Source organism: Chitinophaga polysaccharea (genome assembly GCF_902150045.1).
Classification (GTDB): domain Bacteria; phylum Bacteroidota; class Bacteroidia; order Chitinophagales; family Chitinophagaceae; genus Chitinophaga; species Chitinophaga polysaccharea_A.
Genome location: NZ_CABFVU010000003.1, coordinates 57,672 through 288,357, shown reverse-complemented (window position 1 = coordinate 288,357; position 230,686 = coordinate 57,672). Strand labels below are relative to the sequence as shown.

At 46.9% G+C, this 230,686-nt stretch carries 173 protein-coding genes, 2 tRNA genes and 1 pseudogene (2 of these 176 only partly in view); 78 read left to right on the top strand and 98 right to left on the bottom strand.

Annotation, left to right across the window (positions count from 1 at the left end):
- The 4 genes from FN124_RS21515 to FN124_RS21500 all read left to right on the top strand — a co-directional run.
- Positions 1–1,588, top strand: the 3' portion of a protein-coding gene (locus tag FN124_RS21515) for an ABC transporter permease (protein ID WP_142687471.1). 788 nt of this gene lie to the left of the window's left edge; only the last 1,588 of its 2,376 coding nucleotides appear in the window; its start codon lies off the left edge, out of view; it ends in the stop codon at positions 1,586–1,588.
- Positions 1,589–1,690: 102 nt separating this feature from the next.
- Entirely contained in the window at positions 1,691–2,248 is a 558-nt protein-coding gene (locus FN124_RS21510) for a TetR/AcrR family transcriptional regulator (protein ID WP_142686847.1), read from the top strand.
- 6 nt (positions 2,249–2,254) lie between these two features.
- Positions 2,255–3,496 carry a beta-ketoacyl-ACP synthase II gene (gene fabF, locus FN124_RS21505; protein ID WP_142686846.1) on the top strand — a complete coding sequence of 414 codons (1,242 nt, stop codon included), beginning with the start codon at positions 2,255–2,257 and terminating at the stop codon, positions 3,494–3,496.
- A 138-nt stretch (positions 3,497–3,634) separates the two neighbouring features.
- Complete coding sequence (locus FN124_RS21500) at positions 3,635–4,858, top strand: alpha/beta hydrolase-fold protein (protein WP_185937311.1); 1,224 nt, start codon at positions 3,635–3,637, stop codon at positions 4,856–4,858.
- Between the two features lie 170 nt (positions 4,859–5,028).
- Here the strand turns inward: FN124_RS21500 and FN124_RS21495 are convergent, their stop codons facing one another.
- Complete coding sequence (locus tag FN124_RS21495; RefSeq protein WP_142686844.1) at positions 5,029–6,369, bottom strand: DUF3472 domain-containing protein; 1,341 nt, start codon at positions 6,367–6,369, stop codon at positions 5,029–5,031.
- A gap of 247 nt (positions 6,370–6,616) precedes the next feature.
- Between FN124_RS21495 and FN124_RS21490 the strand changes: the two genes are divergently transcribed.
- A complete protein-coding gene (locus FN124_RS21490; RefSeq protein ID WP_142686843.1) occupies positions 6,617–7,594 on the top strand; it encodes a DUF6268 family outer membrane beta-barrel protein in 978 nt (325 codons plus the stop codon).
- Between the two features lie 56 nt (positions 7,595–7,650).
- Here FN124_RS21490 and FN124_RS21485 read toward each other — a convergent pair whose 3' ends face one another.
- Positions 7,651–10,917 (bottom strand): S41 family peptidase, encoded by a 3,267-nt coding sequence (locus tag FN124_RS21485; protein ID WP_221887857.1) that lies wholly within the window; start codon positions 10,915–10,917, stop codon positions 7,651–7,653.
- A gap of 301 nt (positions 10,918–11,218) precedes the next feature.
- On the opposite strand from FN124_RS21485, the gene FN124_RS31670 reads away from it, so the two are divergent.
- Positions 11,219–11,680 (top strand): cold-shock protein, encoded by a 462-nt coding sequence (locus FN124_RS31670; RefSeq protein WP_142686842.1) that lies wholly within the window; start codon positions 11,219–11,221, stop codon positions 11,678–11,680.
- Between the two features lie 108 nt (positions 11,681–11,788).
- Positions 11,789–12,886, top strand: coding sequence for a metallophosphoesterase (locus FN124_RS21475; protein ID WP_260607554.1), 1,098 nt, complete (start codon positions 11,789–11,791; stop codon positions 12,884–12,886).
- Here the strand turns inward: FN124_RS21475 and FN124_RS21470 are convergent.
- A complete protein-coding gene (locus FN124_RS21470) occupies positions 12,874–13,899 on the bottom strand; it encodes a sterol desaturase family protein (RefSeq protein ID WP_142686841.1) in 1,026 nt (341 codons plus the stop codon). The genes FN124_RS21475 and FN124_RS21470 overlap by 13 nt on opposite strands.
- A gap of 181 nt (positions 13,900–14,080) precedes the next feature.
- Here FN124_RS21470 and FN124_RS21465 point away from each other — a divergent pair, with 181 nt between their 5' ends.
- Positions 14,081–14,773: a molybdopterin-dependent oxidoreductase gene (locus FN124_RS21465; RefSeq protein WP_142686840.1), complete on the top strand. Its 693-nt coding sequence runs from the start codon at positions 14,081–14,083 to the stop codon at positions 14,771–14,773.
- On the opposite strand, the gene FN124_RS21460 is transcribed toward FN124_RS21465, so the two are convergent.
- The 5 genes from FN124_RS21460 to FN124_RS30955 all read right to left on the bottom strand — a co-directional run bounded on the left by FN124_RS21460 (position 14,770) and on the right by FN124_RS30955 (position 24,554).
- Positions 14,770–16,032, bottom strand: coding sequence for an alpha/beta fold hydrolase (locus FN124_RS21460; RefSeq protein ID WP_142686839.1), 1,263 nt, complete (start codon positions 16,030–16,032; stop codon positions 14,770–14,772). The two genes, FN124_RS21465 and FN124_RS21460, sit on opposite strands and share 4 nt — an antisense overlap.
- A complete protein-coding gene (locus FN124_RS21455) occupies positions 16,029–16,928 on the bottom strand; it encodes an SdpI family protein (protein WP_142686838.1) in 900 nt (299 codons plus the stop codon). The genes FN124_RS21460 and FN124_RS21455 overlap by 4 nt, the downstream gene beginning before the upstream one ends.
- The gene (locus tag FN124_RS21450) at positions 16,915–17,217 is read right to left on the bottom strand and encodes an autorepressor SdpR family transcription factor (protein WP_142686837.1); all 303 of its coding nucleotides are present in this window, start codon (positions 17,215–17,217) and stop codon (positions 16,915–16,917) included. The genes FN124_RS21455 and FN124_RS21450 overlap by 14 nt, the downstream gene beginning before the upstream one ends.
- Before the next feature lie 307 nt (positions 17,218–17,524).
- The gene (locus FN124_RS21445; protein WP_185937309.1) at positions 17,525–22,015 is read right to left on the bottom strand and encodes a TonB-dependent receptor plug domain-containing protein; all 4,491 of its coding nucleotides are present in this window, start codon (positions 22,013–22,015) and stop codon (positions 17,525–17,527) included.
- Between the two features lie 4 nt (positions 22,016–22,019).
- Complete coding sequence (locus FN124_RS30955) at positions 22,020–24,554, bottom strand: SusC/RagA family TonB-linked outer membrane protein (RefSeq protein WP_185937308.1); 2,535 nt, start codon at positions 24,552–24,554, stop codon at positions 22,020–22,022.
- A 371-nt stretch (positions 24,555–24,925) separates the two neighbouring features.
- Here FN124_RS30955 and FN124_RS21440 point away from each other — a divergent pair, with 371 nt between their 5' ends.
- The gene (locus FN124_RS21440) at positions 24,926–25,414 is read left to right on the top strand and encodes a BON domain-containing protein (RefSeq protein ID WP_142686835.1); all 489 of its coding nucleotides are present in this window, start codon (positions 24,926–24,928) and stop codon (positions 25,412–25,414) included.
- A gap of 24 nt (positions 25,415–25,438) precedes the next feature.
- Entirely contained in the window at positions 25,439–25,864 is a 426-nt protein-coding gene (locus FN124_RS21435) for an SH3 domain-containing protein (RefSeq protein ID WP_142686834.1), read from the top strand.
- A gap of 110 nt (positions 25,865–25,974) precedes the next feature.
- Here FN124_RS21435 and FN124_RS21430 read toward each other — a convergent pair whose 3' ends face one another.
- Positions 25,975–27,909, bottom strand: a complete 1,935-nt coding sequence (locus tag FN124_RS21430; RefSeq protein WP_142686833.1) for an alpha-L-arabinofuranosidase family protein — start codon at positions 27,907–27,909, stop codon at positions 25,975–25,977.
- A 382-nt stretch (positions 27,910–28,291) separates the two neighbouring features.
- On the opposite strand from FN124_RS21430, the gene FN124_RS21425 reads away from it, so the two are divergent.
- The 5 genes from FN124_RS21425 to FN124_RS21405 all read left to right on the top strand — a co-directional run bounded on the left by FN124_RS21425 (position 28,292) and on the right by FN124_RS21405 (position 31,521).
- Positions 28,292–28,636 carry a YciI family protein gene (locus FN124_RS21425; RefSeq protein ID WP_142686832.1) on the top strand — a complete coding sequence of 115 codons (345 nt, stop codon included), beginning with the start codon at positions 28,292–28,294 and terminating at the stop codon, positions 28,634–28,636.
- Positions 28,636–29,874: an RNA polymerase sigma factor gene (locus FN124_RS21420; protein ID WP_142686831.1), complete on the top strand. Its 1,239-nt coding sequence runs from the start codon at positions 28,636–28,638 to the stop codon at positions 29,872–29,874. Before FN124_RS21425 ends, FN124_RS21420 begins: the two co-directional genes overlap by 1 nt.
- 137 nt (positions 29,875–30,011) lie before the next feature.
- A complete protein-coding gene (locus FN124_RS21415; protein WP_185937307.1) occupies positions 30,012–30,737 on the top strand; it encodes an AraC family transcriptional regulator in 726 nt (241 codons plus the stop codon).
- A gap of 67 nt (positions 30,738–30,804) precedes the next feature.
- Positions 30,805–31,212 (top strand): DinB family protein, encoded by a 408-nt coding sequence (locus FN124_RS21410; protein WP_142686829.1) that lies wholly within the window; start codon positions 30,805–30,807, stop codon positions 31,210–31,212.
- A gap of 18 nt (positions 31,213–31,230) precedes the next feature.
- A complete protein-coding gene (locus tag FN124_RS21405) occupies positions 31,231–31,521 on the top strand; it encodes a DUF1330 domain-containing protein (protein ID WP_142686828.1) in 291 nt (96 codons plus the stop codon).
- 117 nt (positions 31,522–31,638) lie between these two features.
- Here FN124_RS21405 and FN124_RS21400 read toward each other — a convergent pair whose 3' ends face one another.
- Positions 31,639–32,535 carry a DMT family transporter gene (locus tag FN124_RS21400; RefSeq protein ID WP_142686827.1) on the bottom strand — a complete coding sequence of 299 codons (897 nt, stop codon included), beginning with the start codon at positions 32,533–32,535 and terminating at the stop codon, positions 31,639–31,641.
- Between the two features lie 90 nt (positions 32,536–32,625).
- Between FN124_RS21400 and FN124_RS21395 the strand changes: the two genes are divergently transcribed.
- The 3 genes from FN124_RS21395 (at position 32,626) to FN124_RS21385 (ending at position 38,192) form a co-directional block, all read left to right on the top strand.
- A complete protein-coding gene (locus FN124_RS21395; protein WP_142686826.1) occupies positions 32,626–34,041 on the top strand; it encodes an aminotransferase-like domain-containing protein in 1,416 nt (471 codons plus the stop codon).
- A 418-nt stretch (positions 34,042–34,459) separates the two neighbouring features.
- Positions 34,460–36,805, top strand: a complete 2,346-nt coding sequence (locus tag FN124_RS21390; protein WP_142686825.1) for a PDZ domain-containing protein — start codon at positions 34,460–34,462, stop codon at positions 36,803–36,805.
- Positions 36,806–36,980: 175 nt separating this feature from the next.
- A complete protein-coding gene (locus FN124_RS21385; protein WP_142686824.1) occupies positions 36,981–38,192 on the top strand; it encodes a S41 family peptidase in 1,212 nt (403 codons plus the stop codon).
- Positions 38,193–38,312: 120 nt separating this feature from the next.
- On the opposite strand, the gene FN124_RS21380 is transcribed toward FN124_RS21385, so the two are convergent.
- A complete protein-coding gene (locus tag FN124_RS21380; protein ID WP_142686823.1) occupies positions 38,313–39,839 on the bottom strand; it encodes a family 43 glycosylhydrolase in 1,527 nt (508 codons plus the stop codon).
- A 149-nt stretch (positions 39,840–39,988) separates the two neighbouring features.
- A complete protein-coding gene (locus FN124_RS21375; protein ID WP_142686822.1) occupies positions 39,989–41,164 on the bottom strand; it encodes an amidohydrolase family protein in 1,176 nt (391 codons plus the stop codon).
- Positions 41,165–41,341: 177 nt separating this feature from the next.
- Here FN124_RS21375 and FN124_RS31215 point away from each other — a divergent pair, with 177 nt between their 5' ends.
- The 7 genes from FN124_RS31215 to FN124_RS21345 all read left to right on the top strand — a co-directional run bounded on the left by FN124_RS31215 (position 41,342) and on the right by FN124_RS21345 (position 46,209).
- Positions 41,342–41,596 carry a hypothetical protein gene (locus FN124_RS31215; protein ID WP_221887856.1) on the top strand — a complete coding sequence of 85 codons (255 nt, stop codon included), beginning with the start codon at positions 41,342–41,344 and terminating at the stop codon, positions 41,594–41,596.
- Positions 41,597–41,652: 56 nt separating this feature from the next.
- Positions 41,653–42,042, top strand: coding sequence for an amidohydrolase family protein (locus FN124_RS31210; RefSeq protein ID WP_221887855.1), 390 nt, complete (start codon positions 41,653–41,655; stop codon positions 42,040–42,042).
- A gap of 221 nt (positions 42,043–42,263) precedes the next feature.
- Positions 42,264–43,121, top strand: coding sequence for an AraC family transcriptional regulator (locus FN124_RS21365; RefSeq protein WP_142686821.1), 858 nt, complete (start codon positions 42,264–42,266; stop codon positions 43,119–43,121).
- Positions 43,122–43,397: 276 nt separating this feature from the next.
- Positions 43,398–43,742, top strand: coding sequence for a hypothetical protein (locus FN124_RS21360; protein ID WP_142686820.1), 345 nt, complete (start codon positions 43,398–43,400; stop codon positions 43,740–43,742).
- Between the two features lie 34 nt (positions 43,743–43,776).
- On the top strand, positions 43,777–44,436 hold the full coding sequence (locus FN124_RS31830) for a potassium channel family protein (protein WP_142686819.1): 660 nt from the start codon (positions 43,777–43,779) through the stop codon (positions 44,434–44,436).
- Between the two features lie 6 nt (positions 44,437–44,442).
- Positions 44,443–45,459, top strand: a complete 1,017-nt coding sequence (locus FN124_RS21350) for a bestrophin family protein (protein ID WP_142686818.1) — start codon at positions 44,443–44,445, stop codon at positions 45,457–45,459.
- A gap of 12 nt (positions 45,460–45,471) precedes the next feature.
- Positions 45,472–46,209 carry an LCIB family protein gene (locus tag FN124_RS21345; RefSeq protein ID WP_142686817.1) on the top strand — a complete coding sequence of 246 codons (738 nt, stop codon included), beginning with the start codon at positions 45,472–45,474 and terminating at the stop codon, positions 46,207–46,209.
- Positions 46,210–46,291: 82 nt separating this feature from the next.
- Here the strand turns inward: FN124_RS21345 and FN124_RS21340 are convergent, their stop codons facing one another.
- Entirely contained in the window at positions 46,292–47,488 is a 1,197-nt protein-coding gene (locus tag FN124_RS21340; protein ID WP_142684445.1) for an IS256 family transposase, read from the bottom strand.
- 1,251 nt (positions 47,489–48,739) lie between these two features.
- Here FN124_RS21340 and FN124_RS30950 point away from each other — a divergent pair.
- The 9 genes from FN124_RS30950 (at position 48,740) to FN124_RS21300 (ending at position 60,777) form a co-directional block, all read left to right on the top strand.
- On the top strand, positions 48,740–48,877 hold the full coding sequence (locus FN124_RS30950; protein ID WP_185937306.1) for a hypothetical protein: 138 nt from the start codon (positions 48,740–48,742) through the stop codon (positions 48,875–48,877).
- Between the two features lie 10 nt (positions 48,878–48,887).
- Positions 48,888–49,478, top strand: a complete 591-nt coding sequence (locus FN124_RS21335) for a beta-barrel domain-containing protein (protein WP_142686816.1) — start codon at positions 48,888–48,890, stop codon at positions 49,476–49,478.
- 516 nt (positions 49,479–49,994) lie between these two features.
- Positions 49,995–50,576, top strand: coding sequence for an RNA polymerase sigma factor (locus FN124_RS21330; protein ID WP_185937305.1), 582 nt, complete (start codon positions 49,995–49,997; stop codon positions 50,574–50,576).
- A gap of 204 nt (positions 50,577–50,780) precedes the next feature.
- Positions 50,781–51,950, top strand: a complete 1,170-nt coding sequence (locus tag FN124_RS21325; protein ID WP_142686814.1) for a FecR family protein — start codon at positions 50,781–50,783, stop codon at positions 51,948–51,950.
- Positions 51,951–52,186: 236 nt separating this feature from the next.
- Positions 52,187–55,651: a SusC/RagA family TonB-linked outer membrane protein gene (locus FN124_RS21320; RefSeq protein ID WP_142686813.1), complete on the top strand. Its 3,465-nt coding sequence runs from the start codon at positions 52,187–52,189 to the stop codon at positions 55,649–55,651.
- Positions 55,652–55,672: 21 nt separating this feature from the next.
- On the top strand, positions 55,673–57,130 hold the full coding sequence (locus tag FN124_RS21315; protein WP_142686812.1) for a RagB/SusD family nutrient uptake outer membrane protein: 1,458 nt from the start codon (positions 55,673–55,675) through the stop codon (positions 57,128–57,130).
- A gap of 29 nt (positions 57,131–57,159) precedes the next feature.
- Positions 57,160–57,924 carry a DUF4843 domain-containing protein gene (locus FN124_RS21310; protein WP_142686811.1) on the top strand — a complete coding sequence of 255 codons (765 nt, stop codon included), beginning with the start codon at positions 57,160–57,162 and terminating at the stop codon, positions 57,922–57,924.
- Between the two features lie 31 nt (positions 57,925–57,955).
- The gene (locus tag FN124_RS21305; RefSeq protein WP_185937304.1) at positions 57,956–59,482 is read left to right on the top strand and encodes a PKD-like family lipoprotein; all 1,527 of its coding nucleotides are present in this window, start codon (positions 57,956–57,958) and stop codon (positions 59,480–59,482) included.
- 44 nt (positions 59,483–59,526) lie between these two features.
- On the top strand, positions 59,527–60,777 hold the full coding sequence (locus tag FN124_RS21300; protein ID WP_142686809.1) for a thioredoxin family protein: 1,251 nt from the start codon (positions 59,527–59,529) through the stop codon (positions 60,775–60,777).
- Positions 60,778–60,977: 200 nt separating this feature from the next.
- On the opposite strand, the gene FN124_RS21295 is transcribed toward FN124_RS21300, so the two are convergent.
- Both FN124_RS21295 and FN124_RS21290 read right to left on the bottom strand, forming a co-directional pair.
- On the bottom strand, positions 60,978–63,161 hold the full coding sequence (locus FN124_RS21295) for a peptidase domain-containing ABC transporter (protein ID WP_142686808.1): 2,184 nt from the start codon (positions 63,159–63,161) through the stop codon (positions 60,978–60,980).
- A gap of 17 nt (positions 63,162–63,178) precedes the next feature.
- Positions 63,179–64,357 carry an HlyD family secretion protein gene (locus FN124_RS21290; RefSeq protein ID WP_142686807.1) on the bottom strand — a complete coding sequence of 393 codons (1,179 nt, stop codon included), beginning with the start codon at positions 64,355–64,357 and terminating at the stop codon, positions 63,179–63,181.
- Between the two features lie 321 nt (positions 64,358–64,678).
- Between FN124_RS21290 and FN124_RS21285 the strand changes: the two genes are divergently transcribed.
- Complete coding sequence (locus FN124_RS21285; protein ID WP_142686806.1) at positions 64,679–64,927, top strand: hypothetical protein; 249 nt, start codon at positions 64,679–64,681, stop codon at positions 64,925–64,927.
- Between the two features lie 230 nt (positions 64,928–65,157).
- On the top strand, positions 65,158–65,397 hold the full coding sequence (locus tag FN124_RS31200) for a hypothetical protein (RefSeq protein ID WP_221887853.1): 240 nt from the start codon (positions 65,158–65,160) through the stop codon (positions 65,395–65,397).
- Between the two features lie 198 nt (positions 65,398–65,595).
- Here FN124_RS31200 and FN124_RS21275 read toward each other — a convergent pair whose 3' ends face one another.
- On the bottom strand, positions 65,596–66,744 hold the full coding sequence (locus FN124_RS21275) for a glycoside hydrolase family 18 protein (protein ID WP_185937303.1): 1,149 nt from the start codon (positions 66,742–66,744) through the stop codon (positions 65,596–65,598).
- A gap of 446 nt (positions 66,745–67,190) precedes the next feature.
- Here FN124_RS21275 and FN124_RS21270 point away from each other — a divergent pair, with 446 nt between their 5' ends.
- On the top strand, positions 67,191–68,729 hold the full coding sequence (locus FN124_RS21270; protein WP_185937302.1) for an FG-GAP-like repeat-containing protein: 1,539 nt from the start codon (positions 67,191–67,193) through the stop codon (positions 68,727–68,729).
- 44 nt (positions 68,730–68,773) lie between these two features.
- Positions 68,774–71,299: a phosphocholine-specific phospholipase C gene (locus FN124_RS21265; protein WP_142686803.1), complete on the top strand. Its 2,526-nt coding sequence runs from the start codon at positions 68,774–68,776 to the stop codon at positions 71,297–71,299.
- A 68-nt stretch (positions 71,300–71,367) separates the two neighbouring features.
- Here FN124_RS21265 and FN124_RS21260 read toward each other — a convergent pair whose 3' ends face one another.
- The 4 genes from FN124_RS21260 to FN124_RS21245 form a co-directional block, all read right to left on the bottom strand.
- Positions 71,368–75,606, bottom strand: a complete 4,239-nt coding sequence (locus FN124_RS21260) for a type I polyketide synthase (RefSeq protein WP_142686802.1) — start codon at positions 75,604–75,606, stop codon at positions 71,368–71,370.
- 1,069 nt (positions 75,607–76,675) lie between these two features.
- Positions 76,676–77,089 (bottom strand): GlcG/HbpS family heme-binding protein, encoded by a 414-nt coding sequence (locus FN124_RS21255; RefSeq protein WP_142686801.1) that lies wholly within the window; start codon positions 77,087–77,089, stop codon positions 76,676–76,678.
- A 25-nt stretch (positions 77,090–77,114) separates the two neighbouring features.
- Entirely contained in the window at positions 77,115–77,909 is a 795-nt protein-coding gene (locus tag FN124_RS21250) for an SDR family oxidoreductase (RefSeq protein WP_142686800.1), read from the bottom strand.
- Between the two features lie 408 nt (positions 77,910–78,317).
- A tRNA-Leu gene (locus FN124_RS21245) sits at positions 78,318–78,401 on the bottom strand.
- A 159-nt stretch (positions 78,402–78,560) separates the two neighbouring features.
- On the opposite strand from FN124_RS21245, the gene FN124_RS21240 reads away from it, so the two are divergent.
- From FN124_RS21240 to FN124_RS21230, 4 genes are all read left to right on the top strand, one after another.
- Positions 78,561–79,838 carry a hemolysin family protein gene (locus FN124_RS21240; RefSeq protein WP_142686799.1) on the top strand — a complete coding sequence of 426 codons (1,278 nt, stop codon included), beginning with the start codon at positions 78,561–78,563 and terminating at the stop codon, positions 79,836–79,838.
- A gap of 61 nt (positions 79,839–79,899) precedes the next feature.
- On the top strand, positions 79,900–80,085 hold the full coding sequence (locus tag FN124_RS21235) for a hypothetical protein (RefSeq protein WP_142686798.1): 186 nt from the start codon (positions 79,900–79,902) through the stop codon (positions 80,083–80,085).
- Complete coding sequence (locus tag FN124_RS31510) at positions 80,082–80,354, top strand: sulfatase-like hydrolase/transferase (RefSeq protein ID WP_260607553.1); 273 nt, start codon at positions 80,082–80,084, stop codon at positions 80,352–80,354. Before FN124_RS21235 ends, FN124_RS31510 begins: the two co-directional genes overlap by 4 nt.
- Complete coding sequence (locus tag FN124_RS21230) at positions 80,270–80,725, top strand: sulfatase/phosphatase domain-containing protein (RefSeq protein ID WP_312847239.1); 456 nt, start codon at positions 80,270–80,272, stop codon at positions 80,723–80,725. Before FN124_RS31510 ends, FN124_RS21230 begins: the two co-directional genes overlap by 85 nt.
- Before the next feature lie 56 nt (positions 80,726–80,781).
- Here the strand turns inward: FN124_RS21230 and FN124_RS21225 are convergent, their stop codons facing one another.
- The 6 genes from FN124_RS21225 to FN124_RS21200 all read right to left on the bottom strand — a co-directional run bounded on the left by FN124_RS21225 (position 80,782) and on the right by FN124_RS21200 (position 88,235).
- A complete protein-coding gene (locus FN124_RS21225; RefSeq protein ID WP_142686797.1) occupies positions 80,782–83,136 on the bottom strand; it encodes an ABC transporter permease in 2,355 nt (784 codons plus the stop codon).
- A gap of 183 nt (positions 83,137–83,319) precedes the next feature.
- Entirely contained in the window at positions 83,320–83,955 is a 636-nt protein-coding gene (locus FN124_RS21220; protein WP_142686796.1) for a response regulator transcription factor, read from the bottom strand.
- A gap of 9 nt (positions 83,956–83,964) precedes the next feature.
- Positions 83,965–84,744 (bottom strand): sensor histidine kinase, encoded by a 780-nt coding sequence (locus FN124_RS21215; RefSeq protein WP_142686795.1) that lies wholly within the window; start codon positions 84,742–84,744, stop codon positions 83,965–83,967.
- Positions 84,714–85,352, bottom strand: coding sequence for a hypothetical protein (locus FN124_RS21210; protein ID WP_142686794.1), 639 nt, complete (start codon positions 85,350–85,352; stop codon positions 84,714–84,716). Before FN124_RS21210 ends, FN124_RS21215 begins: the two co-directional genes overlap by 31 nt.
- Positions 85,353–85,380: 28 nt before the next feature.
- Positions 85,381–85,929, bottom strand: coding sequence for a hypothetical protein (locus FN124_RS21205; RefSeq protein WP_142686793.1), 549 nt, complete (start codon positions 85,927–85,929; stop codon positions 85,381–85,383).
- Between the two features lie 104 nt (positions 85,930–86,033).
- Positions 86,034–88,235, bottom strand: coding sequence for a B12-binding domain-containing radical SAM protein (locus tag FN124_RS21200; RefSeq protein WP_142686792.1), 2,202 nt, complete (start codon positions 88,233–88,235; stop codon positions 86,034–86,036).
- A gap of 252 nt (positions 88,236–88,487) precedes the next feature.
- On the opposite strand from FN124_RS21200, the gene FN124_RS21195 reads away from it, so the two are divergent.
- From FN124_RS21195 to FN124_RS21175, 5 genes are all read left to right on the top strand, one after another.
- Positions 88,488–89,747 (top strand): peroxiredoxin family protein, encoded by a 1,260-nt coding sequence (locus FN124_RS21195; protein ID WP_142686791.1) that lies wholly within the window; start codon positions 88,488–88,490, stop codon positions 89,745–89,747.
- Positions 89,748–89,827: 80 nt separating this feature from the next.
- Positions 89,828–90,472, top strand: coding sequence for a YceI family protein (locus tag FN124_RS21190; RefSeq protein WP_142686790.1), 645 nt, complete (start codon positions 89,828–89,830; stop codon positions 90,470–90,472).
- A gap of 194 nt (positions 90,473–90,666) precedes the next feature.
- Positions 90,667–91,620 (top strand): cytochrome-c peroxidase, encoded by a 954-nt coding sequence (locus tag FN124_RS21185; protein WP_260607552.1) that lies wholly within the window; start codon positions 90,667–90,669, stop codon positions 91,618–91,620.
- A 21-nt stretch (positions 91,621–91,641) separates the two neighbouring features.
- Positions 91,642–94,197: a TonB-dependent receptor plug domain-containing protein gene (locus FN124_RS21180; RefSeq protein WP_260607551.1), complete on the top strand. Its 2,556-nt coding sequence runs from the start codon at positions 91,642–91,644 to the stop codon at positions 94,195–94,197.
- Positions 94,198–94,215: 18 nt separating this feature from the next.
- Positions 94,216–95,010, top strand: coding sequence for a DUF4397 domain-containing protein (locus FN124_RS21175; RefSeq protein WP_142686788.1), 795 nt, complete (start codon positions 94,216–94,218; stop codon positions 95,008–95,010).
- Positions 95,011–95,170: 160 nt separating this feature from the next.
- Here the strand turns inward: FN124_RS21175 and FN124_RS21170 are convergent, their stop codons facing one another.
- Together FN124_RS21170 and FN124_RS21165 are read right to left on the bottom strand one after the other, a co-directional pair.
- Entirely contained in the window at positions 95,171–97,072 is a 1,902-nt protein-coding gene (locus FN124_RS21170; protein ID WP_142686787.1) for a TonB-dependent receptor plug domain-containing protein, read from the bottom strand.
- Positions 97,073–97,127: 55 nt separating this feature from the next.
- A complete protein-coding gene (locus FN124_RS21165; protein WP_142686786.1) occupies positions 97,128–97,580 on the bottom strand; it encodes a GNAT family N-acetyltransferase in 453 nt (150 codons plus the stop codon).
- Positions 97,581–97,686: 106 nt separating this feature from the next.
- Between FN124_RS21165 and FN124_RS21160 the strand changes: the two genes are divergently transcribed.
- Positions 97,687–97,824, top strand: a complete 138-nt coding sequence (locus FN124_RS21160; protein ID WP_142686785.1) for an alanyl-tRNA synthetase — start codon at positions 97,687–97,689, stop codon at positions 97,822–97,824.
- Here the strand turns inward: FN124_RS21160 and FN124_RS21155 are convergent.
- The 5 genes from FN124_RS21155 to FN124_RS21135 all read right to left on the bottom strand — a co-directional run bounded on the left by FN124_RS21155 (position 97,821) and on the right by FN124_RS21135 (position 101,906).
- Positions 97,821–98,603, bottom strand: a complete 783-nt coding sequence (locus FN124_RS21155; protein ID WP_142686784.1) for a PhzF family protein — start codon at positions 98,601–98,603, stop codon at positions 97,821–97,823. The genes FN124_RS21160 and FN124_RS21155 overlap by 4 nt on opposite strands.
- Before the next feature lie 142 nt (positions 98,604–98,745).
- Complete coding sequence (locus FN124_RS21150; RefSeq protein ID WP_142686783.1) at positions 98,746–98,964, bottom strand: CDGSH iron-sulfur domain-containing protein; 219 nt, start codon at positions 98,962–98,964, stop codon at positions 98,746–98,748.
- 62 nt (positions 98,965–99,026) lie between these two features.
- Positions 99,027–99,407, bottom strand: a complete 381-nt coding sequence (locus FN124_RS21145) for a VOC family protein (RefSeq protein WP_142686782.1) — start codon at positions 99,405–99,407, stop codon at positions 99,027–99,029.
- 153 nt (positions 99,408–99,560) lie between these two features.
- On the bottom strand, positions 99,561–100,895 hold the full coding sequence (locus tag FN124_RS21140) for an MBL fold metallo-hydrolase (protein ID WP_142686781.1): 1,335 nt from the start codon (positions 100,893–100,895) through the stop codon (positions 99,561–99,563).
- 141 nt (positions 100,896–101,036) lie between these two features.
- Positions 101,037–101,906: a DUF3108 domain-containing protein gene (locus tag FN124_RS21135; RefSeq protein WP_142686780.1), complete on the bottom strand. Its 870-nt coding sequence runs from the start codon at positions 101,904–101,906 to the stop codon at positions 101,037–101,039.
- A 156-nt stretch (positions 101,907–102,062) separates the two neighbouring features.
- Here FN124_RS21135 and FN124_RS21130 point away from each other — a divergent pair, with 156 nt between their 5' ends.
- Both FN124_RS21130 and FN124_RS21125 read left to right on the top strand, forming a co-directional pair.
- Positions 102,063–103,079 (top strand): sensor histidine kinase, encoded by a 1,017-nt coding sequence (locus FN124_RS21130; protein ID WP_142686779.1) that lies wholly within the window; start codon positions 102,063–102,065, stop codon positions 103,077–103,079.
- Positions 103,076–103,786, top strand: coding sequence for a LytR/AlgR family response regulator transcription factor (locus FN124_RS21125; RefSeq protein ID WP_142686778.1), 711 nt, complete (start codon positions 103,076–103,078; stop codon positions 103,784–103,786). Before FN124_RS21130 ends, FN124_RS21125 begins: the two co-directional genes overlap by 4 nt.
- Positions 103,787–103,792: 6 nt before the next feature.
- Here the strand turns inward: FN124_RS21125 and FN124_RS21120 are convergent, their stop codons facing one another.
- Both FN124_RS21120 and FN124_RS21115 read right to left on the bottom strand, forming a co-directional pair.
- On the bottom strand, positions 103,793–105,751 hold the full coding sequence (locus tag FN124_RS21120) for a M1 family aminopeptidase (RefSeq protein WP_142686777.1): 1,959 nt from the start codon (positions 105,749–105,751) through the stop codon (positions 103,793–103,795).
- Positions 105,752–105,811: 60 nt separating this feature from the next.
- Positions 105,812–106,609 (bottom strand): helix-turn-helix transcriptional regulator, encoded by a 798-nt coding sequence (locus FN124_RS21115; protein ID WP_142686776.1) that lies wholly within the window; start codon positions 106,607–106,609, stop codon positions 105,812–105,814.
- Between the two features lie 118 nt (positions 106,610–106,727).
- On the opposite strand from FN124_RS21115, the gene FN124_RS21110 reads away from it, so the two are divergent.
- Positions 106,728–107,294 carry an SRPBCC family protein gene (locus FN124_RS21110; protein ID WP_142686775.1) on the top strand — a complete coding sequence of 189 codons (567 nt, stop codon included), beginning with the start codon at positions 106,728–106,730 and terminating at the stop codon, positions 107,292–107,294.
- A 26-nt stretch (positions 107,295–107,320) separates the two neighbouring features.
- Here FN124_RS21110 and FN124_RS21105 read toward each other — a convergent pair whose 3' ends face one another.
- Entirely contained in the window at positions 107,321–107,812 is a 492-nt protein-coding gene (locus tag FN124_RS21105; RefSeq protein ID WP_142686774.1) for a YdeI/OmpD-associated family protein, read from the bottom strand.
- Positions 107,813–107,924: 112 nt separating this feature from the next.
- On the opposite strand from FN124_RS21105, the gene FN124_RS21100 reads away from it, so the two are divergent.
- The 9 genes from FN124_RS21100 (at position 107,925) to FN124_RS21060 (ending at position 119,667) form a co-directional block, all read left to right on the top strand.
- A complete protein-coding gene (locus tag FN124_RS21100) occupies positions 107,925–109,130 on the top strand; it encodes an acyltransferase family protein (RefSeq protein WP_142686773.1) in 1,206 nt (401 codons plus the stop codon).
- Between the two features lie 13 nt (positions 109,131–109,143).
- Complete coding sequence (locus FN124_RS21095; protein WP_142686772.1) at positions 109,144–110,166, top strand: sensor histidine kinase; 1,023 nt, start codon at positions 109,144–109,146, stop codon at positions 110,164–110,166.
- Between the two features lie 2 nt (positions 110,167–110,168).
- Positions 110,169–110,885 carry a LytR/AlgR family response regulator transcription factor gene (locus FN124_RS21090; RefSeq protein WP_142686771.1) on the top strand — a complete coding sequence of 239 codons (717 nt, stop codon included), beginning with the start codon at positions 110,169–110,171 and terminating at the stop codon, positions 110,883–110,885.
- Between the two features lie 40 nt (positions 110,886–110,925).
- On the top strand, positions 110,926–111,879 hold the full coding sequence (locus tag FN124_RS21085; RefSeq protein WP_142686770.1) for a D-2-hydroxyacid dehydrogenase family protein: 954 nt from the start codon (positions 110,926–110,928) through the stop codon (positions 111,877–111,879).
- Between the two features lie 139 nt (positions 111,880–112,018).
- Entirely contained in the window at positions 112,019–112,513 is a 495-nt protein-coding gene (locus tag FN124_RS21080) for an RNA polymerase sigma-70 factor (protein WP_185937301.1), read from the top strand.
- Positions 112,514–112,592: 79 nt separating this feature from the next.
- On the top strand, positions 112,593–113,657 hold the full coding sequence (locus FN124_RS21075) for a FecR family protein (RefSeq protein WP_142686768.1): 1,065 nt from the start codon (positions 112,593–112,595) through the stop codon (positions 113,655–113,657).
- A 193-nt stretch (positions 113,658–113,850) separates the two neighbouring features.
- Positions 113,851–117,105, top strand: coding sequence for a SusC/RagA family TonB-linked outer membrane protein (locus tag FN124_RS21070; RefSeq protein ID WP_185937300.1), 3,255 nt, complete (start codon positions 113,851–113,853; stop codon positions 117,103–117,105).
- Between the two features lie 24 nt (positions 117,106–117,129).
- Entirely contained in the window at positions 117,130–118,683 is a 1,554-nt protein-coding gene (locus tag FN124_RS21065) for a RagB/SusD family nutrient uptake outer membrane protein (RefSeq protein ID WP_142686766.1), read from the top strand.
- 738 nt (positions 118,684–119,421) lie between these two features.
- Positions 119,422–119,667, top strand: coding sequence for a helix-turn-helix domain-containing protein (locus tag FN124_RS21060; RefSeq protein ID WP_142687467.1), 246 nt, complete (start codon positions 119,422–119,424; stop codon positions 119,665–119,667).
- Positions 119,668–119,726: 59 nt separating this feature from the next.
- On the opposite strand, the gene FN124_RS21055 is transcribed toward FN124_RS21060, so the two are convergent.
- From FN124_RS21055 to FN124_RS21040, 4 genes are all read right to left on the bottom strand, one after another.
- Positions 119,727–120,296: a hypothetical protein gene (locus FN124_RS21055; protein ID WP_142686765.1), complete on the bottom strand. Its 570-nt coding sequence runs from the start codon at positions 120,294–120,296 to the stop codon at positions 119,727–119,729.
- Between the two features lie 111 nt (positions 120,297–120,407).
- Positions 120,408–121,331, bottom strand: coding sequence for an RHS repeat-associated core domain-containing protein (locus tag FN124_RS30945; protein WP_260607550.1), 924 nt, complete (start codon positions 121,329–121,331; stop codon positions 120,408–120,410).
- A gap of 772 nt (positions 121,332–122,103) precedes the next feature.
- Positions 122,104–122,961 carry a tyrosine-type recombinase/integrase gene (locus FN124_RS21045; protein ID WP_142686764.1) on the bottom strand — a complete coding sequence of 286 codons (858 nt, stop codon included), beginning with the start codon at positions 122,959–122,961 and terminating at the stop codon, positions 122,104–122,106.
- Positions 122,958–123,752, bottom strand: coding sequence for a tyrosine-type recombinase/integrase (locus tag FN124_RS21040; protein ID WP_221887852.1), 795 nt, complete (start codon positions 123,750–123,752; stop codon positions 122,958–122,960). Before FN124_RS21040 ends, FN124_RS21045 begins: the two co-directional genes overlap by 4 nt.
- A 248-nt stretch (positions 123,753–124,000) precedes the next feature.
- Between FN124_RS21040 and FN124_RS21035 the strand changes: the two genes are divergently transcribed.
- Positions 124,001–124,351, top strand: coding sequence for a helix-turn-helix domain-containing protein (locus tag FN124_RS21035; RefSeq protein WP_142686762.1), 351 nt, complete (start codon positions 124,001–124,003; stop codon positions 124,349–124,351).
- Positions 124,352–124,398: 47 nt separating this feature from the next.
- Here FN124_RS21035 and FN124_RS21030 read toward each other — a convergent pair whose 3' ends face one another.
- From FN124_RS21030 to FN124_RS20995, 8 genes and pseudogenes are all read right to left on the bottom strand, one after another.
- The gene (locus FN124_RS21030; RefSeq protein WP_142686761.1) at positions 124,399–124,788 is read right to left on the bottom strand and encodes a hypothetical protein; all 390 of its coding nucleotides are present in this window, start codon (positions 124,786–124,788) and stop codon (positions 124,399–124,401) included.
- Between the two features lie 5 nt (positions 124,789–124,793).
- Positions 124,794–125,759, bottom strand: a pseudogene (locus FN124_RS31195) (hypothetical protein); the annotation flags it as partial.
- Positions 125,760–125,925: 166 nt separating this feature from the next.
- A complete protein-coding gene (locus FN124_RS21020) occupies positions 125,926–126,393 on the bottom strand; it encodes a hypothetical protein (RefSeq protein ID WP_142686760.1) in 468 nt (155 codons plus the stop codon).
- Between the two features lie 3 nt (positions 126,394–126,396).
- Complete coding sequence (locus FN124_RS21015; protein WP_142686759.1) at positions 126,397–127,350, bottom strand: RHS repeat-associated core domain-containing protein; 954 nt, start codon at positions 127,348–127,350, stop codon at positions 126,397–126,399.
- Between the two features lie 819 nt (positions 127,351–128,169).
- Complete coding sequence (locus tag FN124_RS21010) at positions 128,170–129,027, bottom strand: tyrosine-type recombinase/integrase (RefSeq protein ID WP_142686758.1); 858 nt, start codon at positions 129,025–129,027, stop codon at positions 128,170–128,172.
- Positions 129,024–129,923 (bottom strand): tyrosine-type recombinase/integrase, encoded by a 900-nt coding sequence (locus FN124_RS21005; RefSeq protein WP_142686757.1) that lies wholly within the window; start codon positions 129,921–129,923, stop codon positions 129,024–129,026. Before FN124_RS21005 ends, FN124_RS21010 begins: the two co-directional genes overlap by 4 nt.
- Before the next feature lie 140 nt (positions 129,924–130,063).
- On the bottom strand, positions 130,064–132,745 hold the full coding sequence (locus FN124_RS21000; protein ID WP_142686756.1) for a CHC2 zinc finger domain-containing protein: 2,682 nt from the start codon (positions 132,743–132,745) through the stop codon (positions 130,064–130,066).
- Positions 132,726–132,941 (bottom strand): SymE family type I addiction module toxin, encoded by a 216-nt coding sequence (locus FN124_RS20995; protein WP_142686755.1) that lies wholly within the window; start codon positions 132,939–132,941, stop codon positions 132,726–132,728. The genes FN124_RS21000 and FN124_RS20995 overlap by 20 nt, the downstream gene beginning before the upstream one ends.
- 143 nt (positions 132,942–133,084) lie before the next feature.
- Here FN124_RS20995 and FN124_RS20990 point away from each other — a divergent pair, with 143 nt between their 5' ends.
- A complete protein-coding gene (locus FN124_RS20990) occupies positions 133,085–133,423 on the top strand; it encodes a helix-turn-helix domain-containing protein (RefSeq protein ID WP_142686754.1) in 339 nt (112 codons plus the stop codon).
- Between the two features lie 77 nt (positions 133,424–133,500).
- On the opposite strand, the gene FN124_RS20985 is transcribed toward FN124_RS20990, so the two are convergent.
- The 3 genes from FN124_RS20985 to FN124_RS20975 form a co-directional block, all read right to left on the bottom strand.
- Positions 133,501–133,764 (bottom strand): hypothetical protein, encoded by a 264-nt coding sequence (locus tag FN124_RS20985; protein WP_142686753.1) that lies wholly within the window; start codon positions 133,762–133,764, stop codon positions 133,501–133,503.
- 22 nt (positions 133,765–133,786) lie between these two features.
- Entirely contained in the window at positions 133,787–138,127 is a 4,341-nt protein-coding gene (locus FN124_RS20980; RefSeq protein WP_142686752.1) for a DUF6443 domain-containing protein, read from the bottom strand.
- A 145-nt stretch (positions 138,128–138,272) separates the two neighbouring features.
- Positions 138,273–141,893, bottom strand: coding sequence for an RHS repeat domain-containing protein (locus tag FN124_RS20975; RefSeq protein WP_142686751.1), 3,621 nt, complete (start codon positions 141,891–141,893; stop codon positions 138,273–138,275).
- A gap of 392 nt (positions 141,894–142,285) precedes the next feature.
- Between FN124_RS20975 and FN124_RS20970 the strand changes: the two genes are divergently transcribed.
- Together FN124_RS20970 and msrA are read left to right on the top strand one after the other, a co-directional pair.
- Positions 142,286–143,455: an acyltransferase family protein gene (locus FN124_RS20970; protein WP_142686750.1), complete on the top strand. Its 1,170-nt coding sequence runs from the start codon at positions 142,286–142,288 to the stop codon at positions 143,453–143,455.
- A 34-nt stretch (positions 143,456–143,489) separates the two neighbouring features.
- Complete coding sequence (msrA, locus tag FN124_RS20965; RefSeq protein ID WP_142686749.1) at positions 143,490–143,981, top strand: peptide-methionine (S)-S-oxide reductase MsrA; 492 nt, start codon at positions 143,490–143,492, stop codon at positions 143,979–143,981.
- Between the two features lie 63 nt (positions 143,982–144,044).
- Here msrA and FN124_RS20960 read toward each other — a convergent pair whose 3' ends face one another.
- Positions 144,045–146,429 carry an ABC transporter permease gene (locus tag FN124_RS20960; protein ID WP_142686748.1) on the bottom strand — a complete coding sequence of 795 codons (2,385 nt, stop codon included), beginning with the start codon at positions 146,427–146,429 and terminating at the stop codon, positions 144,045–144,047.
- A 297-nt stretch (positions 146,430–146,726) separates the two neighbouring features.
- Between FN124_RS20960 and FN124_RS20955 the strand changes: the two genes are divergently transcribed.
- The 4 genes from FN124_RS20955 to FN124_RS20940 all read left to right on the top strand — a co-directional run bounded on the left by FN124_RS20955 (position 146,727) and on the right by FN124_RS20940 (position 149,159).
- Positions 146,727–147,053 (top strand): hypothetical protein, encoded by a 327-nt coding sequence (locus FN124_RS20955; RefSeq protein WP_142686747.1) that lies wholly within the window; start codon positions 146,727–146,729, stop codon positions 147,051–147,053.
- Between the two features lie 21 nt (positions 147,054–147,074).
- Positions 147,075–148,079 (top strand): SDR family oxidoreductase, encoded by a 1,005-nt coding sequence (locus tag FN124_RS20950; RefSeq protein ID WP_142686746.1) that lies wholly within the window; start codon positions 147,075–147,077, stop codon positions 148,077–148,079.
- 160 nt (positions 148,080–148,239) lie between these two features.
- The gene (locus tag FN124_RS20945) at positions 148,240–148,692 is read left to right on the top strand and encodes an Hsp20/alpha crystallin family protein (protein WP_142686745.1); all 453 of its coding nucleotides are present in this window, start codon (positions 148,240–148,242) and stop codon (positions 148,690–148,692) included.
- A gap of 191 nt (positions 148,693–148,883) precedes the next feature.
- Positions 148,884–149,159 carry a hypothetical protein gene (locus FN124_RS20940; RefSeq protein ID WP_142686744.1) on the top strand — a complete coding sequence of 92 codons (276 nt, stop codon included), beginning with the start codon at positions 148,884–148,886 and terminating at the stop codon, positions 149,157–149,159.
- 53 nt (positions 149,160–149,212) lie between these two features.
- Here the strand turns inward: FN124_RS20940 and FN124_RS20935 are convergent, their stop codons facing one another.
- A complete protein-coding gene (locus tag FN124_RS20935) occupies positions 149,213–149,956 on the bottom strand; it encodes a hypothetical protein (protein WP_142686743.1) in 744 nt (247 codons plus the stop codon).
- Between the two features lie 361 nt (positions 149,957–150,317).
- On the opposite strand from FN124_RS20935, the gene FN124_RS20930 reads away from it, so the two are divergent.
- Positions 150,318–151,238: a ClpXP adapter SpxH family protein gene (locus FN124_RS20930; protein ID WP_142686742.1), complete on the top strand. Its 921-nt coding sequence runs from the start codon at positions 150,318–150,320 to the stop codon at positions 151,236–151,238.
- A gap of 70 nt (positions 151,239–151,308) precedes the next feature.
- Here the strand turns inward: FN124_RS20930 and FN124_RS20925 are convergent, their stop codons facing one another.
- From FN124_RS20925 to FN124_RS20910, 4 genes are all read right to left on the bottom strand, one after another.
- Complete coding sequence (locus FN124_RS20925) at positions 151,309–152,085, bottom strand: hypothetical protein (protein ID WP_142686741.1); 777 nt, start codon at positions 152,083–152,085, stop codon at positions 151,309–151,311.
- Between the two features lie 13 nt (positions 152,086–152,098).
- Entirely contained in the window at positions 152,099–155,335 is a 3,237-nt protein-coding gene (locus FN124_RS20920) for a TonB-dependent receptor (RefSeq protein WP_142686740.1), read from the bottom strand.
- Between the two features lie 88 nt (positions 155,336–155,423).
- On the bottom strand, positions 155,424–156,395 hold the full coding sequence (locus tag FN124_RS20915) for a FecR family protein (RefSeq protein WP_142686739.1): 972 nt from the start codon (positions 156,393–156,395) through the stop codon (positions 155,424–155,426).
- A gap of 58 nt (positions 156,396–156,453) precedes the next feature.
- The gene (locus tag FN124_RS20910) at positions 156,454–157,047 is read right to left on the bottom strand and encodes an RNA polymerase sigma-70 factor (protein WP_142686738.1); all 594 of its coding nucleotides are present in this window, start codon (positions 157,045–157,047) and stop codon (positions 156,454–156,456) included.
- Positions 157,048–157,192: 145 nt separating this feature from the next.
- Here FN124_RS20910 and FN124_RS31505 point away from each other — a divergent pair, with 145 nt between their 5' ends.
- A complete protein-coding gene (locus FN124_RS31505; RefSeq protein WP_260607549.1) occupies positions 157,193–157,321 on the top strand; it encodes a hypothetical protein in 129 nt (42 codons plus the stop codon).
- Positions 157,322–157,345: 24 nt separating this feature from the next.
- Here FN124_RS31505 and FN124_RS20905 read toward each other — a convergent pair whose 3' ends face one another.
- From FN124_RS20905 to FN124_RS20845, 13 genes are all read right to left on the bottom strand, one after another.
- Complete coding sequence (locus tag FN124_RS20905) at positions 157,346–158,035, bottom strand: DUF1826 domain-containing protein (RefSeq protein ID WP_142686737.1); 690 nt, start codon at positions 158,033–158,035, stop codon at positions 157,346–157,348.
- Between the two features lie 1,334 nt (positions 158,036–159,369).
- Positions 159,370–159,609 (bottom strand): hypothetical protein, encoded by a 240-nt coding sequence (locus tag FN124_RS20900; protein ID WP_142686736.1) that lies wholly within the window; start codon positions 159,607–159,609, stop codon positions 159,370–159,372.
- A 1,526-nt stretch (positions 159,610–161,135) separates the two neighbouring features.
- Positions 161,136–161,219, bottom strand: a tRNA-Leu gene (locus FN124_RS20895).
- 73 nt (positions 161,220–161,292) lie between these two features.
- Positions 161,293–161,697: a carbohydrate-binding protein gene (locus FN124_RS20890; protein WP_142686735.1), complete on the bottom strand. Its 405-nt coding sequence runs from the start codon at positions 161,695–161,697 to the stop codon at positions 161,293–161,295.
- A 207-nt stretch (positions 161,698–161,904) separates the two neighbouring features.
- On the bottom strand, positions 161,905–162,969 hold the full coding sequence (locus tag FN124_RS20885; protein ID WP_185937298.1) for a glycoside hydrolase family 76 protein: 1,065 nt from the start codon (positions 162,967–162,969) through the stop codon (positions 161,905–161,907).
- A gap of 14 nt (positions 162,970–162,983) precedes the next feature.
- Positions 162,984–164,129: a glycoside hydrolase family 76 protein gene (locus FN124_RS20880; protein ID WP_142686733.1), complete on the bottom strand. Its 1,146-nt coding sequence runs from the start codon at positions 164,127–164,129 to the stop codon at positions 162,984–162,986.
- Between the two features lie 8 nt (positions 164,130–164,137).
- A complete protein-coding gene (locus FN124_RS20875) occupies positions 164,138–165,262 on the bottom strand; it encodes a SusE domain-containing protein (RefSeq protein WP_142686732.1) in 1,125 nt (374 codons plus the stop codon).
- A gap of 28 nt (positions 165,263–165,290) precedes the next feature.
- Positions 165,291–166,898, bottom strand: coding sequence for a RagB/SusD family nutrient uptake outer membrane protein (locus FN124_RS20870; RefSeq protein ID WP_142686731.1), 1,608 nt, complete (start codon positions 166,896–166,898; stop codon positions 165,291–165,293).
- Between the two features lie 19 nt (positions 166,899–166,917).
- The gene (locus tag FN124_RS20865) at positions 166,918–170,424 is read right to left on the bottom strand and encodes a TonB-dependent receptor (protein ID WP_142686730.1); all 3,507 of its coding nucleotides are present in this window, start codon (positions 170,422–170,424) and stop codon (positions 166,918–166,920) included.
- Positions 170,425–170,476: 52 nt separating this feature from the next.
- Positions 170,477–171,490 (bottom strand): FecR family protein, encoded by a 1,014-nt coding sequence (locus FN124_RS20860; RefSeq protein WP_142686729.1) that lies wholly within the window; start codon positions 171,488–171,490, stop codon positions 170,477–170,479.
- A gap of 284 nt (positions 171,491–171,774) precedes the next feature.
- Positions 171,775–172,389, bottom strand: a complete 615-nt coding sequence (locus FN124_RS20855) for an RNA polymerase sigma-70 factor (protein ID WP_142686728.1) — start codon at positions 172,387–172,389, stop codon at positions 171,775–171,777.
- Positions 172,390–172,564: 175 nt separating this feature from the next.
- On the bottom strand, positions 172,565–173,329 hold the full coding sequence (locus tag FN124_RS20850; RefSeq protein WP_185937297.1) for a LuxR C-terminal-related transcriptional regulator: 765 nt from the start codon (positions 173,327–173,329) through the stop codon (positions 172,565–172,567).
- A gap of 77 nt (positions 173,330–173,406) precedes the next feature.
- Positions 173,407–173,709, bottom strand: coding sequence for a hypothetical protein (locus FN124_RS20845; protein WP_142686726.1), 303 nt, complete (start codon positions 173,707–173,709; stop codon positions 173,407–173,409).
- Positions 173,710–173,802: 93 nt separating this feature from the next.
- Between FN124_RS20845 and FN124_RS20840 the strand changes: the two genes are divergently transcribed.
- Positions 173,803–174,948, top strand: a complete 1,146-nt coding sequence (locus FN124_RS20840) for a TlpA disulfide reductase family protein (RefSeq protein WP_142686725.1) — start codon at positions 173,803–173,805, stop codon at positions 174,946–174,948.
- Between the two features lie 59 nt (positions 174,949–175,007).
- A complete protein-coding gene (locus tag FN124_RS20835) occupies positions 175,008–175,754 on the top strand; it encodes an XRE family transcriptional regulator (RefSeq protein ID WP_142686724.1) in 747 nt (248 codons plus the stop codon).
- A gap of 34 nt (positions 175,755–175,788) precedes the next feature.
- On the opposite strand, the gene FN124_RS20830 is transcribed toward FN124_RS20835, so the two are convergent.
- From FN124_RS20830 to FN124_RS20820, 3 genes are read right to left on the bottom strand one after another with little or no spacing between them, the layout of a single operon-like run.
- Positions 175,789–176,952 carry a sialidase family protein gene (locus tag FN124_RS20830; protein WP_142686723.1) on the bottom strand — a complete coding sequence of 388 codons (1,164 nt, stop codon included), beginning with the start codon at positions 176,950–176,952 and terminating at the stop codon, positions 175,789–175,791.
- Positions 176,953–176,957: 5 nt separating this feature from the next.
- Positions 176,958–177,974: an AGE family epimerase/isomerase gene (locus tag FN124_RS20825; RefSeq protein ID WP_260607548.1), complete on the bottom strand. Its 1,017-nt coding sequence runs from the start codon at positions 177,972–177,974 to the stop codon at positions 176,958–176,960.
- A 54-nt stretch (positions 177,975–178,028) separates the two neighbouring features.
- Positions 178,029–178,310, bottom strand: a complete 282-nt coding sequence (locus tag FN124_RS20820; RefSeq protein WP_142686722.1) for a hypothetical protein — start codon at positions 178,308–178,310, stop codon at positions 178,029–178,031.
- A 458-nt stretch (positions 178,311–178,768) separates the two neighbouring features.
- On the opposite strand from FN124_RS20820, the gene FN124_RS20815 reads away from it, so the two are divergent.
- The 4 genes from FN124_RS20815 to FN124_RS20800 are packed head-to-tail and all read left to right on the top strand — an operon-like array spanning position 178,769 to position 185,213.
- Complete coding sequence (locus tag FN124_RS20815; RefSeq protein WP_142686721.1) at positions 178,769–182,029, top strand: SusC/RagA family TonB-linked outer membrane protein; 3,261 nt, start codon at positions 178,769–178,771, stop codon at positions 182,027–182,029.
- Positions 182,030–182,046: 17 nt separating this feature from the next.
- The gene (locus tag FN124_RS20810) at positions 182,047–183,507 is read left to right on the top strand and encodes a RagB/SusD family nutrient uptake outer membrane protein (RefSeq protein WP_142686720.1); all 1,461 of its coding nucleotides are present in this window, start codon (positions 182,047–182,049) and stop codon (positions 183,505–183,507) included.
- 18 nt (positions 183,508–183,525) lie between these two features.
- Positions 183,526–184,215, top strand: a complete 690-nt coding sequence (locus FN124_RS20805; RefSeq protein ID WP_142686719.1) for a hypothetical protein — start codon at positions 183,526–183,528, stop codon at positions 184,213–184,215.
- A 23-nt stretch (positions 184,216–184,238) separates the two neighbouring features.
- Positions 184,239–185,213, top strand: coding sequence for a DUF5007 domain-containing protein (locus FN124_RS20800; protein ID WP_142686718.1), 975 nt, complete (start codon positions 184,239–184,241; stop codon positions 185,211–185,213).
- Positions 185,214–185,263: 50 nt separating this feature from the next.
- Here FN124_RS20800 and FN124_RS20795 read toward each other — a convergent pair whose 3' ends face one another.
- The 20 genes from FN124_RS20795 to FN124_RS20705 form a co-directional block, all read right to left on the bottom strand.
- Positions 185,264–185,761 (bottom strand): 2'-5' RNA ligase family protein, encoded by a 498-nt coding sequence (locus FN124_RS20795; RefSeq protein ID WP_142686717.1) that lies wholly within the window; start codon positions 185,759–185,761, stop codon positions 185,264–185,266.
- 106 nt (positions 185,762–185,867) lie between these two features.
- Positions 185,868–188,297, bottom strand: coding sequence for a TonB-dependent receptor (locus FN124_RS20790; RefSeq protein ID WP_142686716.1), 2,430 nt, complete (start codon positions 188,295–188,297; stop codon positions 185,868–185,870).
- Positions 188,298–188,543: 246 nt separating this feature from the next.
- Positions 188,544–189,914, bottom strand: a complete 1,371-nt coding sequence (locus tag FN124_RS20785) for an AMP-binding protein (protein WP_142686715.1) — start codon at positions 189,912–189,914, stop codon at positions 188,544–188,546.
- 22 nt (positions 189,915–189,936) lie between these two features.
- Entirely contained in the window at positions 189,937–190,179 is a 243-nt protein-coding gene (locus tag FN124_RS20780) for an acyl carrier protein (protein ID WP_142686714.1), read from the bottom strand.
- 34 nt (positions 190,180–190,213) lie between these two features.
- Positions 190,214–191,620, bottom strand: coding sequence for an MATE family efflux transporter (locus FN124_RS20775; protein WP_142686713.1), 1,407 nt, complete (start codon positions 191,618–191,620; stop codon positions 190,214–190,216).
- A 29-nt stretch (positions 191,621–191,649) separates the two neighbouring features.
- On the bottom strand, positions 191,650–193,470 hold the full coding sequence (locus FN124_RS20770) for an IucA/IucC family protein (RefSeq protein ID WP_142686712.1): 1,821 nt from the start codon (positions 193,468–193,470) through the stop codon (positions 191,650–191,652).
- 31 nt (positions 193,471–193,501) lie between these two features.
- Positions 193,502–194,836 (bottom strand): lysine N(6)-hydroxylase/L-ornithine N(5)-oxygenase family protein, encoded by a 1,335-nt coding sequence (locus FN124_RS20765; protein WP_142686711.1) that lies wholly within the window; start codon positions 194,834–194,836, stop codon positions 193,502–193,504.
- A gap of 1 nt (position 194,837) precedes the next feature.
- A complete protein-coding gene (locus tag FN124_RS20760) occupies positions 194,838–197,294 on the bottom strand; it encodes a GNAT family N-acetyltransferase (RefSeq protein WP_142686710.1) in 2,457 nt (818 codons plus the stop codon).
- Positions 197,272–198,786 carry a pyridoxal phosphate-dependent decarboxylase family protein gene (locus FN124_RS20755; RefSeq protein ID WP_142686709.1) on the bottom strand — a complete coding sequence of 505 codons (1,515 nt, stop codon included), beginning with the start codon at positions 198,784–198,786 and terminating at the stop codon, positions 197,272–197,274. Before FN124_RS20755 ends, FN124_RS20760 begins: the two co-directional genes overlap by 23 nt.
- Positions 198,787–198,821: 35 nt before the next feature.
- Positions 198,822–199,457: a nitroreductase family protein gene (locus tag FN124_RS20750; RefSeq protein ID WP_142686708.1), complete on the bottom strand. Its 636-nt coding sequence runs from the start codon at positions 199,455–199,457 to the stop codon at positions 198,822–198,824.
- 14 nt (positions 199,458–199,471) lie between these two features.
- Positions 199,472–200,614 (bottom strand): Fe(II)-2OG oxygenase family protein, encoded by a 1,143-nt coding sequence (locus tag FN124_RS20745; RefSeq protein ID WP_142686707.1) that lies wholly within the window; start codon positions 200,612–200,614, stop codon positions 199,472–199,474.
- Positions 200,615–201,103: 489 nt separating this feature from the next.
- Positions 201,104–203,359, bottom strand: coding sequence for a GH92 family glycosyl hydrolase (locus tag FN124_RS20740; protein WP_260607546.1), 2,256 nt, complete (start codon positions 203,357–203,359; stop codon positions 201,104–201,106).
- A gap of 117 nt (positions 203,360–203,476) precedes the next feature.
- Positions 203,477–205,006 (bottom strand): RagB/SusD family nutrient uptake outer membrane protein, encoded by a 1,530-nt coding sequence (locus FN124_RS20735; protein ID WP_142686706.1) that lies wholly within the window; start codon positions 205,004–205,006, stop codon positions 203,477–203,479.
- Positions 205,007–205,046: 40 nt separating this feature from the next.
- Positions 205,047–208,037 (bottom strand): SusC/RagA family TonB-linked outer membrane protein, encoded by a 2,991-nt coding sequence (locus FN124_RS20730; RefSeq protein ID WP_185937296.1) that lies wholly within the window; start codon positions 208,035–208,037, stop codon positions 205,047–205,049.
- 135 nt (positions 208,038–208,172) lie between these two features.
- Positions 208,173–210,041 carry a carbamoyltransferase family protein gene (locus FN124_RS20725; protein ID WP_142686704.1) on the bottom strand — a complete coding sequence of 623 codons (1,869 nt, stop codon included), beginning with the start codon at positions 210,039–210,041 and terminating at the stop codon, positions 208,173–208,175.
- A gap of 3 nt (positions 210,042–210,044) precedes the next feature.
- Positions 210,045–210,194: a DUF5989 family protein gene (locus FN124_RS30940; protein ID WP_185937295.1), complete on the bottom strand. Its 150-nt coding sequence runs from the start codon at positions 210,192–210,194 to the stop codon at positions 210,045–210,047.
- 21 nt (positions 210,195–210,215) lie between these two features.
- Complete coding sequence (locus FN124_RS20720) at positions 210,216–210,605, bottom strand: SxtJ family membrane protein (protein WP_142686703.1); 390 nt, start codon at positions 210,603–210,605, stop codon at positions 210,216–210,218.
- A gap of 2 nt (positions 210,606–210,607) precedes the next feature.
- Positions 210,608–212,662 carry an SGNH/GDSL hydrolase family protein gene (locus tag FN124_RS20715; protein ID WP_142686702.1) on the bottom strand — a complete coding sequence of 685 codons (2,055 nt, stop codon included), beginning with the start codon at positions 212,660–212,662 and terminating at the stop codon, positions 210,608–210,610.
- A gap of 500 nt (positions 212,663–213,162) precedes the next feature.
- Complete coding sequence (locus FN124_RS20710; protein ID WP_142686701.1) at positions 213,163–215,736, bottom strand: galactose oxidase; 2,574 nt, start codon at positions 215,734–215,736, stop codon at positions 213,163–213,165.
- Positions 215,737–215,901: 165 nt separating this feature from the next.
- Entirely contained in the window at positions 215,902–216,189 is a 288-nt protein-coding gene (locus tag FN124_RS20705) for a hypothetical protein (protein ID WP_142686700.1), read from the bottom strand.
- Between the two features lie 221 nt (positions 216,190–216,410).
- On the opposite strand from FN124_RS20705, the gene FN124_RS20700 reads away from it, so the two are divergent.
- Both FN124_RS20700 and FN124_RS20695 read left to right on the top strand, forming a co-directional pair.
- Positions 216,411–219,095, top strand: coding sequence for a PQQ-dependent sugar dehydrogenase (locus FN124_RS20700; RefSeq protein ID WP_142686699.1), 2,685 nt, complete (start codon positions 216,411–216,413; stop codon positions 219,093–219,095).
- 203 nt (positions 219,096–219,298) lie between these two features.
- Positions 219,299–220,324 carry an efflux RND transporter permease subunit gene (locus tag FN124_RS20695; protein ID WP_142686698.1) on the top strand — a complete coding sequence of 342 codons (1,026 nt, stop codon included), beginning with the start codon at positions 219,299–219,301 and terminating at the stop codon, positions 220,322–220,324.
- A gap of 8 nt (positions 220,325–220,332) precedes the next feature.
- Here FN124_RS20695 and FN124_RS20690 read toward each other — a convergent pair whose 3' ends face one another.
- The 5 genes from FN124_RS20690 to FN124_RS20670 form a co-directional block, all read right to left on the bottom strand.
- Positions 220,333–223,914, bottom strand: a complete 3,582-nt coding sequence (locus tag FN124_RS20690) for a glycoside hydrolase family 2 protein (RefSeq protein ID WP_142686697.1) — start codon at positions 223,912–223,914, stop codon at positions 220,333–220,335.
- A 109-nt stretch (positions 223,915–224,023) separates the two neighbouring features.
- On the bottom strand, positions 224,024–225,133 hold the full coding sequence (locus tag FN124_RS20685) for a glycoside hydrolase family 99-like domain-containing protein (protein WP_142686696.1): 1,110 nt from the start codon (positions 225,131–225,133) through the stop codon (positions 224,024–224,026).
- A gap of 12 nt (positions 225,134–225,145) precedes the next feature.
- Positions 225,146–226,927 carry a SusD/RagB family nutrient-binding outer membrane lipoprotein gene (locus tag FN124_RS20680; protein ID WP_185937294.1) on the bottom strand — a complete coding sequence of 594 codons (1,782 nt, stop codon included), beginning with the start codon at positions 226,925–226,927 and terminating at the stop codon, positions 225,146–225,148.
- Between the two features lie 9 nt (positions 226,928–226,936).
- Entirely contained in the window at positions 226,937–230,182 is a 3,246-nt protein-coding gene (locus tag FN124_RS20675; RefSeq protein WP_142686694.1) for a SusC/RagA family TonB-linked outer membrane protein, read from the bottom strand.
- A gap of 260 nt (positions 230,183–230,442) precedes the next feature.
- Positions 230,443–230,686, bottom strand: partial view of a hypothetical protein gene (locus FN124_RS20670; RefSeq protein ID WP_142686693.1) — the 3' end only. It continues 2,288 nt past the right edge of the window; 244 of the gene's 2,532 nt are visible here — the last part of the coding sequence; its start codon lies beyond the right edge, outside the window — the gene reads right to left on this strand; its stop codon occupies positions 230,443–230,445.

Here is a 230,686-nt window from a genome sequence, read left to right as displayed (position 1 = left end):
TGGCCAGTTCAGCAATGGTAAACAAAGCGGAGGCCGTATAGAGTATGTCCGTTTATTTTCACTCATTGCCTGGATCATTTTATTTATTGCCTGTATCAATTTCATGAACCTGGCTACCGCCCGCAGCGAAAAACGTGCGAAGGAAGTGGGCGTCCGCAAAGTAATGGGAGCAGGAAAGAATAAACTGATCACCCAGTTTATCTGTGAAGCATTGTTTATGTCGGCGCTGGCAGCAGTACTGGCGGTATTAATTTTACTCGTTGTGTTACCCGGATTCAACATATTGGTTGATAAGCATCTCAGCATAGCATTGGATAAACCGATGCATCTCCTGTGGCTGCTGGGTATTACAGTGGTATGTGGCGTACTGGCTGGCAGTTATCCTTCGCTGTACCTGTCATCCTTCAACCCGGTGTTTGTGCTGAAGGGCATTAAATCAAAAACAGGCAGTGCTGTCTTTATCCGTAAAGGCCTGGTGATTGTGCAGTTCAATGTGTCTATTATCCTTATCATTTGTACCGCAGTTATTTACCAGCAGATCCAGCATGTGAAGAAGCGTAACCTTGGCCTCAACAAAGACAACCTTATTTCCATAGATGCGCAGGGTACTATAAAGCAGAATTTTGCAGCCGTTAAAACAGCTTTACTGGCAACCGGCGTAGTGGAAAATGTTGCATTGGCAGATCATGTTCCTCTATATGGTGGTAATAATACAGAAGATATAGGCTGGGAAGGAAAACCGGCTACCGGTAGTATCCTTATTTCCCAGCGGCTGGTAAGCCCCGAGTTCATTCAAACCGCCGGTATGAAGATAGTGGCTGGCAGCGATTTTAAGCCTGTGGCTGCGGCAAATGGTATGGATGTATTGATCACTGAATCGCTGGAGCAACTGATGGGCAAAGGCAGCGCTGTTGGTAAAACCATTACTACGCCCTACACCACAGATTCCATTATTCATTCCCGTGTTGCCGGGGTGGTAAAAAATTATGTATATGGCAATATGTACGGCAGCCCTGATCCTGTAGTATTTTACTGTTTGCCCGAAGAAACGAACCTGATGTACATACGCATGAATGCCGGTGCAGATAAAGAAACAGCGCTTCATAAAATCGGCGCGGTTATGCAACAAATGAACCCTGCATATCCTTTTACTTACCGGTTTATAGACGACCAGTTTAACGCCATGTTCACAAATGAAACGCTCATGCAGCAGCTATCGCGGTTATTTGCCACACTGGCCATAGTGATCAGCTGCCTGGGATTATTCGGTCTGGCTGCTTACACTGCCGAAAGAAGAACCAAAGAAATAGGGATCCGCAAAGTACTTGGCGCCAGCGTATCCGGTATTACCCGGCTGCTTTCCGCCGACTTCCTCAAACTGGTGGGTATTGCAGCCCTGATAGCATTCCCCGTGGCCTGGTATACCATGGATCAATGGTTACAGAAATTTCCCTACCGGGTATCTATCCATTACTGGGTATTCCTGCTGGCGGGTTTAGCCGCCATGCTGATAGCACTGCTCACTATCAGCTTCCAGAGCATAAAAGCGGCATTGATGAATCCTGTTAACAGTTTAAAAGCAGAATAATCTGCCGATGGGACGGTTATAACCTGATAGGTTATACGTAATAAACCCGTAATTTGTTTACTTACTACTAAGTAAGTATATTTGTGCCGCAAACGGCAGATCATGTCTGAAACAAAAGATAAAATAGTGGCGCTGGCCGACCGCCTGGTGAGGACTAAAGGATTCAATGCCTTTAGTTATAAGGACATTTCAGCACCGCTGGAAATAAAAAATGCAGCCATACATTATCATTTCCCGGCAAAAGCCGACCTCGGCGTGGAGGTAGTGGACCAGGAGATGGCAAAATTTCATACACAAACCAGCAGGTGGAAAAACCTGCCGGAAAATGAACAGCTGGAAAAGCTCACGGAAGTATTCCGTCGTCACAGCAAAGAAGGCAATATCTGTTTAATGGGATCTCTTGCGCCGGACTTTGAAACGCTGGAACCGGCCATGCAGGCCAAAGTACAGGAAATGGCCGGAAGCATTGTGAACTGGCTTACCCAATGCCTGGAACAGGGCAGGAAAAAGAAACTTATTCATTTTAAAGGCACCGCCCATGCGCGGGCGCTGATCATTATATCCAATTTGCAGGCTTCCCTTCTTTTATCGAGGGTGATGGGGCCATCTGCTTTCCGCCTTATTGCGGAACAGCTGATGGACGACCTGCGTCATAAATAACCAGCTATGAAAAGAGTTGTTATAACAGGAATGGGTACGGTATCTCCCATTGGTAATAATGTTACCGATTTCTGGAACGGTCTTGTTAATGGTAAAAGCGGGGCTGCTACCATTAGTCACTTTGATGCCAGCCGGTTCCGCACACAGTTTGCACATGAACTGAAAGGCTTTGACCCCTCCACTTCACTGGATAAGGGAGAACTCCGTAAAACAGACCCGTTTACCCAATATGCACTGGTAGCGGCCGACCAGGCGGTAAAGGATTCCGGGCTCGACTTCAGCAAAATGGATCCTTTCGATACTGGCGTGATCTGGGGCTCCGGCCAGGGTGGCATGCAGACGTTTGAAGAACAGGTGACCGAATATGTTTCCGGTGATTTTAATCCCCGTTTCAGCCCTTATTTTGTACCCAAGCTGATCACCAATATGGCATCGGGTATGATCTCCATCAAGTATGGCCTGATGGGCATTAACTATACCACCGTATCAGCCTGCGCTACCTCCAATACTGCCATCATGGATGCCTTAACGTATATCCGTTTGGGTAAGGCCAAAGTAGTGGTGACCGGCGGCTCTGAAGCGCCTGTAACCCCAGCTTCCGTAGGTGGTTTCTGTGCCATGAAAGCCATGTCGGTACGTAATGACGACCCTACTGCTGCATCCCGTCCTTTTGATGTGCACCGCGATGGTTTTGTGATGGGAGAAGGCGCCGGCGCACTGATCCTGGAAGAGTATGAGCATGCCAAAGCCAGGGGCGCATATATTTATGCAGAAGTAGCCGGTGCTGCTATGACCGCCGATGCGTATCATATGACTGCTACCCATCCGGAAGGATTGGGCGCCCTACGGGCGATGCAGCTGGCACTTGAAGACGCGGGCCTGAACAAGGAAGCAGTAGATTACCTGAATGCACATGCTACCTCCACTCCCGTAGGCGACCTGAGTGAAATAGCCGCCATCGGCAAACTGTTTGGCGCCACGCCATCACACCTGCATATCAGTGCCACCAAATCCATGACAGGCCACCTGCTTGGCGCTGCGGGAGCCATAGAAGCCATTGCCAGTGTGATGAGCATACAAAAAGGCATCATCCCTCCGACTATCAATACACAGGAGCTGGATCCCGCCATCCCCGGTACCTTACAGATCGTACTGGGCACCGCCCTGGAAAAAACGGTGAACGTAGCCATGAGCAACACCTTCGGTTTCGGCGGACATAACGGGATAGTGGTGTTCAAAAAAGCGTAGTTTGCAGCGGAATTTGTCTTGTTCCAGGACAAATTCCGTCCCGCAAATCCTCCTTTCTGCCACATGATCTGCCCCCTGGTCACAACTGACGGAACAGACATGGGGAAAACACTATCTTACCGGAAATTATTACCCGGTATGAAAAAACTATTCGCATCATGCCTCCTGTTATGCTCGTATACTGGTTTGATGGCCCAGATGCAGCCAAGCCTGGTTCCCTTCGGGCAAACCGACAGTATATATTCTGATATATTGAAGGAAAACAGGCCACTGTGGGTGTATACACCGCCTGCAGATACCAGTTACTTTACAAAACCTGCCTACCCGGTGGTATACCTGTTGGATGGAGATTTTCATTTCGCGTCGCTGCAATCCATGATCCTGCAGTTAAGCACTGTCAACGGTAATACAGCATTGCCGCGAATGATCATAGTAGGTATTCCCAACACCAGAGGTAACCGCACACGCGACCTTACCCCTACACGCGATTCCCTGTATCCTGGTTCAGGAGGCGGCGAAGCCTTCACCGGTTTTCTTGGCAAAGAGCTTATTCCCTACATCGATAAAAAATACGCCACCGCTCCCTATCGTGTTCTGATAGGGCATTCCCTGGGCGGACTGATGGTGGTAAATACCCTGCTGCATCATCCCGGACTGTTCAATGGCTACATTGCTATTGATCCAAGCTTCTCGTGGAATAATAAACAGATGTTGTCCCAGGCCGGTACACAGTTACAGTCGTCTTTTAAAAACAAAAGTCTCTATCTCGCGGTGGCGCATACCATGAAGCCGGGACTCGATACCATACAATTGCGGAAAGACAACTCACAGGGATCTGTACACACCAGCGCTATTCTTACTTTTACCGACCTGCTGAGAAAATTTACCGGTAACCGGCTAAGATGGAGTTATAAATATTATGAAGATGATGACCATAATTCCATACCATTTGCAGGAGAATATGATGGCCTGAGATTTCTTTTCCCGCATCACCGTTTTCCTACCTACCTGTATACAGATAATACCTGCCCGGCAGATTCCCTGGAAGCGCTTATTACCACACACTTTAAAACCCTGTCTGAAGAGATGGGCTACCAGGTACGCCCCTACGAAGCTACACTGAATGAATTCGGGTATTATAATCTTCAACAGAAAAATTATGCCAAGGCCGAAATGTTCTTCCGGCTGAACATCCGCTACTTCCCCGAAAGCTTCAATACTTATGATAGTATGGGTGATTATTACCTGGAAAGGAAGGATACTGCCCAGGCTAATATCTTCTGGAAAAAAGCACTGGCCACCCGGTTCTCCAAAGAAATAAAAGAGAAGATAGACAAGGTAAACAACAAGGTGTCACATTGAGCGCGTATTTTGTCTTGGAACACTGATTACGCTGATTATGATGATTTCGCTGATACTTTTTTAATTTTTTATAATGAGCAGTAACCAGCTATTATCTAAATTTTTAAAAAACATCAGCGAAATCATCATAATCAGCGTAATCAGTGTTCCAAGACAAAAATACGCGGCTTTTAAGGCAGCGTATTGAAGTTGATCACCGGCGCAATACCTGATGGGGTGCGGGTGAGCGGCGTATTGATCTTTACAAAGTTGGAAAAGAAGCCGCAATTACGCAGGTAAAACTTAGTGGATTCCACACCGCCGGCAAAGTCCATACGCGATTGCGATGCGGCAGTAGCATCGCCGTTAAATTGTGCATTAGTAAGTTCATGCCAGGTCCCATTGGTATCTCTTGCCCACTGATTGCCATACTGCACTTTTCTCCCGATATAGCCAGTTTCTGGAAAGAAATTTTCCAGAAACGAATATAAACCGGTTAACCACGTATAGGTTTTCGGGCGGCGGAAGCTGGCTATCAGTTGCCAGGAACCGGTTTCAGGAGCATAGAACCAGGACGTGAATTCCGTTTTGTTATCGGCTACCGGCACTGCATGAGTTAAAAAGCGGTACGTAGTGCCCGCCTGCCAGTTGAATGGGAGATAGCTTTGTCCACCGGCCCCCTCGTTGCCAAAAGTACCTATTTGTACGCCAGGGCCTTTGCGCAGCAGCTCAATCTTCAATGAATCCGGGATACTATTGGGATCATCTGTAACGGCAGGACTCCAGACAGAAAATAACACCCTTCTTTCAGTGGCGCTGTTTACCTGTATACCACAATACCCCTGGCTGAAGCCATTAGTCATAAAGTAAGATCCTATAGGGTCCTGGCCGGTGGGCACTGTTACCTCGTTATAAAACCATTCTACGATTTTGCCCGCTGGCGGCGTATATCCCAGGTTCACAGAGGGTCCTCTCCTGCCGAAGTATACATCCGTTTGAATGTAATTGAGCCGGCCGCCGGTAGCAGCGCCGCTGATGTACAGATCCGACAGTTCTGCATAATAGCTGTCCGTTTTGGATACCCCCTGGAAGTCTACTTTCACATAGCCGGTATCCGTTAGGTTGAAATCTCCCACATCAATGGTGTGGTAGCTGCTGCCGGAAGCTGTAATGGTTTTCGACTGACCTGCTACAGTGATCTTAAGCTGGCTGCTGCCGGCCGGCACCTTTCCTCTTAATGCCAGGTGCAGTGTGCCTGTAGCGCTGGTACGGAAGTAAGCACTGAAAACGGAGCTGCTGCTGCTCCAATAGGCAAGACCACTGTCCAGCACTAATTCCCCAGCGCCGGCGCTGCATTGTGTAAGCCAGGCATTACTTCCCAGCGCTACGGCAATATCCGTAATGCCGGAAGTTGTAGTGGTAGTGGGTAACAAGCCGTCTTCCGGGGTTAGGTCAGAAAGGGAATAATTCCTGGAACAGGACGACAGGATAAGGCATCCGAATGCGAATGCAAGCGATAATTTTGTTTTCATTGCAGTTTATGGTTGGTTGGTTTAAAAAGAAAAATAGGTTCCCTAGTTTCTCATAAGCTTTTCTACGTGGTAATGCCGGAATTTAACTAACCTGCAGGTTATATAGCAATTGTCCCTGCCGATATGACATTACAATGACACCTGTATTTTAGAGAACAGGCTGATTGTCTTATTTATCTCCTTAAAAAATAATACTACACGAATAGGGGTAAGTAGCAGACATGGTGTCTTCCTTCTAAAGATTTTTATGAGCCTGCAATATCAACACCGGCAACCCATGCAACTAAAAAAAAGATACACCTGTTTGTTAATTACCTTTTTCGCACTTACACCATTGCAAGAGCTGTGGGCCCAGCTGGGCGCCACATCCCTCGATGGCCCCGGCATAGGGATCAGCGTGGATTACTTGCCAGCCTCCCGTTATATCCGGCCGGAAGACAGCGTAAAAACCAGGTCCACCACCTCTCAGCAACGTTATAACTTTGGCGCTGTATTCTCGCTGGGCAGTCATGTAGATACTGCTACCGGTAAGGTCCGCAACTGGACGCTGGCGGCTTCCGGCAGCTATACCAAAATGCAGCACAAAGATTATGATAACCGGATCTTCCCCGAAGAATTACTGGATGCACAACTGGCGCTGCAACATTTCCGCAGCATCGGTAACCGTTGGGGTATGGTGAGTGTATTATCTGCCGGGCTTTTCACCGATATGGAAAAGATCAATAACAAAGATATTTTCATCAACGGAGGCGTATTGTTTGTAAAGCAGCATAACCCGCGGTTTTCTTACGGTATCGGTGCTATGTTCACCAATACCTTTGGCACGCCTATGTTATTGCCCGCGATCCTTTTAAAATGGCAAACCGAAAGTAAGTTCAGGATAGATGTAAACTTCCCTGAAAAGATAAGCGTATCTCACCGCATGAATAAACAAACCGACCTGGCGTTGGCATTCCGTATGCGCGGTTCCTCTTATGATGTGGAAAATGCGCCGGACAAAAAGCGGCTGATGGGTTACTCAGAACTAAGCGTGGGATTGGAAAATACCTGGCATCTGAGCAGGCATATTGATTTTGTGGCATCAGGTGGCAGTATCCTTTATAGCGGTACTACTTTCCGGGAAAAGAGTTTGTCGGAAATGTTTTCCGACAAGCCTATGCATAGGTTTGCTACCAATTACTTTTTCAGCGGGGGGCTGCGGTGGAACTTCCTGCCGCGTAAATAGCAGCCATATTTTAAAAAGAACCGGTCACTGTTGCTTAACAGTGACCGGTAAAAATATTATCTCACTTCATATGGAGGCTGTGCAGGCGCCTTATAAGGCTTTGTTTGCAACAGGTTCTTTACTTCGGTAATGGCACGCTCCAGCTGCGGATCGACGCCTTTGGCCATATCGCCGAGATTTTCATCTACTGCAATATCGGGATCAACACCATGCCCTTCGCGGAACCAGGTGCCATCGCCATTGAACATACGGAACGATGGCACGGTGATCACACCGCCATCAATCAGTGCGGGAGTATTGCTAATGCCAATGAGGCCGCCCCAGGTACGGGTGCCAATGATAGGGCCCAGTCCGGCTTTGCGGAAATAATCCGGAAATGCATCGCCGCCGGAACCACTCCACCCGTTAATGAGCATTACCTTCGGGCCAAAATTGGCATAGGAAGGCCATTGAGTGGGCGTACCGTTACGGGTGGCCCAATAAGCCAGCGGCTTGCGGTTCAGCATTTCAATAAAGCGATCAGGGATCTGGCCGCCATTATTGAAGCGCTCATCAATAACAAGAGCGGCTTTGTCCCACTGCCCGTTGAACTGGCGGATCAGTTCATCCTGCCCATCGATACCCGTACTTGGCACAAAGATGTACCCCACCTGGTTATTGGTGGCATCAGCCACACGCTTGCGGTTACTCTCTATCCAGGCCAGGTGGCGCAGGCGGTATTCGCTGCCGATAGTTTTCACGATGGCGGTTTTAGCCCCTTCCATAGAAGGACGGCTGTTCCAGGTAAGCTCTACTACTTTCCCGGCGAGCGACTGGAAAACGCCATAGGGTTCCTCCGCGGTGGTAAGCGGCTGGCCGTTTACCGCCAGGATATAATCACCTTCATGGATGTTTACACCCGGCTCGTCCAGTGGGTTGCGGGCTTCCGCATTCCAGGGCGCGCCGCGGATAATGCGTTTGATCTTATAGTACCTGCCATCTGCCTGCCAGTCGACCCCGAGGTAGCCAACATTTTCATGCTTTCCATCTTCCACATCACCGCCAAAGTTATAGGTATGTGAGGCATTCATTTCGCCCAGCAGCTCATTGATCACAAAGCTCACTTCTTCACGGGTGCGGGCGCCTTCCAGGAGATGCAGGTATTTGTCTTTTACATTATTCCAGTTGATGCCGTGCATATGCGGATCGTAGAAGAAATCGCGTTCCATGCGCCAGGTGTCCATAAACAGCTGTTTCCATTCTTCTGCAGGGTTCACGGTCATTTCCATTTCCTCTACACGCATGGCGGTGTCAATTTTCTGGTTCTCGGCTACATCAATGATGCCGTAAGGGCCGTTGTTCACCAGGATCTTATTGCCATCCGCAGAAAGCTCGTACTGCCCTGGTTCCTTGATAATGGTTTTTACCTGCTGGGTAGCAATATCATAATACTGCAGGGTGGCTTCCCCGTTGCTTTCCTCATCAGCCGGCGGTGTGCTGCTTACAAACAGGATCTTACCTTTCGCTGCGCCAAGGCGGGAATAATTGCCGCCTGGCACCGGGAGCAATACCATCCTGGCTTCCATGTTGTCGAGGTCTATGCTGGTAGCCGTTTCTTTTGTCTCTTCCGCAGGTTTTTCTTTCTTAGCTTTTCCTTTTGTGGCGGCGGGTTTCTCAGGCTCTTTTTTGTCTTCCTTTACATTCACGGCATCATTGCGTGTAGCCAGCAGGGAAGGTGTTTCCTTTTGCAGGCCTATCACTCCTATCACCGTGCTGTTGGCGTAAATAAATGTATTGTCGATGCTGCTGTATGTAGGTTTGAACGATTGGTTGGTTAGTACATACAGGTACTTGCCGGCTTCATCAAATACCGGGCGGCTCACGTCATAGAAGCCGCTGGTAACCTGGTGGCGCTGGTTGTTTTTGGTGTCGAAAAGAAATACGGCTTCGTGGCCGTTTTCCATATCACGGCTATAAGTAAGCCACCGGCTATCGGGTGTCCAGCTGAAGCGGAAGCCCTCCAGTACATCCGGCGAGTAATGCAGGGCTTTGTCTACTGCAGTGGTTTTGCCGGAGGCGATATCCAGCACCCATATTTTCAGCTCCTGGTCGATGAAGGCTATTTGCCTGTTATTGGGCGACCAGTACGGGCGATAGCGGAATCCCGGGCCGTAGTGAGTGATCTGTTTCGCCTGGTCCTCTTTACCGGCGGTAGCCAGCCATAGCTCATATTCACCTGACTTATCGCTCCACCAGGCAATGCTTTTACCATCCGGCGACCAAACAGGATAGCGCTCCGCTATGCCGCTGGTGCGGGTAAGATCTTTAACATAGCCCTTTACAGCGGGCACGGAGAATACATCGCCACGGGCGCTGATGAGCGCGCGCTGGCCATCAGGGCTTACGGCGGTGGATTGTATATATTTCATGGTGCGCTGGGTGCGTGGTTTGAGCGCAGCCAGGTCAGTAGTGATATTGATCTTCACTTCAGCGGATTGCTGCGTGCTCAGCGACATTACGAACAATTTGCCATTGGCTTCATATACAATATCGTCCGGCCCCATGGAAGGAAAGTGAACGTCATAATCTTTGTAGCTGGTGATCTGCTCGTATGCTTTGGTATTCACATCATAGCGCCAGAGGTTCATCCTCTTTTCAGCGCCGCGGTCGGACAGGAAGTAAATAAAATTGTTGTACCACATTGGGAATTCATCGCCTGCTTCGCTTTTTGCAGAGATATTTTCCGACAGTTGTTTCGTAAAATCAAACACATGGATCTCTGCTTTCATACCGCCACGGTATCTTTTCCAGTTACGGAAACTTTGTGAGCGGGTAACCAGGGCCATTTTGGAAGCGTCGGGCGACCATGACCCGAATTCAGCATAGGCCAGCGGCAGTTTAGTGGCGGCGCCTCCATTTTCAGGAATAGTATAAAACTGGTTGAAGCGTTCTTTGGTGCTTTCTCTCCCCGAGGCAAAAAGTACCTGTTTACCATCAGGCGTCCAGTCCACCACACGGTCTGTGCCACCATATTCAGTAAGCCGCAAAGGTACCCCTCCGGCTACCGGCAATACATACACGTCCGTATTGCCGTCGTAATTGGCGCTGAAAGCCAGCTTGCTTCCATCCGGCGAAAATTTGGGGAAGGTTTCCACTCCCGGAGGGGAAACCAGTTTAATGGCTGTACCACCGGTTTTTGGAACAATCCAGATATCATTGGCATAGGAAAATGCAATCTGCGACCGGGATACGTCGGGATAGCGGAACAGGCCGGCATCTACCTGTGCCATAGCCTGTTTTCCTGCCATCGCAGCAAGAAAAAACAGGGCGGTTTTCTTCATCATAAGCGTTTTGAATTTTTTGATCATCCCGCACCGGGGCGGTTTATTTTTTGTTGTGGATTTAAAAAGTACTTGCTAATCTATGGAAATCCCACGATTTCATAATTACCTCTGATCACAAAAGATTTCACGGTCATCCACACACGTATTCCCTTAATTTCCTGGTGTGCATAAAAATGTAGAATAGCCGCTATGGGGAGTCCTGGGTGAAAATGCCCGTGCATAAAGGCTGTGCTGCTTTATATTCCCGGCCTTTTACGCAAAAAAAGCCGATCTTTGTATAGTATCAAATTAATACATGCATATGGCTAGATCCCAGGAAACAGTTGGTAAAAAAGAAAAAGAAAAGAAAAAAGCAAAACAACGGCAGGATAAGCAGGAAAGAAAGGAAGAACGAAAGAGAGAGAGTGCTAAAGGAAAGAGCCTGGAAGATATGATGGCTTATATCGATGAGAATGGTAATATCTCTTCCACTCCCCCCGACCCAAGCAGGAAAAAAGAGATCAATGTGGAAGACATTCAGCTGGGCCCAGGCAGGCAACTGCCCGAAGAGCCGGCAGACCCCATCCGTAAAGGCGTGGTGAAGTTCTTCAACGAATCCAAAGGCTACGGTTTCATTATCGATCAGCAAACACAGGACAGTGTATTCGTACATATTAACCAGCTGACTGAGCCGATCAAGGAAAAAGATAAAGTAACTTTTGAAGTAGAGAGAGGACAGAAAGGTCCAAGTGCGGTTAATGTAAAGAAAGAAGTAAAAAGCTAAACTGTAACTGGTCTGGCTTTATTGAAATAAAAAAATCTGAGCGGTTACCGGTAATCGCTCATTTTTGTGCGTGGTAGGTACTGAGCCACCTCCCTAAAAAAATACAGCGTGCCACATCCACTGAAAAGACTCTTCCAACGCCCTATCATCTGGCTTTCCAACAGGTTTTCTTCACAGCCGGACAAATTACAGGTATTCGCTTCCCTATCGCAGCTCCAGGAGGAGATCCTTAAAGGCAACCGGCAAAAGGGACTGATAGTGCCCTTCGACTACGAGCATAGCCGCTTTATTATTTTCTCAGACCAGCATAAAGGCGGTAAAGATGGCGCCGACGATTTCATGGCTGCGGAAGATAACTACGTAGCGGCACTCCGTTATTACTACGATAAAGGCTATACGTTTATTAACCTGGGCGATTGCGAAGAATTGTGGGAATGCCCGCCAGCTACCGTGATCCGCGAATACCGCAACACCCTGCTGGAAGAAGCCCGCTTCCTGCAGCAGCAACGCTACTTCCGCGTGTTCGGCAACCACGACCTTGAATGGCATTACGTAGTGCCACGGCAACAATTCCTGAAAGATATCTTCGGGAAAAAACTGAAAGTATATGAAGGCCTGATCCTTCAAACCCGTTACCAGGACCAGGATTACCGCATTTACCTTACCCATGGCCATCAGGGCGACCAGCGCAGCGATGGCAACGCTTTCAGCAAATGGTTTGTAGCAGCCATATGGACACCCCTGCAGCGCTTCTTTGATATCCGCATGGATACGCTCTCAGACTCTTTCGACCTGGCCGACCGTCACAATATCATGATGTATGAATGGAGCATCCAGTATAAAAAAACATTCCTGGTATCAGGACATACCCATAAACCTGTGTTTGCCTCACTGGATCATATTGATAAGCTCACGAAGCAACTGGATAAAGCCCGCGCCCGGGAAGATGCTGAGCAGGTAAGCATCTTACAAAAAGCATTGGCAGCGCGACAGGCAGAATATGCAGGTAAACAACTGGTGAAAACAATGGCACATCCCTCCTATTTCAACACCGGCTGCTGCTGCTTCAGCGATGGTGACATTACCGGGCTGGAAATTGCCGACGGCGCTATACGGCTGGTTAAATGGAAGAAAGATGCACAGGGGAATTCCCGCGTGGTGCTTGAAGAAGCCCCCCTGTACTATTTATTTGATCAGATGACCTGATCGGCTACCGGCTGCCGCAGGGGCGTATGCTGCGCCTGCTCCAGGAAAGCCTGCTTTACCACTTTCGCCGTTTTGTGATCGCCGGTATGGCTCCATCCCGGCGGCATTACAATGTATAACAACTTATTTTTTAAACCCGGCGCTTTCCGCACATCTTTCCACAAACCATATAGTTCACCAAAATAAACATCCAGGAAATTGTTGGGGTTCATTTCCCGGGATATGCCATACTCGATCTGCATATCATGCTTTTCAGGCTGGAAGGTGCCAAACACTTTATCCCAGATATTAAGCAGGTTGCAGAAATTAGTATCCATATACAAAGGATTTTTTGCATGATGCACCCGGTGATGAGATGGCGTAAGAATGATCCTGTTCAGGAAGCCAAGACGCCCGTCTTTAATAAGGTTCTCTCCCACATGGATAAAAGCTCCCCAGGTACCGTCGATGAACATAATAATGAAAAGCAGCGGAGGATTCACTCCCATCAGGATACAGATGCTGGTACGGATCACATCTGCATACGGCGCTTCCAGGAAAAAATGCGCATAAGTTACCGAAAGGTTCATGGTTTGCGGCGCATGATGGGTAGAATGCAGGCACCAGAACAAACGTACTTTATGCCCGTAATAATGGTAAATAAAGTGAGAGAATTCCCAGATCACATACCCGTAAATGAACCAGTACCATTTAAGCGAGGTTTGGAACAACGCATACTTTTCCAGTAACCCGATACAGAAGGCCACCATAGCAATAGAGATAAACCGGGAAATAAACCGGTTGGCCACAAAGATCAGGAAGGGCATTTTATAGTCTTCGATCTTAAACCTTTTGTAAAAAATGGCCCGCCCTATTTCCAGCAACAGGAGAAATGGTATCAGTGGCGAGATTGCGGAGAAGATCCCGTTCAGGGTAAGCAGTACTTTATAATTCCCCGTTTTGCATATTTCTATGAGTTGTGTGATTCCCAGGAATCCTATGATTTCCCTGAATATTGTTTCAATAACTCCCATAACGCGCTTTTATTTAGATCACTTTGTAGGTACAAAATACAACTTTGTATGAACAAAGTATATAAAATACCCTGCTTTTTTTTCCGGATACAGGAGAGGCTGGTACCTGGCATACCACCGGGAGTACCACCTGACAGGCATAAATCCGTACATTTATGGCCGGAAGACCCAAAACTATTTTATGGAAGAGGCTGATAAATTACAACGGATTGTTGAAGCAAGGATGAAGCTCAAATCGCGCTTTGAGGAGAAAATGCGGCTAACCCCATCGGTGGCCGACAATAAACCGCAGGGAAGCGGCAACCCCAACCGGCATGGCATGCCGGTATTGCCAATAGGGCAAACCATCACCCATAAGTGGCCGGTACTGGACCTGGGGATACAGCCTGAAATTGAAAAGGATGAATGGCAACTGATCCTGGATGGCGCCGTGGAGCACCCGGTAACCCTCAGCTGGGCCGATTTTCTTGCATTGCCGCAAACAGCAGACACCTCCGATTTTCATTGCGTAACCACCTGGTCCAGGCTCAATATGAACTGGATAGGCGTACGGTTACTGGACCTGGCAGCATTAGTACAGCCGAAAGACACGGCCACGCATATACTCTGTTATGGTTACGACGATTATACCACCAACGTGGCGCTGGAAGAAGCGCTGAAACCCGATGTACTTTTGGTACATACATATGAGGGCGCGCCTTTGCCAAAAGAACATGGCGGCCCCGTAAGGATGATCACGCCTGAGCTATACGCCTGGAAAGGCGCGAAATGGATACACCGTATAGAATTCCTCACGGCCAACCGGCTGGGCTTCTGGGAAGAAAGAGGCTATTCCAACACCGCCTATCCCTGGAGGAACGACCGGTACAGCTAATTGTTTATAAACTTCACCAGCGACGGCACCAGTTTGCCCGCCAGCGGCAACGGCGCCGTTTCCTCCTTTGCAGCCGGTGCAGATGCTTTCAGCGTATGCGTCATACCGGTAATCATCAGCAGTTGAGAGCCTGGCTTGCAGTTATGCAGTATATCCGCCTGCACCGGTGGCACCTGTGTGTCGCTGGTACCGCCTATAACCAGGAACGGCATCTTTACTGCAGGAAGCAATGCACATGGATCATAATGGAAAGTGCTTTTCCAGAACGCATACAGCGAAGGATTAAAAATAGTGCTGAGCGCCGCCGGCACCTGCTGCGGGTCCCTTCCCTGCCGCAATTCATTTAAGGTAACTGTTACCGCATCATACAGCGAATCAGCCAGCATAGGTTTTAACTGCGCCAGCAACACTTTATCCATACATTCGCCCGGGCCTGATAAAGAAACCAGGCTATTGAAACTCCTGCGGCCCGCCGCCATCAGGCCTATTAAAGCGCCTTCGCTATGGCCAACTACCGTTACACTTTTAAACCGGGCTGTGTTTCTCTGCAAATGATCAATCCAGGCAACAGCATCATCGGTATAGTCATCCAGCGAAGTGGCGCTGCTGCTTTTTTTGAAACCGTTGCTCTGCCCGATGCCGCGCTTATCGTAACGCAGGGAAGCAATGCCGTTATCGGCCAGTGCAGCCGCCAGCTGCTGGTAAGAGCTCCCGTTGGGCGCAGGTAATAAGGGGTTATTACCGTTATGATCTGTAGGCCCTGAGCCGGCAATGATCAACACTACGGGCCATGGCTGCCTGGCTGCCGGTTTTGCCAGCACGCCATACAGGATCCCCCCATCCGTGGTAACCACGGTGTCCCTTTCCTCGAAAGGCAATAATGCTGTAGCTTTGGGCTTGTTTCCCGCAATAAAAAACCCGGCAATACGGTGGTTGTTGTCGAATACCACCCTAAACGTAATAATGGCTTTGGCAAACCTGTTATCTGCCAGTATTATATCGTATGCTCCTTCCTTTAATGCTTTTGTGGAGATGACGGCTTCCCATTTTCCATAAGATTGTTCGAGCTGTTGCCAGATGCCTTTCATCATTTCCGGGCTTACTTTTTCTTTCATACCGGCATCCATATTTTCCCTGGCGCCTTCCCAGTTTTCTTTACCCAGCTGCTCAAAAAGATGCGTAGCCACCTGGTCGTTTTGCTGCGCAGCAGCGGAGAAAAACAGGATACACAGGAATGATAAGAGGTAATACTTTTTCATAGATCCTGAGTTTGCTGAATTATTTTTCTGTAGATGTAATAGGAATAACCACACGTAACAAGCGAAGATACAAGGATCACAAACAGCATCAGGTAATGCAGCTGTTGCCCGCTTACAAGCCAGGAAAGCATGAAGCCCAAAGTACCCGCAATAAACAGTACCACGCCTCCCACGCGATGGGTTTTACGCCATACGGTTTCGTTCTTCAACGTCCACGGCGTGCGGATGCCAAAGAAATAATTGGGCCGCACATTGTACATCAGGTTCCCGCAAACGGCCAGGAAAACAAACACCAGCTGTGGCATAAGCCTGGCCATGTTAAACCCTTCCCCGGCAAGCATGGAGCAAACAGGCCCGGCAGAAAGCACCAGGTGTGTGCCCGCCCAGATGATCACATACGGTTTGCGGGATAAAGGCTTCTCCTCACTGTTCCTGTACAGCGAAGCAAACAGGCGGTACAGGAATACGTTTAATAACACCAGCGCCACGATCCCTGAAATATATCCCCATAATACCCCTTTGCCGGCCGGTATTTTCCCTGATGCTACCAGCATCTCATATACCGGGATACCGCTCAGGAATACTACGATCACCACTTTGAAGCCATATAGGAAAGGGGCGATCTGCACCATGTCTTTTCTGCTCTTTTCATTCAGCAATGAAGACATTAACGGGATACTCATACACAGGTAAGTGACCACGCTGCCTGCAAAAAGCACCGATAGCAGTCCCAGTGGCGGCATATAACTGTCTGCCACCCATTTACCTTCTTTACTGATGCTGTAGTGGGAAGGTATTGTTTCAGGAAGATCGGCACGGAGCAGGGCATAAACCAGGAAAGGCATTGCCATGGCCAATATCAGCAAGATTTCCTTTAACCATTTATTTTCCTTCATAACGGGCAGTTTTGGGCTTCATTACCGGTAATGCCTCCGCCGTGAACTGCAGCATCCATTTCAGCAGTTCATCCATTACCGTAGTGTTGAGGGAATAAAATACGAACTGTCCCTTTTTTATGCTGGTAAGCAGTTCCGCCTGTTTAAGCAGGTCCAGGTGATGCGATATAGTAGGCTTGGAGAAATTAAAATGCTCCGCTATCTGACCGGCCGTCAGATCCTCTTTTTTTAGTAACTCCAGGATATCCCGGCGGGTTTTATCATTGAGCGCCTTAAATACGTTGTTCATAAAGAATATATTTAGACAACTATCTAAATACTAAAGTAGCCAAACCGGATGGAATGGGCAAAATAAAAATGTTACTTGAAAAGAAATAGTTGCAGATCGCCTTTGCGGATTTTGTCTGACTCAGGATTATGATGATTAGGCTGATTATCCTGATTTTAAAATGATAAATTCAGGTTTTGATTTAAAGAATATGGCAAGATATAAGCGAAAGCATCTGCTAATTTCTCCCCAAATCTTTTTAAATCCCCAATAGTCAAATCAGCGGAATCATCATAATCATCATAATCCTGAGTCAGACAAAATCCGCTCAAGGCGCAATTTCAATAGCGGTTCCCTCCTGCCAGTGCTTATGTTCGGGAGTGTAATAGAGATAACAGTTACTCGCTTTTCCCTTGTATTTACCAGGCACATCTGCTTTCAGATCGAGCCTGACGGATTTGGTTTCGCCCGCGGCGAATCCCATCCAGTAGAGCACCAGGTAATTATCGAAGATCTCGTAATAGGCCACTTCTTTCTTCTCTGCCAGCTCCTTCAGTTGCCAGGGCTGCAGCGAGAGACCGGCAGGAATGCCGATTTTTGCAATGGCCATGGGCTGCAACGTGGATTTAATATTCTTTACCTCTATATTCATCCGCACAGTTTCACCGGCTTTGGTGCGCTTGTCGCTTAAAGCGGTATGCAGCCGCAACTCTGCTGCAGCGCTGCCTGGTGGCTGCATAGTGAAATAAGACAGCTCCATGTTGTATGGCAAACCTGGCTGATGGCCGCTATATTCCACGGCAAAAGTATTGACGCCGGTTTTCACTGCATGACTGAATGCCTGCCCTACTTCAAGCGGCTCGTTATTGAGATGGAAGCTGATAACGCCGTTGCTTTCCGCACGCCCTTTTAATTTCACGCATTCCACAATCGCATTAAGCGCCAGCACCGTGGCCTGCGTAGATCCGTAACCGTAGTATACCTTTTCAGACAGTATTTTAGAGATGGCAATGGCAATAGCAGCCATGTCCGGGTGCTGCTCACGGGCAAGCGCCATGGCATATAACGACAACGCCTCTACGCGGAGCGAAGCATCCCTGGAATTAACAACAGATGTGGCAGCCGCCAGGTTCTCCTTCCTGTAATTCTCCTTCAGCGCAGCCATCAGGCGGCGATAGTTGCTGGTATCTTTCATATTGCTCGCTGCCAGCGCCATCAGTCCCAGCTGGTAACCATCGTTGGAGGCCAGCGCTTTCTGCACCCCGGCGTTATACTCCCGCTGTATTTCACCGCCCACGCCAGCCTGTGTAAGCGCATATACAATATACAGGTTGGCAATATTGCCGGGCACCGACCTGAACCTATCATAACCACCAGCCGATAACTTAAAGCCGCCTTCGCCATCGCGGCGACCAAGCAGGAACGACTTTGTACGGGCAAGCATGCTTTTATCCACGTCAATGAATGCCTGCATATCTGTAAATTCCAGTAAGCCATAGGCCGTAAGCGCTTCATGCGGCGGCGTATGCCCAAACCATTCGAACCCACCCATGGCCGTTTCAAAGCCAATTAGCTTCTTGTAACCCGCTTCAATATATTCCAGCGCTTTGGCTTCTACTTCACGGTTCGATTTCCCGGACTCTTTCAGGTATTTCAGGATGAAGATATTTGGATAAGTGCTGGAGGAGGTTTGCTCAAAACAGCCATAAGGCTCTCTCAGCATGGACTCAATACCATCCAGCAGCTGCCCTTCCAGTGAGGTGAACACCTGCAGCCTGGTTTGTATACTGCCTTTTACCGGTTCGCTGATTTGGAAGGAATGCTGCGCAGATGTTTCACCTGAAAAAGTATGTATAACAGGAAAACCCCGCTGCGCCGCCGCTATGGGAAGCGACAGGGTTTCCGTTACGCCTTTTCCATGCACGGTAAACTTCACTGTGCCAGAGGTAGGCGCAACCGCTTCCAGGGGAATAAGCACCTGCCTGGAGCCGTTGGGCCCCAGCGTCACCTTGTTCTCAAACCTGCCGGCCGACATATTAACGGGAACGGCTATACTAATATCCAGTTGTATAGCAGAGGCGCTATTATTCTTAAGTACCAGGGGCACCATCGCCTGGTCGCCAATAGTAAGATAAGGCGGTATTTTGGCGTCTATCTGCAACATATTGCGGGCCGACCAGGTAGCTTCCGCCCTGCCTGGCTTGCCATTCCAGGCAATACCCTCAGCAATTGCCCTGAAAGTGGTAGCGGCATCAGAGTTGTAAAATTCCACCGTAGCCATGCCTTCCTTATCTGTTTGCACTACAGAGTTCCAGTAAATGGTTTCACGGAAATCAGTTCGTTCATCCGTATCCGTAGTTGCGTAATGCGGCGCATAAAAACGCCTTGCCACGGAGAAGCTGGTCTGACTGGGCGGCACTGCCGCGGTAGCATAATAGCTTCGTTTGCCGAGATTGAAACGGATCCTGTCGGGAAGCTTGTTTTTGGTATGGATAACAATCACGCCGTTAGCGCCCCTGGTACCATAAATGGCAGTGGCAGCCATATCCTTAATCACCTCAATGGAGGCAATATCATTTGGGCTCAGCTGCATATCCAGCCCTTCCATCACTACACCATCTACCACAAACAAAGGTTGGTTATTACCCGTAAGCGAAGCATTTCCCCTGATCCGTATATCTTCCGCGCCGCCGGGATTCCACGGGGGCAGTACCACCAACCCTGCTACCCTGCCCTTCAGTACCTCCTCATTGTTGCCTGCAATATCCTCACCCTGGTATATTTTCACTGCCCCGGTCACAGATCTTTTCTTTTCCACACCATAACCCACCACTATCACTTCTTCCAGGGCCTTTGCATCTTCGATCTTCACCATATTCATTACAGCATCAGCATCTTCTTTTTGCTCAGGCACTACCGGTAACGGCTGTACGGCGGGTCGCAGTACAACACCTTTCTCCAGCAACTTGCGCGCCCTGATCTCATTAAGCTCCACTCCATGTTGTTCTATCCGTATGGTTACCAGCTCACGTTTTTTTACAGGCCTTGCAATAAGGCAATACCTGCCGAGTGGATCCAGGTTGGTAAAAAAGAAGGCGCCATCATCATCTGTATTCATTTGTATAGCCTTCCCGTTATCACCGGTATTGATGAGGAAAACAGTAGCCTGCACAGGTTCCTTTTTTGCGTTCAGCACAGTGCCGCTCAGCACCTGGCCTTCATCAGGAATATACTTCAGCAATTCACCGTTCCTTGCCTGCGGGATGTAATCAAAATAACGGTAGCCATGGGTAAGCATCACCAGGTCAAGTGCAGGACCCGCCTTAGGCTCATCTTCCCGGAAATAAAACAACGGCTCTTCTATCTTCCCATGCAATTCGCTGCTCATCAGCAACCACGATAAAATATGATCCTGCTTGTCATCGGCATAGGTCCAAAGCTTGTCGTCCATTACTGCAACGGATAAATTGGATGGTAACGGCGTTCCCTTATCATCCATCGTTTTAATGGTCATTTTCACTTTCTCCCTGGGCAGGTATTCTTTTTTATCGGTAGTAACGCTCACCTGCATTACCTTATTCCTGTTCAAGAATACCAGCCGCTCTGCAACAGGGGTTTTGTTGCGCAACAACAAGGTAAACCGCGCAATACCGGCTGGAAAAAGAGACTCATCTATGTCAACAGTCTGCGTGCCTTTCTTCAGCTGCAATACTTTTGTGTAATAGGTCACTACTTTTGTCCGCCCTGTCAGCGTTACCAGCTGATCAGTCATAGCAGATAGTTCCAACTGAAGCTTTTCATCTTTCTTTATAAAATTCATCACCACGCCTTCGCTCCTGCAGGCAGGAAAATCGTATACCTGTGAAATATGCAGCGGTGAAATTATTCTTACCGTATACTTTTCACCAGGCAGCGGTGTAAAGGAGAATTTTCCCATACCGGCATAGTAACTTTCAAAGGTGCTCACCTGCCGCCCTGCATGATCGAGCACAACTCCTTTTATATCGGCTGGTTTGCCATGCTCATTCACGGCCCTGAAAGCAATATTACTGGAAAGCCCCGCCACCATTGCACCTCCTTCGGGCAACAGCTGCAGATCTATTTTATTAAGTACAATAGGAATGCTGCGTGAAATGGATTCTTTATAGGCATCATAGTCGATGGTTACATTCAGTAACCCGTCGGTGGTGCTAAGATCCGCCGGCAGCCTGAATTGCAGCAATACCTTACCATTGCCGCCGGTTACGGCTTTACCTGTTTGTATAACGGCGCCGCCTATACTCACTTTATAATTCACGGCATGCCCTGCTATGGGCTGATCGGATAAGTTCCTGATCGTATAATCGGCTGTCACTTCATCGCCGGGGCCATAGCCTTTTTTGGGGAAATCCAGTTTCATCAGTACACGGGGCGGGATTACCTGTTGCACGGTAACTTCCTTTGTGTAAAAGGTACTGTCGTTTTCGTTGCGCATCCAGGAGGTATAAGCTTTGAGCCTGTAAATACCACCGGGAACGGAAGGCTCAAAATAAAAAGAGCCTTCAGCATAACCATCTGTGATCTTATAACTGAGCTTTTTAAATACTTTCCCCGAAGGGTCCAGTATGTCTACAAACGCTACCTTGCTCAGGGAAGAAGGCTGCTGATCTTTCGCATTTACCAGGTATAGTTTAAAGAACATTTCCTCACCCGGCTGAAAAAAAACATGACTGGTATGAATATAGATCTTCTCTTTAAACGAGGTATAGTCGTATGTTTGGGCCTGCGCAGCCAGTATGGTGAACAGGTATATGCAAAGGAAGCTGATAATTTTTTTCATGATCTCAGAATTGAATGGATGCGTTAAAACCATAAGTTTTGACAGCAGGAAGATTGAAGAAATCCAATCCTGTGCTATTGGCCTGGTCAAATAATAACTGATCGGGGTCCGTTCCCTTATAGGGCGACCATAACAGGATATTATTGACATATGCGCTCAGGGTAAGCTTCTGAACAATACGCCGGAACAACCAATGGTAGCTGAGCTTCACGGTATTCAGGCGGAGCCGGTCGGCCCGTTCTATATAGTCTTCTGCCACACCGCTGACCCCGTACCTGACCCAACGGTTTTTGCTGATATCTTTTTCAGGGTTATAAAAATCCACCGGGATATTATTTGGCCGGCCATCTGTTTGCACGCCTTGAAAAACATAACCTGTAATGTTCCTACCGTTGGCCGACTGCTGTGATCTGCCATAGTAGTCCAATGCTGCCTGTGTGCCATTCCACCGGTCGCCGCCGTGTTTCCATTCCAGGTCGGCCTGCAGAGAGAAACGTTTCCATTGCATGCTATTATGCAGCTTCATCACAAAATCAGGAATGGGATTCCCGATAATGGCAGGATCCTTTGCCACCAATGGAAACCCATCAGGCCCAATCACCTGGTTGCCTGCTGCGTCGCGTTGCCAGGCGCTACCCACTATTACTCCCAGTGGCTGCCCTTCTATCAACGCTGTGTGCACGTCACTGAAGCCGGCTATGGGCGTATGATTGTAGGGATTGTTCACGCTGGTTACTTTATTCCGGTATGCAAAAAAGGAAAGGGCATGGGAAGTGGCTACTGTCTTCTTCCTTAAATTATCTTCGAAGAATTTCAGTTCCAGGTCAATTCCTTCGTTATAGTGACTGGCCATGTTCCTTAATACCAGTTGTCCTTCCGCTTCCACGGGGAACAGGTCCTGTTTGGTATTCCTCCTGAAAACCGAGGCAGTGAAGCTTAACAGGGAATTCCTGTAAAGCTGCAGGCTACTTGTCCATTCTTCCTGCAACACCGGCAGCAGGTGATCATACCCCGCTACTTCCTGTACCTGTATGTAACTCCCTGCATCCCGAACGGAGAAACGCAGCAGGTTCACGTAGGAAAGCGGCCTGTTGATGAGAAGCTCAGTGGCATTACGCGAATAAGCTGACCTGGCACGTATGCTCCAGGAACCGTTGGGCAGCTTATAATCCACCGCCAGGCTGATATCCGGCAGCAGGTAATAACTTTTACCGGCCGTATTGGAAACATAGATCTTATTACCCAGGCCCAGGTTGATCTCCGGCCAGTTCCAATGCCTGTAGGAGCTGAGCGACTGAAGATTAAGCTCCTGCGTGGTGCGCTGATACCGGTAGCTTTCATCATATACCGGTTGGTAACGGATATCTGAGCGGGTATCAGTTAGCTCATAGTTCGCGGTGGCCCGGGTTCGCACATCAGGCAGGTAATAGTCAAAATCCCTGGTGGCTTCTCCGTTCAATTGATATAGCCTGTCATCTTTTTCTCTTTGCAGTGGCAGCCCCTCAGGGAAGGCCGCAGTGCCGGGCTTAATATCTTCATTGCTGTTCTCTGATTTACGGCTGTATGACTGGAGTATCTTATATTTCATCTTCCTCCAGGCATTCCGTTCCAGTTGCAGGCTGCCCTGGTGGGCATAGGTGCGGTAATAGTGCCCGTTGTTGCGGAGGAGGAAGTTGGGGTTATCGGCGGCTTGCGCATAACTTCTTTGCCCGTTGTTCAGCGTGTAGCCCTGGCCGTTATCAAAGCTCGCGGGGGTAAGTAACGATTGCTGGTATACCCTGTTCAGGAAGCCAGCCCTGTTGGTGTTGGAAAACTGATCTTCCTGGTAATTGTATTTACCACTGATATGCAGCCATTTAATCCGGGTACCGGCGGTTGCCTCCAGGCTTTTGGTGTTATTGCTGTTATAACGGATAATATTTTTCTCCGTTGCATGCCCCAGCCGGATACCAAACTCGTGGAGCGGCACATCATTTACCAGTAAGGTTGTTTTCAGATTAAAGCCCTGGGAGAACATTGCGCCTGTTCTGAAGATGCTGTTCGTATAGCCGGCAGGGTGATGCCCGTTGCCCGTACCGGATGGTACCAGTTTACCGTTTACATCGTACGGATAGGCTTGCCCGTTATACTCCAGCTGGCTCATTAAGGGGCCGTAGCTGAACATTTCATTGGTTTCGGAGCCCTGCCAGGCCAGCGCTCCCCGTATGGATCGGCCCTGTGCATAGGCTGTTTGCAGGGCGGGCAGGCGGTTCACCGTTTTAAAAGCAATACCGGTGGTATATTCGCCGGCAAGCAGCAGTTTCTTTGGATAGGCGGCACGCATCACCAGCTCATTGTTTTTCACACTTATCTTGCGCAACGGGGTATTCAACGGGTATAGCCGCTTCACGGTAAGCTCCTGGCACCGCTTTTCAGGAAGGGAAGCATTTGCTGTGGTATCCCCGTGGATAAGGCGGCTGTATTCCGGTGATAACACAGGGTTTACCTGCTGTGCAAAAATCAGGGATGGGAACAGTAACAGAAGGAGTAAATATTTCAAGGCATACATTTTTACATTTATCAATATAAGGTCTATTCTTAAAGTAAAAGCAGGGCTGCTAGCCGGTCAGTAACTTTTCCATAACGATACATTTATACTCCTATCTAATTAATTATCATCCTTTTAAAATCTATCCCTGTATAAAAAGGATGCTTTCACCCGCATGATGCGGGCGGAAGAATAATTCCATAAGCATCGAAAAAAAATTTTCCCTGCTCCTTTAAATTGAAAAAGCGGATAGCCTATCCCGTTAAAAAGAACATACCTGTCGTTTATTAAAAAATAAACAACTCTTCCAGTCTTATTGCCACATGGAAAAAGATACTTAACTTAAGAACCTATTTTTTCATCATTAAAACCTCAGTATGATTATGAAACTTAAACACCTGACCACAGTGATCCTCTCCGTGGGACTATTGTTCATGATTTCCTGCAAATCGAAACCTAAAGATGCAGACATACAGGCTGCCGTTACTACTGCCCTGCAGTCCTCTCCCGGCGTAACTGCAGATGTTAAGGATGGCGTAGTTACCCTGTCCGGATCTGTTGCCAGCCAGTCCGATAAAGATGCCGCAGAAGCTGCTGTAAAGTTGAACCAGGGTGTTAAGAGTGTTGTTAACAATGTTACGGTAACCCCTCCTCCGCCTCCACCGGCTGCACCGGAAGTTACTGCCGATGATTCCCTGAAAACAGCGGTAGCCGGTATCGTAAAAGATTTCCCTGGCATCCAGGCGGATGTTAAAGACGGAGTGATCACTATTACCGGCGAGCAGAAAGCAGACCGCTGGAAAAAGCTGAAAATGGCGCTGGATGCCCTGAAGCCTAAAAAAGTGGATGCTTCAGGTTTAAAAGTAAAATAATCTTTCTCTTTAAATACAATAATCATGGCAGCATTACAGGATAAATACAAAGAGTTGATTGATGCAGCACAGGCTGCAGGTACCAGCAACCTGAAAGTCAGCGAACTGGATGGCGTATTGCATATAGAAGGCGAGGCACCTACCGGCGCTGTGAAAGACCAGCTGTGGAACATCTATGGAAAGATCGATCCCAACTTCCTGACCGGCGATGTGGTAATGAATATTAATGTAGCAACTGCTGTTGCAGGCGCTAAACTGAAAGTGATCACAGAATCATCTAACCTGAATATCCGCAAAGGCCCCGGCACCGACCAGCCTATTGTTGGTAAGGCAGCGCACAATGAAATTGTTTCGCTGATCAGTAAACAAAGCGACCAGTGGTGGCTGATCCGCACAGATAACGGCGAGGAAGGCTATGCCTATGCGCAGTATCTGCAACCCGTGGAATAACGCTATGAATATAAAAAGAAGAAGCGTCCTGCATGAATGCGGGACGCTTCTTCTTTTATAACCCTGGTATTTCTTTACATACCCGGCAAAAATTTACCATACCAGACAACTTACTTCTTCCCCGGTATCCTGATAAGCACTATAGAGCGGGGAGCTACGTCGTAATTTATCACTTTGCCAGCTTCCATCTGGCTGTCTGCAGTAACAACTGCCGGTGCATCTTTGTCCGTGGTATTTTCCGTGAATACGGTAACTGCTGCATTTGCACGCGGCGCTGCCAGGCTGCCAACACTGGCTTTGGCCTTCACTTTACTTTCACCGGCATTCACCAGTTTGATAATGATGTCGCCGGTTTTACTGTCTTTCACACAAGACGCACCTGTATTAACGTCATTATCCAGCAACACGATGCCTTCATAATAACGGTCGCCTGCATTGTTTGAAAACAAATGCTGTATGTAATAGTTAGGCGTGCGGGTGATGGTGGTACCTGTAAAGTAGATCAGGTTAGGATTCCATGAAGTATGCCCTGTACGAGCCAGCAGCGGGGCGTACGACGATAACCGCACCACATCGCCGTTACGTTCCAGCCCTGTCATATACACCGCTTCCACCAGCGCATTGAACCAGGTGTTGCCGCGGGACGCATATTCGCCCAGGTATACTTTTGATTTACTGCGGTTGTAAGAATCGTAGCGTCGCTTATGTTCCAGGAACCATTCAGGCTTTTCGTAGTAATGTTCATCCACTATCTGCAATGCGTTTTCGTTGGCGAACTTCCAGCCGGCTTCAAAATCTTCTCCTGCAGGGGCCGGGCCTACTGTCCCAATAAGCGTGATTTCCGGGTGCTTTTGCTTCACTGCCGTTTCAATCAGCTTAAAACGTTCCCTGAAAACGGGGGTTTGTTTGTCTTCATTGCCAATGGCCAGGTATTCCAGGTGGAAAGGCTCCGGATGACCTGCAGCGGCACGTTTGGCGCCCCAGGTAGAAGTGGCCGGTCCGTTGGCATATTCAATAAGATCCAGTATTTCGTTGATATAGTCCTGCATCTCCTCCATCGGTAATCCTTTCTGACCGGTGCCGCCTATGCGCCAGGTGCCGCCTGAGTTCTGGCAGCTTACCGCTGCAGGTACTACAGGTAAGGGTTTTGCACCTATGTCTTCACAAAACTGGAAGTATTCAAAATAACCGAGCCCCATCGACTGGTGATAGTTCCATATATTCCGCTGTTCCTTCCTTTCCTCTATGGGGCCAATGGTGTTTTTCCAGCGATACATATTTTCGAGACCATCGCCATGTACCAGGCAGCCGCCGGGGAAGCGCATGAAGCGGGGTTTCAGATCTGCAATGGTTTGTCCCAGATCGGCTCTCAGCCCGTTGGCATGGCCATGAAATGTTTTAACCGGGAATAAAGATACCATGTCGATGCCCAGCCTGCCCCGGGCTTTGGCGGTGATCACCAGTACCGCGCTGTCGTCTGTAGCGCTTGCAGTAATAACACCGCCGCCTTTCTTCCACTCCTTAGCATCCGCTGCGAGGTTTACCTCACCGTATACTTCGCCTTTGCGGCTGCGCAGCTGTACGGATAAGGGAATAGGCGTTGCAGACAATAACCGGGTGAATACAGAAAAGTTATACTGCTCCCCTTTTTTGATTGGGATGCCATCAAAGCCATTGTTCTGCAGACCTATGCCTTCCTGTCCCGGCTCCTCAATGGTAAGCAGGGCGTAGTGCGGGTTATTGGAATGAATAGGCGATTGACTTTCCACGCTGATGGCGCCATAGCCAAATCCCTTAGTCACGTATTCCCATGCAGTGAAAGGATTCCATCCATACCTGTCGGCCGGCGTATACTCAAACGAGCGATTCTGGATTAATTCTGCGTACAGGCCGCCGTCTGCCGCATAACTGATATCTTCAAAAAAAATTCCAAACAGGTCGGGGGAAATCGGTTTCCCTCCCTGCTTTGTTTGTGCAAAAACCTGTTGTGTGCCCAGGCTGGCAACAAGGAATAAATAAACCAGTTTCTTTGAAAGCGTTTTCATAACGTGTATTAAGTTTAAAAAATGCCTGCCCTGGCGGGGTTAGCTACTCCCGGGGCATCTTCCGGCAGGAAAAATAATAAAAACTATTTTATTAATCGTCAATTTGACAATTATTTTTTATAATTCCGGAAGATGCCTGCGTTTTGTTATATGGGGGAATAGTTTTTGGGGGATGAAGAACAATTTTTCCGGGAGATATAGCCTGATACCTGTATCTGTTGTATCAATAGTGCATCACAAAAGACGCCTATGGTCCCGGGCCGGACAGGTATGATATAGAATCATCGGTATAAAGTATTTTTACCTGTAAGAAAATTAAAGTTATTTGTCCCCGTTATGAATAGCCGGTCGTTATAATAACGAAACTATAAAATTATAAGTTATGAGAGAGTTCATGTTAATTTTCAGGAACAGTACCAATTCGCACGATAATCCATCTCCTGAACAATTGCAGGAAAGGATGAACTGGCTGGCTGGTATTGCCGCGCAGAACAAACTGGCAGATAAAGGAAACCGGTTATCGGCCAGTCTTGCTAAAACAGTGAAGCCCAACAACGTAGTAACAGACGGGCCTTATACGGAAATCAAAGAATTTATCAGCGGCTATATGATCGTTAAAGCCGACAGTATTGAAGAAGCCATTGAATTTGCCCAGGCTAACCCGGTGCTCAAAGCCGGCGGTAATGTAGAAGTAAGGGCTATACTAAAACCCGAAGAAAAAAGCTGATGACCGGTACACCTCCATACCAGGAGCTTTTGCCTCACTTGTTCAGGTTGGAGTATTCCAAAATGACGGCTGTACTATGCCGTCATTTTGGCTTGAAGCATATTGAAACAGCAGAAGACATTGTCAGTGAAACCTTCCTGAAAGCCACGGAGGTATGGGGTGCGCGGGGCATTCCCGAAAATCCCACTGCATGGCTGTATACCGTTGCAAAAAATAAAACAAAGGATTATCTCAAACATGTTTCCATCTATGAAACACAGGTAAAACAAGCGCTCAGCGATGGCGAAACCCGGCGGGAGCCCGACTTTGATTTCACGCCTCAAACCATCGCCGACAGCCAGCTGGCCATGATCTTTGCCGTGTGCAATCCTGCCAACGCCGCAGAATCGCAGATCTGCCTGGCGCTGCAGATCCTTTGCGGGTTCAGCGTGGAGGAAATCGCAGATGCCTTTCTCTCCAAAAATGAAACTATTAAAAAGAGATTGCTCAGGGCCAGGGCCAACCTGCGCGCCGATAATTTCCAGGTGGAACAACTACAGGAAGCTGCCATCAAAGAGCGGCTCGACACTGTGCTGAGAACCCTGTACCTTCTTTTTAATGAAGGATACTTTTCCAAATCAGGCAATCACCTGATCAGGAAGGAACTGTGCTCGGAAGCCATCCGGCTTACGTTGGTGCTTACCGAAAACCCGCTCACCAACACCACGGAGGCCAATGCCCTGCTGGCACTGATGTGCTTTCAAAGCTCCAGGCTGGACGCAAGGGCCAACAACCAAGGAGAAACTATTCTTTACGAACAGCAGGATAAAAACCTGTGGAGTAAAGAGCTGATCCAACAGGGTAACTATTACCTCGTAAATGCCTGTACGGGAAATGAAGCATCCAAGTATCACCTGGAAGCCGGTATCGCCTACTGGCATACTACTCCAGATGCCGGCAATAAATGGAATCATATCCTGCAATTGTATAACCAGCTGATATTAATTGAATACTCCCCCATGACTGCATTGAACCGCACCTTTGCATTTGCCAGAGTATATGGCCATGCAGCCGGCATAAAAGAAGCGGAGAAACTGGGACTGCACCACAACAGTCATTACCACTCCCTGCTGGGTTACCTGTATGCATCCACTGATGCAGAAAAAGCAGCGGCGCATTACCGCGAAGCCATCCATCTCACCAAATCAGCAGCAGAAAAGAAAACACTGATGCGGGAAATAGAACGGCTGGGCCGCTGATTTATTTTTTATACCTTTATATCATGCAGGCAGATATACAAACGCTTTATCAATCTCCCATTTGCACGGTACATAATTTTTTGTGCCGGTGCCAGGAGTGCACAGTGTCTGACAAAGAATACCAGGAAACATTTTCTATGGCCTACATCCGCAAAGGCAACTTCCGTTTCAGGGTTTTCCGGGAGGAACTGGATGCTTACAGCGGCCTGTTCCTGCTCTGCAAACCCGGTTATGAGCACCGGGTGGCGCATGTGCACAATATACCGGATCAGTGTACCATCTTTTCTTTCCCGGCAGAAAGCGCGGACCGTTTAATGGAGCATACAGCTTCTTTTTCCTGGTTCTTTAACAACGCCGATATTCAATCCATCCTGGTAAAGGCAACTCCTGAAATGGAATTCCTGCATCAGCATATTTTCAGCCTGCTGCGAAAAACGCATTACCCGCGTTTATGGGCGGAACAACTGATGAACGATCTTTTCATGATGGTGTTATCTGCCGGTGATCCCCTTCATCCCCTGCCTCCTTTGAATGATAAACAGAAAAGGAATTACCTGCCGGCGATAGAGCAGGTGAAAATATTTATCAATGAAAATTATGCAGACAATGTCACCCTTCCGCAACTTGCTGCACTGGGCAATATGAGCCCCTTTCATTTCAACCGTCTTTTTAAACAGATCACTGCCGCCACGCCTTACAACTACCTCTTACAGGTAAGGCTTAAACAGGCCACCCTGCAGCTTCGCAATACCAGCCTGCCGGTAACGGACATTGCCTTTTCCACCGGGTTTAACAGTCTTGAGCACTTCTCCGCTGCCTATAAAAAACAGTTCGGGAAATCCCCTTCCTCTATGCGTTCTTAAAAAGAGCAATTTTCCTTAAACACCTGGCAAATCCACCGGTTAATTTTGCGGTAACAAATTTCAGATTATGAAAACGCAGTTATTAACTACCCTCGAAAATGCAAGGAATTATACGCTGGCCGTAGCTGAATCCATGCCCGAAAAAAACTACGATTTTAAGCCGGTACCTGCCGTATGGACCTTTGCCGGGCTGTTGCACCATATAGGCTACGGCATAGGATGGTGGGAGGAAAATTACATCAGGCAACAATCATCCGATTGGAACCCTCCCACTGCCACCACCGGCAAAGCGGCTACCATTGCGTATCTGGACGGAGCATTTGCAGCATTGAAAAAAAACATGGAAAGCCTTCCTCTTTCAGAACAGGCAATCGCTGGGTTTTATGCCACCATTGACCATGTTACGCATCACCGCGGGCAAGCCACCATTTACCTTCGCATGAAAGACATCGTACCACCTGAATATATTTACTGATCTTCTTAATAAATTTATATGCCGGTATATTATATCAACAGTTACGATATTGTTAACGAAGAAGAATATGCAAAGTACGGTCCTCCTGTTTTACGGTTACTGCATAAATATAGCGCGGAAGTACTGGCTTCCGACCTCCGGGCTAAAGCTATAGAAGGAACTGCCAGACGGATGAATGCTGTTATTAAATTTCCTTCAGAAGCTGCAGCGCTGCAATGCTATAATGACCCCGAATACCAGCCGCTGAAGGAGCTCAGATGGCGCTGTACGGATAATTGCAACATGATACTGGTGCATGCGCTGGAATAAGCTTATTGCTAAATTACCAACCGGCCAATAAGCTGTAAAACCAATCAGCCGGTTTTGCAGCTTATTGCCGTTTTTCGCCGGCCCGGTGGGGCATAGTGCATGCAAGTATCTGCGACACTACCGCTGTTTTGCAAACCGCCTCGATCCCGCCACGCAGAGAATTACCCCAACGGTGATCCCTAACATATCAATGCTTACCTGCTCATGCAATAAACCGGCAGCAAGGGCCAATCCAAAAAATGGCTGCAGCAGCTGCAATTGCCCCACGGCCGCAATACCTCCCTGCGCAAGTCCGCGGTACCAGAACACAAAGCCAATCAGCATACTGAACAGAGACACATAACCCAGTCCTACCCAGGCCGGCAGGCTTATTCCCCTTATCGACGACGGGAACAACACAAATACCAGCGGCGCCATTACAGGCAACGAAAGCACCAGCGCCCAGGAGATCACCTGCCATCCACCCAGGTCCTTTGAAAGCTTTGCCCCTTCCGCATATCCAAGCCCGCACAGGATAATAGCCAGCAGCATTAGTATGTCGCCCGCCGGTGAGGCCGACAGTCCCTGGAACACGGCAAAACCTATCACCAGGAAACTTCCCATCAGCGAAAAAAACCAGAACGCCGCCCGCGGGCGCTCTCCTCCCCGTATTACGCCGAATATAGCCGTAGTAAGCGGTAACATGCCTACAAACACTATTAAATGCGCCGATGTTACATACTGCAGCGCCAGGGCGGTTAACAAAGGAAAACCCACCACCACCCCTATGGCTACAATAGCCAATGGAAGCAGCTGTTTTCTTACCGGCAACTTTTCTTTATAAACAAGTAACAGGGCAAGACCAAGCAAGCCCGCAATGGAGGCCCGGGCCACCGTTAAAAACACCGGGTCGAAATCGAGTACCGCTACTCTTGTCGCCGGCAGGGAACCACTGAAAATCAATACGCCGATAAACCCGTTTATCCAGCCGCCTGTTGTGTTTGATGCGGTAGTGTTAATACTTGCCTCTGTCATAATATCTGAATTGCCACAAAATTAGAAACAGGTATCCAATAAACACAGTCCCAGTTTTGTTTATTTTGATGGACACAGTTATATTTGAAAATGGCTAAAGACTTTCTATACACTACTATTACCAACGGCATTGCCCGGCAGATCAGGAACGGCGTTCTGAAAGCGGGCGACCGCCTGCCTTCCGTAAGAATGTTATGCCTGCAACATAACATTGGCATGAACACCGCCAAAAGAGTTTTCATGGAACTGGAAGCCCTGTCGCTCATCAGCTCAAAACCGCAATCCGGCTATTTTGTAAATCTGCAGCCCCAGTTGAGGCTCCCGCTCACCGCGGTAAGCAAGCCATCTGCAACAGGCAGGAACAAGGAACCGGATGAGCTGATCAGGAAAGTATATGCCGGCCTGGGAAAAGACGACCTCACTCCTTTTGCCATTGGCTCGCCTTCCGGGAAATTGCTTCCCCTGGCAAAACTAAACAGGGAAATAGCCCTGGCCACCCGTACGCTTAAAGCCGGCGGCATTGGCTACGAGCCATTACAGGGCAATGTTACGCTGCGAAGGATGATTGCCGCCCGCTCACTTGCCTGGGGCGGCAACCTGGATGAAAACGACCTGCTCACAACAGCAGGCGGAATGAATGCACTGTCTTTTTGCATGATGGCTTTATCAAAACCAGGCGATACTATCGCTATGGAAAGCCCCTGTTATCCCGGCAGCCTGCAACTGGCCCTGAGCCTGGGTCTGAAAGTGCTTGAACTGCCCACGCATCCAACCAAAGGCATTGAAATAGATGCGCTGAAAAAAGCCATTCCAAAAATTCAGCTCTGCCTCCTTGCTCCAAACTTCAATACGCCCCTGGGAAGCCACATGCCCGACGAAAATAAGGAAGCAGTGGTAAAACTATTAGCCAGGCATCATATCCCTCTTATTGAGGATGATATTTACGGCGATCTCCATTTTGATGCACAACGCCCGAAATGCTGTAAAACATTCGATAAAAAAGGTATGGTGCTGTGGTGCAGCTCTGCCTCAAAAACGCTTGCACCGGGATACCGGGTTGGCTGGCTGGCGCCGGGAAGATACAAGGAACAGATCCTGAAACTGAAACTGGTACATGCACTATCATGTACAGCCATAACACAGGAAGCTGTAGCCGGTTTTCTGAAAAGCGGCAGGTATGAAAATCATCTTCGCCAACTCCGGAAAACCCTCCAGGATAACTACCAGCATTATATACGCACCATTGCAGAACATTTCCCCGCCGGTACAAAAACAAGCCGGCCGCAGGGCGGACTGTCGCTATGGGTAGAGCTTAATAAAAACACCAGCACTACAAAGCTCTTCGAAAAAGCCATCAAACAAAAAATAAGTATTGCGCCCGGAAGAATGTTTACATTACAGGATCAGTTCGAAAATTGTATGAGGCTTTCTCTTGGCCTTCCCTGGACCGATAACCTGGAAAGGCAACTGCAGCTGCTGGGCAAACTGGCAGCCACCATGCGATAATTGCTGAGCGATCCTACACCGGGCATCTGCAAAAAAACTCATGGAAAACCTTTAGAAATAAAACAGCGTAGCGCTTATAAAAAAAGCCATTGGTATAGGATTAATTAAGGCAGATAAGGATAAATAATAACCCCGAAGGGTATACGAACTCCTGAACGTATCCCATACGCTTTATAGCAGGGAGTCTTATATCCGGTATAATTTTCATTTTTATCAATATTTTTTTATCCGCTTCATTCTTTTCCCGCAATGAATACCTACCTTCTACCTGGATTTAGGGAATTGAAAGATAGTAAACAACCAAAATTTCACGTATAATTATCAGCGGTATGTATCGGGCTGGTCAATCGCTGAATGACGGTGAACTGGTAGAACAATGACGCTGCACTATTGGAAGCCAGCCTGGAAATAGTATATTATGAAGCAACTCCTTCTCATTTGTTGTGCCTTACTGATGATACAACAGGCAAATGCGCAAACCCTTTATCATATTTCCCCTTTGGGAAATGATACCCATGCAGGCAATGAATCCCGGCCGATGAAAACCTTGTCTGTTGCGGTTTCCCGGGCAGCAAAACAAAAAGGGCAGTCAGTGGTGATCCTGCTTCACGGAGGCACTTACTATCTCGGAAAGGAAATTACGCTGAATGCTGAAAACATGGCCTGCAAAAGCCTGCAGATAAGTGCATTTAACGGGGAGAAAGTTTTCATCAGTGCTGGGCAGCCGCTTTCGCTTAAATGGAAACCCTATAAGAATGGCATCTTTTCAGCCACTGTGCCTGCCGGTATTTCTTTTGAAAGATTGTATGTAAACGGGCAGCTGCAGGTGCTGGCCCGTTATCCCAATTATGATCTGTCTGCCAAAGTGTTTCATGGCACCGCTGCCGATGCGGTAGAGCGTGCCGCCAAATGGGAGCACCCGGAAAATGGATATGTGCATGCCATTCATGCATCCGACTGGGGCGGCTTTCATTACCGCATCACCGGCATGAAAGATGGGCAGCCCCTACTCGAAGGCGGGTGGCAGAACAACCGGCCCAATAAAATGCATGCAACGCTCAGGTTCGTGGAAAACAACCTGCAGGAGCTGGATACCATCGGCGAATGGTACCTCGACAGCAAAGCCCGGTTGTTGTACTATTATCCCCCCGCTGGCCTGTCGCCCGCAGATGCCCGGATAGAAGTATCACGCCTGAAGAACAGCATAATACTAAAAGGCACTCCTACTCAGCCTGTACGTAACATTAGCTTAAAAGGGCTGCGGTTTGTGCATAATGAGCGCTCCTTTATGGATACAAAGGAACAGCTGCTGCGCAGCGACTGGACCATTTACCGGGGCGGGGCCGTGTTGTTTGATGGTACCGAAAACTGCAGCATCAGCAATTGTGAGTTTGCCGGTCTTGGAGGCAATGCCATAATGCTCAGTAACTATAACTATCATGATACGATCAGAGAGTGCTACATCCATGATATTGGCGCCAGCGCTGTTTGTTTTATTGGCGACCTGAAAGCGGTACGCTCTCCCAATTTCCGCTACGAAGAGTTCACGCCGTATGATCAGCTGGATAAAACACCCGGTCCCCGCAGCAATAACTACCCACAGGAGTGCGTGGTCACCAATAGTCTTATTCATCACGTAGGCGAAATTGAAAAGCAGGCAACTGGTGTAGAGATTACCGTTTCTTCGGGCATTACCGTGAGTCATAACAGCATTTTCCACACGCCCCGGGCCGGCCTCAATATCGGCGATGGCTGCTTTGGCGGCCACGTACTGGAATACAACGATGTGTTTAATACCGTGTTGGAAACAGGGGATCATGGCGCCTTTAATTCGTGGGGGCGCGACCGTTACTGGGCGCCCGACAGGGGATATATGGACAGTATTACTGCTGCACACCCTGAACTGGTGAAGCTGGATGCCATCCGGCCGGTGATCATCCGCAACAACCGCTTCCGCTGCGATCATGGATGGGATATAGACCTGGATGACGGCTCTTCCAATTACAGGATCTATAACAATGTTTGCCTCAATGGCGGTTTGAAGCTCCGGGAAGGCTTTAACCGCGTGGTGAAAAATAATATTATGATCAACAACTCTTTTCATCCGCACGTATGGTTTGCCAACAGCCAGGATGTGTTTGAAAATAATATAGTGATGCGCAAATACTTCCCCATACAGGTGAAAGACTGGGGCCAGCAGGTAAATAATAACCTGTTCCCAGATGAAGCGGCGCTGGAGCTGGCCCGCAGCAACGGAACAGATGCGCATAGCATTGCAGGCGACCCACAGTTCCTGCACCCGGAGAAGGGCGATTATACTGTATCTCCCAACTCTCCCGCACTTAACATCGGCTTTAAAAATTTTGCCATGGATAGTTTTGGCGTACAGGAGCCCGGTTTAAAAGCACTGGCCCTGCAACCGGTGATCCCTGCACTGGTGATGGATAAATCACAACAAACACTAAAGCCGGCAGGACTGCCTTTCCTGGGAGGCATGGTAAAGCCGGTAGAAAGCATGGAAGAACGTTCCGCCTACGGCCTGCAGGATGAATCCGGCGCCATAGTAGTATCCGTTCAGGAGAACGGTTTACTGGCCGCTTCCGGGATCCGGCCCAAAGACGTTATCTGCACGGCTAACGGCATAAAAGTAACTTCCGCTAAACATCTGCTGGAAATTCTGGAAGCAGCAAAAGGCAAAGAGAAAATCCCGGTGGAGATCATGCGGAACCAACAAAAGCAGGTGCTGCAGGTAAGGGTAAAATAACAAAGTACTATCACCGGCTGAAAAGAAGCAGGATAGCGCCTGCCGGCGTTATCCTGCCCTTCCCCTCAAATAATCAAGCAGATTTCCGGCCAGGCAACTTATATCCTTTGTACGTATATTGGAAGCAGTTAGAACATTGCCCTCCTTCGGGGGCTTTTAAGTAAACCGTACCAACATGAAAAGATATTCCTCTCTCCTGTTCCTCCTGGCAATTTTAATTTCCAACCATTGCTTCTCTCAACATCTTTCCGGGAAAGCGCTGCTGGATGATTTAATGTACTATAGAGATACACTGCCCGTAAAACATAAGAATCTTTTCAATAAAATAAGCAAAGCTGATTTTGAAAATAAAGTGGCGCTTGTAGCTTCCAAAATCGATAGCCTGAATGAAGAAACCTTTATGGTAGAGCTTTTCAGGTTAAATGTCTCTATCGGTGATGAGCATACCAGGATCGAACCTGTATTCAGGCTGGTTTTACCAATAAAATTTGAGCGGTTTGAAGATGGTATTTTTGTTACCGGCATTGATCCCGGCAGCTCAACAGCGCTTCTTTCACAACTCATTGCCATTAACGGGCATCCTATAGATGAAATTAACCGGAAATTTAAAGAAGTGATTAAATCTGATAACAGGTCTTACTTTGATATTTACCAGCAACAGTTCCTCAACAACCCATCTTTTCTTAAGGGACTGGGTATCCTTGAAACTGATAAATATGCGGTATTCACGCTTCAGGATCCCCTGCATAAAACATACCAGCTAACGCTTAATGCAATAAACAAGGATAGCCTGAAACTGACCACTGCAAGCCAGTACAACAACATACTTCCCTACAGGCACAATGATAAAGATTATTGGTATACATATGACGAAGCAAGAAAAATAATTTACTTCAACTTTGTTCACTGCGCGGAGGATGAAAATAATCCATTCCCGCAGTTTAACACGGAGCTGTTTTCAACAATAGAAAAACTGCATCCCAATAAAATCATCCTTGATCTCCGGTTTAACAGTGGGGGCAATTCGGGCGTGCTGTCGCCATTTATCGATAGCATCAAACACAGCTATCTGAATAAGAAAGGCCATTTTTATGTACTGATAGGAAAACAAACTTTTTCCTCCGCTTTAATGAATGCCGTTGAATTTAAAAGACATACCAATGCCATCCTGGTAGGCCAGATGACCAGCGGTAATATCAATCATTATGGAGAAGTGCGGGGCTTCCGGCTTCCCAACACCAAAATCGTAATTGGTTATTCTACCATGTACTGGGAAAACTGGAAAGGTAAAAAAGGAGCATTAATGCCCGATAAGGAAATAACGTATAGCGCTGCCAGTTTTGTTAATTATAAAGATGAAGCCCTGGAATATATTTACCAGCGATAGAATTTATTCTGCTGATCAACTATTACGGATGCGCGCTGTGACATTACCTGTTACCACAGGCGGCACCTGCACCAATGTTGGGTTACAGCCCGCCGGCGCCGGCGGGCTGTAACCCAACACTCAATTATCCAATACAAACGTCCCCGCTTCCGCCAATCCGGGCTGCGGCTGGCTATCCAGCCCCGACTTTGGTACCAGCTTAAAATACCTGAATTGCTTCCTTGCAGGAAGGGTGAAGTACTGCTTATTGGGATAGAGATTAAGCAGCACAGTGGTTCCAAGATCTTCCCAGTTGAGATTATCATTACCGGCAAGGACCTGCAACTCTTTTATTTTCCGGTCGCCGTCTTTCTGGATGAATACAAAACCATCTACACAAAGCGTATCTCCCATGTCAACCGCAATCCAGTGATCGGGGTAGTTGGTGGCAGGAGCGGAATAGCGCGCTATCCAGGGCGTGGCCGGGTCGTCGTCTATAAGCCGTATCGCTAACCGGCTGTTGTTAAGCTCTTCTGAACTGAACCCGGCAATTGACCAGTTCTCTTTTTTATACATCTTCCTGACAGGCTCGCCGGAGGGCTTGGGCACAGGAGATCCGATTTTAACCGGCATGCCGAAATCAGGCGCACCGCTTGCATTCCAGGTGAACTTCTGTATGCGTGCATTCCTGCCTCCTCCGCCGGCAGCGCTGCGGGCATGATAGATGAGCCAGTCTTCCGTACCATCGGGCGATTTGAAGAAGCCATTATGCCCCGGGCCAAAGGCCCCGCTATCTGCGCTCATCGAAAAAACAGGATTGGGTGTTTTCACCCAGTCGGCAGGATTCAGGGGATCACCGTTAGCATTAAGACTCAATAATCCCAGGCAATAGGTGTCCACCCAATAGCCGCTGCCGGAGTATACTACGAGCAGTTGCCCGTTAGGGTTAATGATCGCCTGGGGGCCTTCGTTAATGGCGTTTCCGTTCATCTCCCAGGAATAGGTAGGACTGGAAATTGCCACTTTCGGACCGCTGATCGTCCAGGGATTGCTCATTGGAGCAATGTAGATACGCTGCGGTGCGGCGCCTGCATTACCGCCGGACCACAACATGTACATCTGCCCGTTATATTTGAAAACGGTACCGTCTATGGCCCATTGATCCGTGGAATCAGCCACTTTGCCTTTTAATACCCATGTGCCCTGTGTGGGGTCCGTGGAGCTGTTCTCCACCACATACATACGGTGATTGGCATTAGTACCGTTATCGGCTGCAAAGTAGATGTACCATTTATTGTCGATTTCATGCAGCTCCGGCGCCCAGAGATTCTTTGAATATGGCATTCCCTGCGGAGGGATCCATGCATCATGCGAGGTTGCCAATGCGAGTTCGGTCATGGCTTTTGTTTTATAAAGCACCAGTTTACTTCCCTGTGTATACGTGAAGTAATATTCTCCGTTCTTTTGGGCCACCCAGGGATCAGCGCCACGTGGTATCAGCGGATTCGTGAAGGTGTTTTCAACGGTAAAGTCTGCTTCATTCACCCCGTTAATTAAATTGGCTGTACCGCCATCAATAGCGGCCAGTTTATCAGGGCTTATTTTTTTACAGGCAAAACAAAGGGCAAAACATACCCAGGCAAACAAATAGACAGGATTTTCTCTCATGGATTAAGCGGATTAACTGTTAACGTGGGAAAAGGGTTGTATCATTCCTAATATAGTAAATTATTATCAGAGCGCATAGGCATCTCCCAAAAAAAGAAATGCGGGAAAATAATTTCCCGCATTTTGTTCACAGTTTTAAAATAGGATACTTAATACACGATTTGTCCTTTGTTTATCAGGGATCTTACCGGCGATATTCTTGCCACTGCTTCTGCAGAGCAGCTGGCATCTATCAATACCAGGTTTGCTGCATCGCCGGCCCTGGGCCATTGCTGCACTCCCTTATCATCAAGCGGGAGTATATTTCCCGTGGCCAGCTTCAGGCTTCTCGACAGCAGGAACTCCGTAGAATAACCGTATAACTGGGCCATTGTATGGGCTTTTTCCAATACGCTTCCGGATCCAAATGTGCTCCAGTGATCAATGATACTGTCGTTGCCGGTCATCACATTTACATTATACTTATAAAGCACAGGTATAGGCATAATCAGTCCTCCGAAAGGAATGGTGGAAACAATACCTATACCTGCTGCCGCCAGTTGCTCTGCCACCTGCTCCTGCTTCACTTTATCGATCCTGCCCAGCACAAAACAGTGGCTTAAAAATGTTTTGTGTTGAAGGGCAGGATTCTCGTTTACCTTTTTAATCAGGTATTCTACTGTTTTCAGCCCTGATTCTCCTGATTCATGCAGGTGGATATCAATTCCCTTTTTATTGTCCAGCGCCAGTTGTACCGTGAAATCTATTGTTTTCTCAATAGCTCCATCAATGGTATACGGGTCCAGTCCGCCAATAAAATCAATGTCCATTTTTGCCGCCTCCTTTAACCAGGGAACTGAATCAGTATAGAATACGCCATGCTGTGGAAATACCACCAGTTCCGCACCAAAGGAATCCTTTTTATTTTCCAGCGCAATCATGCCCTTAACGCCCCCCTGCCCTCTCCTGGTTGCCTGCCATGGGCCGCCATAGAAAGTTTTATCAAGATGGATATGCATGTCCCTGAAGGCAGGAAGCATCAGCCAGCCTTTTGCATCAATAGCATTGGCGGACTCCGGTTTATTGGCGGAAATACTTTTTATTTTTCCGTCTTTGATCTCTATGCAGAACAATTCTGTTTTTGTGTGTACTACCTCCCCTTCCTCGTAAACAAATCCCGTTTCAAGCCGCACATTCTTTAACAGGTAGCTTTTTCCGCTGCTGCCTGCTGCAGTACCGGCAAACGTCCCTGCAGGGCCCAGCAGGCCGGGTGCAAAGGCCATTCCTGTAAATCCCAATCCGGACATTTTTATAAATTCTTTACGGGATATTTCCGTTTTCTTCATCGTCCCTATCTTTTTTACAAAAATAATCTTCCTGGCAACCTGATCTGTGAAAGATTCATGATATACCTTGAAAGATTTATCAATAATCTGCCGGGAATTATAAATCTTTCAAGTATCCGTATAGATAACACAAAGTTCCGGAGATATTTACCCCTTACTTTGCTGTAAATGAAACCAATGGATAAAACAGCAAACACCAGCTGCTACACATTTAAAAATGTGTTGCCGGAAACGGGTTTTGAGTACGATGGCGAAGAAGTAGTGAAAACGAATACCGCGCTTTTCTGTGTTGAAACAGAAGACGGTAAAATTAAGGCTGTCACCCCTAACGATGCAGGCCGGGATGCCATTGATGCAAAAGGCTGGCTGATGCTCCCTGTCTTCAAGGATATGCATGCCCATTTGGACAAGATGCTCTATGGCCTTCCATAGCAGGCCGTTTCGGCAAAAGGAAAACTGTAAAGGACCAGATTGCCTATGAGCAGAAGATGATTCCTGAATGGCTGAAAACCTCCGTGGAACGGGCCGGCAAATTGATTGAGTTCCTGCAGCCGAACGGTACCCACTATATCCGCTCCCATTTCAATATCGATCCCACCTCCGGCTTTGATTTCATTAAAGCACCTGGAAACCGCGCTGAAAAACAAAAGAAGTCAGCCGGCGCTGAGTTGGTAGCCTTTCCACAGCATGGTGTAGAAGTGCTGGTGGGCAACGATAATATCCAGGATCACTGGAGCACTTTTGGCCCTGGCCATATGCTCAGGAAAGTAAAACTCATTGCAGGCCTGTATGGCTATAATTCAGAATGGGCACTTTCAAGAACACTGGGCTTTGCTACCAGGTATATACTTCCCCTGGATGATAAAGGAAAACAATAATGGCCTAAAGCTGGCGATGATGCAAACCTTGTATTCCTGGAGGCATCCTGCTCCGCCGAAGCAGTAGCAAGGGTTTCACCGGTTAAGTCGCTGGTGCATAAAGGGAATATTGTATTCTGTTATTAGAATGGATTGCCTCTGCGTCTTTCAGAGGCAGTCCATTTTTATTGTCATAAATTTCCATATTTTAGAAGTTAAGCTCCCTACTTAACTTTGCTGATATGAAGACTAATGACAACGCAGGCCATGTTCCTGTATTAGGCATCCATGAATTCAGGAAAGGCCAGCTGGCCGGCAAGGAAGAATTCCTCTTCAATGAACTGCATGGCGAACGGCATATCGATAAGCCGCATAAGCACGATTTTTATATCATCAACCTGTTTGAATCGGCAAAAGGGGTTCATAATATCGACTTCCACGACTATCCTATAGGGAATAAACAAATTCATGTACTGTTCCCCGGCCAGGTGCACACCTGGAGCATCAAACCCGGTACAACAGGTTACCAGCTGATGATACAGCAGCAATTTTTTGAGCGCTTCGCATCCTTTTTCCGTTTCTCGTTCTCGAATTATATGAATCACCCGGTGATCCCACTGACCAATGATAATTTCAAATTGCTGAAGTATGAATTTGACGCCATCAGGGATGAGCTCAATTCACCCAACTCAGTACAGGAGATCATCAGTGCCAGGGCAGCGGTTATTGCTGCAATTGTGAGCAAAGAAGCAGAGCGTATTTTTACAGACCTGAAAGTATTCCAGTCTAACCCCAGGCTTGCAAAATTCAATATGCTGATTGATAAATTTTACAAGGACGAAAAACTGGTTGGCTTCTATGCTTCGAAGCTGCACATCTCGGCAAACTATCTGAATATTCTTTGTAAAAACCATCTTCATGTATCGGCTACCAGGCTGATACAGCAACGCGTGCTGCTGGAAGCAAAGCGGCTGCTTCAGTCAACGGATCTTTCCATAAAAGAAATTGCATTTGAGCTTGGCTTTGTGGATCATGCATATTTTTCGAATTTCTTTAAAGCACAGGCTGGTGTTACGCCAACGCAATTCAGGGAGAAGTAATGCCTACCTCAGGATTTAGTATAACATTGGCATGGATTACCATTGCAACCATTCTTCTGCAGCTGCCCCTGCCCCCCTGGGATATCAGAAGCGAAATATAGTATATTGCCATCTTTGCTCAGTAACTCACGCTTTTATCATGTTCATCCCCATCAGGTATTGCACGTACTGACATAATCCCGAGGCGCAAACCAACAAGAAGCCTTATCAGACGCTTCTGGGCTATCAGGAAGGGAGCATCTCAGAATGTTTGTAATTTTAATTAAATTGCAAAGTATGAAAGTTCATCTGATGATCATCGCTATGCTTATTTTGCTTCTCTTTTGGGGAAAAGGACAGCATAATTATAACCCAACAAACGATGGCAATAAATTGCTAAATTATTTCGGACATCAACAGGCGTTACTGAAAAAGAATGATAGTTGTCCGGAATGCTCACATATTGAAACGAAGGTAGGAGCACGGTTCCCGGCAGTATCATCAGCGTCCAGAGATGTTTTTGAATTTGAAGATGGAGGATTATTCGACAAGGGCGATAGTTTGAATCAGTTCCGTATCGCGGCACCATTGTATCTGAATTCAGCTTCAGGGGTAGCCCCTGTACCCGCAGAAGAGAAGTAACCTATTTTTAAAGACCATACCATCTAAATCCCAAATGATCATTCAAAAGTTACACGAAAGGAAATATGAGATCCTTCTATTGGCCCTGATGCAGCATTTATTTGTCGGAATATTTCTTACAGATATGGATTTCTACACCCATGTCATATGGCCCGCTAATATGTTGATCTTAGGATTGGGATCCGTTTTTTTGTTTGCGGGAAAGCATAGCTGGAGACACTGGCTGAGAAATCTGCACTTCATTGTCATTTTGCTGTTACCCATTGGAATTCCGTTTTTTAAGAACCTTTCATGGTATTTTACATTGTTGAATATCAACTATGTAGTATTCTTTTGCTTTCTTTTCATAGAAGTACTCCGATTTCTGATAAAACCAGGATATATCAATACAGATATTATTTCCGCATCCATATGTGGATATATGTTACTCATAGAAATTTCAGTTTTTTTACTACAGTATTTCCAGTACCGTGATCCTGCATCTTTCAAAGGCGTTGATATAACATCTCCGGCTCTGACATTTATAGATCTGGTCTACTTTTGTTCTATTACTTTTACAAGTATTGGTTTTGGAGATATTACTCCCAATACCCATGTTACAAAACTGATAACTGCTTTTGTTGGAATTGCCGGCCAATTTTATACCGTTGTATTGGTCGGAATCCTGATCAGCAAATTCTCATCGAAAAATTAGTTATTTATGAATATAGGCTCACATTACAGACTTTATCATTTCATTCCGTGGACCAGGAAGAAAATTTATAAAATGCTTATTTTAAGCAGTGTTCCAACAATACTTTTTTATTTTCTAGGCTGGAAATGGTTGGCTATTCCCTGGGTTCCTGTGGCATTGCTAGGGACGGCCGCAGCATTCATTTCAGGGTTTAAAAATACGCAGACCTATAACCGGAGCTGGGAGGCCCGGCAGATCTATGGAGCGATCATCAATAACAGTCGTAGTTTTGGCATTTTCGTAAAAGATTTCATAAGAATGAATGATAAGGTACAGGAATCTGCTTTGCATCAGCAGATCATTTACCGTCATTTTGCATGGCTTACCGCATTAAGGTTTCAACTTAGGGAAACAAAAAACTGGGAGCATGTAAAAACTAAAAGTTATAATAAGGAGTATCTGCAATACTATAAAGTCCCTGAATGGGAAGACAAAATTGAGGATAAACTCCAGCCATTTTTAAGCGATAATGAGCTGCAGTATGTGCTTTCCACCAGGAATAGAGCAACACAGATTATTGCTTTACAGTCTGCCCAGTTGAGAAAATTAAATGAAGAAGGTAAAATTTCAGATTATAATTATACTGCGCTTGAGAATCAGTTCAAAGAGTTTTATGATCAGCAGGGAAAATGTGAAAGGATCAAAAACTTTCCATATCCAAGACAGTTTTCGAGCATTAATCTCTATTTCACGAATGCCTTGTGCTTTTTGCTTCCTTTGGGATTTTTAGGCGAATTTTCTAAGATGATCGATAAGTTTGGAGACAATATAGTCTGGCTTACCATTCCGTTTAGTGTGCTTTTAGGCTGGGTGTTTCTGGTTTTGGAACAAATCGGTGAAAGTACGGAAAATCCATTTGAAGGCAACGCCAATGATATTCCTATCACCCAGATCAGCAGGAATATAGAGATTGATCTGCGTGAAATGCTGGGCGAGAAAGAACTTCCACCTGCCATACAACCTGTTAATAATATTGTCATGTAAAAAAATAAAATTATGAGTATAGCATCTGTAAGAAAATGGTATCCGAAGGCATTAAGCTCTGTCGATACGGTCAATCGGTTGTTGGACACAATTGAAAAACATTTGAAATTAAAACCTAACCAGCTAATGCATGCAGACAGTATGTGTTGCGATGATGTTAATGCCATACAGTATCCGCCGAGAGCCTATGAGATGCTTGGCCCGTTTCATTTGGGAGGACTTAACGGTTTCCCCTTTGCCGGACTTACGGGAATGGGCGCTTTTGCCCATCATGTTCCGGAAGATGGAGCTGTAGTAGTATTTTATGCTCCACATATTGGGATTACTAAAGCAGGGCAAATAGGAGAGATAAGCAGGATAGGGCAAAGTAGTAATTCAGCATGTTGTGGCGCTGCTAAAGGAGCACTTGGAAAACTGGTGGCAGGGCAGATCATCGAAGGGAATGTCACGTCACTGGATTTCCAGATGAATACAATCGAACAAATTTTCCTCCACAGCAAAGAAAGAATACTGAATGCGGAGAATCAGATTTTCGAAGCAACTGAGGTCATGTATGAAGCTATAGATGAACGTATCGAAGTACTGGTAAAAGAAACCAGCTATCCTTGTAAATATGTTATCCTTGTAGGCGGTATTTTTATTAATGGAGATAAAGATATGGGATCATTCTGCCAGTATAAAAAATTTGAATACATCGACCTCGACACCAAAGAACGGAAAAACCTGATGGATGAGTATTATGATAATTGATCCTATAATAAAGCTTTCCGGTTTTTTAGAGGGACTATTTCAATAAGTGTGTAAACTTAAAAATCGGGGATCAAATTAATAATTAGATTCTCACTCTTTTATCAAAAATAGTTAAAAACTGATTTAGGACCATGCCCCAGTTTCTAATGGGCATGGTCCATTTTTTTGATACTTCCCGTAAAGCCAGGTATACTGATTTAAGGACAGCTTCATCAGTAGGGAAGGATAGTTTGTTTTTGGTATATTTTCTAATTTTACCGTTCAGATTTTCGATGAGATTGGTCGTGTAGATGATCTGTCTGATCTCCATGGGAAAGTCAAAAAAGACAGTCAGGTCTTCCCAGTTTTCGCGCCAGCTTTTGATGGCGTATGCATACTTTGTACTCCATTTAACATCCAGGGCGTCAAGAGCAGCCATGGCAGCCTGTCTGGTTGGTGCAGCATAAACATCCTTCATATCGGTGGTAAACTCCTTTTTATCTTTCCAGACTACATAGCGGCAGCTGTTACGTATCTGGTGTACGACACAAACCTGAGTTGCAGACTGAGGGAACACCGATTTGATAGTCTGAGTGAAGCCATTAAGATTATCCGTGGCTGTAATTAGAATATCTTCCAGGCCACGGGCCTTCAGATCTGTAAGTACAGTCATCCAATAGGCAGCTGATTCATTCTTACCCAGCCACATTCCCAGGACTTCTTTGAGGCCATCCCGCTTTAGGCCGACAGCGATATAGACGGTTTTATTCACCACTTTGCTGTTCTCCCGTACCTTGAACACAATGCCATCCATCCAGACTATGAGATAAACCGGTTCTAATGGCCGGTTTTGCCAGGCGACAATATCTTCTGTCACCCGGCTGGTGATGCGGCTGATCGTGGCCGTGGAAACGTCAAATTTATATACTTCTCTTATTTGCTCTTCGATGTCGGACACACTCATTCCCTTGGCATAAAAGGACACAATTACCTCTTCCAGGCCCTGAGCCATCCCTTCGCGTTTAGGGATGATCATAGGATTAAAGCTAGCATCACGATCTCTGGGAACTTTTATCTCAGATTCACCATAGCTGGTCTTAATCTTCTTCTTACCATAGCCATTACGGCTATTGGCACTATCATTATGTTCATGCTTGTCATAGCCCAAATGGCTATCTAGCTCTCCCTCCAACATCTTTTCAATACCCCGCTTCTGAATCTGGGCAAGAAAATCGTTTAGCTGATCTGCTGTTTTAAACTGCTTCAGAAAGTCGTCTGATAAAAAATCTTCTGTCTTCATAAAACTGTATATGCTTTAAAATTAAAAAATCAGAGCTAAACCCCGATTTTTAATATTTACACAGTTTATGAGATAGTGTCTTTTTAGAACCCGGGCAAATCTTACCTGCGGCAGGTAAGATTTGCCCGGATAATTGGAAAGGATGCCTTTCTGCCAGTCAGGTGGAGATGGTTTACCTCTCCCGGTATGTAAAACTCACAATTTTACCAAACCCCTCTAAAGACTGTTTTAATTCCAGCGGCTTATTAACATCCGGCACTTTGTAAATATTGAACTTCCCTGTAACCAATGACTCCATCCAATTTCAACAGGGTTTATGGACATATCGATGTTTTATTATGGAGATTCACTTTCGTTCAGCTCCCTGCGTCTCACCTGACAGAATTTACTCTGCCTTTTCTTTGTCGCTCAGCACAGTATTCTTTCGAGTAACTGCATCACAAAGTGGTTTGAAGGATTTGTCTGTCATTCCATTCGATGGGCCGCCCATCATCGTACTAACAGCATGCACTTAACCTATAAGTGCTTCAAGGCACACTCATTGTTGTCCGGTATAAGCTTAATCTTCCGCCGCAACAAACTCTGAAAAAATCTACTACCTGCCTCCTGATCCGCAAATGTAAAGTCACCGGAACGTTAACCTTTAACTCTAAACTTATATTATGTTCAAATTTGTTAATCAACGGAAACCATTCATAAGGAAAAATTTATGGTTGTAGGTGTGGTAACCCAAACTTGTAAACTATTGGGGGCTTCGCCCCCTTTTATACCTCATTGATTTATTTTACCCGGACAATACTGAATAATAATAGAAAAGCAGTCACCCTTTTTGGAAACTGAACTGTTGTAACAAACAACCCGGGCGTTTCACGATTTAGCAATTTTTACACTACATCGTGAAACGCCCAGGTCCGCTATTTTATTTAATGACTCAGAAGATGAGAAGACGATTGCCATTACAAGAATAGAATAAAGTTTTGCTGGTAAGTGTTTCCTGTATCGCCAGGCGAATAAACTTTAATGCTTCAAAGTGTGGATGACATATGTACGTAATTGTATAAAGCTTTTGGATAGCTTCCATGGCGTAGCGTTAAATTAATATTAATTGTCTGCGTGCTGAATTTGTTTAATTACAATTCATATATACTTGCATCTTAACCCAAAGTACTGTCGGCACTATATTAGCCCATATGTCCGTTTTGTGAAGTATCTGTTCTCTTTGTACTATTATCAAACCTCATATTCAACTGTATGCGAACAAAAGAAAAAATTCCCTTTACTAGGCTTTCCAGCAATTTCGAAATTGTTAAAGCAGAAGACCTGTTTTCTTTAAAAGGCGGTGGCGAATCTTCTTTCCGCTCAGTCTATATCCAGGCAGCTGAACAATGAGGTGATTTCAATGAGAAAGGAAGTGCTTGGAACCGCCTCAAAAATACAGGAACTGGACCTGCAGCACCGTGATAATGAGCAGCAGCTCATCATTAAGATACAGGGAATGTATAATACGCTTAAAAGCAGCATTGCCCTTTGGGAGGAAAAGTATCTTTTCATGGCTCCTATCGCAGGGAAGGTAGAGTTCCAGCAATTCTGGACAGATAACCAGTTTGTTCAATCCGGCGAGCCCGTGTTTTCCATCATCCCGGAAGAACAGGTGATTGTAGGTCAGATGTACCTGCCAACAAATGGTGCCGGCAGAGTACATACCGGTCAGGAAGTGATCATCAAACTGGACGATTATCCCTACATGGAATATGGTACCATTACAGGTACCGTGAGAAATGTATCGCTTGCCACGCACACCTTAAGAACGGAAACCGGCAGCAAGGAAAATTACCTGGTGAATGTTACGCTTCCCCGGAAACTGAAAACCAATTATGGCACTGACCTGGATTTCCGGTTTGAGCTTAAAGGCACCGCCGATATTATTACAAACGACCGGAGATTATTGGAGCGTTTGTTTGATAATTTACGGTCTGTGACGAGGAAGTGATGGTATATCTTCAAAATAAATAAGCAGTACCCGCCCGGGCATGGGTGCTGCCTTGTTTAAATCCTAGCGCCTACAACCGTTTCTGTGTATACAATATCTTCACCATATACACTGGTGAACTTTTCAAATAGGCAGGGGGGATCGGTTAGAGATCTTTCAACTCCGGGCACTCTACTATGTCTCCGATGCGGAAAGCTGTTGAACAGTAGCCCCTCTCCCGGTTGCCCTGGTAAAAAATATGCCTACTCCTACTATCATTGCCATTCGTCTTGCGGTTTCCGGGTGAGCGCAGTCGATGCCAATGATAAGTTTAAAAGAGAGCCGGCCAAATGGACACCCAAATAAGATATGGCCGAGGGATTAAAAGCGAGAAATATCTGCTGGTGAGGTGGGCTCCCATAATCCTATAATGTACCCTGCCATACTACGTTCAAATAGTATTTATTTTCTTCTTTCCTGAAAAAATATTATTTTCGTTTGCCCAATCATGTGTACCTAATACTTAACCTCTGCTTATTGGCCCATCATCATTCATATACTGAGAAGGAACTTTTTAATCTTATTGCAACCGGAGATGAAGCGGCATTCCGGCAATTATATGCGACCCTGAAACCAGTGTTATTTGGCTATATATTTAAATTAACGAAATCGCAGGAAGCCGTCCGCGAAATTGTCCAGGAGTCGATGTTCCGGCTGTGGATAAGTCGCAGCAAACTACCGGAAATAGAACATCCCCGCGCCTGGTTGCTGAAGCTCGTATCCAACGAATGCCTGCGTTACTTTAGGAAGAACGGGCTGGAAAAACGCCTGATAGGCGCGTTGCAGCAACAGTATACCGACGACTCTACCGATGATACTGAAATGGAGCTTTCTTACCGTGAAACCCGCAGGCTTATTGAATCGGCGGTAGCTGCTCTGAGCCCCAGGCAAAGAGAAATCTTCCGGCTGAGCCGGAATAATGGGCTGAGAATCCCTGAAATAGCCACCCAGTTAGGCCTTTCAGAAAACTATGTAAAAAAAACCCTGATATTGGCCCTTCATACCATTCGGCGCCGGTTGACGAAAGCCGGTAAATATCTGCCCATGTTCCTGATATAGTTATTTTTTTAGTCAATTTTATTTAATGCTGACCCCGGGCCTCCCTCACAGGAAAGGTATACGGAATTATACCGGCACAATGGCTTTAAAGCCCGCTCCTGCTACTGATTGGATGAATTATTATTTTTTTTTAGCGATGGGTACCTAAATGTGCTTTCAGGGTTCATTATATGTGGGAATGCATTCACCATATAAAAGTCTGTCATGCAGGAACAACGGATCATATACTTACTGGAACAGCTCAGATTGGATACAGCTACTTCGTCTGAGCTGGAAGAATTATCATCGTTCATTCGCGAGGCAGGGGAAGATGGCACCTTTCATGATGCGCTGGCGAGCCTGATGGAGCGTTACCCTGCCAATGGAGAGGAGTTGGCTGCTATTGATCCACGGCATGAATTGGCAGACAAGGTGCTTGCTATATCCCGGGACCTCCCCATGGAAAGTGTCCGGTCGACTGCCTCCCGGGGGAGTTATTCCTGGGCCCGGTATGCGGCGGCGATTATCGTTATTGTCAGCACCGGGATTTATTTCTGGCGGAACCATGAAAACACCAAAGTGAAAACAATTGTAGCCTCCAGTCAGGGAAATATTACTCCCGGCAGAACGGGCGCCATTCTTACCTTATCTAACGGTACTGCCCTGCTGCTGGACACTATTCAAAATGGTACCCTGGCCTTGCAGGGAGGCGCTACGGCCAGGGTGATCAATGGCGGATTGGTATATGAAGCAAATAGCGGGGAAGTAAGCTACAACACGATATCCACCCCGAAGGGGCGCCAGTACCATGTTACACTGCCGGATGGAACGGAAGTCTGGCTCAATGCTGCCAGCTCTATCCGCTATCCTACAATGTTCTCTAACCAAGAACGAAGCGTTACCCTCGCCGGGGAAGCTTATTTCGAAGTAAAAAAGGCGACGGCGTCATTCAGGGTGAATATAAACAACAATGTAGCGGTAGAGGTATTGGGTACCAGCTTTAATATCAATAGCTACAGCAATGAAGGCCCCCTGAAGGCAACATTGTTGGAAGGTGCGGTACGGGTGGTAAAGGACAACGAAAGAGTGATACTTCATCCCGGGGAGCAGGCAGAAGTGGACCAGGGCATCCGGGTTAAAAAAGATATAGATGTTAACCATGTAATAGCGTGGAAAAACGGCATTTTTTATTTCGATGGGGTTAAACTGGAAGAAGCGATGCGGCAGCTGGAGCGCTGGTATGAAATTGAAGTGGTATATGAAAAAGGTCTACCCGATATCACTTTCAGTGGGAAGCTAACCAGGGATGTTCCATTAAACGATCTGCTGGCGGGGCTGGAAAAACTGGGCGTCCACTTCAGGTTAGAAGGACATCGGCTCATTATACAGCCCTGATGTACCCCGTTCTGTTAGAATATTTATAACTGTTGGGGAAAGAATGCAATGAGCACCGGATACCAGCAAACTAATAAATAAATATATCAATCATATGAGAGTCAGTAACATTTAAAACCAGTCATTAAAACCAACCAACCATAAACCAATCCCGGGGAATAACATCCCATCCGGCTATCATTGAGCAAAAATGGATAGCCGCCAGCATTTTTTTGACAACCAAATTTTCGAAAATTATGGAAAAGAAAGCTTGTGGCAATTTGCCTGCCCAAGGCCTGTTTGTACTCATTCCGCCTGTCATGTGCACCCAAAAGTGGAAAATTTATTTATTGATCATTATTGCCTTTACCGTTTCTACCCCATCAATGGCGCAAACCGTGACCCTGCCGGACAAAACAATGCCCCTGGAAGCCGTACTGTCCCTTATAGAAAAACAGACCGGCTATGCCTTTCTTTATAAGAAGCATTTCCTGGCCGATGCCAAACCGGTAGTAGTACGTGCGGCCAATATGCCATTGCTGCAGTTGCTGGATGCAGTATTTAAGGACCAGCCGCTGGAATATACCATCAAAGGAAAAACTATTTTCCTTTCCGGGAAACAGGCCAGCCACAGCTCAGGTAATGCGGATCAATCACGAGCGGTACCCGGCGCGTACCCGCTCAAAGTATTGGTCATCGATTCTGCCGGGAAGCCACTGGCAGGTGCCTCGGTGAGTATCAAAAAAAACAGGATATCAAAAATTACCAACAGCGATGGAACTGTCATCATTAACGCTGCAGAAGGCGATATAATTGAGGTGACTTATATTGGCTTCCAGCCACAAACATCACAGGTAGGACGCACAAGCCATGTGGTCATCTGCTTAAAACCATCGGAAAAGAAACTGGAAGAAGTTATAGTGAATGCAGGGATCCTGACACGGAAAAAAGAAAGCTTCACCGGCGCGGTGGCTACATTCACCGGAAAAGAACTTAAACAGATCGGGAATGGGAATGTGCTCGAGAGTTTAAAAACACTGGATCCCTCTTTCATTATTTTACCGAATAATAATTTTGGTTCCAATCCCAACCGGTTGCCGGATATCCAGTTGAGGGGTACCACTTCTGTTTCAGCTACTACTTCCAACGCTATTAAAAACCAGTTCAGCACAGATCCCAATCAACCCTTATTTATATTAAACGGTATGGAAAGCAGTTTACAGCAAATTGTAAACCTCGACATTAACCGGATCGCATCTATCACTATCCTGAAAGATGCTGCCTCTACTGCCTTGTACGGATCAAAGGCTGCCAATGGCGTAGTGGTAGTAGAAACCAAACGCCCGCAACCTGGCAATTTACAGGTCAATTACACTACCGATTTCAGGGCAGAAATGCCTGCGCTGGACGGGTATAACATCATGAACGCGGCAGAATTGCTGGAGTTTCAAAAGCTGTCTGGTTACTATAACCCGGCCGAACGGCAAGAATCCCAACTCATCCTCGACACTTTATACAACAACCGTTTAAAAGCAGTACTGGGAGGTAAGAACTCTTACTGGCTGAATGTTCCCTTACGCAACGCGTTTACCACAGGGCATGTGCTGGGTATAAATGGTGGGAGCAATGAGTTCCAGTATGACGTTACCCTCAGCTACAGAAGTACGCCGGGTGTGATGAAAGGATCCGGCAAAAACACCTGGGGGGGATCTGTTGATTTAACTTACCGGACGAAGAAGCTGAACTTTACTAACCGTACGTACATTGAAGGCAGCAAAGCATCGGAGTCGCCCTATGGCAGCTTTACAGACTATGTAGATATAGCCCCTTACTACCGGAAATTCGATGACAAAGGGCAGCTGTTTACCGGCAAATACCTGGAATCGTTTACCGCAGGTGATGATCCCCAATTCCTGATCCAATACCAAACACCCAACCCAATTTACAACGCATCATTAAACCCGGAAAATGCAAACTCTTATTTCAACGTCCTGGATAATTTGTCCTTAATATGGACCATCAGCCCCGACTGGCGGTTTACATCCGGGATCCAGCTGAATAAAAGCGTTGACGGTACTACTGTTTTCGTGCCATCTGCCAACACCGCCTTCGATGGCGTTGATATCAATGAAAAAGGCACTTACAATTACTTGCAACAGAGCTCCTGGGGATACAACGGCAATGCCATGATCACTTACCAGAAAGTGTTCAATAGAAAACATAGTCTCACCGGTAACGTGCGGGCAGCATTAACCGAAAGCAATAGCACGACTATCGGCCTGCAGGCCGTGGGCTTTCCGGATGGCGTAGCCCCCAACCCTGCCTTTGCCTATGGCTATGCCATGAACAGCAAGCCTAGCTATTCAGAGGTAAAATCACGCCAGGTGAGCTCGCTGGCAAGCGTGAACTATGTTTTTGCCAACAAGTACTATGTAGATGCTACTTACACGATAGATGGCACCACCGTTTTTGGTTCTGCGGAAAAATATACATCTTTCTGGGGCGCCGGTCTTGGTTGGACGGTCAGCAGGGAAAATTTTCTTAAAGATGCTGACTGGCTCACATTATTGCGGTTAAGAGGTAACATAGGTACTAATAGTAATCAGCAGCTGGGTTCGTTTGTTTCCTCTTCGGTATATGGTTATAGCAATACATCTACCAGTTTCGGTACAGGGCTGTTCCTGAATCAACTTGGTACACCCAACCTCGCCTGGCAAAAAACCCAACAAATCAGTGCCGGCATAGACCTGATTACCTGGAACAGCCGCTTTATCACCACCGTGAATGCCTACCAGAAACTTACCAATCCTTTAATTGTTCCCGCTTCCGCCGCGGCCTCCATCGGGGTTCCCAATTATGCGCTTAATGCAGGAAAGCTTACGGTGAAAGGGCTGGAGCTAATACTTAAATACTCTCCCATCCTCCAACCGGATAAAGGCATTCAATGGACTCTGGGCGTGACCGGCAGCATCACCAAGAGCCGGTATTCGCACTTCGCATCGATGATGGCGAAGGAAAATGAGTTAGCCAGAAATAAATTCAATGATGAAAAGGCACTCAAGGATATTCCCAATTACCTGAAACGATACATGGATGGATACAGTCCAGATGATATATGGGCCGTACGTTCATTAGGAATTGATCCTGCCTCCGGGAATGAGATCCTGTTAAAAAAAGACGGCACACACACCTTTTACTATAATTCAGACGATGAAGTAGCAGTAGGTTCTGCCATTCCCAAAGTACAGGGTGTGATCAGCTCTACGCTGAACATCAAAGGATTTTCCATGGGAATATTTCTGCGCTATAGCATAGGCCAATCGAACTTTAACAGGGCAATATTCAACAAAGTAGAAAACATCGGCTTTGCGCAATTGATCTATAACCAGGACAAAAGAGCCTTGTACGACCGGTGGCGGCAACCGGGCGATATTGCGTTTTTTAAAAATATCAACCTCTCCGATCCCAACGTTACCAGCACCTACACCCCTCCCTCCTCACGGTTTATACAAACAGAAAATTTTCTATCAGGAGAATCAATTTCTGCAGGGTACGAATTTTCAGCTGCCCAACACCCATGGATCAGTAAGATAAGGGCAAAAACACTACGCATCAATGGTTATATGAATGATATTTTCAGGATATCCAACGTGACGCGCGAAAGAGGAACGGATTACCCTTTTGCAAAAAGTTTCTCATTTAGTATGAGCTTGTTCTTCTAACACCTACAAACACCTGACAAAATGAATAAGATTATCAAAGGGCTGCTGGCAATCGTAAGTATAAGCCTGTTGGCCTGCAACAAATACCTGGATGTACAACCCAATGACAGGCTGATAGATATCCAGGTATTTACTTCAAAATCGTCTATTGAAAAAGCGTTAAATGGTATTTACATCAACCTGGTATCAGATAATTTATATGGAGGATGTTTAACAGTTAGCACCGTAGATGTGCTTGCGCAGTACTATAACACGCCCGAAATGAACAGGTTTGCGTCGTCCGGCAGTTATCAATTTCTGGACGGATCGTTTTTACAGTCGGATATATCCGCTATCTGGGGCAACGCCTATACCAACATCCTTAATATCAATGAATTTATAAAAGGTACAGGGGGAGCCACAGAAAATATCATCAGCCCGGACGAAAAAGCATTGTTGCTGGGTGAAGCATATGGCCTGCGAGCATTTGTATTGTTTGATATGCTTCGGCTGTTTGGCCCTGTATATGCCGTCGACTCTTCTTCGGAAACGGCGCCTTATCCAACTCAGCCCGCTACCAGGCTTAGCCCGCTGATACCCGCCAGACAATTCATGGACAGCCTGGTCAACGACCTTGGCATGGCGGTATCACTATTGGCAAAAGATCCCATTATACAATACGGCATTCAACCTTTCGATAATACAGATGTTTCCGGTAACTTTTTCAGGGCAAGAAACAGGCGGATGAACTATTATGCTGTTAAAAGCCTGCTGGCCAGGGTATATCTGTACCGGGGCGACAAAGCGAACGCGTTAAAAAATGCATTGGATGTAATAACCATTAGCGGCAGCATCTTTCCATGGACGCCTGAAAGTGATTCCCGCCCCGGCATCAAAGATCCCAACCGGATATTTTCTTCAGAAATTATCTTTGGCCCGGAAAATACCCGGCGGGATGTGATGTACCAGAAATATTTTGCTGCATCTAATTTACAGACTTTCGCCACTGTGGCCCAAGCTACTTTATTGGCCCCGTTGTCTGCCAACCTGGCCGCTATTTTTGAAAACCAGGATAATGACTACCGTTTAAGAAGCTCCTGGACCATTGACCAGAAAGCAAACTACAATTTTAAAACCTTTATAAAGTTTGCCCCTGTCACCACCACCAATCCCTCCTCTTCCAGTAAAACCATTCAACCCCTCATCCGGCTGTCTGAGTTGTACTATATCGCGGCCGAATGTTCCGGCGACAGATCATACCTGAATACCGTGAGAGCAAACCGCGGCCTGATTATTCCTATCGATGCCGGCGCCAATATTTCAGATGAGATCACCAAGGAGTACAGGAAGGAATTCTTTGGAGAAGGACAACTGTTCTTTTATTATAAGCGGAAGAATTTTGCCACTATTCTTAGTGGTTCGTCCGACAGTAGTTCCATCACTATGGATAAAGGTAAATATGTACTGCCACTTCCGCTTAGTGAAACACAATACCGATAAAACTTACTTTATTTTCAAAAGATACTGATATGAAACAATTATTGCTCCTTGCGTTACCTGTGCTCCTATTCATGTCATGCAAAAAGACATCCTTCATCGTATACAATACCAAAGCAGATATCTACTTTGACAATCATATGATACGGAACTTCGATTTCATATATTATAGCACGAAGGGTTATTCATTTGGCAACAAGCCGGATGTGACGGAAGACTCCATCCCCCTGACCGTTAAAATAACCGGGGGTATTGCATCGACAGACAGGCCTTTCGTACTGGCTGTGAACCAGGACTCCTCAGGTGCAGTAGCAGGAAGGGATTATACATTACCCGACAATAGCAAATTGATTATTCCCCGCGACAGTATCACAGCAACCTTTTATGTAAAAGTACATAGGTCGGCCGCGCTACTTGACAAACCTGCTACCCTTGTTTTAAAGTTGATGCCTAATACCTTCTTTGACACATTGATAACAGAACAAAAGGAGTCTATTTACAACAACATCATATTAAATGCTGTTTCCTTCAAAATCACTATCGATGATATCATCCCGAAACCAGGCTATTGGAAAAATTATATCAATTTCCTGGGAGCTTATTCACAGCAGAAATACCTGATCCTGTTAAAAGTGAATGGGCTATCATTAACAGACGATATCGGGAAGCTCAGCAAAACGTACTTTAAAGAGATCGCCACAAAAATGCAACAGTACTTACATCAGCAGGCTGCTGCCGGCAATATTATCCGGGAAAAGGATGGCAGCCTAATGGTCATGGGGCCCGATGTACGATAAATCATTCTGTCAAATTCAAATATAGATGCTCATGAAACATCACGAATATAAGCTGATCTCCTGTATTTTCATCCTGTATATCATGCTTGCTTCCTGCCTCAAGGATAAAGGCAACTACACTTACCACGCTGTTAACGACCCTGTAGTGGTGAAAGGCGTAGATACCCTGTATGTGGTAGACGTTATTAAACAATCTTTTCGCATTGCACCTGTTATCACTACCCCCGATGGCAAGCCTATCGACACTTCCCAATATACCTATAGCTGGCAGCTAAACCAGGGAATAGGCATCGCCTCTGATTATCCAAGCCTGGTGCCCTTGTCCACGAGCCCCACGCTTGATATTCCCAAAGACAGCATGGTCCGCACCATTACCAATGCGGAGATGCGTCACAAACTGTTTGGAGCGTACACTGCCTTCTTTCGGGTAACCGATAAGGCAACAGGCCTGTTTAAGGATACCTACTTTAAAATAGTTTTGGGCAGCACCAGTGCCAAAGGCTGGCTGTTATTATGTGATCCTGAAAATGGGAATACTCGCCTGGGCATGATCTCCTCTATGTACACCGACAGTCTTGTTCCGGATATACTGGCCAGTGTTGGTTCCACCTTCCCCATCACCGGTCAGCCCAGGTTTATTACCGTTGATTTTCAAACCCGTTTCAAACCTAGCTCCGGCCGCTGTCCGTTCATTGGCACCTCTCAACACTTTGCCGTCCTGGGATCGGATACCCTCGAATATAAAAATCCCAGGTATAACCTGGCGAACTATATTACGGGGTTACCAACCCCTCCTGATTTTTCCTCAGCTACATTCGCCTCCGATGGATACCATCACTACCTGCAAAATAACGGCACCCTTTATTATATCGACGAATATGATAACTTGCCTTTCCAGGCCTGTAATTACCTGAACGATGTTCCATTCAGGGCATCAAAGTTTGTTGCACCGTATACCGTTGAACCGTATTTCAGAGGCGCCATTGTATTTAATGAAGATACCAGGACCTTCCTGCGCACCCCTCTGCAAGCCTATTGCCTGGAACTGCCCCAGGGCACTTTATTTAATTTCTCTACGAAACAGCAGCTGCGTTACATGCAATATGTGAACACATTTAATGGAGGAGAAGTATTTGCGATCCTGGATAGTACGTCAAAAATTAACCTGGCCAGGTTTTCTGAAGATGGTACCCAAAGCTATTATAGGGAGATAACAGCGCCGGACATCCACGACGCCAGGTTATTTGCCGTCGATAATACTTTCGGATTTATTTTCTACTGTGCCGGAGGAAAGCTATACGAGTACAACATGAGCAGCAGGCAGGCACAGTTGATCCATGACTATGGAAATAATAAGATCACAGTACTTAAAATTTTCAACGATAACCTGGATATCTTCAACAATCTCTTTAGCAATATAGTAGTATGTACCTACAATGAAGCGGATAAAAAGTCCGGCACACTGGATCTCTACACCACGCCAAAAGTAGATGGCATGGTGAGCCTGGTAAAATCCATTCCGAACACCGGGAAGATTGTGGATGTAGCCTATAAGTAATACTGGTAAATCTATTCAATAACACGTTAAATAAACTTAATGACATGAGCTATCGTAAAAGAATAAAAGCAACCCTGGCGCTACTGTTCTCCTGTTTCCTGATGACCAATGCAACGGCGGAAGGTATTCATTTCGACAATAAATTGTCGTGGAAGGCCCTCAAAGAAAAAGCCCGGAAAGAGCATAAGTACATCCTGATGGACTGCCAAACCACCTGGTGTGGCTGGTGCAGGAAAATGGAAAAAGATGTATTTGAAAATGAGCAGGCAGGAGAATTCTTCAATGCTAATTTTATCCCGGTAAGCGTACAATTTGATCAGGACCCGGATAAAGACAACGACTATGTAAAAAGCTGGTATAACGATGCGAAACAAATTCAGAAAGAATATCCTCTCGGCGGCTACCCTACCTGCCTGATATTTGCCCCTGATGGCCAGCTGGTACATCGCATAGAAGGTTACCTGCCGGTAAAAGAATTTATTGCTGCAGGACGCAGTGCCCTGACACCGGATGGGCAGTACTATACCCTGCTCAAAAAGTATGAAGCCGGCGAACAATCACCTGCATTCCTGATGAAATTTATCAGGATAGCTCAACAGGCAGGATTTACCAAGGAAGCGGCCAAAGCATTTAACCAGTATTATCCCAATATAAAAGACCCGTATACAAAAGACAACTTAACACTGATCGCCGAAAACATCTCCAATACCCAGGATAAGGGCTTCGGGTTGTTTTTAAACAATACTGCCCGGGTAGATGAAATACTGGGACCAGGTGTTGCTGCCAGGAAACTTGGCGAAGCCATTCTCGGTGAAACGATGTCATTCTTATCCCAAAATAAGTCTATAGATCTCGACTCACTGGAAGCTATTTATCGTAGTAAATATCCCAACGTACATGTAGAGGAACCTTATGCTGAACTGAAACTTCAGGCAGCGGCTCAACAGAAAGAGAAGTTCTTCAGGGTAGCACAAAACTACTGGGACAAGCATACAGCCTCTATCGATCCGAGCCAGATAAGCTGGATCGCCTGGAATATTTCCAGTATGTACGGTGACAGTACCACGCTCCGTACATCGCTCGGCTGGTGCAAAGCCATCATGGATACGGCAAAAGTTCCTGATCCGGGCATCATCAGCGCTTATTCAGCCCTGTTGTATAAGCTGGGGGAAAAACAAGCTGCTATTACCTGGATGGAGAAGGCGGCAGATTCTGTTCCACGTGAGAATAGGAAACAATTCGAATCAATTATTGCCCAAATGAAAAAAGATGAGAACATCTGGCAATCCCATTAATTAATGAATACTGTTAGTCTTTTTCTCCGTTGGATTTTAAATTGGCAGTATAATTAAGTTGGTGGTGAGAAAATGGAATTGACAAAAAATAAAATAGGTTGTAAGTTGGTAACTTACAACCTATTTAGTGCCCGGAACCGGAATCTCAGCTAGAGGCTTTCCGGCAAACTATCCTAACCTGCAACAGGTCAGACGTTCCCCTACCCCATCATCCCCTGGTGATGGCTCCATAGCTTCGCATACACCCTATCCTTCTCCATCAACTGAAAATGCGTCCCTTCTTCTGCCAACAATCCATTTTCCAATACAATGATCTTATCTGCATTCACCACGGTGCTTAGCCGGTGTGCAATCACAATCACTGTCTTGCCGGCATCGCGCAGCTGCTGCATTACCTCCTGTACCATATGATCAGATATAGGATCCAGCGATGATGTGGCCTCATCCATGATCAGTACCTGCGGATCGCGGTAAAGCGCCCGGGCAATGGCCAGCCGCTGTCGCTGACCTCCGGAAAGATTAGCGCCGTGCTCCCCCAGCAACGTATTGAAACCATCTGGCAGCTGTTCAATGAAGCTGGTAATACCCAGCCACCTGGCTACTTCGAGCACACGCTGCATGTCCGGCTCAAATTCACCGACTGCAATATTGGAGGCCACGCTTCCGTGAAAAAGGTCGATGTGTTGCGGTACTACGCCTACCCAACGCCGCAGGCTTTCAGGATGTATGTACCGGATATCCGTTTGCCCGATAGCGATATTCCCTTCCTTCACCGGATAGATGTGCTGCAACAGCGCCATCAGCGTAGATTTACCGGAACCGCTCTGTCCTACAATGGCAGTGATGCATCCTCTCGGGATATGCATACTAAACTGCCGGAACACTTCTTTCCGGGTACCATAGCTGAATGTAACATTGTTGAAAATAATATCTCCGCTATGCTGCGGGGACAGGTCTATTTTATTGGTGGTATCTTCCTGTTGCAGGTCCATGATTTCAAAAAGGCGGTCGGCCGCAATAAGAGCATCCTGCACGCTTCTGTTGGCGCCAATTAAACTGGCAGCAGGCCCTGTAAAGTAGTTGATTAACGCATAGAACGACAATAACGACCCCGCGCTCAGCTGCTGGTCCAGCACATAGCCGGAGCCCGTCCACAGGATGATGATCACAAAAAAATTAGTGATAATACCCGCAAAGCTGCCGATATACAGGTTAGCCATCGACGAATGAAAGGTGGTTTGCAACACCCGTATAAAACGGTTCTCCGTTTTCATATTGGCGTATTCTTCCAATGCAAAACGCTTGATCGTAGCCACGCTGTTCAGCGACTCCACCAGCTGGCTGCCCAGTTCCGCGTTTTCCTCCATCAGCCGGCGCTGGTACTTCTTGTTAATCCTGTTGCTCACCGCATAAATAATGAGAAACAGCGGAATGATGAGCAGCATGATCAGCGACAGCTTCCAGTTGTAACTGAACATCAACCCAAGGGCAAATACCACAATGAAGCTGTTCACCACCAACGATATGGATACATCGTTAATAAAAGCGCGGATCTTGATGGCATCGTTGATGCGCGAAGTGATTTCCCCTACCCGCATCGTATCGAAAAACTGCTGAGGCAACAGCAGCAGGTGTTTATAATAGCCGAGTATCAACCGGGCATCCAGCTGCTGGCCGGTTTTGAAGATGAAAATACTTTTCAGGTTGCCGATGAACAATTGCAGTACGAGGATAATCAGCATAGCTACGCTGAGCATGTTCAGCAAATTCCTGTTCCCGTCTACCAACACATTATCTACAATTTTTTGTACATAGATAGATGTAGACAGTCCGAGTACCGTATAAATCATCGCTCCAAAAACAGCCTGTATCACTACCGCACGGTGCGGGCGCATCAGGTACCAGAAACGCTGCAGGTGCGATACTTTCCTGTTGCCTGGCTGAAACTCATCTCCGGGGAGCAGCAGCACCAGCACGTTGGTCCACATCGCTTTAAATGCCTCGTGGGTAAGCCTGTGATACTGGCCATCGATCGGGTCCATCACTACTACCTGTTTAGCCGTCACCTGGCAGATGACTACAAAATGCTGCAGCATCCCATTCACTACCACATGGGCTATGGCAGGCTTGGGAACACTCTCCAGCGCTTCAAACGGGCCTTTCACCCCTTTAGCCTGGAACCCGAGTTGCTGGGCGGCGGTGATTATCCCCATTACATTTGTCCCTTTCTTATCGGTGCCGGCATACTGCCGGATCAGCGCCAGTGGAATCCGCAGTTTATGCCAGGCCGCTACGGAAGCCAGGCAGGCAGCACCACAGTCGGTAATGTCGTGTTGTTTGATCTTCGCCCCGCGTTTGAGCCGGGCAGATTGATGGCTATTCATATATCCGTGGTAAAAGATCAGTGTTTGATTGCATTTACGCCTGCAGTAGCAAGGCGCTCCCGGTTGTTGGGATTGATCCAGTCGTCCGTTTTGTCGTACAGTAGCTGGTACAGGCTGCGCTTCGTGAGGATGAACCTGGCCTGTAAGGTCATTCCCTTTCGTAAGGATGCGCTCACTCCACTGGCAGTGCGCAGCGTGGTACCGGCAAACTGGCATCGTACCTTGAATACAGGTTGATTATCGATGAGTACAAAGTCGTTATCGACAGACAGTATTTCACCTTTTACCATTCCCCATTCGTTATAATTGAAGGCATCCACCTGGAACCTGGCCGGCATTCCTTTTTTAAGGTAACCAATATCCCGGGGGGAAACATAACATTCGGCGATCATATTTGAGTTAGGGGAAATAACGCCAAGCAGATCTCCGGTTTGCACGTAGCCTCCGGCATACTTCCCGGTAAATTGCTGCAGGGTGCCGCTCACGGGCGCTTTAATAAGGTTCCACTCTTTTTCTTTGGTGAGCTGCCGGTTATCGGCGCGCAGGCGGTTGTCTTCCAGCCGCATTTGGTTCAGGTCAGTAGCCCAGGTACTACGCTGTTGTTGTATGGCAGATGTATAAGCTGCTTTGCTTTTTTCGTATTCATATTTCCGGTCGAGGTATTCTTTTCTGGCGATTACCTTGTCTTTGAAAAGCTTATCATACATCTCCAGGTCGAGCTTAAGCTTTTCCATGGTGGCCGCCTGTTCCTGCAGGGAGGCCACGAACCGGGCATATTGCTGCCGGTATAGTGAAGATTGCAGCCTGCTGCCGCCGGCGACCAGCGTTTGAAGATCCTTTATCTGGATTTCCCGCTGGGTTAATTCGAAATTATTCTGCGTCAGTTTGGCGTTGCTGATATCTTCCTGCAACCGCAGGAGCACCTGCCCCTTTTGTACGCTGGCGCCGTCACTCACCAGTATCTCTTCTATGGTACCGGCCACCATACATCGCAACTCTGTTTTTTCAGTAACCGGGCGCACAATTCCACTGGCGGCAACAGCAATATCTACTTTGATGAATGGCAAAGCGGCCATTATGCACAGAACAGCTAACAATACGGTGATGTAAATAACCTGGGTATGAACGCGCACCCTGGGCAGCCAGGTAAATATGGAACGCTGCATGATAGCGGCCGGAAAAAGAACAGGCTTCATAAACGGGATTAGATGGTCTTTTCCAATATAGCCAATTAGCGTTCAGGAGTAGCTGGTTGATAAAAAATGTATAAAATGAACCAGGATTATCAAAATGAACAAAATGAACAGTTAATTCAGGTGTGGTTTGCCCCGGGAAGAGTTAAATTAGTAATCGTAATGATGTTGAGCGTACTATAAATTTTCACACTACCCGCTCTGATAGCAGGACAAGCAGCTACCAGAACGGATCAGATAACGGTTAGCTGTTTGCATAATTAAACGTGCACGTTTTAATACTCAAACACCATAATCACTTTTTTTCAACTAAACCACATTTTAATGAAATCATTACCATCTTATCAATTCCTTGAGCTTTCCCAGGATGAACTTATTAATGTTAACGGAGGAGGTGTTATAGCCGATACGCTGTCAGTTGGCATAGAATACGTAACAAAAATGGTATCCGCCATCACAAATAATGATCCAGCAGAAGCTGCGGAAGCAACAGCGTGGGCAGCTAAGGCTTTCGCTGACGTCCTCGATTATCCTCCAGGCGAGCTCCTGCCCGCGATCATATGTGGGAAATAATGTAGTTACAATGTGTTGTGTTATTAAAAGGAAATAAAAAATATATTGGCTTTTTAATAACACAACACGTTATATTAGAATCAAATTTCATAGCCGTTCCTAAAGCGCCGGCATAACCATATACCCTTCCAACTCACTCCCCGCATTCTTCCCCGAAAAAGTTTTCCCGGATACGGCTCCCGCTCCGCCACACAAATACGATCTTCAACCTGACGGCCATATGCCTCCGCATGGCTTTTTCCGACGATAAGAATCCATCGTCGCGGAAACATATCCCTTTGGGCAAATACATCTTTTGGCGCAAACTAAACCCGCCAGCCGTATTTCCCAATATTCCTTCTATATCAGGCGAAATCAATCCTAAACTGCTGAACTATTTTAACCAGCAATCGATAGGTAATTTTGGTATTATTGTCTCCGACTTTGCCAATGCCGATCTGGCCCAAAGCATTTTCAAGACCAATTTTTAATCGCATAGCGGTGTTGATTTTACTATCGACAAAAGATATTGCTAATCCGCCAATTCACTTCTCAACAAATCGTTTGAGCAGCAAGAAAAACTAATCCCCCTGCTGCTCAAACTAACTGGAAGATAACAACAATAGATGATATTCATTTCCTATTTCGGATGCATCGTATCTTTCCATTCCAATTGCGGGCCGTTCCCTCTATTGAACTACCTGCAGCCTGCGTGTATAAAAAACATCTGATACCGCCTGATATTTGGAACTATCACCTACCTTGACGTCGTAATACATCATAAACTTCAAATTATTATTCTTTACGTATTTGGCGGTAGTAACAGCACTCGTTGTTGAGTTAATATTAAAATCAATGCCCAGGCCCAGTTGATATTTTTGCATTTTAAACGTGTTTAAATAATTTGGTAGTCTATAACTGAGTGGTGAGCCGTAAGACATTTCCCACCCATAGGTCAGTAGGTCTGCTAACCTCACGTCATTTCCGTCAATATTAACGGGCGCAGAAAAGTCACCATAATCTGCGTACAAGGCTTTCGCCATAATCAATTTTTTGCCTGGGTGCCTACTGTCTTCCTGTTCCCAAATTTTCTTCAATTCATAGAGCACCCTGCTGATCGAACCGATATACGGTCCATTGTGGTAGGCTGCATATTCCTCATCTATATCAATACCATCCCAACCATATTTATTAATAGCGTCGTTAATCTGTAATGCAAAGTTTTTCGCCTGCTCTTGCGTGTTGAAACTTTCCCATCCTGCATCTTCATGGTCCGGCATTATATCCATCAATACCATCCTTCCGGATTTCTTAAGTGCCAATATATCCGATTTCAGTTCCTCATTCATGCTAAGCGAATAGCGTCCCGGATCATTATTTCTCTGCATTGGATCATCGATCTGTTTTCCGTCAGATGTATATAAGTCTGCCCTGTTTATGGACGCCGCCGAGGGTGAAAATGCTTGAGAAGCTGCCCACTCTTTATATGCCAGCACATAATCTCCTGCACCAGGATTGGTCTCTCCTCTGAGCTTAGGGGACTTTGCAGGTAATATTTTTGCCGATTCGAAGACAATGGCAATATCAAAAAAACGCTCCGGGACATAGCGTTTTGACTCTTCTGCTGACAACTCGAACCGAAACTTATCAATATCTGTAATGCGCGCCGTGTTCACTTTCACATAACCAACATGTTGGTACGTGCTATCTTTCACCTTTAGCGTCGCCTTGATTTCGTTTTCTACTTTCAGGTCGTTTTCAGTTTTGCAAGCCTGCATCAAAGTTGAGCCAAATGCAAGTATGAATAAGGGTAAGCCGATTTTTGGAATGTAGTTCATAAATGATAGGTTTATTAAATTAATCAGGTGCTCCATCAATGGAATTACTTATAAATAACGTGTATACCATTACTTATTGACCTTGATGATGGAACTAGTTTTATGAACCGGCCGGATAAAGAAAACTATTTAACAGTTAAAAATAGCGCAATTAATATGTGTTCAAGCGGGAGGTTTAATTTATTAAACAAGTTTAATGACTGTCTTGATGGCGCTGCCAAGCCAACAAGCCACTAAACGTAGTAACACTTCTAAACATAATTAAAAGGCTTGGCAAGTTGATGCATACAAACCTTTTTCAGCGCCGGGGCTAATATTAAATTAATGTAAACTCCTTCTTCTCCCAGGGTATAACATTACGGCACATGTATCTCGTGTGTGCTGAGATCCATTATGAATTGGAAACAGTGAAATATACTTTAACGCAGACTTATAAAAGCCCACCAATGAAACGCCATACCCGTTTAAATCAGAAATTCATGAATATAAATTTACGTCTCTTACGAAGTCATGTGCTCACAGGTATATGTATTGCTTTTCTGCTAAACATACCGCACATATTACAGGGTCAATCAAATCAATTTTCTTTTGATGCTACTACTTACAGATGGCCCAATAGCTCGCCGGGAAAACTTGTTTCATCAGATCTGGACAATGATACAAAAGATGAAATAATTGTTTCCAGCCCTAAGCAAAAGAAGATTTACGTCTGGGAGGGAATTCCGGCAAACGAAGGACAATCCTGGACAATGAAAGACAGTATATCGCTGGATGGAAGGGTACTTTCTTTTTGTATTGGTGACATGGACGGCGATTCAAAGGAAGATATTATCACCTTATCAAATAAAAAGGGTTACAATAGTATTATTGGAATTTTTCTGAACAGGTCAACACCAGGGTCAATAAAATTCGAAAAAAAATATAGTATAGAAACGAACGGATCTGCCTATTATATTGCAGCAGCAGACCTCGACGGCGACAAGAAAACAGATCTTATTGTAGCTGATTTTGAAAAGAAATCTTTAACATTTTTAGGCAACTCCACCGATAAGGGTATGGTGAACTTTTCAAGATCAAGCCGTGATTTAGGGATACGCCCTAATTACTTTGTTGTAAAAGATATAAATGGTGATAAAAGACCGGACTTGATTATTTCCGATTATGACAAAAACACCTTGTTTGTTCTGCAGAATTCTACTTCATTGCCGGGGCAGATATCCTTTACACAAGTTGATAAATTAAATACGGGAAGCGGACCTGTAGATTGTCTGGTGGAAGACCTGGATGGCGACAAGATGCCGGATATCGCCGTCGCAAATTTATTTGACAATTCGTTGTCAATTTACATGAATACATCCTCTCCCAACAGTCAGGCTCACTTTGCAGAGGCTAAAGTGGAGATATCAGTTAAAAGCCCCAGCTCATTGGCGGCAGGGGATCTTGATAACGACGGCATGCCGGAGATAGCCGTAAGCAGTGAGAAGGATAATAATACCGTTATTCTGAAAAACTATTCTTCCCTACATAATATATCATTTGAAAAGATCAGGGAAATACCTGTTGGCAGTGCTCCACAACATGTTTACATGAAGGAGATGGGTAAAACCAAACAGTTGAATTTAGTGGTATCCAATTCTTATAGTGACAACTTTCTTGTTTTAAAAAATCTTCATCCGAAGGAAAGCCTGTCGCCAGTTGATACCATTTCAATATCAAAACAGGATGGGAGCAAAACCGAAAAGATATCTCTATACCCTAATCCGGCGAAGTCGGTAATACATATTTCTTTTAGTTCTCCTGTAAAAAGATCCGGGGATATACTGGTGAGCATTATCAATGCGCTTGGACAGGAGATGATACGTGAACGTCATAGTGTAAGTAATCTTATAACAATGGACATCAGTAAACTCACGACAGGTTTTTACTGGGTCCATTTAAGCTCGTCCGGATATCACATTAAAACCATAGGGCTGGCTGTAGAATAATTGTCAGGTTTAAAATTGAATGTTAATAGTAAAAAGTTCACTAAATGGAATCCAGACGCGATTTTATTAAAAAATTAACGGCTTTATCCGGAGGCCTGGCCCTGGGTAGCCTCCCCGGCGCTGTTCAAAAAGCATTTGCCATCAATCCCGATCCTGGCACCACCTTTATGGATGCGGAGCATATCGTTTTTCTAATGCAGGAAAACCGGTCATTTGATCATTTACTGGGTACGCTTCAGGGGGTGAGAGGATTCAATGATCCCCGCTTCCTGTGGCAGGAAAATGGCAACCCCATCTGGTTGCAAAGTAATAAGATGGGAGAAACATATGCACCGGCAAGATGCGATATCAAAAACACAAATGTTACCTGGGCCGGAGGATGTCCGCATGAAGCAGCGAATCAGGTAGGAGCAAGAAATTTAGGGTATATGGATAAGTGGATAGACGAGAAAACGCCGAAAACGATGCAGTATTTCACCCGTGAAGATCATCCGTTTTATCATGCACTGGCTGATGCCTTTACGGTATGCGATCATTATTTCTGTTCCTCACTGACAGGTACATCCCCTAACAGATCGATGTTTTGGACGGGCAAGCTGTCAGGTAAGAATGATATGTTTCCGGATACAAAGAATCATATGGATAATGCTTCATTCTTAATACCCGGAACCTGCGATTGGCAAACATTCCCGGAAGTATTGCAGGATAATGGGATATCATGGAAAATCTACCAGAACCAAACCTTTATAAATTATCTTCGGACAGATGACATCAAAAAAATACTTCCTGTTGTTTTGGAGCGGTTTAAATCGGGAGATTTATCAGAACCTGTACAACCGGACCCATTAAATCTGATTCTTGGGCCCTTTAAGCAGATGGGTAATATTTTCGGGAAAGTTTATACCGAAACAGAGGACCTTAAGGTAAAGTGGTTATCAAATTTCACTGACAATGTATTGGAATCGTTTAAACAATACTATCCTTGTTTGAATGAAGAAAACAGAGCAGCTTGGGAAACTATAGCAACCATGTGGGAGGATTTGCCCCAGTACAACAAGGACATTCATAACAGGGCATTTACCACAAATATTAATGATCCATTATATAATTCCCTTAAGGAAATTACGCTGAATGATGGAACAACCATGTCAGTTCCTGCCGGTGATATTCTTCATCAATTCAGACAGGATGTTAGTAAAGGAGAATTGCCAACGGTATCCTGGTTAGCGGCGCCTGAGTTTTTTTCGGATCACCCGGTTTCCCCTCAATATGGTCCCTGGTACGTTTCCGAAGTTTTAGATATACTAACCTCAAACCCCGAGGTTTGGAAAAAGACCATATTTATAATAAACTTCGATGAGAATGATGGCTTCTTTGATCACATGCCTCCTCCTGTAGCTCCCACTGAGGGAGCAGGGCGCTGTTCATCCGGAATAGATATTAGTGAAGAGTTTGCAGAGGAATATAACAGTCCGATCGGCCTCGGGTACCGGGTACCTATGTTGGTAGTGTCGCCATGGAGCCGTGGCGGTTGGGTGAACTCACAGGTACTTGATCATACTTCCACTTTAATGTTCCTGGAAAAATTCCTAAATACAAAAGCCGGCAATAGTAATATCAAATGTAACAATATCAGTCAATTCAGGCGAACTGTTTGCGGAGATATTACGTCTGTCTTCAGGCCGTACAACGGCGAAAAGATAACACTTCCCCCACCAGTTGACAGCCTAAGCTTTTTCACACAAATAAAGAGCGCAAAGCACAACGCGGATCCGTCCACTAATTTGCTGAGTTCTGATCAAATTGCAGCGATCAGGAACGATATCCGGAATAGTAAATTATTGCCCAAACAGGAACAGGGAATACGGCCAGGCAATGGGTTATTATATCAATTATTCTCTGAAGCGAAGGTAGATAAAAACGCTAATGGCGTTGTTGTAAGTTTTGAAGCGGGGAATGAAATATATGGCCATACCTGCTGGGGTGCTGCATTCAGCCTTTATTGGGGCCGTAACGAGCTTGAGATCTTTAAGAACGGCTGGGGGAGCACTACCGGCTTAACAAGACCTAGATCCTATGTAGTGAAAGCCGGGGATACGCTCACAGAAACTCTCCCTTTAATGCTTTTTAAGGATAACGTATACCGCATCGTTGTATACGGCCCCAATGGTTTTTCGAGAGAATTCGGCGGAGATAATAATGATCCGGACATTGCTATTTCCTGTTTATACGAATACGCTTTACAGGACGCCCGGACTTTAACCGGTAACGTTGAAATACGCGTTGATATTAACGATAACACATCCGGCACTGTTATTATTACAGATAATGCTTATGGGCAACCCGACATCGTCATGCCGCTTCCGGCCAACGGCAATACGGGCATGAAGTCTATCACAACGGCCGTCAGGCTCGATAAATCTCTAAGTTGGTACGATTTCACCGTCAGGGTTTCAGGCCATGAAAAATACTACAGGCGCTATACCGGCCATGTAGAGACAGGCTTGCCCGGATATACAGACCCATACATGGGCTTTTGGGATGGATCAACAAAACCGCCTTTAACGTGAGGACGTGGCCTTATCAGGCCACATCCTTACGTTATTGATGCCGATGATCTCCCGTTTTACTTATAATATTAATGGGCTTCATGTGTAGATAGCATCTTTCTCCAGGTAAGATGAAAAACCAATTCTCCATCCTTCGATGGAATAGGCGGTGTGGATAGAATCAATTGATCATTCTTCAATCTGCCATATCTTACCTGTTTACTACCTATCCAATTAGGCAAAAGACTGCCTTCTACAACATGCACTAATTCACCGGGACTGTTTTCATAATATTTCCCGTAATAAGCTACATAATCGCTTAGAGCAGCCCGGGCATCTTCAGGACTTCCATCATTGAGAGAGACGGAACTGAAGGGTAACCGCTCCATTTTTGTCAACTGCGCATTCATATTGCCGTTCTTGTCATACATCAGTATACCGGTGACATTTTCCCCCAAATAATGAATGGGCTGGCCTTTGTCATTGAAATATACCCATGAGATCAGTTTCCACGTGCCAATGATCTTATCTCCAATTGGGGTTCCCGTCTCTTCCCGGAGTAATGCAGCTAAAAAATGCAGGTCCTCCCTGATATACTGATGTCCACCCGGCCTTGAAATGACTTCCATTGATACAGATGTTTCGCTATGCCAATCATCAATACACTTCCCCGTAGTCCGTTCATCATCTTTTCCATGAATTATTACGAGGGGTAAAGGCAAGGGCATTTCGGGTATATAGCTATAATTATTGAACAACAGGAGATCGGCCCGTAGTCGTTTTATCAGCAGCTGGAACAGTTCTTCGTCTCCGATCCGCTCTTTACCGAAATCTGTAAATATGCTGGTAAGCCTATCTTCACTACAGTTGTATTCCACCTCCCTGAAAGGATAGTTTGAAGGCCCCGGCATAGCAGATATAAATAATTTCCGGGGTAATGGAAGCCCCGCTTTATGTAGCGCTCTTGCTGTTTCAAACGCCAGCAATCCTCCAAGGCTATGGCCGAAAAACAGGAAAGGTTTATCCAGGAGCGGAATAAGCAGAGGCATCATTTCCCTGATCAACAGGTGAATATCTGATGCAGCGGCCTCCATTAGCCTTCTGCCCCGCCCTGGTAACTCTATAGCCACCACCTCAAAATCATTTCCCAGTTGACGTTCCCAGCCATTGAAAAGGGAAGCATCACCTCCGGCGTCATGAAAACAGAACAAGCGATTGGTGCTTTCGGGTTGTGGCCTGGGGATAACAAACCAGCGCGTAGGATCCTCCTGCTTAATTTCCGTGGTTTCACCAGAGAAAACAGTTTGATCCTTCCCATGGTTTTCTTCCAGTATTCCTATCAACAGGGAAACAAATGCTGTTATAGTTGGATGCGTCCAGAAGGCGGTGGCAGGTAATTTTATATGCAGTTTTTTTTCCAGGCGGTTCTTCAACCGGATACCCATTAGCGAATCCTGTCCCAGTCCTTTAAATGTCATATATGGCTTGATCCTGTCCGATGGGAGTTTGATATTACCAGCGGTATATTGTATTACCAGCCGTTCCAGTAAATCTCTTTTTTCTTTAACTGAATTACGTGTCCCGAAGTGGCGCAGGAAGTCGGATTCTTCCGGTAGTATGTCATTCTCTCCTGCGGATTTTGGCTTGTACGTTATATCAAAACAATCCCTTTGGAAAGGATATCCCGGCAACTTTACAACCGGCGCTTTGGAGGTGCGATAAAATAGTCTCCAATCCATATCATATCCTCTTTCATATAATTCCCCGAGGCTCCTATAAATGGAGTCCTGCTCAGGCTTTTCACGGTAGGTTGTGGCTACAGGTATGACCTGTGCTTCGAACGCCTCTGCACATTCATTTATAGCATTCAGCAATACCGGATGAGGGCTTACTTCAATAAATACCGAATGACCTTCCTGCATGAGATATTCCATCGCTGCAGTGAACTGCACCGGGTTACGAAGGTTATCTGCCCAATAGCCTGAGTCCATTTCTTCCCCACTGATCATTTTACTTCTGACGGTAGAGAAAAGGGGAATATGATTTGGGAGAGGTTTCATATCTTCCAGTGCCTTTTCCAGATCAGGTTTGAGTGGGTCCATCTGTTTGCTGTGTGAAGCTACGTTCACTTTTACGGGGCGGGCGAAGATACCCTTGCTGTCCAGCTCTGTGTTCAATTCCTCAATGGCCGGCAGATCGCCTGCCAATATGGTGGATTTAGGGCTATTGCAGACTGCAATGCTCAACGCCGGGTATTTTTCTGCTATCAATCTGTTTGCTTCTTCAACTGACAACTCCGTCACGATCATCCCGCTTCCTGCTCCGCTTGCTTTTTTCATCAAGGAACTGCGGGTACAGATAATACGCGCCGCCTGGTCAAGCGTTAAGGCGCCGGCAATGTATGCCGCAGCAACTTCTCCCATACTATGTCCTGTTATAGCCTCAGGCCTGATTCCCCAGGACATCCAGAGTTTTGCCAGCGCAATTTGTATAGCGCAAAGTAAAGGTTGAATAACATCGATATGCTGCATACGGCTCGATTCCGGGGAAGCATGCAACTCCTGTATCAGGCTCCATCCTGAATAAGGCATGAAGGCATGGTCGCACTCTTCCAGTGTTTCCCTGAATACCTGCTCCTGCAAAAACAACCCGCATCCCATACCCGGCCATTGAGAACCTTGTCCGGGGAATACCATTACCACCTTGTAATCATTTGAGCCTGGGAGATGCGGTATTATCTCATCTGTGTCCCGGATAAAACTTTCAAGTGCCCCGATAAGCTCATCCCTGCTGTTTGCAGTGAATAATTTCCGGTATTCGAATGCTGGCTTTAAGATGGCAGTCGCTATGCATATTTCTTTGAAAGTGCTTTCTGTAGCCTCTTTAAGAATATTAACATACGTTTTGGCATACTCCCTGAGCCCTGCAGCTGATCTGCCGGAAAGCGGAAGACAATACCGGCTGCATTCGGGCAGATTGCTGCGTTGGTCATCTCCCACTCTGTATTCTTCCAAAACGGCATGGGCATTAGCACCACCCCATCCAAACGAATTGACGCCGGCCTTCAGGGTTTCCCTGCCATTTACCGGCCAGGGAGTTAGCTGATCTTGTACAGAAAGTTGAAGTGCTTCAAAAGGAATATCGGGATTGGGTGTTTTGTAATGAAGATTGGCAGGCAGCAACCTGTGCTGCATTGAGAGCACCACCTTTATCACTCCTGCTATACCTGCTGCACCTTCCAGGTGGCCTATATTTGTTTTTACAGATCCGATGCTAAGTTTGCGTTTTCTTTTGCTGGTATTAAAAAATTCCCCCAGCGCCCTGGCCTCAACAGGATCGCCTACCCTTGTACCGGTTCCATGTGCTTCTACATAGTGCACCTCATGTGGCTCAATACCGCATTGCTTATAGGCAAGTGCCAGTACCTGTTTCTGGCCGGCAATGCTGGTAGCCGGCAGGTTGACATTATATCCGTTGTTATTGATAGCTGTTCCACGTATAAGGGCATATATCCTGTCGCCGTCTTTTTCAGCCTGCGATAGTTTTTTTAGCAACAATACCCCACCCCCTTCTCCACGCACAAAACCGTCCGCTTCACTGTCAAATGCGCTGCATCTGCCTTTTTCAGATAATGCGCCAAATTTTGAAAGTAACACAGATTGGTCGGGAGCCATTAAATGGTTTACTCCGGCAGCAATGGCCATTTCTACATGCTCATGCTGTAAGCTCCGGCAAGCCAGGTGAAGGGCCGTCATTGAGGACGAACATCCTGTATCAACTGACATACTGGGCCCGGTAAACCCATATGCATAGGAGACCCTGTTAGCAATAATGTTGGCAGACATTCCCTGTGCCGAATGCGGCGTAACAGGAACATTTTTTTGTTTTCGGTAATGCTCAAAATCGTTCCAGATATCGCCTGTATAAACCCCTATGTGCCGGCCTTGTATCTTTCTGAAAGGTATGTTTGAGCTTTCAATAGCTTCCCAGACAAGCTCCAATATGAGTTTCTGGGAAGGATGCATTTCGGCAGCTTCCACAGGGGAAATATTGAAGAATAAAGGATCAAAATCATGGATATCCTGCAGCATGGATGCATCGCGTTGATGGGTTTTATTGACTGCGAGTGGAGAGGGATCATAGTAATCCCATAAATTCCAGCGTTCCGGACGAATACGTGCAACAGTATCTTTTCCCTGCCGCAATAATTCCCAGAAGTCCTTTACTGTAGATGCTTCAGGAAAACGACAGGATAAACCTACAATTGCAATGGTATTAGCATAATAGGGATCGGATTGGTTGAGTTGAGGGTTCATTTCGGGTAACATAAAATAGTTATTTCGTTGAGGGTTTATTCCGCTAAGTGCGCAAACTAAAAAATCTGAGATTAAGATAATAAAATTGCTATTTAAATTCTCACATTTTCATTAAAAATAATTAAAACTGATTTAGAGCTATCGTCTGATTGTGGGGCGTTTTTTTTATGACCTGTTCCAGTTCATTATATAAAATTCAGGCCGATTAAGCCTGGAAGGCTGCACTTAAATGGAAAAGCAGAACGTTCACTACTAACGGATAAATCAGAATTCTACTGTGCAATTCCCCGGAAGGAACGGAATCCCCGCACTGCTCCTAAGTTACCGGAATAACAAAATTTCTATAATCGTCCATATGAATCACTACAAGGGTTGACGCTTCATGAGAAATTAATGGAAGTATCTGAAGTTTTTTTTATTTGTCGGCCAACGAAAATAAGGAAAGCGGAGTCGAATAAATAGTGAATACACTTTGGTCATTCCTCCATCTGCCACAGAGTATTTTGCGCTTTAGCAATTAAAATTAGAAAAATGAGGTAGACTCACCCTCTTTAAATTTATAGTGTAATTTTGGGGTATAAGAATGTCTTACGGATATCAGTAGTGTCTAGTCGTTGACTCTCATCTATTGTTTGGGAACAAAGCCTTTAACCGCCCCTCTATCTTTTGGCAATAGCTCTCAGCCATCCTTTCGTGCTGATAATTAGAGTTTACATTATTGATCGCGGACACTCCGTGAACTATTTCGTGATAAATAGCAGTAGCAATACTTTCATTTGGCTTCCCTGGTAAACTGTCTTGATTCAAATCAATATAGATGGTCCCAAATTGCCTGGGATTTGTCTCGGGGCCACTGAGTAGACTTTCAGATCTATTAAATTCACCTAATATATCGGGATTTGCAAATGCTTTAACCGGCTTGTCTCTGAAGACAAAATCTTTAAGATGTAATAGGGGTTGTGGGTTAATTACTATTAGTTCTCAAACAGGCTTTCATAAAAACAACTTGTTTTGAGTGATGTAAGCAAAACAGATCACAGGATTTAACGAACCAGCGAGGATGTACAGGAATATGCCCTGTTTACAGCTTCAGGAATACATCAGTAGCTGCCTGGGCGATTTCATGATCCTGGTCTGCGCTGCCACCACTCACTCCAATGGCGCCGATCAAATTGTTGTCGTAGAGCAGGGGAACTCCGCCACCCAAGATCACAATCTTTCCCCCAAGCCTCATTCCCATCTGGAAGAAGGCGTTTTCCGGTTGTGCAATCCCCCCTAAATCTTTTGTGGCCATTTTAAACATGGCAGCTGTATAGGCTTTCTTAGGCGCTAATTCAACACTAATAGGTTTGGCGCCCTCCATTCTTAAAAAGGCCAAAGACAGTCCCGAAGCATCTGTTATACAGACGGATACCGGAACCTGAATGCGTTCAGCTTTACAAACAACGATTTGTAAAACCCGGAATAAGTTCTCTGCCCTAAAATGGTCCAACATTTATTATATGCATTACCGTGATAAATTATGATAACTGTTCGTTTTGTCTCCTAGTCCAGGCATCCGCCTGAGCCTCTTTTACTAAATCAATGAACTCTTCCGGACAAATATTACGATACAGACCTCCATCGTTTTCGGCTATTTCCACCATTTTATCAATCATTTCCTGCGGATCAAATTGCTCAAATGGAAATGCAGCTTTGGTTTGATCAATAAAATTCACTTTCGGATCGTACCACTTTTTGATGGTTTCCATCATCCTGTCATTAAATCCTGTGTCAAAAGGTCCCGGGTTAACGGTGGCAACCTGGATCCCAAAAGGAGCCAATTCATCTGACATCACTGTTGCAATCCCTTCCAGTGCGTGCTTTGAAGCCACGTAAGCCCCGGTTAAAGGCCCTCCAATAAAGCCCGCAACAGAAGAAACAAAGATGATCTTCCCTTTTCTGCGTTTAACCATACTTTTAATAAAGCCTTGCGTAAACTCCAGATTTGCAAATACATTCGTTTCAAATACCTTGCGCACAAAAGACAAAGGAATTTCAGATATTGCTCCGGCTTCCGAAATTCCTGCATTATTGTACAACACATCTATATCTTCAAATGTCCATGCGAACTGGCGGTCCGTTGGATCTAAAATATTAATTTGTTCTACTGTTAGCTCAACCTTATTCTTTTCAGCATCTTTTCTCAACGCTGTAACCTGGGACAATAACTCTACACACGCAATCACATCATGCCCATTTCTTGCTAACTGCAAAGCGGTTGCTTTGCCCAGTCCGCTACCAGCCCCGGTAATTAAAATTCTCTTTTTTTTCATTTGATTTTAACTTGCAAACATGACTTTTAAACAAGCTTCTGTTTCCCTGTAATTAATTTCCTCAATTTATACCCGGTCGAATAAAATACCATTATACTAGTTTAATTTATCGGGCGCCCGAATGTAGATAATCTAATTATTGAAGCTCTTGCCCTTTTTTCAGTTCCGTATTTTCGGGGGAACTCCACAAAGAAATTGGCCAGTATGATTCGTTTAGAGAACGAGACAGCGCTCTACTATAGGTGGGGCTTTTTGTGTCTATGATTACCAGCGCTTCCTTATTCTTTTTTTTGCAACTGGTCTTTTGTATGCTGAACTGTGTGCCGTCTGTGATCCAAAATACCGGCGACAATTGGGGTTGATCAAAAGAAAAAGCCCCTGTAAATCAAAGATTTACAGGGGCTTTAGTGCCCAGAACTGGATTCGAACCAGCACACCCTTGCAGGCGCTGCGACCTGAACACAGTGCGTCTACCAATTTCGCCATCTGGGCAACTGATGTTGTGTCAGGGCTGCAAATATAAGCAGCCGTTTTATTTTTCCAAAATTTCACTGAAATATCTTTTCAGTCAACCTCCGCAACTTCACTGAAAATCAGCCCGGTAAACAATAACGCGCCCGGGTTGTTAATTAGCATACAACCGCCAACATTATGACATCTATCATCATTATCATCGTACTTATAGCGCTCAACTTCTACTTTTCTATCGCGGAAATTGGCCTGATCTCAGTAGATAAGCCGCTCCTGCAACAACAGGCCGACAACGGCAACAAGAAAGCCCTCAGCGTGCTGAACCTCATCAAAGACCCGGACGAATTTCTCAGCGCCGTACAAGTGGGTATTACCCTTGTAGGCATACTGGAAGGGCTCTACGGCGGCGACCTGATGGCGGCCTGGCTGGAACCGGTATTCGTTTCATGGGGCCTCCATGAAAGCATGGCCCACCTGGTGGCGCTCATCGTGGGCGTGGGCGGCATTACCTACCTCACCATCGTTATCGGTGAACTGATCCCTAAAACCCTCGCCCTGCTGGATCCCCAGAAAGTATCTTATCTCATCACACCCTCTATGATCATCTTTTCAAAAATCACCTACCCTTTTATAAAATTACTTACGGCCAGTACAAAATTCATTCTCGGTCTTTTCTCGGTAAATACTATCCGGGAAGAAAAACTAACGGAAAACGACCTGCGGAGCATGCTCACCGCCGCTTACAAACAGGGACTGATAGACAAAGGAGAATTCACCCTTCACAAAAACCTGTTCTCTGCATACGACCTCACAGCGGAAAATATTATGACGCCTTCCGCCATGATCACCTACGTAAAAAAGGAAATGAACAGGGATGAAATAACGGAAACGATTAAACGCAGTATTCACCGCACCTTCCCCGTAGTGAATGATAAAAAGGAAATGCTCGGCGCACTGGGTGCAAAGGAATTCATGCTGTATCCCGATAAGCCTCTGGAAGCACTGCTCAGCCCTGTTTCTTTCTTGTCGCTGAACCAAGCCGTATACGACATCTTCCAGCAGCTACGCCGCGAAAATACCAACATGGGCGTAGTGATCAATGAATACGGCGCCTGTGAAGGAATGATCTCCTACCACGATATTGTATCCGGCCTTTTGGGCGGCAGTCTCCCTGGATTCAATGCCACAGAGCGTTTCCTGGTACAGCAGCCGGATAAAAGCTGGCTTACCTATGGCTACACGCGACTAAGCTATATCCGCGAAACATTGAACTTTGAATGGCTGCGCGAATATGAAAGGGAAGATATCACCATTGCCGGGTTGCTCATCGATAAACTGAAACATATTCCTGTGCCCGGCGAAAAAGTAATGCTCAACCAGGTAACATTTGAAATAAAAACAATGGACCATCACCGCATCGATGAGGTGATTATCCGTACACAAACACCTGCGCAATAATACCTTTGCTGTAGTATATCTTCCATAACCTTTCTATCTTAACACAAACAACCTGATAGTCATGCTAAGAAAAATTCTGCTGCCGGGATTACTCGCCCTGCAGAGCCTTATTTCATCTGCTCAAACCCCGAAACCGAATATTATTTTTATTTATGCAGATGACCTGGGATATGCTGAAACAGGCCCTACTATGGCCAACAGGGTTACAGCCCGCAGAAATACCCGCTGTCGGCCTACGCAGCCATGATCACTTACCTGGATACGCAGGTGGGCATCATCATGGACCTGGTGGCCAGCCTGGGGTTGGACAAGAACACCATTATCATGTTTTCGAGCGATAACGGCACCACTTTCAATGGCGGAGTGGATGCTGCCTTCTTTAACAGCACCGGGGGCCTTAAAGGGCTTAAAATGACCTTTATGAAGGTGGTATCCGCGAACCATTTATTGTACGCTGGCCGGGGAAAATTCCTGCAGGCGCCTCCTCGGAACTGCCAGGCGCACAGTACGACCTGATGGCCACCATCGCTGCAATGGCGGGCATCCCCGCCCCACCTAACGATGGTATTTCTCTGCTGCCGGAAATGACCGGCAAACATACGCAGGTAGCAACAAGAAAATACCTCTACTTTGAATATCCCGAAAAAGGCGGCGCTGTGGCCATCCGCATGGGAAAATGGAAAGCCATAAAAAACGGCCTGAAGAAAAATCCCGCCGCCCCCTGGGAACTATATGACTTCAGTACGGACAAAGGGGAAGAACATGATGTGGCTGCCGCACACCCGGAACTCTTGCAGGAGCTCAGCAACATTGTGAAAAAGGAGCACCGGAACGCACATATCAATGAATGGGAATTCATCAACCCAAAAATCAGTAAAACAAAATAAAAAATAGTGCAGGGATTTCCGGTGTTGAAAATCCCTGCACTACCTTATCAATAAGCCTATTCTGCCCGCAGGCTCTTTACCGGGTTGGCTAATGCAGCCTTCAGCGCCTGGTAGCTCACCGTTGCCAATGCAATAGCCATAGCCAGCAAACCCGCAAACATAAAGATCCAGCCACTGATGGCAATCCTGTATTCATATGCCTGCAACCAGCGATGCATCATCCACCAGGCCACCGGGAATGCAAGCAGGCAGGAAATACCCACCAGCTTCATATACTCCCTTGATAATAAGCCCGTGAGCCCGGCAATGGAAGCGCCCAGCACTTTGCGGATACCGATTTCCCTGGTTCTGCGCTCGGCTGTATAAGTGGCCAGCCCGAATAATCCCAGGCAGGAGATAAAGATGGCAAGACCGGCAAAAAAAGCAACCAGCCTGCCTGTAAGCATCTCTTCCCTGAACAGGGCGGCAAATTCAGTATCCGTGAAAGTATATTCAAACGGGTAACCGGGATTGTAACGGGCAAATATTTTCTCCGTAGCAGCGAGCGCTGTATTAATATTAGCTTCCGGCTTAAAGCGGATGCTTATATATTCCGTGTAGGCAGTATTACTGAAAAGCAGGAACGGGGCGCTGGCCGTATACATATTATTATACAGGAAATCACCTATGACACCCACAATATGATACGCACGGTTATTATTATAAATAATACCGCCGACCCTGCCTTCTGCTCCCATGCTTACCGCCATTGAATGATTGATGATCACGTTGTTACTGTCCGTACGCGCGTCGGTATTAAAATCCCTGCCTGCCAGCAACTGCATACTCATGGTGTTAAGATATTGCGGGCTTACGCCGTCGTAGGTAATAAGCACATTCTTTTCAGGGTCTTTTCCATTCCACGTATAGTTGTCGGCGTTATACCAGATCTTCAGCATGGGCGACTGGCTCAAAGCGGCATTGGCAACCATGCCGGTTTCCTGCAGGTCGTGTAGTATCGCCTCAAAATGATCCCTGACATGCCCCTGCATATTAACAGATAACAGACGGTCCTTATCAAATCCCAGGTTACGGGACTTCACATGGTTAATCTGCTGGTATACGATGATAGTGCAGATGATTAATATAATGGAAACGGAAAACTGTGTAACCACAAGGCCACGCCGGATAAAACCAGCCAGCACATTACCGCTGCCTTTCATTTTTTTTAATACGCCCACCAGGCTAAACGAGGAAAGGTAAAAAGCCGGGTAACTGCCTGCCACCGCGCCGGTAAGCAATCCTATCAGCAACAGCGCACCGGTGTGTGATGGCTTCCACAACGAAAGCGACAACTGTTTGCCAATAACAGCATTAAACACCGGCAGCACCAATAACAGGATCAGTACAGCAAGTATTACGGCGATAAAGGCCATCGTAACAGATTCTGTCATGAATTGCAACAGCAGCTTATCCCGGCCGGCGCCCATTACCTTACGCACGCCCACTTCACGGGCGCGCTTTTCAGCGCCCGCCGTAGCGAGGTTCATAAAATTAATACAGGCAATTAACAGGATAATGCCAGCTATGATACTAAACAAACGGACGTACTGGATACGGCCCCCGCTAACCCTGCCATCGGTATACTGATCATACAGGTTCCAGTCGTCCATAGCCTGTAAAAAGCACACCGTATTGGTCCTTGTTTTTGTACTGAGATATGTTTTCAACTGCTGGTTCACCGCTGCTACATCTGCATGAGGCGATAACTGCACATAAGTGCGGACGCCGTTGGCGTCCCATCGTTTTATCCAGTCGTGGCTGGCCTCTATTACCTCAAAAGGCGCCAGCCACTGGAAATTAAAAGTACTATTCTCCGGGAGCGCTTTAAATACGCCGGTGATCATATAGTCGTCGCCGTTATTCACGGTAAGCGTTTTGCCCACGGCATCTGTGGTGCCAAAGAAAGCAGTGGCCATCCGCTCGCTGATCACCAGGGAATTTACCTGCTGAAAAGCCGTGGCAGGATTGCCGCCGGTAAACTGCAGCCCCAGCATGGCAAACAACGAAGCATCCGTATAATGCCCGTCTATATTCATGTGCTTATCCTTCCAGCTAAACAGCTCCCGGGAATTGCCTCCGCTGCGGGCGGCCCTTACCACGCCGGACACATCCTGCGGCAATGCCTTCCCCATAGGCCCCGGCGTGCCCATGTAAGTGGAAATTTTACCATCATGGGTCTGGTTTTCCCTGACTATGTACAGGTGCTCATAGCCGGGTATATCGTGGTTAAACGTAAGCTCAGATTCTATCCACAGACAGATAAGCGCCGTACAAACAATACCTGCGGTGAGGCCCGCAATATTCAATATACTGTATCCCCTGTTTCTGCGGAAATGGCGAAAGGCAATATTGAAATAGTTTGCGATCATAGCTTTTGGTTGAAAATGAAACACATGCAAGCGCCCAAAGAAAATGCCAGCAAATAGCGCTATGAAAACCAATTGCTTACTTTGCGAATGTCGGGATAAACTGTCCGGAAATGGGAACGGGTGTTCAGAAGCGGACAACAAGGCATACGGTGATGAGCACTAAATCTACGGGAAAAGTAATCGTTATAAAGTCACCAGTTGCCGTCGAAGCGCCTCCAGCACCATACCAGTACGGCTTTGTACATTTAATTTATTAAACAATATTTCACGGTAGCCATCCACGGTTCTTTCCGTTACATTCATTTTAGCGGCAATGGCTTTATAGGTAAGATCGCTGCAGGCCAGGTGAAGGAATTCCCGTTCCCGTTCTGTGAGCGTTTGTTTTTGCTCCGACTGCAACAGCAGGCGGCGGTAATTAACATTGGAGGCATCGTTGCTGTACTGCCCTGTGGTGTAAATTTCCTGTAATGCTTTTTCCAGTTCTGTGGGATGGATATCTTTAAGGAGATAAGCACAGCAACCAGCCTTCAGCATTTCTATGATCGTGGCGTCATTGTCTTTCATCGACAGGGCCACTACTTTTACGGTGGGATATAATTTCAGTACGGCTTCCGTGGCTTTGGCCCCATCCATTACCGGCATATTTACGTCCAGCAGCAGGATATCAGGGGGTGCAGGCAGCTTGGCCAGTTTATCCAGCATCTCTTCTCCATTCATCGCTTCGGCCACAATGTGAAAGCCTGCGAATCCGCCCACCAGTAAACTAAGTGATTTCAGGAACAACTGGTGATCATCTGCAATACCTATGTTGATCTTCATAAACAAAAATTATTCAAGGGGTAATGTTATCAATACGGCCGTACCACCGGCAGTTGTTACCTCCCAGCGGATGTCGCCTCCAAGTAAGCTGGTACGGTGCTGCATATTCCGGGTGCCCATACCGATAGACGACATGCTGGTTTTATCAAAGCCCGAACCATCGTCCGCAATAATGACGATCAGTTGCTGGTTTGCCTTCCGGATGCTGATATCAATCACCTGTGGCCGGGCGTGTTTAATACAGTTCTGCATGGCTTCCTGTATGATCCGGAACAGGATGATCTGTGGCTCCGCCTGCAGGGGTAATTCCACCAGCTCATAGGTAAATTTCACCGTGATAGCTCTGCTGGAATTGAGCCTTTCCACTTCCGTTTTCAGGTTTTCTACCAGGCTGAACTGATCCAGCCACTGGCGGCTGAATGATTTTGAAAGCGCCCGCAGATGCTGAATAGCGGTGCTCAGGGTATCTTCTGCAATCTGCAACGTATCCGGGATTTCCTTCATGCTCCTTTGGGTAACATTGATCAGGAGCTTGGTACTGCTTAATAACTGGCCTATATCGTCATGCAATTCCTGCCCCAGATGGGCAAAGGCTTCTTCCTGCATTTCAATCTGGGACCACATTAGTTGTTTGTCGTAATCTTCTTTCATTAATTTAAGCTGATGTAAATATGCATCCTGCTTCTTCTTATAACTTATTACCGCAGCCACTACCACCAGTCCCATAATGGTAACCAGCAACGATATAAAAATCACCGCTACAAAGAGATCCTGTTTGACCGGAAGCATACTACGCCTTTTATCAGCATAATATACAACAGGTAATTGGATAATGAGTTCAACACCGCGAAAAAATGCCTGGCACGGGCCGTATCATTTTCCAGTAGCAGGTTATAAAAGGCGTTTACACTCACGGAAGCCGCGAAGTAAATAAAGAAGGCAAGGGTTAACCAAAAAACAGGGTGCCGGAATATAGATGCTTCACTATCCGGGGTTATTGAAAAAAAGGATAAAAGGCACCAGCAAATAACCAGGAAGCTTTCTATGGTGATGTTAATACCCGGAAAGGCACGCCATCCGTCCATTACAAAGCTGTAGAAAAGAGACACAAAGCAAAACACAAAAATGGAAATACCCATTAGTAAGCGCCAGCGATAGTCCCTGATTCCCGATCGGAGAATAATTGTAATCAAACTATATTCCAGCACCACAAAAAAATGATACACTATAAAAAAACCTAAACCTTTTGTACCGATAATTTCCACTATCACCTCTGTAATAATGGATACGCCGAGCAATACGGTCAGCAGCTTTACTTCCCTGTGCTCAAGGTGAAACAAACTGATAATAAAACAGGCTATCAATAAAGCATAATATGCATACACCCAACCGTTCATCGGCACAAAAAATTTAAATCAGGTTTAGCTATAAAAATAAAAGATCCAGGTCGGCCGTAGCAAGCGGCGATCCCTGGGCCTTCAGCAGGTCAAACAATTGCTTGAGCGGTCCTCTCGGGCCTGGGGTACCATTGCCTCTTTCCTCAATTTTTGGATCTCCGGTGTCATGTACCATATTATTGGTGGTAGCTTTCTGCAGCAATTGCGCATATCCTACCTGTTCCTGATCCGATGTAAGCCCTTCAGCCACCAGGCTGAGCTTTTCATCGGCCTCAGGAATGGCAAAATGAAACCGGATGTACTCACAGCCTTCCTGGCTTAAGATACGTAAAAGAGAGGCTTTACTGAAATCCACTGCATACGATCCCTGGAATAAGGGAATCAGTGCGGGATTCGCAATCAAAAATTTGTAAAAATTGTTCAGCATTCCAAAATACGCACCAACAGTAATTGGCATTCCATAGGTCACAAGCTGGTCCGAAGTAAAAGGCATACGGTAATCCAGCTGTTCAGTGAGAGGTTTCAGGTAGCCCTGGTCGTTACAACCATAGCCAGCAAGGGACATTTGATCACTCATGTTAGGTCAGTTTAGTGGAAACAAATATTTGACTTTTTACTCATGACTGTTACCGGGAAAATCCCCGGTAACATATTTTACTGCTATCCACCTGCACTGTCCTCTTAAAGTTTTAATAAACCCAGCTTGTAAAGGGTATTTACCGGTTTGTTGTCCCAGAACAGTTCAAAGTCCTCCAACCCCGCAGTCTCGTAACTGTCTTTCACTTCCTGCAACGTATAGGTTTTGGCATTAGCTACCGACAGCTGCTGCAGCATCTGCGTAAGCCATTGGCCCTGGGAGGGCTGCACGCTGATATTTACTTTCTCTTTTTTGCCCTGGAATGTTAAGGAAGACATTTCCCAGGTACTCCCCTTCTTCGATTTCGTAATAATTTCCATGGCCGGCTGTTTGCCCAGGTATACCACTTTGGATGTGGGCTTCACGGTCCCGGCTTCTTCCTCCATCAGTGCATTGGTGATAAAGTCGGGATGCACCGTGGTTTTCGGCACTTTAAAGTCGAACCATTTTGATAACGGGAAGTCCAGGCAGGCGCCGTGCATAAAGTTCAGCAGCGATTTCTTCAACCCATAGCTGAAAGCTTCATGGTCCGTGCCTGTGGGATCAATATGCATAATATCATTATTGGCGAAGGCGCCTGTTTCCTCTGTTTCCTTTTGTACATTGAACCTGGCAGGATTCAGTCCTACCGGGCTGTGGGCCGTCATGGTAAACTGGTGCCAGAAAGCCGATTGCAATATCCCTGCCTGGAACATCTGGCGCACCATTTCCAGCGCGTCAATGGTTTCCTGTGCGGTTTGTGTGGGAAATCCATACATCAGGTATGCGTGCACCATAATACCGGCCTCGGTGAAATGCCGGTTCACCCTCGCTACCTGGGCAACGGTAATGCCTTTCTGGATCAGCCCCAGCAACCGGTCGGATGCTACTTCCAGTCCGCCGGAAACCGCGATACATCCTGATGCCTTCAGCAACAGGCACAGATCCCGGGTAAAGCTTTTCTCAAAACGGATGTTCGTCCACCAGCTAACCGTGAGCTTACGCCGGATGATTTCCAGCGCCAGTGCCCGCATCAATGCGGGAGGCGCGGCTTCATCCACAAAGTGGAAGCCGTTTTGCCCCGTTTGCGCAATGATGGTTTCCATACGGTCGCACAGCAACGATGCCGTAATGGGCTCATATATCTTTATATAATCAAGAGAAATATCGCAGAAAGTACATTTGCCCCAATAGCAGCCATGCGCCATGGTAAGCTTGTTCCAGCGCCCGTCGCTCCACAGGCTGTGCATGGGGTTTACTACTTCTATGGCGGAAATGTATTTATCCAGCAGCAGGTCGCTATAATCCGGCGTGCCCAGCTGGGCCTGTTTATAATCATGCGTGGCGGAGCTGTTCACATAGGTTACTTTTTCTCCTGTCAGCAGGAAAGTACGTTTCAGTTCTTCCGCGGTTTTCTTTCCTTCCAGGAATAAAAGCAGGTTTTCCAAGGGCGCTTCCCCATCATCCAGCGTAATAAAATCCACGAACTCAAATACCCGGGCATCCGCCAGTGAGCGCAGTTCCGTATTGGGAAACCCGCCGCCCATCGCCACTTTCACGGCAGGATAATGCTGTTTGATCCACTGTCCGCAGCGCAATGCCGCGTACAGGTTGCCGGGAAAAGGCACAGAAATGGCCACCATCGCCGGTTGTACCTGCTGCATATGCAATGCCAGCAAGTCGGTAAGGATAGTGTCTATATATGTATGATCCGCCTGTAATGCGGCATAAAGCTCATCGAAGCTGTTAGCGGAACGGCTCAGGCGCTCGGCGTACCTGCTGAAACCAAAATGCGGGTCCACACACTCCATAATGAGGTCCGACAAGTCTTCCAGGTACATGGTAGCCAGGTGTTTGGCCTTATCCTGCGTGCCCATGGCCCCGAAGGCCCAGTTCAGATCATCCAGTTGCGCAAACCGCGATGCTTCCGGCAGGTAATCCCGTTTGCAGATCAGGTGCGCCAGTGTGGGATTCTTTCCCTGCAAAAATAAAATAACCGCGTCTATGGTCTGTATATAGTCGTCCTGCAACACCAGCATCCGTGTTATATTCTCTGAAGCCGCTACCGGCGGGGCTGCAGCAATATGTGCAAATAAACGCTCCAACCCGGTTTTTGAAAATAAACGGAGCGTTACCTCAATACCCAGGTCCGACTGGAAGGAAGTAATGTTCTTTGTATTCAGAAATCCTTTCAGGTAAGCTGTGGCCGGGTATGGCGTGTTCAGCTGGGTAAACGGCGGTGTTATTAAAAAAACTGAATTACTCAAGTCGCGTTGTTTAAAACGCAAATCTACCGCTTTTTGCGGAGGGAGCGAAGGCGCTCCCCTTCGCATAGTCTACAAAATTTATAGACTTTTATTTGGAAATAATAAAACACCACTTTATCTTTGCCTCACCACCACTGATAAAAGCCACCACTCCATCAGTTCCCACCACCAGTTTTATTTTGTAGCATTACCTCGTCCGCCCCACCAGGACCGGCAACGTCTCGCATTTTATTCAATCAATAATATACAACCATGAAAACGCATAAGCACTTATTTCTTACCGGCCTGATGGTGACAGGATTATTTAACGGCGCCAACTCCTTCACCGCACCCAAAAAGCCATTTGTAAAACAAGGTATCTGGAGAGGTGTATTCACCCTCAGCGAATCACAGGTGCCCTTCAATTTTGAACTGAAAGGCAAAGACCCTGAGCACGCAGTTTTTACGCTCATAAATGGTTCCCGCCGCGACGACTTCCATGTACAACGCATAGGCAACGACTCTTTATTTATAAAGATGAACACCTACGATGCTGCCCTGGTAGCAAAAATTGAATCCGATGGTAAAATCACCGGCGAATACCGTAGCCTGGTGCCCAACTTCCGCGGCAACGCACTGCCTTTCACAGCGGAACACGGACAAACCTACCGCTTCGCGGAACCAGGCACGGAAGCCGCGCCTGCATACGATATCAGCGGCAAATGGGACCTGAAGATCTACAGTAAAGAACCAACTCCCAACCGCATCGGGCTGCTCAAACAAAACGGTAATAAACTCACCGGTGTGGTCATGTCTGTAGTAGGCGACAGCCGCGAACTGGAAGGAACCGTTCACGGCGATGAATTTGAGCTGTCCGGCTTTACAGGCCCCAGCCCCATCTACATCAAAGGAAAAATAAATGATGATAAATCCCTCACCGGGGAAATCAGCCTGGGCATCTACAATAACATCAAATTTGACGGCGAAAAAAATGCGGCTGCAGAATTACCGGATCCGTATAAGCTCACTTTCCTGAAAGAAGGTTATAAAAAACTGGACTTCACCCTGCCAGATCTCAATGGGCACAACGTTTCACTGAGCGACGACAAATACAAAGGCAAAGTAGTGATCGTGGAAATCATCGGTACCTGGTGCCCTAACTGCACAGATCAAACCTCCTTCCTCTCCCCCTGGTTCAATAAAAACAAAGACCGCGGTGTAGAAGCCATCGCCATCGGTTTTGAACAGAAAGATGACCTGGAATATGCAAAATATACCCTGGGTAAACTGAAAGAAAAATACAATATCCAGTATGATATTCTCTTTGGCGGCATTGCCGATAAGAAAGTGGCATCTGAAAAGCTACCCGCGCTCAACCGCATGATGGCCTTCCCTACTACGATCATCATTGACCGTAAAGGCGAAGTACGGCAGATACATACCGGCTATACCGGTGAAGTAACCGGCCAGTACTACAAAGACTATGTAGCCAAATGGAACCAGGACCTGGACGCTTTAATTGCAGAAAACTAACTTTAACATTTATTTCCGGATCTCGTAAACGCTAATCCGACCGTCAATATTAAATTGCACCAAATTTAAACACACAACATATGCAACGATTAGCATCACTGCTTTTTATTGGAGGATCCATCTTCCTCATGTCTTTCACCTCACCTGCTACTGTCAACAAAGGAGAAAAACCAACCAAAGCTGCAGCAGCCAGGAAAGCAACTGTTTTCCAGGTAGACAGTAAAGAAAGTAAATTAAACTGGACAGGTAAAAAAGTGACCGGCCAGCACGAAGGCACTATCAATATTGCCGATGGCAAACTGGAAGTAGAAAGCAACGTGCTGAAAGGCGGCAGCTTTTCACTCGATACCCGCAGCATCGCGGTAACCGATATCAAAGATGCTGGCGGCAACGCTAAATTACTTGGGCACCTGAGAAGCGAAGATTTCTTCGCAGTGGAAAAATTCCCCTCCGCTACTTTTGTAACTACCAACGTAACCTCCAAAGGCGGTGGCAACTACGAAGTAACCGGTAACTTAACCATTAAAGGCATCACCAACCCCGTTACCTTCCCGGCTACCGTAACTGTTGCCGGCAGCAAGCTCACGGCCAAAGCAGCTATTAAAGTAGACCGTACCAAATACAATATTAAATACGGTTCCAAAAGCTTCTTTGAAGGCATCGGCGATAAAGCCATCTACGACGACTTCGACCTGGATGTTACACTCGTAGCCGCTGCCAAATAATTCGTTCTTGTTTTTACTACCCCATTATATAATTCCTGGGGAGCACGGGCACTCCCGCCCATGCTCCCGGGAATGCCGATCCACCAACTCTGTTACAGCCTCTTAACAGCACCCTTTTTTAATCAACCAATTAATTTTTCTGCAACCTCCATGTTGCTACCGGGCATTACATGCCATTTATAACTTTTACCACCATGAAGCTGAGAAAAATGATATTCATTTTACTGGGAATACTATGTGCATACACTATTACAGCCGGGTTCAAAACCAGCGATCCGCCCACCAAAGCACAGCTGGGAGAAAAACTGTTCTTTGATCCCCTGTTATCGAAAGACCGCAGCATCAGCTGCGCATCCTGTCATATCCCGCAATTTGGATTTGCAGATACCCTCGCCTTCAGCAATGGTATTCATCATACGCCCACCAAAAGGAATACGCCTGGCATTACCAATCTTTCCGGGCGACCTAATTTCTTTTGGGACGGACGCGCCGCTTCCCTGGAAGACCAGGCGCTGCAGCCTATTATCAATCCCGACGAAATGGGGCTGCCTATTGAAGAAGCCGTGCAGCGCCTTAACGATGATGAAAGCTATAAAAGCTACTTCCGGCAACTGTTTAACAGTCCGCCAAACAGCAAAAACCTGCTGCAGGCTATCGCCGCCTTTGAGCGTACCCTGGAAACCGCCAACAGCCCGTACGACCGGTACATTGCCGGTGATGATAATGCACTAACGCCATCGGCTATACGCGGCCGCCTTCTTTTTATCGGTAAAGCCAATTGCAATAATTGTCATTCGGGAGAAGATTTTACGGCCGACCGCTTCAAAAACATCGGTCTTTATAACGGGACCACCCTAACGGACGCAGGCCGCTTTGAAGCCACGAAAGACAGCTCCCACCGCGGTTTCTTCAAAGTGCCCGGCTTGCGCAATGTAGCCGTTACTGCTCCGTATATGCATAACGGTATGTTCAAAACACTAAAGGAAGTAATTGCCTATTACAATGACCCCAACAGCATTGTACACGATGGCATCAACCGTGACCTGTCGCTCAGCAAACCGCTCCATCTCAGCAAAGAAGAAATGGAAGACCTGGAAGCATTCCTGGTAGCGCTTACCGACGACCGCTTCAAACTGAAAGATCATTAACCATAAAAAATCAACCTGGGCATGAAAAAAATTATACTGCCGGTCCTCTCTCCCCTGATGCTGCTCTCAGCAACACTAGCAGCACAGGATAAACACCTTACGGATACTACCAGCCAGCTGGGAGAAGTACAGATCGTAGGCAGCCGCAGCGCTAACCGTACCAAACTGAACTCGCCGGTACCTGTAGATATCATCGATATTAAATCACTGCAGGAAGCAGCGCCGCAAACCAGCATCACACAACTATTACAATATGTATCTCCCTCCTTCCATTCGGTAAACGGCTCCAATGCCGGCGATGCAGGATCTGCCCTGAGCCTGGCACAGCTGAAAGGACTTGGCGTAGACCAGTTGCTGGTACTGGTAAATGGTAAACGCCGCCATAAAAGCTCCAACGTGAACTGGGGCGGCCTTGGCAACGGCGCCACCGGGTATGATCTCAACTCCATTCCCGCCGGCGCTATAGAGCGCATCGAAATACTGCGCGACGGCGCCGCCGCCCAATACGGCTCCGATGCCATCGCAGGGGTGATCAACATCGTACTGAAAAAACAAACGGATGATGTGATCGTATCCACTACCGGCAGCGTCCGGCGCCGCGGCGATGGCGCCAGTACCCGCACCAATATTAACTACGGTATCAAAATAGGCGACCAGGGCGGCTACCTCAATGCCACCGCCGAATTTGCCACACAAGCCATTTCACTCCCGCCCGGCCGCGATGATGCAGGGCTGTACAACGGCCCCATCTATGGAGGCGGCGCCAACACCCGCGGTTATGATAACATCTATACCAAAGAAATAGACGATGCCATCCTCGCCAGCAGGGGCATCGACCGCCATTTCTTTGACCAGCGCGGCGGAGGTTCCAACAAAGCTAAAGACGCATTGCTGTTTTTTAATACAGCCATTCCCGTTAGTGACGATGCTGAGGTATATGCATTCGGCGGTATCAGTCACCGCAACTCCCAGTTCACCGCGGTATACCGCCTGCCGGGATGGACGGAGCGCAACAATACCGGTCTTTATCCCGATGGCTTCCTGCCAAACATGGACAACAGCATCACCGACAAATCCATTGCCATTGGCCTCAAAGCCCGGGCCGGTGAATGGAAGCTCGATATTTCCAATGTATATGGCAAAAATGATTTTGGCAACGTGATCAGCAATTCACTCAATGCCAGCCTGGGCCTCAAAAGCCCTACTACTTTCGATGCCGGCAAATACAACGCTTCCCAGAATACCGCCAGCCTTGATATCAGCCGTTACTTCCCCACCCTGCTGCATGGCCTTAACATCGCGTTTGGTGCGCAGTACCGCACAGAAACCTACCAGATCATTGCCGGTGAAGAAGCCTCCTACAGCAAAGCAGATCTCCGCCCTGTTTATACAGTAGATACTTCAGTGAACGGCGTGCCTTACCTGGCCGATGGCGGCCTGCTGGCGTTGAACGGGCTTTCTCCCGGATCACAGATCCATGCCGGGTTCCGCCCTTCAAATGAAGTGAATGTAAGTCGCGCTATTGTAGCCGGCTATGCCGACGTGGAGCTTAATGTTACCGAAAAATGGCTGCTGTCGGCCGCTATCCGCGCGGAAAACTTCTCCGACTTTGGCAACGTTACTACCGGTAAAATAGCTACTCGCTACAGCTTCGCCCCATGGCTCGGTATCCGGGGTTCCGCCAATACCGGCTTCCGCGCCCCCGACCTGGCACAGTTCTATTACACGGAAACCTCCACCAGCTTCCAGCAGGGCCGCGCCGTTGACCAGGTAACCGCTTCCAATAAGAACGCCGCTACCAGGGCGCTTGGCATTCCCTCCCTTACGCCGGAGAAAAGTACCGGCTACACCGCCGGCATTACTTCCCAACCGGCACGAAACGTGGAACTAAGCGTTGATGCCTATCTTATAGATATTAAAAATCGTGTAGGCAATACCGGTAACTTCTCTGCTACCGATCAAAACCTGCCGGCAGATGTAAGGGCATTGCTGCTGCAAACCGGCACCACCCAGGCAAAGTTCTTTTACAATGCATTCAGCACCCGCACACAGGGAATTGAATTTACCGGCAGCTATAAAATCCCCCTGCAACGCAACAGCCTGCAGCTGCTGGCTGGCGGCAACTTTGTAAAGAATGAGGTAACATCTGTAAATACTCCCAAAGGACTGGAACAATACAAATACGTCATCTTCAGCGAATCGGAAAAAGCAAGGGTAACAACCAATATACCACAACAGAAAATAACGTTGCAGGCTATACTGAGCACGCCCCGGTTCATCTTCCTGGCACGTGCCATTTATTTTGGTGCTGTTACTACTGCCTCTGCGCTCAATGCTAATTTCCCGCGGCCCGACTACTACTTCCAGGAGCTGAAGCCCATCTGGGTTACCGACTTCTCCGTAGGGTACCGCATCAGCAAAGCCGTACAGGTAACGGCCGGTGTAAATAATGCGTTCAATGTACTGGGCGACTATACCGACAAAGCCATTGCAGGGTTGCGCAACCCGTCTGTAGTAGGTATTCAGAACGGCAGTGCAGGCATTCAGCCATTTGTAAGGTTATACGCCCGTTTCTAATCCATTAAAAAAATCATCATGAAAAATAATCACTTCTTCTTCCTGGGTAGCTTTGCCATACTGGCTTTCAGCGCCTGCAACAAAACGGATTACCTGGATGTAAACGCCGGCGACCGCCCTCCGCTCTCCGCCAATATCCGTTTTGTAAATGCCCGTATTCCCGCCACCGGCATCCAGTTCTGGACGTTTACACAAAAAGTAACCACCGATGCCGTGCTGCCCGGCGCCACATCCCCTTATGTATCCACTACTTTCGGGAATGTGCAGATCAACTTTACGGAAGGCAGCGGCACTGCCTACAAAGCTTCCAGGCAGTTTGGCAACAGCGCTGCCTATTCAGCAACAGGCGGCCCTAACGGTCCTATTGCCGGATACTACCATACTGTATTTGCCGCATCCACTAAAGCCAATACAGGCAAAGACACCCTGATCCTTTTTTATGATGATCTCTCAGCCCCGCCTTCTGGAAAGGCAAAGCTCCGGTTTGTGCACCTGGCGCAGGGCATTGCGGGAGTAAACGTGAAACTGAAACAAAACAATGCGGAAAGCAGCCTGTTCACCGCTATTCCCTATGGAAGCGCCGGTGGCAGCAACCTCCAGGGATCCGCCTACGAAAGCGCGCCCTTCACTAACGTGAACGCGGGTACGGTTTCATTGACCGTAAGCGCAGGAGAAAATGCGGCGCCCATTGTTATTGACCAGCAGGGTTTAACTAATATCAATCTTGAAGCAGGGAAAATATACACAGTATTTATACGTGCAGACAGCAAAGGGGGTGTAAGCGCTGGCATCCTTTCTACCGGCGGTTTATAACGGTTAGCAATTGGTGGTTTGTAATAAAAAGAGGCTGTATCATAACTAACTTAATGGGTGTGAGAATCGCATATACGAAAATTTTCTCCACCCGGTACCCGAGTAAAATCGGGTAAAAGTTATTTATGATACAGCCTCTTTACTTTTTTATAAGTTGCCGTTAAAAGCTCACCTTGCCCCCTACTGTGATCCAGCGGCCGGGCATGGGCACAGCGCCAGCTTCCACATAAGTTACATCCAGCAGGTTGGTAGCATCTGCATACACCTGGTAACGGGGTTGCCTATACGCAATACGGGCGTCTAACAGGGTATAGTCTTTGTAATTAACGCGCATGCAATAACGCGCCGCGGCGGAAACACTGAAGTGGCGTGCAATATCCGTACGCACATTGGCAGTGAACTGGTGCCGCAGGCTTTCAATCACATATCTCGAAATTTTCGTGGTGATCGCATCTCCTTTAAATGAGGGAGAAAGATAATTGTAGCCGGCGTTCACACCAAAACTGTTAACCAGCGATCCTTCGCTGAAAATAGTGTTGTAGCCACTGTTAAGCGAGAAACCGGTCATATCCGCACGCTGGAAATTCTGCGGCTGCCAGGGAACTTTTGCCGGATCTACACCGCCGGCAGTATCTTTCACGAAGTCAATAAAATTGCTCACCTGCCGGTAGAACACCGACCCGGAGAAAGAAAACTTACCGCTGAACTTCCGTATGCCCGCTTCTGCAAAAGATGCTTTCTCTGGTCCCAGGTTTTCGTTGCCGGTAATACCACCGCCTTTATAGTAAAGATCTGTGTAAGTAGGCAAACGCTGGGCGGTACCTGCATTGGCAAAGAGCTTTATGTTGGACGTAACGTTAAAACCTATATCTGCACCGGGAAAGAACTGCCAGCCGTATACCGTGTTATAATTGAGATACCCTCCCACAGTAAAGCTGAACCGGCGGTCGGCCACCGATTTATACTCGCCGAACAGGCCCAGGTTGGTACGGTCGTGGTTACCGAGGTTAGAGCTTTTAATATGCTCGTAACGCCCTTCCAGGCCGGCGCCAAAGGTGCCGATGGCAGTGGTAAATGTGTTATTCAGTTCTGAATCGAATACATGGGTATTATGAAGATTCCTGAATTTATCGGGTTTTATGTAGATATAATCATCTTTGGTGTAGCGGTAGCTTACCCGTGGCGTCATCACCCAGTTGGGATTGATGCGGGAGGTATTGCTCACGGCGGCGAAAAGGGTTTTCACGGTTTCCTCTGAATTCAGGTCGCCGGGAGCGGCATAAAAACCATTGGCGCCATACCCGTTATTTACAAAGCCGGCCATCACATTGTATTGGTGCAGGGTATCGCGGTTAAAGGCAGCCTGGTAAAATGCGCGGTAGTTATCGTAGGCCGTGTTGTAACGGTAACCATTGCCCTGGTTACGGCTGGCGGAAAGCGACTGGCTGATGCCGTTCTTTACCAGCGCGCCGGTGGCGCCAAGACTGTATGCACTGTATAAATTATCCTTTTCATTCTTTTTAAAACTGCTGCTCCCGCTGCCGCTGATGCTAACCCCGCTTTGGGTGGCCTTACGGGTTACGATATTAATGGCGCCATTCAGTGCATTGATCCCGTAAATACGGGCAGCAGCGCCTCTCAGCACCTCTATATGGTCTACATCTGCCAGGGAAACAGGCAGGTTCATAATATTATGGCCCGTTTGCGGATCGGTGATCTTTACGCCGTTCAGCAGCACCAGGGTCTGGTCAAAAGTGCCCCCGTCGATGCCGATATCCGCCTGGATACCGCCCGGGCCCCGCTGCCGTACATCCAGCCCCGGTACATAGGCCAATACTTCCGTTATAGACGATACCGGCAAAGCTTCTATCTGCCGGCGGGTAATAATGGTAATGTTCCGGTTCACCGCCTTTACAGGCGCTGCCAGCCTGTTCTCCTGCACAATCACTTCATCCAGGTGGCGGGTGGTAAGCACGGAGTCTGCCTGTTGCGCAGAGGCGCTGCCACAGAGGCCAAGGAACAGGGATATCAGTAATTTGTTATTCGGTACTGCTACACGCATCTCTCTAAATGATTGCTAAAAGAGCGCAAAAGTACGTATTAAATCATTTATCCGATCAGGTACGGGTATTCCGTAATGATAACCAGGTATTACGGTCCATTTCAAACCTTAATTCCCCGTTCTTCATCAGGCCCTCATTCTTCCAGCCGCTGCGGGTGTAAAAATGTTCCGCCCGGGTTCCCGGTGCTGTGCCAAGCCAGAGCGGCCCCGGGTAAGTATCAAAATACCAGTTGAGCATAAGTCGCTGCAACTCCCGGCCAATTCCCCGGGCCTCTGTATGCGGATCTACAAACAAGGCCCAGATATTATGTGTGGCAGTATCCACAATAGCGAATCCCACGATGAGCCCGGCCGACTCACACAGCCATCCCTTACCAGCGCTGGTAAGATATTGCACATAATCAGTCGTGGTAACCAGCCCGGGGTTATTCAGCATGTTTTCTTTCACAGCCGCTCGGACACGCTGTAAACCGGGAATATCGCTTATAGTGGCTTCTCTGAAAATCATAGGGTTAATACGTGAACGGTTATACGTAATGACTTCACCTGATGAAAATATCAACCCTGTTAAGATACATTTATCTCAACAAAAAAACCTTTAATTTTGTGTTGCTATGACACCAGAAAACAACAGGAAAGCAAAGATCCTTAAATGGATAAAAAAGCTCGGCTTCTGGGGTTTTCTTTTCTTCCTTATAAAGGGCCTGCTGTGGCTGGCCCTGGGTTACTGGGGCGCCTCCCTGTTCCGTTAAAAACGGAACAGGCCTTCTATTACTGTCACGGCCTCTCCTTTCAACAATACGCGATCTCCTTCCAATATCACTTTCAACTCTCCGCCCCGTGGCGATCCCTGGTAAGCAAGGAATTCATTTTTATGCAATCTTGCCGCCCAGTAAGTAGCTAAACTGCAATGCGCGGAACCTGTTACCGGGTCTTCATCAACGCCTACTGGTGTGGCAAAATAGCGGGAAATAAAATCATATGGCCCTTCTGCGCTGTCTTTCCCTGTAAGCACCACCAGGTAAGGCGCCAGGATGTTCCTGTCGGGCACAAAATCCGCCACCGCAGCGCCTGTTGGCAGCTCTATGATATAGCGGTCCACGCTGAATGCCACATCAATGGCATTGGCAAACAGCCTGCGCAGGTCGTCCGGCAATGCCACCCGGTCACAGTTACGCGCAGGGAAATTGAGCGTGATCCACCCGTTCTCCCGGCTGGCGGTTAACACGCCGCTCAACGTGGTAAAGGAAATAGTAGCATCCGGCGCTACAAGCCCGGTTTCCCATAACACGTGCGCACTGGCCAGTGTAGCATGCCCGCAGAGTTTCATTTCTACTTTTGGTGAAAACCAGCGCAGATGATAGCCATTTTCCACCGGCAGCAGGAATGCCGTTTCTGCCAGATTGTTTTCTGCCGCAATGGATTTCAACACCTCATCACCGGGCATTTGCTCCAGGAGGCACACGCCGGCCTGGTTTCCCTTAAATGGCTGCCTGGTAAAAGCATCTACCTGAAAAAATCTTATTTCCATATGTTGTTACAAATTGTAGCACAAAAATGCAGCGAATTATTTTCCAAAAACAGATGCAATTTTGATTATTTCGACCATATCAGATATAAAAAGGCTTCATGCAAATACCTGCATGAAGCCTTTAAAAACTGCGCTGATTTTACTATTTCTTCGGAGGGAGCGCAAATGCTACCGCATCGTGCTCAAAGTGACCTTTATGGGAGCCATCGCAAAACGGTTTGTTGGCAGAAAGCCCGCAACGGCAGATCCCTACTGCTTCCCGGCCGCCCAGGTCGTATTTGTTCCCGTTCTTATCCACGATCTCAAATTCACCTTCTATTCTCAGTGAGCCATTGTTGTTTACTGTAATTTTTGTAGCCATAAATCTTCCTTATTTGAGCGGCAAAAGTAGGGAAAACAAATGGCTATTCCGTTAACAACCTGTTACCGTTGTTCTATCACGGAAAGGATATTGCCTGCGGGATCGGCAAACCATGCAATTACGGGGCCTCCTCCGCGGAAAATACCTTTCTCATCTGTTTTAAGCTCACCTTCATAATGCTGGAATTGTACGCCTTTTGCGGTGAGCTTGTCTACCGCTTCTTCCACGTTGCTTACCGGGAAGTTCAGCACGGTAAACGTGGCAGGGGTATGATCAGGCTTTTCGTAGATCATCACCGATGGCTCGCCTGCAATCTTTAAAGTAAGCACCGGTTCCTTTTCGCCGTCTTCTGTTTCTATTCCCAATGTTTGCTGGTAAAATTGCTTTGCCTGCTGCAGATCATTTACTGAGAAACTGCTGAATGCTTTTGTGTTCCCAAACATAATAACTGGTTTTTCTGGTGAAGAATAATTTCATACTACGGTGAAACAAGGCACAGCGGCCTGCTCCATTGAAATACCTGTTATGTAAATGTACTATCATCAACCCGTAATCACGGGGGGCGAACAAGGCAAATTAAGGGGCTATTACGACAACTATTGCACAAATTCTTTCACGGCTTCTCCCAGGTCATATACGGGCACTTTATCTTCCAATGCACCGGCCACAATGCTGCTGCCCGCTGCGCTCCTGTAGCCGCCGGCGCAATGCACCACCACGGGCTTATCTGCCGGAATTTCGGATACCCGTTCCCGTAGCTGATCAAGCGGGATAGCGATCGCATCATTAAATATCTTTTCATCGTTCATTTCAGATATCATCCTGACATCCACAATTGTATAATGTTCCGGGTGCTCCCTGAAATCTGCCAGTGGCAATGGTGCCATCGTTGCCTTGCCCCCGGCGTAAACAGCCGCTGCTTTGATAAATGGCTCATAACCTATCTTGGCTGTCTTCCGGATCACTTCCTGTAATTCCATTCCGTTCCCGGCCAGCAGGCAGTAAAGCTCTCCGGGCGCAACGATACTTCCCAGCCAGGTTTCAAATTTGCCGCCATTCTGCAGGTTAATGGCATGGGGCAAATGACCTTGTTTAAAAAGGGATTGGGGCCGGGTGTCTATGATAATAATATTTTCTTCTGTTATTTCCGCTGCTATCTTCACTTTATCCAGCGATGGCTGCAGGTCCGGCGCTCCTCCGCGGTTTACACCCACATCGTAAGGGAAGTATTTGGGGATGAAAGGCTGCTGGGCCAGCAAAGCTGTCACAAACTCCGTTTCACTGAGCGGCTGCAGGCTCCAGTTGCTTACTTTTTCCAACCCGATAGTACTGCTGTCGGCATCGCCGAGCGATTTACCGCATAAAGTTCCGGCGCCATGCCCGGGATATACCAGCACATCATCTTCCAGCACCATCAGCTTTTCGCGCAGGGAATGATACATTTGTTTTGCCAGCTCGTTACGATGCGCCGTCATGTTGCCGGTATGCTCCCTTAAGTCGGGCCGGCCACAGTCGCCCACAAATAATGTATCGCCTGTAAACACCGCCCGTGGCTCCCCTCCGTGTATTAGCACCACGCTGATGCTATCCGGTGAATGACCCGGCGTATTCAATGCTTTGAGCACAATATCCCCCAGCATCATCCGCATTCCCTCATCAAAAGCTACATGCGGGTAAGCGGCGCCGGTACGTTTCGAACAATACACAGTGGCGCCCGTAACCCGGTGCAGCTCCAGGTGGCCGCTCACAAAATCCGCATGCGGATGGGTTTCAATAATACCGGTGATCTTTGCATTCAGTCCTTTCGCATATTCCAGGTAAGGCCTGATATCACGGGCGGGGTCTATCACGATGATCTCACGGGCCTTTTCACTGTAAATGGCATAGGCATACTGCGCCAACCCACTATCTTCAAATTGTTGAATATCCATGACCATTGCTTTTATGACAAACTTTCCATGTAAAGAACTTTTACACGGATCATGGAAGTTACAACAAACAGCATTATCAGTTGTTTGTTTCCGGGAGATAAAAAACGCCCCGGGGATACCGGGGCGCAAACCATGCAACATTTATAATTTTGTAAACCGCGGCTCCAGGTGCGGCGCCAGCCCCGGCAGCTTTACCTTGTACCGGTAATAGCCTCCGAAAAAATCTTCTTCTTTCAATAACTCATGACCTGTTTTACTGATCCAGAAAGTTTGCGTATAGTGTCCACGCGGCGAGTCTCCTTCAGTGAACAGTTTCCAGCAGTCTACCTCCTGGTGGTTTAAAGTTTGCAGCGTTTCACTGCCGGTTACTTTATACGTTACATATGCCGGTGGCTCCAGTCCCGCGTCATAAAACCGGATCACAAAGGTTTTCCCGGCCTTCAAAGGCAACATTTCAAAGGTTTCTATATCGAGGTTCCAGTTATAATTAGGCTTGTCAAAAACAAGTTTAAAATCCGCTGCTTTATTGTTCAGGGCGGTAGTATCGCCGCTGATCCCATCAGCAGCCCAGCGGTAAGCTTTCCGTTCCCCACCTCTTGTTTCAGCGTGGTACAACGGTGAGAAATCGGCCACGCTGTTATAGGAGTAGCTTTTGAGATAACGGGCGGTATCACTCCCATACCAATGCTGGGTGATACGGAACACGGGCTCATTATCATGATTGGTTTTCTCTATTTCCCGCACCCACAGGCTCAGGTCAAGCCAGTTACTGCGGGAGGGCAGCTGAAAATATACCAGGTATTGCTTTACCCCCGGTTTCAGGAAAACAGTATTCAGCCGGAGATGTTGCTGATCAATAGTATCGGTTTGCGCAAAAGCAGGCAGCATGGCCATTAACAGCACAGCAAGGGTCAGGTAGCGCTTGGGTTGCATATTGATAAGGTGATTTAAAGTGATCGGATCAGCAAAGATTTCCTGTTTCCCTGCTGTTCTGAAAATGATTTCAATCACTTCCCCTTTCTTTTTAATAACCTGCCTGTTTATCCCTGGAAAAATAAAACCAGGCAGCCGTTGAAACTATCGGCCCGGCGGTTGAGCCTTTGCCGGTAACTGTTGAATAATAGTACAATCACTGCAAAGGAGTGCAAAACCTTCGTAAATTGGGTCATGCAATTAATAAGCCGTATGCCGGCAGCCGTCAAGGTACAATGGGTGCTCTGGGCGGCTGTTTTTTTAATGATGTTCTTTACCATGCTGCCGGAAGATGGCTTCTGGCAGGCCGCCGTTTTTTCATTGCTCAACATCCTCTTTTATGCGCTGGTCATTTACGGCAATATCAGCTGGCTGTATCCGCGGTACTACCTGAAAAAGCGTATATGGGTCTACGTTATTACGGTGCCGCTGTTCCTGCTGGCGGCAGGATCAATAAGGGGCATCCTGCTCACCTGGATCTATAACACCTGGTTCGCTACACACCCGGAGCCTCTCACCACCGCTATTATGCTCCGTTACCTCACCGGCATTCCCCTGCTGTTCCTGATGAGCTTTATAATGAGAATGGCCATCGTTTATTTTGAGCTGAAGGCGCAGGCAGCCGCACTGGTGTTACAGAATACAAGAACGGAGCTCAATCTTCTTAAATCACAGGTACAACCACACTTTCTCTTTAATACGCTGAACAATATCTATTACGAAGCCTACCTGGAAGCGCCCCGTACTGCGGCCCTGATAGAACGGCTGTCGGATATTATGCGGTACTTTGTAGATGAAAGCCCTAAAGACCAGGTAGACATCTCCACGGAAATCAAGTTCCTGGAAAATTATATTGCACTGGAGCGTATCCGGATCCGGCATGGCATCGATCTCCAATTTACCAGTGAAATGCCCGGCGGATGTGCTATTCCACCCATGCTGCTCATGACCTTTGTAGAAAACATTTTCAAACACGGGATCGATAAAACCAGTATGCAGAACCATATTGATATTTCGCTGGTAAAGCAGGACAACACCCTGCTTTTCACTACAAGGAACAGTTTACCGGGGCAGCCTGTACATAACCATCCCAGCGGATCAGGGATCGATAATCTCCGGAAACGCCTTACCCTGCTGTATGGCAGCAACTTCACGCTGCAAACCGGCAGGTCCGGTAATTATTTCACCGCATTATTATCCGTTCCGTTATGAGCCTGAAATGTATCATTGTTGATGATGAGCCCAATGCCGTAAACCTGCTGGAACTGCATATTCAGCAAACAACGGACTGGCAACTGCTGGCTAAATGCTACGACGCGCTGGAAGCGCTGAACTTCCTTAAATGCAACAGGGCCGACCTGGTTTTCCTCGACATCAATATGCCCCGGCTCGATGGCATGGAGCTGGCTGCCCTGTTGCCTCCGGAAACAAAAATTGTGTTCACCACCGCATATACGGAATACGCTGCCGCCAGTTATAACTTCCAAACGGTCGACTACCTGCTCAAACCCATTACACTCAAGCGTTTCCTGGCAGCCCGTCAGAAAATAGAAACGGCGTTTATGCATTCCCGTATACAGGATGCAGCTGTTCCGGAATCATCTCCCGGTTATTATTTTATAAAAACCGGTAAAACCCTGCAACAGGTGAAACTCTCCGAGCTGCTGTACTTTGAAGGAGAGAAAGAATATGTACGGGTAGTAACTGTGCGGGAAGCCATACTGGTATACAAACGCCTGAAAGATATTGCAGAACAGCTGTCGCCCCCTTTTATCAGGGTTCACAACTCCTATATTGTAAATACCACGCATATTGATAAGATCCAGGATAATCACCTGTTCGTTGCCGGCAAACGGATCCCGCTGAGTGAAAAGTTCAGGCCCGCATTTATGGAACTCATCCGGCAGCGGTTTTTATAACGCCCGTTACGGGGTCTTCGCCACTACAGACGATAAAAACGCCGCTACTTTTACGTCCATACCATCTGATTTATCTCCTACCGCATCGGCTTTCAGTGCATTGGCTGCCGCCCACCGCATCAGTGCATCATCATGCTGAGCAGCGGCCAGCTGTGCAATGCGGTAGTAAGTATAGGCCAGCAGGTCTGGCGCACGCGATACACATTGCAAAGCGCGCTGATAGTATGCCAGGGCATCTTTGTCTTTATGCTGCATTGCGGCAATACGGCCCATCTGGTACAACAACGTATATTCCACCCCGTAGTGATCGTCCGGGAACCCTTCATCCAGGTACGACTGCGCCAGCTTCATTGCTTCATCATTTTTTTGCTGCCTGCGCAGGTTGAGCACCCGCACTACTTTGGCCTGGGCAAGCGCCTCCGGTGTAAGCGCTTCATCCCAGTGAAGCACTTTAAAATAAGGATCTACCTGCACGTTTGTTACCGTTCCCTTTACCGGCAGCGCCAGGTGGTTGCTGCGGCTACTGATATTGATACGTTGCAGCGTTGTTGCTCCGTTGCTATATGTGATCAGCACTTCCAGCGGAAGCTGGTATATACTGTCTTTTTGCGTAATGCTGAGCTGCAGCTTATCCTGCTGCTGTTGCCAGCTGCTTTGCCAGGAAGGAGCCCCTGTGCGTTCAAACCACTGCCGGTAAAACCACTGCAAACTGCTGCCATGCGCCTTCTCCACTTCTGCCTGGAAATTTTCCCAGGTAACGCCATTACTGCTGTATTTATCGCCGATAGTCCGCAAGGCTTTATGAAAGGCCTGTTTGCCCACGATACCAGACAGCAGCTCCAGGGCGAGAAAGCCCTTGCTGTCGCCAATAGTATGCCCATTGCTGCCTGTGAGCGCAACCAATGGCTCATCATTGCCTGCGGCTACATTTTTGAGATAACCCAGTCCGCACTGGTCGCTGATATAACCCGGATAACCCGTTCTCCGGTACGCCATGGCATGGGCGCTATCGAAATGGCCCACTACCTGCAATGAGCCGTATTGCGCCAGTCCTTCTGAAAGCATGGACTCTCCTTTACTACCGGCCGACAATACCTTGTTGCCCCACCACTGATGGCCTATTTCATGACCAAAAAGCGCGTAATTAAACCGGCGCAGCGCCCCGGTAGGCATGGCTACACCTCCTAAGATGCTGGCGCCGCCAATACCGGTTATGTCTGCCACATAATCGGGATATTCAATGATGGAGAAGTTGGGAATGTCCAGCGGTCCGAATTGGGACGACAGGTAATCCAGCACGGCAGCAGATTTCCGGCTAAGATCGTTGCCATCTACACCCTTGCTCAGGCTGTAGGTATAAAAAGGCCGCTGCCCCTTATACTCCTGCCTTGTGTACCGGCCTATATAAAGTGAAAAGATATCCGGCTGTGCATAATGAAAAGTATAAGTACTACCCGCCACGGTAACGGTACTGGAAGCCATTACCGGCATCAGGCCGGCAGGCGTGGTCACAGTAATGACGCCGGTGCCACGGGTATGATTGCCTGCGCCATCGGTCACCTGCGGGTACCATGCAGCACCGTAGCCGCCTGCCATGCAGAAGCTGCTGTCCAGATAAAACTGGAAGGCGGGTTCTCCTCCCCGCTCGTAGGCACAGGTGAAGTGTAAAGGGGTTCCTGCCGGCAGCGAAGAACGGAAATGCCATCGGTAGATGATATCACCGGTTGATTTATGAATGGTATCCATGAGGGCTGCAATGCCTTCCAGCTTCAGTGTGGCCAGGCCTGCGCCCTTGCTGATCACGACATCTACTGAATCGGCCGCAGCGGCTTCGGTGTCAAAAGTAAATCCACCCTGCACAAAAAAAGATTGCCTTGCGGGGTTGACAGTTACCTGCAGCCGGTAATCGAGCTTCCGCTGGGCGGGTAACAAAGCCGGTATTAACAAGTATAGAAGAACGATCAAACGGCGCATACTTTTTTTATACAAAGTAACTGCCGGCGGCATCAAAAAAATAGTACCGGATTAACTTTTCAGCAGGGTCCTGAATTTATGCGGAGTGGCGCTATAAAATAACCGGAAACACTTTACCAGGTGGGAAGCATCTGAAAAGCCGGCGGAAAAAGCAATATCCGTTACCGGTAACTGCGTGGTGAAAAGCAGCGTCATAGCTTTTCTTACCCGCATCTTTAACTGGTATTCACCAGGTGTGATACCTTCCCTTTCCTTAAAGGCCCGGGCCAGGTAAATGGGATGTACAAACACCCGCGCGGCCAGCGAGCGGATGGTATGATGGGTATCAAATTCGTTTTCCAGGATGTCCTTTACTTTTGGCAGCCAGGGCAAACGCTCTGGCAGTTTTCCATCTGTATATTCCAACAGCCAGCTGATAATATGTTCTTCGGGGAGAGTGCTGCCGGGGTCCTGCACAAATGCGTACAACAACCGGTACAGGTAATCGAATGTGCCCGTTTTATAGATCGCTGCCGTTTGTGGCAGCAAATGCTCCAGCTCCAGCTCCTGCAAACCGTTTGGCTTAAACTCTATATTCAGGCACCGGCCGCCGGAAGGCTGGAAATGATTGGCATGACTGTATCCCGCAGGACGGAAAAGCACTTCGCCGGGAATAACAGCGCTGTCTGTTTTCCGGCTCACCTCTTCATAACTGCCACGGATCAGCAAACTGAGATATGCGTTTTCATGATGGTGCATGCTGATCTGTACATCCGGCTGGTATGCCGTAATGTTCAGCCGGAAAGAGGCATTCTCCCCAACCTGTTGTTCTTTTCCAAAATAATTGCCTGGCGACAGGATGATACTCATAAAAAAATAGCCGGTTGCATGCTGATGTGCCGGTGATCAAAGATACTTTAACCAATTCGTTTTCTTACAATTCCTCCTTTGTATGCCGTACTAATTTTGAACTATCAAAACAACAAATATGAAAAAGCTTCTTAAACTACTGATTGCTCTTTTACTGGTCATCACGGTTACCATAGGCGCCTTGGAATTATTCAGCTCCTATCGGCCTTCCACAGATATTCATACCAATGCGGCTGTAACAACAAAGCATACGATCATCATCCATGCACCCGCAGAAAAAGTATGGCAAGTAATGAGCGATATCAATAACTGGTCGTCCTGGCAAAAACAAATTCCTTCCATAAAGCTCAATGGACCGCTACAGGCAGGCAGCAGCTTCGACTGGAAAAATAAAGGGCTTACCATTCATTCCACCCTGCATACCGTAACGCCCATGCATAAACTGGGCTGGTCGGGGAAAGCATTGGGAGCCTTTGCTATCCACAACTGGATACTTATGCCCAAAGGCGATTATACGGAAGTGACTGTAGAGGAAAGCATGGAAGGATGGCTGGTATGGCTGCTGAAAGGCAGGTTCCGGTCGGAGTTGGATAAGTCGCTTACGTATTGGCTGGGAGCGTTGAAAACGGCGGCGGAGCCTGGTAAACGCTGCTCTTCCAGGGGTCATGGCAGCCTCAGGTTGTAGTGTTGTTCCTACTATTGAAACCCCGTTCACTCCTCTTCCCGCTGGTATAACTTCAATCCTCTTGATAGTCGGATGACGGATCTGGTCATACGGCTTACTTTTGTTTCTTCTCTTTTGGCGCTGAAGATCCAGTTGATATAATACCGCTGCTCCGTTTCAGAAAGAGAGTGGAAGAAACGGTTTGCGCCTGGTTCATCTTCCAGGCAAACCTTCAGTTCTTCCGGTATCTCCAGCGGATCATCATCCCGGAACAAAATGATCTTTACCCAATCACCTGCTTTCTTCTTTATCTTTTTCCGGATCTCCGCTTTTACAGGGAGGAACAATATGTTGTTGCCCAGCGGCATCAGGTGGCATTTCCTGATTTCGAAATCATCTATAGATCCTTTCACTTTCACCAGGCCAAAGGCCTTCACTTTATCAGGAGTTATTTCGGGAATACGCGCAAAGGTCCACCCACCTTTAACAGGGAATTTCTCAAGACGATACGATTGACTGACGATTGGTTTTATGGGCATACCAGTAAAGTTATAATCCTCTGTCATCTTTTCAACACCAAAAACTGTCCGGACGTCAAATATGTTTTCTTAAAAACAGCCGGGAAGATAGGTTTGTATAAAACATTCAGCTATGCAACCAACATCATCTTCCCGGCAGGCATATTTAGACTGGCTTCGCATTATCGCCATCATAGGCGTGCTGTTCTTCCATTCCGCTATGCCCTATATACCCGAATGGGAATGGCATATAAAAAACAAAGAAACCAGCAATGCCCTGCTGGAAATGAACGATTTCCTCCACCGCTTCCGTATGCCGCTGCTGTTCTTTATCTCCGGAACGGTAAGCTATTTTATGCTGCAGCGGAACACCGGCGGCGGGTTTATTGGTCTCCGCTTCAGGCGGCTGTTCGTTCCCCTGCTGGTGGGTATACTTATTATTGTTCCCCCACAGGTGTACATGGAGCGCCTCACACAGGGCTTCAAAGGCAACTATGCCGATTTCTACACCCATATGTTTACCACCGGTGTGTATCCCCATGGTAATATGAGCTGGCACCACCTGTGGTTTATCGCCTATCTACTGGTGTATGATATCCTTTTCGCGCCTTTCTTTGTATGGCTGATCTCCGGCAACGGGAAAAAATTGCTGCAAAAGCTCAGCTGGATCGGCAACAAACAATACATCTACCTGCTTATCATCCCCGGCACACTGGTGCATACTTTTATGCTGGTATGGTTCCGGCAGACAGGCGACCTGGTGCACGACTACGGCTACTTCTTCTACTGGCTGTTCTATGTGCTGGCAGGATTTATCTGCATCGCCAACCCGCTGTTCATGGACAGCCTGGAACGGAACCGCCGGCTTTCACTCACCATTGCATTCACCGGGCTTCTCATCATCAACTACCTGCGCTGGAATAAACTGGAGCCCTGGATCTTCAACGATAATTTCAGGTACATGCCCTCCACCTACCTGTATATGGCCTTAGGTGGTATTACTGCATGGATGTGGGTACTCGCTATTGTAGGCTATGCAAAAAAATACCTGAACAAACCCCGGCCCATCCTGGCATATGCCAACCAGGCGGTGTACCCGTTCTATATCCTGCATCAAACGGTAATTGTGATCCTTACTTACTATCTTGTAAACGTGCCGGATGACGTAGGACTGAAATACGCCTTTACCGTGATCGTTACTTTTTTAATCAGTATATTCATCTTCCATTTGTTTATAAAGCCCTTTGCCATGATGCGTTTCCTGTTTGGAATGAAGCCCGCGGCAAAGAAGGGAAAAAGCCGCGGTATAAAAGAAGAGGAACTAATACCCGCAGCATAGTGAATCAGCAATTATGAAAATATTCTGGAAATATTTCTTCCCCCCGTTATACGGCCTGCTGGTATACTTTACCATCCGCCTGTTAACAGACAGTATTACAGAAATGAAATTCTGGTACCGGCCGCTGTCGCTGAACGGCATTGAAATGGCCACAGCGGCGCTGATGGGCTACCTGCTGATCGGGATCTTCAACTGGTTGTTCCGGTATTTTGATAAAAAAAATGAAGCCGGTTTTTCCTATAAGATCATCCTGAAAGAACTATTGTATGTTTTTATTGTCAATCAACTGGTGCAAAATATTGTTCTCACGCCGATGGTTGCTTTAACCGATGACGGACTCCAGTTGTTCGACCTGGTCGATATCAACGTGATCCCTTTATTGTATTGTTTTATATACTATGGCGTCCGCAGGAGCAATGCTTTCTTACAGGCATATATCAATAACCGTTTGCAGCTGGAAAAAATCACCAACGATCAGCTGCAAACCGAGCTTAAATTCCTGCGGGCGCAATACCATCCCCACTTTTTGTTTAATGCGCTAAACACCATATATTTCCAGATGGATATAGACGTGGAGGCGGCAAAGAAAACAGTGGAGCGTTTTTCGGAGCTGCTGCGTTACCAGCTGTACGATCAGCAGCAAATGGTGAGCGTAGTGAATGAAATACAATACCTGCAGAATTTTATTGAACTGCAAAAGGTCAGGTCGTCGCGGCGCCTGCAGCTGGAGGTGCATTTTGATGATGCCCTGCATGATGAACAGGTATACCCCCTGCTGTTCCTGCCGCTGGTGGAAAATGCCTTTAAATATGCGGGAGGTGATTTTAATATTCACATCTGCATGAAAAAACAGGATAATGAAATATCCTTCCGCGTGGAAAACTCAATACCGGATAAGCTCAGCTTCGAGGCAAAGGGAGGCATAGGATTGGACAACCTGAAAAGAAGACTGGAACTGCTCTATCCCGGCAAACATTCATTTACCGCCCACGTGAACGAGAACAGCTTCCTGGCGGAATTAAAACTGGCTACCTGATAATGGATCAATTAACGATACGCTGCATTATTACCGACGATGAGCCGCTGGCAGCAGAAGGCTTACAGCGCTATGCGGAGAAAACGCCCTTCCTTCATGTAACCGCTGTTTGTGAAGATGCCATACAGCTCAATACCCTGCTGAAACAACAACCGGTAGACCTGTTGTTCCTGGATATTGAAATGCCTTACATCACCGGCATCGAATTCCTGAAAAGCTATCCCAATCCGCCAAAGGTGATCTTTACCACTGCATACGAACAATACGCCATACAGGGATTCGAGCTGGATGTGCTGGACTATCTTATCAAGCCCATTTCTTTCGACCGCTTCCTTAAAGCTGCCAATAAAGCATTCGATTATTTTTCGTCCCGGCAGTCCGGCAAAGAACAGCCATACTGTTTTATTAAAACAGATAATAAGCTGGAGAAAGTAATATTCAATGACATCCTGTTTGCCGAAGCGCTGGGCAATTATGTAGCTATTTATACGGGAGATAAAAAAATGATCACCCATGCCACGCTTAAATCAGTACAGGAGAGCCTACCAGCCAGGCAATTCCTGCAGCCGCATAAATCCTACCTGATTAATATCAATCATATCAGCGCCATCGAAGGGAATGTGCTGCACATAGGTAATCATGAAGTACCTATCAGCAAATACCAGAAGGAAGAGCTGCTGGAGAAGATAGTCAATAACCGGCTGTTGAAGAATAAGTGATCCAAAGGATGTAACTTAGGGATATAAGTAAACCGCGAATATGAAAATTGCCATCCTCGACGATTACCAGGATATTATCAGGAGCCTGGATTGCTTTAAACTGTTAGCCGGACAGGATGTTTTAGTACTGCACCATACGGAGAAAAACCCTGTGAAGCTGGCGGCACTTTTAAATGATGTAGAAGTGCTGGTGCTCACCAGGGAAAGGACCCGGATAAATGAAGAGCTGCTCTCCCAATTACCCAGGCTGAAGCTGATCAGTCAGACCGGCAAAGTATCCTCCCACCTGGATCTTGCCGCCTGCGCCAGGCATAATGTAGCCGTGGCGGAAGGTATTGGCTCCCCCATAGCGCCTGCTGAACTTACCTGGATACTGATCATGAATACGCTGCGTCAAATTCCACAGGCCATTGAAGGCATGAAGAACGGGCAATGGCAAATCAATATAGGCAGTACTGTTCATGGAAAAACCATTGGGATCTGGGGCTATGGGAAAATCGGTAAAATGGTGGCCGGGTATGCTAAAGCCTTTGGAGCCAGGGTACTGGTATGGGGCAGCGATGCCTCCAGGGAAAACGCCGTAAACGACGGCTTCAGTAAAGCCGCTGCCAAAGAGGATTTTTTCCGGGAGGCAGACGTTGTTTCCCTGAACCTGCGTTTAAATGAGGCTACTGCCGGTATCGTAAAAGCTGCGGACCTGGCTCTCATGAAACCTTCATCTGTGCTCATTAATACCTCCCGGGCAGAGCTTATTGAAAGAGGCGCCCTGCTGCAGGGCCTGCGGAACGGCCGCCCCGGATTTGCCGGCCTCGATGTATATGAAGAGGAACCGGTGTACAATACCGAGTTTGATTTCCTGAACATGCGTAACGTGATCTGTACCCCGCATTTGGGCTATGTGGAGAAAAACAGCTATGAGCTTTACTTCGGGAAAGCCTTTGAGAACGTGGCCGGGTTTATCGGGGGAAGGCCATCCGGCATTGTGAATGGATAATATAACATCAAAATTGGGTAATACTGCATACGGTACCTATCAAAAGTTGCGTTAACTTGGTTTTGTCATTACTATGAGCAATCAAAATCCGGACTATACATCTTTTTGGCCAACTGGGGATCTTTCGTTATTTAAACAAATGATGAAAGAGTTCACTCCTTCCCTGAAGTATTTTGCCGGTAGTATTGCAGGTAATGAAGCCGAAGCAGAGGAAATTGTGGCAGATGTATTTATCAAAATATGGCAGCAAAGACAGCAAACAACGGCCCCCAACGATGTACGCTACTATCTTTTCAAAGCAGTAAAGAACACGGCGCTTAATTATCTGAAACGCAATGGCCGGCGTCATACGCATTATAATGAATGGGAGATCCAGGTGAGCAAAGTATCACCCCAGAACCCGCAGGACCTGATGATCAGCAAAGAACGGCTCCTGGAAATAAACGCCGCTATCCGCTCCTTACCCACCCGCTGCCGCCAGATCTTTATCCTCGTAAAGGAAGATGGCCTGACCTATGAACAGGTAGCCACCCTGCTGGATCTTTCCAAAGCCACCGTGAATGTACAAATGACCCTTGCCCTGAAAAAAATATGGGCTGCACTGGGCACTTCCCTCCAATATTCCTACTCCTGATTTTTTTTTCTGCACACTTAATTGTTTTCCCTTTCTGCGTTGTCTTACTAGGGAATCAACTGAAATCATACTTCTGTAAATGACCAATCGATTATGGGAATTACTGGCGCTGCAATGGAGCGGCGAGATTTCCACGGAAGAAAAAGCCGAACTGGAAGAACTTTTACTGCAACATCCCGGTGACTGGCTCCGGACGGGACAGCTGGATCAGCTGTCTTTTCACAAAGCACATCCTCCCCATGAAAAGGGAGATACAGATGCGCTGATGGATAAAGTACTGGGTACTATCTCCCCGGGCAGCAGCGAGCCGTCTCCCATGGAGAAGGCCCCCCGCAGGAAGTTCCCGGGCGCCTACAAATACCAGGTATCCATCGCCTTCATAATGATAGCAATAACTGCCGGGCTTACGTTCATTTACCTGTCACAGCAACGCCACCGGTATAAAATAGTATCCACCGATGCCGGCATGAAAACAAAGATCCGCCTGTCAGATGGCAGCATCATATGGCTGAATGCCGGAAGCACTTTAAGATACCCGGAAAAACTGGACAAGGCCAAAAGAGAGGTATACCTGAGCGGAGAGGCTTACTTCGATATAAAACAGGCGCCCAACCGGCCTTTTATTATCCATGCACAAAAAATGGATATACGGGTATTGGGCACCACGTTTAATGTACGGTCGTACAAAGAGGAAGACTTCGAAGAAACATCGGTGATCTCAGGTGCGGTAGAAGTAACAGTGCCGGAGGAACATAAGGTGATGAAAGTAACGCCCAACCAGAAGGTGGTGCTTCATAAAACATCCGCCGGGCATATGAGTGAAAACAATACATCAGGCAGTAAAGCGGCAACAAAGATCGAACGGCAGCCATTGTCGGTCATTTCACCGGCAGACACCATTCATGTGCTGGAAACTGCCTGGCTGAACAACCAGCTGATATTCCGCAATGAAACACTGCTTTCACTTTCACAACGACTCGAACGCTGGTATGGCATAAAAATAATTATAGAAGATCAACAGCTTGCTATGTTGAGATTTTCCGGGCGTGCAGATAATATTTCTATTGAAAAACTACTGGAGGTGCTCCAGAATATTCAACCATTCAATTATTCCATTCAGGATGATATCGTGACAATTAAGTAAATCAAAAGTTATGAAGAATAAGTTCATCATTGGGGAGCGGTCTCCCTAGGGGGCTTGCTGTGCCGGAAATATCCGCTATGGACCTCCACAAGATTCACATTTACTGATTTTATAAGTCCCCTTCCAGGTTATGAAAAAAGCAATGAAACAAACCACGTTTATCTTACTTAATAACGGACGAAAACTATTTCTAATGCTCAAATTTACCGGTGTATTGTTCCTGCTGTTTTTCCAGGCATCTGCAGCAGGATTCTCGCAAAACACGATATCCGTTTCTTTCGTCAACGCAGATATTGAAAAAGTATTCCGCTCTCTTGAGAAAAAAACAGGCTATACTTTCTATTACAGCAATAACGAAACAGAAAAAACGCCCAGGATCAGCCTCACCATGGAGAAAGCCGATGTAAAAGTGGTGCTGGATGAAGTAGCGCACAAAACCGGGCTTCATTATACCATCCTGGACAACAGCATGGTGGTATTTAAAAATGCCGGCGAGCGGATACAAACAAAAAAGATCTCAGGCCGTGTAGTTGATGAAAAAGGGCACCCGATGCCCAACATCACCGTACAGGTGAAAGGCACTACCACAGGCACATTAACAACTCCCGAAGGATTGTTTACCCTTCAGGTACCGGAAAATGCCACCCTGGTGATTTCTGCCATCGGCTACCTGCGTCAGGAAATCCCCGTTTCCGATCAGGCTTCTTTCAATATAGTGCTGAAAGAAGATGTATCCGGTTTGAATGAGGTGGTAGTAGTGGGTTACGGCTCCCAGGAAAAACATAAGCTTACCAGTGCTGTGGCCACTATCTCCGGCGCTGAGCTTAACAAGCGGGTAGCTACCAACCCTACTTCCCTCCTGCAGGGCCAGCTGCCTGGCTTACAGGTTACCCAGGGCTCCGGGGAACCAGGCAATGAAAACATACAGCTACGCATCCGCGGTATCAGCACTTTCAGTGGTGCAGGTAATGATCCGCTTGTAATAATAGATGGTTTGCCGGGAAATCTCAGCATTTTAAATCCAAACGACATCGAATCCATCTCCGTACTGAAAGACGCTGCATCTGCGGCTATCTATGGTTCCCGCGGCGCCAATGGCGTGATTGTGGTGAAAACGAAGAAAGGAAAAACCGGCTTCTCACTCACCTACGGGTATAACCTCGGTATCTCGAAAGCAGCCAAGCTGCCGGACATTATTTCCAATTCGGCAGAATACATGCAGCTGTCTAACGAAGCAAGAACCAACTCCGGACTGGCGCCGCTTTATACCCAGCAGCAGATTGACCTGTACCAGAATGCAACCGACCGTGTCAAGTATCCCAATCACAACTGGCTGGATGATATTTTCCATACCGCTTATACCCAGAACCACTATCTGAACATGAGCGGCGGCAAGGACAATACTACCTACAGCCTGGGCCTGGGTATCAGCACACAGCCCGGCGTATTGATCGGCTTCGATTACAAAAAATATACACTAGACCTGGGCCTCAGCTCCCGCGTTAATAAAAGGGTTACTATAGGCACCAATGTGCAGATGCGCTATGCCGACAGGAAGTATCCCGAAAACGGCGCCGGCGATATGTTCCTTTCCGCACTGGCTCAGTCGCCCCTCTACCCTGCTTCCAGCGATGGCAAATGGATTAAGAAAGCTTACTCCAATGAGCTGGGCAACAAGAACCCGGTAGCTATTGTGGAAGAAGATGTGCGGATAAGAACAAACGACTACTACGCCCAGGGCAACCTGTCGCTCGATGTGGACATTGTTGATGGATTAAGATGGGAAAACCGCGCAGGTATGAACTATGACAATTATAAATATAATGATTTCAGACCCGCAGTACCTACTTTCTATTTCAGTGATATGAGCCCCGCCGGATTACTTGACGTGGGCACACCAGGGCTCAATGTTGGTAACTACGGTAATGTATACACTGTTTATTACAGCCAGTTCACCTACAAAAAGAAATTCGGGGAGCATAACCTGTCCGCCCTCGCCGGTTACCAGCAGGAACAATATAAAGCAGATACCCTGGATGCCAGCCGTACACAATTCCCTACCAACTTCCTGAGAGAGCTTGATGCCGGTCCGACAAACGGACAAACAAACGGCGGTACCTCCGGCAAATGGGCTATCCGGTCCTTCTATGGCAATGCCAACTATGATTACAAAGATAAATACCTCTTTGGCGCCAGCGTGAGATACGACGGTACTTCCAGGCTGCCATCAGATACCCGCTGGGGATTGTTCTATTCCTTTTCCGGTGCATGGCGCGCTTCCGAAGCGTCTTTCCTGAAAAACAGCAAATGGATCAACGACCTGAAATTACGCGCCTCCTGGGGCCAGCTGGGCAACCAGAACATTGGTACTTATCCTTACCAGTCCACCCTCGACAACAGGCCGTATGCCTTCGGCTCTTCCATATCCACCGGCTTCACCGGCAGCCAGATCATAGATCCTACCCTTACCTGGGAAACAACGCGGGTGCTGGACTTTGGTCTTAACCTGACCGCCTTTGATAACCGCCTCACTTTTACGGGCGACTGGTTCAACAAATATACTTTTGACATTCTTCGAACCTCACAGGTGCCGCTGTGGCTGGGATTATACCCTCCCATCATCAATAACGGCGCAGTAAGGAACAAGGGATTTGAATTTAATGTACAGTACAACGACCGGATCGGGAAAGACTTTACCTGGTATGTAGGGGCTAACTTTCAACGGTACAAAAATGTACTCGAGGAATTTGGTAAACGGGAGATCAGCGGTACTACTATCCGCGAAGAAGGACACCCGCTGGATGAATACTACCTCTATCAATGGGATGGCATTTTCCAAAGCACAGATGAAATTGCCAAATCGCCCAAACAACCTGTAGACGCCACTCCCGGCGATCTGAAAATAAAGGATGTGAATGGAGATGGCGTGATCGACGATAAAGACAGAACCTATACCAAAGGAAAATATCCTTCTTTCCAGTATGCTTTCAATATTGGCGCCTCCTGGAAAAATTTTGATGTCAGCGCACAGCTTTACGGGTCCGAGGGACAGAAAATTTATGTAAACGGTTGGGGAATAGAACCATTCCGCCAGGGCTCTGTGCCTACCACCGACTGGCGTAACCGCTGGACGCCTGAACATCCCAGCACTACCATGCCCAAGATCTATGTAGCCGATGGATACGCCCCGGTACAGAACTACGCTTCCACCTACTTCCTGAAAGATGCATCTTTCCTGAGGCTGCGGAACATACAACTGGGCTATAATCTCCCGGCAGCAACGCTTGCCAGGGCCAGCATAAAATCATTACGGGTATTTTTCAGCGCAGAAAATGTATTTACCATCAGTAAATTTCCCGGTCTCGATCCCGAACGTGTAGGAGATGGTAACTATGTTACCTACCCGCAAACCAAAACATATACATTCGGCGCCATGGTTCAGTTTTAATTTCCTCTGTTAAAAGATTCAGTTATGAAAAAGTATCAGCAATACCTACTAATAATAACAGGTGCAGCCTTTATGCTGCTCAGCGGATGTAACAAAGATCTGCTGGATGTAACGCCACCGGATAAACTGGCATCCTCTTTCTTTTGGAAAACGCCCGAAGATGCCGATAAAGCGCTCACCGGCCTGTATAATTACCTGTATAGCAGCAGCGGAGGATACGCCACCTCCCAGTACACCGTTTTTGCCTGGGACAATTTCACAGACGATTCCTACGGCCAGTATAACTATGGTGGCGGCCTCAATGCCCTTACTTCCGGCATCACCCCGCAATCCGGCGACTTTGTATACTCCTATTATGCAAACTGCTACCAGGCAATCGCAGCCGCCAATTCTTTTCTGGCCAATGTAGATAAAGTACTGAGCGGCGATAAACTGACATTATACAAAGGAGAAGCCTATTTCCTGCGGGCTTTTAATTACTTCTGGCTGGCCCAGCTCTACGGCAATACCGTTATCGTTACGGAAGATCCTTTCCAGGTGGATTATAAATCGACCCGTGCAAAATCCGACCGGGCCGATGTATTAAAACAGGTACTGGCAGACCTGGATCTCGCCATTGCCGCGTTACCAGACGCCGGCTATGCAGATGGTCACGCCGTAAAGGCTACAGCACAAGGCTATAAAGTAAGAGTGCTGCTTTTCCAGAAACGATACGCAGAAGCCGCCGCACTGGCAGAAGAGATCATGACGGCCAACAAGTTCAGTCTCTTTGCTAATTATGCCGGCAATTTTTATAAACCCGATCAGGGCAATAGTAAGGAAATTATGTTCTCCGTGAAATACCAGCGCCCGAATATGCTGCACCAGGACGTAGCAATTTCCGTAAACCTGCAACGCTGGAAAGGAGAACAAGGTACACAGGATCTGATTAATGAATACGAAGCCGCAGATGGCAAAGACACTGCATCTTCCGCCGTATATGTTAAAGGGAAACCCTTTGAAAACCGCGATCCGCGCATGCGCCTTACCTTCTTCTTCCCGGGTGACACCAAAGCCCAGGGATGGCCTTTTACCGGCGCACTGGCAATAGCTACCCCCGGCAAAGACAGCTGGACAGCCGGTTATTATGCCGTAAAGAAATGGCTGGACCCAACCCTGGTGGACCCGGATTATGGTACCATCGACGACAATGATTTTGTACTTCTCCGCTACGCCGATATCCTCCTCATGTACGCAGAAGCACAGAATGAAGCCGCCGGCCCGGATGCTTCCGTATATGCCGCGATCAAACAGGTGAGGAACCGCAGCAATATGCCCGACCTCCCGGCAGGGCTTTCACAGGCTGAAATGCGCGCCCGCATCCGGCACGAAAGACGCGTGGAATTTGCCCTGGAAGGGATCCGTTATTTTGACCTTAGAAGATGGGGTATTGCAGTACAAAAGCTGGATGGCTTTGTGCCAAATCCATTACAGCCTACCGTGAAAACGAAATACAAAGCTAACTATGATTTCTGGCCAATTCCCCAAACGGAGATAGACCGGAATGCACCGGAGCTGATTCAGAATCCTGGTTATTGATTTAGAGGGATGAATTTTACAGGGTGCCGCGGGTCAATTCCTGCGGCACTTTTTTTATAACTAATGTCACATAAGCGAGTAAAACATATAAATAGTCCATTTCATCAAAGCACTTTAATCCTTCAAATAAACAAAAGATGTATCAAATCAGATTGCATTAAATTGTTCATCATCCCAAATCTAAGATCGACCATACATAATATACAATGACTCATAATCATCCCAAGGCCGATCAGCAGAAAATGCGTTATCGCCTCCAACTGCTCAATAAGACTCCGGAAGAAGACACTAATCCCATTCTGTGCACGGCACATCCTCTTCTCAATGAAGCATGATTAACGACTATCTCTAAAAGATATAACTCAATAAAAATGGTAAAGCCACAGATTTACGGCTTTCCCATTTTATTATACTTTTAACCTTGCATATTTCTGTTAACTAAACAAGATGTCAATACAAAGCAAAATAATGATACTAAATGTATTAACAGATTACTATCGTGAAGATCAATCCCTTTTTTTATATCTCCTATTAAATCTACCGTCAAAATGCGATGATCAGATATTAAGGAAACAAGGTTAATCAAAACTATGCATATCAATCCATCAATAGCAATTTTTAAAGTATAATTAATTGATAATCTTTCTGTCAATTGTAACACCACCCTTGCTGCCCTTTCGGAACACTCACATCAACTGTATTAAAGATTAGGGAGCAGCCCATTAAACCAGGTAGGAGATTATAGGCAAGTATGAGCGCGGGGACGCTACGCCATCTATCGATTTCGCAAAACGGATTGCTGATGCACTGGGCGTATCACTGGATTATTTGGTGGGCGAAGGGATTAACGCTCACTTTGATAAAAAAACGCTGCAACGTATCCAGGACATTGAGAAGCTGGACGAGGATACTAAAGAAAAAGTGTATTTCCTTATTGATAACATTACTCAAAACACCAAGGCTAAAAAAGCCTTTAACTCATAAAAATACATAAGCCGCAGGCGTTGCCTGCGGCTTATGTATTTTTATGACACTACTAATTTTTAGTGTGCAAATTCATTAAACGCTATAGTTTCTATCTTCGTATTATGGCTATCAATATATTGAACCCGCGTTGCCATAAAAACAAACCCATCTGTCACATAAGCCCCTAACTGCTTCTTTTGATTATTGATATACAAAGTATCCCATAATCTCACTTTATCTATAACCCCCCTTGCAATTCCTGCCTTTTTCTCAATATCAACACTATCAATATTGATTAACTCCATATCCCATTTCCCTGTTGCATTATTTCTATAAACATAACTCCCCTTATTGCTTATAAGTAATCCACGATAATTTCCCCAGCCAGGATTAAATCCTTCCAATACAATACAATCCTGTAATCCTGATAGCCGTATCCCGTTTTTCTTATATAGTTCTTCCCTACCTTTACTGCCAAAATTGATAATACTTATATAGTCTTTCTTATCACTGATGTTTATATCATAATAAGACTTTTGATTTTGGTACACCTGTTTCATTAAACTATTATCACGGCCTCCCATTGGGACTTTACATGATATTCCCAATAGCATTAATCCTATGTAAAATATTAATTTCTTCATCATTGATTTAATTTTAAAATCACCAACCCGCAGGCATCCAATTCAGTTTTATAGGTTGGTTCTTTCGATCCAAAAGCCGCGGCGCAGCCCCTCCTTGTATATTTCCTGATGGATCTACAGCAGACCTATAATACTCCCGAATCGGCCATCCATTAGCAGCTCTAATTTGATTCTCCTTATAGGATGTTGCCATTCATCCCGTGCTAACCCGTTATATACACCTGATGGATATTGCTTATCATACAACAATCCCCTGTTAGCATCTCTAGCATGGAACATTTCATGTGCTAAATTTGAGATCGGATTATTATCCTGTTTGCCTCCCAATACCCATACATTAGCTCCTTTAGGGTCCCAGGTTATCTTCCCTCCTGCACCACCAGCTACAGGCTTTAATGCGGATATTAATGGATCAGCTAATAAATGAGCGGCATATGCACCAGCAGCTTGAGCACCATTAGCAACAAACTTATTATCGCCGTTCCCACTCTCCAATGAAAAGCTATTTTTTGAAGTGCTTAGTTCATCAACAAGTCCTCGCCCTTCCTTCCCACTCATTCCAATTCTACCAATAGCAGCAGATGCTTGCCCTACAAATTCATCATCGCCCTGGTATCTATTCTCAACAGAAAGGCCACTTTCAGCATCTACACCAGTAGAATAAGATCCATAACCGCCTCCTGAAGTGTAACCATAATGTAATTTCTGTCCATCACCAGTTGTCACAAATACACTATCTCCATTTATATCTACATTATTTATCGGATTATTAGCTCCATATTGGTACGGGGACATGGTATTATACTTTTCCGCATAAGCATCTTGTGTAAAAAAACGGCCGATCTGCGCATCATACATTCTGGCACCATAATCATACCACTCAAGCCCTGATCCATCTCCGAACTCCTTACTCTGAAGCTCTTTCCCATTGTATTTGAGTCTATTCGCGGGATACTGCGCTCCCTTCAACGCATTCGAACTAATCCCCGCCATCGTGAGTCCAAACGGATAATAATAGCGTCTCCTCCAACACGGCACTCAAAGAACTTCTACCACTAAAAATAACGGATTTTATTTTTTCATATGAAAGAAAAAAATCTGATCGGTCATAAAACGCGGTCACCATCCGGGGGATAGATGATGTGTTACTGCTGCTGATTTACATTCTCATGCCAGATCATAGATTTATCGCTCAGCCTATATTCTGCCGTCCCCCACATCATCTATCCCCGGACGGAAGCGCGATAGTACAAAAGCTGATCAGTGTACTACCGCTGGTGTTCGCGCTGTTTATTCTTCCGCCGCCGGGTCAGCGGTATAACGCTGATGGCTATATCCTGTCGCCCTAACAAAACGTCTTCCGCCCCACACCGCCATTCCCCCCTGGCCGCTGCGGCGGCAGCCAGAGCGCAGGCCCTGGAGCGCAGCGGAAGGGCCCAGCGAGGGTGAGCCGCAGCGGGCCGCGCCTTCGGCCTATGTCTGGCCGGGAGCGCCAGCGGACGGCAAAATCATAAATGGAAGGCCAGGGGGGAGAGCGGGGCGGACAAAAATGGGTAGCGGAGGGATGGCGGGCATTAAGGCCACCAAGATTAAAAACAGCCCTTAGCCAGACCGGGAGCTACCCGAACGGAGGGCGCAGGAGCGCAAAAAGCGTGACAGGCCGCAGCGCAGCCCCTAGAGCGCAGCGGAAGGGGCAAGCGTAGGACTGGCGCGCCTTTTGCCGACTAAGCCCGCAGTGAGACCGCTTTTCCTTCAACATAAAGGCTTTACGATGATTAGCAGAGTTGTATTGTTTCTGAGTGGAACGGCACTATTTCAACGGATGGTACTGCCGTAGAGCATTTTGCAGATCATCCATACTACTGAGTTTATATCGCTGCGTACTGCTCACATACCGGTGACCAGCCATATACTGCACCTGTCGCAGGTTGTACTGCTTTAACCAGTGTGTTATTACACTGCTCCTGATCTGTGTTGCATCGATCACTTTGGGGTTAAGCTGCCGTAACTGCCGCATCATACCTCCCACTTGATTAACGATATTATTTTCACTGGCCTTGCGTTTCTTATTTTCTTGTAGCAATGGCCCTTCTTTGAACTTATTGGCTTTTATATAGACTTGCAGTTCCAGCACCTGCACTGCTTCTAGCCTTAGCCACCTTTCATTACTATGATTGCTGCCACTAATAAAAATCTTCCCTTCCTTTAAGTAAATATCTTTTACAGATAACCGTTTCAGTTCCTCCACTGTTACCCCCTGATGGATGAACAGACCTAACATAATTTTCTTTGAAGCATCTACCAGTAATTGTAACCTGTAACATTCATACAGATGGATCATTTCAGCCTGACTTAACAGATTATTAGGCAACCGCCGGATAATACCTTTCATAAACAAGCCTGTAGCGGGATTGTCTGCCTGCTTTCCAGCAGACACCAGGTAATTAAAGTAATGCCGTACCGGGCATAGTATAGCGTTAATCAGGGCTTTACTTTTATTCATGGCTTGCAACCACCGGATAAAATCTAACAGCTCCGTATAAGTGATAACATCGGCGGATAACTGTTCCTGCTGTAACCACTCCGTAAAGTAGTCCAGGTATTTGCTGTAAGTGCTGATAGTGCTGCCGCTATGCAGCTTCTGCTTTAAATAATCAGTGAACGTCATATCATGTCATTTATAAGGTGAGTATAAATCTGCGTACTGTCTAATACCTCATGACCTAAAAACTCCTGGATCTGCTCAAGGCTCATACCTGATGCCGGCAGGTGCGTAGCAATGCTATGCCGCAGCGTATGCGTGCCGATATTCTTTATTAATCCTGCCTTTTTAGCCAGTCCTTTAATACGGACATATAAACTTTGCTTCGTGAGTCCTTTGCCCTTATTGGCGCCTATAAACAACATTTGTGAAGATGTTTGTAGCAACTGAGGCCGGGCGTGATCTATGTATAACCGCAACTGCTCATAACTGCCGCCAGCTATAGGTACATACCTTTCCTTGTAACCCTTCCCTTTACGCACATAGAGTAACCTGCGATCTGTAATAATATAACCGACCTCAAGACTAGCACCCTCATTAAGCCGTAGGCCACAACCATAAAACACCGCTAACATGGCTTGATCACGCAGACCTAACACACTATCGTCTGTGATTTCGTATAGTTGTCCTATCTCCTGCACCGTTAGCCAGACAGGTTTATTTCTGCTATCCTCCAACCATTCCAGATTAAAGCCTATCCCGCTTTTACCGGTTTCACGCAGGTAGCGGCTAAAGAGCTGTAATGTCTGCACGTACTTATTAATATGCCCTGCACTGTAACCGCGACCAGTACGGATACCGGTTTGTATTTTCAGATGATCTATATAGCTGGTGGCATCGGCTGCCGTAAGCTGTTGTAGCCCCATTTTACCGCGCTGCTCCTGATAATGCAGGAACTCACCCACATGACGAGGCAAGTTATATACACTTCATTCTGCATAGCTCAGCGTCTTAAGCCACTGCTTAAAGCCTGCAAATAGTAATACATGCTCGCTACTGTGCAGTACGTACACTGTTTCCATAAACAATAAATTTTAATAATAAGGGAGGGACTAACGGGATAAAAGAGAAGATAAATTTTACTACTATAGTCTTTTTCACTGTCGCAGTTGTCGCAGTGTTCTAAAACCTTTACTGTGGCACCTCTTACTGCGACAGTAACTCACTGTCGCAGTACTGTCGTAGTAGGCGGAGTAGATTTCAACATAGTAAGTATGGACTCAAAATATCCCAGGACGAACTGGCTAAAAGAGTGGGAACATCAGCGCCCATTATTGGCCGCTATGAACGTGGAGAGATTAAGCCCTCTATTGAGATGGCTAAAAAAATTGCGGATGAACTGGGCGTTACCGTGGATTATCTGATTGGTGGCTCTACCAGCATGGTATTGGATAAAAAATTACTTAAACGCATTGAAGATATTGAAGCTCTACCGGAAGAAGAGAAAGAAAAAATTTATTACTTCATCGATATGGCTATTACATATAACAAAACTAAAAAAGCATATTCACGATAAAATGAAAGAACCGCAAGCATAGATACTCGCGGCTCCTTCATTTTATGTTATGTATTTGTAACAAACCAAAAGTCTTCTGCAGAAAACCCATCATCAGGTAATCCATAATCAATATAATCCTTCAACGCCTCGTAATTAATTATAAATGCTTTCTCTGTCATTTCATCGGCATCTATAAAAACTATTGGCTGCCCTTCACTTAAAAGACTCTTTATAGAATCAGAATATTGAGACTTAATAAACACTAACGGATACTTTTCCCACATATAGCCAATAATCTCATCCCCTAAAAGAATGGAGGCCCAATTTTCCTCATTCTCCCAAAAAGATATAATATATCCATTACCCTCTAATTTCTTAATTATATTGAAAAAGCCTTGTCGCCACAATACATCCTGATTGATTGCCTTTTCTATACTATGTGTGATATCTCTCATAATACCTATTTTACCGGAGTGCCCGGAGAGCCGTGAATAAGTCCATTTATTTTCCTGTAGATATTAATGAAGTTCGTTGGCTCTCCACTACCTAGTATGCCTACATTGGTATTTAGAACCTGAACCTTAGCTTTACCTTGCGCATTCCATAATCCTGCTGCATCTGCATGCTCTGCCGCTTTTAATACCGTTTCATTAGCATTCACCGTTGGGTAAAACACACTTTTTCCTTCAACACCACCAAATACATGTTTCTTCATTGCCTCTTGTGATACTGTATATACTCCATTAGTTAATTCTCCATGCTTTGTTAATGTATAGGAGGCCTGCTCTGCTAATTTCACGCCTTCGTTAGCTACAGTGGGTCCTCCTGCTTCTGCAGCCAACATAGGTGTATTTAGTGCTCCAACTTTCCCAGCAGGGGTTAACGATGCCAAATTAACAGCTCCTTTCGCTACGTCCCAATTGAAAAATCTACTTCCCGCATCCTTATCAAAAACAACAGTACTCGTTATTTCAGCAGTTCTTCCTCCATAATCATTCATTCCCTCCGTTACACTATAAACAGTTCGCGGCCCCATACCGTTTACTGAACCAATTTGACTCCCAATAGCAGAAAATAAATTTTTTATACCCGCCTTAATTTCCAGTCCCGCTTTTAGAATATCATATCCACCACTATTTGTATTCCACGTTTCTGGGTCTCCAGGGCCAGGCTCATCTCCTAAAAAGTCATTATACCTAATCGGGTTATCATAGTTAGAAGCATACGGGCTCCACATCTCCATTTTCTCAATCTTTGGATCTATCTGATTCCACCTGCTTATCTGTGGATCAAGATTCCTCAACTGCGCATCATAAATATCCAGATCCAACTCACTCGTAAACTCTATCCCGTTATACTTCTTGCGATTCTCAGGGTAATTCGCACCTTTTAACGCATTGGAACTAATCCCCGCCATCGTGAGCCCAAATGGATAATAATAGCATCCCCTCCAACACCGGTCTCAAAGAACTCCTACCGCCTGAACGCAACCATGTATATGCATTACTGGATGCTTTTATTACTAAAATAAAGATACAAGGTGTCCTGTAAAACATAAAGCCGCAAGCAATGCCTGCGGCTTTATGTTGAGACTAAATCCCCCAGTTCTCGGAAGTAATTAACCTCCATTTGCCTTCATCACAAGAATACTCATATACTGTTTGTGATCCTCCTCCACTCGAAAAGTCATAATTACGCTTTTTATAGGTTATATAAAGGTTGATAATAGTGATCACAAACTTATTTTTATTTAATGTAGTAAATACTTTCCAGGCATAAATGCCTTTTGATAGTACTTTTCTATTGCGGTCATCATAGACATTAATAAATTTAAATTTATTGCTGGACGACACAGAATTTAATGGCTGATCTTGCTCATTTAACAAATACAGGTTTTCAAGATAATATTCACTATTTCGTTTTTTACTCGTATCCAAATATTGTGTATATTTAATTGTAATGGCTGAATCAACCATTATTTTATAGTCATCCTTACCTTGCTGTGCGTGGACCGTTAAAACACAGGATAATACAATCAGTATAAAAAAAAGCCTTTTCATATATTATTTTTTAGGCGTTACAAAATTAGCTTGTGGAATAGTCGCAATCACTCCGGTATTATTATAAATATAGACAGTCCCGTTACTTCTTGAAAATACATAGTTAATCTTACTGCCACTATTGGATACATCGCCTCCCTTATTTGAAGGCGCACTGTTGAAATGCCCATTTGTTGTTGTACCACCTATAGTTGTTCCCCCAAATGGATTACTCCCTGTTGAGGACTCTGATTTCGTCCCGCTTGGATGTGAGTGAAAAGTTGACTGAAAATCAAAACTGGCTATATTAATATGAGCATCTTTATTCAATATGGGGTCAGAAACTGGTCCGGGAGGAGATTGACTTACATTACCATCAGTTTTTACGACACCTCCATATTCTCGATTATTTGCAGGATCTGTTCCGCCTTTGCCATTATCTTGATTAACTATATCAACCATGGCTTGCCTTGTCGTTGCGGCCCCTTCTATTTCAACGCTATTCTTATAAGCAATATCATTACCTTCAAATGCCGCAGTGTTACCATTGTTATCCTTAATAAACTTCTCAGTTGCTTTCCTATCATTCTTGCTAATACCTGCCGAAGGAGCCTCGCTGTCAAAGTTTTTTTGAGTGGTTTTGATCACATATAGTTTCCCGTCATCTTTCCCATCACTACCGAGTTTCCGTCCATTTTCATCAAGAAAGTCGCCCGGCACCATTCCATCAGGATCAGTAAAACGTACAGGATTATTATATGAATAGCTATAAGGAGACCAACGCCGTGACACTTCAGAAAGAGGATCTGGCACATGCCACCTTCCTACCTGTGCATCATACATCCTTGCTCCGTAATCATACAATTCCAATCCACTTTCATCGCTAAACTCCTTAGTTTGCAACTCCTTCCCATTATACTTGAGTCTATTCTCCGGATAATTGGATCCTTTGAGCGCATTAGAACTAATTCCCGCCATCGTCAATCCAAACGGATAATAATAGCGTCTCCTCCAACACCGGTCTCAAAGAACTTCTACCACTAAAAATAACGGATTTTATTTTTTCATATGAAAGAAAAAAATCTGATCGGTCATAAAACGCGATCACCGTCCGGGGATAGATGATGTGTTACTGCTGCTGATTTTGTATTCTCATGTTGACTATAGATTTATCGATCAGCCTATATTCTGCCGTCCCCCACATCATCTGTCCCGGACGGAAGCGCGATAGCACTAACGCTGATCAAGGTACTGCCGCTGGTGTTCGCGCAGCTTATTCTTCCGTCGCCGGGCCAGCGGTATAACGCTGATGGCTATATTCTGTCGCCCCAACAAAACGTCTTCCGCCCCACACCGCCATTCCCCCCTGGCCGCTGCGGCGGCAGCCAGAGCGCAGGCCCTGGAGCGCAGCGGAAGGGCCCAGCGAGGGCGAGCCGCAGCAGGCCGCGCCTTCGTCCTTTATCTCGCCGGGAGCGCCAGCGGACGGCAAAATCAAAAATGGAAGGCCAGGGGGGAGAGCGGGGGGCGGACAAAAATGGACAGCGAAGGGATGGCGGGCATTAAGGCAACCATGATTAAAAACAGCCCTTAGCCAGACCGGGAGCTGGACGAACGAAGGGCGAGGGAGCGCAAAAAGCGTGACAGGCCGCAGCGCAGCCCCTGAAGCGCAGCGGAAGGGCTGGGCGTAGGACTGGCGCGCCTTTTTGCCGACCAAGCCCGCAGTGAGACCGCTTTTCCTTCTGGCATAAAGGCTTTACACTAACGGGCAGGGTTATATTATTTCAGAGTGGATCTGCACTATTTTAATGGATGGTACTGCTGCAGGGCATTTTGAAGATCATCCATGCTACTGAGTTTATAACGCTGCGTACTGCTCACATACCGGTGACCTGCCATATACTGCACCTGCCGCAGGTTGTATTGTTTTAACCAGTTTGTTATTACACTACTCCTGATCTGCTTTGCATCGATTATTTTAGTATTCAACTGCCGTAACTGCCGCATCATACCGCCCACCTGATTTACGATATTATTATCACTGGCCTTGCGTTTCTTATTTTCCTGTAGCAATGGCCCTTCTTTGAACTTATTGGCTTTTATATAGGCTTGCAGTTCCAGCACCTGCATAGCTTCCAGCCTGAGCCACCTTTCATTACTATGACTGCTGCCACTAATAAAAACCCTCCCTTCCTTTAAGTAAATATCCGTTACATATAACCGTTTCAGTTCCTCCACCGTTACACCCTGATGGATAAACAGACCTAACATAATTTTCTTTGAGGCATCTACCAGTAATTGCAGATTATAACATTCATACAGATGGATCATTTCATCCTGACTTAACAGATTATTAGGTAATCGCCGGATGATGCCTTTCATAAACAAGCCCGTAGCGGGGTTATCTGCCCGCTTTCCAGCAGACACCAGGTAATTAAAGTAATGCCGTACAGGGCATAGTATAGCGTTAATCAGGGCTTTACTTTTATTCATAGATTGCAGCCACCGGATAAAATCCAGTAACTCCGTATAAGAGATAACATCGGCGGATAACTGTTCCTGATGCAACCACGATGTAAAGTAATCCAGGTACTTGCTGTAAGTGCTGATAGTACTGCCGCTATGCTGCTTCTGTTTTAAATAATCAGTGAACGTCATATCGTGTCATTTATAAGGTGAGTATAAAGCTGCGTACTATCCAATACTTCATGGCCTAAAAACTCCTGGATCTGTTCAAGGCCCATACCTGATACCAGCAAGTGCGTAGCAATACTGTGCCGCAACGTATGTGTGCCGATATTCTTTATTAATCCTGCCTTTTTAGCCAGTAGTTTGATTCGTATATATAAACTCTGCTTAGTGAGCCCTTTGCCCTTATTTGCGCCTATAAACAGCATTGGTGAAGAAGTTTGCAGTAATTGGAGCCGGGCATGATCTATATATAATCGCAACTGCCCATAACTGCCACCAGCTATAGGTACATACCTTTCCTTGTAACCCTTGCCCTTACGCACATATAATAATCTGCGATCTGTAATAATATCACCTACTTCAAGACTGGCACCCTCATTAAGCCGCAGGCCACAACCATAGAACACTGCCAGCATAGCCTGGTCACGCAGACCCAACACACTATCGTCCGTAGCTTCGTATAGCTGCCCGATTTCCTGCACCGTTAGCCAGACAGGTTTATTCCTGCTATCTTCCAACCATTCCAGATTAAAGCCTATACCGCTTTTTCCAGTTTCACGCAGGTAGCGGCTAAAGAGCTGTAATGCCTGTACATACTTATTAATATGCCCTGCACTATACCCGCGACCGGTACGGATACCGGTTTGTATTTTCAGATGATCTACATAGCTGGTGGCATCGGCTGCCATTAGCTGATGCAGCCCCATTTTACCGCCCTGCTCCTGATAATGCAGGAACTCACCCACATGACGAGGCAGGTTATATACGCTACATTCCGCATAGCTTAGTGTTTGCAACCACTGCTTAAAGCCTGCACATAGTAATACATGCTCACTACTGTGCAGTACGTACACTGTTTCCATAAACAATAAATTTTAGTAATAAGGGAGGGGCTAACGGGGTAAAAGAGAAGGTAAATTTTACTACTATAGTCTTTTTCACTGTCGCAGTTGTCGCAGTAGCCTAAAACCTTACCTGTGGCACCTCTTACTGCGACAGTAACTCACTGTCGCAGTACTGTCGTAGTAGGCGTAGTAGATTTCAACATAGTAAGTATGGACTGTACTTGCGCATCTATCAGGCTGGTAAGCTCTTTATATTCATTGCCATCTAAGATAACATATTCAAAACCCTGACGGTGCTTATAACCGCTTACCTGACGGATATAACCATATTGGTGCAACTCTCTGATGTAACGCTGTACTGTACGGGGTTGTAACCGGAACTGCTTTCTTACTTGCTGGGGAGTAAAACTATCCTCCCCATTATTATGCAGGTAATCTTTTAACTGCTCTAAAAAGATTCTTGTTGCTTTTGCCAGTTCATCACCTTTACTAAACATCACCTCCTTTAACAGCTCGAACGCGGCTGCAATATCATCCGGCGTAGTTTCAATATAGGGCTGCCCGTTAGTATCCCGCTTTACCTCCCGCTGGTACTGATGATAAAAAGTGATCGTTTCTATAAACGATAATAACAGCGTCATGGTTCTGCGAGGCTTAAAAATCTGTTCCGGTAGCTGGATGCAGCCTGCATAAGGATTCACTACCCCCACCGGTTGCAGTACCTGCTGCACATTCCTAAAAAGATGTTTAATAGCTTGTTCCTGGCTATAATTAACTGCTCCTGCGCTAAGGCGGGCCTGATATTCCATAATACGCCGGTCCTGTTCTTTGCTGGCATCCACATACAACAACAGACAACGGTTTGCATTATCTTCGTATAGCTTTTCCCGGGTAGTACAACCACTCACACTTACCGGACCTTCTACTGTGACAGTAACCGTTTTCAGGTTGCCTTTATTATCTTTTAGTGTAACCGTTTTAGTGATACGCTTTTTACTTTGCAGTTCCCGCAAGGGATACAGGGAAGTTTCCGCACCGTCCAGATCCTCGATCAGTAGCAGCTTATGCTTTAACTCGTCCTGCTTAAAGTAATAAAACGCATTCTCCGTGATTTGTGTAATCTCTATTTTATCCCCTGCAGGGATCAGGTCTGATACTCTTTCCTGCAGATAGGTTTTACCGCTGCCACTACTGCCTAAAAACATAATATGCAACGGGGTATGTTGTTTACGGCTACTGTACACCAGGTAAGCAATCATCCGGTTGACCTCTTCCCCTATAAGGCCCGACCTGCCTATATCTTCACCGGTACGTTTTAAAAGATCAGGCGCTTTCAGATAGTTAATAGCTGCTTCCCGTTGTGCTGGTGATAACTCCGGTTTAGCTGCTGGCTTAAGTTGCATACTTTCCATACGTTGTACCCGGTAACCTTCCAGTGCGTTTGTAAGCTGCGCAATAACGGCGGTAACTACCTGCTGGCTCATGTCATACGACGCCGATACCTGGCTGATTAACCCTTGTGTATGGCTATGGTTATACAAGTCCAGATTATGGCGCAGCGGTAATAACTGTTTTTGCTTATGCTCTATTTTCAGCGTTACCCGCAGCCGATCTAAACCAGTTACTTTAATACCACCTAAAACAGTAATAAGCAATACACCACCATCATAAATTAACAACTCCGGGTTTGCTGTATTTAGCCTGGTATCACTCGCAGGTAATGCGGGCGGGGTAAAGGTTTCAGCAGGTACATTTTCAGGCACCACATAAAAAGACACGGGCTGCCTACCCTCGATCAGCTCTACCAGGACACGGCTGTCATCATGCGACTGTAACACGCTGTTTATATCCTCACCATCCGGAAGGTTTACCGTAGTGATCTTTACATGGGGAAGCAACTGCAACAGCGTGTTACTATGCTTTATAGTAGCTGCTTTCCCTGCATCATCGCCATCCAGCATAAAAATAATTTCCTGTAACCCGGTGCTGGCAATGATTGCCTGTTGATGTTCCGTTGTAAGGCCATTAGTGCCATACAAGGCTAATATCTTATACTGCGTGCTGATCTCTGGTTGCTGTAACAGGCTGGCAGCATCGATCACACTTTCTGTAAGTATCAACCTTGTGGCAGCAAGTGTTGGGTAACAGGGATAAAGACCGGTTCTACCAGTTAAATAAAAATGCCGCTGATCTTCATTATTACTGATACTACGACCGTATAGGGATACTATCTTATTTTCATAACTACGTAAAGGGAAGATCACACATTCTTTTGCCCATACGCTGTAACCATGTACCACCTTATCTTTCAGCAACCCATACTTTACCATGCTGCTAACCAGGTGATGGTTTTTGCTTTCAATATGCAAGCCGCCACTGTTATAACCAATATCATTCTGCTGATAGTTTATACAACGACCTTGCAGGTATCCGGTGGCTTTTTTACTGGCAGGTAATGCTTTTTTAAAGTAGCTGAACAGCTTTGTCATTAATGCTTCCCGTTCCAGCATATCCGCTTCATTACTTAGTGGTGGCAGGGTTTCAGACACTTGCTTTTGAGACATGACATTACCTGCGCCCAATAATGATTTCGCTTTCATAATAGCTTCATGTGTGCTACACTTTTCTATCAACTGTATAAACTTTATCACATCACCGGTACCAGCATTACAGTTACTACTAAAGCAATGATAGGTGTCCGTTTTAGGGTAAAGCTGTAAAGAAGGAGTTTTATCAGGATGGAACGGACACAAGACCCGGTGATGTTTATCAGACTGTAAACCATAATGGCTAATCACTTCGCCGATAGATAACTGCTGCTTAATGTCCTTTATCTCCATGACCAGGCTTTCTTTTTATCGTCAACGTTTCGTCTCCAACGGTGATCTCTACTTGGTCTCCCACATTAAAAACTGCCTTCTCTAACCATAGACCACTGATGTTAAGCCAGGCAACATAGCGCCCATTAGGATTACAGCAGTCTTTTAACTCCTGATACTTACCGTGCAGTTTTACAAGTCTGGTATGCTTTGCCATGTGGAAAAATATTTTATCTGGTACTATTGTACACAAATGTATATGATTATACAATTACAACAAAGTATTATCGTGTTTTTTTGTGTATAGTAATACCGTATTTTTGCCTAAATGCTGTCTTTTACTGCATTTACGGTACTATTATGAACAAAATATCCAAGATCATAACTGAACTGCGCAAGCAAAAAGGCTGGTCACAAACAGACCTGGCTGTTGAGAGCAATGTATCCAGAGAGATTATAGGCAAGTATGAGCGCGGCGATGCTATGCCATCTATTGATTTTGCAAAACGGATCGCCGATGCACTGGGCGTATCACTGGATTACCTGGTGGGTGAAGGGATTAACGCTCATTTTGATAAAAAAACGCTGCAACGTATCCAGGACATTGAGAAGCTCGACGAGGATACCAAAGAAAAGGTATATTTCCTTATTGATAATATTATTCAAAATACCAAGGCTAAAAAAGCCTTTAACTCATAAAAAAGATTGCAGACAACGCCTGCAATCTTTTTATGAATGATTCTTAAAACGAACCTTAAAATAAATATTTATTTTGTTCAGCTATATCCTAAAGGGAACCATATTCCTCTATTAATAGGTGGATCCATATTAGGTATAACATGATTCCTATCCAATTTTTGTATATCTACATTTTCTATAACCTCCTTTATTACTGGTAAGTCTCTACCATAAAAAACCTTGTCTTTTAAGAGTTGTATTACATCATTATACTCATAACCTGTAACCCCACATCCTATTATTAAACCATATGGAGGATTCTCATAATTAGAAAAATCAAACTCAAACCAATATCGTTTCATATACATCGTATTATACTAACCATTAATTTTGTCTCGGAATAGTCACAGGTCTGGCTCCGGGTTCAAACCTTATAAGAGGTCCAATAAAAGGATTACCAAGTCCGGGAATAATGCCTGATTTGGGATCCAAGCCTGGCAAAGCGTTCTTGACATCTTGAAAATATGGCATTGCAGATGGTGGTGCGATATAATCAATATCACTCTTTGTACCTGGACCTTTCCCTATTGGCAAATCTGAACCAACACCACGCCTTGTCCCCTCAGCAGCAGATCCCCCTACTTCCAAAGGTCTTCCTGCATCATTAACTACAGTCTGTATTTGTTTGGCTTCTTTAATAGTAAGATCTCCCAAATTCCCATACTTAGCCACATCTTTAATTACTCCAACGACTTTCGCTAGCCCCTCAGTTGCAGCTACAACAGTGCCTTCCGCTAAAGTTTTCCCAATAACTTTACCTAATCCTGAAGATCCCTCATTCATCACCACACGAGTATTATCAGCTGTACTGCTAATTGTTCCCGACAATCCCAAAGTCGCCCCATTAAGCGAACTTTTCAACAGGTTTTGAGGAGAGGCCATTGCTTTAAGTGTCTGAACTGGATTAGCAACAGCATTACCTATACCCTTAAAATAGCTAGTAAACCCAGTAACAATGCTTCTAAAAAAACCCTTCTTATTAGGGTCTTCCCCCTCATCACCTAAAAAGTCATTATACCTGATCGGATTATCATAGTTCGATACATACGGACTCCACATCTCCATATTCTCTATCTTCGGATCGATCTGATTCCACCTGCCAATTTGTGGATCCAGATTCCTCAACTGCGCATCATATATATCCAGATCCAGCTCACTCGTATACTCTATCCCATTATACTTCTTCCGGTTCTCCGGATAGTTCGCTCCCTTCAACGCATTAGAACTAATCCCCGCCATCGTCAACCCAAACGGATAATAATGTGTTTCCTCCAGCAAAGGACCGGATGCCAAAGCAACCGTTACATTATCAAAGAACACGTCCTGTGGGCTTTCATTGCTGGTATACACATACAGGAAACCAGATTTATCCATCACCATCTTATCCTGGCTAAGCGTCTGCAGCTGGTCCGGTTCGGCTTTTACCTGTTTTACCCCGCTATTCTTATCCACTAATTTAAACTGATCATCAAACAAAACAAAATTAAGATATGCTTTGGGTCTGTCGGCATTGGGCTTATCTGCATCTCTTTCTTTCAACCGCCGGTAATCATTATTATAAAAATTGCTGTTGAAAGGTGTCATATTATCACTGCCGGCTACTCCATGCGTACCATCAGGGCTGCTGCCTCTATTAAAAGCCTGTACCAGGTCGGCCAGCATATTTTCGGCGGTTGAAGCCACGGGCTGTTGGGCTTTGGGCCCACCGGATTTATAAAACGCTTTCGCGCTGAGCTGGATCGTGTCCCCTGCCATTACCCGCAATACAATGGAAGGTCCTATTTTCTTTCCCCCATTGGCGGCGGTTAATTTAGCAACAGAAGCGTTGCTGCCGACACTTTCATCAGCAGGATAGCCCGCTGGTTTGGCGACGCGGGAGTCATCAATATTACTGAACAAAGCGGTTTCTGTTGCAGCAGCCGATGTTTCCATCGTGGCTGCGTACATAGAGAAGTCTGTCTGTTCTGTTAATACCATCCGCACGTTGCCCAGGTGATCCTTTACAAAGTAATCATATTTAAACGCCAATGGCTGGCCCGGTTGAAAAACGGCTCGCACACGCCCTTCTTCATGGCCTAAGAACTGCAGCGTATCGTTCTGGTAAACAAATCCATTGAGATAGTCTGTTGTGGTAACTTTAGCCGGGTTAACCGTATTATCTGTAACGATCTTTCTCAGCTTGCTACCGGCAGCATCATACAGATATTTAATAACGCCTTTCCCGGTAATGGCTATACTATCCGGCAGATTGAGATAGTTGTAACGGATTGCGGCTATATTTTTATTGAGATCCTTAATAAGGTTACCATTGACATCGTACGTATAATCTGCTGTTTCATTGTTGTTGATCTCCTTAAAATCACCCAGCTGGCTTTGTGTGTTATTCGCCCTGTCTGTTACGAAGGACAGTTTATTACTACTGGTAAGATAACCATACTTTAAGCTATCAATGGTTTGTACAACTAGGCCGTTCAATCCCTTCTGGTTCATGGACAAAATATTACCATTGGCATCATATGATAAGCCGCTTACGGAAAAATTAGCCAGGTTATCTGTCCAGTTGGCGGCGCCTGTGTTCTGCTGGGCAAACTGCGCTCCCGTCAGGCGGCTGGCTTTATCATAACTATATCCATAGGCACGTGCAATGCCATTACTGCGGCCTTTCCATTTGGTACCGGATATATTACCATTGAATTGAGCAGAAGTAAATCCATAGTCGTAATTAAGCTCCTGTCCAAACCAGTTTGCTGTACTTCCTGCTGTTGGGATAAAATCCTTATTAATTGACCTTAACCAGCCACGGATATTATATTCATAATTTAATGTTTCCAGCTGCGTGGTACCTGTTACGCCTAAACGTTTCTTCTTTAGCTGGCCCAGTTCATCGTATTCATTTACAGCTATTGTTCTTTCCAGGTTCACATCATTGTTCAACCGCTTCTTGATATTGAGCAACCGACCGCCGGCATCATATGCCAGCATCGTTAGCACCTCGGTTTGAGGAATGCGGCCACTACGCTGGTTCCGGTGGCGTAAATAAGTGCTTAGCAGCTTCCCATTAAAATCGTACAGGCTGGTAGTTACATCCTGTCCTCCGCTAAGATTATCAGCCAATACCTGGATCAATCGTCCTTTATCATTGTAGTAATTGGTGGTAGTAAGCCACTGATCTGTACCCAGTACCCGCACTTTAGTACCTGTAACCAGGCCCTTGATCATAGTGCTGGCTGCAGCAGGTAATGCTTCCGCATTTAAGTTGCTACCGGCCTGGGGTTTGGTGACGTCTGCGCTTACATAGTTTTGCTTACCGGCAAAGCTATAATTTTCATAAAAGGTGTATGTTAACGGTGTTAAAGCGCTGATAGGGATATTCGGCAGAGGGTTGGTAACGGCAACATTCGCATTGCCATTAGTAGCCGAGGCGTTGATTTCAAGGGTCACTTCCGTACCGGCTCCGGTGTCGAAACCATCTGTAAGTGTAATGCTGTTGGTGGCCTGGTAGGAAACGCTTCCATTATGGTTAGCCAATACCAGGTCCGCTGTTCCCGGGAAATTATAAGATAGGCTTTGCGTATTGCCGGTTGCGGTATTCATCGTTGCCTGCAAGGTAGCGCGGTCTGTGGCAACATTGTACAGAGCGGTCATGGTGGGGCGGTTCAGCGCATCATAAAAAGTAACGAGCCAGCTCTTGCCTTTCAAGTTACCATCACGTGAAAAAGCAAGTCTGTCACGTACATCATATACCATTTCTGTGGAGTCTGCACCAGGCACCTTTTTAACGATCATGCGGTTACGACCGTCATAGCGGTAAATAAAACAGAGCTCCGCTGCGACGGCAGTACTGATCGTCCAGTTACTGATGATGGCTTCCACTGCTTTTGGAGGTATTACAAACCGCAAATTGCCCAGGTCATCGTAAACGTAATAGGTACAAAGCCAACCCATGTGCGCAGAGCCAGGGGTTGAACTTAACTGTACTTTCTTCAATATCACCCGGCCCTCCTTATCCTTATATTCCACCACCTGGTTAGCGGCTTCATCGACGGTTACATTTTTAAACAGCTGACCGGCAGCATATATGCGTCCGGACACGCTGGTGGGAATAACAGCCCCGGCTGTAAATTCCCAGATCCGCACTGAATCTGCTACGGTATTTATAAGGTATTTATTTTCTACCGGGTGATTCCCTCCCCTTTCTACTGTAGAAGGATCATTCTTTGCCCAGCTGTTACCAGGAGCATAAGTTTTCAACACCCTGTTCAATGGGGATGCTTCATAATCAGTCCGCGAATAATAAACGCTTTCCCCCGCTACTCCGGGCGCGAGAGTTGTATTCTGGTAAAAAGCTTTCTGCGCATTAAATGGGTCAGTTTTAAACTTTCCATCTTTTACGTTTTGAGGAACATAGGGAAGATACTTAGTTTGCTCCCGTCCAAACTGATCATATACAACAGGAGATACGATATCATTACCTCCAAAGCTCATCGCTTTGGCAACTGTTTGCAATGGTCTGCCAAGGCCGTCTACATAAGCGGTTGTTTGCCTGACTTCCGCTACCGTCCGGTTGGCTGAGGCTACATAAGCCGTATCGGCAGTTGGCAATGCAGGTTCCCAGGTACGCACATAATTTATTGGCACATTGTTATAGGCTGATGGAACTTGCACTGGCGTAGCCGTTGACCTTGTACTTCCCCCTGGAACCTGGGCCAACGTACTTCCTGAAATTAAAAGCAGCAAAACGCACAAACATACATTTACGATACGGATTAACTGACAAAACATTTAACTAGTTTATATATCTTCAATTAAATCAATTTGCTTGCTGGTACCTGTAATCAAACTGCTTCAATATCTTCCCATTCTGGTCTTTTATCAGCTTAAGTCGCCCCAAACCATCGTATTCATAAAAAATGGTTTTGCCGGATGGATCTGTTTCACTTGTAATACCAATCATAGGTGCATATGTATAACTTGTGACCATGGTGCTACCGGCCGGCAGTTTACTGCGAAGTATATTCAATTCATCCCTGAGTTGTTGATCACTACTGGGTTTTCTGAGAATAGCCGGATTAAGATAGGACATCGCTGTGTTAAAAGTAGTCCCTATTATCTTAGCAACAGGATAACGGTTATCATATCCCCATATGTAAACTTCATTTATATTGCCTGTTTCACATTGTTCCTGAATATTGCCGTCCGCATCATACTGATTATACTTTACATAACTTTCCCTAGGATTATCCCCTATCTCTCTGAATATCTCTGCAGGACGAACAACACCTTGGGAGCTATTGATGACTTTATAAGACAGTATCTTCTTTTCTATGTTCTTTGATCTCCGTTTATTTTGAACTTCTACCACCGGAGAAATCTGGTTAATTTCCTGCATGGTAAGAAGGGCTTTATCATTTTCAGGCAAACTGTTTCTGCAGTTTAAATAAGCCTGTTGTTGAACCAGATTACAAGCATTAAAATCGGCTATTTTCAAGCTAAGAGCTGCTTCGTAGTCTACCTGACACCGATCGTATCCATCGAAATCATTAGCGTCTATTGCTCTCTGTTGACAGGTTTCCCTCGTTTGCGATAATTGAGCAAGCTGTTGATCTAAATTGGCCTGACAAGAACCAGGAAAGCAAGATTCATATTTCATATCTCCTACGTACTTAAAAAACTGCTCTTTAGTTTCAAGTGAGCTACCGGTGCTTGTAATTTTTGTAGGTAATAAATGAGCAGGATTATCGTAGGAATAACTCACCTCCGTAACAAGTGGTTCCACGCTGCCTGGTGCATAATTCATTTCCTTCGTTGATAATAACGTCGATCTGTGACAATGATAATATAGTCTATCTACTCTATACTCCAAGCTATTCTGGAATATCTGACATCCCATACTTTTTGGAGTACCAAATACACTGGAGCTAAGATCGCCTCCACCTGCGACAAAACGTTTATAATCACAATCACTTGTTATTACATAAAACATGACACTGTCTCTTCCCCAGGACTCGAAACCATCATCATTTTCATTCTTATATGTATTCTGTATCTCCTTTACAAGTGTGTAATTATCGTTGGCATCGACACTGTAAATTTTCGTATCCAGTAATTGCTTACGCACATACTCCCTGTCTTGCCGGACATAAGGAAGCCTGGGAGGGATTTCATCTATTCCTTTATTAAAAGTATATACTGTTTTTCCCAGTTTCTTTCCCGAGGGATCTTTCATTGATTCAGTTACCTCCTCGTATGAAAGCGCACTATTTGTTGCTCCACCTATCGGGACTGATGGAAACTCTGAATAATAAGTAGCTGTCATATCGCCAGATTTAGTGTGTATAAATTTGAGTTGCGTAGTATTCTTCAATACAAAATCCAATGTACCATTAAAGGCGTTGGAGTTAAAATACGACTTGGTATAATCATATTCTTTTATAGTAGTATTGCCTGTTCCATCATCATTAATAATCTTTTTAATCCTATGACCGCCTGTGTATACCGTCTGCAGCTGATCCTCATACCTATCTGCTTCAAAGTCGTAATAAGTGGCACTCATCCTATACATAGGCGTTTGACTGCTGCTTGTCATAGAACCTGGGTCAGCCAATCGCAGACGGTATGTATGTGTAATATTAACATCTATGATTGCACTGTAATTTTCTGATGTTTGCTGCCCCGATTCAAGGCCCGACAACGTGTTATATAATACCGTCTGTCCCGTAGTCACATCAATTAATTCTACCCTTGGGCGCTGTGCGAAACATCCGCCCACGCCAGGTGTACATGTTTTAGAACCTGAGAAATTAAGTCGTGCCTTACCTCCTCCATTAGGAGAAGGAGTAAACGTAACATCGATACCCTGAGTGCTGTTGGGAACCATATTCATTGTAGAAACATATGCTGCAGAAAGCTCCCTCCCCGGGATCAATACAGGCACCATTGCTTTTGTCTGATTAGGCTCAAAATTAAAATCAGTAAAGCCACCTGTTGGATACACAATTCTTCGCAACATTGCCTTACTCATAAAATCTGGGTTGCCAGCTCTTTTCTCAGGTGTAATCTTAGCTTTAAAAACATGCTCTAATGCATCATAAACATTATCTGCCATTAACAAATGGTCATTGTCAAGAGACAACGAAAAGCCATTATAATAACCCCATAAATCTCTGGAGTTGGTGTTGTATGGAGGAACATCATTAGTATTATACAAAAACTTATGGGGTGCTTTGTTTACGGTTATTCCTCCATTATACCCCGTTTCGGTCAGGCTGTCCAGTCGCAGTCGATTGGGTGCATTAGCTATCGTGGAGGCAAAATTGGACGTAAAAAGGCCGAACGATCTGATTTTTTGACCCTGGTTATTATACACATCAATGCTTTGCAATACAGGCTGACCAACTGCGCTATAATTGAAAAACAGCTTACCTGTCTTACTCTGAATCTCGGTAATTCTTGCAGTGCCCACTCCTATCATGCTACTATGCCTGGACATCTGGGGAACAGGAAGACCGAAATTAAGAATACCTCGCTCTATTACCATTGATGTACTTGTTTGGCTATAAGAATAACCACCCTGATTATAAGCATACTTAAAAAAGATAGTATCCGTTTTATCAGCAGAAATAATACTCGTCAAATACCATGCGTTAACAACTGTTTTTACATTTGCTGGTGCATCATCGTTTTGGGAGTAATCTAATGCATTGCCTGTTGCAAATAACATTTGTCCGCCGGCCTCTCTGTAGTCTTTTCCAAACTCATATGTTACTCCATTTTCGTCAATAATAGAAAAAGGGGCAATCTGTTTGGCATTTCCTTCCCTATATTTTATTTTTATTGGATCATATGGCATGGTAAGTGCCACCGGCTCATCTTTAAGATAAAGCTTATTACGAAAAACAAACTTTCCTCCCTTGTTCATAAAATTGTAGAAGTAAATGTCTGGTTCCCCATCTCGCGGTTGTTCCGGCGTATAATGATTATATAAATAATTGGCAATGCAATATTCTTTATAGTAGCGATTAAGAGCGCTGCCTCCTTCCGGAAATATCCAGTTTAAGAATCCCCAACGGGAATTATCGGGCAAACCGCGCACCGTACGCATAATAGCCCCACCAGCATTTAGCGTCCACCCCAATCCCATTGTGGTAGTTCTATCGGTTACCCTGATCCCACTGGCATGATAACTTAAAGAAATGGGTACACTTAACCTAGAGGACTGCAATTCGTACAATGGAATAGTGATATCCGGCAATCCATTATTAAGAGACACCGGGTAATCTATATACTTACCAAGTGAAGATGCTGTTGGAGAAGTTGATGGGATTACCTGCTGCATTTCCAGCTCCTGTGAATAACAAACAATGTTTACAATCATCAACACAAAACAGGTAAGAAGAATACTCTTACACCAAAATAAAATTAACCTTTTCATCCTTTATCAATGAATTTATAAGAAAAACAGTCCGTTTTATCGACTGTGCTGCGTTAGGCAGCATTATCTTATACCCCTTAAAAACACCTCACGGAAATGCTTCTGGAGTAACGTCCATTATTGAACAACCTCAAATAAAACTGGATAACAAAATGAAACCTTATCAGAAATGGGCAACAAAATAAATCTACTCATAGGTCTTAAACAATTATCTGGAATTCAGTTCCAATATTCTATTTAAAATAGAAGGAATTTTAAACGTGGGCAAATATAACATTATTTCTCAAAACCGCAACTAATCCTTTCCCTGAACATATCATCACTTTCCTCCCTCTTTGCAATTCCCCCGCAACACACTATCTTACCACTCTCAAAAAGACAGGCATTTCTCTATGACAAATACAGGTATCCCGGTGAAAAAGCTCTACGGGTTGGATCATCTCAGGTCGCTGGCAATATTGATGGTGTTGTTCTACCATTACCGCATGTTCCAGCACCCGCAATGGCTGGATAATATGATCAGTTTCGGGTGGACGGGCGTAGACCTGTTCTTCGTTTTAAGCGGATACCTCATATCATACCCGCTTTTCATAAACATGGCAGCAGGGAAAAATATCTACCTCCCGGAATTTTTTATCAAGCGCGTGTTCCGGATCATTCCTGCCTACCTGGTGGTACTTGCTATCTATTTTCTTTTCCCTTCCTTCCATGAAAGGGAAGCCCTGCCCCCACTTTGGAAGTTCCTCACCTTTACCCAGAATTTTGGCTTCGATATTAAAAGTTTCGGCACCTTTTCACATGTATGGTCGCTTTGCGTGGAAGAACATTTTTACCTGCTGTTCCCCCTGGTACTGGCAGCATTGCTGCGCTTCAATGTATGGAAAAAAGCAGGCATCCTGCTGGCAGCGTTATTTGTGTTCGGCATCGGCATCAGGCTATATTGCTGGTATGCCCTGATTGCTCCTCATGCGGGGGAAGATAATTTTTTCATCATCTGGTACAAGCACATGTACTACCCTACTTACACCCGCCTGGATGGCCTGCTGTCCGGCGTTTCCATCGCTGCCCTGTTTGCATTCAAACCGGCGGTAAAAACCCGGGTTACCCAACATGGGAATACCATCCTTTTATTATCCCTGGCTGTGCTAACCGGCGCCTGGTTCCTGTGCGAGGACCAGGAAAGCTTTTACGCATCAGTATTTGGCTACCCCCTGGTGGCGGCCGGCTACGGACTTGCGGTGGTGGCAGCGGTAAGCCCTTCCTGCTTATTGTACCGGTACAACAGCCGGGTTACCGCGCTGATTGCCAGGCTATCCTTTGCGCTCTATTTATCCCATAAAGGAGTGATCCACCTGGCACAGCCCCTGCTGACAAAAACAGGACTGGCCCCCAAAGGAACGGCTATGTTCATTGCCTGCCTGCTTGTAGCCGGACTGGGCGCTTTTATCCTGAATAAGGCGGTGGAAGCGCCTTTCCTGAGGCTCCGTCAGCGGGTACTGGAACAACGGAAAAAAACCGCACATAAAAAAATGATGCTGATCACAAATGATTCAGCAGCTTAACTTAACTTCACCTGGTTAAAAAGAGGAAAGACATATGAGTATTGAAAAAGCGATTCTTGCAGGTGGCTGCTTCTGGGGAGTGGAAGAACTCATCCGCCAGCTGCCCGGCGTAATTTCCACGGTAGTAGGATACACCGGCGGCGATGTGCCTAACGCCACCTACCGCAATCATGGAACACATGCGGAAGGTATCGAAATTAAGTTTGACCCGGCAGTATTATCATACCGTTCACTCCTGGAATTTTTCTTCCAGATCCATGATCCTACCACCCGGAACAGGCAGGGCAATGATATAGGAACATCTTACCGCTCCGCTATCTTTTACCTGGATGAAGCGCAGCATCAAACAGCCATCGGGTTAATTGCCGAGCTCAATGCCTCCGGTAAATGGCCCGGCCCTATTGTAACAGAAGTGGTGCCTGCAACAGCCTTCTGGAACGCCGAAGAGGAACACCAGGATTACCTGCAGAAACATCCACACGGATATACCTGTCATTTTGTGCGGCCCGACTGGAAACTGAACTAAAATAATAAAGGAGAAAATGAATTTACCTTCATTTTCTCCTTTATTTTAGTAAGATAATAATGATCACTCCGATCTCAGGGATTTCACCGGGTTCATCATTGCTGCTTTTATCGATTGGAAACTTACTGTAAGCAGGGCAATTAATACCGCACCGGCAGCAGTGGCCGCAATGATCCACCAGGATATGCTGGTACGGTACTCATACCGCTGCAACCAGTTATTCATGAAATAATAGGCCAGTGGCACTGCGATCAGCAAAGCAATCAATACCAGCAGCACGAAATCCTTTGTCATCAACTGCCATAAATTGAAAACAGAAGCCCCCATTACCTTTCGCACCCCCATTTCCTTCACCCGCTGCTCCGCCATAAAAGACGCCATGCCAAAAAGCCCAAGGCAACTGATGAAAATGGCCAGCACCGCAAAAAAGCTCGATAGTTTTCCAATACGCTGTTCTGCATCAAACTTAACAGCGTAGTCGTCATCCACAAAACTGTAAACAAAAGGAACACCCGGGTTATATTTTTTAAAAACACTCTCAATTTTGGAAAGCGCATCTGCGGTGGTTTTGGCAGGATTGATCCTGGCATCAATCACATTGGCAGCGTCATAGTTAAGCGTAAAAACAGTGCGGAAAACAGGGTGATAAGGCGATTCCATCACTATATCCTTTACAACGCCTATTACGTTAAAAGGCTTGCCATCCACTTTTATAACTTCTCCCACCGGGTCTTTAAGGCCCATAAATTTCACTGCCGATTCGTTCAGGATCATGGCTGAGGAATCCGACGGAAAGTCCCTTGAAAAATCACGTCCTGAAAGTATCTGCCAGTTAATTGTTTTCCCAAAGTCATGCGTCACGCTGATCGCCCCGAAATTCCCCTGGGCGCCGGGTTGCATGCCTCTCCAGGTGTAACCGTTGTTCACGGCATTGATCTCTGTCAGTAAACTGGAAGAATAAGCCATCTCCGTCACCGCTCCCGATGCTGCCAGCTCATTCCTGATTACTTCAAAATGATCCTTCAATGCACCGGTTGATACGGGAATAACTATCAGTCCCTCTTTGCTGTAAGCTGTGGGGCGGTTCTTCGCAAAATGGATCTGCCGGAATACCACTATGGTACCAATAATAAGGATCACCGATACGGTAAACTGGATCACAACCAGGGCCTTGCGTGGAATGGCTGCATAACGGCCTGCGCGGAAAGTTCCCTTCAATACCTTAACCGGCTCAAAAGAAGATAAATACAACGCAGGGTAACTGCCTGCAACCAGGCCCGTGAACAACATCACTCCAAGCCCCACAAGCCAGAATAAAGGGCTTGCAACCGGCAGGCTTACTTTTTTATCCGCCATCTCATTGAATACCGGCAGTCCCAGCTGCACCAATACCAGGGCACCTATAAAACCAATCATGGCAAGCAGCAGCGATTCGCTGAAAAACTGCGTCACCAGCTGGCTGCGGAAGGAACCTATTGCCTTCCGGATCCCTACTTCTTTCGCCCGCTTCTCCGAACGTGCAGTGCTCAGGTTCATGAAATTGATACAGGCCAGCAGCAACACAAATACCCCAATAATCCCGAAGAGCCATACAAACTGTATCCTGCCGCCTATATTCTTCCCATCCTTCCAATCGGCATACAAATGCCATTTGCTCATGGGATGAAGAAAAACTTCCGGCTTAAAAGCAGCATCTGCTGCCCTTACCTTATGCAGCTTCACATCTTTGATCTTGGCGGATACTTTTTCAAGATCCGCATGATCTGCCAGCTGTGCATAGGTTTGTGTAAAATTGGACCGCCAGGGGTTCTCCATTTCCTTTATCCATGGCTCGCTCTGAAGATACAGCTCCCAGGGAGCCATAAAGGCCAGATCCCTGAAGGCAGAGTTGTAGGGCAGATCTTCATATACACCGGTCACTTTCACCATGGTACGGTTATCCAATTTTATCAGCTTATCCAAAGGGTCGGTATCCCCGAACAATGCTCTGGCCGTGGAAGCAGACAGCAGCACGGAAGCCGGGTCCTGTAACCCGGCCCGGGTACCTTTCAGCATTTTAAGCGTCAGCATTTCCGGGAAGTCCGGCTCAAAGAAATTGCCCATCTGGGAAATAGCATTGTTATTATATGCCAGTACATGTTTATAGGGCCAGGAGCACATGATCACATACTTGAAATCACTACCGTATTTATTCCTGATCTCCTCTCCCAGCAGGTAAGGGTTAGCCGTTTGTGTACCCTTTACGCCGTTGAAGGTCTGATGCTGTATCACCGCCACAATGCGGTCGTAATTTTCATGGTTCTTACTGAATGTAAGCTCATCATGGATCCACAAACCGATCAGCAGGGCTACAGCCATACCGGTAGATAACCCAACTATATTGATGAGCGAAAAAGTTTTATTCTTCAGCAGATTACGCCACGCGATCCGGGCATGACTTCTTAACATAGTTAACTGGTTTGCCCATGAAAAACAATAATACTGCCATACCCTCAAAGCAGGCCACAGGCGGCATTCGCGGGAAGTCTGCCCGTAAAGATGTCCGTATATGAACACCCGGTGTCTGAAAACGGACGCCCTGCAGCTAACAGTGATCAGGCCGGTCTACAATTTGTCCCAACGTTCCTACTAATATAAAAAAAAATTACCCGGTCCTGTGTGGCTATTGCCGCGGTATTCAGCACTTTTTAACCCGGTCTGTGATTTGTTGCACGAAGTGTATTATTAACTTCTAAAATACCGGTTATGATTAGTAAAGACGAATTAAACGAAAACGCCTTCGGCGAAGAAGAAAATAACGAGCTGTCCGAAGAACAAACAGCAGAAGGTCTGGATGCGGAAGTAAGTGAAGAAGAAAAAGAATTGCTGGAAGAAGCATCCACCACTGATCCCACTTATTCCGAAGAACTACGGATGCGCGGCGCCAAAGTAGATAACAGGGATGATGACGGAGAGCCGCTTAATGAAACTGATAGTCTTGATGTGCCAGGCGCTGAGCTCGATGATGAACAGGAACAGATTGGCGCAGAAGATGAAGAAAATAATGAGTACAGCACTGATAAAAATGACTGATCAAATCTTAAAAACACTGCCATGAACGAAGCTCATTTGATAGACCGCAGAACGGTGGTTACCGGCATCTGTGCCAGCCTGGCGATGGCCGCCATTGCCCCGGTTGCCGTTGGTCAGACGACACCGCGCAATACCAAAAGTGCAGAAGGATTACAAGACCCCGTTTCCAGGTATCCCAAACCTCCTTTTGAGGAACAATCGCAACCCTGGCCGGGACTTGCCGGCAAAATGAACCCCAAACCAGACCACGGCGAGAAAAGCTATAAAGGCTCCGGCCGCCTTAATGGCAGGAAAGCACTGATCACGGGCGGCGACTCCGGCATGGGGCGCGCAGCCGCTATTGCATACGCAAGAGAGGGCGCTGATGTGGCCATTAACTACTTCCCTTCGGAAGAGCCGGATGCACAGGAAGTGGTGGCGCTGATCAAAGCAGAAGGCCGCAAAGCAGTTGCCATCCCAGGCGATCTGCGGGAAGAAACCTTCTGCCGGCAACTGGTATCAAAAGCCGTGGAAGGCCTGGGCGGGCTCGATATCCTGGTTAACAACGCTGCCCGGCAGCAAACCAAACCATCCATCGCCGATATTTCTACAGAGGATTTTGACGCCACGATGAAAACAAACATCTATGCGCCATTCTGGATTATCAAAGCAGCCCTTCCCCATCTGAAACCAGGGTCTGTAATAATTGCCACCACCTCCGAGCAGGCATACGATCCCTCCCCGGATCTCTACGATTATGCCCAGACAAAAGCCGCTACCATGAATTATGTAAAATCGCTCGCCAAACAACTCGGGCCTAAAGGAATACGGGTAAATGGCGTTGCACCAGGCCCCATCTGGACACCTCTGCAGGTAAGCGGCGGCGCTACTATGGAAAAGTTAAAGAACTTCGGCGCACAAACCCCTTTAGGCCGGCCAGGCCAACCTGTAGAGCTGGCATCCATATATGTACAGCTTGCAGCAACAGATGCCAGCTATGCAAACGGGCAGATTTATGGCGCCTCCGGCGGTGGCGGACAACCATAACAGGCTATCTGAAATTTTTTCATTTTATCTTGAAAAACTGACAGAAAAAAATGACGAAAATTCCTGGCATATCCTCCGGCACAGCACTTGATCGCGCTCTTTTACGGGGCGATATTTAAATCCCGTATAGTAGTAATCCATATAAAAAAAGGAGGTAAGTATGTCAGGTATCCAAAAGAGACGGGCAACTTTCCCGTCATTGTTTAGTCTGTTTGATGATCCGATCAGTCGTGAATTCTTTAATTGGGATAACTCCAACGGTTCTTCAAGCGGCACTACTATTCCCGCAGTCAATATAAAAGAAACTGCGGATAATTTTAAAGTACAGATGGCTGCTCCGGGCATGGAAAAAAGCGACTTCAAAATTCAGCTGGACGGTAACACCCTTACCATCACCTGCGACAAAGAATCCAGCGTGGAAAGTAATGAAAATGAAAAGTTCACCCGCAGGGAGTTCAGTTACCAGGCTTTCCAGAGAACTTTGCTTTTACCCAAAGATGTAGTTGATCAGGAGGGCGTTACCGCGAAATATGATGCCGGCCTGTTGCAACTCACCATTCCAAAACGGGAAGAGGCAAAGAAAAAGCCGCCACGGTTGATCAATATTGGCTAAACAGCTGCCACTATCCGGAAAGCTATCTTGAATCCGGCTGTAAAGTGCAGCAAACCGGCAAATGAAACCCTTGCCGGATTGCTGCACCTGTTTAAACAAGGTAGCTGTTAAAATCACTTACAAGCCCAGCGGGAGGCAGTGACGGAAAATAGGTAAGTACTGCCTTTCCGACTGGCACAAGCTATAAAGTTATGGAACCTTATTACATCATCGATGCAGATATGAAAATATCAAACGGCTGGTCAAACTTCTGCACGTTTAAAATCGGTGAAGACAAGGAACTGGCTATGGATATATGGGAGCAGGTAGTTAATGACGATACCGGCCTGCTACGTTTAACTCTTATTGAAGTGGCCCATGGAATTGAAGTGATAGGTACCAGGATGTGCACGTTGATCGCGTTTGAAAAAAACAGCAGGTTTATTGCCAAGGAGATATTTAAGGCAAATAACTTTAAAGGCCAGTAATTCTTTTGATCCTTACATCTGAAGGATAAAGCCCTTTGTGGAAAAGGTTATCTTCATTTTACCTTTTCAAAAACATATTGGTCAACTACAGTATAATAGGAAATATACACGCCCTCTTTTACATCCTCTACCACTTTGGGATAATTCAAGATCAGGTAACCTTTTTCATCAATTCCGATCTGTGAAACCCCTGCACCTGACTTCACCAGTTTATACAGCATCATAAATCTTCTGTTCTCAATCTTATATTTGGCCGACATCATTTTTTTGAAACTAGCCTTTCCTTCTTCTTTTGCATAAAGCTTAAAATTATCGTCTGAAATAACGGCAAAAGCTTCATCCTTACTTTTATCAGCTAAAAGCACATCCTCAAGCCGGTAATATGTTTTTGTTGGAATGTATACTGAGTCATTATACCTTATTGAACGGAAACTGATCATCCGCCAGGTTCCGATAAACTTAGCCGGGTCATCAACCATTGTTGCTGTATCAAGCTGGGCATGCGGAATGATTGAATTGGCTGTAACTGAAGAGACTACACCATTCTGGGCAAACCTCATGGAAACCTGGGTCTTTCTTAATGCGGGCGTAAGAAAATTGTAATAAATATTAAAGTCCCGATCCCAGTTAGGGAACTCGGTTCTTGGCCTTGAAATTTTATAGTCCAACGGGAAGTTAATACTGGTATCTTTAGCAACTTTCGAAAGTTGTTCAAAATCATTGTCTTGAGCAAACAAATCAACCGAAGCCGCAGTCAGAAATAATACAAACAGTACTTTAATAAAATGATCTGGCATAAGGAATCTTTTTGTGAATTGCATCCAGGCGCAACATGTTACCCGTTCACAGTATAAATATAAGAAAACGCCCGGGGAAATCAGCTCCGGCAAACTTTCCATGAAAATAAAAAGCCGCTTCGGAAATATTAGTGCCTGTAGCAGCAGCTTCCTATCCTGACGAATTTTACTGCACACAGCTTCTTTCCGGCAGTCATAAAAAAATGACTTATTGGAGGAGCAAATTATTACGCTGAACTTTATCCGCGAATAATACTTACTTCTCATTGCTGTTATTTCAAAGATGAAGCTACCTGTTTATATTTTAATATCAATAATGCTTCCTGGCAATAAAATCTGCGAGGCTCAAACAAAAAAGAAAATGGAGAATAATAATCCTTTATTATGCAATCCTGAAAATGGCATTTGTGAGATTCCTGCATACAATGCAGCGTCTGCTAACAGCAACAATTTTAAATCAGAAAAAAAGCCGGTAAAGATAATTTACTACACTGATCCCATTTGTTCTTCCTGTTGGGGCATAGAGCCGCAATTACGGAAACTTAAATCAGAATATGGGAAAAGCATTGAAATAGAATACAGGATGGGCGGTTTATTACCCGACTGGAGCTACAACAGCGGCGGTATCAGCAAGCCTTCTGACGTTGCCCACCACTGGGATGAAGTAAGCCTGCATTATGATATGCCCATTGATGGCGATATCTGGCTGGAAGATCCATTACCTTCCTCCTATCCACCTTCCATTGCATTTAAGGCAGCCCAACTACAGGACAACGAAAAAGCAATTTCATTTCTTCGTGAAATCAGGGAGATGGTGTTCCTGAAAAAAAAGAATATAACAAAATGGGATTACCTGGAATTGGCAGCCAAAAATGTAGGATTAGACACTGTTCAGTTTAAAAAGGCCTATGAAGGTGATGCCAAAGATCTTTTTAACAGGGATCTGCAATTAGCCAGAGAAGCAGGAGTAAGAGGCTTTCCAACCATTTTCTTCACTGATACAACAGGGAAAACTGAAATGATTTATGGTTCGAAACCATACAGCGTCTATGAAAATGCTTTATTGAAAATTCATTCCAATATTTCAAAAAGCCAATACGATAGAAGCTGGCCTTCTTTGTTCTCATCATATCATTCATTAACAGCAAAAGAGTTTACAGAACTAACAGGAACAGCAAGAAATGAAGGTGAAAAGATGCTGGATGAATTAACGGCAAACGGAAAGCTGGAAAAGCTGGTAACAAAGAATGGAGCAATCTGGATGTCTAAGCATACCGATTAACAAACAAAAGAGCTCCTGTAAGTTGTTTACAGGAGCTCTTTTGATACCGGTTCTTTGCTGCGATGGCAGCTCAATAGCTGATAAGCGGAGACCCGTAAAAATAATGTGCACCTCCCCCTATGTCCGTGCCCAGGATATTGCAGATAATGTGCTTGGCGGCGGTTGGCCCAATCCCCAGCATCGGCGCATAAAAACTGGGGGCATCCATTTCTGCGCCCGGTAATATTTCCCCGGTTGTAACGTCCCTGGGTTGAAAAACATACAGGTTAAAATTAGGGTCCAGTGAAAAATCCATCAGGTGGAAGTCGGCAAGCTGCCCCCTCCTGACGATAGCGAAGTTGACCAGTGTATCTGTACCATCATATGTAAAAGTTACCGGGTTTTGTTTTATGCAATAAATGGTCACCGTCATGGATTCCGGCATAGTGGGATCATCATAGTAAAGACTTAACAGTACTTTCTTTTCCGGGATATCCTCACTCTTACCACCACTGATGAGCTGCGGTTTCTGTGTACCGGTGGCATCCAGCTGAAGGATGTTTATATTGAAAGACGTGCCTGGCGTGGATAACGAAGTATCATAAAGAAGTGCGTTCGACTGGTAATCCTTTATCACCACATGCTGCGTTTCACTGGTGGTTTTAATGAGTTTGCTTACCACGCCTGTACTCACAAGGCTATCGGTTATCAGGGCATTATTTATGATAACAATGAACCGCGCATCCGGCGCCAATGAAAGGCTACGGAGCTGCATTTGCCTCATACTGGCTTTTTCCTGGAAATCACCTTCCTTGCTGCAAGCGCCAAAGCATATGGCCAAAAGCGTTATAATGAATATCTTTTGCATTATATAGATCGTATTAGAAATTATAAGTAAAACTCAGGCTGAGATTCCGTCCTTTGAATATTTTGTTATAGGTGTAATCGTACTGTTTGTTGTAATTCGTTCCCTTCGGATCTTTATTCGGACTTGGATCATTGATATTATCCGGATTGCCGGAAAAGAAACCGCCACCCGTATCAGTAGGCCTGCCAACGATCGCGTTCTGGTAAATGACGAAGTCCTGTTGAAGGATATCGCTGATATTGAACCGGACCTCCAGTTTCTTTTTAAGAAGACGGGTGCTCAGCTGCATATCCAATACATCTCTTGGATTTTCATACTGGTCTTCCGCCGGGTAAGTACCACCTGCCACAATACGTTTGCCGAAACGGTTATAGCCAAAGTTGATGCCCGCGATCTCTCCAAAGTAACCGATACCCGCATTTACAGCATAAGGTGAAAGCCCCTGCAACGGCCTGTTCCGGGAGTCTGCCGGCATTTCGGTGAGGCCGCCGCCTATTACGCCGTTGGATGCCGCCAGCAGCGCATCCACATTATAACCTACATTCGATTTCATGATGGAAGCATTACCATTGATGAAAATATTTTTAAGGATGTTGGATGTGCGACTAATGAACCCCAGCGATTTTCTAAAATCAATTTCAAAGCCTTTATTTTCTGAACTGCGGAGATTAAAGTAAAAGAACATCAGCCCTCCGCTGCTGCGCCCCGCGATCTGCTCAACAGGACTGGCGAATTTTTTATAGAAGGCGGATACAGAAAACACTTCGCCGGGACCAGGATACCATTCATAACGAAGATCAACATTGGTGATAGTTGCATCATCAAGACGGGCGGCACCGCGATAGATGTTACGCTCGCGGAACTCGTAATACATAAAACGCGACCTTTCCCGGAAATCCGCCCTGGACATGGTTTTGGAATAAGCGAGACGGAGGTTGGAGAGCGTCGTAATCTGGTAAGTGAGGTTGGCAGAAGGCAGCCAGTCGGTGGTACTGGTTTTCATAATAGAATCCACCGGTAACCCTGTTGCATAGTCGAATGTGATACCGTTCACGTTCATGTCATTTCGCTCTGCACGGATACCCCCTACCAGCCTGAATTTACGCAGGAACTTCAGATCGGCCATCAGGTAAGCGCCATGCAGTTTTTGATCACCCTCGTAGTTGTCGGCCGGTTTACTGCCAACTGAGCCCGTGCCCGACAGGTTATAGTATAACAGGTCCGGCTGAAGATAGGTGGGCGTAGCCAGCTCGTAGTCGGGCTTCCCGAAGTAAACCGCAACATCAGGATTGCTCCTCGAATCGGCCATCAGCCGCAGGGCAAGACTTTCATAGTTCGCCGTACGAAACGACCCGCTGTAACCCAGTTTGATCTTCTGCTGCTCGTTCCGGAATGTAAAAGGGAGAGTGAAATTTACGGCGATGTTCTTCTTTTGCTCACGTAACCTTGAATTGAAAATATTGATACCGTCCACCATGAAGCCCTGGAACTCCGACAGGAAATAATACCCCTCTCCCACACCAATCGATTCATAGCTTTTTACAGAACGCGTATCCGGCTGATCACGCTGTACGTTGACAAGGTCGGCAGCCCAATCTATTTTAAGGTTATGCCGGGTAAAGGTATGCTCGCCTTCCAGCCTGTTGTGCAGGATAGAATTGATGGTGGTGATGCTGGTATAGAGCTCCGTTTGTCCGCCGCTGCCTTTATCGAAATCTATTCCCCAGAGGTCACTGGTTTCATTATTGAACCGGCGGTTATAGATATTTTTGAAAGCGATCCTGTGGCGGGCAGTTTGATAGGTAACATTAGCCAACGCGCCTAAAGTGGTGGTAAAGTTGTACACGCGACTGGCAGAATCGCTGAAATAAAAGGCGGCAGGAAAATACCGCATTTCGTTCGACTGCAACTCTTCATGACGGTAGGTGCCGGCCAGCGTAAGGCCTATCAGCTTTCCTTCAGACAACCGGTACTTACGGCCCAGGCCCAACTGGTAGTTCTGCACTGGCATGTAGTTATATTTCCGCAGACCGAAATTATTGGGAATGGTCCTGTTCTGCGCACTGATGGCTTCACGGTTATTGGTGTTGATAAGGAAGCGATAGTGCTGGGGATCCATATCCTTCCACCAGTTGCGGGTTCCATCGTCAAAACCAAGATAATCATACTTCCCTCTTTTGGTGCCTGCAAAGGCATGACCTATTGTATTGGTATTGATACCGGAGCCAAGGCTAACTGTTGTATAGTTCTCCGAAGGCATGTCCCTGATATTGATCTGTACCAGCCCGCCTGCAAACTCCGCAGGCATATCCGGCGTAGCGGTCTTGTTCACCACGATATTATCAATCAGGCTGCTGGGAATCACATCAAATGAAAAGTTTTTACGGTTAGGCTCCGTGCTGGGAAGACTGGTACCATTCATCATTACATTATTATACCGCTCGCTCAGTCCGCGTACGGTCACAAACTTATCGTCCTGCACTGTCAGGCCACTGATGCGCTTCAGTACCTGTGCCACGTTGTTATCAGGCGTGCGGCGTATCTGCTCCTGGCTGATACCGTCGCTGATCGCGGCATTGTTCTTTTGCTGCGTATACAATGAAGCTACCCCGTCTTTTTTTGCAGAAGAGGTTATCTCCACAGTGGCCAGTTGTCCTTTCGTTCTTTTCAAAGCAGTGTTGAGCCTGAAGATTTCCTGCTCTCTGACTTCGATCTCACTTACTTTTTGGGTGATATAGCCGATGGAGCTCATGACAGCAGTATAACTCCCCGCGGGCAGCGAAATGCTGAAAGAGCCATCTGCCGCGGTGGTAGCGCCCAGGCTGCCGATCCGCACCGTTACACCGGGAATAGGCTCCCCGTTGCCCTCGTCGGTGATGCTGCCGGTAACTTTTCCGGGAGTGGGTGTATCCTGTTTTTTCTGAATGATAATATAGCCGTTCACGTTACGGAAGGTCAATGGCGTGTGCAGGAACAGTTCCTTTAATACCTGCTCCAGTGGTTTATCAGTAAAGTTGATCACAGTTGCTTTGTAGCTGTCGATATTTCTGGCATTGAAGGCAAATTCAATACCTGCTGTCTTTTCAATTTTGTGCAGGGCATCAAGGATGTTCCCGCCTGCAATGCTAACCGTTATCTTCCTGGATAACGGCGAGTCTGCCTGCTGCGCAAACAGCGGTGTTCCCAAAAACAGCAGGAACAGTGCTTTCCATAAACCGGAACCTGATCCCGTTCGACTAAAAAATTTCATACTTTTGCTTTGTTTATTTTATTTTGATAAATGCCGGTACTTCGAATACCGGGTATAAGGCGCCTGCTTCCAACAGGCGCTTTTCTTTTTAATGAATAATTACGGAGGTGCTGTCGCGGTTCCTCCATTCACAACGGTTGCCATTAACGGCGCTGATAACTTCTACAAGCTTTTGCGGGTTTTTCCCGTAGCGGATCGTAAGGCTATAGAGGTTCCGGCTTACACCGGCATTAGCGGCAGTAATAACTATCCCATACATCCGCTGCATGGCAGCGGCCATCGTCGCGAAATCAGCCTGCGCCAGCCGCACTTCCCCGCTGGTCCATTCCCCGATAACGGCAGGATCCATGCGGCCTAACTGTGCTGCAGGTTCCGATGGATCATACGACAGCTGTTCACCCGGCAAGAGCCTAGCTATTTCTTTATCCTGCCAGCTTACACTTACCTTACCGCTTTTAACGGCCACGTATATATGCGCAATACTACTGTCTGCACGAACCGCAAATGAGGTTCCCAGTACCCTGGTTTGTATGCCTTGTTTATTTTCAACAATAAAAGGTCTGCGCGTATCAGGCGTTACATCAAAGAACGCCTGCCCTTCCTGCAGCACTATCCTTCGTTCTTTACTGTCAGATGCGGCAGGATAGCTCAGCACAGAACGCGCATCCAGCCATATGCGGGAGCTGTCCGGCAACATAATCTCTTTCAGCTCGCCGTTCCCGGTTCGCCATGTCAGCAGCTTTGCAGGCGCCGGATCCCTGAAAAAAAAGAGGGCGCCAATGATGAGCAGAACAGCGGCGACAGCTGCCCAGCCAGGCCAGGGGAAACGCCGTTCCCTGGCAAAGACTGTTTTCTGCAGGATACGCTGGTAACGCTCTTCCGGGGAACCGCCGGGCTGGCCATCACTTTCCGGCATATCCGAAAAATCGATAGCATCCAGGGCAGCTTCTGCACCGGAAGTAGACAGGTAAAGCTGTAGCAGTACCATTTCCCGTTCGGTGATGGTTTTCTCTTTCTGCTTGCGAAGCAATTTCTTTAACAGTTCGGGAGAAACAGACATGTCAGGGTAGCTTTTACAGGAAGTACCCAAAAAATCGCCCGGAGTAGTACCGGTAACATTAATTTAACATGTCGGGCAACAGTATGACAGCAAGGGAGCAGGCGTAGGGCGTAACTTTTGTGCGCAGGTGGTCCAGCGCGAGGCTGACCTGTTTTTTAACGGTGAAAACGGAAATGCCCAGTTCATCGGCAATTTGCTGATAACTCCGGCCTTCCTCGCGGTGCAGAAGGAATATTCTCTTCCTGGCAGGAGGAAGTTGCTGAATGATCTCACGGATATGTTTCTCTATCTCTTCGAAGTACAGTTGCTCCAACGGCGTCATCTGGCCGGAAGGCCTTTCCGGGAATTCGGTGATGTCTGCCTGGAACACGCGCCGGCGAAGCAGTTTAAGCGCTTTGTTACGGCACACCCGGATCAGCCAGCCGGTGATGTCCGTGCCTTCTATGGAAGTCCTGTTCTCCCAAAGACTGGTAAAAACATCCTGTACTACTTCTTCCGCGTCCTCGCGGGTAACGCATATGCTGGAGGCATACTTCATCAGGCGCGCATCATAGGCCATGAAGATCTCGTTGAACGCGCGCTCAGCCCCATCCCTGAAAGCGGATATAACAGCAGCTGTAACAGGCGGAGGTTGGGAGTGACTAATATGCATGCAAGGAAACTGATTTCCACGCAATGATAGTGAGTTAATATTATCAAAAGGTTAAGAACGGAAAAGTAATGCACCGGCACCTGTAAATGTGGCTGCCGTAAGTATAATTATGATTTGATTCATATACGGTATATCCTCCGCCGCAATGTTGCACTATCAGGCGCTGTCGTGTCTGCGGAGATGCAACCCTATCACCGTTTTCCTGGAGGATTTAAAAGTGATCTCCCATATTGATGCGTGGATAGACCAGGAAGGTGTGCTGCATTTTAAGTAGGCAGCAGGGCGGTCCCTGCTGCACTCAACAGATCATCAACAACCTGTTCTGTCCGGGCTTTTCCTTTGGCGCACGGTGAACACAGGGAGGCACCGGGCTGCCAGGATGATCAACCGCCAACCTCCACAGGTTACCAAGGCCTAAACTTACCGGACGTGCACCGGGCCTGGCCTGATAATGCAGATCAAAGTAGTTTTCACTCAAGAACGATTCAAAACCTTCATCTGCTCCATCATATAGCTTTCTGAGCTCATCACGGATTTCCGGTATAAGGGCTTTCTTTTCACACTGTGAATTTGGCAATATTTCACTTGATTCGCCATAGTATGTGCATAAAAAGGTATCTACCGGTACAGGGGAGCGATCCACATGAAAAGAGTAAACATCCGTTGAAAAAAAAGGATAGGCATCATCCCGGTCATAATATCTGATCACATTAAGAGCCGGCGATGCCCCATACGCTTTCAATAACTTCAAATCATTTAAAAGAATTTCACGCGCAAGCTGCCCTTGTTCACTCAGCTGAAGCTCATAAAGCTCCTCTTGTTCAATCGTCGTTATGTTGCCACTTAGCGCTACCTTCTCAACAATTTCAGAAAAGTCACCCGCTAATTCACGAGCCCAGCAAATCGCATTTATTGCTCCGCTAAATGGCGTAGAAACAAGGTCTTGAAAATTTGTGACACGGTGAATTTGATTCTCAGAATCTATCATGATAATTAATATAAATCAGTATTGGCCCCACTAAAATAAGGTATAAAATGTTCTTGATAGTTTCTATGTTTGAGCCGGATTCCCTTAAATGGTATAAAGATAGAAATTTCCCGGGCAGCCTGTTTTGCCTGGGATGCCGGTACCCCTGGATACTGTTGAATAACATGGCAGGACCGAGCCGTGTAGGGCGTTCTACGGTGCCACCGGCACCAATTAATTTGTAGCCCCCTGCCAAATCAGCATCCGGATTTACTGGTACATTTGTTTGCAATAACTAACCTGGTATTTTTTCAATGGCCGCCAGGGCACTTCTTAAATCGCAAATAGGGTGACATTCATATTCCTGAAATGAAGGTACATTTTATTCTCCCATATAAGACAAATAGGGTAACGGGTTAAACATAATGGCTGCTCTCTATACGGTAACGTCTATTTATCCGCTAACTTTAGTATCTTTTTCTGCAGACGATGATTCATAATAAATGAAATTATAAAACGACACTGCAGTTACTTCACATCGTCAGTTATTTTATCTGTCCTGGTTATTGACTCAGTAGATGCTTTTAAGCGTAAACATTTTATGCGTTAAGTAAGGATGCTGATGGGGTATATTATCCATAGTTATTGCGGGATATTGTTTTTATTTTTATTTCAATCAATAACTTTTTCTTTAGAATGTATTTCTGAAAATCAAACTACTACAGCTGTGTGCCATCCGTGAGCCAGGAGAAGTGGAGAAACCGTGGGTTAACAAAAGAAAAGGCCCCTGTAATTCGATGACTTACAGGGGCTTCGCGCCTAGAACTGGAATCCTATCTAGTTTTGGGAGAATTAGTTGTAAGGTATTTGTTTCAATGAAGTGTCGAAATAGAACAGACATATAAACGCGATCTGTTTATTCCAAAGCAAAATATTGAAATTTGGGTAAATAATCAAATCTGAGGATTTAACGGGGAATGAGGATTCATTTAACTATTTGACACACTGGGAGAATTCCTTTTCTATTGGAAATAATATAACTCTTAATTCAAATGATCTTGTTTCTTTATCACAGACTATACCAACTAAACATTCCTTAAGACACCAACACCTTAGTAGGTCTGCCGATTTATTATTATCGATTTCGCAGGTAGAAATAACGCTCTTTCCGTCCTTATCTGAAATAGTCACGACTTAATCTGACAGTCAAATGATATCCTTAGCAGCTAGCTGAAGATCGCTAGCTGCTTTTCTTTTGGACGTACAGATCTTCTTTCGGAACGCTGTCGGATAAAACTACTCTTGAACAGCGCAGCGAAATTGTTATGCATACAAATGCTAATCGTATTGTTTGTTTATATCAGAAAATGGGCTAACCCCACCAACTTATCTTGTAAAGAAGAAGGAAGAGGAGATTGTGCTAGTACTGATTTTAAAATACCTGTGCTATAAACGGAAACAAAATCCAATACCCCATCCACATACTCAGATGGAACGACAGCTGAGATCACGTCTGTGATAATACCTCCCCCATTGATCAGCTGCAATTCAGCTGGACTCAATTCTATAGGATTTAATAGGTTCTTTTCTATCATATGAATAATTTACTTGTTAAAGATAATTTTACTTGTTACCAAAAATAACGCAAAGCTGCCTGTTTACTATGTTCATTTTCATTCATTTTGTTCATTCTGGTCATTACTACCTAAAATTCACAGTTGTTGCAGGGAGAAGCCTATTTTCTCCGTCGTAGAAACAGAAATAATTCAAAACACAGAATATTATGAGCACATCTATTATCGCTTACACAATACTGCGAGGAGTATAGTTTGCCAATGCACAACAGATCGAAACGCTCTCATTTAAAAGCAAAAACGGCGGAGGCAACGCTAAGGTAGGCGCCTACGGCACTGGAGTGGGTAAACATTCCTATATTCGATGGTAAACTGGCGGTATTTACCGGTGGCGATGGTGCTATATTCGCTACTTGTGTCTTTTAAATTATGGGGAGCTGCAAAACAAAAAAGGGGCTGCATCTAACGATACAACCCTTAAGTATTAGATATGCCGACGATATTGTAGGCATATAATTTGCTCCCGTTCATTGGCTATTGGAAATCGCTACTTACTGGTAGTTGTACACTTATTCCCAGGGTAATCCTATTGATTATTGGGTTCCAGCTAACCCAAGGGCCTACTGTAATCATTGGTTTTGGGGAAGATACTTTCAGCGCTGTACCGGCCACGATATGAGAATATGGGCTTGCGTTTGTAAGTATTACCTGCGTAAATGGTCTTTTAAATTTAATTATCAATCCGACCCCGATTTTTAAGTTTACACACTTAATGAAATAGTCCCCATATCAAAAGTTGGATGCTAATTATTTTTGCAACAATATCTCTACGTACAGGAGTCCTTAGTGTAAAAGCCTTCATTCTTAAACAACTCATCCAAATCACTGTGATTGTTACTTCTCCATACTTATAAACATCTCCTACCCCTCTGGCATTTTCAATGTACATACAATTGATAGGACTTAGACCTAAAAATCGAACCCTATGCCACTTCGACTCATATGTAATAGGATATCCAGGACGACTTACAGTGGATAATTCGTAGTCTACTTGGTACTGAACGAATGATTTAATGTTTCTAATATACTAGTTACATGATATCCGCCTGGTTCACTGGTAACATCTACCGGTCTATCTCCAGTTATAGTTTTCCCTAAAAGATATTCATCTGGTGGAAAATCCGCCGGAATACACTCCATACTTTCCGTTTTCGCCTTACTCTTGTTTCCTAGGTCATTTGTAATCAATGGTGTCGCAACTGGAAGTGTTCGGAAGAAAGGCTGCATAAGATTTTTTTTCGAACACAACTGCCGGTGTGTCAGAAAATTTTGGTGTGTCACAAACACGGAAAAAGTGTCTGATTTGAGTGTCATAAAATGTACAAACGAGCCGGTCTTGTTCTCCCAGCCGCAAACGAATTTGGTGTGTCATTTGGTGTGTCAATTTTGTGTCAACGATAGTGGGAGAAAGCGGAGGAAATGCAGAGAAAACGGAATTGACCAAAAATAAAAAAGGTTGTAAATCAATGACTTACAACCTTTTGACGTGCCCAGAACTGGATTCGAACCAGCACACCCTTGCAGGCGCTGCGACCTGAACACAGTGCGTCTACCAATTTCGCCATCTGGGCAACTGATATCGTGTCAGGGAGCGCAAAGATAAACAGCTTTTTCAAATTTCCAAAAATAACGGGAACGGATATACTAATAATTAAAAATAAAACCGAAAGCAGTAATACTGAAGGGCATCCCTCCCCTAGCTACCAGGTACAGATCATGCACCCCTTCTGCATGACGCAGGTTGCCCGTTAACTTCAGCGCATAGGTGCTATCGCCTGTATAAGGAATATCAAGAGTGCCGATAATTTTACCTTTGGGCTTATCTATCCGGAACTCAAGCCTGGCATTATTCTTTTTATGCTCTGATGCCACCTCCACGCGGAAACCTATCTCACCCAAACTTAAATTCACCTGCGCAAAGCTGAGATAACTACCCTCCTTCATCTGGAACTCCGTTTCACGATTGCCCTTCTTAGCCGCCGGCGCCGCCGTCTGTCCGCAAACAGACACGGAAACGAAAGCAAAAAGCAGCATTAACATCAGCCTCATAAGGATAGGATAGGTTATCTTCTTCTCTTTTTTACGACGAATCAGGAATAATTGTTCCCGGCAATAAATTAATAATAAAAACCCTAAATTAAGGAATTATGTAATATAATAGCAAAATAATAACATCTGCACAAAAAGTGCCCGCAACAATAACTGTTGCGGGCACTTTCAAAAATATGATCAACGGAATAATATGATCAACGGAGATCAGATCCCCGCAAGCCGGGCATAAATCTCCATCATGCCAGCCTGCCCCAGTAACTCCCGCTCCGGGCGGTTACCCAGCATATTGCTGCTGTTCCGGTCCTGCTCCCATACTTTATCGGCATACTCCTGCATGGCACGGATATACTTAGGGTTATTATCCACCCTGTATAATGCCTCATATCCCCGAAGCAATACGGCATTAAACCAGTAAGACAAGGGAAATCTTCCTTTCCTGAAAAAACGCCGGTAACTACCCTCTGCAATGTAACGGGCTTCCCTTAAATACTGCGCATTCCCTGTAATGCGGTACAGCTTTACATTTGCTTCCAGCATCACACCGGTATTATAGGTATACGCCGCAGAATCAATCCGGTTGTTCTCTGCAGGTTTTATAGCATCCCAGTATACACCGTCTTCATCCCGCAAATACCGGTTCACCCATTTGTACAGGAGTAAAGCCGTATCCAGGTATGCCTGCTTATGAACGGCTTCATACAATTGCAGCGATAATAAAATAGCCGGTCCGTTGGAACAGGTGTTCTTCGTGGTAACATCTCCTTCCTTCCAGTATAAGCCCCCGCCGCTAACGGTATCAAAACCGGTCATCATAAACCGGTAGATCTCCTCTCCTTTCTCCAGGTACCATTTCTTCCTGGTTCGCGTATAGGCGTCTACGTAAGCAATGCCAACCCACTGGTTGTCGTCGTAATAACGGTCCTCCTTCCGCTCCTTCACCACATACGAAGCATATCCCGGTGCAGGCGGTCCCGGGTCGTAGTACTGGTTAATAGCCTTCACCACCGGCGCCATATAGGTATTACCGGGATGGATCCGCTCCATTTCATTGGCAGCCTGTATAAGGCCGCAAAGTCCCCAAAGGTCGGCATGCAGGTTATGATTCACACTGCGGTTGCTGGTTTGAATATACAAACCGGTATTACGTTCATACAGGTATTTGTTCACTGCCTGCTGCAGTATCTCCGCCTTCTGCCTGTTGCTTTGGGCAGATATGCTGCCGGCAGACAGCAAACACCAAAAGATAAACCTCACTGTTCTTCTCCCCATCTTTATCATTTTCATTACTTCATCAGTCCCATGCCTTTCAGCTTCACCGCCGCTTCTATGAGCATCGCCCCGCTCAGCTGCGTGGTCAGATCGCTGCCTGCTGCAGTGGTGGTCCAGTCTTTGTTAAATAACACCTGCGGGCGTGTAGTGCCTTTCAGCCACAACGTTTCGGCATTCAGCTGCAGAAACGCTGCATACTTTGCCACATCCGTACTGCTGATACTACCATCTGTGATCAGCAACATCAGGTAACGCACCAGCACTCCCTTGAACAAACCTCCATCTCCACCACCTTCATCCTTCAGGATATTGGCATTGGTAAATCCTCCGGCTAAAGTATTATTGGCGGTTTTCAATGCATCATTGATGTATACATTCTGACCGGTGAGCTTATACAGCTCCACACCAGCGCCAATAAATACGCCCTGGTTATAGGTGAAGTTCCAGTTCTTTGTTACCTGCCCGCTGCCATCCTGGTTAATACCGTCCCATACAAGACCGGTCACCGGGTCTACCAGCGTGGCTTTCTGCCAGTCGTAGATCTTTTTGGCCCAGGCAATATCATCCGGGTTCTGGGTAAGCCCATACATACGGCAGGCAATAATGCATGCAGGCGCATTGGCAGGCGTGTTCTTATAGTTTTTGGATTTGTCTTTGTTCCAGTGGATACCGCCGCCCCATACATCATCCCAGCCTCCTTTGATATCGTTCCACAGCAATACGGCCACGTCTTTATACTTAGTATCGCCGGTGGCTTCGTATGCACGTAAACAGGCCAGGTTCATCCATTCCATATCGTCATAGAAATGGTTGATATAGGTGCCCCCGTTTTTCGTTTTCATACCGGCCAGCAGGTCGTCCATGCGGGCTTTGATAGCCGGGTCACTTTTACGTATATAGGCGTCCGTTAGTACGTCCAGTGCGTGTGCATTGGGCCAGTAGTTAAAGGTGGTATTGCCTGTGTTATTGGCGTTAAAGTATTTCTCCTGGTTCCAGAAATTACCGGTAAGCCCCTGCAGGGAAGAATCAGCTATCTGCGCCCAGTCGTACACATAACGCGCCTTATTGGCGCCCGGGCCTGGGCCATCATCCACAGGTTCTTTCAAACATGCAGTGAAGGCCAGTGACAGCATTAAAAGGGAATATCGTATCAGCTTCATAGCAGTCTTTATTTTACGATGATTTCGTGGGTATAGTTCTTATCTGTTGTGAAATAAAGATTTATATCACAGTTCTTGTTGTCTGCCTCTGTAGCAAACTTGTAACAATAGTTCCGCTGGTCGTTGTTCGTGATAGGGCGCAGTTCCCAGTAACTCAGTGGCGAAGCGGCAGTTGGACGGTTGTTATCTGCATTGGAACTGCCTATCCATTCCTCACCGGCATTACCATCGCTGTCTTTTACATTGATACGGAATTTGTAACGCTCATCGCGGCCCCATGATTCCTGTTTGAATGTGATCAGCTGGTTCTGGATCTTCCAGGTACCGCCGCCGGCATAGCTGATCTCGAACAGGAATTTATTCAATGGCGCAAACCAAAGCCCAATAGTACCTATCTCCGTTACTGTAGCGGCAGCGTTGTTAAAGTCCAGGCGCAGGCGATATACTTTGGTACCGGCAGTTTGCTCTGTTTCACCGCCTTCTTTTACGGCCGTACCCGCAATGGAATATACATCCGGCGTACCGGTATTTCTGCTGGTAAAATGGTATTTACCGTTTTTGAGAGAGGTATAAATTTCATACACTCCCGGTGCAGTGGATTTCAGTTTCAGGGCTTTCGACAGATCAGCGCCTGCTTCTGTAGCCTCGCCGGTGAGATATACATCCGTGGGGATCTCGGCAAAACCGTTAGGTCTTTCTACTTCAATAGTCTTTGTTTCTGCGGCCTTCTGGATATTATACCCTTTGGATGCCAGCACGGTCCATACCAGTTTGCCGGTAGCCAGGGAAGCGATGCCGGCTTTACCTGCCACGCTGTTCAGGTCTTTATGCGACAGCGTTAACTTGTTTTGTACGCCGCCGCCATCAGAAGAGAATTTTGCAACAGGGGAAGAGAAATCGCCGCCTGCTTTATCAAAGGCCACTTCATACTGTACCAGTGAGCCATCTTCCGCACGGGCCTGGTCCCACTCAAAACTTACAGTTGCGCTGGTAGTAGGTTGCAGCTTAATATATTTATTATCCAGCGGCGCGGTGAGTTTGGGTACCGGCTGCATATTGGTGTTGAGTGAATAATCGTCTTTCTTACAACTAAATAATAAAACACTCAGTATAATGATCAGATATTTTTGCATGTTATTATAGTTTTTAGGTGGAAGGATATTACCAATCCTGGTTTTGTGAAAGATTTTTGTTCTGATCGCGCTCAATGGTGGGCACCGGCCACAGGTAGTGCTTGGGATTGGTGAACAACCTGTTTTCAACGATGATATAACCATTCGGATCTTTATTGAAAGCACCGGAGCTTACTTTAATACCTCTTACAGGTCTGTTCATCACCACATCGGCAGTTTTCCAGCGGCGTATATCATAAACGCGGAGCCCTTCAAACGCCAGCTCTGCCCTTCTTTCCCGGCGGATCACTGCGCGTTGCTGATCCTGGTTCAGCGCAGCGTTAAACTGGGTGGCGCCTGCATCATTAAACCCGGCACGCACGCGGATAGGCTGAATGGTTTGATTCCATACTGCCGCATTCATCTGCCCCAGCTCATTCTTTGCTTCTGCATACATGAGCAATACATCGGCATATCGGATCATGATCAGGTTTAACCCTGATGCATAATTGGTAGCTGCGCGGTCGTAATATTTGTAGAAATAATAACCGGTGGGAGATGCGCCCTGGTCATCTACCGTATTGGTGGCAGGAACAGAGCCAGGCTGCGTCAGGATAGTTTGCTCCACGCCGTTAAAATCAACCACCTTGGATCCGTGATGCAGGATGGTAGCTTCAAAACGCGGATCCCTGTTGGCATAGGGCGTGTTTTCATTATAACCGGAACCAGCTTCACCAATGGCTTTACCATTGGTCATGATATAATCATTTACCAGGTCCTGGGTAGGCACCAGCACGCTTCTCAGTGCAGCAATGGTTTGCGGCATGAAAGAGCGTTGTTTGTCGTATGTTCTGCCACCACCATATTGCAGGTCGAGGATCACTTCACTGTTATACTCATTGGCTACGGTGAACAGGTTACTGTAATTACCAAACAGGGCATAAGTACCATTCTCTGTTTTACCAATCAGCTTTTCACAATCTGCTACAACGGCTGCCCATTCGCTGCGGAACAGGTGTACGCGGGCGCTCATGGCTATGGCAGCGCCACGGGTAATACGGCCACGGTCGTTCTGCGCCTGCTGGGTGTTGGTGGGCAGGTCTTTCTGGATCTCCGCCAGTTCTGTTAAGATGAACTGCTGGATCGTGTTCTTATCGGTACGCGCAATGGTACGGGAGGCGTCGATGGTGATGAGGTCTGTATAAAAAGGTACATCCCCATACCAGGCAGTGAGCTGAAAGTACGCGTAAGCGCGGATAAACCGGGTTTCAGCCAGGATACGCGCCTTCAGCGCGGGATCCATGTTGGGCACACGGTCTATGTTGGCGGTAACGGTATTGCACCGACGTATAGTTGTGTAGTAATAGGACCAGGTATCTGCTACCCTTCCGTTGGCGCCGTCGTACCCGCCGTTGGCAATTGCATTTACATTGATCAGGCCTCCCCCGCTGTTATACGCATTATCACTCAGCGCTTCATCTCCAAAATAATAATCATCTTTTGAAAGATGCTCATAGCAGGCGGTCAATGCATCGAGCGCATCCTGCGCATCGCGCCAGTAGGCAGTTTCGGTAAACTCCCTGGTGATCGGCTGATCCAGTTTACGGCAACTGAATAAAGTGCCGGCCATTAATATTGACAAAACTAATTTCTTCATACAATTGATTGTTTAGGCATCAAAACTTAACATCCAGACCAAAAGCAAAAGTGGCCGCATTCGGGTAATTACGTCCTGCAATAGGGTTGTAATTAGACATGGACAACTTATCATCAAACTGTGTAAACTCAGGGTCTACTCCTATTTCACGGAAGCGTTTAGGCATGATCGTTATCAGGTTCTGGCTGGTGAAATATACCCGCACGCCCTGGATACGCGCCCTGTTCAGTAAAGATGCAGGCAGGTTGTAACCCAGCTGGAAATTTTTCAGTCGCAGGTATTTGGTATCAAACAACCAGTAATCTGAATAGGCGAAGTTATTGGCATCGGCAGCCCCAATGGTTACACGCGGATAGGTAGCGCCGGGATTGGTAGGCGTCCAGCGGTCCAGGTGCTGTACCATTGCATGGTCTTCGTTGTTATGGAATGCTTCTACGATATCTCCTCTCAGGAATTGTGAGCGCTTGCCCACGCCCTGCCAGAACATAGTGAGGTCGAAGTTTTTCCAGCTCACGCTGTAGTTAAAGCCAAAAGTGTAACGGGGAAAAGGATTGCCAAACACGTAGCGATCGTTTTCATCGATCACGCCATCCTTGTTACGGTCAATATACCTTACGTCTCCGGGCATCACCTGCTGATTGTAGGCAAACGGTACTTTTGGCGCGTTCTTTATATCATCCAGGTTCTGGTATAAGCCATTGGATTTATAACCATAGTAAGACGCGATAGGAAACCCTTCTTTAATGATAAAGGTTACATCAGAGCCACGTACAGATTCCTGGCCGAATTTAATCACCTTGTTCAGGTTATCAGCGAGGTTAAAACCGAAGTTATGGTGGAACTGACCGGTGGTAAGCCGGTAGTTGATAGCCAGCTCCCAGCCTTTATTATTTACCTTACCTACGTTTTCCAGCGGAGCAGCAGTACCTGCGGTTCCGGGAACCGTCTGGAAAAGATAGATCCCGTCGGTCGTCTTATTAAAATAATCGAAAGATGCTGTTAAGGCGCCTTTGAGAAAATCTGCATCAATACCATAGTTGCTCATGGTGGAAACTTCCCACTGCAACAGGTCGTTGTAAGTGGAGAAAGTAGCGCCAATTGCAGGTGTATTATTAAAGGAATAGCTGCCGGTAGTAAACGGAGAATTACGATCATCTGTTAGTCGTACCCTGGCCAGATAATTACCGCCGCCGATATTGGAGTTACCCACCTGTCCCCATGAATAGCGCAGTTTAAAGTTGCCGATACGGTCTTTTACTGTTTCCATAAAGGCTTCGTCCGTTAAGCGCCATCCCAGTGAAAACGCCGGGAAGAACTGCCAGCGGTGGCCGGGGGCCAGCTTGGAAGAACCGTCGTAGCGCCAGGTTATTTCCGCGAGGTACTTATCATTATAGGCGTAGTTGAATCTTCCGAAAAGTGAATTCAGCGCGTACAGGTTGGGATTGCTCATATCATTATAAGTACCTATATCCCTGTAATCGTAGGTGCCATCCGGTTTTGGAATATAGCCACCGCCAATAGACCAGTCGTTGTCCAGGTTAGTGGTTCCGAAACGATCCGCGCGGAAACCATAGCCTTCATCTATCGCATCGCTTCGCACGCCTACCTGGCCTTTTACATAGTGCTTACCAAAAGTATTTTCATATTCTACTGTACCATATACGTTCGTGGTGAGATCTTTGTATTCGGAGTTATGCATTTCATTATACAGCGGTGGTGTAGCGGTGGTATAATAAGGAGCATAGTTAAACTTATTAATACGGTAAGCGGTGTTATCAATATTGTAATTACCGGAAGCATTCAGGTTGATCCTGAAATGATCTGCCGGTGTGATCACCACGTCAATCCCTCCCATCAGGTTATCTACGGTTCTTAAACGGTAGCCGCTTTCCGCCAGCAAAGCGATCACGCTGTTACTGGTCAATGGCGGTACTACCCAGTTGCCGAGGGAATCCTTTACAGCAGTTGTACGGGGCACACGCATTGCATCACGCATCAGGAAACCAATATCAGATACCTGCGTGCGATAGGTAGAGCGGGTATAGGCCGCGTTCCCGCTTACTTTTACATACTTGCTTAGATCTACGGATACGTTGAGGCGGGCGTTGTAACGTTTGTAGTAAAAGTCCTGCGGCACATATTTGTTCCGGAGCATATTGCCCTGGTCGAGATAGCCCAGTGAAAACAGGTAGCTGCTGGTTTTGCCGCCGCCGCTTAAACTTAAATTATGGCTTTGCTGCGGGGTATACTTGCGGAGCATTTCAGTAAGCATGGCTGGTTCTGAGCCGCGGTCGTGCCACGATTTAATATCTTCCGGCGTATACTGCGGCGTTTTGCCCGAGTTTACCAGCGCTTCATTTTTCAGCGTCATATACTGCCATGCCTCCATCTGCCGGGGCAGTGTGGTGGGCGTTTGCCAGCCGTACATACCATTGTAGGTAAGGGAAGGATGATCATCTTTTTTACCTTTTTTAGTGGTGATATAGATCACGCCGTTGGCCGCCTGTGAACCATAGATCGCTGCAGATGCGGCATCCTTCAGTACGGAAATAGACTCCACATCATAGGGGTTCAGGTTCTGTAACCCGTTACCTCCTGCCTGCACGCCGTCAATGATCACGAGCGGCGCGTTGCCGGTTAAGCTACCAACACCGCGGATATTCATGGTCATTGGCGCGCCCGGTTCAGCCGTATTTTGCTGCATGATGAGGTTAGGCGCCTGGCCCTGCAGTGCCTGGAACATATTCACTGCCGGCCTGCTGGTAATATCTTTTGAGTTAATGGTGCTGATGGAAGCCGTCACCTGTGTTTTCTTCTGCTGACCATAAGCCGTTACCACAATCTCTCCAAGATCTTTGGAATCTACGTTCAGCATGGCAACAATGCTGGTTCTTCCATTGATGGCTATTTCAGAAGACACATACCCTACAGAAGAAAACACCAGTATGCCGTTGGCGGCGCTGGCAGGGATCTTCAGCGTGTAGTTTCCTTCTGCGTTGGTAACTGTTCCGATGCTCATTCCCTTTACGCGAACGTTCGCACCGGGAATGGTTTGCCCGTGGTTATCCACTACACGGCCGGTGATGGTGATATCCTGCTGTTGCCCGATAGTGGTAGCGGCGTCGCCATGTTTCAGGATGATTTTATTGGCGATGAATTCATAATTAATTTGCAGTGGCAGCAGGATCATCTGCAGCACATCATCCAGTTTATTATCTTTTACATTCAGGGATATTTTCTGCGCAGCTTTAATATCATCATTGGAATACACAAAAACCAGGGAGGTTTGCGCTTCAATTTTTTCCAGTACCGTTGCCAGGCTGGCATTGTCGACCTGTAAGCTGATCAGTTGGTTCATAGCCGGCGGTCTTTCCCGTTCCTTTGCCGGCTGATGTTGCACCTGCCGGCGCAACCCGGCTGCATAAGCCACCTGTGCATGCAGATCCAGCACGCTCAGCAGCGATAAGCAGATGATCAGCGACAGGAAAGGCGGACGAAAAGAAGGCTTGTATAATACCTTTCTCATAACGTAGTGGTGATTAAAAAATGAATAAATATTGGTGTTGGCTTGACGTTTATTATTCTCCTATAACAAGCGTTGAATCGGTAATACGATAGTGGAATGCTTTTGATTTACTGAGGTAGTACATAATATCTTCCAGGGAATTATTATGGAAAGCCCCGGTTAACCGGTACTGTTTTGGTGCGTTAGCTTCAAATATTACACGCTTGTTGAAATTGCGTTGCAGGCTGGCGCCTATTTCCTCCAGGGTGGCGTTTCTGAAAATAAGTCGTCCTTCCGTCCAGGCCTTATCTTCCGAGCCGATGGTATTGCCTTTGATCAGTGTGCCGCTGCTGGCGGTATAGGTGACCTTTACGTCTGGTGTAACGAGGATGGTATCGCTGATCTTCTTATTGTCTTCATAACGGGGAATGAAGGCCACTTTCCCGGTTACCACGGCGGTTTGCACCGGTTCATTCTCATAAGCCCGGATATTAAAGGAGGTGCCCAATACCTTGATGGTGCCTTTTTTCAGGTGTATAATAAAAGGACGTTTGGCGTTTGTGGCCACATCAAAAAAGGCCTCTCCTTCCAGGAAGATCTCGCGGCTGCCGCCCCGGAACTTTTCCGGGTAAGTGATCATACTTTCCGCATTGAGCCAGATCTTGCTGCCATCGGCCAGTTCAATAAACGACCGGGTAGCTTTCCCGTTACTGCGTTTTACCCATTGTTCCCGTCCGGCATCCGGTGTTTTTCGTGTAGCGTTAAACAACCAGAGGGCGCCAACCGGTAACAATATAGCAGCAGCAACAGCAGCTACCCATTTCCATCTCCCGGGCCTTTCAGGCTTCATCGGACGGATGTTAGTCGTTTGTTGTTTTATTTTAGACAGGGTTCGTTGCAGGGCCTGTTCTGTGCTTTCTGCCGACACCTGTAAGGGATCTTTAAAATAGTGATGGAGATACTGGTATTTTTCTTTCAGTACCGGGTATTGTTCCAGCAGGGCCTCCAGCTCCGCCAACTCTTCCCGTGTAGCTGCTCCCGCCAGTTTGCGGGTCACCAGTAGTACGAAATGGTCTTCGTTTATCATAAAATGGAATCGTGTTCAGAGAGAAGGACAGGCAGCGGGGGGAAAACTACTTACAAGCGCGGAAAATATTTTTTCGCGGGGATTTTGTCTTGGAACACTGATTACGCTGATTTTGATGATTTCATTGATATTTTTTTAAGCGATTAAAAAAAGGAGATATAATTGGATACTTGCTTTTATCTCCCTTAACTATTATAAAAATCCAAAAAGTAAAATCAAACTAATCATCAAAATCAGCGTAATCAGTGTTCCAAGACAAATTTCGCATCGCCGAAGGCGATCAGCTAATATAGCATCAGTGAAGATATAGCCAGCAGGATGATCAGCGGTGGCAACACCCCTTTGGTTTTGCCCATAGCGCCCAATCCTTCGTTCAGGCGCCGCATGGCGCGGAATAGCTGTGTTTCCACCGTACGGGGGGAAATATTGAGGATTTCAGCCACCTCCTTATATTTGAAGCCGTCTTCCTTGATCAGCTGGAAAATACGGCGGCATTGGGCCGGCAGTGAGGATACTATCTGGTCCATTTTAAAACGCATCTCTTTCCATTCCAGGTCGCGCTCCAGGTCAATACTGTTGCGCAGGTCGGCCGTGTCAGACCCTGAAAGCGGAACAATACGCAAATGGGAATATTGTTCGAGATAGTTGAGTGAATGATTCTTTACCGCCACAAAAAGGTATACCTGCAGGTTTACTACGTTCTCCAGCTCACTGCGGCGGTTCCAGAGCTTTACAAATACATCGGATACTATTTCTTCCGCTGCTTCCCTTACATGTACATACCGGATACAGAAATGCAATAAGCGGTCGTATAAATGACGGAATAAACGGGCAAAGGCCTGTTCATCATCATAACGTGCTATCTGCATCTGCCATTCACTAATCTCATCCATGGTCATGTATGCTAAAACGTTTTTGCTTAATGGACAAAAAAAACGAGAATCGGAGTTTCTCTTTTATTGTTCTGGTCGTTTACTGTGAATCTTTGGTTGATATCTTTTACAATAACAATGTTATAAAAAAAGATCAATATTACCAATTATCCCGCGGATTTTGTCAGACAAAATCCGCGCGTTATACCCAGCCCTCCTTCACCGCCCGTACTACCAGTTCGGCGGCAGACTTAATGCCTGTTTTCTTCAGCATATTCTTACGGTGCTTATCTACCGTAAGCTTGCTGATGTTCAAATGAGTGGCTATCTCCCGGCTGGGCATACCTCCCAGCACTAAACGAAGAATCTCCTTCTCCCGCCTGGTAAGCACCTCGCGGGCAGGGGTAAACATCTTCCTGATCTCCAAGTTCGAAAAAGTTGGCTCCCCGTCCATTCCCACGAAAGACAGTACAGGACTGCCGGTGGGCTTCAGGTGCGTAATATCGGTATGTACGCATAGGCTGCGCAGCACTGCGCCGGTTTCATCGTGCTGTATGCAGGTCGACTGCTGCAGCATCCGCACATATTCACCATTGGCCTTACGCACCCGCAGGTCGTAACGCACTTTATACTTCAATACTTTCTCCGGCGGCAGCCGGGAAAAAAAATCAACCGCCGCCTGTTCAAACTCCAGGAAGCTGGCCACATCTTCCGGGTGGATACGCAACATCATCTCGGTAATAGAGCACTCGTCCGGAGTATATCCCAGCACGTCGTATACACAGGGATGCATATAATCCAGCTCCCCCCTTACTGCATTGAATATAAAATAATAGCACTCTCCTACCTGGAAAAAACTAAGCACCTTCTTATGGACTTCCATCTCCAGGGACAGGTCAGGCGGATCGTTCCGCTCAGACAATATGTTCCAGACCTTCCTGGTTTCTTCATAAATGCGAATCTTCATGGTAGGGGCAAATAATATAATTAAACCGTAAACAGTCCTGCCAATAAGCGATCTGACAAACATCCCGTCAATACCGGTTAGCTCAGCAAATTAAAAGATACGAAAACAATTGTGATACTAATGCATATCAGCGCCACGAGAAATGTATAATCCGCTATTTGCTCCAGCCTTTCACTCGTTTTCCCATACCTGCTCTTCAATGATAAAAAAGATAACAGGCAGCTTGCCATCAGCAATATAGCCGCTATACCGGTACAATCATCTATAACAGTGGCATGATTAAACCTCGCTACTTTAATGGAGGTAAGCACTATCAGGCAAAAGCCCAGGAGATTGGTGGAAGTGTTCAGAATGTGCGGCGACTTACTTTGATTTGCCATAACCCTATTTTTTGTTAATCAGCTTTTAACAAAGCTTTGGTCATACAAATGAATATATTTTGTTGATAGTTTAGCTCTCATACAGCAGATCTTATGAAAAAAATAACACTTATAGCACTGTGTTTGCCCATATTCGTAAATGCTCAACCCGCCAAATATATACTGAACGGCAAACTCAGCAAACAGAACGGACCTGCAAAAATATACCTGAACAAAGTGGTGAATGAAGCCCTGGTAGTAGATTCTGCAGAAGTAAAAAACGGCGAGTTCCGGTTTGAAGGGGCATTAGATGGCCCTATGCGCGCCATGCTCATCCTGGACACCAAAGGAGGCGGTATGAATTTCATGGAGCTCCCTCCCGATGCTGATACCAGGATCTTTTACCTGGAAAAAGGAAATATCAAAGTGACTATAAACGGGCGGGTAAGCAATGCCCGCATCTTCTCCCCCATCAACGATGAAGAAGATTATTTTAAAAAATCCATGAAATCTGTTCTCAAATCGATCCGGCAGCTGTCAAAAGAATACAACAGGGCCTCCGCCGCGAAAAAAGAAGACAAAGGATTCCAGCAGCAACTAGCCCTGCGCTACCAGGTATCACGTGAAGCACAAAAGCTGCTCCAGCACAAATACATCGCGGAAAATCCCAATTCCTTCTACAGCCTCATGGCACTGGAAGAACTGGCCGGCCTGGATGTAAACCCTGATATGATAGAACCTATCTTCCTTAAATTATCGGAAGAAGTACGTAACACTCCCGAAGGCAAAGCCTTCGCCGCAGAAATTGCCCGGGCCAGGAACCTTACTGTAGGCTCAGATGCTCCCGACTTTGAAGTACCGGATATGAACGGGAAAATGGTAAGGCTCTCCGACTTTAAAGGGAAAACCGTATTCCTCGATTTCTGGGCTTCCTGGTGCGAGCCCTGCAGGCGCGAGCACCGCAAGATCCTGGAAGCCTATAAGCAATTCAAGGATAAAAACTTCACCATCATCAGCGTGGCGCTCGACCCGCCGGCCGACCGGAAATATTTACTGGAAGCAATTAAAGAAGATAGTATGGTATGGACCAACCTGGCCGACCCCAAAACAGACAGGAATCACGCCGCCAGGGTGTACGGCGTGAAAGCCATCCCACAGAACTTCCTCATAGATTCTACCGGCATGATCTTTAATAGAGACCTTACCGGAGAATCTCTTTATCAGCAATTAAACAGTTTACTGAACAAACAGAATGAGTAAAAAAAACATACATTTGTTCTTATTAGTTATAAATATAGTTTATTACAAATATATAATACATGGACAAACAGTCTCTTTTCTGGGCCGCTAATCTGAAATTATTACGGACACGAAAGAAGATCTCCCAGCAGCAATTATCCGGCCTACTGGGACTGAACCGGAACAAGATCACTGCACAGGAAAGTGGTAAAACGCGCAATCCCCGGATGGAAGACCTGGTGCTGATTTCCGGCTATTTCAAAATAGACCTGGATGTTATGATAAAAACAGACCTGTCAAGCCTCACGGAAGAACAACTCCTGGAACTGGAAGCAGGAAATAAAACAGACCTAACAGGCAGGCATATACGTATTCTTCCCATTACTGTAGACAATAGCAACGAGGAAAATATGGAATTTATACCTGCACGGGCCCGTGCAGGCTACCGCAGCGGCTTTAGCGATCCGGATTTTATTTCGGCACTGCCAAAGTTCTCCCTGCCAGATCTGCCCAGGGGCAAAACCATCCGTATGTTCCCCATCATCGGGAATTCCATGGAGCCCATCCCGGATGGCAGCCACGTTATTGCGCAATACCTGCAGGACTGGTCGCATTTAAAAGACAATACCGCCTGCGTCCTGGTGCTGAAAGGCGGAGAAGAAGATATTGTTTTTAAAGTGGTAGTTAACCACATTAAACAGAACGGTACCCTATCACTTCATTCGCTGAACAGTGATTATGAGCCGTTCACTGTAGACATTGGAGAAGTGCTGGAGATATGGACTTTCATTGGTTTTGTCAGCAAACAGTTTCCGGATTTGAATTAAGCAGCAAGGGAAGGCGGAGTGCCTTCCCTTGCTGCTATAATAACGCTACCGTATATACGATCTTTGCATAATTATCTGCTTCATACAGCACGCCAATATGCCGGTCGTCTATCTTTACAATATCAGAATAGGCGGCATAACTTGGTGTGGTTCTCCCACTGTTGGCAATCACATAGGTTCCCCGCCAGGTGCGTCCTTCGTCGTAACTGACACGCAGCGTAAGATTATCGCGCGTAGCAGTATCGGCAGCATTACAAAATACGAGCACTGCTTTCTTCTTCTTCCAGCCAATAGTAAGCAGGCTTCCTTCACAAACAGGATCAGGCAGCTGCGTATCGGTATAGGTGCTGTTCCAGGTAGCGCCACCATCATTGCTGATCCCTACCAGGCGGGCTTTTACATCTCCCCGTTGATTGCGTGCATTGATCATCAGTTTTCCGTTAGATAGCTCTGCAGCAGTAGCTTCATTGGAGCCGGGCATTGGCAGGGAGTTAGCCAGATGAAATGTTTTCCCATGGTCATCTGTATAATAGCCATGTGCGTTGTAGTCCTCAAACCGCTTCTTCGGATTCCCCGCAGAGTGATTGGCTGCTACATAAATACGTCCCTTGTATTTGCCGCGGCTAAACTGCATGGCATGTCCGGGCGTGTTGGCATAGCTTCTCCAGTCCTCTTTAAAGTTGTAAACCGCATTCACCTCCGGCTGGTTAGGCCTGTGCACCTGTGTGGTGATATTCACCGGGGCAGACCAGGTGGCACCACCATCCGTGGAAGTAATATACCATGCTTCCCGGTATCCTTTTCCTTTCCGTACTTCTCCTTCATGATTATTACCGGTGTTATAGAAAAGGAAAATGCGCCCCGCCGGGTAAGCAGGATCTGTTACATCCACTACCGAGGCCGGGTTACCCGCCTGCATGGCGTCATAATCCACCACCTGCGTTAAGGCCGACCAGGTTTGCCCTTTGTCCTTACTGCATTTCATCACGATATTAATGTCCCCGAAATCATCCGAATCTTTTACCCGGCCCTCTGCAAAAGCCAGCAGCTGCCCATCCGGCAGGGAAATGATGGCCGGAATGCGGTAACTCGCATGCCCTTCCTCACCCGAAACGAATACGGGTATGGGCTTTAACTGTGCGGATACCGCCATGCAACAACAAATAATAATGCCCGTCAGCAAGTGTGATACTCTCATATAAGTTATTTTTTCTTTGATAGATGTGAAGCCAGTATCTGCCGGCAATACCATTCCTGCCTTGGCAGGTGAAACGGCCCCTTGAACATGTTTCCCTTGGCAGTTTGCGCAATACCGCCGTCACGATGCAGGTAGCCGTACCATTCCCCGTTTTCTTTATCATGGAAATGCGTATAGGCGTAATCGTGAACCATACGATGCCAGGCAGCGTACTTTTCATTTCCCGTAACCAGGTAGGCCAGCAGTGTGGCAATGATTGTTTCATTATGCGGCCACCAGAACTTCATATCCTGCCAGTATTCCTGTACAGGCTTATCATACACATCCCTGAAATACAGTATCCCCCCATAGGTTTTATCCCATCCCCGTTCCCACATATAGTCCAGCATGCGGCAGCCGAGGTCTGTCAATGCGGGATCATTGTTGCGGTACCTTGCTTCCTCCAGGATAAACCAGGCGCCTTCTATGGCATGCCCCGGGTTCAGGGTACGGCCATCAATATGATCAATGATACTACCATCGGGCGCTACCTGTTCCATCACGCAACGGATATCATCTTTTACAAAGTTGGCAGCTATTTCTTCTATCCACCTGCTGATCCATTCATCACAACGGTCGTCTCCGATAGTGCTGCGCAGCTGCTGAGCGGTATTGATCATAATCATGGGCACCCCGATTCCTTTTGCCGGGCGCGTGTCTGTAAACTTAGGAGTCAGCAATTCCGGCGTGGTGGCATAGTTAATGCATTGGCCGAATAAATGCCGCGCTTCCTGCGCTGCCGCTTCATCGCCGCTTGCCTGCGCGTAGGCTGCCATAGCAATCACAGCGAATGTTTCTGAAAAGAAATACCGCCGCTTGCGGATAGGGCTGCCATTCCTGGTTACATGAAAAAACATCCGGCCATCTGTATCAAAACAATGCCTCCTCAAAAAATCATATCCCAGCCTGGCGCCTTCCAGCCATTCCGCCTTCTGCTCCACCGTATTATACAAAGTAGCCAGGTGGCGCGTCCCTGGATCCATACGGCCTTGTCATCTTCCAGTACAAAACCCCTCAGATGATCTCCATCACTGGTTTTAAGTTGCTTCCCCGCATAACGGAAAACTGGTTTCCACCGGGTAACGGAAGGTCACCGACAGGATCCCATCTTCGCTCACATGAAAGGAGGATTCAATTTTAGCACCGGCTTCGGTGAGGTAAGATAACTCCGGCGGATATACGGAGGCGGCATCATCGAGCAGTTTAGTGAATACGGCGGCCGCTTTGGCCCTGCTCCCCGGGTTTGGGCCCTGTTGCGCAAAACTGTGGATACTGAAAATAGTCAGCAGTACGCTGATTAAAAAGTAGCGTTGTTTCATAGGTATAATTTCGGTACAGGTAATCTGTTTTTACATTGTAAACATAATATTTTTAAGATATATATTCACCTGTAGGGAAAAATCCTCTCTTTGCCTGCCCACAGGGAGATACAGGCCGCCGCAAAGCCCGCTCTTTTTAAAATTGTTTACAATCTTTTAAATTTCATTAACAAGTTACTTTTCCCTTTCATACTAATTTCATCCTCACGTTCAAAGACCTGTGACTTGTTTAGAAAATCGATTTAGCAATATAAGTATTTTATCATACCAAAATTCAGTTAATAACAGCGGTGAGCATCATGTAAAACACGTTGCCACCGGCAAGAGCAATATTTTATCAAACCAAAATTAGTCAACGTTTAGCATTATTGATTCCGGGCAAATAGATCAACCAATATCATAATAACAACTGGATAATCAGCATACCAGTATCATTCATCAGTTTCAAATCAATTTACATGACTGTTAATTTTACACAAAACAGCCGTAACAGCGCTGTGATGTTATTAACGCTCTGCCTCACCTTCCTATGCCTGGGAGGTACCGCACAGGTAAAACCTGCCTCCACGCAGATCACTGTTTCAGGTACGGTAAAAGATGGCTCAGACGGAAACCCGCTGCCGGGTGTGTCTGTGAGCATTTCAGACAGCAAATCAGGCGCTATCACCGGGCCGGATGGCAGCTACACACTTAAAATGAATCCCGGCAGCACGCTTACCTTCAGTATGCTGGGCTATCTTCCGAAATCAGTAACGGTAACGGAAGCCAATGCGCACCTGAACATTACATTGCCGGTAGACAAAAAAGTACTGAAAGACGTAGTGGTGATCGGTTACCAGGAAACATCCCGCAAAACGGTAACGGCGGCGGTGACTTCCGTAAACCCCAAAGCCCTGCTGGACGTACCCGCGCCTACACTGGACGCATTGCTGCAGGGACGCGCCCCCGGCCTGGATGTACAGAACTACTCCGGTGAGCCCGGTGTAAGAAGCAATGTGGTAATGCGTGGTAATACCGCCGTAAGCCGCAACATCAACAGCGACTTTACCAGCAACGCCGGAAAAACAAGTCTGGCCCGCGCATTGAGCGGCCCGCTCTACGTGATCGACGGCGTACCGCAAACTACAGAAGATATTGCCGCCATCAGCTACGGCTCCGGTACCAATACGGATGTACTGGCCGGCATTTCCATCAACGATATCCAAAGCATCGATATCCTGAAAGACGCCTCTGCTGCCGCGATCTACGGATCAAGAGGCGCCGGCGGCGTTATCATCATCAAAACAAAAAGAGGGATCACCGGGAAACCAAAAATTGATTTTGCCACCTATCACGGCTTCACCGAAATGCCACAGCTGGATAAAGTGCTGATAGGCGCTGAAGAACGCCGCGCAAAAATGGAGCTGATCAATCACTATGGCAACTGGGGCACCCTGAAAAATATTCCGCAGGTGCTTACGGATAGCCTTAACCCTGCTTTCAACAATGCCAACGATTACCAGGGCGGTATGTATCAAACCGGCCGCGTAGACAACTACGACCTCTCCATTTCCGGTGGCAATAACCTGATCAATTACCGCTACGGCTTCAACTATTACAATGAAGAAGGCATCATCCGGAAATCCGGGCTGAAACGCTACAGCTTCAGCAGCAGCACAGGGCTGAACCTCTCCCCTAACCTGCAGATCAATACGCAGATCCGCTATTCAAAAATAGACCGCCCAAGATCCATCAACGATCTTTCCGGCGGATACGGTCCGTTTAACGGCGGGTACTACGCCTCCAGCGCATTGCCCACTTCCCTGCTTTATATGACGCAGGCCAACAAAGATTTTATCTTCGGTAACACTACCAGCGGTACCGATCAGAACAGCAACGATAACCTGTCTATCAGCCCTATCATCGACTGGAAGATCTCCAGTAAATTCAACTTCACCACGGTGATCTCCTTTACACAAACCAACAGCCGGATGGACTCCTATACGCCCGGCGCTGTGAGAAGAGACGGAACGGGTAAAGCTGTCAGTTTTGTAGATAAATCCAATAACTACTTAATGAGCAATACTCTCCAGTATACCACCACGTTTAATACCAATCACTCGCTGAACCTCCTGGCCGGACAAAATACGGAGTACTGGGAATACCGCGCCACGCAGTCAAGTGCTATCGGTATCCCGAACGACCAGATCCGCACGGTAACTGTGCTCAATAAAAACCTGGCCGATACCCGTTCCGACCTGTTGCAGAGCGGTATCCAATCGCTGTTCCTGAGAGCGAACTATGGTTACAAGGAACGTTACCTCTTATCGGCCGTAATTACTGCCGATGCCTCTTCCCGCTTTGGTAAAAATAACCGCTGGGGTTACTTCCCCTCTGTATCCGGTGGTTGGGTGATCAGCGACGAGCCTGCCCTGAAATCTGCCAGCAGCTGGCTTACCCTCCTGAAGCTGCGCGCCAGCTATGGAGTGGCAGGCCGGCAACCGGATGGAGGCGACAATTACCTCTCCTATAATACTTACCGCGTAGGCGCCGGCGAATTTGCAGGCAGCACCAATCCTGCTACCGGTAGCAACTATGCCTTTGCATACAACGGCATTCCCGCTGTATCGCTCGATTTCGACAAAGGGCTTACCAACAATAACCTGAGCTGGGAAAAGAGCACGCAAAGCAACCTGGGTCTGGATGTAACTTTATACAACGGCCGTTTCAATATCGTGGCAGATGCTTACATTAAAAATACCAACGGCGGTATCTTTAACCTGAATGTACCGGTTACTACCGGCTACTCTATCCTCACCGCCAACGCCATCGGTATACGCAACACCGGTGTGGAACTGCAACTCATTGCCAACATCCTGAAGCCATCTTCCAAATTCCAATGGCAGGCTTTACTGAACCTCGCCCATAACGATAACCTCATTACCTCCCTGCCAAACGGAGGCCGTGATATTTACCTGGATAAATACCTGCTCCGCCAGGGACAACCGCTGAACTCCTATAACGTGTTCAACAAAACAGGTATCTACTTTACAGATGCAGATGTGCCCATTAACAAGGCCACCGGCTTACCACTCGTTTTCTATGGCTATCCTTTCAAAGGCGGGGACCCGATCTGGCAGGACTCCAACGGCGATGGCGTGCTTGATAATACCGACTATATACCGGCAGGCAACCCTAACCCCAAAGTAACCGGCGGTTTTGGCAATACCTTCAGCTACAAGAATTTCACACTGTATGTATTCTGTACTTTCACCGCAGGCCGTAAAGTGTTCAACGACTACCTCGCCGGGAAGCTCTCCCAGCTGGTACCTACAGACGATGGCGATCCTGATCCGTATCACTCCATTTCCACCCACTCCATGCCAGACCTGAGCAACATCAATTACTGGAGGAACCCGGGAGATAATGCACAGTATCCAAGTTTAAGCTCTGTAAACGGTACCCGTTATAAATACGCCATGGTTAGCTCTGCATGGATCGAAAGCGGCGCTTACTTCCGCGTGAAAAATGTGTCGCTCTCCTACTCCTTCAACCAAAGCGTATTGGATAAGATCCATTTCAGACGTTTAAGGATCTATGCTCTGGCCGACAACCTCTTCATCCTGAAACAATCCAGGAATATCCCTGATCCTGAACAGGTAGATGCCTTTGGCGTATACAGCGGCAGTGGTTATCCTATTCCCAGGAAGTTCACACTGGGTCTGGATCTTAGCCTTTAACCATCAAAACGAAAATCATGAAGAAACAACGCTTATATATCGCTTATGCAGCTGCTGTGATTTCCGCAGCTACCCTGGTGTCGTCCTGCTCCAAAATACTGGACCTGGAACCGCATAACTCTACTTTTACCAATGCTTACTTTTCTACCGAAACAGATGCCAAAACTTCGCTGGCCGGGGCCTATGCCATCCTGCGCAATATCCTGATCCGCGATAACTCCTGGCATAAATACGGCGATATTGTTTCCGGGGAACTGAGCATCGACGGTGGCCGCGACAATGGCAACTTCAACATTTCCAACGGGGAATTTGTAGGCCTGAACGTGGGCAGCGGTAACTGGAACTGGCAACAGTATTACCAGCTGCTGCAACAGGTGAACCTGATCATCAATAAGGTGCCGGGTATCGACGACAGCAAATTCACCAACATCAATAACAAACGGCATGTGATCGGGGAAGCTTATTTCCTCCGCGCATTCACTTACTTCTATATGAGCAGGATCTGGGGAGATGTGCCTTTGAAACTGGAGCCGGACCTGGATGTATCATCTGCAAAAAATATCCCGAGAAGCCCTGCCGACAGCGTATGGAAACAATGCCTGGCCGACCTGGAGATTGCCAAACAAAACCTTGATTTTGGTTATGAAGATGAATCCGAGCGTGCGGTAAGAGCCAACAAAGGGGCTGTATTTGCACTACAGGCGCATATCCTGGCCTGGAAGGGCGATTACGCAGGCTGTGAAGCCGCTGCTAATGAAGTGATCACCAAAGGCGGTTACGCACTTCTTGATTCCACCAACTACATGAAAGTGTTCATCGGTAAAACACAGGAAGGCATCTTTGAGATCAATATCAACGACGGCCAGTCGGAAGGCCTTTCCCTCGCCACCAATGGCGGCGCAGGCGTAACACTGATGATGCCCTTCATTGATGGAAAAAGCTATATAGAATGGCCGGTAAACGAGAACTACCTCTCTATTTATGAAGACCGTGACAAAGATATCCGCTTTAAGGATTTCTTCTACGGATTGGGCGGTAACCAGGGACAGATCATCAAGTATTCCAACATTGCCTACGCCGACGGATCTACGAAAAAAGATCCCCGCATGACCAATAACCTCAACATTTTCAGGTTGGCGGATATATTGCTGCTGAGAGCCGAAGCACTGAACAAACTTAAAAAAGACGGCGACGCATTACCGCTGCTTAACCAGGTGCGCCAGCGGGCGGGGCTTGACAACTACACAGGCGCGGGCGACGACCTGGCTACTACCATCCTGGAAGAACGCCTGCGGGAGCTCTTCTACGAAGGCCATGCCTATTATGACCTGGTGCGTAATAAAAAACTGACCGATTACAACGAACATTTCCCTGGCGATCAGTTCCAGAATGGCGGCTGGTTATGGCCCATTGATCCGACCATGTTCAAAGACGATTTCACCCTTACGCAAACTCCTTACTGGAGAGGTAAACTTTAAACCAATAAAATCAGCTGTATGAAACATAAAATATATCTTTCTTTCATCGCTTTGGTAGCCATGGTGTTATTCTCCTGTAAAAAGGAATATACGATCGGCGGCAGTGCGCACGATCCGCATGTGAATATGACCACTTACGATTACCTGAAAACAAACCCGCTTTTTGATACCGTGCTGTTGCTGATCGATAAAACAGGTTTAAAGGAAGAAGTGAATGCCAACGGTACTTTCTTCGCCATCACTGATTACGACCTGTACAATTACCTTGTACAGCGCCAGGAGCTGGAACGCACACAGAGAGAGGATCCTAACTATATCTTTACTTTTGACTCGCTGGATTTTGGTGTAATGAGAGATTCCCTGCGGGCATATCTTTTCAAAGACATCATCACGTTAGACAAGGCTACCAAAACCGGGAAACTGTATAAGGCCAACGACGGGGAACTGCGACTGATACAGGGTATTCCCAGCACCGACTATACAGACGGCAGCGTATTTACCCAATACCCCGTATACCTGTACCTCACCAAACTGGTAGCTAAGCCCGGTCACCCGGTGCCAACCACCGATGCGGAACTGGCCAACACCATACCGGAACAATACCTGCAAGCACGATGTCAGACAACCGGGATCCTCACTACCAACGGGGTATTGCATGTGCTGAACAACAATCACACATTCACTTATTTCGGGGATACCTTTAACTGAGTTTTCACCTTTACGCAATGACCATGAAAAAAAATATAAAAATATTCGGCGCCGTGGTGATAGCTGTTACTGCAGCTATGTACGGTTGCTCCAAAGTGGAAAACGGGTTTCTCAGCAACCAGATACGCTACGTCGATAACCCCATCAAAATAAAACGGGGACAGATACAATCCACCAATCCCGTAAGCAACGACGGTTCCAGCGCACCGGTAGTATATAAGCTGCTCGACATCCGCGATGCAGAAAAGCATACGCATGCCGACTCTGTATTCACCAATTATGAGCGCTATGAATGGATCGGAAAATTTGACCCGGAAAAAGATACCACGGTAGAATTGCTGAATAAGAAAAGGCAGAAAGTAAACTCTCCCTGCTTTGAATTCAATGAGCATACCGGCGCCTTTACTTTTTACGGTACTTCCATCAAAGTGCCGCTGGGTACCTACGAATTTGATATCCAGGCTTCCAATCAAAACGGCACCAAGGTATATAAGAACATTGCCACCTTCACCCTGATAGATGAACCGCCCTATCATATAGGCGATGGCGGCGCCGCCTGGTTTAAAGATGGCACCACTACCAGCGGCGACCTCGGTGTGCCCACCGTTACCATCAGGAAAATTTCCGATGAGGGCACCAATATTATCCTGAAGATCGCCGACCAGAACGGCCGCTACTTTAACCCGGCCAAAGATGAGATCATCAGGAGGGGCGACCGCAGCGATTTCCAGACCTATGCACAGTTTCACCCGCTGGAGAAAACAGATACCAGCATGGTGTGCAATTTTGAAACCACCCCATTCCCCTTACTGCAAAGCGCTTACGGATACCTGATCTACTATCGTATCCCCAGCCAGTTTGTAACAATAGACCCGGGGTATGCGCCTACCAGCGATAAGGTATACAACGTGAACCCAAGGTTCCAGTTCCAGATCTTCCAGGAAGGCACCTATGAAGTGGTGGTGAAAATAAAACATGTGAACAGGATTATCAGGTAACAACCAGCTGCATCAACGAAAAAGCCTTCCCATCATGCGGAAGGCTTTTTTTATGTAAAGAAACCATAAGTCCTTTCCAGCTTCCATGGCCCCTTCAGGTATCTCCACAACTGTATCCCCGTGGCAGTTACCTCAAAAGGCAGGAACACCGATTTCAATACTTCATGCGCCTGTTGCGCTTTAAAAGCCGTTACCTGGTTCATGATGGTGATATGCGGGCGTAAAGGCTGCCGGTCGCGCGGAATAAGCCATTGCTCCCATTGTGATTGCAATGATGCATGTAATATCTGCAGCTCCTCCGACATTAGCGTGTAGGCGATACCGTTGGTATAACGCTGCACTTCATTCACCTGCATTACAAAAGATGGCTGCGCCGGCATCGTATCCAAAGAAGCTATGATGCCTGGCTCATCTGCCGGCAGGCGGTAAAACAAACTCAGATGCGCAGCTACTTCATTGGCATGGGCAGGATAATACTGCCGCCGCAGGCGGTTAAAAAATCCCATGGATTCCGGGTCAAGTTGCAGCGTGAGAATGTAAGATGCCATGGCTATGCGAAGATAAGAATATGACAGTTACCTGCCGGTGTAAACTAAAAAGGCCATCCCGTTTTACCGGAACAGCCTTTTAATGGGATAGTAGTGATAGTTAGTTTCAGAATTTCACAGTAATGCTCCCGGAAAAATTGAACGGCATCTGCGGACTGATAACGCCCTGCCCTACATAATACTCCGCATTGGTGATATTATCGAACTTCAGTCCTACCCTGAATTTGCGGGCATCGTAAAATGCCGTGGCATTCAGCAGGGTATAGGAAGGGAACGTAAATGTACCGGTAGTAACTGTATTGGCGGTTACATGTTCGCTTACATAATTACCGCCGGCGCCTATACCAAAGCCGCGTAGTTTGCCCACCGGGATCGTGTAGCTGATCCATGCATTGGCAATATCCGCAGGGCCTGCGGAAGATGGCCGGGTACCATCTACATCTTTACCGCTGGTATTCAGCTTACTGTTATTATGGCTGTAGCCGGCCATGATATTAAGTCCTCTGACAGGAGCTGCCATCAGTTCCAGTTCTATGCCTTTACTTTTCTGTGTACCATCCTGCACGGTAATCGTATAATCGCTTCCGTTATACGTATAGTTCTCGCTGCGTGTAATATTCTTCACTTCAATATCATAATAGCTGGCAGTAAAAGTAAGCCGGTTATCCAGCAGGTCCAGTTTCACACCACCTTCAGCCTGGTTGGCCTGCTGCGGTTTAAAGTTGCCGTTTACATCAGGCACCGGCTGTGTTACCGGCGCCACATTGCTGAAGCCATTCATATAGTTACCGAATACAGATACCTTTCCGGGGATCACCTGGTACACCAGGCCAAACTTCGGGGAAAGGGCGGTTTGATAAAACCGGCTGTCGGTCACAATTTTACCGGTTACATAGTTGAGCGTTCCATTACTGGCAAAGTAATCCAGCCGCAGGCTCAGCATGGCCAGCAGGTTATCGGTAATATTGATAACATCGGAAGCATATACACCGTAAACATTGTTGGAGTTGTAGGTCCTGGTAGGTGCAACACCAGCTGCTACTATTTTACCGGTGGCTGTTGCCAGCGACAGCATCGAATATTTTTTGTAATCAGGATTGGAACCGCTGATGGTATCATATTTAACTATCGCGGAATTATTAGTGTTAGCCGTCTGGTTCAGGTAATCCAATCCTACGATCAGCCTGTTACGGATACCGCCTATACGAAAATCGCCGGTAAAGTTCTGTTGGATGCTGGTGGTAGTTGCATCCGCATTCTGTAATTGTACATTACGCTCCAGTAAGTCGTCGCTTGTATTACCGCGTATGAACTCATATTGGTACATGCCGTCTGTTTTACGTGTATTCCTGGAGAAGCTGGTACCGGACACCCACCCTTTGCCGAGCTGGTGATCGATGCGCCCGTGAACATTAACAGACGGGGCTTTTAGCGTAATATCGTCGCTGGTATAGGACCGGCTCCAGTCGAAATTCAGTTCCTTTGGTGTGGCAGCGAAAAATTTGCGGGTGCGGCTAAGGAAGATAATGGAGGGGTTGGTTCCTTCATAGCTGAAGAACTCTGCACCAAGCGTGATAATGGTACGGTCGCTCATTTTATAATTAATGACGGGCGCCAGGAAAAACGATTTCCTGAATCCTGCATCCTGGAAACTGTTGCGGGTATGATAAGCTGCATTCACCCGGGCAGTAAGCGTTTTGCTTTTATTCAGCGGACCATAGATATCAGCCGTAATACGGCTCAGGTTATAACTGCCACCAGTATACGACACCTCCCCGCCTAAAGTATCCAGCGGCTTCTTGGTGGTTACATTGATAAGACCGCCAAAAGAGGTTACAGCGCCACCGAATAAAGTGCCGGATGGCCCCTTGATAATTTCAAGCGACTGCACATTGGCGGGGTCAATTTCACCGTTTGTTTGCCCGGGTAAACCATCTACCATAGATATCCTCGTAGGAAAGCCACGAAGATTGTAATAAACGGCGCCATCACCGCTGCGACCAATACTCCCCTGCATCTTCACAATACCCGGGGCATTTTTCAGCCCGTCGCTCAGATCGGTGATCACCTGTTCTGTAAGCAGCTTATCAGACAAAGTGGTATACACCTGCGGGTTTTCCAGGTATTTCAGCGGCAGCTTTGCCACCGTTTCGCTTTCCTTATTCAGCTCTTTGCCGAGCTTGCGGGAGCTGATCTCTACTTCCTGTAATCCCACCGAGCTTTCGCTCAGGGTAAAATTGGCCGTGTTATCCGCTCCGCTTGCTACAGTAATGTTTTTTTTCATAGCCGGTAAACCAGGCATGGCGATCCTTATTGTATAAGCGCCTGCTTTTACATGATCAAACCTGTAGCCACCATCATTCCCGGTCACCGTTTGCTGCCTTGCTTCAAGGATCGCCACTATTACATCTCTCACGGGTTGCCCGTCTGATGTTATCACTCTACCATACAGGGAGGGAGTTGTTTGTGCATATACTCCAGCCGTGAACAACTGCGTCGCGCACATTAATATCATTGTAAAAAGGGATCTGCTCATTAATCGGGAATCAATTTTCATTTTAATAGTTCAGGTTGAAAATGAGATAAGAAGAAGGATCCCCGCGGGATTCCTGCCAGCTTACCGGAAACGCGGCAAATTACCGGTTTCCCAACAACCAGGTATGACGAAGCCGGAAAAAAATTTACGAAAAAAGAAAAAAATAGTCAGCCTATCAGGTAATTACGGGTTTCCCCGGGAAGAAAAGGCGTCCCGGGACAATGCCCGGGTTTGCGCCTATGGTTGTTATACAAGGTCTGTTACAGCAGCATAATCGACTTTGCCATTGGGGGTCAGCGGCAGTGCATGTACATACTTAACCCGAAGCGAGCCGGGATGTAGTCCCATTTTTTCTTTGAGTACCTGTTTAATAGCATCTTCCGGCAGTTCATCGTTCAGGTGCAGTATAGCCAGGTATTTATCTTCCAGCCCAAAGCAAACAAAGGTTTGCCCGCCAAGTGCATTTTTAAGGATCAGTTCCACTTCATCCAGGTTCATCCGGGTACCATAAAGCTTCATAATACGTTTAATCCTTCCCGTTATGAAGTAGTATCCCTCCTCATCCTTCCTGGCTACGTCGCCGGTATATAATTTATTGGTATGCTGATATTCGTTCAGGTCCTGGTAGTTGGTGGCATAGCCGCCAAATACATTCTTCCCGTAATAGATCAGTTCACCGGTGGCGTCGTCTATTTCAAACCGGCCTCCTTTCACAGGAAAGCCAATAGAGCTTTCTTTTTTCAGGATGTCGGCCGGGTCGAGGTAAGCCATACGGCCGGAGGCTTCTGTTTGCCCGTACTGCATATAGAACTGCTTATTCCAGGTGGCGCAGTATCCGGCAATAGTTTTCGTGAGCGTATGATTTAATATGCCGCCGGTTTGGGTCATGTAGCGCAGCGAAGAACAATTTTTCCGGAAAAAACCGATGCGCTGCAGCATTTCATACACGTAAGGTACGCCGCCAATGGTTGCGCATTGGTATTTATGGAAGTCGTCCCAGAACTCCTTCTTTAATACATCGTGGCTGGTGCAGAGGATATTACCGCCGGCTATGCAGTTGGTAGTGAAAATAGAAAAGCCATACACAAAGATGATGGGCACATTCAGCGGAACGGTATCGTGTGGCCGGATAGGCATATAATCCAGAATGGACCGGGCGTTATGCACCAGGTTATCGTCTGAGAGCTTTACAAACTTTGGCGAACCTGTAGAGCCGGAGGTGCTGAGCAGTAATTTAATATCTGCATGAACGGGGTAAAGCGTACGCTGCCTGCTGCGGAACAGCCGGATATTTTCACCGGCCCGGAACAACTCAAATCCGCTTATATCTGTTCTAACCGGGTCATAAATATAATAAGGCCGGTAGCGGTTTTCCAGGTCTTCTTTAAAGGAGCTGTTCAGTTGTGCGCTTAAAAGGGTTACCGCAAAGCGGCTGTCGAGGAAATTGAGCAGCACTTCCACTGATCCCACGAGGTTATCGCAATAAATGAATACAATGCCGCGGTGGTCATCTATTTCCAGCGACCGGTGAAAGCTGCCGGCAGGATAACGTTTCCCGCTCAGGGCATCGATAAAACCAAGTTTATCATTGCCCCGTATCAGGTCATAGAGTTTCATTCTGTTTTAGTTATGTTTTCTATCAAACTACTTCTACGTTATATTTCTTCAGTAATGTTTTGATCTTGCCAATGCTTCCCATCTCCAGTACATCGTCCATGTCGATAGCAATGCCAAAGGTCGTTTCCAGCCCGGCCACCAGTACAAGGTGCGTCATGGAATCCCATTCAGGAATGCTTTGATACTCCAGTTCGTCAGTTACCATATCTGCAGGCACTGATAATGCTTTTGATACTGCTTCATTGAATTGTTGTGAAATACTCATTTGTTCTTTTTTTGTTTGTTAAATAATTCTTTCCTTATAGTTTCCGATATTTCCATCTTCCTTTCCGGAAAACAATGATACAGGCAGATGCCAGCACAATTTCCGATACAAGGATGGCCAGGAATATTCCGTCGGGCCCCATAGCCATCCTGATGCCAAGCAGGTAAGACAAGGGGATCTGGGTGAGGTAAAACATCAGTATATACAGCAGTGATACCACCGTTACTTCACCAGCTGCATTCAGCGCCCGGGAAATCACCATGGTATACCCTAAAAGCACATACGCAACAGAGATGTAATGCAGGTAAGTAACAGCATTACCGGATACGGCAGGCACACTGGTGAACAGGGCCACCACCGGTACGGCATAAAACTGCCACACCACCGCTATGACCCCTAAAAAGCAGGTATTGATCAGTCCCGCTTTCCATACAGAAGCTTCTGCACGCGCTACCTGGTTGGCGCCTATATTCTGCCCTGTAAGGATCCCTGCCGCATTCCCTATTCCCCACGCCGGCATGGTTACCACCGATCCTATCCGCTGTGCAATCACATAACCGGCCAGTGCATCGCTGCCGAAATGAGAAATAATACGGATCATCAGCAACCAGCTGGAAGAAGGGATCATATACTGGAGGGTACCTGCAAATGCCAGCTTAACAACTTTCCGGATAATTTCCGGCGACGGTACCAGTTGCGCTTTGCCGATAACAAGTACAGACCGGCCCTGTGCCAGGAAAACAACCTGGTACAATACGCCTACCACCCGTGCAATAACGGCAGCCAGGGCCACTCCCGCCAGGCCCAGCGCAGGCACCGGCCCCCAACCAAAAATAAGCAGCGGGCATAACAGGATATTGATCGTGTTCGATAACCATAATGTACGCATAGCGGTGGCGGCATCTCCCGCTCCCCGGAAAACACCGTTCATGGTAATCCGCATGATCAGGAAAAAAACACTGCCGAACATCAGCCGGGAAAATACATCCGCCTCCTGCAGCATGGCCGTAGGGATGCCTACCAGGGAAAGCACTTCCCGGTTAAACACAAACAATACTGTACCTAACAGAAGCGATATCACCAATCCAACATAAATGATCTGCATAGCCGTAAGCCCGGCTGTTTCCAATTGCTTTTCCCCTACCCGCCGGGAAACCACGGCAGAAGCGGCAATACTCAAACCAATGGATACCGAATAAACAAAAGACACTACTGTTTCCGCAGTGCCCACAATGGCAACAGCGCCTGCCCCCATCCTGCTCACAAAAAAAAGGTTGGTGCATACAAACAGCGATTCCATCAGCAATTCCATTACCATTGGCACCGAAAGCAATACGATGGCCCGGTTGATGCCTCCCGTAGTAAATGTTTTTTCCTTGCCCAGGAAAGCGGTCCTGAGCAGGTATAAAAAAGAGCGCGTTTGCGCCAGGATCGTTTTCATGTATTGATTAATCGCTGTATAATGTTCAATTATGCTGTTTTCAATGCCTCCACAGCCACTTCCACCAACGGGTTCACCAATACGCCACCTTTCGGGGGAATGGCAAAATCAGTACGGTCTTCATAACCATGATACAGCAAACGCAGGCTGTTGATATAAAACCGCTTGAATGTTTCCACGTACAGATCATACTTTACAAACCGCTCCTGCAGTTCTGGATGTTCCTGCTGGTAGGCGGCAATAGTATCCGCTACTTCCTTCCAGAACAGGCGTTCGTTGAAGTCATCGCAAGTATGTAGTACGTCCGACAGGTAACGGAAGAAGGCGTCAAATACGCCCAGCAGGATGAACAGGGGCACATTCTCCTTGTTGGAAGATTGTATCAGCCCGTCTGCCAGGTCTGCCGGCAATTTCTCCCTGGCTTCTGCAGTGAGCACTATATCATCCACAAAATCCTTGATGATAATGCGGGCAGGTATGTTGTCCTTCATTACCAGGATGATATTTTCACCATGCGGCGTTACGCAAAGCGAATGCGCATAATAAATATGCAGCAATGGCTTGAGATAGGCGGTGAGATAAGCCTTCAGCCAGGCAGCTGTGGTAAGCCCCGAGCGGGCTATCAATGCACCGGCAAGGCTCTTCCCTTCGTCATCTACATATAAAAGGGAAGCCATGGTTACAATGGTTTCTCCGGGACGTACAAATTGCTCCGCACTTTCCCGCCACAATACGCCCAGCATTTCATTAAACTGGTAAGGAGCATTGGCAATGGCAGTGTAGTGGGGATGCAGGTAAGTAACGGTAGCCACTTCCCCCAGCAGGATGAGGCCCATGTTATGCAGCACGGTGTCCTTTTCCAGCATACCTTTTACCCAGGCTGTGATGCGCGGGGCAATGGCCATCTGGCGCGGCGACAACCCCCGGATATTCCCGGTACTCAATATGGAGATCGCCATTTTTACATAATGCTTATGTGGATGCGTAACATTATAAAAAGTGCGGATACTCTGCTGTGGCGTATATACATCATTGCCTGTGCCTAACGGCACCAGGAAATTATTGGCAATTTCACCGGAAAACTGCAGCAACACTTTATTATTCCATTGCCATTCATGTACGGGAATAAACGTATAGTCGCCGGCGTTAAGCCCTTTACCGGTTAGTATGCTTTTAAATGCATCCAGTTTTTCTTTGCCCAGTTCCTGCTCCAGGAAAGCGGTTTCGCTGATCTCTTCCAGCGACCTGAAAGTTGCGCGGCTGCGGTGTACGGCGATCCAGGACAGGAGCACTTCCCGGTTATGTTCTGGTGCATACCGGCGATAGTCGTGCGCATCAAAGCCAATGCGGCCTTTGTTCACAATCACCCAGGGATGACCATCCATCTGGTGTTCCACTTCCTGGTAGTCTGCCGCAGCCAGTGCTGCTGCAGAGGGCCGCCCGCGGAAACGCATCGTGGCGTCGGCAAACAAAGTATTGTTCAGTTCTTCGATATAACGGGCAAGGGTAGCCGGCTTTATGCCGAGGGTTTGCTGCATGTCTGTAAAAAACAAAGGCACATCAGCCGCAGGTAAACACCTGTTATCCTGGCATCTCCGGATACTGTGGCTGTATACATGCCAGTAGTCCAGCATACGCGGACTGGCGGAAAAGGTATACCATACATTTTCACGGTCGGTATTAATACGGAACTGCGTTAGCCCGTTCTCACCGCGTTCCGTTTCCAGGGGGGCAAGCACCTGTTCATGCATAAGCTCTGCCAGGCTTTTGGCCAGTAGGTTTAAATTTACCTCTTGCCATACGGTGGTTTCCAGGTGTGAAATTCCTTCAAATATTCCGTGAGTAATCATTGTTGCAAGTAGCTATAATGTTAAATAATAATTATGCCGGCAGCGCTGCCAGCTGCCCGGCCCTGGTAGCGGTATTCCTTCCCTGTACGCCAAAGTCCTGGAAGGCGATCCGCTGTTCTGTCCTGTATATTTCGCGGCCCGCTATTTCATTGATGATGAAAGAATTCCGGTAGGCGCCCATGCCAAGATCAGTGGAGATAAGGCTATGCGAATGCGTTTCGGCATTCTGCACAAATATTTCGCGGCCTTCATGATCAATGGCGTAATTACGGCGTACCTCAAACTTACCATCGGCATCACGCGCAATGCGGGCAGCTATACCCTGCAGAAAAGCTGGCTCCTGGTATTTGTAGCCTGTTCCCAGTACCACAAAAGCGGTAGAGGCGCTGAAGTGCTGTTGCTGCTGCACCTCGGTAAGATCCAGCGTATATGCGCCGCTGTTATCTTCGCGGATATTATTGAGCTGCACACCCGGCTGTATCCTTACTCCGGTATCCTCACCGTCTACACTCAGTTCATAGAGCGCATCCCAGATATCGTTGATCAGGTCGTAATTGATTCCTTTGAACTGCGACTTCTGTATATCCAACAGGTCTTTTCTTTTGGCGGCGGGCATATGGTAGAAGTAGTCCACGAAATCAGGCGAGGTAAGCTCCAGGGTAAGTTTAGAGTACTCCATCGGGAAAAACCGGTCGGGCCGGGTGAACCAGCTGATCGTAAAGCCGGGGCTCCTGCGTTGCAGCAGGTCGTAGAACACCTCCGCAGCGCTTTGTCCCGAGCCGATAACCGTTACTGATCCTCCTGCCAGTATTTCATCACGGCGGGGGATATACGAAGCAGTATGGATCACCTTTTTAAATTTCCCGCCGGCCGCAAATGCAGGCAATGCGGGTTGGGTGCCGGTACCCAACACTATCCTTTCCGCAAAAAAGGTAGCGGCCTGCCCGGTCCTGGTATGCTGTACGGTTACTTCGTATAACCCATCCCGGTAAGCAATACCTGTTACCCGCTGTGAAAAGCGGCATGAAGGAAGTTTGGAGACCACCCATTTACAATAGCGGTTATATTCTTTCCGCAGAACGAAAAAGTTTTCCCTGATAAAGAACTGGTATAACCTGCCGGTTTCCTTCAGAAAATTAAGGAAGCTGTAAGGGCTGGTAGGATCTGCCATTGATACACAATCGCACAGGAAAGGCGTTTGAAGCGTAACATGATCAAACATGAGCCCGGGATGCCAGTTAAATTCATCTGCCTGGTCAAAGAACAGGGCGGGCAGTTCCTTTACCGGTGCAATAAGCGCCGCCATACCAAGGTTAAAGGGGCCTATGCCAATACCTATTACAGCGTAAACCTTTTTTGTACTCATCTTAAAAAAATTTTACGGGGACTTCCGCCTCCGGGGTGATCGTGATATCTTTATTCTGCGGGAATTTAGCCCAGTACCATTCACGGTAACAGAAGTTGAGATTGGCCTTTTTATGCGGCATTTCGATCACCTTCTGTATTTTGAAGCCAACGTGGGCTTTGTTCATCATGGAGGCCAGCGAATCTACAGCGCCCTCTCCTACCATCTTGCCCACTTCCGGCTGTGCAAATACATAATCTACCATGCATTGTGTGGAAGGCGAGGCAAACTTCTTTTTAGGGTCTGTAGGCGCAATAAACTGGTGCGTGCCATAGTCGGTAGGCAATACATCGTAATAATCGCCTACAAGGTCCCGGATGGCCCAATACACTTCAATATTGAAGGTGGGCTCTCCATTGGCCTCCCCGATATAGCTGTACATCATGTCGCCGGGTAACAGGGTACGGTAATAGGTTTCCAGTTGGCGGAGAGGCCAGTTCATTTGCCAGATCTTAATGGCATGTTCTCTGTTGAACCATTCATGCAACATTTCCAGGTCTCTGTCGAGATCCACAGGACGAAGGGTGATCACCACATCTTCCTTTGGAAAATAACGGCTATAGCATATTTGCTTTCCCGCCGGTTGTATAAGCTGCCTTGAAAAGAAATGGGTATGCAATACATTGGGATAATTCACCTGTAACACCGCAGCGGGACTTTCACCGCCATCGATATTACATAGGGAAGTGAGCAGGTTTGCCTTTTCTGTGAGATACCTGCGTTGCAGCACATATTCTATAAAACCGCTGGGATCCGCAGGCTGCAGTTCCTTCAGCCGGTTGTACAGGATATCCACCAGTTCACTTTCATCGGCGAGGCCATTGGCGGCAATGCTGTTGGCCAGCCCCACCAGGTTGCTGATAATGAGGTAATGTGATAACAATTCAAACAATCGCTCGTCGGGGATAAATCCTTTTCCCGTTTCCCCTATTCCCGGTACAATAGCCGATAGCTGTTCATGAAAACTTTTCCTGAAAAGAAAGCTCTGATTATCCCGGAACCATACCCTGGCGGGGAACCCCTTTGCATCCAGTTCCAGCAGGGTATTCTGCTGATGCAGCTCACAGGCGATGCCCCCGTTGTTGAACAGGCGGATAACAGGCTCCAGCAACAGCTCCAGGTATTGCGTATACCAGGCAACCGCTGTTTGTGCTGCAGATTTACCGGTAGCCGCCGCAGCGCCTTCAATAACACGGGTTATCCTGGCCTTTTCACCCGGCAGTGCTTCCTGGCAGAAAGATGCCAGCAGTCCCACGTTCTTTTGAGCTGCTGCTTTTTTAAACGGGTTTTCCCGCATGGAAGTGCTGAAACCATCGATGATACTACCCCCCACTACAACGGTAATAAAAGCGGGATCACAGATGATACCTGCAGTGGGAATGCTTTGCTGCAGTTGTTGTCCCTCCGGTGTAGCCAGCAGGCGGGCAACGTCGTATCCCCTGTGCAACTCGTGGAGATGGTTGATCCTTGCGGCGCTGGTAATTTTCACATGCAGGGAAAATTTAAACATCCAGTCGCTTTCTTCATTGTACACTGTTCTTACAGATGCAGTAGCACTGAACAGGGGGCCGTGCTTACCCAGGTTGTACAGCTGCCCGGAAGCGTGCAATTGTTTTACCCGCGGATCGTTCAGCAGGTATTTTGCTTCCCAGGGGTGCACGGCAGTGACTTTAAAATCGGGATGGCTGTTCAGCAATATGCTTACAGGAATCTCTTCTTTCGTATATTCCTGCAGGTGATCCCTCAGTATATGCGATGGCAGCGGGCCGCCGGCATTTTTTTCCGTAACGAGCGCGGGGTGCAGGAGGAAATAATGCAGCTGGAAACGTCCTCCAGTTTCGGGAGAATAGTGCAGCAGGTCATCTCCGGAAAACCCATCCCTTCCTTTACTGAGCACATGGGTGCTGTGTCCTGCAGGCAGCAGCTGTTCCGCTTCCAGGAAGGTCATTACCGGTTTCCCCGGGTCTTTCCCGGTTTCCCGGAAATGTTCCAGGAAGATGCCCATATTATGGATGCTGTTACGCAGCCGGTGAATGATATTGGCTGCAGCCGCAGTGGGATGTGAACGGCGGGCGTGTGTGGCAGCCAGTTCCAGGAAGCGTTCCGGTCCTATTACGGTGATATCATCTGTGACCATATTCCTTTCCGCCACGGGAAAATGATAACCGTGCTTTTTTGACACGGAGGCATACCGCAGTGGTGCATATACTTCTGCATTATGATCGGGGAAGCTGAACCTGAGATGCAACGTATAGCCGGTACTGTTAAACCAGTTTGCCAATGCCTCGTCATATTTGGGAACACCTTCATACAAGGTACTGTTGTTAAGCTCTGTGCAGCAGTTATTGAGCAGCACCGTGAAGTTCAGTTGTTCTGCCACGTGGTGGAGAGGTTCTTTAATTGAGTGTGTCTTTTCCATGTCGTTTAATGATTGTCAGGATATTGCGGATATCGTTCACCGTTGTGAGTGGATTCAGTATCGTGAATTTGAGATAAAAGTGCCCGTTCACTTTTGTACTGGCTACAAGCACTTCTCCGCTGAAGAACATCGATCTCTTTATAGCCAGGTTGAAAGCATCCGGATCCGGGATGAGACGGTCCTTTGGCAGGTACCTGAATACAAGTACGCCAAGATCAGAATGGCTCAGGAGCTCAAAGTCCGGCTCCCCTTCCAGCAGGTGGGCTGCAGCGGCAGCGGTATCAATGATAGCGTCTGTATATTCCCCCAACTTTTGTTTGCCCATGAGGCGTAATGTGAACCAGAGTTTCAATGCATCAAACCGGCGGGTACTCTGTGTAACGGATTTATTGATCTGTGCAGGCAGTTCTTCATAGTCCTGTTCCTCGGGGTTGAGATAGTCTGCATGATGCCGGATAATATCGAGTGATTGTTTATGTTTTACGATGAACGCGCTGCTGCTGATAGGCTGGAAAAATGATTTATGATAATCCACGGTCACCGAATCGGCCAGTTCCAGCCCATTGAGCAGGTGCCGGTATTTTTCAGTGAGCAGCAGGCCGCAGCCATAAGCAGCATCTACATGCAGCCAGATACCATGCTTATTGGCCAGGCGGCCTATTTTCAACAGCGGGTCGAGGTTGCCAAAATCAGTGGTACCAGCGGTAGCAACAATGGCAACAGGAATATTACCCAGCTCCTGTTCCCGGATAATAGCGGCTTCCAGCAGACTGGCATCCATGCGGAAACGGTGGTCGGTAGGAATGTTAACAAGCGCTTTTTCCCCCAGGCCAAGCAGCGCCGCATTTTTCTGGTTGCTGAAATGCGATTTCTCAGAAACGAAGATGCGGAAGCGGCTGGCTTCCGGTGGCAGCCCGGATAGTTTGATGTTGTGCTGCAGGTGTTTCAAGGCATAATGATCCCTTGCCAGCAGCAGTCCCATCAAATTGCTCTGGGACCCACCCGCCGTAAAGATGCCATCGCTGCCGCTACCGTAGCCAATTTCGGCGGCGGTCCAGTCCACGATCTTCCTCTCCATAAAGGTGCCCCCCGCACTCTGGTCGTAAGTATCCTGGGAGGAGTTGATAGCGCTCACCAGCACCTCTGCCGCCAGTGCGGGGATCACCACGGGACAGTTGAGATGCGCAATGTAATGTGGCAGGTGAAACGCCGTGGCATGTTTTACATAGAGCATATCCACTTCTTCCAGCAAGCTGTTATAGTCAGGTAGCGGCGTATCAAAATCAATGGTACTGAATATGGCAGCCAGCGTGTCTGGTTTAATACCACTGAAAGGTTTCCGGGTGTTGGTCAGAAAGGTATTCACCATTTTCACAGCCATGCGCATAGCAGCATTATATTCCTCCGCCGATCCTGCATAGAACAGGTCCTTGCAGGCATCGGGGGTGAGCGCACCCCGCGTGGTGGGTGCGTCTGTAACAGTATTGTTCATAAAATAATTTTAGAATAACTTATACTTGGTCATTATCAGGTAAACCAGGTAACCTTCTGTTCCACCGGTGTCCGTCTCTTTTTTGATGGCGGGGTATTTTCGTCAGGATACCCCACCATCATCAGTCCTAGCGACCGTTCATTGTCTGCCAGGCCAAGCCCGGTCACATAATCAACAGATGCGCCGGATGTATTCCAGTAAGACCCCAGCCCGAATGCGGTGCAGGTGAGCGCCATATTATGTACTGCTGAAGATATGGCAGCCACCTCTTCCCATTCGGGAAGCGATATGGTTTTGCTTCGTACCAGAATGATAGCGATCATGCAGGCGGCTTTCAACGGATAGTTACGGAGGAAGGTATACTTTGTTTCGAAGGCAGCTTCCGGCATTTTAGACTGGTAATAACTGCGGTAGTACGCTGCCATATAATTACCAAACTTCTCCAGCTGTGATCCCTGCAATACAATGAAGCGCCACGGTTCCGTCATTTTATGCGTGGGCGCCCATATGGCATTGGTCAGGATCTCCTGCAGGATGTGCACCGGTAACTCCTTCGATACAAATTCGTCTGCGTATATGCTTCTCCTGTTCCGTATTATCCGGGAAATAATTTCCCCCTGCTGTTCCACATCCGTGATGCGGGGCAGCGTTACCTGGTCACTGTTGTTCATAAATGTTTTAATGATTATACCCGGGCCGGGTCATACACTTTCCCGTAATGCTCCTCCATTACGAGGTATGGATTTTCCGGGTGGGCTACTGACTGGATACCGATCAGGCTTGTTTTGCTCATCATCCGTAACATCAGCCGGCGTTCACATTTCACCATCCGGCCGTTCTCATTCCTGTATCCCGCTGTGAAAGCGCTCCGGCCATGAGCACACAGGTGGTTATTTACAAAGATCATATCCCCGGCTTCGGGAATAAAATCATTATAGATAAGCGTTTTTGCTTCTCTCCAGAAATTTACCAGGTTCTCCATTGCCTCCGGTAGTTGCCCGGCCTCTTTATTATAGATTTGCTCTGCCGCATCAAAACGGATAAACGGCGTGTTCCTGTTGCCGTATAATACTGATGTGTGCACACCTTCGCCAAGCGCTTCATCGGTATCATAATTGGCATCTTTCGGACATTTATAAATAGGCTCAAACAGGCATTCCAGGGCAGGTCCCGGCTTACCGTGGGAACGTATGGAATACAGCATGGAAGGCACCTGTTCTTCATTTCTCAGGTATAAAAAGCTGAGGAAATCGGCGGCATTAAAAAGGAACGCGTCTTCCGTATGCACAAACAGATCCGTTCTTGATCCGGAGCCTGTTTGCGACCAGGCCATGTTGTTATCCGGGATAATAGCATGCAGTAACCCGCCGCCCCTACGCTGGGCAAAATATTCAACAGGTTTTGACGGAACTACGCCATGCAGCAGGGCGCTTATAAACCCGTATTCTACCAGCTTTTCCGGGTCCATCTCCCTCCAGCTGGCGGGTGTAGGCCCCAGTTCTTCCTGGTCTACATCTACCAAACCTTTGAGCACGATGGCGCCATACTGTTGTGCAGAAAAATCGGCGCCCATCCGGCTCAGTAGCCGCGCAATACGTTCCGGTAATATCTTGAATGCATTCAGGTGAAGCATGCTGATAAAAGCGGGATTTTCGCAGTTGCCGTAAATCTCTTTCAATGCTTTTCCTGTTTTAGTCAGTTTTGCTCTTTCTTCTGCTGACACAGTGATGATAGCGGGCGCCAAAGGAGCCGGGTTAATTGTTGAAAGGCTACCCGCAAGATGCTCTGAATCCGTGTTAACCAAAGCGGTTAATGTTTGCGTATTCATTCAAAAAGGATTTTAAAGGTACTTAAAGGCATAGCAAAGCCCCATAGTCAGGTAACCTGCTATGCGTATTCTTTTTTCCCGCACAATGAACGCGCGAAGAAAATGCTGATCATTTTAAAACAACTGGCAGGGAAGCTTCAAATGTGTTTTCAGTTAAATAAATAAGGCTCAATAGGGCTAAATGGGTTAAAATACGGGCTATTGACGAATATTAGCCATATCTTAATTCAGAGTACAACACAAAAGTACCTGAAAATAGCATTACTCATTTATCAATATGGGAAAAAAATTTTCGCAATCGGGAAAGTATTTTACAGATCCGGAGTTTTTTACCGGCTGCCGTAAAATATCACTCATTTATCTTAGCGATATCAATAGCAGCTCTCTCTTCCGGGTATAAAAAAAGATCGCCTCTTATATAAGAGACGATCTTTTCTGTCTTCATCATTGTTACCGGCTCACTAGACCAGTAAACTTCTTACCAGGCCTTTACTGTACCCCCCAGCTTTTATTAGGCTTGGGGCCCATGAACAGTTCCAGCGTTCCGCCATCGGTTAACTGCTGGTGGGTGAACGTAGGTTTATTCAACGACTTGCCATTGAACTTCGCCTGTTGGATATATTTATTTACCACGGAGCTATTATGCGCTACTACGGTAAATTGTTTTTTATTGGGTAAGGCAATGCTTACATTCTCAAACACCGGGCTGCCGATGGTGTATTCGGGAATACCTGGCGTTATCGGGTAAAAACCCATGGAGGAAAACACTACGAAGGCAGACATGCCGCCACCGTCTTCATCACCGGGAATACCAAAAATATTATCCCTGAACCAGGCATCCAGCAGGAAGCGGATGCGCTGCTGCGTTTTCCAGGGAGCGCCGGTATAGTTGTATAAATAAGGGATATGAAAGCTGGGCTCATTACCCATGGAGTATTGCCCTACCAGGCCGGTGGCATCCGGGAACTTGCTCCAGAAGGCGTAGCGCGACATATCCAGCGGTTCGCGGAACAGCTGGTCCAGTCTTTTTTCAAAGGCATCTTTTCCTCCCATCAGGCCAATAAGGCCAGGGATATCCTGCTGCACCTGCCAGAGATAGGTCCAGCCGTTGTTCTCATCATAATACTCACGGCCGCCAAGACCACCGTCATATTTTACATTGATATCGATCCATTCCCCGCTACCATCTTTTGGCAGGAAGAATTGTTTGTTGGCGTTCCAGAGATTTTTATAATTCTTTGCCCTTGGTGCAAACAAACGCTGGTCATCTTTCTTATTCAGATCACCGGCCAGTTCTGCTACTGCCCAGTCGTCGTAAGCGCCGCCCAGGGTCACCGCTACCGCCTGTCTTTTTTCAAAAGAATGCACAGCTGGCTCTGTTTCTTTTTCACCCGGACGAAGTGCCGGGAAATAGCCTTTGTTATGATACACATCATCGAGCGCTGTTTTAGGACCATTGCGCCAGGGAAGCATAGTAGCTTCGGTGGCATTTTTGCGCATGCCTTCATAGGCCTTTTCAATATCAAAGTTCTTCAGTCCTTTGCGGTGTGCATCCAGCATTACCACGGAAGAGTGGAACCCGTTCATACAGGCATGATCGCCAAACAGCACGGGGAAAGTAGGCATCCAGCCGCTCTGCTCATACATATGCACAAACGATTGTAACATGTCTTCTTCCTTTGCGGGGTTGAGGATCATTCTCAGCGGGTGCAAAGCCAGGTAGGTATCCCATGTCCAGTCGTCCACATAAAACGGACGCTTGTCTTTATGGACCTGTTTATCGTAACCGCTATAATACTGCCCGTCTTCCGTAATGTCTACCGCCCTTTCATAGCAACGGTACAACGCGGTATAGAAAGAACGCTGCTGTGCAGTGGTGCCTCCTTTTACTTTCACCTGGTTCATCACATCGGCCCAGGCTTTTTTACCATTGGCGGCTACGGCGTCAAAATCTTTTTTACTGATCTCTTCTTCATAACTTTTCTTTGCCTGTTCAGGGCTGATATAGCTGATGGCATATTTAAAAGTAACTTCCTTTGCAGCGGCAGGAAAACTGATAAATGCTTTTAGTGCTTTACCAGCAATATTCTTATTGTTGCTTAATTGCCCCTGTTCTACTACTCCGGGTTTTCCAGCTTCGCTGAAAACGCCGTAGAGATATACTTTTACATAACCATTATAAGTTTCCATCCCGGTGATCACATTGCCCGGCAGGAAACTGTAGGCAGCCTCTCCATCGTTGTAGGTGCCGAACAGCAAAGATTTTTCCTTAGCGGCGGGAAATCGGAAACGGTAGTAACCCGTTTTTTTACCGGCGGTAAATTCCACGTTCACTTCATCCTCCAGCAGCCAGGTGGAATAATACCAGGGGCGGTTGGTTTCCAGGTTATGATCGTATGGCATCCGGGTTTGCCAGTCGCTTTGCGAGATGGCGCCAACAGCGGGTTTCACAGAAAACACCTGTCCCAGCCGGTGGGATACAATGTTCAATGGAAAGTCGGAGATCTGGTCGTCCATAAAATCTTTCCGCTGGGGAGTAAACCGGATCATCTGGTTGGGCAACTGCACGGTAGGCCGGGTGGGCTCCAGCAGCTGACCTACGTTTCCGATGGTTGGGTCAACCAGGTCTATGGGTTGCTTCGTTCCGGGGATAGTATCATACACCGCAGCACAGGTGCGGCCGGTTAAGCATACAAAAGGCGTCAGCATCAGGAGGCTGCGCAGCTTCCAGTTTGTTTTTTTCATTCACTAAAATTTATGCGCTGGGAGAATTCTTCATTGCTACGGAACGAATTAACGAAATAGTTTAATCATGCACAAGGCATGATTAAACTATTTACAGGTCAAATCAAAAGGTACTTATCAGTAGCTTGGGTTTTGTGTCCAACCCGGGCTCAGGTTCAGATCGCGGAATGGTATCGGCGCAATATACTTGGGTCCGGGATTGGCTACCGCGGCAGGATTCAGGGGAAGATCCTTGAACTCATTCGGATCGCGGCGGGCAATCACTTTTGGTAATAACTGCAGGCGAACAATATCGAACCAGCGTTGTCCGAATTCACCGGCAAACTCATATTTACGTTCATTCACTACCGAATCGCGGAAAGCGGCGGCCGACAATCCTTTCACGATATTGCCCAAACCAGCGCGGCGCCTTACCCTGTTCAATGCTTCATAGGCATCATCAGAAACGGTATTGGTAGCCATGGCGGAAGCTTCTGCATAAATGAGCAGTGTTTCCGCGAACCGCACTACATCGGTTGTTTTATTGGTACTGGCATTAAAGCTGATTACCTTGGTTGGTGTTTCAACGATACCATCGCCTACACCATAACGGAATTTGTTGTAGTAAGGATGTTTGGTGGCTGTTCTGGGATCATCCCAGCTTACCACGCCATACTTGTTACTCTTGATCTGTGTATGGAAAGTTTCATCGGTACGTTTGCACACCGGTGCATCCTTGAAGTAATTGATCTCAGGGAAGAAGTCATCCCATCCGCCTTCATCATCCGGTATACAGGTAGCGCCAAAGGAACGGTTGGGCAACTGGCCGCCTACATTGTATTCCAGGCCGAATACAGATTCAATGTTGTTGTTGGTTTTAAATACATCCAGGTAATCGGGCACCAGGTCAAATTTATTGGCATCCATCACCGCTTTCGCCTCTGTTGCAGCCAGGCTGTAATTAGAGGCCTGGTTAACCGGCCAGCCGGCCATGGTCAGGTATACGTTGGCCAGTACAGCCCTGGCGGCGAGCGCACCGGGCCGGCCTACGTTTACACCGGCAGGCCATTTGTCCGGCAGCATAGAAGCAGCTGCTTTCAGGTCGCTGATGATCTGCTCATATACTTTAGCGGGCTCCTGTCTTGCAGGAATGGTGGTAATTTCTGCCGGGCCGGTAATGATGGGCAACGCGCCGAATGTTCTTACCAGGTAGAAATAACAGATACCTCTCAGGAAATAAGCCTGCCCGCCCGCATAAGCGCGCGCCTGGATGGCGTCTGGCGTAGTAGCGGTTACTTTTTCAAAATTGGCGATCACGTTATTCGCCTGGTAAATGGTATTCCATGGCCCTTCCCATCCTGCACGGAGACTGGAATTGGTGGAAGTGCCCTGGAGACGGTCAAATTCACGGGAATCTGCCTTATTGGACGCGGGGTGAGTGGTAAGATCATCAGAACCGAAATAAGCGGTTAGTTTGCTGGTAAAACCCCAGGCCCCGTCTACTGCCAGCGCCCTGAAGGCAGAAGTAACTGCGCCATCCAGTTCACTCTGGGTATTAAAATAATTACCCGGCGTAAGTGTTGCTTTTGGATCTTCCGTGAGCTTCACGCAGGATGATACACCGATCATGGCTGCAATAGCGAAAGGAAGGAAATATTTTTTGTTCATAATAATAATTTTTAGAAAACCAGGATCCTTTTCTTTTTAATTATAGGCCAAGTCTTACACCAATCGTATAGGTTTTGGGGTTAGGCACGGTACCTGTTTCCAAACCTTGTGTAATAGCATTGGTAGCATTGGTTACTTCCGGATCATAGCCAGGGAAATTGGTGATGGTCCAGATATTCTGTGCGCTGATATAAACATCCAGGCTGCGTGCATGAATTCTGCTCAGCAGGCTGGCCGGGATGGCATAAGTCAGGGAGATATTTTTCAGCTTGATATAGCTGGCATCATATACATAACGGCTGCTCTTGATTTCATTCTGGTTACCATATACAGGTACATCCGTTTGTTTTTCGGGTGTCCACATATCCAGGATAACAGTGCTGGTGGCGTCACGGGCATCACCAAGCCCGCCCATGATATAAGGCTGGCTGAAAGAGAACATCTGGTTGCCGTGCGTACCCTGGAACATCAGGTTGAGGCTCCAGTTCCTGTAAGAGAAATCGTTGATAAAGCCGAAGTAGTATTTAGGCATACCGTTACCGATGGTGGTGAGGTCGCCGCCGGAAAGTTTCTTATCTCCATCGAGATCCGCATACCTGGTATCGCCCGGTTTCTTGCCGTATAAAGCGGCTTCGTCTTTCTCTTCACTTTTCCAGGTGCCCAGGTACCTGTAACCATAGAAAGTGCCTAACGGCTCTCCTACTTTAATGATAGATACGCCCTGTTGTGCGGAGCCGATACCATTTACAATGATGTTATCCTGGCCGCCGAGGTCCAGTACTTCGTTCCTGTTAAAGGAGATGTTGAAATTGCTGGTCCATTTGAAGTCCTTGCCCACCACCGGCATACCACCAATGCTGAACTCAAGACCGGTATTTCTCACGCTGCCGATATTGCGCTGGAAGCTTCCGCCGCCGTAATAGAAAGGATTGTCCGTAGCATACAGCAGGTCTGTAACTTTTTTATTGTAGGCATCTGCCGTGAAAGTTAAGCGGCCGCGCCATAATTCCATATCCACTCCCACATCATAGGTAGTGTTCTTCTCCCAACGCAGGGAGGTGGACACCGGTGTGCCCAGCGGCGTGTTTACGCTTGGCGTGCTGCCGTCAAAGTAGTAAGGCAGTGCTGTTCCTATCTGCGCAATGGAGGAATAGGCGGGCACCGCCTGGTTACCCGTCTGACCATAGCTGGCACGGAGCTTCAGGCCTGTTATCACTTTGGAACTGGCCATAAAACCTTCCTTATCTACTGCCCAGCCCAATGCTACCGCAGGGAAAGTGGAGTATTTGTCAACCAGGTGGGAAGATCCGTCTGTACGTACAGATACGGTTAACAGGTATTTATCGTTAAAGGCATAGTTTACCCTTCCCATGTAGGAGATCAGTGCATCCGACCAGTAACCGCTGCTGGTGGATTGTGTTTTACCCAATCCAAGATTCCAGTAACCCAGGCTGTAGGTAGACAGCTGGTTGGCCTGGGCAATAGTATTGTTATTGAGTTTAGACGCCTGTTCTACGAGGGCTGTTACAGTGAGGGCATGTTTGCCAAAACGGTTGCTATAAGTAAGGAAGTTGGAGTTCTGCCAGCTTCTGTAACGGGAGTTTTCCACTTTGGCATAGTCGTTACCGTTATATGCTTCGTTTGATCCCGGAGGAAAGAGCGATTGCGTTTGCTGGCTCTGTAATTCATAACTGTTATTGGAAGTAAATGTCAGGTGATCGATGATACGATACGTGAACACACCGGTAGCAGTTAGGTTAGACGTTTTTCCATCTACAGAACGGCTCATCATATTTTGCAGCGGGTTGGTAGCCAGGGATGCAAAATTGGATCTTGGAATGTAGTTACCCTGTGCATCTTTTACGGGGCTGGTAGGGTCCCACATGCTGGCCTCCGCAAACGGATCGGTGATATCGCCGGAGAAATCGGTGTTGTGCGATTGTGGCAACAGACCCGTGATGTTCACTTTCAGATCCATTTTGCTATTCAGTTTCACATCCACGTTTGCTCTCAGCGTATGTCTTTTATAGCCCGAATTTACCAGCAAACCTGGTTGGTCAAGATAGTTATAGGAGAAGTAGTATTTCACATTGTCGGAACCACCGGATACAGCTACCTGGTAATTCTGGGCCAATGGCTTTTGTGTTAATTCATCCTGCCAGTCGGTGCCAGCCGGGTTATTTTTCAGATCCGCCAGTTGCGCATCTGAAAACGGGTGACCTGTTCCGGTAACATCTCCTTTCAGGTTTACCTGCTGGGCAAACTGGTAGGCATTCAGCAGGCTCAGTTTTTTTGGCAAAGAATTTCTGCTCACCCAGCCACTGAAATCCACTCTTGGTTTTCCTGATTTGCCACTTTTAGTGGTCACCATTACTACGCCGTTAGACCCCCTGGAACCATAAATAGCGGTGGCAGATGCGTCTTTCAGGATTTCCAGGCTTTCAATGTCGCCGGGAGCAATAGACTCCAGGTTGCCGCCAATGTAACCATCAATTACATACAGCGGATCATTACCGCCCGTAATGGAGCTGGCGCCGCGGATCCTTACACTGATCCCTTTACCCGGCTGGCCGCTGTTGCTTTGCACAGTAACGCCTGAAGTGGTACCTTGCAATGCCTGTTCTACCCTTACCAAAGGACGCTTGGCAATTTCAACCGCTTTCACCGAGCTGGTGGCCCCGGTTACGTCGCTTTTTTTCTGTGTACCATAACCCACTACCACCACATCGTTCAGCGACCTGGCATCTGTTTTCAATGTAATGGTCAGATTGTCGCCGGTAACCGCCACCTCCTGTGCGATGTAACCGATATAGGAAATAACCAGTACCGGGGAAGTGGTTTCGCCGGTGGCAATCTGGAATTCGCCCTGTGCATTGGTGGGACTTGAAATGTTGGTACCTTTTACCCTTACAGTGGCGCCAGGTAGTGGTTGGCCGGTTTCATCCAGCACTTTACCCTTTGTCAACTGCTTTTGTGCATAGGCCTGTAACAGGCCCGATGCGAGGAGCATCAGCAATAGTAATCTTTTCATAACGCGAACGATATTTCGATTGATAAGAAAATAATGAATGCAAGTAAGCATCAGCGGCCTAACAGCAGCGCTAATAATGAACTAACAGCGGTATTAATGTTATATTTTTCAAAAAATTTCTTTTAGAAAGATGTATTAATCCAATTCAAATGATCTAAGCAACTCCTTTGGCAGCGACGGTTGCCGGCGACGGTCAAAAACATAATGGCCAATTACCAGGTAATCCATTTCCGTTCGCATAAAGGCAAGCCATGCATCTTCAGGTGTGTTCACCACCGGCTCTCCCCTTACATTAAAAGAGGTATTGATCAGCACACTGCAACCCGTTAATTTTTTAAAACTATTAATAAGTTGATGCAGCTTTGGATGAAGCGTATCATGTACGGTTTGTATCCGCGCAGAGTAATCGAGATGCGTAACTGCAGGGATGGCGGATCGTTGCAGCTGCAGGCGTCCGGCAATGGCAGTCCCGGTATGCGGCATGTTGTTCCCTGCAGCAACAGCGCCCTGTTGTGTTTCTTTCAATGTAGTAGTAAATAACATATAAGGAGAAGCGCCTGCATCATTAAAATAAAGAGCTGCGTCTTCTGCCAGTACCGCCGGTGCAAAAGGGCGGAAGCTTTCCCGGAATTTTATTTTCAGGTTGAGTTGCCGCTGCATACCTGGTTGCCGCGGATCAGCAAGGATGCTGCGGTTGCCCAGCGCGCGGGGGCCAAACTCCATCCGGTCCTGGAACCAGCCCACTACTTTTCCATTTGCCAGGTGAGCGCTTACCATGTGTGTGAGCGTTTCAAAATCCGGCTCGTGCACGGCCACTGCTCCATAGCGGGCCAGCAGCTTCCGGACATCCGCGTCGCCATAGGCGGGGCCAAGGAAAGCGCCCTGCATCGCATCATCTCCCGTAAAAAAAATACGCGCCTGTTCCATTCCTATATGATAAGCAGCATATGCAGCGCCCAATGCGCCGCCGGCATCACCGGCAGCAGGCTGTATCCAGATATCTTCAAAGATCCCGGCTGCCCTTATTTTATTGTTGGCTACACAGTTCAGCGCTACGCCGCCTGCCATCACCAGCTGCCTGCTGCCGGTAATTTCCTTTGCCGTGCGCGCCAGTGCCACTACAATGTGCTCCATCACCTGTTGAATGGCCAGCGCCAGGTTCATATGATCCTGCGTGATGGCCGATTCCGGCTCCCGTCTTGGCATCCCGAACAACGCCTCCCACAGAGGCGTGGCTGTCATTTTCAGCCCCGTGGCAAATTCAAAATAATCCATGTTCAGCAGGATGGATCCATCTTTTCGTATATCCACCAACGTTGCCATGATCTTTTCCCTGAACACAATGGTTTGCGGATCATCCGGCAGGCCGTAAGGCGAAAGTCCCATGAGCTTATATTCGCCGCTGTTTATTTTAAAGCCCAGGAAATAAGTAAAGGCGGCATACAACAGTCCCGGGGAATGTGGAAAACGCAGCTCCCTCAGTATTTTAATATCACTGCCGGCGCCATGGCAGATAGTAGTGGTGGCCCACTCTCCTACGCCGTCTACCGTAAGGATGGCGGCCGACTGAAAAGGCGAAGGATAAAATGCGCTGGCAGCATGCGACAAATGATGCTCCGGGAAATACAGCGGTACCTTTACCGTGGCGCCCAATGCGCGGAACTGCCGCCGCAGCATTTTCTTCATAAACACTTTTTCCTTCATCCACACCGGCATGGCAGTAATAAAACTACGCCAGCCCCGCGGCACAAAAGCATGATAGGTTTCCAGCAGCCGCTCAAACTTCAGCAAAGGCTTATCATAAAATGCCACTGCTGTAAGCTCATCGAAGGAAATGCCGGCCTCCGATAATACATATTTAATAGCCTGCACAGGGAAAGCAGCATCCTGCTTTATACGGGTAAAACGCTCCTCCTGGGCGGCCGCAACAATATGCCCGTCGATGATCAGTGCTGCTGCACTGTCGTGATAAAATGCCGATATGCCCAGGATAATTTTTCTCAATGCTTAAAATATGGCATAAATAAAAGGCGCCAGCGCAGAAGCGCTTGTTAATGCTACCAGCGATGCCAGCAACAACAACACGATGATCAGCGGCAGCAGCCAGAACTTTTTCCGTGTCTTTAAAAAGTAGAGCAGTTCATGCAAAAATTCCATGGCATGTGAATAATGATCGTTTTAAAATGTATGCTGCAGATCTTCTTTTGTATACACGTGATTTCGTATATCCATTACCGATCCCTTATCTTTTTTAAACCTCCGCAGCTGCAAAGTATCTTTGCCCCTCCATTTCCGCCACAGGCCCACCGGTATTACCACCAGTATAAAAACAAGGGTAAGCAGTATGCGCACGTTTATTTCTCCCAATACCTTTGCCAGGCCAAACCACAACAGCGCCAGCGGATATAAAAGCCGGGGCGCCAGCAATATGATGAGCAATAGCAGCAATGCTGCGATCACCAGTCGGAAGTCGCGGTAATAAAGCGATGCCGCCAGCATAGCAGCGGTAGCTACCTGTCCGAACTCCATGCATTGCTGCCCACTGATAGGTGTAAATCCTTTCCACATAACTATACTTTTTTCAACTGGCTTTGCATATTGAGTGCATCCTTATTACCTGGCGATGCCTGCAATACTTTTTCCACATACAACTCAGCGCCGTCTTTATTGCCCATGCGGAAATACAATCCTGCAATCTGGTTGAGCACAGTCACATTTGCCGGTTCCCTGGCCGCCACTGTTTGCAGCTCCAGGATCTGCAACAGGCAGTCCTTCACCGGCAACAGGTTTAATCGACGGTCGTTATGCTCTATGGCATAATCCAGGTAAGGCAGGGCTTTGCCGGCATCATCCTGTTTCAGGTAAAGCACAAAAAGCGTTCTGGCCACATCAAATGCGGGCGACAGGGCAAATGCCTTTTTAAAATAGAAAATGGCTTCTGCCGTGTTATTCAGTTTACCATTGTAGTTGCCGGCTTCTTCATAATACGCCGCTTCAGTAGGATGCTCCTGAACCAATGCGGCCACTATGGTAGCTGCATGCGCAAAATCACCGGTTTGATTGTAGCCGTTGTACAGCTGCTGCAATGCTGCTTCCCAGGAGGTTTTCCTGAAAGCCACGTTGTAGGCCAGCTGTTCTTCCCCGGTGGAGATCAACGTTGTATCGTATACGTGAGTAGTCTTAAAAGGCCAGCTTTTTTTGAGGTTGGCAATTTTATAAGCGCCGGAAAGACTATCAACAGCCGTGATGGGCATGGCTTTCAGTAATTGCGCGAAACTCATGGCACTGTCGTTGGGCGCTTTGAAAAGACCCTGCCTTTTCATGGTAGTATAAAATACATCCGACAACAGCGCATAGCCGTCCAGGTTAGGATGCACATGTTCCAGGACCAGGTTGTTGCCAATGATATGCCCCGGACTGGCGGCTTCAAAAGCGGCGTTGGCATCTACCAGGTGGGCATTTTTATATTTGCTGCACAGGTCAAGCAGCACTTTATTCAGTTTGGAAGGTGCGCGGAAACGGAGCGCGTCGAGATCCCGGGCTTTATCATAGTATGCTTTGGCAGCAGTGCTGTCGCCTTTTTGCAACGACAATACTCCCAGGTAATAATTACAGCCGGCATGTGCGCTGTAGCTGTTTTCCGCAGCAAGAAAATATTGCATCGCCGCAGTGGAATCACCTTTGGCTATCGCCTGTTCCCCGTTCCGGTACGCAGTACCAAAGCCCGGGTATTTTGCGCTGTCGGGTGCTATACTGATAAAAGGGAACAGGTCTTTTTCGGTAGACACGAGGTTGCTGATAAATACCGGCACATTGGCCTCATCCAGCATACGCAGGGTATTGTCCATATTGGCAGTGAACTGGGTGATACCTCTTTCATACATGGCAGATCCGAAAGGGATCTGCTGTTCCGCCACCATCATTTCCATGCGGGTTTTGCCCCCGCCTTCCGTACCGGCGGGTTTCAGCGGGGAAAGTTTGTGGAGCGCAGCGGCCATGAGCTGTGTAATACGCAGCTCCCTCAGCTTCAGCACCAGGTGCACTATGAAAGGGCTGCCGGCGATATTGTCTGTACTGCCGGTGCCCAGGCAACCATAATACTCGTTGTGGCCGGTATAAATAAGTACTGCATCGGGTTGATACGGCAGCAGTTCTTTTGTAAAGCCTTCTACAGTATAGGAATTAACACCGGTTAATGAAAGATTAATGATCTCCAGGTGCTTATCCGGGTTGGTATGCATGAGCCGGAATTGCAGCCAGCGGTGAAAGGAGCCGTTGTGAAAATAGGGATACCCGATAGTGGTGGATTCTCCCAGTACAAAGATGCGGAGCGTGCCGGAATCCTTTACTTTCTTAAACAACTCGCTATTTCCCTTTGTGGCGATATCGGCATTGGAAAAATATTTCAGGGAAGCGGCCGGGTTGAGCTGGTAATAACCGGGGTGTTGCGGAGCCGTAATAAAAAGTTGAAGGCTGTGGCCGTAATTGAATACCCGCAGTCCTGCCTCCACTCCACCTATTATTAAAAAGGGAAAAAGAATGCTGATGATCCTGATCACCAGCATTCTTTTTTTTCGTAATAAAGTGGCCTGAGTGCCATAGTCGTGGAATCTTGTCTTATTCATTACAATGCAATTTATCCGGGCAGCCTTAATGGCAGCACTAATAATGCACTAACGGTGAAAAGAAATAATGAATTAAGTTTTAATTAATCGCCGGGGATTTTGTCGGACTCAGGATTACGCTAATTTTGATGATTTCATTGATTTTATTAATTTGGTGATGGTGGTTGGGGTTTCCGGACGGGTTCTGTATGTATGCTACTGGGCTACAGTATGGATACTTCCGGTTTCCGCCGTATTTTCACCATATATACGCCATAGTTCCGCCCTATATACCCTATACTTGTATAAATATGGCATAATAACAGGTTAATTTTGTTCTACTTTCCGGTGAGATATAGATATAACAGGAAGACTCCTACAGTATGCCTTACACCTGTGTTAGTTGTAGCTTATTCACAGCCCCAGGCCCTGGTAGGTCCAACATCTCCCCAAAATTCCAAAAAATAAAATCAAACTAATCATCAAAATCAGCGTAATCAGTGTTCCAAGACAAAATCCGCTCATTTATCCCCCGAATAGGCCGTGAACGGCTGGGGGAACTCCTCCCCGTACATGTGGAGATATTCCTTTGCGAATTTGTTGAAGGCGGCTCTGGCCAGTGAGTGGCGGCCAAGCGCTACGAGGCTGCTGCATTTCATGCGGAGCGCTTCTTCGTTTACCGGGTCGAAGAGGAAGATGCTGTCGGCGATCTCAATCAGCAGTTCGGGATCTGTATTGAACTGGTTGGCGGCTTCTGTGAGAATATCGAGGGCTACTCCTGAAATTTCGGACTGGATATCTTCCAGCCAGGTATAGTTGGCATCAGGGAGGAAAGAGCCACGGTGAAGGATCTTCAGCAGGTCGCGGACGGGTTGCTTTTGCAGGGGCCGGGGCGAGTGCAGCAGTTGCTGGAACCCGGCCAGGTCCATATCGATGTCGTCTGTGGCATACTGGAGGCTCCAGCGGTCCGCTTCTTTTACAAAGGCGCAGGCGCCCAGTTTATCGAGTATGGCTTTCAGCTTCACCATATTCACCGAGCGGTTGTTCTGCGCTTCCTTACTGGATTTATCGCGCCAGAGGGTGGCATAAAGCCGGTCCGACGAAATACCTTTCCCTGAACGGATGGTGTTGATGGCAATAAGCAGGAATAATTCCTTGAGAAGTGGGGTAAAGAATTTGGTGATATCCTGCCCTTCCTTGTCCAGCACCTCGAACGGGCCAAAGAAATAGACATGGCCTTTCTTTTCGGCGATGATCTCTTCCGGTGCAGTTTCGTCGGTAGTGGTTTCGGGTATCACCACCGGCAGCGGCGGCAATGACGTGGCAGGGGTAACCGGCGCAGTGGCCGGAGTGGTGGCAGCCGTTGCAGCAGCCTGTTGTGGCGCGGCCTTTTTACGGCGGCGGAGCAGGAACACAATGATTCCCGCCACAGGGACCAGCAGCAATAGATACCATGCGGAGATCCCTTTCAGCCCGGCGCTTTCCGCTAATACGGCATCAGGCGGGAATTCCAGCGTATATACTTTTACTGTGGTGTTATTGTCTTTTGAAGTATAGAGGGTTACCGCCACCAGTTTTTTACTGTTGCGGCAGTAATAAAGGTCGGCGAACGACTTGATATCATGAAAAGAATAAGGAATGGCATCGGCCAGGGGCTTTAGTCCTGGCGCTTTCAGGGAGCCTTCCACCAGTTGCAGGGTAGTATTGAATTTATCATCCGGGAAGATGAGGGCGTAATAATTCCGGGTAGCCGGGTCTATGACCAGGCTGTTGGCGAAGCAGAACTGTGCGGGAGGTTCTTCCAGTTGCAGCACTTTATGAAAGGAGTGATCCTTTACATAAAAGGCCATCAGGTCGTAATAATGACGGGGGTTTACCACCTGGTTGCCGCTGTTGCTGCCATAGCCGCCGAGAATATAGGCGGTATCGCCGTTTTCAGTGGCGCCGGTGGCGGCCAGGTACCTGGGGGTAAGTCTTTCCCCGGTGGCGGGCACAGAATCCCATTGCCCCGTGCCGAAATGATAGCGCTGCACGGTATTCTTATATTGCATTTGCCCGTATCCGCAGAGGATATAAAGCGAGGAGTCGGACCGGGAGATAAATTTATTGGCCTGCCAGTAAACGGTGAGCAGGTCAGGCGTATAGCGGATATCCCATTTCCGTGCAGCAGAATCATAGGATCCAGCTTTCTTCTGATCGATATAAAAATTGAAAAGTTTATTTAAGAAAGGGTTGAACACCGACTGGTTCCCCGGCATCAGGCTATCCAGCCGTTCGGAAAGGCGGACGCTCTGCTCCTGTTCATTTTTAAAAGAGATCTGGTATAAAGAATCGGAAGACACAATATAGAGCACTTCCTTTTCCCGGTCGAATGCCACACTGGGCGTACCGCTGATTTCCCAGCTCCTGAGCAGGCTCCAGTTGCGGTGCCTGGGCCCTATCCAGTTGGCATTGCGGATCACGGCGGTTTTACCTTCCTGCAGATCTGTGGCCGTATTGCCTTCATTTTCAGAAAGAGGCCAGTTATACCTGGTATGGCCTCCTTCTTTCACTACTATATTACGGAGGTTCATAGGCGGAATGTCTACCGTTTGAAACCCTTCGTAGGTATTGGTACCAAAGAATACCCGGGTACATGCAGGGCTGCCCAGTTTTGCCGGGCCTTTGGCAACAAATTTATTGTTAACTGAGATGGAGGCTTCGTTATGCTCAGGGTCGAATTGAATCGCAATATGCGTCCATCCACCGAAAAGGGCGATAGAGTCGATAGCAAATGCCCTGGAAAAGCTTTCCCCGATGAGGAAGTTAAAGCTGCGTTCCCGCTGGTTATAAACCAGGTCTATATTCTCGTTGTTGGCAGCAATGATCCTTAATACATAACCGAAATAAGTTTCCTTATAGGGGAGTAAATTAAAATCGAATGATATTTCGCCGCTCTTTTTGAAACACAGGGGGCCTGATGAAGTTAAATTCAGCGTTGTTCTCCTTTCCTGCACCACTTCATGACTAGAAAAGCGTAATCCATAGGACTGAGCATAACCAGCATTTGTAACCAGATGAACAGATAAAAATAGTAAAAGGATAAATTTCCACATACTCCGCTAAAAAACTAAAATAACTGTTTGTTTAATACTTATCGATCTAACGCCACGTGGAATATACAAATAATAAACAAATTAGTGCTTTTTTATGGCCTAATAATCAATGACAAATGTAAATTATACACCCTAAGTTGGCAATCAGCAGACACCGGTTGCCGGCTATTTTAAAAACTGGCTCACCAGCAATTCCCACTCTTCTTCCTGGGTAATGGAAGGCCTGGTTGTGCCCGCCCGCCGATACCAGTAATCCGCATTTGCATGGTCTCCCTCTACCCTGTGCAGGTAAGCATGTACCCTGGCGGCATCCGGTCCGGGCAGATCATCTACCAGGTCGTGCGCCTTGTTCCAGTTCCCTTTCCCTTCATACCAGAGGGAATCAAGATATATCGACATATTTTTGGGTGGATGCGCCTCCTGTAAGGATTGTTTAAATTCGTTCAGATCCATCTTTAAAATTTATCAGCCTGAATAATGTGGGCCTCAAATATACGGAAGCAGCGGAAAAAATGCCAAACCTTCCTTTCTTCCTGATATTAAATTCGCTATTGGGTAGATGATATAAGTATGAACTGCCTATCCGATATTGTTTCCTTTCATCCATTTTCAGAAAAAAAAATACAATATTCTTTTATTTTGTGCCCCGCTAACCAAATCTATAATCATATTACATGAGTGGACAGTTCAAGTTATGCACACAGATATTGCCAGCCATTATTATTGTCAGATCGACACTAATAATGCAGGGGTGCGGCGATCAGCCAGCCGGGAGCAAATCGACTAAAGCGCCGGAAGACAACCGTTTTACCAAAACCATTCTTTCAAACGACCTGAACGAACCAATGGAACTGGCTGTTGCCGGTAACGGAAGCGTATATTTTATTGAGCGCAGCGGCAAATTGTATCATTACGATCCTGCTGCACAAACCACCAAAGTCGTATATACATTCCCGGTACTGCCGGATACCAAGGAAGGATTTGGCAACGGGCTGCTGGGCGTAACCCTGGACCCGGGTTTTGAAAAAAATCATTACATCTACTTTTATTATACACCCAATAAGTTACCGGCCGCACAACAGGTGTCACGCTTTACCATGGAAGGGAAAGACTCCCTGATCCTGTCTTCCGAGAAAGTATTGCTGACCATTCCCCTGGAATTGGAAGTGAGCGCGCATACCGGGGGCTCGCTCGACTGGGACCGCGACGGCAACCTCTTTATTTCCACCGGCGATAACACGGTGCCATTTGCATCCAACGGCTATGCGCCGATAGATACTATTCCCGGCCGTATCACCTTTGATGCAGAGCGCTCTGCCGGCAATACCAACGACCTGCGCGGAAAAGTGCTGCGCATCCATCCCGAGCCGGATGGCAGCTACACTGTTCCTGCCGGCAACCTGTTCCCCAAAGGCACTGCCAATACACGCCCTGAAATATACGCCATGGGCTGCCGCAACCCCTACCGTATGTCGGTAGACACGGCCACCGGTATTGTGTACTGGGGCGAAGTAGGCCCCGATGCAGGACAGGACAGCGAGCAGGGACCACGCGGCTACGATGAGATCAACCAGGCCAAAAAGCCGGGCAACTTCGGCTGGCCATTCGTAGTAGGCGATAACAAAGTGTATCCCCAATACGATTTTGCTACCAAAACCATTGGCGCTCCTTTCAAGGCGGAAGCCCCGGTAAATAACTCCCCGCATAACACCGGCCTGAAAGTATTACCGCCGGCGCAAAAGGCCATGATCTGGTACCCGTACGATTCTTCCTCCGTGTTCCCACAACTGGGCAATGGCGGCCGTTGCGCCATGGCCGGACCGGTATATCATTATAACAAGGCTACCGTTAGCCCCACCGGCTTACCCGAATGGTACGACAACGCCCTGTTCATTTACGACTGGATGCGTAACTGGGTATATGCCGTGCGGCTCGACAGCCAGTACAACTTTAAATCGATGGAGCCCTTCATGAAAACAAACGGCGATTTCAGACGCCCGGTAGACATGGCCATCGGTAAAGGCGGCGACCTCTACATCCTGGAGTATGGCTCTGTATATGGTATTGACAATGATGACGCGCGATTGGTACGTATTTCCTACAATGGCGGCAACCGCGGTCCTGTAGCAACTATCACAACTATTGACACTGCAGGCACCGCACCCATGAAAGTAAATTTCAGCAGCAAAAAAAGCTACGACTTTGATGAAGGACAAGCGCTGAAATACGAATGGAACTTTGGTGATGCCACTGCTGCTGTTACCGATTCCTCTCCCGTACATACCTACGAAAAAAATGGAGTGTACCACGCCATCCTGAAAATAACGGATCCCGAAGGCGCCAGCAGTACAGACACCGTTACCATCCGGGTGGGCAATACCGTGCCGGTGGTAAAGATCACTACTACCGATAACAACACTTTCTATTTTGATAACAGCCCGCTGCATTATGCAGTAACAGTTACTGATAACGAAGATCCTTCCATCAATAACGAACAGCTGATGATCGGCCTGCATTACATTCCGCGCAGCAAATCTAAAACGGAACAAGGACACCAGCTTATTACAACGGTACCGGCGCATCCCGGTAAGGTGCTGATGGAAGGCAGCGATTGCAAAGCCTGTCACCAGCTGGATAAAGCCTCTGTAGGCCCGGCCTTTACACAGGTGGCCAAACGCTATGAGAAAGATCCCAAAGCCCCTGCCTATCTCGCCAACAAGATCATTAAAGGCGGTGGCGGCGTTTGGGGCGAACATTCCATGGCGGCACATCCGCAATTGTCTGTAGACGATGCGGGGCAAATTGTAAAATATATCCTCTCGCTGGCTACACAACAGGCAGCTGGCAGTTTGCCTGCTTCCGGCGCAGTAGCCTTAAAAGATCACCTGGGTAAAGAGAAGTACGGCAATTATGTACTGGCAGCCACTTATACAGATGGCGGCGGTAACGCCTCCCCGCTTAGCGGCAGTGCCCTGCTGCTGCTTCGCTCCCTCCGTATGCAGGCAGAAGATGCCGACTCTGTTCAAAACATCGGGCGCTCAGCAGAACAACTGGGATCCATCCATAACAAATCGTTCTTTGTGTTCAGGAACATCGACCTGAAAGGTATTCACAAAGTAACGTACCGTTATTCATCGCTCGATAAAGACGCGATCCTGGAAATCCATACCGGCAGCGCTACCGGACCGGTGATCAGTAAACTGGCATACAAGGCAACCGGCAACTGGAATAAATTCATAGAAGTAACGGCACCCGTACAGGATCCCGGCGGCAGGAACGATCTTTACTTTGTATTCAGCAAAGATCAGCAACCCAACCAGCACCTGTTCACGCTGGACTGGCTGGAGTTTAAACCGTAAGTGATATTATAATATAGTGCGGGGCGTTTCAGTTTACCTGAAATGCCCCTTTTTTTCAGCATACTTCTTTCCCCTGTTTTTTTGTAGCTTTCCACATCGTTCAATATAAATAAAGCCCATGAACAACCGCTTAAAGTATAAGTTATCTTGCCGATACCCCAATATTTAAAGTTGTTTTTCCTCATTGCATAATTGTAAAAAAGATGTTTAGAACCCTTCTTAATTCCGCTCCGGTTATTTATACTATATTCATTTTACTGGTTAGTTGTGGCGGAACGGCGCCTGCTAAACAACCCGCACAACAATCACCTTCCGAGCCCATTCTGTCAATACAGGTGCAGGCACGTTATCCCGGTGCAAATGCCGGTACAGTGCTGGATTCAGTAGCCGCCCCACTAAAAGATTCCATTTTTCATTACGTTGAAAATATGGATTATATGACCTATACGGCAAGTAGTAATGGTTCATTAACGATGACCATTTACTTTACACCAGGCACTCAACAGGACCAGGCTGAACTGGATATTTCAAATGTATTGGCCGCAACAACAGGACAACTGCCTTCGCAGGTAATACAGTTCGGCATCACCATTGTGCGACAAAATGAGCCAATGGTGATGGCAATTGATATGTATTCGGAAAATGTCCGGGATTATGACCAGGCATTCCTAACTGAATATGCTGCTACCCGCATTGTTCCTGAAATACGGCGAATTCCCGGTGTTAGTCATTTGATCACGCTTACTGAACATAAAGATTCATTACTACGTATATGGTTAAACAAAGACCGCATGGCTTCTTTTAACTTAACATTGAAAGCGCTATTAGCAGCTATCCCCGCAGAAAATTTGGAAGCGGTAACGGGAATATTGTACAAAAAAAGCAACCGGGCTTTTGATTATGATTATATTATTAAATACAAAAGTAAGCGCAACCAACCGGCTAAATACGGGGATATGCCTGTTCACACTAATACCGGCACCGTTTTGAAATTAAAGGATGTAGCAACTAAAATTGAAGCGGGTCCTTATATATATGGAAACTTCACCCGCATAAAAAATAATCCTGGTGTCAGCATGGTAGTAATGCCGCTTGCCGGCTCAGATTATCACAAGATCCAGGTGGCGGCAAACAAATTGATGGAAACAGCATCGGCAAAATTTCCGGCCGGTATAAAACATCTGATATTATATAACCCCCAAGACTCCTTATACATTTCCGCAGAGTAAATTCCGCATTACCTGCTCAGTTCAGCTATTATATTATAAAGCAGCCTCCCCGCCACAGGATCCGTAGCCGCCTTTTCCAGCGACATGGCACATAGCCAGGCGTTACCGGCTTTCACCAGTGTGGCGCCCTGGATACCGGACATATATGCGGCGCGCTCTGCCATTTCTCCTTTAATATAGCCGTGCACGTTAATATGCTTTGCCAGTATGTCCAATCCGCGTTGGCGCTTTACCGTTAGTGCGCCGTTGCATACTGCCGGTAGTTCCCGTTTGTTGTTATTGAAGTAACGGAGATCCAGGAGGCCGATGCCTTTGAATACCGGCGCTTCAGGGATATCCATGTTTACAATATCTCCCTCCGGGAAATTCAATACGCCGGAAACATATTCAGGGAACAGCTGAGCAGCCGATTTTGCTGCATCCAGGAGTAATACCTTCCCTCCTGCCTGAACAAAGGATCGCAGCTGTTGCTGTTCCGCGGCGCTGATATTCTTCCCGGGTTCCAGGCCGGCAAATACATATACCGCGCCTTTCTTAGCCAGTGCTTCACCTACGGTTGGTGCACCAGTGTATTTAATTTTCAAAGCGTCGAATACGGGCTTCATTTGCCCGGCTCCGTCTAACAATACTACAGGCGCGGTGAGTGCAGGTGAAAAAAAACGTTGATCCGCCAGTATTATTTTGCATTCGTTGGAAGATAGCAAATGGTGATGCTCCTTCAGCGTGAGTACCAGTTTACCGTTTACTTCCGCTGTGGGCAGCCTTTCCGGAATAGCGATATTGGGGGTTACCCATTGGCGGCCGTAATAAGGCACCTCCGGTATGGATTGCGTACCTGTGGCTATAACGGCGCCTTCATTGGTTTGCAGCTGCCAGGTTAATTCCGTTGCGCTTAAAGGCGTTCCTTCGTGGCGGTCGTTCACAATACAGATGCGGGCAGGAAGCTGCGTGCCTGCATAGAAGTGCCGGCCCCATAACTCAGCGCTTACCAGTACCGGTTGCAAGGCGCGTTGCAATGCGTAGTAAGCAGGATACGGCTCAATGGCTTTGGCATCGTATACATTCCGGAACCAGCTTATTAAAGCAAAGTGCAGGATGCCGGCGGCCTTATCGTTGGTTCTGCGGTAGGCTTCCGCCTGTTCGCCGGTAATGAAAGCCTGCGATTCCATGAACCAGGCCGGATCACTGAATTCATATGCCAGATCGCCTACCAGTTCCTGTGGCGTTTGATGCACCTGTGTGTAAAAGCGCACCGGGTGACCGGTTTCATTATTGGAATAGCCGGACGACATTTCCTGGCTGATCAGGGGGCGGCCTTCATTATGATTGCGTTGCTGGAACTCACCGTTGAACTGTTTGAAGATCGAGTAGTCGTACCAGTTAATATAGGCATGAATATCATCAATGTCTCCATCATCAATATCTTTAAAGAAGTCTTTCCCGAATTTCTTCTCATTCCTTTTATAATTGGAGTCAAAGCAGATAGGGCGGGTACCGTCTGTTTTCCGCATGCGTTTCACCACTTCGGAAATGATCTTCATTTTAAGCCGCGTTCTTACCGGGTCGGGATCGTTGTCGTAGAACTTCATTTCGTTGTTTACCGTCCAGAACAAAATAGAAGGATGGTTGCGGTATTTTTTCAGGAGGCTGATAAATTCATCGGCCCATTTGCTGATGAGTTGTTCCTCCGGCATGGAGCTGTTGATCATGAGCCAGGGCCAGGTGCCTTCAAAGCTGATGCCCACTCCTTTCCTGTCGGCCGCAGCGAGCCAGTTTTCATTGTAGGGCGAGGTATGCGTGCGCGTTACTTCCATATTGCCTGCTTTCATCAGGTCGTAGAAGCGTTCCGCCAGCTGCGTATCGTTGGGCGCCAGGGCAAAGGGTGTCTGGTTACCTCCGCGGAGCCAGTAACGGCGGCCGTTCAGGTAGAGGTATCCTTCTTTTGTTTCAAAGGTGCGGAAGCCGGAAGTGATGGTAGTACTGTCTGTAATGCGGCCGTTGCTTTCGAGGGAAAAAGTAAAGTTGTAGAGGTTGGGTGTTTGCGGCGACCATAACAGTGGCTGCAGGTGGTTAATTTCATAATGCAGGGTTTGCTCCTCTCCCGCTTTAATAACGGCGCCGGCTAAACGCTTTCCCTTATATAAACCCGGGATATTCATATTGATGGTAAAGGGCTGTTCTTTGACGGTATTGTTTTTCACGGTAACATCAAATCCTGCGCCGGTAAGATTGGGCTGGATGAATACATCTGTGATGGCCAGCGGCTCTGTAATAAGCAGTGACACCGGTTGCCAGATGCCTGCGGGATCATCGTTATAGAAGCCATGGGCAAGGTCTTTCAGCATCTTGTTGGTTACTTCCACGCTCACAGCAACGTCTACTACTTTGCCTGCGTCTTTGATACCGGTTACATAATCGCGGATCACTTTCACGGTAACCAGGTTCTTTCCTGCCTTGAACAATCCTTTGCCATTGACCACAAATTCACCGAACATACCGGTATGCCTGCCCGCAGGTTTCCCGTTGATATATACTTCAGATACTTTAGATACAGCATCAAAGCGAAGAAGGGTTTCCTTTTGTTCAATGCCTGCCGGCAGGTTGATCCATTGCCGGTACCAGGCTGCATTTGTCTTTTTATAATCAAAAGTATATCCCTCACACCTGGCGGTTTCCTGCTGGAAGTATGCATCAGAGGCGCCTTTAGGGTGCCGGCCAAACGTTTCTCCGTGTAGCCATATCCGTATGGGATTCCAGAAATCGGGCACGTGCATGGTATGCCATTGCGCATCGCTTTCCTGCGGGGAGATAGCCTTGCTTTCATCTGCCAGCTGGTATACCGGCATAAACAGCCAGTTGCCATTAAGCGATATTTCTGTGCGCGGTCGGCTGATATCCGTTACCGCAACAGGATGATACGCATTGCGCTGTTGTTTACGCAGTGCTTCTTTTTCCTTAGCAGTGGCGCCGGCGGTATATTCTTTACGGTCCACGCCGTCCAGGGCATTATCAGGCAAAGGCTTTATCACCAGGTCATCATAAAGGGTATTGATCCAGCCTCCGCCCAGGGTAATTTTTCCCGATGGCGCAAGGCTACTGTTACTATCGGTAACGTCTATACGTGGGAGTGATTCATCATTAAGGAATATACGGATGCGGGGCCCGCATACTTCCACCCGCAGGGTATACCATTTGCCGGGCGTGGGATGGAAATCCAGCGTGCGCAGCGCCAGGAATTCATCGGCGCCCATATAGCCAAGCCGGCTGAGGTAGAGGTTATTCTGCCGTCCGCCCCTGAGCGCCAGGATGTAACGGTCGTTCCGGTTATACGCCCGGAAACCGGCCCAGATCTGCACTTCCCGGGCAGTATCTGGCGTACTGGCGCGGAAGCTGAAGCGGTAATTCTTCAGCAGGGAATCACCAAAAGCGGCGTAGGCATTTTGTGTTTGCAGGATGCCGTCATGTTGTGTCACCGATCCTTTGCCAGCTGTTTCCAGTGCTGTTTGTTTGCCGAACGAAATACGTTGCTGGCATACTGCGCTGCCTGCCGTGAGCAGTAGCGCCGCTAAAATCCTTACGCTGTTTATCATCTTACTAATACTTTTCTTATACTGAAAAAATAAAGGGCCGGGAAACGGCCCCTTCTGTTATTACGTGATCCAAATTGAATCTTCCACGATTCTCAGGTGTTACAGTGGGTTACTTCTTAAATTGTGTTCTTACAATATTGAGATAACGTTCCCCGTAGCTTTCTGCCGGTTCAAGCTGCATGTCTTCCGTCCAGTTATTCCAGCCGTCTATCATGATCAGCCGGGTTTTATTACTGGCATTCATCTTAGCCACATTGCACAGTTTTATGAACAATGCGCCGCTATCGGTACGCGGGTATTCGGGGTTGGTGCTGGTAGGTGTGTTGATCTTCCAGCTGTAAGCCGGCGTGATGTTAGGCACATAGTCGGCTCCGAAATTCTTTTCAAAATAATCCTTTGAGTATTTCCAGTTCTGGTCTGTCATCTGCGGCAGCAGGTACCACCTGTCCCAGTTGTTGATCTGCGAGCTGAACGACTGGTGATAGATGGCGTCTACACAGCCTTTGAAGCGGATCTCATAACGGGCGGGCGGTGTCCAGCGGTCCTGCATGCCTACTATGTAAGGCTCCACACCCAATGTTTTCAGCTGGCTTCTCAGCGTATCATAAATGGCTTTGTTGCTGTCGGAAAACAACGTTTGTGCGTTCTGGATATACAGCAGGGGTTTATCGCCCACCTTCATGTAATGCGCATCTTTCATATAAGGCACAATGCGGCGGAAGTCGTCGAAGAACTGCGCCAGTTTCAGCTTATCTTTTTCGATAGGATTAGTGGCACTGAGGCCGCCGTAGGTGCCGGTGCTGAAATTATACGACATGGCAAATTTCATCTGGCCTTCCCCGTCGGCGTCAATAAACCCGCGGATCAGCGTGGAATCCGATCTGTAGTTATTGGCGTCCCTGTTGGGAGAACGGAAGGAGAACACGAAATAATCCAGTCCTGCTTTTACGCCATAGGCAATATGTTTGGGCATCACGCCGGCAGTAAGCACACCATTGGGCATACCGTATTTTCCCACTACCGGCACTTCTTTGATGTTGGCGTTCCAGCCACCGAAAGAAGTATAGAATGCGCCTACCACGTAGTTCTCCGTTACCGGCACCTCCGGTATTTCGTAGTTGAGGATATTATCATCCACAGAAGGACCGCTGAGGTCTTTTTTGCAGGCGTTGAGCAACAGGAAAGCGGCTGTTGCCAGAAGTATATTAACACGTTTCATGATGTCAGTTTTTTAAGGATGATAAGTCTGGGTGATCACATATCTGAATCCATCCCTTTGTGCAGCTGCAGCCAGTTCCTGAATGGTAGTGCCATACCATTTCTGGATAAAGCGGTAATCATAGGCGGCCGGCTCATTGTTCCAGTCGGGCACCGTATAAGGTTTTGCAAAATGCAATGGCTGGTAAATATCATAATCGTCTGTACGGCTTACACCCAGTTCCTTCAGCGCGCTCTGGTAGCCCACCGGGTTCAGGTTCACCACGGAAAGCGGGTACGACATTCTTCCCGGTACATCAGAATAAGTTGGATTGGCAGAGTAAGAAGAGTTGCCACCGGGATTGGTATGCGGCGGCAGGCGGAACACGCGGGTTCTCCGCTCCAGGCACCAGCAGTCGAAACCGCCGTCGGGGAAATAGTTCAGCCAGCGCTGCACCCATATTTTTGTGAGCGGGTCTGCAGCAATATTGGCGTTGGTAAGACTCAGGTAATTATTAAACCCTATACCGGTGGTATTCCATTTAATACCATCCCGGCCTTTGTACTCATCGCGGAGAGCAGTGCTGATATTCCAGTAAGCGAAGTTGGCGTCTATACCGGCGTAGTAGTATTGCTCTGCGCTCAAACTACCGCCCAGCCCCATTTGTGCGGCTTCCGCTTTCAGGAACAATGCTTCTGCATAAGAAAGCATGATGATAGGCCGGCCCACCTGGTAGATGACAGGGTTGGCGTTGGAATAGCTGTTGATGTTGGAACCGCCTATTATGTCCGGCTGACCGGCAAGGGCGGTCCATCCTGCCAGCTTGGTACCTGCTTTTGGCTGGCCAAGATAAGGGATAGGATAAGTTACTACCCTCAGCGAATCATCTGCGGTGCTGCTGAGCGTATCTGTTAAGATAAGACGATTGGCCGTAGGCACGGTGTCGTAATATACGCCCAGACGCGGATCTTTATAAGACCGGAACACGGTGAACAGGAACTCGCTCATTTTTGGCGCCTGCCCTGTTGCGCCCGGCGCATATGGAAAGTACTGGTTGGATTTAATGTATTTAATGAAATAAGGGTTCTCGTTATTATTGACATTTTCAAAGCTCATCTTCGCGGTTTCCGCTTCAGTGCTGATGGTGGCCGATTCGTTGGCCATTACTTCCGTGATATGCTGTCTTGCCACAGCCCCCATATTCCTTTGCGTGCGGATCGCAATTTTCAGGCGCATGGTATTGGCAAACTTGATCCAGTTTTGCAGGTTGCCGTTATATACTGCATCATATTTGAGCTTGTCGCCGTTCAGTTGTATCCTGGATGCCGCATCCTTCAATGTGGAGAGCACATAGCTGTAAACGGTATCTTCATTTTCAAACAGGATGGTCGACAGGTACTCGGGGTTGTTCGCCTGGTACAGCGGCACAGCGCCGAAGTTGCCCGCCATAATGGAATAGGCGTATGCCTGCAGGATACGGGCCACCTGTACACGGTTGTTATAAAGCGAGTCATTACCGTAATTGATCACCACCTGGTTAAGATTACCCAGTACGCCCTGGTAAAATGTTTGCCACAGGCCGGCGTCCGTTACATCGTACCTGTTGGCCTGCTGGCAAAGCAGGTGGCCGAGGTCCCAGTATTTACTGGTGTTATAGTCCGCCATACGGGCGTTCATATTTTTCACAGCCGCCAGGATACTTGCTTCCGGCGCGGCTTCGCTGAACTGTGTGGGATCCGTGTTCAGGCTCTCAAAATCCCGGGTGCATCCCCAGCACATGATCGTTATTAAAGAAAGGATATATACTGCTTTCATGATACACATTTAAAAAGTTACTTTCAGGTCAAATCCATAAATAGAGAAGGGGAAAGATCCGCCGGACTCAATACCCTGGGCATTACCGGTGGTATTGGCGGCTTCCGGATCAATACCCTGCGGCGTGTGTTTGAAAAGGGTCCACAGGTTGCGGCCTACAAACGCCAGGCGTGCAGATCTTACCGGTGTTGTTTTCAGGATCTTCGCCGGTAAGGAATATCCGAAAATCAACTCACTCAGGCGGATATTGGATGCGTTGAAAGTGATGGCAGGTGTGTTGTTCAATACCATGTCGGAATTGTAGGTAGTTGGATTCATCCAGATACCGCTTTTTTTACCGGGGATCATGCGGCCGTCTTTATCAAGGATGTTTTTACCGGAAGCATCTACCAGGGGAAAGTAAGCTTCCTGGTAACGGGCGCCCTTGGGCCTGTCGGCATCGCTGTACACGGTATTGCCTTTACTGTTAGCCTGACCAACCCCCATTCTTTCCTGGTCATTTTCACCGAGGATCACATTGCTCAGCAGGAACTCGTCGCGGCCATACAGGCTGGCAATCGTGTTACCGGCAAAATTGGCGCGGCCATAGGAAGCGGAATAAATAACGCCGCCCCACTTCACAGTAAAGAGCACAGATAAATCGAAGGCGCCGTATTTAAAGGCGGAGCCCAGTGACCCTATCCAGTCCGGGTGGAAATTGCCCAGCACTACATTAGGATCAGGAATAGTTCTTCCATTGGAAGGATTCACGATAAGCGTATCGCGTACCTTGTAAGGCGCGTTGCCGGTAAGCACGCCGTACTGCTGGCCAACAATGGCATTTACGGTGGCGCCAAGGTTGGTGCCTAAGCTAAGCCGGTCGATGTTCGGTACCAGCGACAATACCTTGTTCCTGTTCATAGACCAGTTGGCCATTACATTCCATCTCAGTTTTTTTGTTTGCAGGGCCACTGCGTTCAGCGACAGCTCCACGCCCTTGTTCTGCATTTCGCCTGCATTGAGGATCCGGGTGGAGAAACCCGTTTCCGTAGGGATCTGCGGACGGATGATCTGGTTGGTGGTGTTGGATTGGTATACGTTAGCAGTGAGCTGAATGCGGCTTTTAAACAATGCCAGCTCTATGCCTGCTTCCCTCGACAATGTTTTTTCCGGTTTCAGCTCAGGATTGTTCAGCTGGTTGCCATTACCATAGTTCAGGTAAGGATTGCCCAGGAACAGGCCCCCATACGGATAGGTAGTGTACAGCGATAATGGTGGAGCTGCGTTGCCTACCTGTGCCACCGATGCTCTCAGTTTTCCGTAATTGATAAAACTGTTTTCCGGGAGGAAGTTGGAGAACACAAAGCTACCGCTCACAGAAGGATAAAAGAAAGAGCTGTTGTTCACAGGCAGTGTAGACGACCAGTCGTTACGCCCCGTGATATCGATAAAGAGGAAATCGCGGAAAGCCAGGGTAGCATTACCGTAAATCGATTGCACATTAGAGCGTACAAGCGATTCCGTAGCGGCAGGGAATGCAGTGCTGTTCTGGATGCTGGGCATATCATGCACCAGCAGGGAAGCGATGCTGGCGCCCCTGAACTGGTTGTTGTTGTTTACGTATTCCGCGCCCAGGTTGGCAGTAAGACTAAAAGATTTGCTCAGCTTATTGTTGTACATGAACATCGCCTGGTAGTCCCACATCTGGTTGTTCTGGTTGGAGTTTGAATAAAACCCGTTCGGCGTTCTGAGGCCGCCAAGCTCTTTATACTGGTAATAGCTGGCGATCTTTATATCTGAAGAAGCCATTAGGCGGAAGCTGAGATGGCTGGTCAGTTTAGCCGTGGCCGTTATACCCGCCAATAAGCGGTTGGATTTATCTTCGTTTTCATTTTCATAAAGCATCCACAGCGGGTTTTCCACGCTGCCTACCGCGCCGAAAGTAACGGAGTTGCCAAAGGGATCTGCCCATGGAGAGAGGGAGTTGATGTTTACGCTGCGGGGCATGTACACATAGGCTGCCATAGGGCTGGACGGATCCAGGTTACGGTAGGTACGGTTCTTTGTGCCCTGGTTGGTATACATTACCCTTGCTTCCACGTTCAGGAACTTACCAAGTTTACGGCCGGCGTTAAGGGAAACGTTGTGTTTCCTGATGATGTTCTGGTTTTTCAGCACATCATCGCTGTTGGTGAACATGTACGACAAGCGGAACGATGACTGTTCATCCGCTTTGTTGATGGAGATGCCGGAGCTGTTGGTGATGCTGGGTTTATAGAGAGAAGTGATATTACCTGGTTGCGGCAGGAAACCACCTTCTACCCTTTTGCCGCTAAAGTCGTCATATGGCTGACCCAGCATAGGCATTCCCCAGGTAGATCCGTTGAGCCCCATACGTACGGCATCGGTGCCAGCAACAATATTGTTGCCATTGCCTACAGTATACCCGTTGCCGCCTTCCCCATATACGTTCTGGTAAGCGGGGAATTCAGCGATAGAATTCACCAGGGTGTTCTGGTTGACAGCGATGCCGAGACCATCGCCGATCTTACCTTTTTTGGTAACAATGAGCACGGCGCCGTTAGCGGCGCGGGAGCCATAAAGGGCGGCGGCGTTGGGCCCCTGGAGGATCTGGATAGATTCCACATCGTCGGGGTTGATGTCTGCAGCGCCGTTACCAAAATCGAGATTATCCCTTCCATCGCCCATATCGTTATTGATAGGTACCCCATCTACCACCCAGAGGGGCTGGTTGTTTTGTGTCATGGAGTTTTCCCCTCTCAGGATAAGGCGGCTGGACGATCCCGGCTGCCCGGTTGTAGTAACCTGCAGGCCGGCCACTTTACCAGCAAGGCCATTTACGATGTTAAGGTCACGTGCTTCCGTGAGGTTGTTGGGGTTTACCGACTGGGTGGCATAGCCTACTGACTTTGCCTGCCGGTTAAGACCCATAGCGCCTGCAATCACCACATTTTTTAAGTTGATGGGAGAAGGCATTAATAAAAACTGTACGGTGGTTTTCCCGTTCAGCGCCATTTCTTTTGTTTCATACCCCGTCATAGTAGCCCGTAGAATGGTGGTTTTCGGGTCGGCCACATAAATAGAAAATACGCCATCCTCGTTGGTGGCTACGCCGTTACGGGTGTCTTTCACCATGATACTGACCCCTGGTAGCGGATTGTTTTTGTCGTCCGTGGCTTTACCCTTGATAAGGGTTCGCTGGGCCATTGCCTGTGTACAACAGAGCAGGAGCAAGACTGGCAAGCAGAATCTCATAATTGATTGATAATTAATGGTTTAAAATACATAACCGTGGAACTAATTTCCAGTAAAGCGGGAGCTACGCTGATAGTATGTGTTAGGACAGGGAGACTTTCAGATCGTGGAATCCGGTAACATAACGCTTTGCTGTGAAAATTGCTTCTTCAAAAAATCATATTGCAAATCAATGCGCTACACGCTAATAAATCCATTAACGAACGTATTAATGCGCAATTAATCGCCCTATTTTTTTTAAAAAAGACAGTAAGCGGGGATCAGGAGATGATATCCTGGAAATTCAGGCGGAAGTTTTCGCCATACATATGGCGGTAGTCTTTATAAAATTTTTCATACACTGATTTGGCAATAGAGGGTCTGCCCTGCCGGATCAGGTTTTTACATTTTGCGCGGAGCGCATCTTCATGGATAGGGTCAAATACAAAAATAGCGTTAGCGATATCGATAAATATTTCGGGAGAAGCATTGGCAGGCAGTCCGTTCATTTCTGCGAGCAATACA

Excerpts from the sequence above, each read along its gene's own strand:
- FN124_RS21510 (WP_142686847.1), top strand. The coding sequence starts at position 1,691 with ATGTCTGAAACAAAAGATAAAATAGTGGCGCTGGCCGACCGCCTGGTG.
- fabF (WP_142686846.1), top strand. The coding sequence starts at position 2,255 with ATGAAAAGAGTTGTTATAACAGGAATGGGTACGGTATCTCCCATTGGT.
- FN124_RS21500 (WP_185937311.1), top strand. The coding sequence starts at position 3,635 with ATGAAAAAACTATTCGCATCATGCCTCCTGTTATGCTCGTATACTGGT.
- FN124_RS21495 (WP_142686844.1), bottom strand. The coding sequence starts at position 6,369 with ATGAAAACAAAATTATCGCTTGCATTCGCATTCGGATGCCTTATCCTG.
- FN124_RS21490 (WP_142686843.1), top strand. The coding sequence starts at position 6,617 with ATGAGCCTGCAATATCAACACCGGCAACCCATGCAACTAAAAAAAAGA.
- FN124_RS21485 (WP_221887857.1), bottom strand. The coding sequence starts at position 10,917 with ATGATGAAGAAAACCGCCCTGTTTTTTCTTGCTGCGATGGCAGGAAAA.
- FN124_RS31670 (WP_142686842.1), top strand. The coding sequence starts at position 11,219 with ATGGCTAGATCCCAGGAAACAGTTGGTAAAAAAGAAAAAGAAAAGAAA.
- FN124_RS21470 (WP_142686841.1), bottom strand. The coding sequence starts at position 13,899 with ATGGGAGTTATTGAAACAATATTCAGGGAAATCATAGGATTCCTGGGA.
- FN124_RS21465 (WP_142686840.1), top strand. The coding sequence starts at position 14,081 with ATGGAAGAGGCTGATAAATTACAACGGATTGTTGAAGCAAGGATGAAG.
- FN124_RS21460 (WP_142686839.1), bottom strand. The coding sequence starts at position 16,032 with ATGAAAAAGTATTACCTCTTATCATTCCTGTGTATCCTGTTTTTCTCC.
- FN124_RS21455 (WP_142686838.1), bottom strand. The coding sequence starts at position 16,928 with ATGAAGGAAAATAAATGGTTAAAGGAAATCTTGCTGATATTGGCCATG.
- FN124_RS21450 (WP_142686837.1), bottom strand. The coding sequence starts at position 17,217 with ATGAACAACGTATTTAAGGCGCTCAATGATAAAACCCGCCGGGATATC.
- FN124_RS21445 (WP_185937309.1), bottom strand. The coding sequence starts at position 22,015 with ATGAAAAAAATTATCAGCTTCCTTTGCATATACCTGTTCACCATACTG.
- FN124_RS21440 (WP_142686835.1), top strand. The coding sequence starts at position 24,926 with ATGAAACTTAAACACCTGACCACAGTGATCCTCTCCGTGGGACTATTG.
- FN124_RS21435 (WP_142686834.1), top strand. The coding sequence starts at position 25,439 with ATGGCAGCATTACAGGATAAATACAAAGAGTTGATTGATGCAGCACAG.
- FN124_RS21430 (WP_142686833.1), bottom strand. The coding sequence starts at position 27,909 with ATGAAAACGCTTTCAAAGAAACTGGTTTATTTATTCCTTGTTGCCAGC.
- FN124_RS21425 (WP_142686832.1), top strand. The coding sequence starts at position 28,292 with ATGAGAGAGTTCATGTTAATTTTCAGGAACAGTACCAATTCGCACGAT.
- FN124_RS21420 (WP_142686831.1), top strand. The coding sequence starts at position 28,636 with ATGACCGGTACACCTCCATACCAGGAGCTTTTGCCTCACTTGTTCAGG.
- FN124_RS21415 (WP_185937307.1), top strand. The coding sequence starts at position 30,012 with ATGGCCTACATCCGCAAAGGCAACTTCCGTTTCAGGGTTTTCCGGGAG.
- FN124_RS21410 (WP_142686829.1), top strand. The coding sequence starts at position 30,805 with ATGAAAACGCAGTTATTAACTACCCTCGAAAATGCAAGGAATTATACG.
- FN124_RS21405 (WP_142686828.1), top strand. The coding sequence starts at position 31,231 with ATGCCGGTATATTATATCAACAGTTACGATATTGTTAACGAAGAAGAA.
- FN124_RS21400 (WP_142686827.1), bottom strand. The coding sequence starts at position 32,535 with ATGACAGAGGCAAGTATTAACACTACCGCATCAAACACAACAGGCGGC.
- FN124_RS21395 (WP_142686826.1), top strand. The coding sequence starts at position 32,626 with ATGGCTAAAGACTTTCTATACACTACTATTACCAACGGCATTGCCCGG.
- FN124_RS21390 (WP_142686825.1), top strand. The coding sequence starts at position 34,460 with ATGAAGCAACTCCTTCTCATTTGTTGTGCCTTACTGATGATACAACAG.
- FN124_RS21385 (WP_142686824.1), top strand. The coding sequence starts at position 36,981 with ATGAAAAGATATTCCTCTCTCCTGTTCCTCCTGGCAATTTTAATTTCC.
- FN124_RS21380 (WP_142686823.1), bottom strand. The coding sequence starts at position 39,839 with ATGAGAGAAAATCCTGTCTATTTGTTTGCCTGGGTATGTTTTGCCCTT.
- FN124_RS21375 (WP_142686822.1), bottom strand. The coding sequence starts at position 41,164 with ATGAAGAAAACGGAAATATCCCGTAAAGAATTTATAAAAATGTCCGGA.
- FN124_RS31215 (WP_221887856.1), top strand. The coding sequence starts at position 41,342 with ATGGATAAAACAGCAAACACCAGCTGCTACACATTTAAAAATGTGTTG.
- FN124_RS31210 (WP_221887855.1), top strand. The coding sequence starts at position 41,653 with ATGATTCCTGAATGGCTGAAAACCTCCGTGGAACGGGCCGGCAAATTG.
- FN124_RS21365 (WP_142686821.1), top strand. The coding sequence starts at position 42,264 with ATGAAGACTAATGACAACGCAGGCCATGTTCCTGTATTAGGCATCCAT.
- FN124_RS21360 (WP_142686820.1), top strand. The coding sequence starts at position 43,398 with ATGAAAGTTCATCTGATGATCATCGCTATGCTTATTTTGCTTCTCTTT.
- FN124_RS31830 (WP_142686819.1), top strand. The coding sequence starts at position 43,777 with ATGATCATTCAAAAGTTACACGAAAGGAAATATGAGATCCTTCTATTG.
- FN124_RS21350 (WP_142686818.1), top strand. The coding sequence starts at position 44,443 with ATGAATATAGGCTCACATTACAGACTTTATCATTTCATTCCGTGGACC.
- FN124_RS21345 (WP_142686817.1), top strand. The coding sequence starts at position 45,472 with ATGAGTATAGCATCTGTAAGAAAATGGTATCCGAAGGCATTAAGCTCT.
- FN124_RS21340 (WP_142684445.1), bottom strand. The coding sequence starts at position 47,488 with ATGAAGACAGAAGATTTTTTATCAGACGACTTTCTGAAGCAGTTTAAA.
- FN124_RS30950 (WP_185937306.1), top strand. The coding sequence starts at position 48,740 with ATGCGAACAAAAGAAAAAATTCCCTTTACTAGGCTTTCCAGCAATTTC.
- FN124_RS21335 (WP_142686816.1), top strand. The coding sequence starts at position 48,888 with ATGAGAAAGGAAGTGCTTGGAACCGCCTCAAAAATACAGGAACTGGAC.
- FN124_RS21325 (WP_142686814.1), top strand. The coding sequence starts at position 50,781 with ATGCAGGAACAACGGATCATATACTTACTGGAACAGCTCAGATTGGAT.
- FN124_RS21320 (WP_142686813.1), top strand. The coding sequence starts at position 52,187 with ATGGAAAAGAAAGCTTGTGGCAATTTGCCTGCCCAAGGCCTGTTTGTA.
- FN124_RS21315 (WP_142686812.1), top strand. The coding sequence starts at position 55,673 with ATGAATAAGATTATCAAAGGGCTGCTGGCAATCGTAAGTATAAGCCTG.
- FN124_RS21310 (WP_142686811.1), top strand. The coding sequence starts at position 57,160 with ATGAAACAATTATTGCTCCTTGCGTTACCTGTGCTCCTATTCATGTCA.
- FN124_RS21305 (WP_185937304.1), top strand. The coding sequence starts at position 57,956 with ATGAAACATCACGAATATAAGCTGATCTCCTGTATTTTCATCCTGTAT.
- FN124_RS21300 (WP_142686809.1), top strand. The coding sequence starts at position 59,527 with ATGAGCTATCGTAAAAGAATAAAAGCAACCCTGGCGCTACTGTTCTCC.
- FN124_RS21295 (WP_142686808.1), bottom strand. The coding sequence starts at position 63,161 with ATGAATAGCCATCAATCTGCCCGGCTCAAACGCGGGGCGAAGATCAAA.
- FN124_RS21290 (WP_142686807.1), bottom strand. The coding sequence starts at position 64,357 with ATGAAGCCTGTTCTTTTTCCGGCCGCTATCATGCAGCGTTCCATATTT.
- FN124_RS21285 (WP_142686806.1), top strand. The coding sequence starts at position 64,679 with ATGAAATCATTACCATCTTATCAATTCCTTGAGCTTTCCCAGGATGAA.
- FN124_RS31200 (WP_221887853.1), top strand. The coding sequence starts at position 65,158 with ATGGCTTTTTCCGACGATAAGAATCCATCGTCGCGGAAACATATCCCT.
- FN124_RS21275 (WP_185937303.1), bottom strand. The coding sequence starts at position 66,744 with ATGAACTACATTCCAAAAATCGGCTTACCCTTATTCATACTTGCATTT.
- FN124_RS21270 (WP_185937302.1), top strand. The coding sequence starts at position 67,191 with ATGAAACGCCATACCCGTTTAAATCAGAAATTCATGAATATAAATTTA.
- FN124_RS21265 (WP_142686803.1), top strand. The coding sequence starts at position 68,774 with ATGGAATCCAGACGCGATTTTATTAAAAAATTAACGGCTTTATCCGGA.
- FN124_RS21260 (WP_142686802.1), bottom strand. The coding sequence starts at position 75,606 with ATGTTACCCGAAATGAACCCTCAACTCAACCAATCCGATCCCTATTAT.
- FN124_RS21255 (WP_142686801.1), bottom strand. The coding sequence starts at position 77,089 with ATGTTGGACCATTTTAGGGCAGAGAACTTATTCCGGGTTTTACAAATC.
- FN124_RS21250 (WP_142686800.1), bottom strand. The coding sequence starts at position 77,909 with ATGAAAAAAAAGAGAATTTTAATTACCGGGGCTGGTAGCGGACTGGGC.
- FN124_RS21240 (WP_142686799.1), top strand. The coding sequence starts at position 78,561 with ATGACATCTATCATCATTATCATCGTACTTATAGCGCTCAACTTCTAC.
- FN124_RS21235 (WP_142686798.1), top strand. The coding sequence starts at position 79,900 with ATGCTAAGAAAAATTCTGCTGCCGGGATTACTCGCCCTGCAGAGCCTT.
- FN124_RS31510 (WP_260607553.1), top strand. The coding sequence starts at position 80,082 with ATGATCACTTACCTGGATACGCAGGTGGGCATCATCATGGACCTGGTG.
- FN124_RS21225 (WP_142686797.1), bottom strand. The coding sequence starts at position 83,136 with ATGATCGCAAACTATTTCAATATTGCCTTTCGCCATTTCCGCAGAAAC.
- FN124_RS21220 (WP_142686796.1), bottom strand. The coding sequence starts at position 83,955 with ATGAAGATCAACATAGGTATTGCAGATGATCACCAGTTGTTCCTGAAA.
- FN124_RS21215 (WP_142686795.1), bottom strand. The coding sequence starts at position 84,744 with ATGCTTCCGGTCAAACAGGATCTCTTTGTAGCGGTGATTTTTATATCG.
- FN124_RS21210 (WP_142686794.1), bottom strand. The coding sequence starts at position 85,352 with ATGAACGGTTGGGTGTATGCATATTATGCTTTATTGATAGCCTGTTTT.
- FN124_RS21205 (WP_142686793.1), bottom strand. The coding sequence starts at position 85,929 with ATGAGTGATCAAATGTCCCTTGCTGGCTATGGTTGTAACGACCAGGGC.
- FN124_RS21195 (WP_142686791.1), top strand. The coding sequence starts at position 88,488 with ATGAAAACGCATAAGCACTTATTTCTTACCGGCCTGATGGTGACAGGA.
- FN124_RS21190 (WP_142686790.1), top strand. The coding sequence starts at position 89,828 with ATGCAACGATTAGCATCACTGCTTTTTATTGGAGGATCCATCTTCCTC.
- FN124_RS21185 (WP_260607552.1), top strand. The coding sequence starts at position 90,667 with ATGAAGCTGAGAAAAATGATATTCATTTTACTGGGAATACTATGTGCA.
- FN124_RS21180 (WP_260607551.1), top strand. The coding sequence starts at position 91,642 with ATGAAAAAAATTATACTGCCGGTCCTCTCTCCCCTGATGCTGCTCTCA.
- FN124_RS21175 (WP_142686788.1), top strand. The coding sequence starts at position 94,216 with ATGAAAAATAATCACTTCTTCTTCCTGGGTAGCTTTGCCATACTGGCT.
- FN124_RS21170 (WP_142686787.1), bottom strand. The coding sequence starts at position 97,072 with ATGCGTGTAGCAGTACCGAATAACAAATTACTGATATCCCTGTTCCTT.
- FN124_RS21165 (WP_142686786.1), bottom strand. The coding sequence starts at position 97,580 with ATGATTTTCAGAGAAGCCACTATAAGCGATATTCCCGGTTTACAGCGT.
- FN124_RS21160 (WP_142686785.1), top strand. The coding sequence starts at position 97,687 with ATGACACCAGAAAACAACAGGAAAGCAAAGATCCTTAAATGGATAAAA.
- FN124_RS21155 (WP_142686784.1), bottom strand. The coding sequence starts at position 98,603 with ATGGAAATAAGATTTTTTCAGGTAGATGCTTTTACCAGGCAGCCATTT.
- FN124_RS21150 (WP_142686783.1), bottom strand. The coding sequence starts at position 98,964 with ATGGCTACAAAAATTACAGTAAACAACAATGGCTCACTGAGAATAGAA.
- FN124_RS21145 (WP_142686782.1), bottom strand. The coding sequence starts at position 99,407 with ATGTTTGGGAACACAAAAGCATTCAGCAGTTTCTCAGTAAATGATCTG.
- FN124_RS21140 (WP_142686781.1), bottom strand. The coding sequence starts at position 100,895 with ATGGATATTCAACAATTTGAAGATAGTGGGTTGGCGCAGTATGCCTAT.
- FN124_RS21130 (WP_142686779.1), top strand. The coding sequence starts at position 102,063 with ATGCAATTAATAAGCCGTATGCCGGCAGCCGTCAAGGTACAATGGGTG.
- FN124_RS21125 (WP_142686778.1), top strand. The coding sequence starts at position 103,076 with ATGAGCCTGAAATGTATCATTGTTGATGATGAGCCCAATGCCGTAAAC.
- FN124_RS21115 (WP_142686776.1), bottom strand. The coding sequence starts at position 106,609 with ATGAGTATCATCCTGTCGCCAGGCAATTATTTTGGAAAAGAACAACAG.
- FN124_RS21110 (WP_142686775.1), top strand. The coding sequence starts at position 106,728 with ATGAAAAAGCTTCTTAAACTACTGATTGCTCTTTTACTGGTCATCACG.
- FN124_RS21105 (WP_142686774.1), bottom strand. The coding sequence starts at position 107,812 with ATGCCCATAAAACCAATCGTCAGTCAATCGTATCGTCTTGAGAAATTC.
- FN124_RS21100 (WP_142686773.1), top strand. The coding sequence starts at position 107,925 with ATGCAACCAACATCATCTTCCCGGCAGGCATATTTAGACTGGCTTCGC.
- FN124_RS21095 (WP_142686772.1), top strand. The coding sequence starts at position 109,144 with ATGAAAATATTCTGGAAATATTTCTTCCCCCCGTTATACGGCCTGCTG.
- FN124_RS21090 (WP_142686771.1), top strand. The coding sequence starts at position 110,169 with ATGGATCAATTAACGATACGCTGCATTATTACCGACGATGAGCCGCTG.
- FN124_RS21085 (WP_142686770.1), top strand. The coding sequence starts at position 110,926 with ATGAAAATTGCCATCCTCGACGATTACCAGGATATTATCAGGAGCCTG.
- FN124_RS21080 (WP_185937301.1), top strand. The coding sequence starts at position 112,019 with ATGATGAAAGAGTTCACTCCTTCCCTGAAGTATTTTGCCGGTAGTATT.
- FN124_RS21075 (WP_142686768.1), top strand. The coding sequence starts at position 112,593 with ATGACCAATCGATTATGGGAATTACTGGCGCTGCAATGGAGCGGCGAG.
- FN124_RS21070 (WP_185937300.1), top strand. The coding sequence starts at position 113,851 with ATGCTCAAATTTACCGGTGTATTGTTCCTGCTGTTTTTCCAGGCATCT.
- FN124_RS21065 (WP_142686766.1), top strand. The coding sequence starts at position 117,130 with ATGAAAAAGTATCAGCAATACCTACTAATAATAACAGGTGCAGCCTTT.
- FN124_RS21055 (WP_142686765.1), bottom strand. The coding sequence starts at position 120,296 with ATGATGAAGAAATTAATATTTTACATAGGATTAATGCTATTGGGAATA.
- FN124_RS21045 (WP_142686764.1), bottom strand. The coding sequence starts at position 122,961 with ATGACGTTCACTGATTATTTAAAGCAGAAGCTGCATAGCGGCAGCACT.
- FN124_RS21030 (WP_142686761.1), bottom strand. The coding sequence starts at position 124,788 with ATGAGAGATATCACACATAGTATAGAAAAGGCAATCAATCAGGATGTA.
- FN124_RS21020 (WP_142686760.1), bottom strand. The coding sequence starts at position 126,393 with ATGAAAAGGCTTTTTTTTATACTGATTGTATTATCCTGTGTTTTAACG.
- FN124_RS21015 (WP_142686759.1), bottom strand. The coding sequence starts at position 127,350 with ATGGCGGGAATTAGTTCTAATGCGCTCAAAGGATCCAATTATCCGGAG.
- FN124_RS21010 (WP_142686758.1), bottom strand. The coding sequence starts at position 129,027 with ATGACGTTCACTGATTATTTAAAACAGAAGCAGCATAGCGGCAGTACT.
- FN124_RS21005 (WP_142686757.1), bottom strand. The coding sequence starts at position 129,923 with ATGGAAACAGTGTACGTACTGCACAGTAGTGAGCATGTATTACTATGT.
- FN124_RS21000 (WP_142686756.1), bottom strand. The coding sequence starts at position 132,745 with ATGGAGATAAAGGACATTAAGCAGCAGTTATCTATCGGCGAAGTGATT.
- FN124_RS20995 (WP_142686755.1), bottom strand. The coding sequence starts at position 132,941 with ATGGCAAAGCATACCAGACTTGTAAAACTGCACGGTAAGTATCAGGAG.
- FN124_RS20990 (WP_142686754.1), top strand. The coding sequence starts at position 133,085 with ATGAACAAAATATCCAAGATCATAACTGAACTGCGCAAGCAAAAAGGC.
- FN124_RS20985 (WP_142686753.1), bottom strand. The coding sequence starts at position 133,764 with ATGAAACGATATTGGTTTGAGTTTGATTTTTCTAATTATGAGAATCCT.
- FN124_RS20975 (WP_142686751.1), bottom strand. The coding sequence starts at position 141,893 with ATGAAAAGGTTAATTTTATTTTGGTGTAAGAGTATTCTTCTTACCTGT.
- FN124_RS20970 (WP_142686750.1), top strand. The coding sequence starts at position 142,286 with ATGACAAATACAGGTATCCCGGTGAAAAAGCTCTACGGGTTGGATCAT.
- msrA (WP_142686749.1), top strand. The coding sequence starts at position 143,490 with ATGAGTATTGAAAAAGCGATTCTTGCAGGTGGCTGCTTCTGGGGAGTG.
- FN124_RS20960 (WP_142686748.1), bottom strand. The coding sequence starts at position 146,429 with ATGTTAAGAAGTCATGCCCGGATCGCGTGGCGTAATCTGCTGAAGAAT.
- FN124_RS20955 (WP_142686747.1), top strand. The coding sequence starts at position 146,727 with ATGATTAGTAAAGACGAATTAAACGAAAACGCCTTCGGCGAAGAAGAA.
- FN124_RS20950 (WP_142686746.1), top strand. The coding sequence starts at position 147,075 with ATGAACGAAGCTCATTTGATAGACCGCAGAACGGTGGTTACCGGCATC.
- FN124_RS20945 (WP_142686745.1), top strand. The coding sequence starts at position 148,240 with ATGTCAGGTATCCAAAAGAGACGGGCAACTTTCCCGTCATTGTTTAGT.
- FN124_RS20940 (WP_142686744.1), top strand. The coding sequence starts at position 148,884 with ATGGAACCTTATTACATCATCGATGCAGATATGAAAATATCAAACGGC.
- FN124_RS20935 (WP_142686743.1), bottom strand. The coding sequence starts at position 149,956 with ATGCCAGATCATTTTATTAAAGTACTGTTTGTATTATTTCTGACTGCG.
- FN124_RS20930 (WP_142686742.1), top strand. The coding sequence starts at position 150,318 with ATGGAGAATAATAATCCTTTATTATGCAATCCTGAAAATGGCATTTGT.
- FN124_RS20925 (WP_142686741.1), bottom strand. The coding sequence starts at position 152,085 with ATGCAAAAGATATTCATTATAACGCTTTTGGCCATATGCTTTGGCGCT.
- FN124_RS20920 (WP_142686740.1), bottom strand. The coding sequence starts at position 155,335 with ATGAAATTTTTTAGTCGAACGGGATCAGGTTCCGGTTTATGGAAAGCA.
- FN124_RS20915 (WP_142686739.1), bottom strand. The coding sequence starts at position 156,395 with ATGTCTGTTTCTCCCGAACTGTTAAAGAAATTGCTTCGCAAGCAGAAA.
- FN124_RS20910 (WP_142686738.1), bottom strand. The coding sequence starts at position 157,047 with ATGCATATTAGTCACTCCCAACCTCCGCCTGTTACAGCTGCTGTTATA.
- FN124_RS31505 (WP_260607549.1), top strand. The coding sequence starts at position 157,193 with ATGTTGCACTATCAGGCGCTGTCGTGTCTGCGGAGATGCAACCCTATC.
- FN124_RS20905 (WP_142686737.1), bottom strand. The coding sequence starts at position 158,035 with ATGATAGATTCTGAGAATCAAATTCACCGTGTCACAAATTTTCAAGAC.
- FN124_RS20900 (WP_142686736.1), bottom strand. The coding sequence starts at position 159,609 with ATGATAGAAAAGAACCTATTAAATCCTATAGAATTGAGTCCAGCTGAA.
- FN124_RS20890 (WP_142686735.1), bottom strand. The coding sequence starts at position 161,697 with ATGAGGCTGATGTTAATGCTGCTTTTTGCTTTCGTTTCCGTGTCTGTT.
- FN124_RS20885 (WP_185937298.1), bottom strand. The coding sequence starts at position 162,969 with ATGGGGAGAAGAACAGTGAGGTTTATCTTTTGGTGTTTGCTGTCTGCC.
- FN124_RS20880 (WP_142686733.1), bottom strand. The coding sequence starts at position 164,129 with ATGAAGCTGATACGATATTCCCTTTTAATGCTGTCACTGGCCTTCACT.
- FN124_RS20875 (WP_142686732.1), bottom strand. The coding sequence starts at position 165,262 with ATGCAAAAATATCTGATCATTATACTGAGTGTTTTATTATTTAGTTGT.
- FN124_RS20870 (WP_142686731.1), bottom strand. The coding sequence starts at position 166,898 with ATGAAGAAATTAGTTTTGTCAATATTAATGGCCGGCACTTTATTCAGT.
- FN124_RS20865 (WP_142686730.1), bottom strand. The coding sequence starts at position 170,424 with ATGAGAAAGGTATTATACAAGCCTTCTTTTCGTCCGCCTTTCCTGTCG.
- FN124_RS20860 (WP_142686729.1), bottom strand. The coding sequence starts at position 171,490 with ATGATAAACGAAGACCATTTCGTACTACTGGTGACCCGCAAACTGGCG.
- FN124_RS20855 (WP_142686728.1), bottom strand. The coding sequence starts at position 172,389 with ATGACCATGGATGAGATTAGTGAATGGCAGATGCAGATAGCACGTTAT.
- FN124_RS20850 (WP_185937297.1), bottom strand. The coding sequence starts at position 173,329 with ATGAAGATTCGCATTTATGAAGAAACCAGGAAGGTCTGGAACATATTG.
- FN124_RS20845 (WP_142686726.1), bottom strand. The coding sequence starts at position 173,709 with ATGGCAAATCAAAGTAAGTCGCCGCACATTCTGAACACTTCCACCAAT.
- FN124_RS20840 (WP_142686725.1), top strand. The coding sequence starts at position 173,803 with ATGAAAAAAATAACACTTATAGCACTGTGTTTGCCCATATTCGTAAAT.
- FN124_RS20835 (WP_142686724.1), top strand. The coding sequence starts at position 175,008 with ATGGACAAACAGTCTCTTTTCTGGGCCGCTAATCTGAAATTATTACGG.
- FN124_RS20830 (WP_142686723.1), bottom strand. The coding sequence starts at position 176,952 with ATGAGAGTATCACACTTGCTGACGGGCATTATTATTTGTTGTTGCATG.
- FN124_RS20825 (WP_260607548.1), bottom strand. The coding sequence starts at position 177,974 with ATGGATCCAGGGACGCGCCACCTGGCTACTTTGTATAATACGGTGGAG.
- FN124_RS20820 (WP_142686722.1), bottom strand. The coding sequence starts at position 178,310 with ATGAAACAACGCTACTTTTTAATCAGCGTACTGCTGACTATTTTCAGT.
- FN124_RS20815 (WP_142686721.1), top strand. The coding sequence starts at position 178,769 with ATGACTGTTAATTTTACACAAAACAGCCGTAACAGCGCTGTGATGTTA.
- FN124_RS20810 (WP_142686720.1), top strand. The coding sequence starts at position 182,047 with ATGAAGAAACAACGCTTATATATCGCTTATGCAGCTGCTGTGATTTCC.
- FN124_RS20805 (WP_142686719.1), top strand. The coding sequence starts at position 183,526 with ATGAAACATAAAATATATCTTTCTTTCATCGCTTTGGTAGCCATGGTG.
- FN124_RS20800 (WP_142686718.1), top strand. The coding sequence starts at position 184,239 with ATGAAAAAAAATATAAAAATATTCGGCGCCGTGGTGATAGCTGTTACT.
- FN124_RS20795 (WP_142686717.1), bottom strand. The coding sequence starts at position 185,761 with ATGGCATCTTACATTCTCACGCTGCAACTTGACCCGGAATCCATGGGA.
- FN124_RS20790 (WP_142686716.1), bottom strand. The coding sequence starts at position 188,297 with ATGAGCAGATCCCTTTTTACAATGATATTAATGTGCGCGACGCAGTTG.
- FN124_RS20785 (WP_142686715.1), bottom strand. The coding sequence starts at position 189,914 with ATGAAACTCTATGACCTGATACGGGGCAATGATAAACTTGGTTTTATC.
- FN124_RS20780 (WP_142686714.1), bottom strand. The coding sequence starts at position 190,179 with ATGAGTATTTCACAACAATTCAATGAAGCAGTATCAAAAGCATTATCA.
- FN124_RS20775 (WP_142686713.1), bottom strand. The coding sequence starts at position 191,620 with ATGAAAACGATCCTGGCGCAAACGCGCTCTTTTTTATACCTGCTCAGG.
- FN124_RS20770 (WP_142686712.1), bottom strand. The coding sequence starts at position 193,470 with ATGATTACTCACGGAATATTTGAAGGAATTTCACACCTGGAAACCACC.
- FN124_RS20765 (WP_142686711.1), bottom strand. The coding sequence starts at position 194,836 with ATGAGTACAAAAAAGGTTTACGCTGTAATAGGTATTGGCATAGGCCCC.
- FN124_RS20760 (WP_142686710.1), bottom strand. The coding sequence starts at position 197,294 with ATGGAAAAGACACACTCAATTAAAGAACCTCTCCACCACGTGGCAGAA.
- FN124_RS20755 (WP_142686709.1), bottom strand. The coding sequence starts at position 198,786 with ATGAACAATACTGTTACAGACGCACCCACCACGCGGGGTGCGCTCACC.
- FN124_RS20750 (WP_142686708.1), bottom strand. The coding sequence starts at position 199,457 with ATGAACAACAGTGACCAGGTAACGCTGCCCCGCATCACGGATGTGGAA.
- FN124_RS20745 (WP_142686707.1), bottom strand. The coding sequence starts at position 200,614 with ATGAATACGCAAACATTAACCGCTTTGGTTAACACGGATTCAGAGCAT.
- FN124_RS20740 (WP_260607546.1), bottom strand. The coding sequence starts at position 203,359 with ATGAAAAAAACAAACTGGAAGCTGCGCAGCCTCCTGATGCTGACGCCT.
- FN124_RS20735 (WP_142686706.1), bottom strand. The coding sequence starts at position 205,006 with ATGAACAAAAAATATTTCCTTCCTTTCGCTATTGCAGCCATGATCGGT.
- FN124_RS20730 (WP_185937296.1), bottom strand. The coding sequence starts at position 208,037 with ATGAAAAGATTACTATTGCTGATGCTCCTCGCATCGGGCCTGTTACAG.
- FN124_RS30940 (WP_185937295.1), bottom strand. The coding sequence starts at position 210,194 with ATGGAATTTTTGCATGAACTGCTCTACTTTTTAAAGACACGGAAAAAG.
- FN124_RS20720 (WP_142686703.1), bottom strand. The coding sequence starts at position 210,605 with ATGTGGAAAGGATTTACACCTATCAGTGGGCAGCAATGCATGGAGTTC.
- FN124_RS20715 (WP_142686702.1), bottom strand. The coding sequence starts at position 212,662 with ATGAATAAGACAAGATTCCACGACTATGGCACTCAGGCCACTTTATTA.
- FN124_RS20710 (WP_142686701.1), bottom strand. The coding sequence starts at position 215,736 with ATGTGGAAATTTATCCTTTTACTATTTTTATCTGTTCATCTGGTTACA.
- FN124_RS20705 (WP_142686700.1), bottom strand. The coding sequence starts at position 216,189 with ATGGATCTGAACGAATTTAAACAATCCTTACAGGAGGCGCATCCACCC.
- FN124_RS20700 (WP_142686699.1), top strand. The coding sequence starts at position 216,411 with ATGAGTGGACAGTTCAAGTTATGCACACAGATATTGCCAGCCATTATT.
- FN124_RS20695 (WP_142686698.1), top strand. The coding sequence starts at position 219,299 with ATGTTTAGAACCCTTCTTAATTCCGCTCCGGTTATTTATACTATATTC.
- FN124_RS20690 (WP_142686697.1), bottom strand. The coding sequence starts at position 223,914 with ATGATAAACAGCGTAAGGATTTTAGCGGCGCTACTGCTCACGGCAGGC.
- FN124_RS20685 (WP_142686696.1), bottom strand. The coding sequence starts at position 225,133 with ATGAAACGTGTTAATATACTTCTGGCAACAGCCGCTTTCCTGTTGCTC.
- FN124_RS20680 (WP_185937294.1), bottom strand. The coding sequence starts at position 226,927 with ATGAAAGCAGTATATATCCTTTCTTTAATAACGATCATGTGCTGGGGA.
- FN124_RS20675 (WP_142686694.1), bottom strand. The coding sequence starts at position 230,182 with ATGAGATTCTGCTTGCCAGTCTTGCTCCTGCTCTGTTGTACACAGGCA.